Below are 229,172 nucleotides of genomic sequence, written 5' to 3'. Positions count from 1 at the left end.
CCAGGATGTTGGCTTAGAAGCAGCCATCATTTAAAGAAAGCGTAACAGCTCACTGGTCTAAATAAGGGTCTTTGCGCCGAAAATGTAACGGGGCTGAAGCCATGCACCGAAGCTGAGGATTTGCAGTAATGCAAGTGGTAGCGGAGCGTTCCGTAAGCTGATGAAGGGAGACCCGTGAGGGCTCCTGGAGGTATCGGAAGTGCGAATGTTGACATGAGTAACGATAAAGAGGGTGAGAGACCCTCTCGCCGAAAGACCAAGGGTTCCTGCTTAAAGTTAATCTGAGCAGGGTTAGCCGGCCCCTAAGGCGAGGCAGAAATGCGTAGTCGATGGGAACCACGTTAATATTCGTGGGCCTGGTGGTAGTGACGGATTGCACAAGTTGTTCATTCTTATTGGATTGGATGGGCAGCGGAGCGGTTCCAGGAAATAGCTCCACCGTATAGACCGTACCCGAAACCGACACAGGTGGTCAGGTAGAGTATACCAAGGCGCTTGAGAGAACTATGTTGAAGGAACTCGGCAAATTGCACGCGTAACTTCGGAAGAAGCGTGACCCCATGCTAGGCAACTATTATGGGGTGGCACAGACCAGGGGGTAGCGACTGTTTATCAAAAACACAGGGCTCTGCGAAGTCGCAAGACGACGTATAGGGTCTGACGCCTGCCCGGTGCTGGAAGGTTAAGAGGAGAGGTGCAAGCTTTGAATCGAAGCCCCAGTAAACGGCGGCCGTAACTATAACGGTCCTAAGGTAGCGAAATTCCTTGTCGGGTAAGTTCCGACCTGCACGAATGGCGTAACGACTTCCCCGCTGTCTCCAACATAGACTCAGTGAAATTGAATTCCCCGTGAAGATGCGGGGTTCCTGCGGTCAGACGGAAAGACCCCGTGCACCTTTACTATAGCTTTACACTGGCATTCGTGTCGGCATGTGTAGGATAGGTGGTAGGCTTTGAAGCGGGGACGCCAGTTTCCGTGGAGCCATCCTTGAAATACCACCCTTATCGTCATGGATGTCTAACCGCGGCCCGTTATCCGGGTCCGGGACAGTGTATGGTGGGTAGTTTGACTGGGGCGGTCGCCTCCGAAAGAGTAACGGAGGCGCGCGATGGTGGGCTCAGACCGGTCGGAAATCGGTCGTCGAGTGCAATGGCATAAGCCCGCCTGACTGCGAGACTGACAAGTCGAGCAGAGACGAAAGTCGGTCATAGTGATCCGGTGGTCCCGCGTGGAAGGGCCATCGCTCAACGGATAAAAGGTACGCCGGGGATAACAGGCTGATGACCCCCAAGAGTCCATATCGACGGGGTTGTTTGGCACCTCGATGTCGGCTCATCGCATCCTGGGGCTGGAGCAGGTCCCAAGGGTTTGGCTGTTCGCCAATTAAAGCGGTACGTGAGCTGGGTTCAGAACGTCGTGAGACAGTTCGGTCCCTATCTGCCGTGGGTGTAGGAATATTGACAGGATCTGTCCCTAGTACGAGAGGACCGGGATGGACATATCTCTGGTGGACCTGTTGTCCTGCCAAGGGCATAGCAGGGTAGCTACATATGGACGGGATAACCGCTGAAGGCATCTAAGCGGGAAACCCACCTGAAAACGAGTATTCCCTATCAGAGCCGTGGAAGACGACCACGTTGATAGGCCGGGTGTGGAAGTGCGGCAACGCATGAAGCTTACCGGTACTAATAGCTCGATCGGCTTGATCGTTCTCATTGACTATGCTCATCTCCCGGCAAACACATCGTGTTTGTCCGGACCGATGTGCCAGACCTTTGTCCTGACGCGCCATGGCGCTGCGGACGGCCCGCCAAACGATTGGCGACGGCCTCTGGCCTGTATGGGTGCCACAAGCACCCGCAGCCGGAAGAGGTTCCAAAAGACGTGTTCAAAAAAAGAAAACAGGCTAACGCCTGCCAGCTTCTCAAAACATAAAGTTGCGCTTTGCCGACCTGGTGGTTATGGCGGGGTGGCTGCACCCGTTCCCTTTCCGAACACGGCCGTGAAACGCCCCTGCGCCCATGGTACTTCGTCTTAAGACGCGGGAGAGTAGGTCGCTGCCAGGTCTGCAAAACGCAACTGATGTAAAACAATCTTCTCATTCACAGCCAACGGCCCAAAGCCGAGACAAAAGGGCCGCTCACAAAGCGGCCTTTTGTGTTAAAATGCATCGGCAGGAAAATACGAGACAAATTGCAAGCAATTTGCTCGGGCAGTAAGCGTAAAACGCCAAAGGCGCTTTACGCAGACGCGACAAATCCCTTCGGGATTTGCGCTGGACGCGGGGTGGAGCAGCCCGGTAGCTCGTCAGGCTCATAACCTGAAGGCCGCAGGTTCAAATCCTGCCCCCGCAACCAAATACGACAAAGCCCGCCCCGTGCGGGCTTTTTGCGTTCCAGAAGTAGGTCGAGGCAAGCATCCAGGATGCAGCAACCGGATCCGGTCCTTCAGTTCAATGCATTCCGGGCCAGGAATTCTGCCTGTATTGTATCCAGGGCACTCGCTGTCTCCCTGAAGTAAGGCAAGGTTTCCCAGAGGCTGCGATCGCCGACGATATAGCGTGGAGAGAGCTTCAGTCGAAGAAGCCTGCATCCTCTTCCCTGAGATATCTCCTGGCCGCTTCGGCGTCGATATCGAGGCCCAGCCCCGGCGCTTCCAGTAGGTCCACCATGCTGTCCTTGACGATCTGCGGCGGCAAGCCGATTACCAGATCCTCCCACCAGGGGTCGGAGGCGCTCGGATATTCGAAGGCGATGTAGTTTGCCGGCAATGTGGCGCAGACATTGATCAACGCGCCAAGCCCCAGCAGGCCGTTAGCGGTGCCGTGCGGTGCCATCAGGATCGAGTGCATGTAGGCGTGCTCAGCGACCCATTTGAGTTCGGCAATGCCGCCAATGTCGGCTGGATCGGGGCCGATGACGCGTACCGCCTGCGTCTCGATCAGTTCCTTGAAATTGTGCCGCAGGTAGATCTGCTCACCAGTGTGGATTGGCGTCGAGGTGGAGGTTGTCAGTTCCCGATAGGCCTGCGGATTGACCCACGGCACGTAGTCGCCAGTCAGCATATCCTCGAGCCACATCAAATTGTACTTCTCGACCGCGCGAGCGAACTTGATCGCATCGGGCAGCATCCAGCCCGGACCGCAGTCGAGCGCCAGGCTGACTTTGTCGCCCAGCACTTCCTTCATCGCGATCACGCAGTCGAGCATGTGATTGAAACCGCGCTCGCTGATCATGCCCTGATCCATGGCGCCGTGATAGCCGGCCTTCTTCTGCGTCACGCCGTAGTGGAAGTCCTCGATGGTGTCCTTCATGTTGGAGTGGAACGAGATTCCTTGCTTGACCATGAAGAAGTTCTGCGGCTGCTCCATCATCCATTTGACGTCAGCGGCGTAATCCTCCGGCCGGTCGCCCGTGCGTTTTTGGCGGATCGAGCCGTTGTAGACGCGCACCTTGTCGCGCACCTTGCCGCCGAGCAGTTTATAGACGGGCACGCCCGCGGCCTTGCCGGCAATATCCCACAGCGCATGCTCGATAGCGCTTACCGCTGCGCCGTACGGCTTGAAAGAGCCGCGTTGGCGGATCTTCAGCATGACTCTCTCGACGTCGGTCGGGTCCTCGCCGATCAGCGCCTCGCGGAAATGCAGCACAAAGGGCTTGAGGTAGGATTTGGTGAACTCGACTTCGCCCAAGCCATAGAGGCCCTCGTCCGTAACGATGCGGACGATCGGGTGTTTGCCGATAACGGCGCAGCGCAGATCGGTGATCTTCATCTTCGTTCCTTTTCGCCTCAGCTCCAGGTGCGATCCCAGGAATACTCATCGTCCCAGCGATCCGTGGGCTGCCAAATGCCGGTGACACCCGGCTGCAGATGCTGCGAGATCACCTCGTCGACGACGTCGTCAATCCCCAGGCCCGGCTTGTCCGGAACAGTGATAAAGCCGTCCTTCACCAGCGGCTTGGGAAGCCCCGTGACGATATCGTCCCACCAGTCGACATCGGCGGAATGGTATTCGAGCGCCATGAAATTTTCGGTCGCGGTCGCGACATGTGCCGCGGCCATTGCGGCGATTGGACTTTCTGCCATGTGGATGGCCATGGCGACACCATGGTCCTGCGCCATGTCGCCGATCTTCTTGGTCTCGAGGATGCCCCCGCTGGTGAGCAGGTCCGGGTGGATAACGGAGATGCCGCCGCTCTTGAGCAGAGGCCCGAAGGCCTCCTTGAGGTATATGTCCTCGCCAGTGCAGATCGGCACCGTGGTGGAGTCCTGCAGTTGTCGGTACTGCTCGGTGTACTGCCATGGGATCACATCCTCGAGCCAGGCCGGCACGTATTTTTCAATTCGCCTGGCAAGGCGAATGCCGTTCTGCACTGAGATGTGGCCGATGTGGTCGATCGCGAGCGGAATATCCATGCCGATGACCTCACGAACCTCGGCAATGTATTGCTCAAGGAAGTCGAGGCCCTTGTCGGAATAGTGGAGGCCGGTAAACGGATGCGGGACGTTATGCAAATCGTACGCAGCGTTGCGGACGCGCCGTTCTTCAATGGTCTTCAGCGGGCCGCGGCCGGGGTGGTCGCGGTACCCTTCAAGTGAGCCGGCAGGAGACACGACCGCACCGGGCACATCCGCGATCTGCATCAGCCCCAGATCCATCTTGAGGAAGGTGAAGCCGAGTTCCATGCGCTGCTTGAGGCGCCTGCCGGTCTCGGTGCCGCTCGGCACGGTGGCATCGGTGTCGCAGTAGACGCGCACTTTCTCCCGAAACCGGCCGCCGAGCATCTGGTAGATGGGGACGCCGTAGGCTTTGCCGGCAAGATCCCACAACGCGATTTCGACCGCCGATACGCCGCCGCCTTGCCGGCCGTGCCCGCCGAACTGCTTGATCCGGCGAAACAGGTGGTCGATGTCGCAAGGGTTCTCGCCAAGCAACCGGCTCTTCAGCATCAGCGCGTAGGTGGCGCTGGCGCCGTCGCGCACCTCGCCAAGCCCGACGATGCCCTGGTTGGTGTAAATCTTGAGCAGCACTGAGGCGAACGGCGCGCCGACAATTTCAGCTACCCGCATGTCGGTAATGCGAAGGTCGGACGGCTTGGAATGCGTGTTCACCCGATTGAGCGCCTCGTCGGCTCCATCTGCCTCTGGCATGATTTATCCTCGTTCTGTCGCTGGGTTTGTCTCCGCGCACGGCTGCGGCGGCATAGAGCGTTGCTAGTCCAGCTCTATCTCGTGGTTTTGAAGGTAGTCGCGGTTCATTTCGACGCCGAGACCAGGCTTGGGCGCAAGCGTGAGGCTGCCGTTCGAAACATCGAGTGGTCTGTCGATGAGGTGATCGTATTTGCCGAGGTTCCACTCCGACGTTTCGAGTTTGTAGAAGTTAGGAACGGTCATCATCACCTGCGCTCCCGCAACCACGTTGATCGGTCCTGCGGCGTCATGCGGCGAGACCGGGATGTAGTAGGCTTCGCATAGGGCAGAAATCTTCTTGAGTTCGGTAATGCCGCCGGTCCATGTGACATCGGGCATGATGTAGTCGGCGAGCCTGTTTTCGAGCACCGGCACGAAATCCCACTTCGTATGGCCGCGCTCGCCCCACGAGATAGGTGCGCTGACCTTCTCGCGGACCTGTCTGAGAGCGTTGAGGCTCTCCGGTGGACAGGGCTCCTCGAACCAATCGATCTGACCAGCTTCCTCGAGGCTCCGACAAAGGCGAATGGCAGTGGGAACGTCGAAGCGGCCATGCGCATCGATGAGGATGTCGACATCAGGGCCCGCCGTTTCACGGATCAGAGCCGTGAGTTCGGCGGCTTCGCGCTCATCCTTGCGGGTCATGCTGCCATCGAGGTAGCCGTCCCGCTGTTCGCGCGGCTGTCCATCGGCGGTGCGGCCTTGGTATGGAAAAGGATCGAACTTGAGCGCAGTGTGGCCGGACTCGACGATGTCTCGAATTTCCCGGACCACAGCCTCTTTGCTGGTAAACTTGGCCTGGTTGGGATGGGTGTAGAGCGCGATTTCATCGCGTACCGGTCCACCCAACAGCTCGTAAATCGGCTTGCCCAAGACTTTGCCTCGGATGTCCCAGAGGGCTATGTCGATGGCGCTTACACATTCGACTGCGGCGCCGCGACTGCCCATGTAGGTGAAACTGCGGAATATCTTGTGCCACAAATACTCGATACGCGCCGGGTCATCGCCTTTCAAAGCGGCACCGATCTGCCGCAGGATCGTGCAGAGGGCGCGATTGGCGAGCCTCGTCGTGGTGGTGATCTCTCCCCAGCCGCTCACCCCCTCGTCGGTCGTCACTTCGACGAACAGAAACTCTCCCCAATAAGAAGCATCGGATCTGATTAGCCACGGCCGAACGCTGGTGATTTTCATCTCAACTGCCTTTACTGAAATGGTCGGGATAACGATATTCCAGGCTAAGTATTCTATCCTGCCCGAGCGGCGTTACGCGCGCGCATGTGTTCGAGGATGTGCCGGCCGGAGCCCTCGACATGGCGTGCAATGAGCTCGGCTGCCTCGTTCGCATTTCCCGCTTTCACATGCGCGATGAGCTCGCGATGCTCGCTAAGGATCGCGGCACGCCGGGCGAGCGTGAAGTTGAAACGCCGGCTCACGGCTCGAAGCACTTCGCGATGCTTCCACCAAAGCTCGGCGGCATGGCGGTTGTAGTGCTTTTGGTACATGACGGTGTGAAAAGCGGTGTCCAGCTCGCTGTGCTTGAACGTGTCGGCGAAGTTGTTCTCTTCAATGAGGCCCTGGATGCGTTCGAGTTCAGCAATGTCCTCGACGGTGGCCATATTCACGAACCATCGCGTCAGTGCCGGCTCGATCAAGACTCCTATCTCGTAGATGTCCCGAACAAAATCCTGATCTATGGGCCGCACGCGCGCTCCGCGGTTGGGAACAAGGGTGACAAAGCCCTCACCGCGCAACAGTTGCAGAGCCTCGCGCACGGGGTTGGTTGAGGTGCCGTGGCGCCGTGCGAGATCGGTGACCACAAGCCGGTCGTTGGCAGCGAGCCGCCCTTCGATGATGTCTTCCCTGATCAGTTGATAAAGCGAGGCGCCCTCGCTGGAGGCTCCGATAGGGTCGATCCCTTCGGGTGGCTTTGCTTTGAAATCGCTTGTTTCGGCCAAGACTATCCCCAGTCAATACACATATTGCTCGGATATCACGCAAGGCTTCCCAAAACAATGTACGATTTCTTCAATTGACAGGCAATCTACAATCTGAAAACGTATGATCTGGTCGAAGGAGTACATTGGGTGGAAGTCCCGCGGCCGAGGAGCAAAGACCGCTCGCCTCTAGGCAGAGCGGCATGGGAGAAGCTGGAGGATACCTTATGACGAGGATTTCACTCGGCGGTGCCGTCCTACGCGGCACTGTCTGCACTGCTTTGATGGTATCGTTGATGTCTGCGTCTGCGCTGGGTGCGCCGGTCGACTTGAGCAAGTGGTCGCCGGAATATGTGCGCTCCATTGCCGGCACACAGGATTTTGACACGGCGGGCGATTGCGCCAAGGTCACCCCACTCGACTACAAGGGGCGACTGACTTTCTGGTATCAGGGCGTGTTCGAGGGCGACCCCGACCTCCTGCGCCAGTATTACAAGGATTTCTTCGAGACCTTCCGCAAAACCTATCCAAACATCCAGCTTGAGGAACAAGCCCTTACCTATAATGACCTTCTGGATAAGTTCCGGACCGCACTTCTGGGCAATGCAGCGCCCATGGCGGTGCGCCTGCAAATCCTGGGGGGCACCGAGTTCGCCGCAAAAGGCTATCTGGAACCGCTCAAACCCGAGGATGTAGGATATTCGACCGAGGACTTCTGGCCCGGTGCAATGAAGGCCGTAACCTGGGAGGGGGTGACCTACGGCATCCCAACCAATAACGAGACAATGGCGTTCATCTGGAACGCCGACATCTTCAAACGTGCAGGCCTCGATCCGGACAAGGCTCCGGCAACCTGGGACGACGTCGTCAAATATTCCAAGCAGATCCACGACAAGCTCGGCGTTGCCGGTTACGGCCTCGTGGCACGCAAGAATGCCGGCAATACGCCGTATCGCTTCATGCCGCAGCTGTGGGCCTATGGCGGGGGCGTCTTCGACGAAGCTACCGCCAACCCGACCTATAAGCAGGTCCAGCTCGATAGCCCGCAGAGCAAAGCGGCATTGCAAGCCTCCTACGATATGTATGTTCGCGACAAGTCGGTTCCGGTTTCGGCGCTCACCAACCAGCAGGCGGATAACCAGCCCCTCTTCCTCGCTGGCCAGCTCGGCATGATGGTCTCGCACCCGTCCGACTACAACGTCATGCTCGACCTGCAGAAGAAGACGACGGGCAGCGACAAGGACAAAGCGCAGACCGTCATCGACAATATGCGCTACGGCCTGATTCCGACTGGCCCTGACGGCAAGCGTGCCGTCGTGTTTGGCGGCTCGAACATTCACATCCTGAAGCCCGAATATGTCGAGGGCGGCAAGGTCGACGAACCGGCTGCAAAGGCCATCGGCTGCATGTGGGCGAGCCCCGAATGGTCGCTGAAGATGGCCTATGCCGGTTCGAACCCCGGGAACCTCAACGGCTTCAAGACCAAATGGATGAAGGAACGCCTTGATAGTATCAAGTTCCTTGATGTCACGACCTCGATGCTGCCATACGGCATCCCGTTCCCGGCGCTGCCACAATCGCCCGAGATCATGAACATCATCGTCCCGGACATGCTGCAGAATGCCCTCACCGGAGCCATGACCGTCGACCAAGCAGCGGACGACGCAGCCAAGAAGGTAAAAGACCTGACGGACGGCGGACTCTAGTCCAAGCCTGCCGATCTGACCGGCTGCGCCTCGATTGCAGCCGGTTTCTTCCGAAGAAAAAGGGCAGGGCACAGTGACGATCTTGACTGGCAAGGCCGAGGCACGCCGAAGACTGCAACCCGATAGGTCCGGCGTGCTGCGAAAGATTTGGGAGCATCGCGCTGACTACGCATACGTGCTTCCCGCGATCGCCGTGATGCTCATCGTCATTGCCTATCCGATCTACTACACGATCGAGCTGTCGTTCTTCAACACACCGCCTGGCCTGCAACTCCGGGACAAGATTTTCGTCGGCCTCGACAATTACATCGCCATCCTCACAAGTCCGGTGTTCTGGACGGTCACCTCGAACACTCTTATCTGGACATTGGGATCCACTCTCATCGCATTTGTCCTGGGGTTTGGCTGCGCGCTGGCGCTTCATCGTGACTTTCTCGGCCGTGGCATCCTGCGGGCCATCCTGATCATCCCCTGGGTCATCAGCGCGGTCGCCGCCTCCTATATCTGGAAGTGGATCTACCATTCGGACTTCGGGATCATTGGCGCGGTGCTGGTCGGCCTCGGATTGGCCGACCGGCCGCCGAACTTCATCGACAGCGTCAGCACGGTGCTGCCCTCGCTGATCGTCGTCAATATCTGGCGAGAGTTTCCGTTCGCCATGATCATGATGATGGCTGGCCTGCAGACAGTCCCCGACCAGTTGCTGCGTGCCGCAAGGGTCGACGGAGCCAATGCATGGCAGCGGTTCTGGCACGTCACCTTCCCGCACTTGAGAAACGTCTCGACGGTGACGATCCTTCTGCTGGCAGTGGCCAACTTCAATTCATTCATCATCCCCTGGATCATGACCGGCGGCGGGCCGTCGAACGCATCGCATATCTGGATCACCCACATTTATGAGCTCGCCTTCGGCCGCCAGCGCTGGGGGGTGGCATCGGCCTATTCGGTGCTGCTGTTCTTGATCCTGATGTCGCTCGGCTACTTCTACGTCCGTGCGCTAAGCGGCAATGAGCGGAAGGATGGCAGCGCATGAGCACGATTGCCGAGACTACTCCTCGAGGCCCGGCCCGTCGCCGTATGCGCATCGACGGATGGCGGTGGGGCGGACGCATCTTCCTCGTGTTCATGATGCTTTACACCGCGTTGCCGATGATCTGGATGCTGATCACCTCGATCAAGTCCGGCTTCGCGGCCATGCAATTCCCGCCGCAATGGTGGCCTGACCAACCCACTCTTGCCAGCTACCAGAAGCTGCTCGATCCGCAAAACAGCGTCGGCCAGGACTTCCTCCGCTTCTTCTGGAACAGCCTTTTCGTCTCCACCGCCACGACCATCCTTTCGGTCATCGTGGCAGTTCCTGCGGCCTACGCGTTTTCGCGCTTCACCTTCCCGGGCCGGAATTTTCTGTTCTTCGCCGTCTTGCTTCGCAACATGTTCCCGGCCGTGATCTTTCTCGTGCCGCTCTTCATCCTGATGCGCGCGATCGGGCTGGTGAACACGCATGCGTCGCTCGTCCTCACCTACCTCACATTCGGTCTGCCGCTGGCAATCTGGCTCCTCAAGGGCTTCTACGACAACATTCCGGTGCAACTCGAGCAGGCGGCGCGCATCGACGGCGCGACGCGGTTCCAGGCCTTTATCCTGATCGTGATGCCGCTCTCGACGCCAGGAATCATCGCCACGGCGATCTATTCCTTTATCGGCGCGTGGAACGAATACATCTACGCCTACACCTTCCTCTCCAAGAACGAGCAGTTGACACTGCCGGTCGGCATCCAGCGCTTCTTCTCGGAAAATACGACGGACTTTCCGGGCCTGATGGCGGCCAGCTTTATGATGAGCGTGCCCGTCGTGGTCCTGTTCCTCGTCCTGCAACGATACTTCGTACGCGCCCTCACGGAAGGCGCAGTCAAGCACTAGAGGAGTTGCCGGTGGCCCACGTGGTCCTTAAAGATCTGGTCAAGACCTATGGCAGCTTCAAAGCTGTCAACAATGTTTCGCTGACGGTCAACGACGGCGAATTCGTTGCGCTCGTCGGCCCTTCAGGCTGCGGCAAGACAACCACACTCAATCTTGTGGCGGGGCTCATCCCCATCACCTCTGGCGACATCTTCATCGGCGACAGGGTGGTCAACGACCTCGACCCCAAGGACCGGGACATCGCAATGGTGTTCCAGAACTACGCGCTCTATCCGCAGAAATCGGTCTACAAAAACCTAGCGTTCCCGCTGCAGATGCGCAAACTGCCAAGGGACGAGATCGACAAGAAGGTCAAGGAAGCAGCGCGAGTGCTCGACATGACGCAGTTGCTCGAGCGCAAGCCACGCGAACTTTCGGGCGGGCAACAGCAGCGCGTGGCGCTCGGCCGTGCCCTCGTTCGCGATCCGGCGGTATTCCTGATGGATGAACCACTCTCCAACCTCGACGCCAAGCTGCGCGTGCAGATGCGGTCGGAGATCAAGCGTTTCCACCAGGACCTCAAGGCGACGATCATCTACGTGACGCACGACCAGCTCGAAGCGGTAACTATGGCCGACAGGATGGCGGTGATGAACGGTGGCTACCTGCAGCAATACGATTCACCGGCGCAGGTCTTTGCCCATCCGGTGAACATGTTCGTCGCCAGCTTCATCGGCAGCCCGGCGATGAGCCTTGTTCCGCTGGAGGCGTCAACGGCAAACGGCAACACTGTGTTGACCAGCGCGGAGGGCTGGCGCCTCGAGCTCTCGCCAGAAAACGCTCAGAAGGTCTCAAGGGCAACAACCAAGAAAGTCGTGCTCGGCGCACGTCACTCGACGATCAAGCTGCACAAGAGTGCGGTGCCAGGAAGCATTCCTGCCAAGGCCTATACGGTGGAGCCGACCGGAGACGTCACCTTCGTACAGGCGTTCCTGTCTGGCGCCATCATCAATGTCAGTGTGCCGCCGACCATTGCCGTCGCGCCGGACGAACAGATTTGGCTCGAGTTCGACCAGGAGCGGATGCATCTGTTCGACGGCGAAACAGAAATGGCCCTCAAAGCCAATTGAGACCAAGCGGATGCGTGTGAAACGAGGGCGTGGATGACTACGAAGCTTAAAATCACGGCGATCAAGCCCTATCCGGTATGGGTAGGAACGCGCAACCAGATGCTGGTCAAGGTCGAGACTGACAACGGCATCTTCGGCTGGGGCGAGAGCGGCTTGAGCGGTCGCGAGAAGGCCGTAGCCGGCGCGATCGAGCACTATCGCGAGTTTCTCATCGGCCGCGACCCGATGCAGATTGGTCGCATCTGGCAAGAAGTCTATCGTAGCCAATACTTCGAAGGCGGGCGCGTTCTGCAGGCGGCGATTTCCGCCATCGACATTGCCCTTCACGACATCAAGGGCAAGGCGCTGGGGGTGCCGGCCTACGACCTGCTGGGCGGCAAGCAGCGCGACCGCATTCCTACCTTCGCCTCGACCGGTGATGAGGCCGAGGGCGATGTTGCCATCGAACGAGCCCGCGAACTACGCGCACAAGGATGGCAGGCGATCCGCTTCTTCCCCATCGGGCAAAACAGCAAGGACTTCTTTGAGCCGCGTGAGTCGATCGGCGCTACCGCAACGATGCTAAACAAGGCGCGCGAGGCGCTGGGCGACGATGTCGTCCTCGGCATCGACTATCATCATCGGCTGTCGGTGGCAGAGGCGGCGAGTTTCTGCAACAAGCTCGGCCGTGGCGTGCTTGATTTCCTCGAGGAGCCGATACGGGACGAGACACCCGAGGCCTACGAATCCCTGCGCACGATGACCGACATCCCGTTCGCCATCGGCGAGGAATTTGCCAGCAAGTGGCAATTCCTGCCCTACATCGAGCGTGGCATCCATCAGTTCAACCGGCTCGATGTTTGCAATGTTGGCGGGCTCACCGAAGCGATGAAGGTCGCTGGCTGGAGCGAGGCGCACTATGTGGACCTGATGCCGCACAATCCCCTTGGCCCAGTCTGCACGGCCGCGACCATCCATCTCGCCGCCGCGGTGCCGAATTTCGCCTGGCTCGAGACCAGGGCGCCCGAAGCAAAGCTCGGCTTCGACAATTCCGACTTCTTCCCCGTGCAACCACGGCTCGACGGCCCCGACTATCCGGTCAGCGATCTGCCGGGGCTCGGCGTCGAGGTCAACGAAGAGGCGGTCAAGGCGGAGAGCTTTCGTTTCTGGGAAGCGCCTCACCTGAAGCGCCGCGACGGTTCTGTCACAAACTGGTAGTTTCATCCATCGGAGCCCAAAATGACGCATACTCCCGACATTACGCGACCGCCCAAAGAGCTGATCGACGCACTGAAGGAAATCGGCGCCGCGACGGTTGCCGGCACGCTTGGCCACATGGGCTTCCGCAATCCGCACATGGTCGGTCCCGTACCGCAGAACCGCGGGAAGTCGATCGTCGGGCCGGCGCTGACGCTTCAATTCATGCCGCAGCGGCCGGACCTCTTCACCGAAGGGGAATATGCCGATCCGGAGACACAGTTGCACCGGCACGTGCTCTATCACGCGCAGGAGGGCGATGTGGTCGTGGTCGACGCGCGCGGCGACATGAGCTCGGGCGTCTTCGGCGATATGATGTCGACCTATTTCAAAGGCAGAGGCGGCGCTGGCATCGTGATCGATGGGTGCATGCGCGATCGGCCCAACGTCGAGAAGCTGGATCTCCCCCTATGGCTACGTGGCTGGACTCCCAACTACCATGTGCAGACCAGCATCTATCCGAATGCGGTCAACGTTCCGATTGCCTGCGGCGGTGTCACGGTCATCCCTGGCGACATCATCGTCGCCGACGATGACGGGGTGGTGGTGCTTCCAGTCGCAATGGCCGCGAAGGTAATCGAAGAGTCGCAAAAGCATCACGATTGGGAGGAGTTCTCGCGAGTGAAGCTTATGGAGGGCGGGTCGTTGCAGCGCTACTATCCGCTGCATGACGATGCCCGCGGAGAATACGAAGAGTGGCGCAAAACAAACCACTTGGAGAACCGAAGTTAGCCTATTGATTACCCTCGGCGGGTCGCGAACCTTCTGAGGTATCGCCGACGTCTACGCAAAAAATAGGGAGTCGAATTTCGCCGTGCGAGACCGCCGGCGGCAACTTCTTCGAACAGCTTCCCGGGGATCACGAGGTGCATCTCCTGTCGATGATCCTGCACGATTGGGACGAGGCCAAGAACCGCGCCCTGCTGCGCCGGTCCTTCGAGGCTTTGCCGAGCGGCGGCGCAGTGATGATTAGCGAGCTTCTCGTCAATGACGAAAGACCGGGCCGGCGCCGGCCGCGCTGATGAGTCTCAACATGCTGATCGAGACGGAAGGGCGAAACTACACGCCGGCCGAATATTCGGCGTGGCTCGAGGAAGCCGGAGTCCGGCACATCGAGACGGTTTGGTTCGACGCACCCGGCGCGAACGGCGCCGTAATCGGCCGCAAGCCCTAAAGCCATGGGACGGAGGGAAGCATGAGCATTCACGATTTCGGATCTGCTGTCACGCGCGTGGCGTCGCGGGCGGCCAGGCGGGTGTTGCCCGCAGCATTCGCAGCGCTGGTGGCGGCGATTGGATCGTCGCCTACCGGCGCGACCGACAGCGAGCTGGTCGAACGAGGGAAATACCTGGTGACCATCGCGAGCTGCACCGATTGCCACACGCCGGGACATTTCCTCGGCAAGCCGGACATGACGCGTCACCTCGGCGGCTCCGAGGTCGGCTTCGAGATCCCTGATGTCGGGGTCTTCTACGGCCCCAACCTCACGCCCGATGAGGCGACGGGCCTCGGGCGCTGGAGCGAGCGTGATATCGTCACGGCGATCCGGACAGGCAAGCGCCCCGACGGACGCATGCTTGCTCCAATCATGCCGTGGGCCGCATTGGCGGAGCTCGCCGAGTCCGACGCCGGGGCGATTGCGGCCTATCTGAAGAGCCTGCCGCCGGTGAGCAACAAGGTGCCCGGACCGTTCGGGCCGGGCGAGGCGCCGACTTCGTTCGTGATGAAGATCGTGGCGCCGGAGAAATAGGGCCGGCGCATTGCAGGGCGGCGCCATCCCATTGCCGGCTCACGACTCGCGCGGAGTCGCCCAGGATGATCGCGCCGGAGTTCAGTTCGGGAAGAGAACCTCGCCCTTCTCGAGCCCGCATTTTCGCCGCCTGCCGCGCTTTTTGAAAGCAGCGCGATCAACAGTTTGCTCCCTCCGTCCTGAGTATTTGCCACGCGAAACTCTGCTTCCAGACAGCGTATTGCCTCGACATTGCGCTTTACAACTATATAACATAGTTGCTACGTTACTAGCGATGGTGAGGTGGGCCTGCTGACTGGTTGTTGGGCTGCCCTTAATGGAGGACGCTGCGACGATGTCTGGGACTTATGCCACTTTTTCCGACAATAGTTTCGCGGGCCGAAGCGTCCTTATCACGGGCGCCGCGAGCGGAATGGGTCTGGAAACTGCAAGGGCCTTTGCCAGCAAGGGCGCGGAAGTCGTCATGGCCGATCGTGATGAGGCGGGGCTGAAGCGCTACGGTGCGGAACTGCGCAATGGCGGCGCGGCGGTTCACACCGTGACGGTGGATGTCAGCGATCAGGAGAGCATCGACAAGGCCTTCGATTATTGCGATGCCAATCTCGCGCGTCTCGATAACGTCGTGACATGTGCAGCGATCATCACAGCCAAGCGTATATTCGAGCAGGATCGGGCGCATTGGCACCGCGTGCTCGATGTAAATTTGCTCGGCAGCTTCTTCATCGTGCAGGGCGCAGTCAAACGCATGCTCGACAATCCCGATGGCGGCAACATCGTCTGTATCGCCTCGGATGCAGGCGTGCATGGGGGCGGCGGGCTGATTGCCGATACCGCCTATGCGGCATCGAAAGCCGGGACCCTGTCGATGGTCAAGTCGGTGGCGCGGGAACTTGCGGGCAAGAAGATCCGCATCAACGCGCTGAACCCCGGGCCGACGGATTCCCCGATGCACTCCCATATCGACCAGTCGCTGAAGGATCGTATCGCCGGCAATTTGCCGATGCGGCGCATGGGGCGGCCGGAGGATATGGCGGCGGCAATCATGTTCCTGTGCTCGGATGCCGCCAGCTTTACCTACGGTGCCGCGCTCGATGTCGATGGCGGATCGATGTTCCGCTAGACCGGGGAGGGGATACAGGCATGCAGCAGACAGCCCGCCGTTACGCCTATTCGGCCGATATTCCGGAACTCGATGATGTCGATGTGCTCGTCATCGGGGGCGGACCATCGGGATTATCGGCGGCAGTCGCGGCGGCACGTCTTGGCGTGCGGGTGCGCCTCGTGGAGCGCTACGGCTTCCTCGGTGGCAACCTCACGGCGGGCCTCGTCGGCCCCTGCATGACCTCCTATTCGCTCGATGGCAGCCAGCAACTGATCCGCGGCATCTACGAAGAATTCGTTCAGCGGATGATGGCGCTCGGCGGCGCGCTGCATCCGAGTACGATCCCGGCAGGTTCGGCCTATTGCGGCTTCATCGTCTACGGCCACGACAAGGTGACCCCTTTCCAGCCTGAGGCGGCGAAGGTCGCGGCGCAGCGCATGTGCATCGAGGCGGGGGTGGAATTGTTGCTGCACACCATGGTCGTCGATGCCATCGTCGATGATCGTGATGCGGACAATCCCAGGGTGCTCGGGGTTGTTTGCGCCGGTAAGGGCGGGCTGAGGAGCGTTCGTGCCAAAGTCGTCGTCGACTGCTCGGCCGACGGCGATGTCGCCCATTATGCCGGTGTCCATACCCGTCAGGGGCGGGAAAGCGACGGCCTTTCCCAGCCGCAGACACTGTTCTTCCGCGTGCAGAACGTCGATGACCAGGTGGTGGAAGATTACATCCGCGCGCATCCGCAGGATTTTCGGCCTTTCGCCTCGATCGTCGCCAAGGCGACGGCAGAGGGCCGCTTTCCCGCGCCTCGCCGCGGCATTGGCCTTTACAAGACCATGGAACCGGGCGTCTGGCGCATCAATACTGGCCGCGTGTTGCGCCGCAATGGGGCTGACGCCCTTGAGCTCTCGCTTGCCGAGGTCGAAGGCCGGGAGCAGACCGTGGCGCTGCTCGATTTCTTCCGCGACAACCTGCCCGGCTTCGAGCAGGTGGAACTGCGGGACACGGCAACCCAGATCGGCGTGCGGGAAACCCGACGGATCGATGGCGCCTATGAACTGACGCTGCAAGATTTGCATTCCGGCCGCGCCTTCGAAGATGTCGTCGCGTTGTGCGGCTATCCGCTCGATATTCACGACCCCACAGGCTCGGGCGGTGGGACCGGTGGCGAGGGGCTTGATGCGGCCAATATCTACCAGATACCTTACCGGGTCATGCTGCCGCGCGTTCATGAGGGCCTGCTAGTGTCCGGTCGCGCGGTTTCGGCGACGCATGAGGCGCTCAGCGCCATTCGCGTCATGCCGCCCTGTTTTGCGCTCGGCCAGGCGGCCGGTGTTGCCGCGGCACTTTCGGTCGGCAACAGGGCCAGCCCGCGGCATGTCGACTACGCGGATTTGCGCAGGGAACTTCTGGCCCAGGGCGCCTATCTTGGCTGAGGAAAGGAGAAAGCGGGGAAGCGATATCCGCGTTATCTCAAATCAAGCCTTCAGATGAAGGGTCACCAACACGGTGCATTCGGCGCCATCGGCAAAGCGGGTTGCAACGCGCAGCCAATTGCCGAAGGCGTTGAGCCGGGCCACGGCAATGCCGTCCTGTTCGCCCGGCATGGCGAATTCCGTTCCTTCGCGAACCCAGTGCATGCCGTCAGGCGAGATCTCCACCCAACCCTTGGGTACTGTGCCGACGGGAGGCTTCAACGCCCGAATAAAGAACACGGCTTCATGCGCCCAGCCGGCCTCATAGGGTTCGCTCGCGGCGTCGCCGCTCCAGCGCTCATTGCGGGTTATCACCGCCGTGATGTTTTCGGGAAGCATCAAAAATCCCCTGAAATGCAGATGGAATCGACGTAGAGAAAGGCGCGTTTGGCGACATCCGTCTCGGCGAACAGGCAGAAGTTCAGCATGCACCAGAGGTTTTTCATCGCCGGAATCCGGATCGACTCGAAGCCGGATACGTCGAAATTCCGGTCGTTGCACTGCAAGCCGGTCGCCTTCATGGAGGCGAGGTCGAAATCGAAGCGCATATAGCTCCAGTTCACCTTCGTCGGGATCTCGTTGTAGCAGAGCCGTTGTTCACCATCCGGCAAGTCCAGCCAGCCTTCGGGCGCCAGGTGATAGTGGCTTACGGTCTTGTCTTCCCGGCCGATGGCGGTGAAGGACGTGGTCTCGCGTTTGTACTGCCATTTCTGCAGGTGCTTGCCGTCGAGTGCATTGAGAAAGCGCAGATGCGGCATAACTCGCTCGCCGTCTCCGTCCCGATCGCCGCATTGCAGGTCGAACAGGAAGCCGATCGATCGCACGTCGGTTTCCGATAGTTTCAGTTCCGTCGCCTCCGGCTTGAACGTGAAGAAAATCTCGAAGCGGATCGGCCCGCGCTTGCGGAAGGTATGACGCTTGATTGCAACGTTCTGCGCACCGGGTTTTGCTTTTGTGGCAATCTTGAGCGCATAGGACGAATCCATGCCACCGTGGGATCCTGCATCCCAATGTCCGAGAGTTGAGAGCATGGCGCTCGAGTGCTGGGCAAAGCCGGGCAACATGACGTCGAGGTTGTCCTCGTAATTGCCGACCAACTGTGACCAGCCGCAATGCCCGCGCGAAAAATCGTCAAATGACAGGATGCGCGGCAGAGGATCGAAACGGCTGAGCGCCGGATCTGCACGAAGCATGGCGAGCCTCATGGCTTCCATCATGTCGGCTGTGGAAGAGGGGGCTGATGTCGTCATTCTGGCGTTGACCTCACTGTATGCGGAGCCGTTTGACGGCGTCCCAATCGATTTCGATGCCGAGACCCGGCCGTGTCGGTACGTCGAGCTGGCCCTTCTTCTGGCGCAGGCAGCCGGGCGCCAGATCGGCCAAGTCGCGCTTGAAGGGGCTAAGATCGCATTCGCATTCCATCACCTGGAAATTCGGAAGGGCGGCCGCCAGATGCGCGCTGGCCGTCTCGCAGATAATGCCGGACATGCCGATATGCGGGGCGTAGCCAACATCATGCAGGGCGGCATAGTCTGCCATGCGCCGTGTTTCGGATATGCCGCCGGCACGGGCGACATCCGGCTGCAGGATTGAAAGGGTGCGGTTGGCGACAAGACGTTGCGCCTGATCGGCGGTAAAGTTGCTCTCTCCGGCTGCGAGCGGTACGTCGCAGCGCTTGCGAAGTTCTTCGTAGCCTTGCTCGTTTTCCGGCGCCAGCGGTTCCTCGAACCAGAAGTAGCCGTTGGCCGAAAGTGCCCTGCCGACTTCGATCGCCTGGTCCAGATCATAGGCCCAGTTGGCGTCGACACAGAGTTCGATATCGTCGCCAGCGCGCTTGCGCAGCCGTTCGATGCGCCGGCAGGCTTCCCGGACGGGATTGGCCATCTTGACTTTGATGCGCGGGAATCCCTCGCCGATATAGCGCTCCAGTTCCCGATCGGCCTCAACATCGTCGACCCAGTTTACGGCGGCGGCATAGACCTCGATCGTTTCCCGGCCGATGCCGCCAAGCAGCTTGGCGATCGGCATGCCCGCGGCCTTGCCCATGACGTCCCATAGCGCAATGTCGACCCCTGCGATCGCCTCGATCAGCATGCCGCCGGCGCGGCCTGACAGCGAGCGCCGCATGGATTGCCAGAGCGCGCCGATGTTGCTTGCGTCCTGTCCGATCAGCCGTGGCTTTAACGAGGTTTCGATCAGTTCCGCATAGGCCTTGGGCGAAAACCGGGCCAGCACCTCACCGACGCCGACGATGCCGGCATCGGTGCGCACCTCGACGAGAACCATCGAGACCTTGTGATAGGTGCCCCAGGAGGTGACGGTCGGTTTGGGCAGCGTCTGGCTGAGCGGATGGGCGACGACATCTGAAATGAGGATCGCCTGTCCGGTCGAACGTTGCACAGAATCCATCGGCTCTTTCGTTCCCAATGTTTTGCTCGCTGCTCTTGGTTTTGCTCGCTGCTTTGGGGCGTGTCTGTTATTCCTAGCTAGATGTTGGTGACTTGGCAACTGATAAACCTAGTTGCTAAGTTGGAAACTGCATGTTAGCTTTGTGAAGATGAGGACCGAGATGACTGAAATTCCCGAAAGGAAGCCCGTTTTCACCGCCAAGCCGCCGAACCCTTCGCGGTTGGCGGATGGGGTGTCCGATGCGATTGCCGCCGCACTCTTTGATGGGCGCATCTCGCCTGGCGAGCCGTTGCCGCCCGAAGGGGAGATCGCCAGGGAGTTCGGTGTCTCGAAGCCGATCGCCCGCGAGGCCCTTCGTCAGCTGACGGCAGCCGGGTTGATCTTCACCCAACAAGGCAAGGTTGCCCGGGCCAAGGCCTTGAGCGGCGAGTCGATGGACAAAATCTACGGCTACGCGGTGCGTTCCAGTCTCAAGCGGCTGCGCGAAGCCAATGAAATGCGCCGCGTCGTCGAGACGGGAATTGCTCGGCTCGCCGCCGAACGTCGCGATCCGGAGGGTCTGGAGATCATGCGGCAGGGCTTGGCGGGCATGCTGGCTTCCGTCCAGGAGCCCTCCGGCTTTACCGCCGCCGACATCCTGTTTCACCTTGGCCTTGCCGTGACGACGGGCAATTACATGATCCGCGTGCACATGGAGAGCATGCGTTCCGTGCAGCGCGAGGTGTCGGAATTGTTTTCACGTCGCGCCAATCGCAGCGACGCTGACTGGCGGGCAACGATTGACCGGCATCAGGCGATCTACGACGCAATTGCAGTTGGTGATGCCGACCTCGCCGAGCAAAAAATCCGGGAGCATTTCGAAGCTGCCGACATTGCCTCGCTCGAGGTGGCCGACAAGTTGAAAGATGCCGAGCGATGAGCGCCGCGCGCTTCTCACTGAAAGGCCGGCGTGTGCTGGTAACCGGTGCCAGTTCCGGCATCGGCCGGGCTGTTGCGCTTGGCCTTGCGGAGCATGGAGCGGAACTGATCCTGCATCATTTCGGTAATGAGACGGGCGCGCGTGAGGTGGCCCGGGCGACCGGCGGCACAGCGCCGGTACTGGAAGCAGACTTCACCGACGGGCGTGCGACGCAGGCTTTTGCCGATGAAGTGCTCAAAACACAAGGCCCGATCGATATCCTCATTGCCAATGCCGCCATCGAACATCGGCGGCCCTGGCAGGAATTGGATGAGGCGCATGTCAACGCCCATGTGGCATCGAATTTCTCCGCGTTGCTGACGCTGACGGCAAAGCTGGTTCCGCCGATGGCCGAGCGGGGCTGGGGCAGGGTCGTCGCCACAGGCAGCATCATGGCGGTGCGGCCGCGGGCGGAAACGGTTGTCTATGCGTCTCTCAAGGCGGCGCAGTTGACTGCGGTCAGGTCGATTGCGCGCGAAATCGGCCATCGCGGCGTCACGCTGAATGTGGTTTCGCCGGGTGCGATCGAGATCGAGGCCAATGCCGCGCGCTACGGCGACCCGGCGTTCCGAAAAGCGGTAGCCGCCAAGATCCCTGTGGGCAGGCCGGGCCAGCCGCAGGACCTGGTTGGGGCGTTTGTTTTTTTGTGCAGCGATGCTGCCAGCTACATTACGGGTGCAAATATCCCGGTCGACGGAGGATGGTCGATCGGAGACGCGCCCGGGAGCCTTCCGCACGCTGCCGGGTGAGCGACCTGCGGCAAGGTTTTTAAGATCATGCGGCGGAACCATCCGCCGCAGCTTGCAGCCAAATTCCGGGCGAATGCCGTTTGCATTCATTCGGTGAAGGCTGATTGCCGACGACCAAAAAGGGAGGAAACCATGAAGGCCGCATTAGCAGGTATCGCAGCATCCGCGTTGACATTGTGCATATCGACGTCTGCCGTCTTCGCGACGGATCTCCGCATGACGGTCTGGACCGGGAGCGAGGCTCATCTGAAGATGCTGAATGGCATTGCGGAGAGCTTCAAAGCCACACATCCCGACGTCAACGTGAAGTTCGAGACCGTGCCGGTCAACGACTACACGCAGAAACTGACCTTCCAGATCGCCGGCGGCAATGCTCCCGACATAGCCTGGATGATGGAGGATGCCGCTCCGGCTTTCGAAAACGCCAATCTTCTGAAGGATCTCGGCCCGACGCTCAAGGCGGCGGAAGGCTATGATTTCGACGATTTCTCGAAGCCGGCCATGGGCCTCTGGCAGAAGGACGAAACGGTCTACGGCATTCCGTTCTCCACCTCGCCTTTCATGATCTACTACAATAAGGACATGTTCGACAAAGCCGGGCTCGAAGACCCGCTGACGCTGGCCGCCAAGGGCGAATGGAACATGGACAAATTCCAGGAAGTCTCCAAGAAGCTCGCGGCAGCCAATCCCGGCAAATGGGGATTCGAGTTCAAGGATGGCGAAGGCTATGCCTCTCGTATGACCCATGCCCTTCTGCCGCCAATCCGCGCCTATGGTGGCGATATCTGGTCGAACAAGGAATGCGGCTTCGACAAGCCCGAAGCCGTCAAGGCGGTCAAGCAGCTGCATGACATGGTCTTCAAGGACAAGTCCATCGTTCCGCCAGGCGAACAGGGCGATTACTTCTCCGGCAATTCGGCGATGACGGTCAACCAGATTTCCCGTGCTTCGAAGATGGCGGAAGCCGGCTTCAAGTGGGGCATCGCACCGTTGCCCACCGGCCCAGGTGGTGAGTCACCTGTTATTGGCCAGGCCGGTCTTGTTGTGTTCGCCCAAGGCAAGAATACGGAAATCGCCGCGGAATTCGTGGCGCATATGACCAACAAGGAGAACGTCGCCACCATGGCGCAGTTCTTCCCGCCCGCCCGCAAGAGCGTTCTGCAGGCGGATGCATTCATCAACGGCAACAAGCTCGTGCCGCCCGAGATGATGAAGAATGTGGCTGCCGCGATTGAAAAGGGCCGGGTGGTCTCGGCTAACGAAAAAGCGCCCCAGATCCTTGCCGCCATGGCGCCTCGTGTCGATGCCTTGTGGAAGCCGGATGCCGATGTCGATGCCGCCATCAAGGGCATCTGCGCAGCAATCCAGCCGCTGCTTTGATTAGAACGAAGATGGCCGATACCGTTCATAACTCCATTCGAACCGGCCAAAAGACCTGGCTGACGTTGAAGATGAGAGAGATGATGGAGGCGTGGCTGTTTGTCAGCCCCACCTTCATCGGCTTCCTCATCTTCTTCCTCGGTCCGCTCTGCGCAGTGGTCTATTATTCCATGACCGAATGGAACCTGCTCAGCCAGCAGGCCACCTTCGTCGGCCTTGCCAATTTTCAGAACGCGCTCCTCGAAAACCCTGACTTTTGGCGTGTGGTACGCAATTCGGTTGTTTTCGCGATCGGGCTCGTGCCGCTCAACATGGCGCTCGCGCTCGCCTTGGCGCTCGCCCTTTCCCGGCCGTTTTTCGGGGTCGTGTTCTTTCGCACGGTGTTTTTCGCCCCCGTCATCACCTCGGCCATCGCCTGGGCGATCGTCTGGAAATTTCTGCTGCAGGGAGAAGGCGGTTTCATCAACCAGGTGCTGGCGCTGGTCGGGATCACCGGTCCAAACTGGCTGCGTGAACCGAACTGGGCCATGGCGGCGGTTATCGTCACCCGCGTCATCAAGATGGTTGGCCTCAACATGATCCTCTACATTGCGGCGCTGCAGGCGATCCCGCGGGACTATGAAGAGGCAGCGCGCCTGGAAGGCGCCTCGCGCCGGCAGATCTTCAGCATGATCACCTGGCCGTTGCTGGCGCCGACCACGCTCGTCATCATGGTCATCACGACGATCGGCTCTTTCAAGGTCTTCGATCACATATACCAGATGACCGGTGGCGGCCCGGAAAACGGCACACTGGTGCTTGCCTTCTACATCTATCAGCAGGGCTTCAAGTTCTTCAATGTCGGCTATGCCTCGGCGCTCGCGATGATCATGTTCGTGATGATCATGGCGCTGACCCTGGTACAGGTGATGCTGCGGAGAAAGGGATCGGAGTGACCCAGCGCCAAATCCAGATCCTCTACCGCGCCTGCTGGACGATCGCACTCTTGATCGCCGCCATTCCTTTTGTTTTCCCATTCGTTTGGATGGTGTCTGCCGGCTTCAAGAGCGTGACCGAGATATTCGGTGCGCCGACGCTTATTCCGCGCGTCTGGCGCTGGCAGAATTTCGTCGAAGTGTTCACCTACCAGCCGTTCGCGCGGCAGTATTTCAACTCGCTTTACATCGCGATCGTGGTGACGGCGCTCACCCTCGTGATCTCGTCCCTGGCCGGCTATGCGCTGGCGCGCATGCGGTTTGCCGGTGCCGGGCTGCTGATGCTTTTCCTGATCTCGGCGCTCATGGTGCCGGAGGAAGTGACGATCATTCCGAACTTCTTCCTGATGCGTTGGTTTGGATTGGTGGATACTCACTGGCCACTGATCCTGCTGCCCACCTTCGGCCCTCATGGGGTGATGGCAACGTTCCTGATGCGCCAGTATTTCCTGGCCCTGCCCAAGGAGTTGGAAGAGGCTGGCAAGATGGACGGTCTCTCACGCTTCGGCGTTTGGTGGAAGATAGCGCTGCCGATGGCGCGTCCGGCCCTGGCTGCAGTTTCCATCATCACCTTTCTGTTCTCGTGGAACCTGTTCCTGGAGCCGCTGATCTTTCTGAGCTCGCTCGACATGTTCACGCTGCCTTTGGCCTTGTCGAACTTCAACGACAGCTACGGCTTACCGCTGTGGAACCTGCAGCTTGCCGCTACCAGCCTTGCCGTGGTGCCGATCCTGATCGTCTATCTGATCGCCCAGCGGCAGATCATCGAAAGTTTTGCGCTATCAGGCGTGAAGGGATGAGGACTTTTCTTTCATGAGCAGTGTATCGCTTAAAGGCATCGAGAAACGCTTCGGCGCCGTCGAGGTCATCCGCGGCGTCGATCTCAGGATCGATCCGGGCGAGTTCGTCGTATTCGTCGGCCCGTCGGGCTGCGGTAAGTCTACCTTGCTGCGGCTGATTTCGGGGCTGGAATATCTCAGCGGCGGTGAACTTGCGATTGGCGGCCGGGTGGTCAACGAAGTGCCGGCTTCGAAACGCGGCGTTGCCATGGTCTTCCAATCCTATGCCCTCTATCCGCACCTGACCGTCCGGGACAATATGGGTTTCGGGCTGAAGGTCCGCAAAGTTCCGGCACAGGAGCGCCAGAAGCGCGTCGATGAAGCAAGCGCCACGCTGAAACTCGAAGCATTGCTCAATCGCTACCCCCGCGAGCTGTCCGGCGGTCAGCGGCAGCGCGTCGCGATCGGCCGGGCCATCGTCGGTAATCCCGATGTCTTCCTGTTCGACGAACCGCTGTCGAACCTCGATGCAGAGTTGCGTGTGCACATGCGCTCTGAAATCGCCGCGCTGCATAAGCGGCTCTCCACGACGATGATCTATGTAACGCATGACCAGATCGAAGCGATGACGCTCGCCGACAAGATCGTGGTTCTGCGCGACGGCCGTGTCGAGCAGGTCGGTTCCCCCCGGGAATTATATGAGCGGCCGGCAAATATCTTCGTGGCGCAATTCATCGGAAGCCCAAAAATGAACCTGCTACCGGCAGATATCGCGCCTTTGCTGACAGGCGCAAGGGCAGCGGATACCACGGCCGAGACCATTGGGATAAGGCCGGAACATCTGACGGTCGTGGAACCTCGAGACGGGACGCTGCGCGGAACCGTCGGGCTTTGTGAATATACCGGGGCGGTAACGCTGCTCCACGTCAAGCTGCCGGACGGGCATGATTGCCTCGTCCTGCACGACGGTGGTGACATGAAGGCGGGAAACCAAATAGGGCTCACCGCCGATGTCTCGAAGGTGCACTTTTTCAATGGCAACGGGCAGGCAACAAAGAACACGGCTGCTCTTCGCGCGGGGTGAGACCTGAACGTTTAACAGGACCGGATCCGTCTATTCGTCGCCCTGTCGCAAGTTGCGAAGTCGGTCGAAAAGCACGGCGAGCACGATTGCCCCGCCGATAAAGCATCCTTGCCAGAACGCGTTGATGCCGAGCAAACCAAGACTATTGCGGATGATCTCGATGAGCGCGGCGCCGACCAAGGCTCCAAAGGCGGTGCCGACGCCGCCGGCCAGATTGGCGCCGCCGATAACCGCGGCGGCAATGACCTGAAGTTCCATCCCGGCGCCGATATTTGTGGTGACGGCGCCGAGCCAGCCGGTTTGAATGATGCCGGCAACCCCCGCCGAGAGGGCAGAAATCATATAGACGATGACCTTGATCCTCGGCACGGGAACGCCCGTCAGTGTCGCGGCGTGCTCATTGCCGCCGATCGCAAAGACATAGCGGCCGAACTTGGTCCAGCGCAGCACGAAACCGGTAATGAGTGCCAGCACGACCATGTAAAGCACTGGATTGGCGATGCCGAAAACCCAGGCGCCGCCACCCAGAGCCAGTAGTTTGTCGTGATCAGGTCCGAACTCAAAAACCACAGTGTTGTTGGATGCAACCATCGCAAGGCTGCGCGCAATCGACAACATGCCGAGTGTGACGACGAAAGGCGGGAAGCCGAGATAGGCAATCAATACGCCGTTGAAAGCGCCGACCAAAAGAGCAGTACCGATTGAGGCGGCGATGCCGACTTCAATACTGTATCCCGCGTGCATGACGACCGCCAGCACCATGCTGCACAGGCAAAGCACGGAGCCGACGGACAAGTCGATGCCACCGGTGATGATGACCAGCGTCATGCCGAGCGCGATAATTGCGACGAAGGTGACGTTGCGGGTGATGTTGTAGATGTTCTTCGCCGTCGCAAAGGAGTCCGTCGCCATCGACAGAAAAATGCAGGCGAGAATGACTGCGATCAGAACCCAGAATGTCTGGCCGCCCATGATCGTTGCAAGCCAGCTCCGTTGCTTCTGTCCGATCGTTTGGTCAAGTGTAATTGCCATCGTCGACCTTCTTCCTTCCTGTTGCAACGGATAGCATCGATCACACCTGTTCGATGGCGCCGGTAATCAGTCCCGTCACTTCCTCCGGCGAACTTGCCGCAATCTGCTTGTCGGCTACTTTTCTGCCGCGCCGCATCACGATCACGCGGTCGGCGACCGAAAAGACGTCGGGCATGCGGTGGCTGATCAGGACGACGACAATGCCCCGGTCCCGCAATTGGCGGATCAGATTGAGAACCTCAGCCACCTGGCGCACGGAAATGGCTGCGGTCGGTTCGTCCATCAATACGATTTTCGCTTCAGACAGCATTGTGCGGCCGATCGCGACCGCTTGCCGCTGGCCACCTGACATTTGCTTGACGAGATCGCGCGCCCGCGTCTCGGATTTGAGTTCGCGAAATATCTCGCCGGCGCGATTGTACATGGCCTTGTGGTCGAGGATGCAAAAAGGCCATACGCCGCGGCGCAATTCTCGTCCGAGGAACACGTTCGCTGCCGCCGTCAGATTGTTGCAGAGCGCCAAATCTTGGTGAACGATCTCGATGCCATGCTGGCGTGCTTCCTTCGGCCGATGAAGCACGAGATCAGCGCCGTCGAGCCGCATGGTTCCATGGCTCGGTCGAAAGTTGCCGGCAATCATCTTTACCAGGGTGGATTTGCCAGCGCCGTTATCGCCCATGAGACCGACAACCTGCCCCGCTTCGAGCGAGAACGAAACATCGTTGACTGCCTGGATGGCACCGAAATGTTTGGAAATATTGATGAGCTCAAGAACCGCCACCAGCCTCACCGCCTCCCAAAACCTGCGGGCTATCCATTGCACCGAACCCTGCTTGTCTTGAAGGCAAGGCGCCGGCGAGTTCACTTTTCCAGTATCCTCCCAGGAAAAGCGATCGGGAGCATTTACGCAAAACCCTGCGACAGCGTCAACTCATTGTCCCGGCAATTGGCTGTATTGTCGCAAAAATCTGTTTTGTCAGACAAATATCATTTGACGAGAGTGGCGCCCGGATATTAGCTATCAATGGGGGAGAAACGGTATGCTGATCCTTGTGACCGGTGCGACGGGCAAGGTCGGGCGGCGCTTCATTGCTGGGCTGCTTGACGATCCGAGATTTTCCAAAGCCCGTATTCGTGCGCTTTGTCATAATCGTTTGTACGAGGCGACCGACCGTGTCGATGTCTTCCAAGGCTCGATCGCCGATCGCGATGTCGTGGCAAAGGCGCTGGATGACGTTACCCATGTCGTGCATCTTGCCACATGCAAGGAAACGCCTGAAGACATCATGGATGTCACGGTCAAAGGTCTCTTTTGGCTGCTCGAGGAGTTCCGTACGAGCGTCACCGCACGCCAGTTCATCCTGATCGGTGGTGATGCGGGTGTGGGACATTTCCACTACCGCCACGACGGCCCGATCACCGAGAACGCCCGCCATTGTGCCTATCCGGGAAGCTATGCGCTCTCCAAAGTCCTGGAAGAGGTCATGCTGGAGCAGTTTGGCATTCAGTACGGCCTCAATGGCTGTTGTCTGCGCGCGCCCTGGATCATGGAAAAGGACGATTTCAAGTATTCGCTGTCTTTTGGAGACGACGTCTTTGGCGGTCCGGACTGGAAGACGCTCGTTCCGGAAGAAGCGGCACGGCGCTATGCGGCGATGGGTACGGTGCCGCTGCTCTTGGATGCCGACGGACGTGCACTGAAGCGCAATTTCGTCCATGTCGACGACCTTGTATCGGCAATATTGGCAGCGATCGACAACCCGCGGGCGGAGCGGCAGCTCTTCAATATCTGCATGGATCGACCAGTCGACTATGCTGAAGTCGCCGCCTATCTCCTGCGCACGCGCAATCTCGGCTCTGTCGACATACCGAGCCGCTTCCATTCCAATTGGATGGACAACAGCAAGGCGAAATACCTGCTGGATTGGCAGCCAAATTACAATCTCGAAATGCTTATCGACTCGGCCTGGCAATACGAGCGTTCAAAGGAGGAGCCTCGCATCGTCTGGTATCCGGGTTGATTTCGTGTGGCGGGCACGCGGTGTCCGTCTGTTTCAAGGGAGGAAACTATGAGGAAGGCATTACTACTTACAGCCGCAGTTTTAGCACTGACCGCCGGGCAAGCCTTGGCCAAGAAGCAACTCGTCATCGTCGTCAAAGGCCTCGACAATCCGTTCTTCGAAGCAATCAATCAAGGTTGCCAGAAATGGAACAAGGAGAACCCCACGGCGGAATACGAATGCTTCTACACCGGTCCGGCATCAACATCCGATGAAGCCGGCGAAGCGCAGATCGTTCAGGATATGTTGGGCAAGGCAGACACGGCTGCAATCGCAATCTCGCCGTCAAATGCAAAGCTCATTGCCCAGACCCTGAAGACCGCCAATCCGACGGTTCCGGTGATGACGCTCGATGCCGATCTTGCAGCCGAGGACGCAGCGTTGCGCAAGACCTATCTCGGCACCGACAACTATCTGATGGGCGCCCGCATCGGCGAATACATCAAGAAGGGCAAGCCGAAGGGCGGCAAGATCTGCACGATCGAAGGCAATCCGGGAGCGGACAATATTCTACGCCGCGCACAAGGGATGCGCGACACGCTTACTGGCCAGAAAGGCTTGACAGAGCTGAAAGGCGAGGGTGGCTGGACCGAGGTTGCCGGCTGCCCGGTGTTCACCAATGACGACGGTGCCAAGGGCGTTCAGGCAATGACCGATATCCTCGCGGCCAATCCCGACTTGGACGCATTCGGCATTATGGGCGGCTGGCCATTGTTCGGTGCACCGCAACCCTATCGCGACCTGTTCAAGCCGATGGCCGACAAGATCGCCAGCAACGATTTCGTCATTGGTGCCGCCGACACGATCGGCGACGAGGTCGCCATTGCGAAGGAAGGACTGGTCACGGCGCTCGTCGGCCAACGACCGTTCGAGATGGGCTACAAGGCACCGTCGGTGATGATGGATCTGATTGCCGGCAAGCCGGTTGAAGATCCGGTCTTCACCGGTCTCGATGAGTGCACGAAGGATACAGTCGACACCTGCATCCAAAAGTAGGTTCACGGTTTGGCGCACCCGGTTCAAGGGTGCGCCGACTGTCCTTACGAGACGGATCGAGAGATCCGCTGGGCTTGACGCGCCCTGAATTCCGCGCTTTGTGCCGGCGTCAATCGCAGGCGACTTCCTCGTTATTACGATTGTTTTGATCATACGTGCAGACAGTCGAAAGAATGCTGAGGCAGTAGAAATAAATGCCTGACAAAAAATCGGGAAAGCCAACGGCTGCGGTCGAGGTGGTGATGGTGGACCGCACGGCCACCACAAGGCGCCCAAATTCTCCCCGCATGACTGGGGCGAGTGTTCATGTGTCTTTGGCAGGCGAGATCGGTCTGCGAATCGTGCGCGGCGACTATCCGCCGGGCACGATCCTGCCGAATGAGGCAAAATGGTCGGAAGTCTTTGACGTCAGCCGATCGGCGGTGCGCGAAGCGATCAAGATGTTGATGGCCAAGGGCTTGCTTTCCTCCCGTCCGAAAATCGGCAGCTGGGTCGAACCCAGGGAGCGCTGGAACCTGCTGGATCGAGATGTCTTGGGCTGGTATGCCGCATCTCCCGATCGCGAATCCTTTCTGAGGGCGGTGCAAGAACTCAGGCATATGATCGAGCCGGAAGCGACTGCACTTGCAGCGGAGCGCCGAACTGAGGAGCAGATGACCGCGATCAGTCAGGCCCTGCATGACATGGATCAGGCGACATCGCTCCAACAGCGGACAGAATCCGATACGCGATTTCACATCGCGATCTTGCGCGCCTCCGGAAATGATCTGCTGGTGCCGCTCGGCGTCTTGATCGAATCGGCGCTGAACCACCTCTTCGCCCATGTGACGCGGGAGGAAGACAATTTGCGATATGCGCTGAAACTTCATGAAAATATTGAGAAAAGCATCCGATTGCAGCGACCGAACATGGCGCGCAACGCAGTCCGCAAGGTGCTGGCAAATACCGACGAAATCATAGCCCGGTGGTCACGATAGACGTTTGCATCCTGTCCGGTTGGCGCGTTGCCAGGCCCGCGTGGTACCTTCGCCGACTCCGGATGTGACGCAAAGCGGATCCGCGCTTCGGAGGTCGCCTATAAATATTGAAATTACAGGCCTCCGTAGTTTCAGTCCGCTGCGCTCGGGATCGGCTTGCACCACGCCGGAGACGGGCTCTGGCAACATACCTCAAGGTTATTCCCTGAACCGCAACGTTATGGATCTTTGCTTCTGCGCTGCAGGCGACCGATGAGGGGGAGGACAGCCGCGATCGGCAAGAATGCGACAAGAGTGAGCAACTTGGCTGAAATGCCAGGGACAACGCGGCGACGGCCCGAGTTGAAACCTCTCCAGGCCCGCTCAGCGACATATTCAGCGTCCAACTTGGGCAATATCTTGAAGAGAGCCGCCCGATTCGCGCCAGCCTTTTCGAGGAATTCGGTAGACACCGGTCCGGGCGCGACACATGTCACCGTAACGCCAAAGCGGCGCACTTCCTGATGGAGCGCGTCCGAAAAAGAGTGCACGAAACCCTTGCTTGCGTAGTACAACGCCATATATGGTCCGGGAAACAAACCCGCTATGGAACCGAGATTGATCACGCCGCCACGTCCGCGCGCAAGCATTCCGGGCAGGAAGCGAAGGGTCAAGTCCGTCAGGGCGCGTATATTGAGATCGACGATCCCAAGCTGATCGTTGAGGGGGAGCAGTGTCGCTGCGCCTCGCAGGCCATACCCAGCACTGTTGACCAGCACGCCGCAGACTAAATCATTGGCGGTTAGAAAAGCCTCAAGACGCGCGGATGCGTCGGCTGCAAGCAGATCCAGTTCCAGCGTGAGGGCTTCACCGCCGGCCTGTTGTACGTCGGCCGCCGCAGCGGTGAGGCCTTCAGGCGAACGCGCGATGAGCACGACGACGTTGCGGTCGCGTGCGGCAACCTTTGCGATTGCTCGTCCAATGCCGCGGGAACCGCCAACCACGACGACAGCCGAACGGAACTCGTTGTGCGGGGTCACTTCGATGGCCCTACCGACGTCATGATGGTCGCGGCTCCCCTCTGGACGAGGCTTTTTACTTCGTCGGTGACCTCGCCGTTCAAGATCCTTTCGAATCGTTCCAATGCCCGTGCCACGTTCGCTCCATCCATAACCCTGTGGTCGTAGTGAATGCGGACAGTAACCGATCCATCCTCGCCGATCGGGCCGTAGTTGAAAAGTGTGGTCAACGGACTGAGAGGGTTGAGAGACTCCGCTCCGAGACCCGAATAGACAGACAGCTGGAAGGTGCCGAAATAGCGCGCTCGCTTCCGTCCTATATTGAGTCCGAGCCACATGAGCAGCCACCTCACAGGGGCAGGTGCGCGAGCAAGCTCCAGAGAGCGCCGAAACTCCTTGATCTCCAGAACCGGAAGTGACCTCGCTGAACGGATCAGCGTCTCCAGCTCGGTGATTGAGCGTTGCTCGGGACCTTTGATGGTGCTCAGGAGAACGATCCGTTCTCCGTCATGCTCGCGCTCATGGGCAATGGAGGCGACGCTGGCTGGATATTCATAGAGCTGTGGCCACGGAAGCTTGATGTAAGCGCGCCGCAATTCGGGGATCTCTTGAGAGAGCAGGGCGTATCCCTTTAAAAAAAGCACTGTCCAGGACGGGCGGCTATCCGGTCCGTCTCTGGCATCCAGAAGCGGCCGAATATTCATTTGCCGCTGAACCGTCACACGTGGCACCCCGATCGAAAATCTCATCAGATCTCCGACAAGACGTCGCGATGCCGAAAGCTTGATCGTTCGGCCTCTCATCTTGCCACCTTTAGTAAAGATAAGGGATGATGCGCTTGGTCTTCGCCATATACGCGCGGTATCGTGGGCCGAAAACTTCCAGCATCATACGTTCTTCCTTGTCCACCCTTAGGAAGAATAGAACGGCGAAGCCGATGAGGCCCGCCATGCCTGCAACCCAGTTCGGCAGCAGAAACGCTTGTGAAAGCCCCATCAGAAGGAACGACGTGTACATCGGGTGGCGGACAAGGGAGTACGGGCCAGCGCATATCAATTCGTGCTGCTGGCGGATCTCCAGTGTAATAGACCAGTTTCGTCCTAATTGCTTGTGAGTCCTTCGAAAGACCCACATTGCAACCCAGAAGAGTATTCCCCCGATCAGGATGACCCACCAACGGGGTACATAGTCGGCCGCTTCAGGGATACCGGTCGCAACGTAAAATCCTGGCACGATCGCAAGCCCGCCGAGCGCTGAAACGAGCCCGAGCACCTCCGAGCCGCTACGGCGGTTACTGACGACAGGCACTCGTTTTGCGCGGCGCTCAAATGGGTATCGAATGATGCACCATCCAACAATTCCCAGAACCCAGACGACTTCGCCGACGACGGCTGCTGATAAGTTCAAATCAAGTCACCAGAACCTTTCTATGATCTGCCTTCCGCGATCGCCAACGCATGATTTGGATGCCCGCGCAATCAACCTGTATTCATCTCCCGGAGAGTTGCAATAAATTGTTGTGGCCTTAGCCAAATGCCGGGCGCCTTATAACCCATGTGCCGGGCAATATCCGCCACAAAGGCGTTGCAATTGTAAACCGTTGCCTCCCAGAGACGAGATTTTGCCTGCAGTTTGCGTATATATGCAACTGTGTCGTTATATTCACCATCAGTCAGCATCACACGCCAGCTTGCCGACCTGTACTGCTCTTCCAGGTCGCCATCCGTTGCTCCGGTCGAGGCTGGAACCGGTATGAAGTGGCCTATTACATATTGGGCGGCATCGGGAGAAGCTGGGGCAAGTCCTGCGACTTGGGGATTGATCATATTTCCGTTCTTATCCGCTCGCCCAAAAACGACGTAGGTGTGTCCGTAGGTTAGAGCATAACGTGAGCGAAATTCGATGAAATACCGATTCGATTTGTTTTCAGCCGCATTGGTTGGAGCTACGCCTCTGCCATTGGACGTATAATGCGGTAAAGGTCTTTTGTCGTCTGTCTGGCATGACGATGCCACGAACGCCAACATAACAATTAGCGACACACCGCCTCTTCCAAGCGCCATCACCAAGCTCCATATGCAGGCCCTGACGAATGCGAGCCCGAAGTCAGCATATAAAATGCCACTCTTGCGCTGTGAGTTACTAAGGAGCGCAGCTTGGCGGTTTATGTGAGAAGAGGAAGGGTCTTAGCGACCCTTCCTAAGAATCAGACGCGATATGCTACTTGTAGACTGCTTCTGCCGGCGGTGGGGCCTTCCCCTTGCCTTTGCCAATCGACCCGCAAGCACTCAGATTGGCCACCGCAAACATCGCAACGATTACGATTAGAATTCTGCTCATTAAGAAGTCCTCTCCTCATCATGGCATAGCCCTTTAGACTACACCTTAAAGTTTAGCGACACTCAGTACCCTGGATAGGGCAGACATGATGCAACATGCAACGAATCTACATTAGCAGATACATATTGCTATGGCCAACCCTGCGATTTCAAATGGTAAACACCATCAGATGACAACCACGCGCGTGCCGACGCGTGCACGGGAGTACAGGTCGACGATGTTTGCGTTCGTCAGGCGAATACACCCATTCGAGACGGCACGGCCTATCGACCAGGGAGCATTCGTTCCGTGCAGCCGGAACAGGGTATCTTGTCCGCCTTGGTAGAGGTAGAGGGCCGCTGCACCGAGAGGGTTGAGCGGTCCTCCCGGTACTCCATCGGCATACTTGGCCAACCCGGGCTTGCGCTGAATCATGTCATTGGTGGGCTTCCACGAAGGCCACTCTGCCTTATAGCCGATGGTGGCCTCGCCCTTGAAACTCAGTCCTTCCTCTCCGACGGCGACACCATAGCGAGTCGCCAGTCCGTCTGCCTCCACGAAGTAAAGGTAGCGGCTCGCCGTATCGACGACGATAGTTCCGGGCGGTTCACTCCCCGTATACTCGACCTCCTGTCGTCGATAGCGGGGATCGGCATCCGGATCCCTCGCGAATCGGTAGCCCAGTGGCGGCCCATCGCCCGAAGTACATCCAGAAAGCATTAGAGCCAGGCTCCCCAGCATGAGCCCCCGGCGCGTAATATGCTGTTTGTCCATTTCCACCTGCCAAGTAACTCCGTCGATCCCGTTTATTCCAAATTAGCCCGTTCATTCCAAATTAGATTGCGACATCTTTTGATAAAGACACTTAACTCTGTGGAGGATGAGTTCGCAACACTGGCAACATCTGAAGCTGCGCAATACCATACGCTTCTATTTATCCGTGAAACCCCTTGCATCAATAATCGCGCCGATCGAATATTAGCATATCAACAAGGACGGAGACGATGAAGCTTTGCCTGGAAGAAAAAATCGCGATCGTAACGGGCGCAGGTTCCGGAATTGGTGCCGCCGTTTCCCGACACCTCGCTGAGGAGGGGGCCGAGGTTGTTGTCGCCGATATCAATGCTGACGCAGCATACACGATTGCCGCGGCAATCAGATCAGAGGGAGGCCGCGCCCGTGAATTTGTCGTCGATGTCGGGGACAGTGAAAGTGTGCAGAGACTTGTCGATTTTACCGTCGAGACATGTGGCGGCTTGGATCTGGCGGTCAATAATGCGGGAATCGATGGGATGCGCGCAGCGGTCGCGGACTATCCGCTCGACAATTGGCACGAGGTGATGAACGTCAATCTGAACGGCGTTTTCTATTGCATGAAGTCCGAAATTGGCGCGATGTTGAAATTAGGCGGCGGTGCAATTGTCAATATGTCTTCCACTCTCGGGACCGTTGGATTACCCACGGCGGCGGCATACACAGCAGCCAAGCACGGGGTTGTTGGACTGACGAAAGTCGCTGCGATGGAGTATGCGAGGCTGGGTATCCGCATAAATGCCGTCGGTCCCGGCTGGATCGAAACGCCACTTTTGTCAGAGCATCTTGAGGCGACGAGTACGCGACGCATGGCATTGCTTCAACCGATGGGCAGGCGTGGAAAACCGGAAGAGGTCGCGACTCTTGTGTGTTTCCTCCTGTCCGAGCAGGCCAGCTTCATCACTGGGGTGCACTATTTGGTGGACGGGGCCTATACCGCTCACTGAAGAAAGGGCTTGAGAAGATGCGACGATGTCTAACCTTTCTCTATTTTGCCTGATGGTGTGGCTGACCGGGATAGCCCGTGTTTTACACGACATCGCGGTGTGGGGCCACGTGGGGGGTTCTCACGAACAGCAAGACCGGACATCACGGCCATCGCCGCTAACGGGACGAGATGAAGGCGTGGCGCATCTACTGGTCTCCGAATACGCCGTTCATCTCCGGCTCCGTCGGCAGGTGCAGAGTACGAGCCGCCAGGAGCAACTTCCACCAGTCTCGTCGCTGCCTTGGAAGCCGCGATGATCCGGTAGCGGGAGAAGAGCGAGTGGTCACAGGGCGCGAAAGGATAGGCGGAAGTAATTGCCGTGCATTCCGCTGGTGACTTCAGGGACTACAAACCTCCGCGCAAATCGGGTCAAGCCAACCAAGCTTCTCCTGGATGACCAAACGAGAGCCCTCTGACAAGGGGGTGCCTGACTGTAGCTGAGATTGGAAATAGCGCGCAGCAACCGAATCGAAGTTCGTATCATGCGGAATACTCACGATACGCGCTGCTCTCGCGAGGTTTTCGGTCCAAGCTCTTCCATCACGCCCCCCCGCTAATCTCGGTTCTTCAAAGAGAAGGCAAGGACGTAGTCGCCGACATCCTTCGAATAGGGTGCGCCGCCAACCGATATCAGGACATATTGCTTGCCTGTTTTCGGAGAGACATAGGTCATGGGCGTCGCGCTCGAACCGACCGGCAGGGGATATTTCCAGAGTTCTGTACCGTTCTCGGCATCATAGGCGCGGATATAATAGTCCTGGAAGCCAGCGAAAAAGACGACGCCGCCGGCGGTCGCGGAAGTGCCGGCATAGCTCGGCAGGCCCATCGGCATAGGCAGCTTGGTTTTGATCTTGAACGGCCCGAGTTCTTCGGCTGTGCCTGCCGGAACCTGCCACGCGATCTTGCGCGTCTTCAGATCCACTGCAGTGACGGTGCCGAAGGGTGGTTGGGTGCAGGGAACGCGGAGCCTTGATGTCCACATCTCGGTGGCCATGGCGTAAGGCGTACCGCGCTGCGGAGCTGAGGGGCCATGCGCGGTCGTGGTGAGGGCAAAGTCGACATACTCCTCGCGTGGGATGAGTGCGAAGAGACTGGGGACGCGGATATCGTTCATGAAGACCCTGTTGTTGGGCAGATCGACGGATACGCTTCCCCAATTGAGGCCACCCAGATTTCCCGGCTGCTGGATCGCATATTGCGTGCCGATCGGGGTGAAATCGCCGTCATAGCGCATCTTGCGGAAGGCGATGCGGCATGCCAGCTGATCGAATATCGTCAGGCCCCAGGCCGTCTGCTCCGTCACGCGCTCCGCACCAATTGTCGGCATGCCGACGGAGTAGGGCTGCGTCGGGGAGAGTTTCTCTTCCGGCACGCCGCCTTGCTGCGGCACCGGCTTCTCCTGAACTTCGGCAAGCGGTGTGCCGGTTCGGCGGTCGAGGAGAAAAAGCTGCCCGCGTTTGGTGGTCTGCAGCAGAGCAGGCACAGTGACGCCATTACCGTCAGGCAGGTCGACCAGGACCGGTTGGGCCGGCAGATCATAGTCCCAGATGTCGTGATGGACGGTCTGGAATTTCCATTTCTCCCGACCCGTCGTTACATCGAGTGCCACCAATGTCGCATTATATTGATCGGCGAAGGCAGGGCGATTGACGCCGTAATAATCCGGCGTGGTATTGCCGAGCGGTGCATAGATGAGGCCAAGCTTGTCGTCGAATGCGGCCGTCGTCCACATGTTGGGCGTGGCCCGCGTATAAGTCTGGCCCTCCGGCGGAAGTTTGGTGATCTCCGGGTTGCCGAGATCCCATGCCCATTCGAGCTCGCCGGTGACGACGTTGAACGCACGGATGACGCCAGAGGGTTCCCCGACCTCCTGATTGTCCGTGACCCAGCCTCCGACGACGATCAGGTTGCGGGCAATCAGCGGCGCCGATGTCTGGAAATAATAGCCCGTCTTGACTTCGCCCATGCCCTGGGAAAGCTGCACGGTGCCATTGTCTCCGAAGTCCTTGCAGGGCGCGCCGGTCTTGCTGTCGATCGCCAGGAGACGGGCATCGATCGTCGTCTGCACCAGGCGCTCATTGCAAAGACCGTCGGCGGACTGGGCCTCCATCGGCATCTTGTAGTAACCGAGGCCGCGGCAGCGTTGCCAATAAGGCGCCGTCGCCTTGGGATCGAAAGTCCAGCGAGGTTTGCCGGTATCTGCATCGAGCGCTGCGATCACATCTGTCGGCGTGCAGGTGTAGACCGTGTCGCCGATCTGCAGAGGCGTGTTCTGATCGGCGCCATCGCCTTTTCCGGTGCGATATGTCCAGGCGAGATCGAGCTTGGACACATTGCCGCGGTTGATCTGATCGAACGGGGAATAACGATCTCCTGCCGTGGTGCGGCCATAGGATGTCCAGTCGGAGGGAGAGTTGTCGCCCTTGGCGGTTTTATAGGCGGTGATGTCGGCGGAGGGCTGGATGATCCCATGCGGCACGAAGCTGAGACCGAAACCCGTGGCAAAGATGAGAGCGGTCACCAAAGCGCCGCCATAAAAGAGCTTCCGGTTGGCGGTCGGGGAAAGCGATGGTGCAAAGAGAAGGGCAAAGCCCGCCAGCGCGATGGGGGACATCAAGCGGGCAAACAGCGCCCAGAAATTGAGGCCCGACTCCCATAGAGCCCAGGGAAGGGTGAAAACGGCGACAAGCAGGACGATGAGTGCGCCTCGCGTCTTCCGGCGCCACAGCAAAAGCGCGGCAACCAGATAGGCAAGCCCGACGGCTGCGTAATAGGGTGAGCCGCCGAGGCGCAGCAGCCAGGCGCCGCCTCCGATCAGCCCCAATCCGATAAGGGCGAGAACAATACAGAACAGGGTGGCCAGAAATTTCATAGTCTCCTCATCCAATCCGCCGCCCGATCACCTGGATTCCAACTCCGACCGTCGCATGGCTCTCGGGAAGCGCAGGGCCATGGGTTGATGGTCAGAGACGCGTCTTCGGGAGAGGGCTGCTCTCTCGTTCAATTTTTACCTGATGTACCTGTGGTCACTGACACGCAGCCTCGACCCGGCAATGATGTCACCGCCGCTCTGCGGCAACGGCTTGCCATTCCAAATCGAGTCAATACTTCTGAAAGGGGCACAGATGGTTCTCGGCGAAAAGCTTGATCTAGCGAACGGGCGACCGACAGGATTCGACTATATGCGATTACTGTTAGCCTTTTCAGTGCTTTGGATACACACGGCCCGTGTCACCTATGGCGACGACCTGTTTCTTTGGGAGTCGCCATTCCGTCCTTTTATCAAATCAGTGCTGCCCATGTTCTTTGTCCTGAGCGGGTTCCTGGTGGCCGGCAGTCTTGAACGATCGAAGACATTGATCTCCTTTCTCGGTAATCGATTTATCCGGATCTACCCCGCTCTCGCGGTAGAGGTATTGTTGGCTGCCTTTATACTCGGAGCGATCTACACTGAGTATGACCTGCGTGACTATTTCACCGATCCTCAGTTCTTTACATATCTGATGAATGTCACAGGGCACATTCACTTCAATCTCCCCGGGGTATTCCTGGATAATCCTGACGCCGCAATGGTGAACGGGCAGCTCTGGACGGTGCCCTTCGAGCTTGAGTGCTATGCCGTGATCGCCGTTCTCTTCCTGCTCGGCGTGGTCAGGCGGCGGGTGATTGCCCTCATCGCCACGCCGGCGTTGATCATAGCCTTCGGTATCGCAAGATATTGGAAACATGAAAGCGATTGGGCAACTATGCCGACGACCGCGTCGGGCAATCTGCTCATTTGTGCTTTTCTTGTGGGGGTGACCTTCTATCTCTACAGGGACAAGGTTCTGTGGGATATCCGAATTTTCCTCGCCTCTGTGGCCGTGATATTGTGGGCCTACTGGTTCACCTCCTTTGGGGATTTCATTGCCATTCCGGCCATGGGATATGTCACGGTCTTCCTTGGTCTCACCTCGCCCCGCAAGCTCGGCGTCCTGCGTGGGGCCGACTACTCCTACGGCGTCTTCCTCTATGGCTATCCGATCCAACAGGCGTTCGTGGCGCTCGGCCCCTGGGCGCATAACTGGTGGTTGAACGGCATCGTCTGCAGCATTGTTGCCGCTTGCTTTGCCGCCTTCTCGTGGAGGTTTATCGAAAAGCCGGCGTTGAAATTGAGGAAACAAGTCACCTGGCTGGAAAACCTCAGTCTCCAACGCGGCGTAAAACGGCAACTGGTCGGCGCGGCCTCGAAATAGGCCTGTCGATATCGGCCTCGAGGCTGGCAATTCCATCCAGGTGCTCAACCGGCAAGGACATCAGCAGGGCTCGCCATAGCGGCGGCCCTGTTTCATTGTTGCCTGACCGATCGCCTCGGATAAATATCCGGGTCCATCGTAGGGGCCGAGTTTTCCGTAGGCTGCTGCGCAAAGCTGATGCCGTCGATGTCACGCTTGCCGGACGAGCGTAAGCCCGATCGTCGCCAGCGCATATGCGCTCGAGCGTAAGCCTATGGCCAAATTCATCTTTTCAGGAACGTTCAGTTCGGCGGGAGAACGCCGCAGCTGTATTGCTCGCTCCTGTATAAGCCTCCAATACCTAAATCTTTCTGACCGTAATATCCAAGGATTTCTTAGGTCTACCGGTAGAGCGGCCCCGACGGATGAATAGTCGAATATTCTCCGGCATTGCTCCGTCGGCTTGCTGGGCCGTTATTAGCAATATTTTAACCGTAATAGGTAAAATACTTTGATCGGGCTTCGATTCGACTTTGGGTTTTGTCATGTCATCGAGGGCTGATGTTGGCTTGAAGGAGGTGTGAAGAGAGGATCAGAATAATGCTGAAGAGCACGCTCGTCGTGGTTGCCGTCTCTATCGCCGCCGGAGCAACCATTCGCGCCTCGGCCTTTGCAATCTTTGCATTTCTGGTGGTCACGGCCTTGGGCGGCGTGATTCTGCTGAAAGGTTCCTCTTTGACGGAGGCGGTCGTTTCTTGCGTCGAAGTGCTTGTATTGATGGAGATATGCTATCTGGCGGGTCTATTCGCCTTCTCCTTGTGGCATATTCAAAAGCGCCGGAAAAAGAACTCCATTACTGAGCGCTCCCATCTCACAGGCAAGCGTCCTCATGGGTAATGACATGACCGAGGCGGCAGGATGCTCGGTTGCGCCATGTCAGGGTGTGTGTGCGCGTCGCAGTATTTCAGGTTCGCTTGCCGCGCCTTGGTCTTTGGTTTGCGCACGTCTTTATCGCAAAACCGCAACACAGTTTTACGCGACATGCTTTAGGAATCAACTTTGGGCAGCAACGCGTGCCGGGAAAGCAGCGCCGACAGCGTTTTTGCCATGATCACGAAATCCAGCGTGAGCGTCCATTTGGACAAATATTCGACGTCGAGGGAAATTCCGTTCCGATAGCTGACGTCGTTGTGCCCGCCGGTTTGCCAATGGCCAGTCAGGCCGGGACGGACGGCCATGTAGGCATAGGCATCTTCACCGTAGTGCGGCAGCTCTTCTTTGGTAATGGGGCGAGGCCCGACGAGGCTCATTTGACCCTGCAACACGTTGATCAATTGCGGAAGCTTGTCGAGGCTCGATCGCCTCAAAATATCGCCGACGACCGTGACGTGCGCGTCGGTCGTTGCGTCGGATCCTGTCGTCCGAAACTTGAGGCAGCCAAATTCTTTTCCCTTATAACCGATCCTGCGATGGGAATCGAAAACAGGGCCCCAATCACTTAGCGTGACGATGACTGCCGCCGACAGAAGGAGCGGCGACAGAAAGAATAGGAAACTTGCCGCAATGATGATGTCCAGCGCGCGCTTCAGAATTCTGCTGATCAGACGGGGTTGTGACGAATTGAATGGACGCCGTTCCTGTCGAGCCCTGGCGAAATCCCGCCAAGGTCCGGTTGGGTTGATGCCCTGATTTTTTCCCGCCACCCGCGTCTCCGTTAGACGAATTCCAGAAATCACAGCCAAAGCTTTGTTTTAACGCAAGTTTGATGTCTGTGACCGAGGTCATAATCATGAATAAATTCTTTATGCTCTAAAGAAATTCTTGCGAATATTAGAAATATTACCTTTATTTTTGACTATATAATAGAAATGCTATTTAGTTTTATTTTGAAATTCGGTGTTGTTATTGTAATTTGCGGATGTATTCTTCAGGCAGGGAATTGTCATAAATTGTATAAAAATCGTCATGCAGCCCAAAAGACTTGTCTGCAATAGAATTCAATATGAATTTTATGATATATAAATATGAGGATCATTCATAATTATGTATAGTTTAAACACGAAGTTTTTATTTTATTATTGTTTGACTTTCCAATTTAACCTATTACGAATGTCGCTCCAGATAATAGGTTAATTAGTCTGCGTGGAGTTGTGCGTATGGACGGGGCGATCAGCACCAGAGACAACAGAGCTAGAGGAAACACAGCGCGAACAAGCGAAGCGGTTACTTGCGGGTCTGCAGCTAATGTTTACGACGGCCGGGCGGATTTGGATCACGAGTTCCCGTTTTACCGCTCGAGTGTTCGAAAGTTTCGCCGCGGTGAGATTATTGCCGGCGCCGGCGTCGTCCTCGACATGTTCGCCCGCGTACAACGCGGAATGGTGAGCGCAAGCACCCCGCTTGCCGATGGACGAGAGTTCATCGTGGAAATCGTTCCGAAAGGCGGCTTGATCGGCGAATTGGAAGTGCTGCGCAAGCAGTCTCTCAGCCTGGAATATCGGGCCTCGTCGGATTGCGAACTGCATTACTTCGACGGTCGGTTGCTGCGGGACCTGTGTGCGAACGATCCGCAATTTCAGGTGAAGATCCTGTCGAAGGCGCTGGCGCGTGTTTCCGAACTCGAACTGCGGATCATTTCCAATGCCGGATCGAGTCTAAGGCAGAGACTTGCCCGAACGTTGCTGCGTCTTTCCGCCCTGTATAGAATGGATGCGCAAAATAGCGGCGACGAGCTGATCATCTCCCAGCACGAGTTGGCCGCGACGCTGCCGGCGTCGCGTGAAAAGGTCAACCAATGCCTGCGGCGCTTGCGTGAGAGCAAAGTGGTCGACGGGACACAGGGCAAAATCCGTATTCTCAATCGGAAGGCGCTGGAGGCTTATGCCGAGGGGGCGGGTCTCGCCTGAGGCGCGCCGCGATAAAAAAACGGAACGGCCGAAAGCCTCGACAGAACTCGCCGCCGGCGGGTTCTGTGTTTGATGACAGTGCGAGTTGATAGTCAGACGAAGCAGGCTGAAAGATCGGGTTGGCGTGTTAGCACTTGTCTTCATGCACGTTGTTCCAAAATCGCTACGCATTTCGGCGCAACATACTTAGACTTCGCTCTCGGAAGCACTCCTCCAGTATTTCCAGCCTTCACCCTGTATGAGCCCGTGATCGGACAGGTCCTTCCAGCTTCGGTAGGTGCCCGTATCGTCATAGACGAAGTCATCCATGTCCTTGCTTGAGGAGTATACGGTATATTCTTCCGTATGTTGGGACCGGTGTGCCGCATCGGCGACCTTGTGCACGAAGGTCGACAGGAACTTGAAATGCAGAAGGGCGCCGGATACGCCGAGCGCTCCGCGCATGTCGCCCAAATTCAGGGAGAGCGGCCAGACCTGGTGCGATGATTTGAGAAACAGACATTCACCCGCCACATAGACGAGGGGTATCTTGTTGAGCGCGGGGCCGTCCCAGAGCCGGTCGTGGAAATAGACGCGCCCGCGAACGCCGCCCTTGATCCATATCGTCCGGTTGCGTTTGTCGAAATGCGCCACATAGCCGGAGCGGTCGAAGAGATTACAGACTTCGAGCGGGTTGCGACCGGGTTCGCATATGTTTTCGAGAACGGGATGCGGGCTATACATGTCGATCATAACCGAGCGGAGGGAATGGCCGCCGATGGAATCGATATAGGAAGTCAATTGATCGATCGGCCGTGTGTCGCAATGCGGATAGACCAGGAACTCGTCTGCATCGACATACAGGACCCACTTCTCGCGGCAGTGGCGGTTGATGACTTCGTTGATCCAGTCGTTTCCGAATCTTGCCGCCTTGTAGGAACCATGAGCCGAAAGAAGGGAGACATCGTCGAAGCCGGACAGCAACTCGGCCGTGCCGTCGGTCGAGCCGTTGTCGATACAGATGAAGTGCTCGAAGCCGAGATCGCGATAATACTGAAGGAAGAAGGCCAACCGGTGCCCCTCGTCACGGATGACGCAGATGACGACGTGGCGCGCCTGCTTGAGCCCGTTGCGCAGCAGGTCATAGCGAACCTGCCGAGCCTTAAGCGACCGGCGCAGACGGGCTTTCACGTAATGCGAGATACTGGCGGCGGAAGCCCTATAACTCATATTCTGTCCTGAAGATTATCCATTCCTGGAATGAATGGATGAATACTTTGCGCTTCCGTCTGCAAATCCACGGCTCGACCGGCGACGCTGAGTTCAGTCACGCGGACATTCAAGTTGGACCAACAATACATCATCATACGGCGTAGTCGCCAACCAGCAGGCTCTGGACCCTAGGATTGGGTCCTTCTTTCTCAATAGCGTGCTCGATGCGCGCTCGTATCGACCGGTATTTATACAGCATCTTCCGATCGAAGGTTATTCCGCGATACAGCGCGTTGTAAATCGGATGTGCTTTGCGCAGGTCTACGTATACCTGGCTTTCCTTATCGGTCCACGGAAAGAAAGTTCCATGCCATGGCTTCGGATGCGCCATATAATGGACGATCGACAAGGAGGAGATGTTCACCAGATGAAGGAATTGTTTTGGAAAGTTCCAGCGGTTCGATACCAGGATCAGCGATGAACCGCAGACGTAATTCAATGCGCCCTGATCATGTTTGCCCTCGCAGGCCTCAGGATTTTTAGCAAAAAGCTCGAGCGCCTCCTGCCCGATCCAGCCGTTTCGATGGAATTTCAGGACGCCGGCGTTGAAATAGTGGCTGTCCTTTCCGGTGTCGAGGAAGTCATGGATCGCCGTGTAATCGCGTGCCGCGAAAAACCTGCCCTCGGGGACAGTTGCACTTTCGAACGCACCGAGATCGCTGACGATCTGGGTATCCCCATCGAGGTAGATGATCTGCGTATAGTTGGAAGGCAGGATCTCGCAAAGGACCAGCTTGGCCATCGTGCTGACGCTGATGCGTCCCTGGAAATGCGAACTGTCGAGCTTGCCGAGCGAGTCCTGCAGCGCTTCGGTCGCATCGGTCAATATGACCCCACTCCTTGCGAGCAGGGCTTTCAGCTCTTCGAAATTGTCGAGATGTTCCGACATCAGAACGCAGACGTCGGTCGCGGGGCTTGCGAATTTGCGAGCCTGAAGCGCCGAGAGAATGGTCGGAAATGAATACTCGACATCCGTGACGTAGACGACGCACTGGTTGTTCATGTCATCACCTTTCCGATTGTGCGCAATACAAGTGAATCGGTATTGTCTTTGCGAGGCGAGGGACCAATTGTGAATTGAGCCGACGGGTCTGTCATATGAAGGCCCTGTTCGGTATATATAGGCCAGCATCCAGTGCGCTGGTGCTGAATCGGTGTCTGGCTGTCGGCGGCTTTTGTATGTTTCATTGTTGAGATATTCACCATGAAGAGTGCCTTGCCTGTCATAAGGCTATGTTTCGACATGTTGTTTCGCGGTACGGCGATTGGTGCCGGGACCCTTGTCGGAATGCGGAGGGAAGGGGGATTGTCATGTTGATCACCACACTCGGGGCAGCCGTGATTTCGATCGCTGCCGGGGCTTCCATCCGCGCCTGGGCTTTCGCGATTTTTGCAATCCTGGTGGCAATCGGCTTCGGCGGCGTGGCTTTTGCCGGCGGGTCGTCTGTGATCGCGGCCATGCTCTCCGGTATCGCCATCCTCGTGCTCATGGAAATCGGCTATCTGGCAGGCGTGTTCCTGTCGGGGCTTTTGCGGCGCAGTGCCAAGCTGCGCGAAAACAATTCCGTTGCAGATAGCGTCGCGACCACCAGCGAACGCCCGCAAGGCTGATGTTGGCATAAAACCTGCAGCATAGCCTTCCGCGACTGACCTCCGACGGCGCTTGTTCGATGGACTGCTTTTACAGGCGATCCTTGAAAGATGCGGTGCGGCCGACCGGCTTCGGCCCAATGCGGGCACGCCGATGGCTCGATGAGATTGCCATCCCGCGCCGTGGCGGAGTTCCAAAGCGGGCGTCATCGTGTTGAAAACATCGGCGCTCTCATCAGAGATGTCGATGTCTCCAGAGGGGTTCGATTGGCGAGCGATCGGGTCGCGCGCCGGGGAGAGGCATTGGTTGCCAGGCAGCCGGCCGCCAGACCTGCCGTGGTGCTGAACAGCAAGCCGAGATCCGTGCCGCTCCCCGATATCGCCGCCGAGGCGACCTGCGCTATGGATGCCATAACCGCAGCGTTTCCGATCGCGTGCGTCTCCCGATCGCCTGACATGTGCCGGCCGGAGGCCCTTGCAAGGCTGTACAGGAAGGCGGCGAAGAGAAGAGTGCCGGTCAATCCGACATTGGAGAGCAACGCAGCGATAAAACTCGAGGCCCGAACCGTGCCGAGCCCGGCGCCGAAGGTGGCGGTATCGACGAATGCGATCAATGCCAGTGTATTCCAGGCGGTGCGCTCTTCACCGGATTGCGATTGGAGCTTGTCCGACAAGGTGGTGCTCATCAGGCCGGCGATGGAATTCCACGCATCGGGGACAAGGCTGAGTGCGACGATGGCGCAGGGAATCAAAAACAGCGTGATCACCAGGAATGTCACATGCGGGGTCTTGGCGGGGCCGCTAATCAATCGTTTCAGGCAAAACAAAACGAACATGCAGACAACGAAAATGCCGGCAATATAGGCGGTTGTCGATGTGCAGAGGACGATCGTCGGGCCGATGAAAAGCGTTGCAAGTCCTGCCATACGGCTTTGGACGCGCTCCAGCCAGAGCAGAAGCGTGAAGGAAAAATAGGCTAATGCGACTGCGCCATAAGTGCTCGCTTCGGGGAACGGGCCGACGATGCGTTTGAAGCCGCTGATCGTCTCGGCCGTATGCATTGTATAGTTCGCGTTTCTGATGACATCGAGCAGGTAGGACTGGTCGGTCAGGAATGTTCCGATATCAATCAATGCCAGGGTAAAACATGCGATCGAGGCGACGATTAACTGCAGTGCGATGAAACGGGCATAGCCGAGCCTGGCAAGCCCCGAGACGACGGCAAAGCAGGCGAGGTCGCCGAGCAGATAGACAGACTGGCTGAGATTGGACGAACCCGGCGACAGCGGAGCGGCTACCGTCGACATCATGCCCGTGGTGTCTCGTGCAGAGGAGTAGACGAGGGTCGCGCCTGCAAAGATGCGCGGCAAAAAGAAAGATGATGCCACGGAAAACAGGATGTAGGCGGCAAACCAGAAACCGGGACCCGGATAGGCCATGCTGGCGAGCGTCGCCTGTGTTTGAGCCGGGCGCAGCAGGGCGGCTACCACGAGAAAAAGCACGAGAAGATGGCTTGGCTGGATGCTGCTGCCGCCGAGCGCGGGCAATTGCAGAGCCGCTGCCGCTCCGAGCAGCGTCGACAGGCAAAGGGTCGTGATCGCAAAACGCGCCCCGTTGACCATGCTGAGCAGGCCAAGCAGCAGAACGATGAAGCCGATCGGTTCTATCGACATACTTCAGATCCCGATCCGGACGGAGCGGCGGAGGCATCGGGTTTGCCGAAAACCGGCATCCGCCTTCTGACGCAATGCCCGAGGCGAAAGCCGCCAGCTGTCGTTAATGGTCACGACCGCCTCCTAATTCGATCCCGTCTGGGATATCCAGCCGGGAGCCGTCTGATTGTCGCCTGCTACATCAGACAGCGGGACTGCCGAGCTTTGCTGCTGTGGCGCGGACTGCAGCTGCAGCGTAGGCGACGGCGTCTGGAGATCCGTGTCGATGCCGATTTCGACGACATCATGCGGCCGCAAGCTGGTCGTCTCGTCCGCCTCGATATTGCGATAAGTGCCATCGTCGTTGCGGCGCACGATCCTGTAGTTCTTTTGCGCTCTGCCAAGACCCGGTGTGTCCGTATTCATCTGGGCGAGTTGAGCGCTGTAGCCAGCCTGTTCGCCCAGAAGCTGGGCCACCTGGATGTCGATCGCCGCCCTGCCGATCGCGAGATTGACCTGGTTGAGCAGCTCCTGGTTTTCGCTGTTCTGCCGGTTGACGATATTGATCTTCGAGCGATCGGCTTCGCTGAGCCCCTGGCGGGCCGTGGTCAGGGCGACCTCGAGATCGATCAGGGTGCCTTGTGCATCCGCAACGCCGCGGTCGACCGTGACCTGCCGGGAATTGCTGACCAGGCCTTTGCTCACCAGGCTGTTGACATTATCCAGTTCCTTTTGCGCGAGCTCGATCTGCCGCTTTTGCGAATTGATCTTGGCCTCGAGCGACTGGACCTGCTGGCCGTAGAGACGGGTGAGGTCGCTCGCCGCATCAATCTGGCTTTCGATATCGACACGTCGCAGCCGCATCAGGTTCAATTCCTGCGCCTTCAGCTTGTCTACATCGGGCGTTCCGGCGAGTTCGGCGGGGATCTCGAAACTTTGTTCGCCGGCGATCTCGGCGCGCAATCGCGACTGGCGCATCAGAAGATCTCGCCGGTTGAGAATGGCCGTTCGATAGGAGCCGGCAGCCTGGATCCGGTCGCGCTCGAAGATGGTATTCTCCTCGCGGTCGCGAAGGAAGCCGCCGGCGATGCTGACGGCCTTCATGACCGTCATATCGGCTTCAAAAGCATAGCGCCCGGGGGTCTGCACGGTCCCGGTTACGAAAATCGGCGCATGTTGGGCAATTTCCACGGCGATGAACGGCTTTCCCGGCAGTTCGGCCTTTTCGGAGAGCGCGGTGGCGATCGCATCGGAAACCTGCTCCGTCGTCTTGCCGATCGCCTGCACCTGGCCGGCGATCGGAATCGCCAGATTACCGGCATCGTCGACTGTATATGTTCCGCCGAGGGCTTCCCAGCTGGCATACCGGGAATCCGACGATCGCCATTCGACGACACGCAGTCTGACCTGATCTTCCGGCACGAGGGTATAGTTTTCCGCATGGGCGACACTCCAGCCGGTCACGCCGGAAAATACCAGCAAGGCAAGGGCGATGGAGATGAGGCGACCGGACAAGGATGTGCGCTGCATTGTCTGCTATCTCCGTTTCGTTGCGATCGACGGCGAAGGCATTTCGCGCGGCGCGGGATTGCCGAATTCCAGGATGCGGGACGGAGAGACGCGGCCGACAAGAAGGTCGGAAAGCGCCAGCAAATTGCCGTTCAAGCGTCCCCATCGGTCGATCAAGCGGTCATTGAATAATAGGCCCCGTGTATTCGCCAGGATGTTGCGGCCGATCTGTGCGACAGCACGGCCCTTCGACATCGTGCCCTTCCGGACTAGGTAGACAGGATTGGCAACCTGCGAATAACCGAGTCTTCGGCCTGGCTGGCGCCCGGATCGGACGCCGAGATGCACGCCGCGAGCGCCTTCGACACGCACGGACCTGCCGTAGCGGGCGATGGACCGGCTGAAATCGACATCTTCGAGCCAGCCGTAGAGCGGCAGTTGTTCATCGAAGGCCACCGCGTGCTGGAGAACGGGTGAAAGGCGAACCGCCATGTTGCATCCGTAGGCGTTATAGACCTCCGTCACATGCCCAGCCCTTTCGCCCGCAGTTTCAAGAACCTTCAGGGCCTTTGACATGTTGAGGCCGCCATCGAGGATGCCGTCGGCGAGGACTTCGCCAGTGGCGATCGCCACGTCGGGGTTTGCTGCAAAGACCGCCGCCATCCGCGACAGGAAGGCTGCTGCGGGAATGAAGTCGTCATCCAGGAAGATCAGAATATCCGTATCGGCGGCGGCGGCCTGGATGATCCTGTTGCGCTGGGAGGTCAGGCCACGGCTACCGACGATGACTTCCACATCGAGGCGGTCGGCGAGGCCGGCGGCGTCGTCGATCACGGGCACGCAGACGATCAGCCGCTCGGCCTGGTCCGGCAGGGCCGTGAGATAATCGACGGTCTCCCGCAGTATCGAGGGGCGGCCTGCCGAGGCAATCCCCACAGCCACTCGCAATGGGTGGCGCGCCCGGCCCGCCATGGCTTTAGCGCCACAGGGAACAGGCGCCGGTCCGATCGGGCCGTCCTGCCTGGTTGCTTCTGCCGAAGGTGAACTCATGACTCTATTCTTTTCGGTGCATGGTTGATGATCGCGCCGAGGATCTCCGCGCCGACATTCCGCAGGGTCTCGATGACGTGCATGGTATCGTCGATCGAGGTATGCCCGTGCGAGGTGACCACGAGGACACCGTCCAGTTCCGGCGCGATCGCATTGGCATCCGGCGAAGCAGAGAATGCGGAAATGTCGACGAATATGGCGTCGAACTCCTTTTTCAGATCGGCGAAGCTCAACTGCGTGCGGCGGGAACTGAGGCGAATGGCCGGCGTCACCGCTTCGACTTTGCCGAGGGGAAGGAATTTCAGCGTCGGGGTGAGGGGCAATGCCGCCGTCTTGATCAGTTCGCCATTGTCGAGAACATCGACGAGGCCTGTGGAACTATGAGGCGCGATCGATTTGCTGAGCGACGATTTCTGCGCAGCCGCATCGATCAGCAGCGTCTGTGCTCCTGATATCGACGAGAGCACCGCAAGTTCGCATGCGATGGTCGATGCCCCGCCGCCAGGGTTGACAGCGACGATTCCTATGACGACCCGGCGTTTGCGCCGAAGACCAACGACCGTCGCGCTGAGTTCCGCCATGCCTGGAATAACAGGATAGGCGGCTGCGGTGCTGCTGCTGCCTGTACCGGCGGCGAGGAAACGCGCAGAGTGACCATTGCGGGTCCTAGATGTCGCCAGCAAAGTGACAAAGGGCAGTCCACCGGCTTCCGCGATCTGATGGGGCCGGACGATCCGGCGATCGCCGGCGTGTCTTATCATGGCGAGTGCGAAGCCGACGCCAAGACCAACCGCCGCCGCAAAGGCGATGATCAGCGTGCTGCGTGGTCTGGCTTTCGAAAGAGGCAGGGTGGCTCGAGAGACGATCGTGGCATCCGACACCGGGTAGGTGATGCGCTGCTTGGCTTCGGTCAGCTGGTTCAAGGTATTTTCATAGAGGGTGCGGCGTGCGTCAGTCGCGCTCTGCAGCTCCGCAAGCTTGAACTGATCGCGCGGATTGCTCGTGAAGCTGGCCAGGGCGCTGGCAGCTTCGGCCAGTCCACGCTGCTGCTCGCTTACGAATCTGGTCAGCCATTCGCTGTATTGTCGGGACGCATTGGCCTTCATCGCGATATTCTTCTGGATATACTGCCTGGCCAGCGTGTCGGCGATGTCGACGGCCTGCTGCGGGGTCGATGCTGCAGCCGATATCTCGATGATCGTCGAACTCCCGATCCGGCGTACTCCCATCATGTTCAGCAGCGTGGCGACCGCCCGATCATGGATCCGCCCGTCCTCGATCTGCTGTTGCGGCTGTGTGTCACGCGGTCCTGGGCCTGCCGCTTCCTGCGATGCCGTATCCTGTTCGGAAGAAGCGCCCATCAACCAGTTCTTTGCCCTATCCTGGAGCGAAGGCGTCTGATCGACAAAGTCAGGATCGGTATCGAGACCAAGTGTCGTTACTGTTCCACCGACGACATCGCTGGATTTGGCGATCTCCAACTGTCCCTCGATGAACGCGTCTTCTGCGAAAGCCCTCTGCGCTTCGGAGCCGCTGACCTGGGGGAAGATCACAAGTTGCGTGTTGGCAACGAACGTCGGTTCGGCCGTCAGCACGTAGCTCCCTGCCAATACGAGGAAAGCGAAAGTCGTCGCCGCAATCCACAGCCAGCGCATTCTGATAAAGAAGAGCATATCCCGCAAGGTGAGCGGCGAATTCCCGCCGGTGGCTGCGGCAGGCAGGGATATCGGAGAAACACCGCTGAAGATCGTGCTTGAGGTCATGTCGTCCTAATCCAAAATGGCGAGATCACGGAGTAACCAGTTAGTGGCAGCTTGGAGGGACGGGGGAGTAGCGTGTCTTCCGATTCCAGGCATGATCGGCGGCTCTCCCCATGAATGCTCAATACGAGCCGCGCTGGGAAAACAGAGCGGGAATGGTCTTGGCAATGATGATGAAGTCCCTGCCGAGCGACCAGTTGTTGAGATAGTGAACGTCGAGGGAAACCCGGTACTCGTAGCTGACGTCATTGCGCCCGCTGGTCTGCCAGTGACCGGTCAGGCCCGGGCGGACGGCCATGTAGGCCCATATATGCTCGCCGTAGCGCGGCAATTCCTCAGCCGTGATCGGCCGGGGGCCGACAAGGCTCATGTCGCCACGCACGATATTGATCAGTTGGGGAAGCTCGTCGATGCTCGACCTCCTGAGGATATCACCGACGGCCGTGATCCTCGGATCGTCCTTCAGCTTGCGTGTCTCTTCCCATTCGCTTCGCGCAGCCGGGTTGTTTTGCAGCAATTCGGCAAGCTGAGCACTCGCATTGGTCTTCATCGTGCGAAATTTGAGGCATCCGAACGGCGCTCCGCCGACGCCGATGCGCGTATGGGAATAGAAGACCGGGCCGCGGTCGCTCATCTTCACGATCATTGCGACGATCAACAGAAGCGGGGAAAGCAGGATCAGGGCCGTAACTGCGATGACAAGGTCTAGCGCGCGCTTCGACGATCTGCCTGCCGCACGAGGCCGGGACGAATGAAGATCGGCGCCTTTCGCGGACCGTCCGACACGCGACCAAGCCTCGAAACTATGTGCTTCCCATGTCATCGGTGGTCTCCAAAATATTCCGATTAAGAACCGTTCAAAGTTTGCTGCGCCGCACTCTGGTTGTCTGTTACCAAGGTCATAATCCTTAACAAATTCTTTATGCTACTAACGGGCAATCGAGAAATCGGATTACACCTTGATGGCCTTATCTTCATTTAAAACGACAATCTAATCTAATTCGTGGTGATTATCCGGTGACGATTATTTATCAGTTTTGATGTCATCACTTTGATTGTTGCTTATTTTTATTCAGTAAGCCATTTTAATAGGCAACCATCTTCGATGGCGTGGCGGTTTTTTGGCTTCTTTGAGATTTTTTGGTCCTTTTTGCGGTGTATATTTTGTTTTGAGTTAAATATATACTTTATCTTTACCTCATATCTCCGTGATGTTATTTGACTCTCATATTAAGACAATATAAATGATGCAGTGCAGCATTGCCTATGGTTATCGAGTGGAGTTATGCGCATGGATGGGGCGACACACGCATCAGATCGCAGGGCCGGCATCGGCAAACCGGCGATATCGGCTAACGGCGGCATTCATCTGAACAGCCGCATCGTCATCGACGACGAATTCCTATCCTGCCGGTCGAGCGTCCGGCGTTTCCGGCGCGGCGAGATCATCGCCGGGGCCGGCGTCCTCGTCGATACGTTCGCGCGCGTCCATTCGGGGGTGGTCAGCGCAAGCACGATGCTGCCCGACGGCAGGGAATTCATCGTCGAGATCATTCCGAAATCCGGCCTCATCGGCGAGCTCGAGGTTCTGCGCAGGCAGACATTGAGCCTCGAATACCGCGCCGGTTCCGCCTGCGAACTGCATTTCTTCGAAGGCCGGCTGCTGCGCGACATGTATGCCAGCGATCCCTGCTTTCGCGAAAAGGTCTTCTCCAGGGCGCTGGCGCGTATTTCAGAGCTTGAACTTCGGATCATTGCGAATGCGGCGTCGAGCCTGCAATCGAGGCTGGCCAGCACGCTGCTGCGGCTCTCCACTGTTTATGGAAAAGATGCGGCAAACAGCGGTGACGAACTGACCATCTCGCAAAATGATCTGGCCGCGACGCTGCCGGCGTCCCGCGAGAAGGTCAATCAATGCCTGCGGCGCCTGCGGGAAGGCAAGATCATCGACGGGGGCCAGGGCAAGATCCGCATCCTCAACCGCAAGGCGCTGGAGGCCTGTGCCAACGGCGCAGTTTCGGTGAAGTGATGCGCCCGTCGCTTCCCGAGGTCCTCCGATCCGCCGCAAGCGTCGGCCGGTTTCCCGGCCCCGGCACGACAAAGATCGATCGCGTGGTCATCATCGACGACTATTCGGTCGCCAGAGGCGGTGCGACGGCGCTGGCGGTGCTGTCCGCCAAGCTTTTTCGGGGCCTCGACATCCCCGTGACCTATATTTGCGGGGATGACGCCGCCAATGCGGAGCTCGTCGCACTCGGGGTCTTGATGGTCGGGCTGAATAGCCGCGATCTGCTCAGTGCCGAGCGTGCGAAGGCTTTCGTGACCGGCATTCACAACGGCGCCGCCGTCCGTATGGTCGCGAATTGGATTGCCGCAAACGACACCGCCAATACCGTCTACCATGTCCATGGCTGGCACCAGATCCTGTCTCCGGCGATTTTCAGGGCGTTGATGCCGGTCGCCAGACGATGCGTGGTGCACGCGCATGATTTCTTCACAGCCTGCCCCAACGGCGCCTTCTTCGACTATCAGGCGCAGGAAGTCTGCCTTCGACGCCCGCTCGGCGGAGGCTGCATTGCGACGGCCTGCGACAAGAGAAGTTATTCGCACAAATTATGGCGGGTTGCCCGCGGCTCCAATATCCTCCGACGGCTGAAGGATCAGGCCGATTTCGGCCGTATCATCCTGCTGCACGAGAAGATGGCAAGCTTCCTCGTCGGCGCCGGATATCGGCCCGAACGACTGACGACAATCCGCAATCCCGTCGCTCCGCTCTCCATCAAACGCATCGAGGCGGAGGCCAACGAGGAGTTCGTCTTCATCGGGCGGTTGGACGAAGAGAAGGGCATAGAGGACGCCGTGGCCGCCACACGCAAAGCCGGCGTCAGGCTCTGCGTGATCGGGGACGGGCCGCTGATGCCGCTGGTTGCGGCTTCGGGAGATCACGTCAGGGCCGTCGGCTGGCAGTCGCATGCGGAGATCGGCCCGACCATCCGCAAGGCGCGTGCACTGTTGATGCCGTCTCGCTATCCCGAGCCATTCGGCCTCGTCGCTATCGAAGCGGCCAGGAGCGGTCTGCCGGTCATCATGTCGCGTAGCGCCTTTCTTGCCGAAGAAATGCAAAGAGCCGGCATGGCGATCGCCTGCGATACGGCTGACGAAAGCGCCTTTGCCGATACTTTGACGCGATTTAGCCAAATGCCGAGGCACGAGGTCCGCGCCATGAGCGAGCGGGCTTTCCTGAAGTCGCCGGATCTTGCGTCGACACACGAGGAATGGCGCGACGCGCTTCTTTCCGAATACCACACCCTGATTTCGACGAATGCTGTTCCCGAGCTGACAGACGGTGTGGCGATACAAGGAGTATTGAGTTGACCCTTAAGGCAACAACCTCTCTTCCCGACGCGAGAGCATTTCTCGGCGATGCGCCTGTCATGGCGAAAAGACGTGTCACTGAGGCCGGAAGCGCGAGCGATACCAAGCAGCTTCGCGTCGCCATCGTGCATTATTGGCTCGTTTCGATGCGCGGCGGCGAGAAGGTCGTCGAAGAGCTGTGCCGCATGTTTCCGCAGGCCGACATCTTCACCCTCGTCTGCAACCGGGATCGCATCAGCGATTTTCTGAAGACGCGGAACATCCGCACATCCTTCCTGCAGAAGATCCCCGGTGCAAAGCGGCATTATACCAAGATGTTGCCGCTGATGCCTTTCGCGCTCGAGCAGTTCGATCTGCAGGATTACGATCTCGTGCTGTCGAGCGAATCCGGACCCGCCAAGGGCATCATCACGCGCGCCGACGCCCTGCATGTCTGCTACTGCCATTCGCCGATGCGCTACATCTGGGATCAGTTCCATGTCTACCGCCATGGCCTGCCCTGGGTGGGTCGCGCAATGATGTCGATCACCGCACCCATGCTGCGCGCTTGGGACGTGACGACCTCCTCGCGGGTCGATGTGTTCGTTGCCAATTCCGATTATGTCGCAAGCCGCATCCGCCGCTTCTACGACCGGGAATCCATCGTCATCCATCCGCCGGTTGCGACCGACGATTTTGTGGTGGGGAAGGGGAAGGGCGAGTTCTATCTCTATGCGGGACAGCTGACCACCTACAAGCGGCCGGATATCGCCGTTCGCGCCTGCACCGAGGCCGGCCGAAAGCTGGTCGTGATCGGCGAGGGAGAACAACTGGCCTATCTGAAGTCGATCGCCGGACCGACCGTTGAGTTTCTCGGCCATCAGCCCTTCAACGTTCTGCGCGACCATCTGTCGCGATGCCGCGCCCTCTTGTTTCCGGGCACGGAGGATTTCGGCATCCTTCCGGTGGAAGCCATGGCATCAGGGCGGCCGGTCCTGGCTTTCGACGCCGGCGGCGCCAGGGAAACCGTTTCCTCGCCGCAGGTTGGTTTTCGCTTCGCGCAGCAGACCACGGAAGCTCTGTTGGAAACGATGGCGGCGTTCGAGGAGGTGGAGGACGATATCGATCCGCATGCGATCCGCGCGCACTCGCTGAAATTTTCTTCCGCCGTGTTCCGCGACCGCCTGTCCCGCCTGATCGAGCAGCAACTGTCGGACCAAGGCGACCGATCCGCCGAGGTCTTCAGAAGACGGGCGGGCTGAGGGCAAGGAGCGGAGCTGCCTGTCTTGCCGCTGCGACCGAAACCGTCGACGAGGAATAGAAAATAGACATGTCAAGCGTATCTCAGAGGACGGCGACGGCGAGTATCTGGACCATCAGCGGAAAGTTCCTGGCGCGACTGCTCGATTTCGTCAGCCTCCTGATCCTCGCAAGGCTTTTGAGCCCGGCGGATTTCGGCCTTGTCGCCATAGCGACCTCGGTTCTGGTCATCGTCGAGACAATCCTGGACCTGCCGCTGACGCAGGCCCTCATGCGCCAGCCGTCGCCTTCGGACGATATGTTTGCCACCGCCCTTACCCTCAGCCTGTTACGAGGCGTGGCCATCAGCGTGCTGATGATGTTCATCTCCTGGCCGATGGCTCTGATCTATGACGATCCCCGGCTTTTCTCTCTCGTCGCTGTGCTCTCGATTGCGCCTGCCATGCGCAGCGTGATCAGCCCGCGCATGGTTCTGTTCATGCAGCGGTTCGATTTCAAACGCGAGTTCGCACTCGATCTCATCACCAAGGGGTCGACACTGCTGTTCGGTGTCGGGGTCGCGGTCGCGACCGGCAGCTATTGGGGGCTGGCGATCGGCGCGGTTGCAGGCCCGACCGCCGCGGCGATCACCTCCTATGTCTTTGCGCCGATGCGACCGAGGTTCAGCCTTTCCGAGTGGAAGCACTTTCAGGACATGATCAGCTGGAACACCGTCTCGCAGGTGCTGAGTTCGATCAACTGGCAACTGGACCGGCTGCTTTTGCCGCGCTTTACGGGCTTGTCGACTTTCGGCGCCTTCAGCGTCGCCGACAATATCGCCGCTATTCCATACCAGACCTTCGTCGGGCCATTGTTGCGTCCGCTGATGGCGGCATTCTCGACCGTCGATGACCGTCGTAATCTGATCGCTGCCTATCTGAAGGCGACGAACGCGATCACCTTCGTGGCAGCGCCCATCCTCATCGCGCTCGCTTTGCTTGCCGAGCCGGCCGTGCGGATCATCGTCGGCGAGAAATGGGCATCCGCCGCGCCGATTCTGCAGTGGTTGTGCATCGGCAGTCTGCTCGGTCTTCCGACGAACATGATGCCGCCATTGGCCATGGTGCTCAACAAAACCCGTTATCTCGCTCTCCGGATGTTTGCCGAGTTCGCCGTCAGGGTTCCGGTCACCATCCTGGGCATTGTCTATTTTCAGGTGGCAGGAGCACTGGGCGCGCGGATCGTGGCGGTGCTTGTCGCCTATGCCGCATCGCTGATCATTACGCGGCGGCTGATCGGCGCGACGTTCGCCGCTCAGTTGCACGCCTTTCTAAGGCCTCTGGTCGCGAGCTTGCCGATGATCGCTTTCCTGCTGTGGATAGAGCCGATGCTCGCTGCCATGCCTGTCGGCCTCAACCTGGTCGCCAGCCTGGCGCTTTGCGGCGGGGCGGCAGTGGCGATCTTCTGGGTCTTCGCGCTGCTCGTGTGGCAAATTGTCGGAAGGCCCGACGGCATCGAGACCATCGTCGTCCAAAGGCTCATGCCGCGACGAAACGGAGTTCTCATCTCATGATCGAGACAAGTGCAGCGCAAAAATTGGTTTGGCGTTTTCGGAGGAGCAGAATGCGTTACGGGATATCTTCTAAGGCTCTGGGTTTGCTTATCGTTCTTGGTCTGGGCGCGTTGCCCGGCCAACCCAGCGTGGCTCAGGAACCGCTCAATATCAATGCGTACCAGCTCACGTTCGAGGAGAGTTTCGACAGTCTAGACGTCTCGGCCTGGGGGGAGAGAAGTTCCCGCTGGATCGCCCATACACCCTGGAACGGCGATTTCGGCGATGCCCGCTTCACAGATCCGGCCCCCGGCTTTCCGTTTACCACCGATCAGGGAATTCTGAAGATCGAAGCGCGCAAGGAGGCCGATGGAACCTGGCGCTCGGGCCTGCTGTCGTCGGTGAACCCGAAAGGCGAAGGATTCTCGCAGCAGTTCGGCTATTTCGAAGCAAGGATGAAGCTGCCGCCGGGCAAGGGCGTCTGGCCGGCATTCTGGCTGATCGGGCTCGACCGGTCGAAATACACCGCCGAGATCGACGTCCTGGAATATTACGGACGCGCGCCCTACGAATTCAGCATGGGTTTTCATATCTGGCGTCAGAGCCAGGGCGGCCAGAACAGCACCGGCGGCCATTGGCAAAAGGTCCAGGACGGCATTTTGAACAGTGAATATCACACCTACGGCGTCGATATCCAAGCCGACAAAACGAGCTTCTACTTCGACCGTCAGTTCATCTGGAGCTTCGACACGCCGAAGGAATTCCACATGCCGTTCTATCCGCTGGTGAACCTGGCACTCGGCTCGGGTTGGCCGATCGATGAAACGCCCAATCCTTCCATTTTGCTCGTCGACTATATTCACGTCTACAAGCGCAAGCCTACTGATGCAGCGAATTGAACAACTGACGGGGATAGCCGTTCCGTCGCTAACAGCCGCAGCTGAGACCGGTTTCCGGATCGAAGAGATGCATTGCCTCCTCGTCGAAAAAGAGGGTGAGCTTTTCGTTGTCGCGGATCGGTGTGCGTGGCGGCAGGCAGGCCATCAGCCGCTGATGTCCGGCAAGGGCGGTGACGACGAGTTCCGGGCCGGTCAGCTCTGCGACCTCAAGGCTTGCCTCGATCGACGGGCCGGTGCCGTCCGTGCGAAGCGCCTCGGGACGGATGCCGAGGATAAGGTCGCGGCCATTGCCGGCAGTCTGGCGGAAACGAGCGGGCAGGGGCAGGATCGCATCGGAGCCTGAAAGCGCCAGGCCACCGTCACGCGCCGTCGCCTTCAGCAGGTTCATCGGCGGCGCGCCGACGAAGGTCGCGACATAGAGCGTTGCCGGATGGTTGTAGATCTCCTCCGGCGTGCCCAACTGCTCGATGCGGCCGTCGCGCATGACGGCGATGCGGCTTGCAAGGGTCATCGCCTCGATCTGGTCATGGGTGACATAGACGACCGTGGTCTTCAGCATCTGATGCAGCCGCTTGATCTCGGTGCGCATCTCCATGCGCAGCTTGGCGTCAAGATTGGAGAGCGGTTCGTCGAAGAGGAATACCTCAGGTTTGCGCACCAGCGCGCGACCGATCGCGACGCGCTGGCGCTGACCGCCGGAAAGCTGGCTCGGCTTGCGGTCGAGGAGGTTTTCGATCTGCAGGAGCTTGGCAGCATCGTGTACGGCCCTGTCGCGCTCCTGCGCCGGCACCTTGCGCATTTCCAGGCCGAAGCCGATGTTCCGGTGCACCGTCAGATTGGGATAAAGCGCGTAGGATTGAAAGACCATGGCGATGTCGCGGTCCTTCGGATGCACGCCGAGCACCGAGCGGCCGCCGATCCTGACATCGCCGCTCGTCGCCTCGGCAAGGCCGGCGATGATGTTCAGCAGCGTGGACTTGCCGCAGCCGGAGGAGCCGAGCAGCACCAGGAACTCGCCGCTATCCAACGAGATGTCGATGCCTTTCAGCGTCTCGACGTCGCCATAGGTCTTGCGGATGTTTTGAATTTCGAGCGCGCTCATCGCACGGGCTCCTGAAGAGATGTCGGGCCGCCATAGTTGCGGGGAAGAGTCGATATGGCGCGCGAGGCAACCTCGGTTCCCGCCATCAGGCAGGAAACCAGCGGCTCACCGCTTGCGAGCGCGGCGAGAAAGGCGGCGTTGAAGACATCGCCGGCGCCGATCGTATCGACGACTTCGACAACGGGCGCTGCCACCGAAACCAAGCTGCCGTCCGGCCCGATCGCGAGAGCGCCGTCCGGGCCGCGTTTGACGACGACAATCGCACCCGCCGGCATATGCGACCTCATGTGACGCGCGGCCTCGATCGGATCGGCGATGCCGGCAAGCGTCGTCGATTCGACCTCGTTCAGCAGCGCGACACCGCTGCGGGAGAGCCAGGCGCGTGTCGCTGCACAATTCTCGTCGGTCCAGCCGTCGAGCGGCCAGCCGGTATCGAGCGCGACGGTGATGCCATGGCTGTCGGCCCAGCCGAAGAGCTTGCCGTATTCTTCTGTCAGATCGTCGGTCAGGAACGAGCCGCAGAGAAGCGCGTAGCCGCCCTGCAGTCTTGCGCCCTCGATGACGGCGAAGACGTCTGCCAGGCTGAAACGCGGCAGGTGGCCCCTCGTCGTGAAGAAGGTGCGCTCGCCGTCCGGATGGGTGATGCCGACGGAGAGCGTCGTTTTCTCAGGACGTACCGGCCACTTGTCGGAACGGTGGCCGAAGGCTTCGCTCAGCCAGCGGCCGAACTGATCACTGCCGATATTGGCGGCGATCTCGAATTCGACGCCGAGCGCTTGCCAGGCGAGCGCGCTGTTGCCGGCGGCTCCGCCGACGCGCAACTCGTCATGGTCGACGATGATTTCCGTCCCGGCCTTTGGCCAGGGGGCGGCCGGGCCAAGGATCAGGTCGACATTGACGTTGCCGATGACTGCAAGCGGCCGCATTCATTCGCTCCGGGTGATTTTGGTGGATCGAACCGGCGTTCCGGCATTCTCCACGCGAGCATCGGCAAAGGCGATCATCAGCCGCTGGGCGACCGGCAGCATGGCGAAGATCGCGGCAAGACCGGTTGCAGGCGCAAAACGGATCGTCACCGCGCCGGCGACCGGCGCTTGCCCGGATGCGTCGAACAGGATGACCGGGGCGCCGGTCTCGACGGCGGATGTCGCCATTGCCGTCACCAGGTCGGCGGTTTCGTCCATGCCGCGGAACAGCACGACGCCGATTTCCGGCCCCAGCATTTCCATCGGACCGTGGCGCAGCTGGCCGCCTTCGAGCGAGAAGCAGGGACGGCGCGACAGCTCTGTCAATCCGAGCGCGAGTGCCTCGGCGATACCCTGCAGCCGGCGGCCCGACGTGACGACGGTCGCGACGTTTTCGAGCGCCGAGAGAGCGGCGGCGATGTCATGATCTTCCGGCGCCTTGAGGGCGGCAAGTGCGGTGTCAGGATCTTCGCCGAGGGCGGAAAGGATCGCCAGATGCAGGGCGAAGGTCACCGTCAGGCTGCGGGTCGCGGCGAAGGCAAGCTCGGTGCCGCCGCTGCCCACCAGCGACGGAGCGGTTCTTGCGAGGAAGGAATTGCCTTCGAGTGTCAGGCCGAAAGTCTCCTTCGTGCCGCCGGTCTCGTTGAACCAACGCACGACCTCGGCGCTTTCGCCGGATTGTGAGGTGACGAAGATCGTCCTGCCGGCGATCGGCAGCGGCTGGCCGAGCTGTTCTGACAGCGGCAAGGCGACGGCATCGATGCCGAGCGTCCGGTAGAGCGGCTCGACGGCGCGGTTGACGGCATGCGAGCCTCCCATGCCGATGAGCAGCAGCCTGCCGGTCTTTTTCAGCGAGGCGGCGGCCTTGGCTGCCATCGGCTGGGCAGCTTCGTAGGAGGCGATCGCATCGGCATGCTGGCGCGCCATTTCGCGATCGATCGCGGCAAGTCCGGCCGGCCGGGGTCTTTTTGATGTCATGTTCATCCCTTGACGCCGCCGCTGGTGAGCCCCGAAATCAGGGCGCGTTGCATGACGAGACCGATCAGCACAGGCGGCAGGGCGGCGAGCACGCCTGCCGTCGCGATCAGTCCGTAATCGGAAACGCGGCCGCCGGCGAGATCGGCAATGGCGACGGTCAGCGTCTTGGCGCGCTGGTCCGAGGTGAAGAGCAGCGCATAGAAGAATTCATCCCAGGCAAGCAGGAAGGCAAAGAGGCTTGACGTCGCCACCACGGGGGCTGCCAGCGGCAGCGTGATGATCCTGAGCGTCTGGAACAGGCCGGCGCCGTCGATCATCGCGGCGGATTCGATTTCGCGCGGGATGGAATCGAAACCCGATTTCATCAGCCAGGTGGTGAAGGGCGCAAGGATGGTGAGATAGACGAGCGCGAGGCCGAAGACGTTGTTCAGCATGCCGAGATGGGAAAGCCCCATATAGAGCGGCACGGCGAGCGCCACCGGCGGCAGCATGTAGGTGGCGATCACCATCGACAGCGACCAGCCGACCGAAGGCGCGCGCGACACGGCCCAGCCGGCCGGAATAGCCAGCGCAATAGCGGCGATCGTCGCCATGCCCGCCACTTCGATGCTGTTGCGCAGCGACGAGGTGAAGGCGGCGCCGGCGCTGTTTTCGAGCGTCGAGAGCAGCACGCCGTAGCGCGAGAAATCTGCCGTCTGCGGCCACCAGCGCAGCGGCTTTGCCGCAAGGTCGGCGGCCGGCGAGATGCTCATGATGAACAGCCACAGGATCGGCGCCAGGATGACGGCGGCAAGCAGCAGCGCGCAGACATATATGAAGGCGGAAAAAAGCGGGCTTTGGCGTTCCATCAGGCCGCACTCCCCGCCGTCTTGCGCACCAGAGCGGCGTAGCCGGCAGCAAGCAGCGTCACCAGCAGCGTGACGATCAAAGCCAGCGAGGCGCCGGAGCCCGCCCGCTGGAAGGAGAAGGCTTCCTGATAGACGAGGATCGACAGCGTGCGCGTGCTGTTGGCCGGGCCGCCGCGGGTCATGACCCAGATGATGTCGAACACCTTGAAGGCCTCGATCGTGCGCAGCACCAGGGCCACCATCAATGGACCGGCGAGATAGGGCAGGATGACAAAGCGGAAGCGGGCGAAAGCGCCGGCGCCGTCGACCAGCGAGGCGGCGGTGATGTCGCGCGGCACGGCCTGGAGTGCGGCCAGCGCGATCAGCGCCACCAGCGGGAAATTCTTCCAGCAATCGGCGACGATGAGGGCCGCCAGCGCCGTGCCCGGTTCGCCGAGCCAGGAGCGGTAGGCCTCCAGCAGGCCGAGTTGGGTCAGCGCGGCGTTCAGTGCGCCGTATTCCGGATTGTAGATCAGCCGCCAGAGCGTGGCGTTGACGACGGTCGGCAGCGCCCAGGGCAGGATCATCAGGGCGCGAAGCGCGGTGCGGCCGCGAAACTGCTGGTTCAGCAGCAGGGCTGCCAGAACGCCGATCACCATTTCGGCGGCGACCGAGACGATCGCGAACCATGCGGTGGTAACAAGCGTGCGCTGGAAATTCGAGCCGGAGATCATCTTCGCGTAATTGTCGATGCCGACGAAGTTTCCTTCCGTGCCGACGAGCTTGGCATCGGTGAAGGAGAGGCCGACGGTATCGATCAGAGGCCAGCCGATGACTGATATCATGACCACGAGAAGCGGCAGCATCAAAAGCCACGCGCGGGTTGTCAGCCAAGTGCCCGACATCAAGGCGACCCTTCTTCATTATAGGTTTAGGAGACCGGGCGACGGCAGACGCCGCCCGGGTCTTCATGCTTGATCAGAGGCCGCTATTGTCGGCGGCCGACTTCAGCGCGTCTTCGGGAGAGGACTGGCCGAGCAGCGATTCCTGGATCGCCTGCTGCAGCGCGGTCGAGAGCTCCTGATATTTCGGCGTCGTCGGACGCGGATACATGGCGGCCAAGCCGATCTTGGCGGCGGAGATCAGCTCTTCCTGGCCCTTGGTGACCGCTGGGTCCTCATAGGAGGAGGCCCAGATCGGCAGGCTGAGCTTGGCATAGGCATTCTGCGTCGCCTGCGAGGTCATGAAGGTAATGTATTTCCAGGCTTCATCAGGATGCTGGCTGGCCGAGGTGATGCCGAGGCCCATCGAGCCGTTGACGGCCGAAGCCTCGCTCTTCCCGGCAATACCCGGCGCCGGCACGACGCCGACCTTGCCTGCGACCTTGCTGTCCTCCGGATTGTTGGCCATGTTGTACATGTAGGTCCAGTTCAGCGCGAAGGCGGCATCGCCGTTTTCGAAGACCTTGCGGACGTCCTCTTCCAGGAATTCCTTGGAGTTCGGATTGGTGAGGCCCGAGGAATAGCTGGAAACCATGTATTTCAACGCATCGAGGCCGCCGCCGGTCTGGAAGGCCGGCTTGCCGTCTTTCAGGAAATCGCCGCCATAGGCGCTGACGAGCGTGGTGTAATCGCAGATCGCGGCTTCGGCCTGCGACCAGCTCCAGGCGATCGGGGTGGCGAGCAGGCCCTTGTCCTTGATCGTCTTTGCCTGCTCGGTCAGCTCGTCCCAGGTCTTAGGCGGAACCTTGATGCCGGCCTTTTCGAGGATTTCCTTGTTATAGAACAGATATTTGGTGTCGAGGATCCACGGCATGCCGTAATATTTGCCGTCATATTGCACGGTGGTCCAGGCACCCGGCAGCACGCCCTTCTTCATCTCGTCGGTGACGCGCGAGGAGACGTCGACCAGCACCTTGTTGGTGGCGTATTCGGCCGGCCAGATGACGTCGAAGAGGACGACGTCGTAGCCGCCGCCGGAACCCTGCGCCAGCACCGTCTTGTCGTGCAGGCCTTCATAGGGAACGAATTCGAGATTGACCTTGATATCGGGGTTCGCCTTGGCGAAGGCGTCGGTCATGGCGCGCGCATCGGCCTCGCTATAGGCGGCCTGGGCCATGAAAAGCGCGTTCAGCGTCGTTTCGGCGAAAGCGTGCGGCGCAAGGGATGCGCCGATCAAGGCCGCACCCAGAAGCGTCTTGTTAAAGGATTTCAGCATTACAGCCTCCAGTTTTTGACATTTACGCATTGCCGAGGGCGGTCCTCCGCCATCGGTGTTCGAGAAGGCACGCGCGGAAAGCGTGCCGGTTCGTCGCCTCGGAGCGTCGTCGGAGCCGTTGCCCGGCTCCTGCGTTCCCTGGAACTCTCCGGTTCCTTAATAAGTCAAGTGTCTTGACTTATTACTTCTTCAACATTCTATTGGAGTCAAGAGGGAATTGCACATGAATGACAGCCGCCCGATCAGGGCCAAGAGCGGCACCAATCACGAAGGCACCAGCGCGCATAACCGGCGCGTGATGATCGATGCCCTCAGGATCAACGGTGCGCTTTCACGCGCTGATCTGGCGCGGGCGACGAGGCTGACCAAGCAGACGGTGTCCAATATCATCGAGGAACTCGAGCGCGATGGTCTCGTCAGTTCGCAAGAGGCGGTGAGGAGGGGCAGGGGGCAGCCGTCGACACCCTACGGCCTAGTGCCCGAAGGGGCCTTTGCAATCGGCCTGCAGATCGACCGGCATGTGACGCGGGCGGTCGCCGTCGATCTCGTCGGCAGCGTTCTCGTGCGTGATGAGGCCGGCCTGCCACCCGGAGGTCCGTCGAACGGGACGAAGGTCATCCTCGATCTCGTCGCCGGCATACGCTCAAAGCTTGCCGGGATCGTCCAGCAGTCGGAAAAGCGGCTGGTCGGCCTCGGCGCCGCGATGCCCGGGCCTTTCGGGGTTGCCGGCAGCGGCGACGATCCGTGGATGATGGAGGCCTGGCAAAAATTTCCGTTGTTGGAAACGCTGACCGCCGGCACCGGGCTCGATGTCGGCCTGCAGAACGATGCGGCGGCGGCAGCGACCGCCGAGCGCATGGTGGGAGCCGCCCACGGCATCGACCATGCCGTCTGCCTCTTCGTCGGCTATGGCATCGGCGCCGGCCTCATTCTGAACGGCGAGCTCTATCGTGGCACCAACGGCAATGCCGGCGAGATCGGCATGGCGCTGCTGTTTGCCGACGGCAAATCGACGCCGCTCGAACATCGCGCCTCGCTCGCCTCGCTCTATCAGCATCTGTCGGTCGATCCCGCCGATCCCGGCCTTTATGCACGGATCAACGACCTTGCCTTGAGGGGCGATCAAAGCATCGACGCCTGGGTCGAGGCGGCCGCTGTGGACCTGCGCTGGAGCATCCATCTCATCGAGACACTGTTCGATCCGCAGACCGTGATCCTCTGCGGCAGCGCGCCGGAAGCGCTGGTGAACAGGTTGATTGCGGCAATCGGCCCGTTGCTGCCTTCGATCGCCGAACGCCGTGGCCGGACGCTGCCGCGCCTGCAGCCCGGCATGGCCGATCCCTGGTCTGTGGCGCTCGGGGCTGCCGCGGGACCGATCAGCCGTGCGTTCGACCCGCGTTTTGCTGCAATTTTGAAGGATTCCCTTTGATTTTGAGGCTGAAACCGAGCGTTGCACAGCAGTGCAACGGCAAAATGCGGCTGTTTTTGCAAGTTTCATTCCAGCTGGACGCACGAATAAAGGCGCTTCTTTCCAATATAATTAAACATTAAACGCCTTCTAAAATTGTGTTTATTTTAATGTAAGTATATAGTATTTCAAATACATTTGAGAGTCCTGCTAAGTTCCTCTAAATATTTCTCGAAATGTTACGAATAATGATTGTATGACTGTTTTGTGACAACTAGAATTGGAACATTTCATGTCATGTAATATTCATTGGCGGCGGCAATTTGAACCAGCTAATAGGGCGTGCGCTGAAAGTGCGCGTCCTTTTACGTTCGAGGTTCTCATGCAAGCCAAGCTTCTCGGCGCCGTTGGCGCCCTTCTCGCTACAGCGTTTCTTGCTGGTCCCGCTGCCGCCGCCGATAAGACCAAGATTGACTTCTGGTTCGGCAATTCCGGTGACATCGCAAAGCGTGTCCAGGAGCAGTGCGATCGCTTCAACCAGTCGCAGGCCGACTACGAAGTCGTCTGCACCAGCCAGGGCAGCTACGACGCGTCCCTGCAGAACACCATTGCTGCCTTCCGCGCCGGCAAGCAGCCGACCATCGCCCAGGTCTCCGACGCCGGCACCCTCGACATCATGCTCTCCGGCGCCTACTACCCGGCCAACAAGCTGATGACCGACATGGGCTACACCGTCGACTGGAAGGACTACTTCTCCGGTATCTCCGGCTACTACGCGACATCGAAGGGCGAGATGTACTCCTTCCCCTTCAACTCCTCGACCGCTCTTCTCTATTGGAACAAGGACGCCTTCGCCAAGATCGGCAAGGATCATGCTCCGGCGACCTGGAAGGAAGCAGGCGAGGACCTCAAGGCTCTGAAGGATGCAGGCTATGCTTGCCCGCTCGGCTTTGACATCTCCAACAACGAAGTCTGGCAATACATCGAGCAGTTCGAAGCCGTCAACGGCGAAGCGATCGCCACGAAGAAGAACGGCTTTGAAGGTCTCGACGCCGAGCTGGTGTTCAACAAGAACCCGCTTCTCGTCAGCTACATCAAGGACCTCAAGTCCTGGTACGACGACAAGCTGGTCGTTATCAAGAACAAGGCTGTCGGCCAGACCTTCGTCGAAGCCTTTGCCGCTGGCGATTGCCAGGTCATCCTGACCTCCGTCGGCGACCACGGCAACGTTGGCCGCACCGCCAAGCAAGGCATGAACTGGGACGTTGCCATGCTCCCGACCTACGGCGACGCAACCCGTCACAGCTCTTATGTCGGCGGCGCTTCGCTCTGGGTTCTGCAGGGTCACTCCGACGCCGAATACAAGGCTGCTGCCGCGTTCTTTAACTTCATCGCAAAGCCGGAAGAAGCTCTTACCTGGTCGACCGTTACCGGCTACATCCCGGTTCGCAACTCCGGTTTCGAATATCTGAATAAGCAGGGTTTCTACGGCAAGGCGCCTTATGCCGGCCGCGAACTCGCCATTCAGAGCCTGACCGCTTCGCCGGCTGGCGACGCGGCTCCGCAGGGCATCCGCCTCGGTGGCCTGCTGCAGGTCCGCACCGAAATCGCCAATGGTCTGCAGGCAATCTTCGTCAACAATGCCGATGTCCAGGCTTCGCTCGACAGTGCTGCCGAACGCGGCAATACGCTCCTGCGTCGCTTCCAGCAGACCTACAAGAACGTTCAGCTCCCCTGATCGGCTGATATGAGCCGCACCCGGCCCGCGTTTTGCGCGCCGGGTGCGTCTTTGTAAGTTCTTTAGTCGGCCGCGGATGCGAGCTCGCCGCCCGCGCCTGAAGCGCGCCGCAATCTTTCAGGTTCGCTGCTCGCGCTTTAGATCTATATTTTTACGCATGTCGCTACAGCGAAACTGCTGCACAGTTTTGCGCGACATGCTTTAAACCAAACCAGGACGAAAACGGCCACTCATGGAAAAGCGCGTCACTTTCTCCTCGACGACGATCGGACTGCTCTTCGCATTTCCGATGCTGTTGCTGATCTTCGTCTTCTTCTACTGGCCGAGCGCGCAGGCGCTGTATTGGGCGTTCACGCTCGAGCAGCCATGGGGCGGCGGTAATGCCTGGGTCGGTTTCGACAATTTCAGACAGCTGCTCACCGATCCTGTTTATTGGGACTCGATCACCCGCAGCATGATCTTCGGCTTCAGCTCGACGGCCATTGCCATGGGGCTGGCGCTGATCCTGGCGCTTTTGACGGATCGTGAACTGCGCGGCCACAAAGTCTACCGGTCAGTCTTCATCTGGCCTTACGCAATTGCCGCTCCCGCTCTCGGCCTCGCCTTCCGCTTCATCCTGGCGCCGGAGGCCGGCCTTCTGTCTGTTATCAACCACGTCTGGCCCGGCCTCTGGAACCCCGCGCTCGACGGCAAGGACGCGATGATCGCGGTCGTCGTGGCCTTCTCCTGGAAGTATATCGGCTACAACTTCATCTTCTTCCTCTCGGCGCTGCAAGGCATTCCGCGCTCGCTGATCGAGGCCGCCGCAATGGACGGTTCGGGGCCGATGCGCCGGATCTGGGATATCCAGCTGCCCCTGCTGACGCCGACGCTGTTCTTCCTGCTCGTCATCAACATCACCGAGAGTTTCCAGGATTCCTTCGGTATCGTCGACGTCATGACGCAGGGCGGCCCGGCGCGCGCCACCGAGCTCATGGTCTACAAGATCTATTTCGATGGCTTCAGAGGTCTCGACTATTCGGGCGCTGCAGCGCAGTCCATCATCTTGATGGTGCTCGTTGTCCTGCTCACCATCTTCCAGTTCCGCTTCATCGAGCGGCGCGTGCATTACAAGTGAGGTCGCGGACATGATCGAACGCACGCCGATATTCAACTTCATCTGCTATACGCTTCTCGCGCTCGGCATGGTGATCGCGCTTCTGCCTTTCGCCATCGTCATCATCGCCTCGACGCTTGATCTGGAGACGGTCAATCGTGTGCCGCTGCCGCTGGTTCCAGGCTCGCATTTCTGGGAAAACGCGCAGACCGCCTGGGTTCGCGCCGATCTCGGCAACAAGCTGTTTCACAGCGTCATCTTCGCCGCAACCGTCGGCGCCGGCAAGGTGATGCTGTCTTCCATGGCAGCCTTCTCGATCGTCTACTTCCGCTTTCGCGGCCGGTATGTGATTTTCTGGATCATCTTCATCACGCTGATGCTGCCGCTGGAAGTCCGCATCGTGCCGACCTATTCGATTGCGGCCAACGCGCTGCAGCCTTTCCAGACGATCCTCGACGTCACCGGCATAAGCTGGCTCGTCGCGCAGATCACCGGCGTTCAGATCAAGCTCGAATGGGGCCTGCTGAATTCCTATCCCGGTCTCGTTCTGCCGCTGGTCGCGACCGCGACCGGCACCTTCCTCTACCGGCAGTTCTACCTGACGGTTCCGGACGAGCTTGCCGAGGCCTCGAAGATGGACGGATCAGGCCCGGTCCGGTTCTTCTGGGACATTCTGCTGCCGCTCTCCCGCCCAAATATGATCGCGCTCTTCACCATCATGTTCGTCTGGGCCTGGAACCAGTATCTCTGGCCGCTGCTGATCACCACCGATCCGAATTTCGGCATCGCCGTGACGCAGCTCAAGACCCTCATCCCGTCCGAATTCGGCCTGCCCGACTGGAACGTCGCAATGGCCGGAACCCTGATCATCATGTCGCCGCCATTGATCCTCGTCATTCTGATGCAGCGCTGGTTCGTACGCGGCCTTATCTCCACCGAGAAGTGAAGGAGTACTCCCTTGGCACCGATCTCCATTCGTGGCGTGAAGAAAAACTACGGCAAGACCCCCGTCGTTCACGGCGTCGATCTCGACATCCAGTCGGGCGAGTTCATCGTCATCCTCGGCCCGTCCGGCTGCGGCAAGTCCACGCTGCTGCGCATGATCGCCGGCCTCGAGGAAATCACCGGCGGTGAAATCGCCATTGACGGCCGCGTCGTCAACCAGTTGGAGCCGCGCGAGCGCGGCTGTGCCATGGTCTTCCAGAACTATGCGCTTTATCCGCATATGAGCGTTGCCGAGAATATCGGTTACGCATTGAAGGTGGCCGGCGTCTCGAAGGCGGAGCGTCAGCGGCGCATCGGCGAGGTCGCCAAGGCGCTCAGCCTCGAACCCTTCCTCGAACGTCGGCCCGCCGCTCTTTCCGGCGGTCAGCGCCAGCGCGTCGCCATGGGCCGAGCGATGATCCGCGAACCGAAGGTATTCCTCTTCGACGAGCCGTTGTCGAACCTCGACGCAAAGCTGCGTATCGCCATGCGCGCCGAAATCCGCCGCCTGCACCGCCGCCTCGGCGCCACTTCGATCTTCGTCACGCATGACCAGACCGAGGCGATGACGCTGGCCGACCGGCTGGTGGTGATGAACGGCGGCAGGGTGGAGCAGGTCGGCACGCCGGAAGAGGTCTATCATCATCCGGTCTCGCGTTTCGTCGCGGGCTTCGTCGGCACACCGGCAATGAACCTGCTCGAGGGCACGATCAATGACGAGGGCGTCTTCGTCTACGATCAAAGCCGCAAGGTCGCACTGCCGCGCGAGCGTGCCGCACCGCTGAAAGGCAAACGCGTCGTGCTCGGCATGCGCGCCGAGGCTGCCCGGCTGGTGGCCCCTGATGCGCCGGGCGCTCTCACCGCAACGGCCGATTTCATCGAAGAACTCGGCGCAAGCCGCATCGTCCACGCCGATTTCGATGGGCTGCCCTTTGCCGTGGCGCTGACTGAGGCCGTGAAGGTGAAGTCGGGCGATCCGATCGGCATCGCGATCGATTACGACCAGATCCACCTCTACGCTGCCGATACCGGCCGGATCATCGAGAACCCTGTTATGAATAACGCAGGCGCCGTCCACGCCTAAAGCGGTCTGCGACGATCCTTTGCGATGATCTTGGCAGAGCGTTCGGCGGCTGAGGATGTCAGCCGTTTGCTCGAAGGTGAATTGCTCTATCGGTGGATCGGGTCGATCCACGCGACGTCTTCCGGTTTTTCGACCGGCTCGATGTCGAGGTTGACGACGACCGGTTCCTGGCCTGAGCGGACGAGAACGCATTCCAGCGTCTCGTCGCGGCTGGCGTTGATCTCCTGATGCGGCACATAGGGCGGAACATAGATGAAGTCGCCTGGGCCAGCCTCCGCGGTATATTCCAGATGCTCGCCCCAGCGCATGCGGGCCTTGCCCTTGACCACGTAAATGATGCTTTCGAGATCGCCGTGGTGATGGGCGCCGGTCTTGGCGTTGGCATGGATCGTCACCGTGCCGGCCCAGATCTTTTCGGCGCCGGCGCGCGCATTGTTGATCGCGGTCGCGCGGCTCATGCCCGGCGTCTGCGCGGTGTTCGGATCGAGCGAATTACCGGGGATGACCTTGACGCCATGTTCCCGCCAGTCGACATGATGATGCTCGTGGTCGTCGCCCATGCCTTGCCTCCACTTTCGATTTCGTCAGTCTAAGCGGCAGCCGGGCGGCGGCCAAGCGGATTTGCCGTTGCGCAGCCACACGACATCTCCGCACCGATAGCTTCTGTGTGCCTAAGGAAAGAACGGATCCCGATGAGCCACCTCCCGCAAATCGACTACGACACCGCTTCGGAAGAGGTTCGTGCGGCGCATGACGAAGAAGTCAGGCTACGCGGGCGGATGACCAACATGAAGCGCACGCTGCTGCATTCGCCCGCCGCCCACCGTATCTATGCCGAATGGTTCACGCTGCGGGCCGAGCTCGATCCTGATGTCAGCGACCGGGCGATCTGGATTTTCTCGCATGCGATCTCGAAGGCGGCGAAATCGAAGATCGCCATCACCTTCTTTCGCCGGGCGCTAATCAACAAGGGTTTCAATCCCGATGCGCTGGAGCTTTCCGACGAGGAAGCGCTGCTCGACGCCTTCGGCAAGGCCATCGTCGCCGATTCCAACGCTGTTCCCGCCGAACTCTGGGCGAAGCTGAAACAGCGCTACGAGACCAAGGTGCTCGTCGATCTCGTTGCCTTCGCCGGCATCATGCTGGCCACCGCCGTCTTCAACAATGTCGTCGAGGTCGACTTCGACCCCGAGCTTGAAGCCTTTGCCGAAGGCGCCAGTTCATCCACATCCTGAAGTTTCAGCTATCGAGCGGCAGGATCAGCACATCGCGCGGCGGCACCTCGATGCCACTATTGCCGATATGATCGATCGGCCAGACGGCCTGGCTTTGCGCAAGCGCTCCTTCGGCTAGCGTCACCTCGGTCTTCTGCGCCGCCCTTGTCGGATTGACGAGCCAGAGGAAGCTGCCCTTTTCTCCCTCGTGGATACGGGCGAAGAGTGCGGCATTCGATAGCGTCACGTGGCGCTTCTTCCCGCTCCATCTCAATAGCTCAGCGAAGAAAGCGCCGTTTGCCTTCCCCTGCGTGCGGTAATAGGCCACGGAAGGATTGGTGCCGATCAGCAGCGTGCGGCCCTTGCCATAGGCATTTTCGACGACGGCAAGACGGCCGTCGGTGAAGTGGCCGCGTCCCGTTCCGCCGGTCAGCCGATAAGACTGCAGGAAGCCGCCACCGTCGACCGCCGCGCCGTCGAGATCGAAATGGATGCGGTCGCCGATATCGGGCATGAACTCGACCTCTTCCTCTCGCGCACCAAAAACCTCGTCGAGGCCCATGTTCGGCTGCACGGTGCCGACATGGCCGCGATCGCCGAAATAGCCGGGGCATGCCTCGGCAATGAGCGTGCCGCCGTTTTCGACCCAGGCATTCAGGCTCTTTGCCTGTTCCGATGTAAACATGATCGGATAGGGGAAATAGAGGAAATCATAGGCCGCGATGTCGTCGATATGCACCCAGTCCGGCTGCGCGCCGTTTTCGAGGAAGGCCCGATAGGCGCCCCACATGGCCTGGGGATAGGGTTTCTCCTTGCGGTCGTGGTTCAGGAGATAATCAAACTCCTGCGTTTCGCGAACGACGAGGATGCCGACCTCGCCGCGCACGGGCTTTGCTTCCCAGAGGGGGCCTTGCGCCTTGTCATTTGCCCATTTCGCCATGGTGCTTGCCATGTCAGAGCGCGGCGTGCGCGAGCCGTCCATGCCGTAGGAGCCGAAAGCGCCGAAGAGCGGACCGTCGAGCAGCGGGCGCCAGCGCAGATTGATCACGCCGCGGGCGCCGCCGGCAAGCGAGGTCATGCTCCAGAGGCGGATATCCTCGGGCTCGACGACGCGGCCATCTTCCTTGTCGCGGCCGATCACCTGCGGCTGCAGCCAGAGTGGTCCGCCCTGGCGCTCGGCGTGCCAGAACGGCTTGCCGCGGGCGGCAGCGCGGTTGATGTCGACGCCGTACCAGTTCTTCCAGGCTTCCGATCCCTTGCGGGCCTGGATCCAGGTGAAGCCGTAAACCTCGACCTTGGAGGCGGCGAGCCAGTCGTCGCAGCCGTTGGCCGCCATGTTGGGAATCGCGCCGGATATGCCGTGGGCAACGATGGTGTTCTTCTGGTCGACGGCGCGGATCGTGTCGATGCGCCATTGCATCTGATCGTAGAAATTGTCGCGCTTGAACTGCAGCCAGTCGATGCATTCGGGATAGGGCGCCATATGCACCGGCGGCTCGATATCGTCCCATTCGGCATAGCTGTAGCGGTACCAGGCCTTGGCCAGGGCCTTCAGGCTGCCGTATTTCTTTTCGAGCCATTTGCGAAAGGCGGCCTTGGCATAGGGGCTGTAATCGACATCGGCGGAATAGTTGCATTCGTTCCAGACGTCGTAGCCATAGATCGCCGGATGATCCTTGTAGCGGGTGGCGAGCGCGGTCAGGAACTTCCCCGCTGCTTCCTTTACTTCGGGGCAGTTCAGCGTCAGGGCGCCGGCGCCGCCACCATTGTTGGAGAAACCGCCGGTCGCCGACGACACACCCATATAGGAGCCGAGTTTGGTGCCGTCGGCATTGACCTGCAATGCATGAGCATATTTGCGTACCGCCCAGTCCGGCACGGCATGAATCAGCTCGGCGATAACGGTTTTGATGCCGTTTGCGGCGGCAAGATCCATCTGGCGGTCATATTCCTCCCAATCGTAGACGCCGGGGGCGGTTTCGATCGCGCTCCACATGAACCAGTGGCGGAAGATGTTGAGGCCGTCTTGCCCAGCGGTGGCGTAGTCGCGTTCCCAATCCTCGCGGGGCGGATTCGACTTGCGGAAATAGACGGCGCCGTAGGGCAGCTGGATATCTTTGTTGAGCATTTTCCTGTCCTTCTCTATCGATGACCGGACATGGCTTCGCCGTCCGGAAAGAAGGCTCCGGCAGTCGGCAATCGAAGATGTCGTCCGGTTGTTCTAAAAAGCGTTGATCTAGCGCGGCCCTCCGGCGAGGAGTTCCAGGGTGCGGATGAGGGCGGAATGGTCGCGTTCGCCGTCGCCATTGGCGATCGCGGCATTCATCAGCTGCTGCGTGGCGGCGGTGTTCGGCAGCGACAGATCGAGTGCGCGGGCGGCATCGACGGCAAGCGTCATGTCCTTGCGGTGCAGGCGGATGCGGAAGCCGGGCTCGAAGGTTTCCTTGACCATGCGCTCGCCATGCACTTCGAGAATGCGCGAAGCGGCAAAGCCGCCCATCAGTGCAGAGCGCACCTTGGCCGGATCGGCACCTGCCTTCCTGGCAAAAAGCAGCGCTTCGGCAACCGCCTCGATCGTCAGGCCGACGATGATCTGGTTGGCGACCTTAGCCGTCTGCCCGTCGCCGCTACCGCCGACATGGGTGATGTTCTTGCCCATCTTCTCGAAGAGCGGCCTGGCGCGTTCGAAAATCTGCTCCTTGCCGCCGACCATGATCGTCAGCGAGGCGGCCTTGGCGCCGACCTCACCGCCGGAAACCGGGGCATCGAGATAATCGCAGCCGAGCGCCTCGATGCGTTCGGCGAAAGCCTTCGTAGCGACCGGCGAGATCGAGCTCATGTCGATGACCAGCTTTCCCTGGGAAAGGCCGGCGGCGACGCCTTCTTCGCCGAACAGCACCGCCTCGACATCTGGTGTATCCGGCAGCATCAGGATGACGATGTCGGAAGCGTGCGCCACCGCCCTGGCGCTGGCGGCGGCTTTGCCGCCCTTGTCGACAAGATGCTGCGAGATTTCCTTCACGCGGCTCAGATGCAGCGTGTGGCCGGCGTCGATCAGGTGTTCCGCCATCGGGCGGCCCATGACGCCCAGTCCGATAAATCCGATGTTCATGCTGTCCTCGCTGAGTTCAGATAGGGTTTCATCCAGCCGAGGCCTTCGCTGGTGCCGGATTTCGGCTTGTACTCGCAGCCGACCCAGCCGTCGTAGCCGAGGCGATCGAGCTCGGAGAGGATGAAGCTGTAATTGATCTCGCCGGTGCCGGGTTCGCCCCGGCCGGGATTGTCGGCGATCTGCACATGGGCGATCTTCTCCTTCAGCCGGATGAAGGTGGGGATCAGGTCGCCTTGCATGATCTGCATGTGGTAGAAATCATACTGGATGTAGAGATTGTCCGAGCCGACCCGGTCGAGAATGCGTTCGGCATCAGCGGTGGTCGACAGGAAGAAGCCGGGAATATCGCGCAGGTTGATCGGCTCGACCAGCAGCCTGACACCGGCGTCGGCACAACGCTTTGCAGCATATTTCAGATTGTCGACCAGCACCGTTTCCAGCGTTTGAAGGTCCGCATCCTTCGGCACCAGGCCGGAGATGACATTCACCTGCCGGCAATCGAGCGCTGCGGCATAATCGAGCGCCTGCGCGATCCCGTTGCGGAACTCCTCTACGCGGTCCGGCAGGCAGGCGATGCCGCGCTCGCCGCCGGCCCAGTCTCCTGATGGCACGTTGAAGAGCGCCTGTTTCAGGCCGCTCGCCTTCAGCGCCTCGGCGACTTTCTCCTTGGGTTCGGCGTAGGGGCCGAGATATTCGAGGGCGCCGAAGCCGTCCTTTGCGGCTGCCGTGAAGCGGTCGAGAAAGGGCAGATCCTGATAAAGGAAGGAAAGATTGGCGGAAAATTTCGGCACGGGATCGTCCTTAGATATTGGCAGGCGCGACGAAACGATGCCGGTGCAGCATGCGCTTGTCGCGAGGGTCGGGATTGGGAACGGCGGAGATGAGGCTCTTCGTATAGGCCTCCTCGGGAGCGGTGCAGATTTGCTCGGCCTCGCCGAGTTCGACGATTTTGCCGCGATGCATGACAGCGACGCGATCGCAGAAATAGCGCACGACCGAAATGTCGTGGGAGATGAAGATGAAGCTCAGGTTCAACCGCTGGCGGATATCGAGCAGCAGGTCGAGGATCTGGCTGCGGATCGAGACGTCGAGTGCCGACGTTGCCTCGTCGGCGATGATGATGCGCGGATCGAGCGCAAGGGCGCGGGCGATGCCGATGCGCTGGCGCTGGCCGCCGGAGAAGGCATGCGGATAGCGCTCCATACCCATCGGGTCGAGGCCGACCAGGCGCATCAACTCGGCGACGCGGTCCTCCAGTGCTTTGCCCTTGGCCAGTCCGTTGACAACAAGCGGATCGCCGATCACTTCCTTGACGGTCATGCGCGGATTGAGCGAGGCGAAAGGGTCCTGGAAGACCAGGCGGACTTCGCGGTGGAAGGTGCGAAGTTCGCGCTTGGTGAGTTTCGTGACGTCGATCTCGCTACCGTCCTTGCCGCGATAGGTGATGCTGCCCGATGTCGGCTCGACGGTGCGCAGGATGAGGCGGCCGAGCGTCGTCTTGCCGGAGCCGCTTTCGCCCACGATGCCGAGGTTTTCGCCGGGATAGAGATCGAAGCTGGCGTCGTCGACGGCGCGCAGCGTATTGGCCTTGCCGTGCCAGCCGTAGATCTTGCCGAGATTGCGGACGGACAGGATCGGCTGCGGCGCCTCCGGCGAGAGCGCCACGGCGGGCAGCCGGCCTTCGACATGGTGGGTGAGCTTGACCGTCGAGGCCAGCAGTTGGCGGGTATAGGGATGCTCGGCGGCATGGTAGATCGCATCGACCGGTCCGCGCTCGACGATGCGGCCGAAGCGCATGACGGCGACATCATCCGCCACTTCGGCGACGATCCCCATGTCATGGGTGATGAGCAGCATGGCCATGCCGCGTTCGACCTGCAACCGCTTGATCAGGTCAAGGATTTCGGCCTGGGTGGTGACGTCGAGCGCCGTCGTCGGTTCGTCGGCGATGAGAATGTCGGGATTGCCGGCAAGCGCCATGGCGATCATGGCGCGCTGGCGCATGCCGCCGGAGAACTCGAAGGTGTAGCGGTCGGCCATCTTGTCCGGATTCGGGATCTCGACCTGGCGCAGCAGTTCGACGGTCCTTTCGCGGGCGGCGCGATGATCGAGATTGCTGTGCAGGCGCACCGCCTCGATGATCTGCGAGCCGATGGTGTGCACCGGCGACAGCGAGCTCATCGGCTCCTGGAAGATCAGGCCGATGCGGCGGCCGCGGATGGCGCGCATCGCCCGGTCGGACGGCTTCAAGGCGGCAATGTCGATGACCCCGTTACCCCCGTCGCCATTGCTGAGCAGGATGCGGCCGGAAACGATGCTGCCGGGGCTGTCGACGATCTGCAGCAGCGAGCGGGCGGTGACGCTTTTGCCGGAGCCGCTTTCGCCGACGAGGCAGAGCGTCTGGCCACGCTTCAGCTCGAAGCTGACATTTTCGACGGCGTGCAGGATGTGGGTGCGCAGCCTGAAATCGATCGAGAGGTTTTCGACGGAGAGAACGACGTCTTTTGAAAGATCGGCCATGGTTTCCTCCTCAATTGTCGTAAGGGTCGGCGGCATCGCGCAGGCCGTCGCCGAAGAAATTGAAGGACAGGACGGCGACGACGACTGCGAGCGACGGCCAGATCAGGAGCCACGGCGCGGTGGCGACGGTGCGGATGTTCTGGGCGTCCTGCAGCAGCACGCCCCAGCTGACGACCGGCGGCTTGAGGCCGATGCCGAGGAAGGACAGCGAGGTCTCGGCGACGATCATCGTCGGCACGGCCAGCGTCACGACCGCAAGGATGTGGCTCGTCAGCGACGGCAGGATGTGGCGGAAGATCAGTCGCGCTTCGCTCGATCCGTCGAGCCGGGCGGCGACGACGAAATCCTCGCTGCGCAGTGCCAGGAACCGGCCGCGCACCTCCCGCGCCAGGCTGGTCCAGCCGAGCAGCGAGACGATGATCGTTATGACGAAATAGACATTGACCGGCGACCATGTCAGCGGGATCGCCGCCGCCAGGCCGAGCCATAGCGGGATGGTCGGCATGGCGCTGACGACCTCGATGACGCGCTGGATCAGTGTATCCACCCAGCCGCCGTAGAAGCCGGAGATCGAGCCGAGCACGACGCCCAGGATCAGCGACATGGCGACGCCGACGAGGCCGATCGACATGGATACGCGGGTGCCGTAGACGAGGCGCGAGAAGACGTCGCGGCCGAGCCGGTCGGCGCCGAGCAGATACATTGGGTCGTTCTGGTTAAGGGGGCCGATCAGGTGACGGTTCATCGGGATCAGGCCCCAGAGATCGTAGGCCGCGCCTTTGACGAAGAAGCCGATCGGGACGACCTTGGTTTCGTCGACGACGAAGGTGCGGCGCAGCGCCACCTTGTCGATCTCGACCTTGTAGCCCTTCACGTGGAAATTGAACTCCGAGCTGCCGTCCGGTTTTTCGACGAAGAAGCTGAAGCCCTGCGGCGGTGCATAGGTATATTGCGGCCGTGAGGTCATCGGCAAAGCCGGCGCCAGGAATTCGGCGAAGAGGCCAACCAGATAGAGGAAGAGGATGATGGCGCCGGCCACCATCGCCACTTTCTGGCGGACCAGTTTGCCGGCGACCAGCCGCCAGGGGCCGATCGCGGCGGTCGAGACGGTCTTGCCCTGTTTCAGCGGGCTGATCGAGGGGCCGTCGGCAACGGTGTGGAGCGGACCAGCATGGGCTCCGAAGGTTTCGTGCGTGCTCATCGCATTCCCCTCAATTGAACCGGATGCGCGGATCGAGCAGCGCCAGCAGCAGATCCGACAGCAGCATGCCGACAAGGGTCAGCGCGCTCAAAAGCAGGATGAAACTGCCGGCGAGATACATGTCCTGCGAGATCAGCGCGCGGAAAAGCAGCGGGCCGGCCGTCGGCAGGTTCAGCACGATAGCGGTAATGGTGACGCCGGAGACAAGATGCGGCAGCACCCAGCCGATCGCCGAAACGAAGGGATTGAGCGCGATTCTGACCGGATATTTCAAGATGACCTTGTATTCCGGCAGTCCCTTGGCGCGAGCGGTGACGACATAGGGCTTGTGCAGCTCGTCGGTCAGGTTGGCGCGCAGGATACGGATCATCGCTGCCGTTCCGGATGCGCCGATGATGATGATCGGTATCCAGAGATGGGCGAGGAAATCGCCGACCTTGGCGAGGCTCCAGGGCGCCTCGGCATATTCCGGCGAAATCAGCCCGCCGACGCTCTGGCCGAGATATTTATAGGCGACGTACATCAGCGTCAGCGCCAGGATGAAGTTCGGTACGGCAAGGCCGATGAAGCCGAGGAAGGTAAAGACATGGTCGCCGATGGAGTGGCGGCGGACAGCGGAATAGATGCCGATCGGCAAAGCCACGATCCAGACGAAGAGCAGGCTCAAGAGCGAGATTACCAGCGTCGAGCCCATGCGCGCCCAAATCAGCCCGGAGACGGGCTGGCCCCACTCGAAGGAGTAGCCGAAGTCGCCGCGGCTGACGATGCCCCAGATCCATTTCAGATATTGGACATAGAAGGGGTCGTCGAAGCCGTAGATTTCCTTCAGCCGCTCGATCTGCGCGGGATCGACGGTCTGGCCGCTGTCGCTCATGGTGGCGATCATCGACGTCAGATAGTCACCCGGCGGCAGCTGGATGATCAGGAACGAGATCAGCGACATGCCGAACAAGGTCGGGATCATGTAGAGCACGCGCTTGAAGATATAGCCAAGCATCGAAACGTTTCTCCTCCCGTCGGGAACGCTGTGACGCGCTTCCCCCGGATCTTCACCCGCCTTCGGCCCTCCAGGCCGAAAGCGCTCCTCCGTCGCATGTCATCTCATTTCCAAGTGAGATGCAGGACCTCCAGCCGATCGATACCAGGTACCTCCACCTGGGCGCGGCCATTCCCGAGGCTGAAGCTTGCGGCGCGGTCGGCAACGACGAGCCAGGCCTTCGCCACCGATCGGCCCTCCGGAATCTCCACCGAAACGGTCTGCGCTGCCAGAACGTAATTGTCGCGGATCGGGCCTTTCATCATCATCGGGTTGGTGAGGTTGAAGAGGCTGAGCGCCAGACCCTCACCGCTTTCGCGCAACGCCAGATCGATGACGCCCTTGCCCTTGACGGTGACGCGTGGCGTCTTGCCGAGTGCCCAATGGACGGCGTTGGCGATGAGACGGGCGTGGTCGACGGCAAAGACCTCCCAGAAGATCTCGCCGATGTTCCAGGGGATGTAGACCGTGCGTCCGCCCCAGCCGGTCTCGCGGGCGATGACGGCAGCACCTTTCGGGGCCTCGCGCGGGTAGACCTCTTCCATCGGCAGGTCGGGAAAATCGGGGACATAGAGGAAGGGCGTCTTCGAATCGGCCGACGGTTCGGCGTGGATCAGGCGGGTGCCGCCCATGATGCGTTCGGCGCCGTCGAAGCCCCGATTGATCGGGTGATCGCCGGAAAGGGCGACATAGGTGTTCTTGACGATGCCGCGCGGGCCGGAGACATATCTGGCGCCGAGCACGTCGGCCAGACCGAATTCGTCACGCTTCTTGCCGAATTCGTCACGCAGCGACGTCTCGTAGGAGGCAATGACGCTGCCGCCGCGATCGACATAGGCGCGGATCGCCGCGTTCTGCGCATCCGAAAGGCAGGAGGCGTTGGCGAGAATGATGAGCTTGAAGCGGTCGAGGTTTTCCGCGGTCAGCACCTGGTCCGAGAGCAGCTCGAAGGGCAGGCGGGCTTCGACGAGGGCATGGTAAAGACCGAGATCGTGCTTTTCGGCGGAATGCCGCTCTTCCGGCGCCCAGTGGCGCAGCGTCGTCGAGGGATCGACGACGGCGATTTCGGCGGTCGGCTTCATGCTTTCCAGCACCGGCTCGACGGCTGCCTGCAGGCCGAAGGCGTCGGCCACCGGCTCGACCCAGCGTTTGTCGGGCACGACACCGTTGAACTTGGTGAACCAGGCATAGAGACCGTGGGCGGTGCCGTCATTGATCCAGAGCTGCATCTCCTCACCCGAGGTGACGGCATCCTTCCAGCGATATTCCTCCTCCGGGCCGATCGAGGTGATCAGCACGACCGGGCGGTCGGGGAAGGTGGCGCGAATGCGCTTGCCGTTGCGGCCAGCCGACCAGCCGAGTTCGAGCCCCTTGCGGCCCTGATGGTCGACGACGAGGAAGGGGCAGTGCCTGGCGACGACCGAGAGGTCGAATTCCATCAGCGACGCGCCGCCCATGTTCGGAATGAAGCTCGCATGCGGGCGGATCGCTTTGACGGCATCGTCCCATTGCGCGATCATGTCGGTGAGCACGCGGCGGCGCCATTGCACCCAGGCCTGCCAGGCCGGATCCTCGGCATCGGGCTTCTTCGGCAGAGCATGGCCGGACATGTCTTTGAAGCGGCGGGCGCTGTCTTCGCTATAATCGACGCCGTGGCCCTGCCAGCGATTGGCGAAGACCGCATCGATATCGTATTTGCGGACGATCTCCTTGACCACCTCAGGCATGAAGACGCTGTTGTAGTCGCCATAGGCATTGGTCACCCAGACATCGGGATAGGCCCAGTGGCGGCGCGGCGTGCCGTCGGCATTGATCATCACCCATTCGGGATGGGCTTTGGCGGCATCGTCATGGATCGCATGCGGGTCGACGCGGGCCATGACATGCATGTCGAGCTTGCGGGCGGCATCGACGAGCGCGCCGAAGATATCCTTGTCGCCGAGATACTTGCTCACATAGTGGTAAGGCACTTCGCTCGGATAATAGGCGATATAGCCGCCGGCACTCAGGCAGACTGCGTTCGATTTCGTGCGTTTGAAGACATCGATCCAGAAGGCCGGGTCGTATTTCTCCGGATCGTCTTCCACGAAGGTCAACTGAGTCCAGCGGGTCGCCGTCTTGAACCAGTCCGGCGTCCTCAGCGTGTGGGTATTCTGTTTTCTGGCATCGAGCATCGTCTTCATCCAATCATTGGCAAAAGAAGAGCCTCGGCGCCAACCGGAGGGCCGCCGCCTGGCATGCATCATAGAGAAAAGGCCATCAGGCCTTATAGAACTGCTCCGGCATGGTCGGAGCGGGGGTCGGCCAGCCGAAGGAGTTCGGCATGATCTTGGTGATGTTCTTCATGTTGTTCTTGACGATGCCGTATCCATCAGGCGGCAGCGAGATGCCGAAGACATAGAAATTGTCGGCGGCGCCTTGAAGGATCTGCTTCATGACCTCGCGCTGGCCTGATGCGTCGGACGTCGCCTTCAGCTTGTCGTAGAGCGCAAGCTGGCTCTTCGTGCTTTCCGGCGGTTCCTCGGCATTGGCATTGGCGCGGTCGCGATACCAGAGTTGCCAGGCCGGGGCATACATGGCGTTGGCATCGGTCGGCACGTAATAGCGCGGGTCGAGCATGGCGGCGACGCCGCCGTTTGCGCCGAACTGGTGGGCGGTCGCGTCGAAATCGCGGCCCTGGCGGACGCGCGTCTCCCAGAGCGAACGGTCCATCGAGCGCATCTGCGCATCGATGCCGACCGCCTGGAACATCGGGATCACCAGCTGGAAGAGATCGAGGAAGACGGCGCGCGCCTGGTCGATCTCGAAGATGATCGTCAGGCGGCGGCCCTTTTCGTCGAGACGGAAGTTCTGGTCGTCGCGCTTCGGCACTATCTGGTCGAGCATGGCATTCGCCTTGTCGACGTCATAGGCCGTGAACTGCGTGGCGAGCTGCTCGTTGTAAAGCGGATCTTCCTTCTTGATCGACGGCTGGGCGGGCGCGCCCTGACCAACAAGCACAGCATCGATCAGCGACTGCCGGTCGAGTGCTGTCGAGAGTGCCGCACGGAAATCCTTGTTCCGGAAGAGCTTCCGCTTGGTCTCGTCATTGTGGTTCAGGTTGAAGATGAAATTCATCACATTGGCTTCAGTCGAGGTCAGTGTGTAGAAATCATAGCCGCCCTGCTCACGCGCATCGTAGAGAACCGACTTGTTGTTCGGCGTGGCGATATACTGGTCCATCAGGTCGACTTCGCCCTGCATGGCCTTCAGCAGCAGAACCTGCGGGTCGGCGACCATCTGATAGACGATGCGGTCCATATAGGGCAGCTGGTTGCCCTCGGTATCGACCTTCCAATAGTAGGGATTGCGCTCGGCAACGGCGCGTTCGGTGTTTTCGCCGGGCGCTATCGTGAACATCCAGGCATGCACGCAGGGCTTCTTCGAGGAGTTCAGGAAGAAGGCGTTGTCATCCTGGAAACCGGCGGCCGCCTGGAAGGAGGCGATCCAGCTTTCGAAGCCGCGTTGCTTGGCGAGTTCATCAGCCTTCGGATTAAAGTCGATGTGAAACTGCTCGAGATAATGCTTCGGCGTGCGCGTCGTCTGGTCGTTGTTCGCCCAGGCGACCTGCAGCGGGAACAGGCCGTTCGGCTTGTCGAAGATGACCTTGAAGGTCTGCTCGTCGACGATCTCCAGCTTGGCCGGCTTGCCGCCGGACTTCCAATGATCCTGGCCGACAAAGGCGACGCGCTTGTCGGTGAAGACGGTGTCGTACCAGAACTTGATGTCGGCGGTGGTGTAGGGATGGCCGTCCGACCACTTCATGCCCTTGCGCAGGCGGATCGTATAGACCTTGGAGTCGGCGTCGCCCTCGAAGGACTCGGCGACATTGAGCGTCACGCCAGACCAGTCGGGCGTATAGCGCAGCAGCGGCTCGTAGGCCTGGTAGCGGAACAGCATCGACAGCGAGCCACCGCCGACCAGCGCCATGTTCCAGTCGCCGCCGTATTTGCCGACGCTTTCGACCGGTTTGACGACGAGCGGATTTTCGGGAAGCCGCTCTTTCAGACCCGGCAGGGCGCCACTCGACACCTTCGTTTTCAGAACATCCGCTTCCTTGAAATCAGCGGCGAAAACCGGCAGGGCCGGCAATATCAGGGCGGCCGACGTCCCGGCCAGAAACGCACGTCGTTTCAGCTTGATCATAGGGATCTCCTCCAAAAATCCGTGCCCTTATCATTATTTTTGCTGCGGGGCTGGGATGAAGGAAAGATTACATTTGGATATTGTTAGGTAAAGCGTTATGTTTCTGTTAGTGTAAAAATTTGCCTTGGCGGCGCGGTTGATATAGCCAGCGTCGCATCAATCGAACGCTGAGGTGCCACGTGGGAAGCAGAGGCCGGGTTACATTGCAGACCATCGCAAGGGAGGTCGGCCTGTCGAAATATGCGGTATCGCGGTCGCTTGCCGGCAAGAGCGGCGTTAGCGAAGAGACGCGCGCGCTGATCCGCGAGACGGCGCAGCGCCTGGGCTATACCAAGCCCGCCGGGCAGGGAGCCGCAGGCGAGGTGGCGGTTGTCTTTCACGATCTCGATGCCGTCAACAGCGAGCTCTATATGCAGGTGCAGAACGGTGTGCAGCGCGAGGCTCATCGGCTTGGCATGACGCTGCGTGTACGCTGGACCCATGATTCCGGCCAGTTGGAGGAGCTGGCGCGCACTTGCGACGGGCTGATGCTCGTCGGTCCGCATGCCCGTGAGGCCGTGGCGGCGGTGAGTGCCACCGGCGTTCCGATCGTGCGTTTCGGCTGGGTCGATGCGCTCGAACAGATCGACCATGTCGGCGGCACCGACCATGAGGCAGGGCAGGCGGTGGTGGAGTATCTGGTCGGGCTCGGCCATCGGTCCATTGTTTACGTCTATGGCATGCCAGGCCTGCGGGGGCGCCAAGAGCGGCACTACGGCGCCCGCGAAATCGCCGAACGTTATCCTGACGTATCGCTTCATGTTATGCAGTTCGACGAAGAGAATGGCTTCAGCACGGCCTTCCGGGCGCTCGTGGAAAAAGGCATCCGGCCGACGGCTTTTTTCTGCGCCCATGATGGGCTGGCACTGACCGTGGTTTCCGAGCTGCTCGGTCAGGGGTATCGCATTCCCGACGATATTTCGGTCGTCGGTTTCGGCGACTACTCGCCGGCAACGCAGATCTCGCCGGCGCTGACGACGGTGAGGATGGAGGGGCAGGAATGCGGGGCGGTCGGCCTGCGGCTCTTGCTCGAGCGCATCGAGAATCCACGTCTGCCCGGCATGCCGGCGCGGCGCATCATGATTGCCTCGCGCATTATCGAGCGCCGCTCGGCCGGACCCTGCAAGGTGGCGGCGAGCGTCGATGCCGCCGAGGTTTAACCGCCGAGCGAAGCAATCGCAGCCTTGACTGCGTCCGCGCCAGCCCTGGTCGGCCGGTATTCCAGACCGACGGCGCCGTCATAGCCGTTGGCGAAGATCCAGCCGAGGCGTCGGGCAAGGTCGATGCCGCCGGAGCCCGGCTGGTTGCGGCCGGGGTGATCGGCGACATGGACGTGGATGATTCGGTCGAGACGGCCATTCAGCACGTCTTCGGTGCGCTCGTCCATCACGGCGGAATGGTAGATGTCGTAGACTATGCCGATCTCGGGGCGGGCGACGTCATCGATGATGTCGAGACCTTCGCGGGTCGAATCGAGGAAATAGCCGACATGGTCGATGCGGATGTTGAGCGGCTCGACGCCGAGGCGGACACCGCTACCTTTGAGGATATCGGCGCCGGCTCTCAGCGTTTCGGTAAGCGCTCGGCGCTGTTCTTCGCGGCTCAAGCCTGGGAGATCGTCGCCTGCCTGGGCAATCAGCACCGGCGCGCCGAGACGCTTGGCGACAGTGACGGATTCGGCAAGGCCTTTCAGCCAGGCCTGCCGGTTGGCGGCGTCGGTCAGCGCGATCATCGGTTCGGCGACGAGGCTGGAGACGGCAAGGCCGGTTTCCTTCAGCGCCGCCTCGATCGCATCCAGATCCTTGCCGGTCCAGCGCCAGAATTCGATCGCCGTCAGGCCGGCCGCATGGGCGCGGCGGATGCGATCGGGAAAGCTGTCGCCCTCTTCGGCAAACAGCCACTCTATGCAGGCTGAATAACGTCGCATGAAAACTCCTCCCATCTGTTGATGCAGGCATGCGACAGATCGGCGCCTGCCGCAAGAGGTGTGCAGGCGCTTGACGCCCGGGTTCATAGGCGAAACACTCGGCACATCAGGCCGGGATCTCCGGCCGTTTGCGGAGGAAGACATGGATCTCGGATTGAAGGGAAAGACTGCCGTCATAACAGGTGCGTCGGTCGGCATCGGGCTGGCGATCGCCGAGGGGCTGGCGGCTGAGGGCGCCGACCTTGTGCTGGCAGCCCGTGGCGGCGAACGGCTCGAGGCGGAAGCCGCCCGTATCGCCGAGAAGTACGGCGTCAGCGCCGCCGCTGTCGCGGCCGATGTGGCGACGATTGGGGGAACCGAGGCGATCATCGCGGCGGCGGCCGAAAAAGGTGGCGCCGATATCCTCATCAACAATGCCGGCACGGGATCGAACGAGACGGTAATGGAGGCGCCCGACGAGAAGTGGCAGGACTATTGGGACCTGCATGTGATGGCCGCCGTGCGGCTGGCGCGCGGAATCGCGCCGCAGATGAAGCAACGCGGCGGCGGGGTGATCCTGCACAATGCCTCGATCTGCGCCGTCCAGCCGCTCTGGTACGAGCCGATCTACAATGTCAGCAAGTCGGCGCTGATGATGTTTTCGAAGACGCTTTCGACCGAGCTCATCAAGGACAATATCCGCGTCAACTGCGTCAATGCCGGCCTGATCCTGACGCCCGACTGGATCAAGACCGCCAAGCAATTGACGGCGGAAACCGGCGGCAACTGGGAAGGCTATCTGCAGAGCGTCGCCAACGAGCATGCCGCCTCCAAACGCTTCGGCACGCCGGAGGAGCTGGCCAACGTCTTCGTCTTCCTGAGTTCGGAGCGTGCGAGCTATTGCATCGGCTCGACCTATTTCGTCGATGGGGGCATGCTGAAGACGATCTAATCGAGGCGGCTGACGAGGTGCGCGGCGGCCGGTCTTTCTCAAGGCTGCCGCGCGGGCCTGTGGACGTTGCCGATACAAGCTATAAATAATAGCTATTTTGTTGTATGTTCACGCTTTTGACGCTATTTGCCTGCTATTGGCAGGATAAATACTGTGATTTCTACAAGGCGACGACGATGCTGACGAAAAAGGGAAAATACGGGCTGAAGGCGCTGGTCGACCTGGCGCGGCTGGCGCCGGGTGAGACCGCCTTCATCAACGACATCGCGGCCCGCAACAATATCCCGAAGAAGTTTCTCGATACGATCCTGCTCGAACTGCGCAATGTCGGCATCCTGCGCTCGAAGAAGGGACCGGGCGGCGGCTATTCCCTGTCGCGGCCGGCAACCGAAATCCGCATCGGCCATGTCATCCGCACGCTCGACGGGCCCCTAGCGCCGATCCGCTGCGCCAGCCGTACGGCTTACGAGGCCTGCGACGACTGTGCCGATCCTGAGACCTGTCAGGTGCGGCGCTCGATGACCGACGTTCGGGACGCGATCGCCGCCATTCTCGACAATATGACGCTCGAGCAGTTCGTCGCCGACGGCGGCCGCATCGACGGCGCGAAGGAAGAATTCCCAATCTCCGCGGCCAGCTGAATTAGATCCTGCCGGTCGACATATATTCGCCTGCGGTGTGCAACAGCTTATCCCTCGGCAGCGATAGCGCGTGAATGCGGGTGTTGCGCCAATGGCGATCGAGATTGAGCCCGATGCCGGCTGATGTTTCCCCTGCAAGTTCGAACAGCGCGTTTGCGGTGTCGAGCGCCGTTTCCCCGGCAAGGACTGCGGCCGCCGAGGCGGAGAAATGCGCGTCCGCCATCGCGGCGTCAACAGGATTGACCTGGGCAATGTCGAGTTTACGGCCAGCCCGTTCCAAGGCTGCCGCCATTGCTTCGATGCGGATGGCGCGTTCGCCGATTTGGGGAAGGACCGTCGTGCTGCGATCACCAATTGCGGTCATCAGGTCGCTCCATGCGGCCCGGGCGATGCCCAGGCTGACGCCCGCCTTGAGCAGCAGGCCGAGCGAGATGCCGGTCGAATGTCCGGAGGAGGGAGCAGGCGCAATCGCATCGGCATTGACATGAAACGTTCCGATGATCGCCGTCGCCGATCCATTGGTGCGCTGGCCGAAGCCGTCCCAATCATCGACCACCTGCACGCCTTCTTCACCGCGTGCGAGGTAGAGTGTCACCGGGCGGCTGGGAGGAGCGGTGGCGGCAGCGGCGATCCAGTCGGCGAATAGAATACCGGGCGCCTGCCGCGTGCGCCCGCTCAGGCGGTAGCCTGGGCCTTCGGCGGTCAGTTCGGCCCCGTCGGTGAAGGCGGCGCCCGAAAAGCGGTCGCCGAGCAGCACGCGGGCAAACAGCGATGCCTTTAAATCCTCGGCAGCCTGAGCGCGGAGCGTTTCCAGCGCAGAAAAATGACTTTCCAGCGCCTCGCCGATCGATGCATCGCCCTCGGCGATGATCGCAACGATTTCGGCGAGCAGGGCGTTCGACATGTCGAGCCCTTCATGGTCGGGCGGAACAGTGATTGCCGTCAGCCCCGATACCGACAGCGCATCAAGCTCGGCAAAGGGCAGGATGCGGTTGATATCGCGCTCGCTCGCCTGCTGCCGGAATGCGGCGGCGAGGTCGCGGGCCGTGGATATCGCCTCCTCTTCGCTTTCGATGCGATGCGCGGGAGGCCTGAGGCTCTCATGAAACTGCGATACCGTTCCCATCGGTCACTCTTTTCTCGACGGATACAGGAGTGAGGGATTGCCCCTCGAATGATAAGGCCGGTTTTTCTACAAAACCCGGGCGCTTTGAATTTTCTTACCAGCTTGATTGCCTTGTCCTTCACTCTACTTACGGTTAGGTGGGGCTTCCTTGATCGAGAAATATGATGAGCGACTCTCGTGCTCGCAACAGCGAGGTTTCGAAAATGGCACGCCAGCCGAGACCGCGCCCGACGCTGGATATTGCCGCTATCCCAACCTATGCGATCGGCGACATTCACGGTCGGTACGATCTGCTTGTGAAAGCCGAGGAGGCGATCCTGCGTGATGGCGCGCGGCTGCCCGGGCGAAAGCTGATCGTCACGCTCGGCGACTATATCGACCGCGGCCCTGAATCGGCACAGGTCATCACCCATCTGATGGAGCCTCCGCCTGATGGATTCGACCGCATCTGCCTTGCCGGCAATCACGAAGTCGCCATGCTCGACTATATCGATGGCTGGATCTCCTATGACGATTGGATGCAGATGGGGTCGGCGGAGTCGCTCAAATCCTATGGCCTCGATCCGGAGCATCTACCGCTGGTCTTTCCCTCCGGCGCGAAGCTCGATGCCTTCATCCGCCAGTCGCTGCCGCGTACGCATATCGATTTCATGCGGGCGATGCCTGTCCTGCTGGAGACCCCAAGCGTGATTTTCGTGCATGCCGGCATCAATCCGAAGCTGCGGCTCAGTGAGCAGACGGACGAGGATCTGGTCATCATCCGCCAGCGGTTTCTCGAAAGCCGGGTGCCGTTGCCGAAACTCGTCGTTCACGGTCATACGCCGAACGATGAACCCGACATACGGCCGAAGCGGCTTAATATCGATACGCGCGCCTATCGCAGCGGCAAACTCACCGTCGCTCGCTTGTGGCAAGGCCGAGTGCATCTGTTTTCGACCTGACTTCCGTTTCGTCAGCCGATGGGATCGTCTCAGACGACCCCTTCCTCGACCGGCTCTGTCTTCGCTGGTTCTAAAGTGGCCGGCCGTTTACGGCGCCAGCCGCGCAGCACGACGTAGAAGACCGGCGTCAGGAACAGGCCGAAGATCGTCACGCCGAGCATGCCCGAGAAGACGGCGGTGCCAAGCGACTGGCGCATTTCGGCGCCGGGGCCGGTGGCGATGGCAAGCGGCAGAACACCGAAGATGAAGGCGAATGCCGTCATCAGGATCGGGCGCAGGCGAAGATGGCTGGCCTCGATGGCCGCTTCCACCGGCGACTTGCCCTCGTCTTCCGCCTGCCTGGCGAACTCGACGATCAGAATAGCGTTCTTGGCCGCAAGACCGATCAGGACGATCAGGCCGATCTGGGTCAGGACATTATTGTCCATTCCCCTCAGCGAGACACCGATCAGCGCCGCGAGCACCGCAAGCGGGACGATGAGAATGATCGCTAAGGGCAGAACCCAGCTTTCATATTGCGCTGCCAGCGCCAGGAAGACGAAGACGACGGACAAGGCAAAGATATAGATGGCGGTGTTGCCGGTGTGGGTCTCCTGATAGGCGAGTTCGGTCCATTCGAAGGTTGTCCCCTGCGGCAGGATCTTCGCCGCTAGGGCCTCCATCTTGGCGATGGCATCGCCCGTCGACGTGCCCGGCGTCGGATTGCCCTGAAGCGGCACCGAGACGTACATGTTGTAGCGCTGGACAAGCGCCGGGCCGCTGGCATCCTGGATGTCCATCAAGGTTCCAAGCGGAACCAGTGCGCCGGTGGCCGAGCGGACCTTCAGGGCAAGGATGTCCTCCCGGTCCATGCGGTATTGCCGGTCGGCCTGGGCGCGAACCTGGTAGACGCGACCGAACGCATTGAAATCGTTCACATAGGCGACGCCGAGATTGATGGAAAGGGCGTTGAAGATATTGGGAATCGGCACATTCAGGAAACGTGCCTTGTCGCGGTCGATCGCCAGGAAGTATTGCGGGCTGGCATCCGAAAATGTCGTAAAGACGCCGGTCAGCCCCTCGGTCGTTGCCGCCGCACCCATCATTTGCCGGGCGAGGCCGAGCACGCGGGTCATATCGGCGTTTTCGAGATCGGAAATCTGCATCTTGAAGCCGCCGGAATTGCCGACGCCACGCACGGATGGCGGTGGGATGGCGATGATGAAGGCTTCCTGGATGCTTTGCAGTTTGCCGTAAAGCTCGCCGATGATCTTGTTGGCGTTCTCGCCACCTTCTTCACGTTCGGCAAAGGATTTGAACGGGACGAAGACGACGCCGGCATTTGAGGCATTGGTGAATGTCGCCCCGCTGAAGCCGGCAAATTGCACGGCATTGCCGACGCCGGGCACGGTGCGGGCGATATCGCCCACCTGTTTGACGACGGCATCGGTACGCGCAAGCGAGGCTCCATCAGGCAACTGTATGACGATGATGGCGTAACCCTGGTCCATGGTCGGGATAAAGCCCGCGGGGACTTTCGTGCCCATGTACCAGGTCGCTCCGAGCAGGCAGACGAAGGTGACCATCGCGGCTGTCAACCCAATCCAGCTGCTGACCAGATGCCGAACGGTCCATGAATAGCCGGAACTCAGCCGATCGAATCCATGATTGAAGCCGTCCGCAAGCCCTCTTCCCAGACGGGATGCGACATTCATGCGTTTGGTTTCGTGGTCATGGGCTTTCAGCAATATACCTGCAAGCGCGGGCGACAGTGTGAGCGAATTCAATGCGGAAATTGCAGTGGTGACGGAGATCGTGACCGCGAACTGCCTGTAGAATTGGCCAGAGATGCCTGGAATGAAGGCTGTCGGCACGAACACGGCGATCAGCACCAGCGAGATGGCGACGACGGCGGTTCCGACTTCGTCCATCGTGACATGGGACGCCTGCTTCGGCGTCATCCCGCGTGCCAGATTGCGCTCGACGTTTTCCACCACCACGATCGCGTCGTCGACGACGATACCGATCGCCAGCACGAGGCCGAACAGGGTGAGCATGTTGAGCGAGAAGCCGAAGGCGAGCAGGACGGCGAAGGTGCCGATCAGCGATACCGGGATGGCAATGATTGGAATGATCGCGGTTCGCCAGGATTGCAGGAAGACAAGAACGACAATCGCCACCAGGATGGCCGCTTCGGCGATGGTCCTATAGACCTCGGTGATCGAATCCGAGATGAATTCAGTCGTGTCGTAGACGATACGATATTCCAGACCCGGCGGGAAATTCTGGGATATGTCCTTCATCAGCGTCTGGACTTGATGGGCCGTGTCCAAGGCGTTGGTTCCCGGCCGGGCGAAGATGCCGAGAGCAACTGCAGGATCGTTGTTGAGATAACTGTTAGTGACGTAATCCTGTGCGCCGAGTTCTATCCGGGCGACATCCTGCAACTGCACGAGTCGGCCCGATGTCGTCGATTTCACAATGACATATCGGAACTCGCGCACGTCGGAGAAGCGGCCGTCCGTTCGCACCGTATATTCGAAAGCATTCTTGCCGGTGACGGGTGGGGCCCCGATCTTGCCGCCCGACACCTGGACGTTCTGATCTCTCAACGCGGAGACGACGTCATCGGATGTCATCCCGTAAGCGGAGAGCTTTTCCGGATCCAGCCAGATTCGCATCGAATACTGGCGTTCGCCAAAAATCTGCACGTCGCCGACGCCGTCAAGGCGCACCAGAACGTCGCGGATGCGGTTGCGGGCGTAGTTCGAGACGTAAAGCTGGTCATAGCGGTGCGACGGCGACAGCAGGTGCACCACCATCATCAGATCGGGCGAACTTTTGTCGGTGGTGACGCCAAGCCGCTGGACTTCCTCGGGAAGACGGGGAAGGGCGATGGAAACGCGGTTCTGGACAAGCACTTGGACCTTGTCGAGATCGGTGCCGAGCTTGAAGGTGATCGTCAGCGACATGGCGCCGTCGGCGCTGGAGTAGGACGACATGTAAAGCATGTCTTCGACGCCGTTGATCTGTTGTTCAAGCGGCGTCGAAACGGTATCGGCGATCGTCTGCGGGTCGGCACCCGGATAAGAGGTGCGCACGACGATGGTCGGCGGCGCTATCTCGGGATACTGCGACACCGGCAATTGCGTATAGGCAATGCTGCCGACGACGAGAAAAAGGATCGAGATGACGGCCGCAAAGATCGGCCGGTCTACGAAAAAATGAGCAAATCTCATTGTCCGTTCTCCGCACCGGCGGTTTCCGGCGGAGCGTCCTGCCGCTCCTTGGGCAGTTCGGTCATCTGAGGCGTGATCTTTGCACCCGGCCGGGCGCGCATCAGGCCGTTGACGATGATGGTCTCGGTGCCGTCGAGGCCCTCGCGTATGACGCGGTAGCCGTAGAGACGCGGCCCGGGTCTCACGGGCTTTGTCGACACCGTGCCGTCCTCGGCGACGACATAGACGACGCGCTCATTCTGGTCCGAGCCGATGGCCTCGTCGGGGACGAGAATGGCCTGGTAGGTGTTGGAGGCTTCGACCTGTATGCGACCGAACAGGCCGGGCTGAAGGACAAGATCGGGATTGGGGAAGCGGGCACGCAGACGAATGGTGCCACTCTCATTGTCGACCCGGTTCTCGGCGAAATCGAGCTTTCCCTTGAACGGTTTGGCACTGGGATCCGAGATCGTGACGGACACATCCAGTCCGCCGCCGCCCTGCTGCAGATCCTTGCCCAGTTTGCGCGCCGTGTCGGCGAAATTCAGCAGCCGGCGTTCATCGACGTCGAAATAGAAATCGATAGGATCGAGCGAAACGATCGTCGTCAGCACGGTCTGGTCGGTCTGCACGAGGTTGCCGGCCGAGATCAGCCGGCGGTCGATGCGGCCGCTGAGCGGCGCCTTGATCTCGGTATATTCCATGTCGAGAGAGGCGCGATCGGCTGCGGCCTGCGCGCCGCGGACATTGGCCTCAGCCGAATCGAATTCCCGGCGGCGATCGTCCAGCGTCTGCGCCGACTGGCTGCCGCTCGCAGCAAGCGATTGCGCGCGCTTATATTGCGCATCGGCAAAGACCAGGGCGGATTGCGACGATTCGAGTGTCGCCTTTGCCTGATTGAGCGCGGTTACGAACGGCCGCTGATCGATGACGAAGAGCAGGTCGCCCTGCTTGACCAATGCGCCGTCCTGAAAATGGATTTCCTGCAGGTAACCACCGACGCGCGAGCGAACGGAGACTTCGTCGACCGGCTCGAACCGGCCGATGAACTCGTCGCTGTCGACGACATCGCGCACGACAGGCTTGGCGACGGTGACGGGCGGGGGCGGCGGGGCGCTCTGGGCCAGCGCGGGGAGGGGCATGAATGCGGCAATACAGCCAAGCACCACCATCTGTCGAAGCACGTAAGTCATACCGGTCCTCCAATCTCGACGGCCGATTCACTGCCGCCAACCTCAAGATGAAGTGATGCTGTTCATGTCTTGCTGCTTTGACCGAGGGTCTCTGCCCCCGTAATTCCCCCGGCGTTCGATCCCTTGGAAAAGGAAGGCCGGCACGCAATGCACATCGGAAAAATCGTAACCCTATGGAATTGGACTATAAACGGCAGCGGCGAAAAATTGCAAATGCCAATTGGTAACGATTCCGGAATCCATCAAAACGTCACAGAGGGCATCAGCTTTCGACGATCTCGTCCCTGCCGGGTGGTAGAGCGGCGAGTTCGGCCCAGTCGAGTTCCTGTTCCAGCATGTGAAAGACATCATCGTCGATCTCGTCGGCGCGGTGCTGCGCGACTCCGCCGGAGGCTGTACCTACCGCAGATTTAGGGCAGAGCTGGGCTGCGGCATTTTCGCCGCTGCCGTTGAATCTGCCGTTCATGCCCTTGTGCAGTGCACATGCTCAATATATCTACCGATATTATAAGGGTGCTTATAAATAACGGTCACAGGTTTTCATGAACGCCACTCCGACCCTCGGTTTCCTTCTCCACGACGTCGCAAGGCTGCTGCGCAAGCGGTTCGAGCAGCGTGCGAAGTGCCTTGGGCTGACCCGGTCGCAATGGCAGACGCTTGCCTATCTCTCGAACAATGAAGGTATCCATCAGGGCGGCCTTGCCGAAATCCTCGAAGTCGAGCCGATCACGCTGGTGCGCATTCTCGACAAGCTCGCCGAGCGCGGGCTGATCGAGCGCCGCCAGCACCCGACCGACCGGCGTATCTGGTTGCTTTATATGCGCGACGAGGCGCACCCGCTGCTTGCCGAAATGCGCGAGCTCGGTGACACCACCCGCGCGGAAGCGCTGCAAGGTGTTTCCGCCGAGCAGCGCGAGCAGCTTTTCCACATCCTATCCGTAATGAAGACGAACCTGGTTCAGGCATGCCGGAGCCCGGTTGACGAGAATGAGACGAACGATGGCTGACCAATCCCCCCTCCGCGTCGTTGCCGACGCCAATGCCAAGACCGAGACTCCTGTCGAAGACAACGAAGCGAAACAGCAGGAAACGGTAGCCGAAGCGCCTTCATCCAATTCAGCGCCGGCTGCCGCCGTGGCTGCGCCTGGCGGCAACAAGGTCCGCCGCCGGCGCAGTCTCACGCGGCCGATCCTCTTTGCCTTGCTGCCGGTGGCGCTCGTGGTCGGCGGTTATTATTACGTCAATGGCGGCCAGGTGATGTCGACCGACAACGCCTATATCCAGGCCGACATGGTCGGGCTTACCACCGATGTCTCGGGTATCGTCGACCAGATCAACGTGCATGAGAACGAGGCGGTCAAGGCGGGACAGGTGCTCTTCAGCCTGCGGTCGGATTCTTTCAAGATTGCGCTTGATGGCGCCAAGGCGCAGCTCGGCGCGCAGCGCAACCAGATCATGAATCTCAAGGCGAGCTATCAGCAGTCGCTTGCCGAGATCACGCAGGCGCAAGCCGATCTGCCCTATTATCAGGATCAGTTCGACCGGCAGCAAAACCTCGTCAACAACGGCAGCGCGACGCAGTCGGCCTATGACGAAGCCAAGCACAATCTGGAAGCCGCGCAGCAGAAGGTTGCCGTCGCCAAGGCGGAAGCCGCAACGACACTCGCCCAGCTCGGCGGCAATGCCGACCAGCCGGCCGAGGAAAACCCGCTCTACCTGCAGGCCAAGTCGCAGGTCGACAATGCCCAGCGCGAACTCGACCACAGCGTCGTCAAGGCACCGTTCGACGGCATCGTCACCAATGTCAATGCGCTGCAGGTGGGCTCTTACCTGCAGGCTTCGCAGCAGGCCTTCTCGCTTGTTGCCACCGACCGTCTGTGGATCGCCGCCAGCCCGAAGGAAACCGAGCTAACTTATGTCAAGCCCGGCCAGACGGCCGAGATCTATGTCGACACCTATCCCGGCGTGACATGGAAGGGCAAGGTCGAGAGCATCAGCCCGGCCTCCGGCTCCAGCTTCTCGCTGCTGCCGGCGCAGAACACCACGGGCAACTGGGTGAAGGTCGTCCAGCGCATTCCGATGCGCGTCAGCATCGAGGACACCGACGGCAAGCCGCCACTGCGCGTCGGCATGAGCACGGTGGTCGATGTCGAGACCGGTCATGCCCGCGGCCTGCCTGATTTCGTCAACAAGCTTCTGGGCCGGCCTCAGGGCAAGGATCATGAGTAACGCTTCCGCTTCTCCGTCGACGCCGATTGCCAATCGCGGTGCGATCACGGCCTGCGTCATTCTCGCCGTCATCATGCAGGCGCTGGACACGACGATCGCCAACGTGGCGCTGCCCTATATCCAGGGCAGCGTGTCGGCCTCTGCCGACCAGATCAACTGGGTGCTGACCTCCTATATCGTCGCGGCGGCAATCATGACGCCGCCGTCGGGCTTCCTTGCCGCCAAGTTCGGTCGCAAACGCGTGCTGCTCGTCGCTATCGTCGGTTTCGTGGTTGCTTCCGTTCTCTGCGGCCTTGCGCAATCACTGAACCAGATCGTCGCTTTCCGCCTGATGCAGGGCCTGTTCGGCGCATCGCTGGTGCCACTTTCCCAGGGCATCCTCCTCGACATCTATAGCGTCGAGGAGCGCGGCTCGGCCATGGCTCTTTTCGGCGTCTCGGTCATGGTCGGGCCGGTGCTTGGGCCTGTCATCGGCGGCTGGCTGACCGACAATATCAGCTGGCGCTGGGTGTTTTACATCAACGTGCCGATCGGCGCGCTCGCCTTCATGGGCATCGTCGTCTTCGTCACCGAGACCAAGAGGGATCTGCTCGCCAAGCTGGACTGGTTCGGTTTCGGGATGATGAGCCTCGGCATCGCCGCGCTGCAGCTCTTTCTCGACCGCGGTGAGCAGCTCGACTGGTTCTCTTCCGGTGAGATCATGCTCGAGGCGTTGATCTGCGCCTCAGCCTTCTATCTGCTGATCGTGCATACGCTGACGGCGGAGAAGTCCTTCGTGAACCCGAAGCTGTTCCTCGACCAGAACTTCTCGATCAGTATGATCTTCATCTTCGTGGTCGGCATTACCTATCTCGCCTCACTGGCGCTGATGACGCCCTATCTGCAGACGCTGATGGGCTATCCCGTCATCACAGCGGGCATCGTCATGGGTCCGCGCGGGCTCGGTACCATGCTCTGCATGTTCATCGTCGGGCGGATGGTCGGCAAGGTCGATACGCGCGCGTTGCTGGCGCTCGGCTTGGGGCTCACCGCATGGGCGATGTACGACATGACCGGCTGGACACCCGACGTCTCGCAATGGACGATCGTCTCGGTCGGCTTTATCCAGGGCGCCGGCCTCGGCTTTCTGTTCGTGCCGCTGACGACGATCGCTTTTTCTACGCTGCCCGCCCATATGCGCGGCGACGGCACCGGTCTCTACAACCTGTCGCGAAACATCGGCTCGGCGGTCGGCATCTCGATCGTCTCGGCGCTGATCGTCGAGAACACGCAGAGCAATCATGAATCGATCGCGGCCTATGTGACGCCGTTCAACCACGCCTTCAATGCCGTGGCTGCGCAGGGGCTCAGCCCGGTGACGGCGGCCGGCCGCGCCTCGCTCAACGAGATCATCACGCTGCAAGCGACGATCATCGCCTATATGGACGATTTCAAACTGCTGATGCTGATGTCGCTTGCGGTCATTCCGCTGGTGCTGCTTCTGCGCAAGCCGAAGGCAGCACCCGCCGTCGACCATAGCGCCGTCATGGAATGAACTCCAGATTCGCGCAATTCCGGACGAAAAACCGCTTCGCACTTTTCCTGGAATTTTGTTATAAATTAAATAGTTGAAGCATGATGTCGCCCGAACACCGCTTACACTTTTCGTCATCATGCTCTAGCGAAACGGCTTGCTGAGAAAACGCGATCCCTGAATGCCGAAGCGCCATGGTGCTTCGGCATTTTTCGTGATGCCGATGCGTTTTCCCGAGACGATCGGTACAGGTGCTGACGGCGCGATGGCATAGGGCGCGCGATCAAGCAGCCTGTCATTGATCGCGATATCGATGCCAAGCGCCTGGCAGAGCTTGCCGGGGCCGCTGCAGAGCGACGTGAGCATATCGGTGCCGCGCCGCTCCATCATCCGAGGGATTCCCGTTTCCGGCTCCAGGGCGCGGATGAGTGCAGCCGAGCCCGGATGGCAGACGAAATTCAGGCACCAGTACACGCCGTAGATGCGGTAGATATAGACGTTGCCCGGCTTGCCGTACATGGCGCCGTTGCGCTTGGTCGGGCCGCGGAAGCTGTGCGAGGCCTCGTCATCGGGGAAATAGGCTTCGGTCTCGGTGATGCGTCCGCCGACGCCATCCACGGTCAGATGGCAGCCTAGCAGGTCGCGAGAGACGGTGATCGCATCGCGCTCGAAAAATTTCCTGAGGCTTTCGCCGGTGAGCGTGCCAGCGCCGATCGCGCCATTCGTCGTTGCATCCGTCATGATGAACGCCGATAGCATTCCCCTTGCCGATCTGCCAAGCCGCGTCTAGCGGCCAGCGTTCGGATCGCGCATCGGGATCGACGATGAGGTGACCGAGACCGGGTCGCTCGCCGGGAAGGAATCTTCCAGACCCTCCTCCAGCTCTTCCTCAAGCAAAGCGGGATCCTTGCCGCGGGTGCTGTCGCCATGGGCAGGTTCGATCGCCGCTGCGAGCAGGGCCTTGGCCCGCAAGACGGCGTTTTCCGACGTTAGTTCAGGCGTGCTGCGAAGCGTCACGGCAATGCTGTCTTCACCTTCGCCGCCGAATTCGACAACGAAGCCGCCCTCCGTTTGGTAGACGGTGATATCGTTGAGTGCCATGGCCGTTCTCCGAGGGCGCTCATATTAGCAAGGCGCATTTTAGTGAAGCGCGTTTTCAGAATTTTGTCGAGCGAAGACCTTCACCAGCCAGTCGATGAAGACGCGCACGCGCGGCGAAAGCTGGCGGTTACGGGGATAGAGCAGGGACACCGGTGTTTGCGTCAGCGGAAAATCCGGCAGCACTTGGACCAGCGTGCCTTCGGCCAGATCCTTTTCAGCGTGATAGCGCGGGATCTGGATCATGCCGAGACCCAGCCTGGCTGCTGAAATATAGCTTTCGGCGGCATTGACGGCGACAGTCGCCGGAATGCCGATGTTGGCTACTGCGCCGTCGACGATAAATTCCAGCGGCAGCAGACTGCCTGTGCCGCTGGAGCGGAAGCCGACCATGCGATGGCCGGCAAGCCGTTCCGGATGCTCCGGCTTGCCGTGACGGGCGATATAGGCCGGGGAGGCGAGTGTCACCTCATCAAGCATGGCGACGCGCCGGGCGACCATGTCGCTGTCCTGAGGCGTGCCGACGCGCAGCACGCAGTCAATGCCCTCGCGCACGAGGTCGACCAGCCGATCGCCCTCGCTCATGTAGAATTCAATGTCAGGATAGGTCTCCAGGAAGGACGGCAGGCTCGGCAGCACGAAGTGGCGGGCGAGTGTGCCATGCACGTCAACGCGCAGCATGCCCTTCGGCTTGGCGCCGGCAAAGGCGCCTTCGGCTTCTTCGATATCGGCGAGGATCGACAGGCAGCGCTGGTAATAGGCTTCGCCGTCGAGCGTCGGGCTGACATGGCGTGTCGTACGCTGGAGCAGGCGCACGCCGAGACGGGCTTCGAGCTGTTTCACCGCATCGGTGACGGTCGAGCGCGGCAGGCCGGTATCTTCGGCCGCAAGCGTGAAGCTGCGGCGTTCCACGACGCGGCAAAACACGCGCATGGCGTCAAATCTGTCCATCTATTTGTTCGTCATTCCCGGATAGTGATGCCGACTAATGCCCGATTATCCGCAAAAGGAAAAGGCGCATCTTCTCCTCATCGAAAACGCGCTGCGGCGCAGGATGAAGGAGAAGGACAATGGCTTCCAAAGAAAACGGCAAGGTAGCACTGGTCACCGGTGCTTCCCGCGGCATTGGCGCGGCAGTCGCCCGACGCCTCGCCAAGGACGGTTTCACCGTTGTCATCAATTATTCCGGCAATGCCGCTCCGGCCGAGGAATTGGCTGAGAAGATCGAGCAGGCGGGCGGCAAGGCACTGACGGCGAAGGCCGATGTCGGCGATGCCGAAGCCGTCCGCCGCATGTTCGATGCTGCGGAAACCGCCTTCGGCGGCGTCGATGTGCTCGTCAACAATGCCGGGATCATGATGCTGTCTTCACTTGCCGAGGCCGACGACGTTAATTTCGACCGCCAGATCAGTGTCAACCTGAAGGGCACCTTCAATACGCTCAGGGAAGCCGCCAAGCGTCTGCGCGACCGTGGCCGGGTCATCAATTTCTCGACATCGGTCGTCGGCCTGAAGCTCGAAACCTATGGCGTCTACGCCGCTACGAAGGCTGCCGTGGAAACACTGACGGCGATCATGGCCAAGGAGATGCGCGGCCGCAACATTACCGTCAACGCCATCGCGCCCGGTCCCGTTGCAACTGACCTCTTCCTCAACGGCAAGTCGGACGAACTCGTTGCCCGGATGGCGAAGATGAACCCGCTGGAGCGTCTCGGCACGCCCGACGACATCGCCGCTGCGGTCGCCTTCCTCGTCGGCCCTGATGGCGGCTGGATCAACGGCCAGACGCTGCGCGCCAATGGCGGCGTGATCTGACGAGAGACCGGTGGCGGTCTTCCGGCCGTCGCCCGCCCAAGCTTCCACTTCAGCCAACCCCAATCGAACCTAGACGGAATACGATCATGAGCAAGCAAGTCATCGTCATAACCGGCGCTTCCAGCGGTTTCGGCGCTCTCACCGCCCGTGCGCTCGCCAAGGCCGGCCACACCGTCTATGCCGGCATGCGCGCCACGGAAAGCCGCAACGCTCCCGCCGTCGCCGACGCGGCTGAATTCGCCAAGGGGAACAATGTCGATCTGCGCTCGGTCGAACTCGATGTCGCCTCCGACGCGTCGGTTGTATCAGGTATCGCCAGGATCGTCGCCGATGCGGGTCGCCTCGATGTCATCATCCACAACGCCGGCCATATGTCCTTCGGCCCGGCCGAAGCCTTCACGCCGGAACAGTTCGCCGAACTCTTCGACATCAACGTGCTCTCCACCCAGCGCGTCAATCGCGCGGCACTTCCGTATCTCCGCAGGCAGGGCAGGGGCTTGGTGGTCTGGGTATCGTCGTCGAGCAGCCGTGGCGGCACGCCTCCCTATCTCTCGCCCTATTTCGCCGCCAAGGCGGCGATGGATTCACTTGCCATCTCCTATGCCAGCGAGCTTACCCGCTGGGGCATCGAGACCTCGATCATCGTGCCTGGCGCCTTCACCAAGGGCACCAACCATTTCGCCCATTCCGGCTCGCCGGATGATACTGCCCGCGCCGCCGAATATAATGAAGGACCCTACAAGGGGGTGCCGGAGCAGGCGCTGCAGGGCCTGGCAGCGCTTGAACCGGCCGACGCCGATGCCGGCGCGGTAGCCGCCGCCATCGTCGATGTCGTCGGCAAGCCCTTCGGTACGAGGCCGTTCCGCGTCCATATCGATCCGTCCGAGGACGGTGCGGAGATCGTCAACGGCGTTGCAGACCGTGTTCGGGCGGAATTGTTCCGCCGCATCGGCCTCGAGGACCTGCTGAAGCCGGCTGTCAGGAATTGAAACCTGGCCCGCCGCCCCGCGCGGAAACACGGGAGCCAGGCCCTCATCGCAATTATGTGAACGCGATTGCAGGATTTTTTCCTTACAATCCTGCGGGGAGTGCGTATATCTGTTTTATCGCGAGAGAGTGGAATTCCCTGCCGCTCTCTTTGCGAACCTCCAGAGCCTGCCGCGCCCTTGCTACGGTGCGACAGGATTGATGTTCAAAGTTGTACATTGCGGCCCGTCGAAGGTTCCCCTGCCTTCCGGGCCGTATTTGTTTCGAGGCTCAGACGTCGTTCAGTCTCGCCTCGACCAGAAGCTTCACCAGCCAGTCGACGAAGACGCGGACCTTGTTGCTGAGGTGGCGGTTCGGCGGATAAACGACATAGAGCGGCAGCGGATCGCGACGCCAATCCGGCAGCACGCGGACGAGCTCGCCCCTTGCCATCGGCTCGCGCGCCATGAAGATCGGCACCTGCGCGATGCCGAGACCCGTCAGCGCAGCCGTCAGATAGGTGCGGCTATCGTTGACCGAGGCGATGTAACGCGGACTGGTCTCGATCACCTCGTTGTGCCGGCGAAATTCGAAGGGCAGCGTCCGGTTGTTCTGGGCGCGGAAATAGTTGACGGAGTAATGATCCGCCTCCAGATCCTCCGGCCGCTCGGGCATGCCGAATTTCTGGATGTAGTCCGGTGAAGCGCAGGTGATCATCTCGACTTCGGAGACGCGCCGCGCAATCAGCGACTGGTCGGCCGGCGTGCCGGCCCGCAGCGCGCAATCGACATTTTCTGCAAGATAATCGACCGTGCGGTCGCCGACACCGAGGTCGATACGGATATCGGGATAACGCTGATAGAAATCGCAAAGTGCCGGAACGACGATCCAATCGGCGAAAGCGCCGGCCATCTCGACACGCAGCCGTCCACTCGGCAAGCTCTGCGAATTGGAGAGGCTGCCATCAAGCTCCTCCAGTTCCGAAATGATCTGGGCGGCACGTTCGTAATAAAGCGCGCCGTCCGTGGTCACCATGACCCGGCGCGTGGTCCGATTCAAAAGCTTGGTGCGCAGATGCGCTTCCAGGCCCTGGATGAGATTGGTTACCGTCGCCTTGGGCATGGCGAGCATGTCGGCGGCGCGGGTGAAATTGCCCGTCTCCACGACGCGAATGAAGACGCGCATTGCCGAGAGCTGATCCATCGGTTTCAAATCCGCAGTTTGCGTTGCACCATTGTTCGAGATCTGGAACAGTGTTATCGCGATATAGCTTCTTATTCCTTGGTTGGAATAACAATATCTTTTTTGTACAAAATGCAAGCGGCAGGCGTTGTCTGCTTGCGGCCGACGCAAAAGAGACCGGAAGCATGACGGTGGAATGGAAAGATATGATGCTGGACAAGGTGGCCATCGGCCCCGTTTCCGCACGCATCTACCAGGGCGCCGATTACGGCAAGGGTCCGCCGATTGTGCTTTACCTGCACGGCGGCGCGTTTCTGGATAGCGACAAGAACGTCGACCGGCCGGTGGCGATGAGTCTCGCCAAGGCCGGCGCCATCGTCGTCGCTGCTGACTACAGCAGCCTGTCCGGCAACCTATTCCCGCAAGCGCTGGAAGTCTCCTTCTCCGTTTTCACCTATCTCGCCAACAAACGCGCCGGTCTCGGCGACCGGAAGTCGTTGCTCTTCGTCGCTGGCGAAGAAGCAGGCGGCAATGTCGCCGCCGGTGTGGCGCTGAAGGCGCGCGACCAGATGCCGGACGCGCTCGACGGCCAGGTGCTGATTTCGCCGCTGCTCGATCCCTTCATGGGCACGTCCTCGATCCGCAAGGCCGAAGCCATCGGCATGCGCCAACGCTGGACGGAGGGCTGGAGCCACTATCTGAGCGGCGGCGGTTGCCACCCTTATGCGGCGCCTTGCCTCTGTTCTCGTATTTCGGGCGTCGCGCCGGCGTTGATATTCACCGCCGAGGACGATCCTCTGCACGACGAGACAATTGGTTACGGTGCCCGCCTGAAACAGGCCGGCGTCGGTGTGCGCCAGCATGTCCTTCCCGCCGGGACGGGCTGGCCCTCGATTTATGGTGGGAAATCCGACGGAGCGCCCGACTGGCAGGAAAACGTCAGCCGCCATTTCGGAAGCTTCCTTCGGGACGTAAGCGTTCAACCGCAATTGCATTGAAGAAGACCTGATATTTCGGCGGCCTTGAGCCGTAAGGAGAGTACCGATGACGTCCAGAAAGAAGCGCTGGGCCCTGGTGGGCGCCGGCATAGGCCTTGTTGCGTCCATTTCCGGCGCTGCATTATTTTTCGAATTGCCGATGAGCACGACCGCCACGGCTGCTTCCGCCCCCGCGCAGGCTCCCGCTGTGCCGGTGACGGTTGCCGTCGTCGCGGCGCGCGACGTGACGGCCTGGGAAAGTTTCTCCGGCCGTCTCGAAGCGGTCGACCGGGTGCAGGTGCGTTCCCGTGTCGCCGGCGCCATCCTTTCGGTGGCGTTCCGCGAAGGGGCGCTGGTCAAGCAGGGCGACCTGCTCTTCACCATCGACCCGGCTCCCTACCAGGCGAGCGTGGCGCAGGCGCAGGGCCAGGTCGCTTCGGCCGAGGCCAAGGTCAGCCTGGCGCAGACCGAACTCGATCGCGGCCGCAGGCTTTCCGACAACCGCACCATCTCCCAGAGCGATCTCGATCAGCGCCAGAGTTCTTTGGCCGAGGCTCAGGCGGGGCTGCGTTCGGCGCAAGCTGCACTGCAGTCGGCCCAACTCGATCTCGATTATACGCAGGTGCGGGCTCCGGTTTCCGGCCGCATCGGCAAGATCGAGGTGACCGCCGGTAACCTCGTGGCGGCCGGTTCGACCTCGCCGGCGCTGACGACGCTCGTTTCGGTCGATCCGATCTATGCGAGCTTCAATGCCAGCGAAGAGATGGTGACGCGGGCGCTCGCCCAGCTTCCGCAGACGGACAGCGCCCTGCCTCCCGTCGAGCAGATCCCTGTCGAGGTCGGCACGCTGACCGACAGCGGCACGCCGATCAAGGGCAAGCTGCAACTGATCGACAACGAGGTCGATGCATCAAGCGGCACGATCGGCGTTCGCGCCGTGTTCGATAATCCGGGCGGGCGTCTCATCCCCGGCCAGTTCGTGCGGGTGCGCATGGGCCAGCCGAAGGCAGAGAACAAGATCGTCATCAGTGACCGCGCCGTCGGCACGGACCAGGACAAGAAGTTCGTCTTCGTCGTCGATGGCGAGAACAAGGTCGCCTATCGGCAGGTCCAGCTCGGCACCGTGGCTGACGGTCAGCGGGTGGTCGATAGCGGCCTGAACGTCGGCGAGAAGATCGTCGTCAACGGTCTGCAGCGCATCCGTCCAGGCGCAGTCGTCGCGCCTCAGATGGAAGAGAAGGTCGCGACCGCGCAGTAAAGACTTTCGCCTTCCCCTGAGGGGGAGGGCCAATACTCGAAATGATACGACCCGCCGGCGGCTCCCAAACCGCCGAAGAGGGACTTTGCATCCATGTTCACCCCGGAGAGGGCTTTGATATGAACATCTCCAGATTCTTTGTCGACCGCCCGGTCTTTGCCGGCGTTCTTTCGGTCCTCATCCTGGTTGCCGGCCTGATCGGCCTGCGCGCGCTGCCGATTTCCGAATATCCCGAGGTCGTGCCGCCGTCGATCGTCGTGCGCGCGACCTATCCCGGCGCCAACCCAAGCGTTATCGCCGAAACGGTGGCGACGCCGCTAGAAGAGCAGATCAACGGTGTCGAAGGCATGCTCTATATGGCCAGCCAGGCGACATCGGACGGCGTGCTCAACGTCACCGTTACCTTCAAGCTCGGCACCGACCCCGACAAGGCGCAGCAGCTCGTGCAGAACCGCGTTTCACAGGCCGAACCGCGCCTGCCGGCGGAAGTCCGTTCGCTCGGCATCACGACAGTCAAGAGCTCACCCAACTTCATCATGGTCGTCAACCTCGTCTCCGACGGGAATAATCACGACATCACCTATCTTCGCAATTACGCGACCTTGAACGTCAAGGATCGGCTCGCCCGCATCGCAGGCGTCGGTCAGGTGCAGGTTTTCGGCGCCGGCGACTATTCCATGCGTGTCTGGATCGACCCGCAGAAGGCGGCCGAGCACAATCTTGCCGCCAGCGACATCAGCAGCGCGATCAGTTCCCAGAACATCCAGGCCGCCGCCGGTATCATCGGCGCATCGCCGAGCCAGCCCGGTGTGGACCTGCAGCTCAACGTCAATGCCCAGGGCCGCCTGCGCACGCCCGAGGAGTTCGGCAACATCATCGTCAAGACGGGCGCCAATGGCGAGATCACCCGCCTTCGCGATGTCGCCCGCATCGAGCTCGGTGCTGCTGACTACACGCTGCGTTCGCTGCTCGACGGCAAGCCGGCCGTCGCCGTCGCCGTGCTTCAGGCGCCGGGTTCGAACGCGATCGAGATCGCGGACAATGTGAACGCGACCATGGATCAGCTGCAGCTCGCCATGCCTGAGGGCGTCAAATACGAGATCGTCTACGATACGACGAAATTCGTGCGGGCCTCGATCGAGAAAGTCATCGACACGCTGCTCGAAGCCATCGCGCTCGTCGTCCTCGTCGTCATCCTGTTCCTGCAGACGTGGCGCGCCTCGATCATCCCGCTGATCGCCGTTCCCGTCTCGATCATCGGCACTTTCGCTGTCATGTATGTCTTCGGCTTCTCGATCAACGCGCTCAGTCTGTTCGGACTGGTGCTTGCGATCGGTATTGTCGTCGACGACGCGATCGTGGTGGTCGAAAACGTCGAGCGCAATATCGAGGAAGGCCTGTCGCCGCGGGCTGCCACCTACAAGGCGATGAGGGAAGTCTCCGGTCCGATCGTCGCGATCGCGCTGGTGCTCGTCGCGGTCTTCGTGCCGCTTGCCTTCATCTCCGGCCTGTCGGGTCAGTTCTACCGCCAGTTCGCGCTGACGATCGCGATTTCGACCGTCATCTCGGCCTTCAACTCGCTCACGCTGTCTCCGGCGCTGGCAGCTCTTCTCCTGAAGAGCCATGATCAGCCGAAGGACTGGCTGACGCGGTTCATGGACGCCATCTTCGGCTGGTTCTTCCGCGGCTTCAACCGTGTCTTCGGCGCGGGCTCGAATGCCTACGGCAAGGGCGTTGGCGGGCTGTTGTCGCGCAAGAGCATCGTCATGGTGATCTATCTGGCGCTGGTCGGTGCGACCTACAGCCTGTTCAGCACGGTCCCCGGTGGCTTCGTGCCGTCGCAGGACAAGCAGTATCTGATCGGCTTTGCCCAACTGCCGGATGCCGCAAGCCTCGACCGCACGGAAGACGTCATCAAGCGCATGACCGACATCGCGCTGGCGCAGCCGGGCGTTGCCAATGCGATTGCCTTCCCGGGCCTGTCGATCAACGGCTTCACCAACTCCTCGAATGCCGGCATCGTCTTTGTGACGCTGAAGGATTTCGAAGAGCGCAAGACGCCTGATCTCTCGGGCGGCGCAATCGCCATGGCGCTGAACCAGAAGTTCGGCGTCATCCAGGATGCCTTCATCGCCATGTTCCCGCCGCCGCCGGTCAATGGTCTCGGCACGACGGGCGGTTTCAAGCTGCAGATCGAGGATCGTGCCGGCCTCGGCAATCAGGCGCTCGACGAGGCGACCAAGGCCGTGCTTGCAAAAGCCTACCAGGCGCCTGAGCTCGCCGGGCTGTTCTCCAGCTTCCAGATCAACGTGCCGCAGCTCTATGCCGATCTCGACCGTGCCAAGGCCGAGCAGCTCGGGGTTTCCGTCACCGACGTCTTCCAGACGCTGCAGATCTATCTCGGTTCGCTCTATGTGAACGACTTCAACGCCTTCGGCCGCACCTACAGCGTCCGTGTGCAAGCCGATGCGAAATTCCGCGCCCAGCCGGAAGATATCGGCCAGTTGAAGGTCCGGTCGGCATCGGGTGAGATGATCCCGCTTTCGGCCCTCTTGAAGGTGGAGCCGAGCACCGGTCCGGAACGCGCGAACCGCTACAACGGCTTCCTTGCCGCCGATATCAACGGCGGTCCGGCACCGGGCTTCTCGTCGGGTCAGGCGCAGGCGGCAATCGAGAAGATCCTTCACGAGACCCTGCCTGCGGGCATCGACTTCGAATGGACGGATCTGACCTATCAGCAGATTCTCGCTGGCAATTCGAGCATCGTCGTCTTCCCCTTGGCACTGTTGCTCGTCTTCCTGGTGCTGGCCGCCCAGTATGAAAGCCTGACGCTGCCGCTTGCGATCATCATGATCGTGCCGATGGGCGTGCTGGCCGCGCTGACCGGCGTCTGGCTCACCGGTGGGGACAACAACATCTTCACCCAGATCGGTCTTGTTGTGCTTGTCGGTCTATCGGCGAAGAATGCGATCCTGATCGTGGAATTCGCCCGCGAACTGGAGTTCGAGGGAAGGACACCGCGGGAGGCAGCGATCGAGGCCAGCCGCCTTCGCCTTCGCCCGATCCTCATGACCTCGCTGGCCTTCATCATGGGTGTCGTGCCGCTCGTCGTCTCTACAGGCGCCGGCGCGGAAATGCGCGCGGCCATGGGTGTCGCGGTCTTCTCGGGCATGATCGGCGTAACCTTCTTCGGCATCTTCATGACGCCGGTGTTCTATGTGCTGCTGCGGCGGTTGACGGGCAACCGTCCGCTCATCCAGCACAAGGCGGACGAACACAAGGAAGAAGAGGCGGAGGTCATCCGGCTCGCGGCGGAATAAACGGAATTCAACCTTCCTTTGTCGAGTAAATCGGGCGGGAACTTCGGTTCTCGCCCGTATCGTTTTCAGGGGATATGACAAAAATGCGTTACGTCCGTCAAAACGGTTTGCAACGATGGGCGAGGGGACTATCAAAGACGGACAACAGTTGGGAGGACTGAATGACGAGTTCGAGAAAAGGTCATGACGGCAGGCGGATCGCCTTTCTCGGCACCGGCCTGATGGGCGCGCCGATGGCTCGCCGGCTGCTTGGCGCGGGCTTTGCCGTCACCGTCTGGAATCGCGATCCCGGCAAGGCCGAGCCGCTTGCGGGAGACGGCGCGATCTGCGCGAAAACACCTGATGATGCCGTTTCGGGCGCCGACGTCGTCATCACGATGCTGACCAACGCCGAGGCGGTGAAGGACGTGTTGTTCGACCGCGGGGCGGCCGATGCGATGGCGCCTGGCACAACCGTCATCGACATGAGTTCGATTGCCCCGCATTTCGCCCGCGACCATTCAGCGAGGCTTGCCGACCGCGGCATCCATCATGTCGATGCGCCGGTATCAGGCGGTGTCGTCGGGGCGGAAGCGGGTACGCTCGCAATCATGGCGGGCGGCGACAAGGAGGTGGTCGACGGGCTTGCAGATGTCTTTGCGCCGATGGGGCGGGTGACCCGCGTCGGCCCAAGCGGGGCGGGCCAGCTTGCCAAGCTTGCCAACCAGCAGATCGTCGCGGTGACGATCGGCGCCGTCGCCGAAGCGATGATGCTGATCGAAGCGGGCGGCGGCTCGCAGGCGGCCTTCCGGGACGCCATTCGCGGCGGCTTTGCCGAGAGCCGTATCCTCGAACTGCACGGCAAGCGCATGGTCGAGCGGCAGTTTACACCAGGCGGTTCGTCCAGCAACCAGCTCAAGGATCTGAACGCGGCCATCGAGACGGCCAAGACCCTGTCGTTGACGCTGCCGCTGACTGCGGCGGTACATGCCGAATTCAGCGAATTCGTCGCCAATGGCAATGGTGAAAAGGATCACAGCGGCCTGCTCCTCCATCTCGAAGAGAAAAATGCCCGGCCGGGAGGAAAGAAGTGACGGACAGCCATTCGCCGAAGCGGCGCCTACGTTCGCAGGACTGGTTCGACAATCCCGATCATATCGACATGGCAGCGCTCTATCTCGAGCGCTTCATGAATTACGGCATCACGCCGGAAGAGCTGCGCTCCGGCAAGCCGATTATCGGGATTGCCCAGAGCGGCAGTGATCTTACGCCCTGCAACAGGGTGCATGTCGAGCTTGCCAAGCGTGTGCGCGACGGCATTCGCGATGCCGGCGGCATTCCGATCGAGTTTCCGACACATCCGATCTTCGAGAATTGCAAGCGCCCGACAGCCGGGCTCGACCGCAATCTCGCCTATCTCGGCCTCGTCGAAATCCTCTACGGCTATCCACTCGACGGCGTCGTGCTGACCACCGGCTGCGACAAGACCACGCCGTCGGCGATCATGGCGGCTTCGACGGTCGATATCCCGGCGATCGTGCTCTCCGGCGGCCCGATGCTCGACGGTTGGCACGAGGGGGAACTGGCGGGCTCCGGCACGGTGATCTGGCGGATGCGGCGGAAATATGCGGCAGGCGAGATCGATCGGGAGGAGTTCCTGCAGGCGGCGCTCGATTCTGCGCCTTCCGTCGGCCACTGCAATACGATGGGCACCGCTTCGACGATGAATGCGCTGGCCGAGGCGCTCGGCCTTTCGCTGACCGGCTGTGGCGCCATTCCGGCCGCTTACCGCGAGCGTGGCCAGATGGCCTACCGCACCGGGCGGCGCGCCGTCGAAATCGTGTTCGAGGATCTGAAGCCGTCGGATATCCTGACGCGCGAGGCTTTCCTGAATGCGATCCGCACCAATTCGGCGATCGGCGGCTCGACCAACGCGCAGCCGCATCTGGCCGCGATGGCGAAGCACGCCGGCGTCGAACTCTATCCCGACGATTGGCAGGTGCATGGCTTCGATATTCCGCTGCTGGCCAATGTCCAGCCGGCGGGCGCCTATCTCGGCGAGCGCTTTCATCGCGCCGGCGGCACGCCGGCGATCATGTGGGAACTGCTGCAGGCCGGAAAGCTCGATGGCAACTGTCGCACGGTGACAGGCAGGACGATGGCCGAGAACCTGGAGGGTAAGGAAGCGCGCGACCGCGAGGTCATCACGCCGTTCGCTGAGCCACTGAAGGAGCGGGCGGGCTTCCTCGTTCTGAAGGGCAATCTCTTCGATTTTGCGATCATGAAGATGAGCGTGGTCTCGGAGGATTTCCGCCGGCGCTATCTTGAGGAACCTGGGCGCGAAGGCGTCTTCGAGGGCAAGGCGGTGGTCTTCGACGGTTCCGAGGACTATCACAAGCGCATCAACGATCCCGAACTCAACATCGACGAAAATACCATCCTCGTCATTCGCGGCGCCGGGCCGATCGGCTGGCCGGGTTCGGCTGAGGTCGTCAACATGCAGCCGCCGGATCATCTCCTGAAGCGCGGCATCCGCAGCCTGCCGACGATCGGCGACGGCCGCCAATCGGGCACGGCGGACAGTCCCTCGATCCTCAACGCCTCGCCGGAAAGCGCCGCTGGCGGCGGCCTCGCCTGGCTTCGTAGCGGGGATATCATCCGCATCGACTTCAACCACGGGCGCTGCGACATGCTGGTCGATGACGCTGAGATCGAACGGCGCAGGGGCGATGGCATCCCGCCAGTGCCGGCGGATGCGACGCCATGGCAGCAGATCTACCGCCGCTCGGTTACGCAATTGTCGGACGGCGCGGTGCTAGAGGGAGCGGCGGAGTTCCGCCAGATCGCAAAAAACCCGCCGCGGCACAACCACTGATCGTGATGGTGCCACAGACTGCAAGTCCTTTGATCCAAAAGGGGATAGTCGTAACGAACAGTTCACCTAGTCACTCGTTCGGTCATCAGGACAAGGCTTCATTAATGCCGGCTTGAGACCATATTGCCGTTATGCAAGCTTCTAAGGCTGGGACCGCGTTGCCAGAGAAAAAAGCCACACGATCCGAACACGAGTTTCAGGATCTTCTGCGTCGGCTCGAACTCGCTCTAGATGCATCCCGGATCGGTGTCTGGGAGCACAGCATCGAGCAGGACGGGATCTTGTGGGATGCGCAGATGCATCGTCTCTACGAGACCGGCGAGACCTGCCGGCTGGTGACGGCATCGCTTTGGTCGAATGCCATCCATCCCGATGATCGCGAGCGGGCCGAACGCGACTTCGAGCAGGCGATCGCGACGCGCGGCGCCTATAACTCACAATTCCGGATCGTGCTGCCGAGCGGCGAAACCCGCCACCTGCGTTCGCGCGCGCATTTCTATGTCGATGCGGAAGGTCTTCCCTCCTTCATCGGCGCCGAATGGGATGTGACGGCCGACGTCCTGCTCAACGCGGAACTCGCGCGGCAGAAGGTGGTGGCCGAGGCAAGGGCGCTGGCGCTCGAGGAAAGCAATGCGCGCATCGAGCATGTCGCCGATCACGACTATCTTACCGGCTTGCCGAACCGGCGTCTTCTCGACAAGCGGCTGGCGGAGCTGCCGGCCGACAAAAGCATCGCCACGCTTGCGGTCCTGCATCTCGACCTCGACCAGTTCAAGCAGATCAACGACAGCCACGGTCATGCGGCAGGCGACGTCGTGCTCAGGGCCGCGGCTCTTCGCATCACCGCTGCCATTCCTGCGAATGGCATGGTCGCCCGTGTCGGCGGCGATGAATTCGTCATCGTGCTGGTCAATTTCACCGATCTCACCGAGCTGAAGCTAATCACCGAAGACGTCCAGCGCCGGCTGCGGAAGAAGATCCGCTTCGGCCAGGAGATGCTGCAATCCGGCGCCTCGATCGGCGTTTCCTGGAGCGGCGATCGGCGGGCGCGCAACCTGCTTGCCGAATCCGACCTGGCACTCTACCAGGCCAAGAAGCTCGGGCGCAACCGCGTCGAATTCTTCACATGGCAATTGCAGGAGGATCTGCGCTCCAAGCGTCGCCTCGCTGAAGAGCTGAAGCTCGGGCTGGAGCGCGGCGAGATCCTTCCCTATTATCAGGTGCAGCTCGACGCCCGGACGCGGGAGGTCATCGGCTTCGAGGCGCTGGCGCGCTGGAAACATCCCGAAAAGGGCGTGCTCGCCCCCGGCATATTCCTGAAGATCGCCGACGAGCACGGACTTGCGGCGGAGATCGACGCGGCGATCCTCAAAAGCGTTCTCAAAGACCGGCTGTTCTGGCTGTTGCGCGGCCTTGCGGTTCCGCGCATCGCCGTCAATATCTCTGCGTCGCGCCTTGCCGATCCGGCGCTACTCGACAAGCTGAGGAAACTCGATATCCCGCCCGGCGTGATCGTCTTCGAACTGGTTGAGACGATTTTCCTCGACGACAGCGACGAAAAACTGCTCGCTCATATCGGCGATATCAAACAGATGGGCATCGACATCGAGATCGACGACTTCGGATCGGGCCATGCCTCGCTCATCGGTCTCGTCAAGCTGCGGCCGAAGCGGCTGAAGATCGACCGGCAGCTCGTCACCGAGGTCGTCAGCTCCGCCGAGCAGCGGCGCGTGGTGGGTTCTATCGTGGAAATCGCCAAGGCACTCGATGTCGAGGTGATCGCCGAGGGCATCGAGACCGAGGCGCATGCCGTCGTGCTGGCGCAACTCGGCTGCGACGGCCTGCAGGGTTATGCGTTCGGTTATCCCGCACCGGCGGCCGAGACAGAGCGTCTTTTCTCATCGTCGACGAGCCGAATCGAAAAGCAGAAGACTGCGATCGGCAACTGAACGGCCGGTGATCCTTCCGCGGGCGACGGTCGTCGCTCCCGGTTTTTTACCGCGTCGCGGAGGTGATTTCGGACGAATGCTTCTCTCGTCCTTCAAATTGGCAGGCGGTATCTTTTCGGCGCGGCTTTTTATTTGCATCGGCTGGAAGATAATTGAGGCGCAAGTAATTTTCTTGAGCTTGCAACGGCATTGTTTCATGGTAATGCGGAAACGAAGCTTTCTGTATTGCATCGAAAAATGATTATACGCGTCGTCAAGTCCATGAGCGCGGCTCTCCATCATTCGCAGTGCAATCGGGGGCTGGGGCCTGACAATTGCTTTGCCGTTGCCGGGATGGACTTGCGGGACATTCAATCTGGGAAAGTTGCATGAATTCGGAATTTGCCGTTCGTTCGATGCGGCCCGGCGAACTGGAACTCGTGCTCGAATGGGCGCGTCAGGAAGGCTGGAACCCCGGCCTCGACGATTCGCTTGCATTCAACGAGGCCGATCCGTCGGGATTTTTCGTCGGCTCCATCGGTGAAGTCCCCGTCGGCTCGATCTCGGTCGTCAAATATGGCGATACTTTCGCCTTCCTGGGCCTCTACATCGTCCATCCCGATTTTCGCGGCAAGGGTTACGGCAAGGCGATCTGGGCGGCGGGTATCGCCAGCGCGGGAGACCGAACGATCGGTCTCGATGGCGTCGCCGCGCAGCAGGACAACTACCGCAAGGCCGGCTTCGAACCCGCCTATTCCACCGTTCGTTACGGCGGTGTCGCTACTTCCTTGCCAGTCTCGACGCTTGTCGCGCAGCCGGTGCTGGATTCACGCCTCGAAGGCTTGCAGCGATATGATTCGGCGATCTTTCCGCAGCCGCGGGATGCCTTTCTCGCTGCCTGGTGCACCGCCCGCAAGGGTCGTCGTTCGGCGGTGGTGCGCAAGAGCCACAAGATCCGCGGTTACGGCACCATCCGCCGCTGCTACGAGGGCTACAAGATCGGCCCGCTCTTTGCCAACGATGCCGACAGCGCCGCGGCGCTGCTTGCCGAATTGATACCCGAGGCGAAGGGAGCCGCGGTCTTCATCGACATTCCCCGAGAGAACCACGAGGCGGTCGCGCTTGCCGAAGGCATCGGCCTTCAACCGGTATTCGAGTCGACACGCATGTATCGCGGACCGGCGCCGGCCATCCCGCTGAAGCACGTCTTCGGCGTGACGACGCTGGAGCTTGGTTAAAGCCTTTCCTGATCAGGAAAGGTTTTTAATCCACGGGTGAGGCGGTCACGGTCGGCGACGAAGCTTTCGGACGGCCCTTTTCGGCGATCGCGATGCCGCCCAAGGTCAGCACCAGTGCGATCACATGGAAGGACTGCAGTCTCTCGCCGATCAGGGCGACGGAAAGCAGCGTTCCGAACACCGGCACGAGATTGATGAAGAGGCCGGCGCGGTTGGCGCCGATTGCCACGACGCCCTTGATATAGAGGATTTGCGCCACCAGCGAGGGGAAGATCGCCGTGTAGAGAGTGATGACCCAGCCGGCCTGGTCCGGCCACCGCGCGGCACCCCGGCCGGCTTCCCAGAGGAGCAGCGGCAGCGAGGTCAGCATGGCGCCGAGCGCCGGAACCGCCATCAGCGTGCGCCAGTCGAGCGGCGGCTTCCAGCGCAGGAAGATCGTGTAGACCGAATAGGCGGCAATGGCGATCAGCATCAGCCCGTCGCCACGGTTGAGGCTGAGTTGCAGCAGCGTTGCGAGGTCGCCATGAGCGGCGGTCAGGGCGACGCCGATCAGCGTCATGCCGAAGCCCAGACATTGCGCCAGCGAGATGCCGGTACGGAAGAACATGAAATTCAACAGGAAGATCAGCATCGGAATGCCGGCCTGTTCGATGGCGACGTTGATCGCCGTCGTATATTGCACGGCCGAATAAAGCATGGCGTTGAAAAGGGTGTAGCCGATGACGCCGTAGAAGAGGAGCAACGGCAGGTTCTTCCTGACCACCGGCCAGTCCTTCCGCAGCTGCGGTACTGAAATTACGGCGATCATTGCGACGGCAAGGAACCAGCGCAGGAAGGTCAGCATCATCGGGCTGATATGCCCGAGCGCGAGTTTGCCGGCGACGGAGTTGCCGCCCCAGCAGAGGGTGGCGATAACGAGACAGATATAGGCCGTGGCTTGCAATAGCGTTCTTCCCGTCTTTCCGCGATCGCCGAGCGGCGTTTTGTGACGGGAAATAGCCTGTCGGCTGCTGATTTGTCACGTAAAAAGCCCAATCTGCTGTGACAACAGGGTCGCTTTCCAAAAAACAAAGCATTATAGATGCGCGGGTTTGAGCAGGTGCGCGGTTCCGCGCCGGTAACAGGAAGAGTTGGATGACGAACGTAGTCGTGGTCGGTTCGCAATGGGGTGACGAAGGCAAGGGCAAGATTGTCGACTGGCTTTCGGAGCGTGCGGATATCGTTGTGCGCTATCAGGGCGGACACAATGCCGGCCATACGCTCGTCATCGACGGCACGAGCTATAAGCTCTCGCTGCTGCCGTCCGGCGTCGTGCGCCCGGGCAAGATGGCCGTCATCGGCAACGGCGTCGTCGTCGATCCGCATGCGCTGATCGCCGAGATCGGCCGGCTGGAGGCGCAGGGCGTGACGGTTACGCCTGACAATCTGCGCATTGCAGACAATGCGACGCTCATCCTGTCGCTGCACCGCGAGCTCGACGCGATGCGCGAGGATGCTGCGTCGAACAGCGGCACCAAGATTGGCACGACGCGCCGCGGCATCGGTCCGGCCTATGAAGACAAGGTCGGCCGCCGCGCCATCCGCGTCATGGATCTTGCCGATCTCGATAGTCTTTCCGGCAAGGTCGACCGTATTCTGACGCATCACAATGCGCTTCGCCGCGGCCTCGGCGTTGCCGAAGTCAGCCACCAGGCGATCATGGACGAACTGACCTCGGTCGCCGATCGGGTGCTGCCCTTCCGTGATACGGTCTGGCTCTTCCTCGACAAGGAGCGTCGCAAGGGCTCCCGCATCCTGTTCGAAGGCGCGCAAGGCACTCTGCTCGATATCGATCACGGCACCTATCCCTTCGTGACCTCGTCGAACACGGTGGCCGGTCAGGCGGCAGCTGGTTCCGGCATGGGACCCGGCTCGCTCGGTTATATCCTCGGCATCACCAAGGCCTATACGACGCGCGTCGGCGAAGGCCCGTTCCCGACCGAGCTGAAGGACGCGATCGGTGAGTTCCTTGGCGAAAAAGGTCATGAGTTCGGCGTGGTGACCGGACGCAAGCGGCGTTGCGGCTGGTTCGACGCCGCACTCGTGCGCCAATCGATTGCCACCAATGGCATCACGGGCATCGCGCTCACCAAGCTCGACGTGCTCGACGGTCTCGAGGAATTGAAGATCTGCGTCGGCTACATGCTCGACGGCGAACAGATTGATCATCTTCCCGCAAGCCAGGGAGCGCAAGCTAGGGTCGAACCGATCTACATCACGCTGGAGGGATGGAAGGAATCGACCGTCGGCGCCCGCAGTTGGGCGGATCTGCCGGCACAGGCGATCAAATATGTTCGCCAGGTCGAAGAGCTGATCGGGGCGCCTGTCGCGCTCCTGTCCACCAGCCCGGAGCGGGATGATACGATACTTGTGACCGATCCGTTTGAGGATTAAGCTCACGGGTCACTGTGGAGGATGGTTCGGTAGGGTACCGGACTTCTTGAGAAAGTACTGATGGCGGATTTTATTGCAGTCATTCGGCGGGCCGTTGACGGCCTGGCTGAAAATACCCCCGAGATGCGGGTGAAAGTCTACGAACGTGCCCGCGGCGCAGTGCAGCGGCAGCTCGAGAACATGAAGCCGCGTCCGCCGGAAGCCATGCTGCAACGCCAGCTCGAAAAGCTCGAGGCTGCCATCCGCGAAGTGGAAGGCGAACATTCCGAGGCGATGCCGCTCGATGAGTCGGTTGTGGCCGTCGCCGCGGCGGAATCCTTCGAAGAACAAGCGGTTCCCGACGAAAGCGAACCGGCGCCGGCGCCGGAGACGGCTGTCGAGGAACCGGCATACGAAGCCTATGCGGAACCGCAGGCGGCCGAGGTCGCCGACGAGCCCGATCACGTGGAAGCCGCCGCGCCGGAGGAGGCTGAGGAAGAGGTCGGCTCCGAGGAGCCTCTTTCCCAGGAAACACTCGTTTCCCCTGAAGCATCCGTTCCCGCGGAAACCCCTGTTTCCGCCGAGACACCGGTTTCCCTTGAAACATCCGGTCCGGCCGAGACCTACTGGCATCCCTCTCAGGAGGAGGAAGCGCCGGCCGAGGAATGGCATGCCAGCGAGGCGCGCGACGTCGCTGCCGAAGACGTGCCGGCTGAACATGACGGCTGGGAAGCGCCAGCCTCCGAGCATCGCGACGAGCAAGCCGACGAAGACCGTGCCGACGAGCAGCATCTCCTGGAAGCCGACGAGATCGCGGACGAACCTGCGGCGGTGGGAAGCGAGGAGCCGGAGGCCGAGGAAGCTTATGAGCCCGTCGAGCCGTTGCCGCCGATCACCCGCGGCATAGACCATGCATCCAACCGCCTGGTGGAGCCGGTCGCCGATTTCGATCGTCCGCAGGAGTTCGTCGAGCACAGCCGCGAGGAGCCGTTGCAGGCCGAAGCTGCGGCGCATTTCGACCCCGTCTGGACCGAGCCCGTTGCCGAAACGCCGGCTCCGGCGCCCAAGGATGCGGAGACCGAATGGGCGGAAGAGGAACTCCGGCAATATTCGGAGACGGCGCCGGCGCCGATTACCGCCGATGCCTCGGCGCGCGCCTTCGAGGAGGTGATATCGAGCCTCGAAAAAGTGGCACCCGCCGCCGTCATGCCGGCCGCCAAGGAAAGTTTTTCCTGGGAGACGGCCGCCTTCGACGATCTGCCGCCGATCGAGGCCGGCAATAATAAGAAGACGCCGGTTGCCTCTCATTTCGACGATGTCGATATCTTCGCGGAAGTGCACAACGGCAAGCCGGCGCCTGCTAGCGGCGCGCCGAGCGAGGACTGGCGAGAGGCGAAGGCGCTGCGCGGCTACGACCGCCGCGGCTCTGTCGCCGCTGATGACGATGACGCCAATCCGTCGATGGATATCGATCAGATTGTCGCTTCCAAGCTGCAGGGCAAGAGCTTCCGTATGGAGCCGAAGCGCCGCCGCTTCGGCATCGGCACCGTGATCACGCTCATCTTCGCACTCATCCTGATCGGTGGCGGCGCCTATGCCGGCTGGACGAACAGAGAGGCGCTGGTGGCGATGGTCGACGGGCTCGTCAGTTCGGCGCCGTCGCAGGCGACCAGGAACGAGGCGGCAACCGCACCGGACGGCTCGACGACGACGCCTGCCCAGCCGAGCGCGGTGACGCCAGCCCAGCCAACCACACCAGGAGCGCAGAATACTCCAGCGGCGCCGGCGCAGCCGAATTCGAACCCGAACCCGAACCCGCAAGTAGCGTCAATGAACAATGACGGCGCTGCGGCCAATTCGAAATTCACCCAGCGACTGCTGACCGATGGAACCGAGGTCGACAGCGGACCGGCGACGGTGCCGGGAACGCCGACTGCGGAAGGAAAATCGGTCGCCGAACAGAATGTCGCGGCAGCCGATACGCCGCCTGCCAGCGCGCAAGGCGATGCGGCACCCGCCGACGCGCGGACGCCGAACGGCCCGGTGGCATCGCCGCCGCAGACCGCGCCCGTCGGTTCGTCGCAAAAGATGTTCCTCTATGAGGAGCGCATCGGCCAGAGCTCGCCGACAGCGATCGAGGGATCGGTCGTCTGGAGCGTGCAGCACGAGGCCGGCCAAGATGGCCGGCAGGAGGCGACGGTGCAGGGCAATGTCACGGTTCCTGAGCGCAATCTCTCGGCTCTCGTGACCTTCAAGCGCAATTCCGATCCCTCGCTGCCGGCAAGCCATCTCGTCGAGATCGTCTTCTCAGTGCCGCCGAATTTCGAAGGCGGCAGCATTGACAGCGTCCAGCGCATCTCGATGAAGCGCACGGAGCAGGACCGCGGTGACGCGCTGATTGCGGTTCCGGCCAAGATCACCGACGATTTCCACATGATCGCGCTCAACGATTATCCTGATGCGCGCAAGGCCAATCTCGACCTGATGTCGACCCGCAACTGGATCGATATTCCGATCACCTACCGCAACGGCCGCCGCGCGCTGCTGACGATGGAAAAGGGCGGTACGGGAACGGACGCCTTTAATACCGCGATCAAAGAATGGACTGCGCTCGGAGATGTGTCGACGAGCCAGTGACGGTTTCCCGATCTTGGTGTGGTGCCGAGGCTGCGGAGAAAGATGAATGAAAAAGAAAAGGCGGGCCGCAAGGACCCGCCTTCTTCAATTATATCACGCGACAGGTTTATGCCGTGGCTTCGACGACCCGGACGGCCTTGGCGCGTTCCAGGGCTTCCTTGCGGACGGCGTCCTGCACCTTTTCGAAGGCGCGGACCTCAATCTGGCGGACGCGCTCGCGACTGATGTCGAATTCGGTCGAAAGGTCTTCCAGGGTCACTGGATCCTCGGCGAGACGGCGAGCCTCGAAGATGCGGCGTTCGCGCTCGTTCAGCACGCTCATCGCTTTCGCCAGCATGCGCCGCCGGGTGTCGAGCTCATCCTGTTCGATCAGCACGTCTTCCTGGCTGTCATGGTCATCCACCAGCCAATCCTGCCATTGGCCGCCATCACCTTCGGCTGCCTTGATCGGCGCGTTCAGCGAGGCGTCGCCGGAGAGGCGGCGGTTCATCGAAATGACCTCCTCCTCCGAGACGTTCAACTTGGTGGCGATCTCCGAGACGTGCTCCGGCTTCAGGTCGCCGTCATCGATTGCCTGGATGCGGCCTTTCAGCCGGCGCAGGTTGAAGAACAGGCGCTTCTGGTTGGCGGTGGTGCCCATCTTCACCAGCGACCACGAACGCAGGATATATTCCTGGATCGAAGCCTTGATCCACCACATGGCGTAGGTGGCGAGGCGGAAGCCGCGCTCGGCATCGAATTTCTTGACGGCCTGCATCAGGCCGACATTGCCTTCGGAGACGACTTCGCCGATCGGCAGGCCGTAGCCGCGATAACCCATCGCGATCTTCGCGACGAGGCGAAGATGGCTGGTGACGAGCTTGTGGGCGGCATCGCGGTCACCATGCTCGGCATAACGCTTGGCGAGCATGTATTCCTGCTGCGGCTCCAGCATCGGGAACTTGCGGATTTCGTCGAGGTAACGATTGAGACCGGCTTCACCGGCGGTAATGGACGGCAAGGTATTTCGGGCCATAGTGCACCCTCCTAAAGTGAATTCCGGTTCCCGATGGAAACGCATCCTCGCGTTAAAAAAGGCAAACCGGGACGTGCGGCTCTACTGCGAGCCCGCACTAAGTCAATATACAGATAAGTGTGGCGAAACGGCGGTTCAAGGTGCCGCTCACGCAGGTGTGAGTTGGGCAGGCGGCATTCGGGAGCCCGCTTTATCGCCGCAGCGCTTCGACCAGTTCGACCATATCATCCGGTAGCGGCACCTCGAAATGCATGATTTCGCCGGTGCGGGGATGCTCGAACTGCAGCATGAAGGCATGCAGCGCCTGGCGGCCGAAACCGTTGACGACCTTGCGGATCTCTTCGGGCAGGAGATTGGCCTTGGTCTTGAAGCCGGCGCCGTAAACCGTGTCGCCGAGCAGCGGATGGCCGATATGGGCCATGTGGACACGGATCTGGTGGGTGCGGCCGGTTTCCAGGCGGCACTCGACCAGTGAGGCGAACGCGGTTGCGTCCGGCTTCTCATGGAAGCGCTCGATCACCTGGTAGTGCGTGATCGCCTCGTCGGCGTCCTGACTGTCGGGACGTTTGACGGCGCGGCGCGTGCGGTCGCCGGTGGCGCGGCCAAGCGGCGCGTCGACCGTGCCCGACAGCGTGCGGGGCCGGCCCCAGACGATTGCCTGATAGGCCCGCTCCAGCGGCATGGTGCGGCCATGGTCGGCAAATTGCAGCGACAGGTGGCGATGGGCAATGTCGTTCTTGGCGACGACCATGACGCCTGTCGTGTCCTTGTCGAGACGGTGGACGATGCCGGGGCGGCGCACGCCGCCGATGCCGGAAAGCGTATCGCTGCAATGGTGGATCAACGCGTTGACCAGCGTCCCCGTCCAGTTGCCGGCGCCGGGATGGACGACGAGACCGGAAGGCTTGGAGATGACGATGACGTCGTCGTCCTCATGGAGGATATCGAGCGGGATGTCCTCGCCCTGCGGCGTCGGGTCTTCCGGCTCGGGCAGCGTGAGTTCGAAACTGTCGCCGGTGCGCACCTTGCGCTGCGGGTCGGTGACGGGTTCGCCGCGCAGCAAAACCTGGCCGTCCTTGATCAGCGCCTTGATGCGGCTACGCGAAAATTCCTCGCCGACCTGCGCCGTCAGCCAGGCGTCCAACCGGCCTTCAGCAGTTTCATCGGCGGTCAGGACTTTTCTATTGCCGGCTGCTTGTTTAAAGGGGTCGCTCAAGACGCTTCTTCTCCGACGTATTTTTTAGAACGGGACGCACAGATGACAGCAATCGAGCCAGACGACCAGGAAGAGAAGCCCCTTGATCCGGCGATGGAAAGTGTCCGGCGCAAGATGGTCCGCCTGCAGATCGTCTCCGGCGCCATCATGTTCGTGAGCCTTATGGCGGTCTTCGGCGCGGTTGTCTACAAGGTGATGCACAGCGAGCCGAAGGAGACGGCGTCCGCTGTTACCGCCTCCGGCGTGCCCTCGGATGCGCCGCTTGCGGCAACCGTTTCCCTACCGCTCGGCTTCAAGGTGCAGTCCACTTCGTTTTCCGCAGGGCAGCTTCTGTTCTACGGCGAAACGGTCGAGGGCAAGAACAAGGCGCTGGTCTACGACCTCAGGACCGGCCGCACCGTCGCCGACGTCACTGTTACGGGCAATTGAGGCCGGCATGGCCGCCGTCCCGATCGACATCGACAGCGCCGACGATCCGCGCGTCGCTGAATTCCGCCAGATCCGCGAGCGCGACCTGACGGGCCGAGAGAACCGCTTTATCGCCGAAGGCACCGTCGTGCTGCGCATGCTGGCCGAGGCGCATGCGGCAGGCCGCGGCTTTTTCGCCGAGAAGATCCTGCTGCTGCGCAACCGCGTCGAGGGCGTGCTACCCATCCTGGAGCGGTTTCCGGCCGATGTGCCGGTCTATGTCGCCGGAGCGGATGTGCTCGACGGCGTCGTCGGTTTCCATCTGCATCGCGGCGTTCTCGCGCTCGGCCGGCGACAGGATCGCGGGGAGGCTGCACTTCTCGACGCGCTGCCGGAACGAGCGCTAGTGCTCGTCGGCTGCGGCATTTCCAATCACGACAATGCCGGCTCGATGTTCCGCAATGCGGCCGCCTTCCGGGCGGACGCGGTGCTGCTCGACGAAACCTCCTGTGATCCACTGTACCGCAAGGCGCTGCGTGTCTCGGTCGGTTCGGTGCTGAGCGTTCCGCACCGTCGCGGCGGCAAGGCGCTGGATGTGCTTGTGGCGCTTGCCGAACGGGGCTTTGCCATCTGGACGCTTTCACCGCACGGCAGGACCGATATCCGCGCCATTCCGGCCTCGATGCGCATGGCGCTCGTCGTCGGCACCGAGGGCGAGGGGTTGCCGGATGCGCTGCTTGCGCGGTTCCAGAGCGCGCGCATTCCACAGTCGGAGGAACTCGACAGCCTCAATGCCGCGACGGCGACGGGGATCGCGCTGTTTTCCATGGCCTCGGCGATGGGCCGGGTCTAACGCATATCCTCTCAAATCGGATTGATTTCAGGGTTCTGCGTCAATTCAAACATGGTGGTCAAACATGATGGCGCGCCGCGCGTCCTATCGGACGCTCGGGGGATCGGCGAGGATCGCGGCTGCCCTGTCGGCAAGGTTGACACGATCGTTCGGCTTCTTTTCAGCAGCTTCGACGAGCAGCGTGCGGATCGGTGAGGAGGGACCTTCGTTCAGTGCGGTCAGCGCCACCATATTGGCGGCAATCGAGGCGATTTCCTCGCGGATCGCACCATCGCGTCCGGCTACGGCCTTTGCCTTTTGCAGGCGCTCGGCCAGGGCGGCGCTGCGTTTACGGACATCCTCGCCCATCTCAGCCGTGACTATGGCGGTGTCGAGCGTGAATGTGGTCGTGTCTTCCGTCATTTCCGGCGGCAGCTCCGCGGCCATCCCGGCAAGGCCGGCGTCGCGCAGCACCCGGTTGACCTTGCGGATCTCGGCGTTGGCGGCCTTCAACTGCTCCTTCAGCCTGGCGATCTCCTGCTGGCGGCGCGCGACCAGGGTTTCCTTTTCGATGGCGGAAGCGCTCTCGCGCGCGGCCTTGTCCTCCAGGCGGATCACCATATGCTGCTGCTGCGTCAGTTTCTGTTCGGCATCCTTGGCGCGCTTCTGCAGCAGGCTGACGTCCTGGCGCAGCGTGTCGCGTTCGTCGCGCAGCGCGTTGACGCGGAATTTCAGGCTCTCCGCCTCGGTCTCGCGCGCGGCCAGGTCTATTCTCAGCCCATCGGCCTGTTCACCGAGCTTGCTCAGCCGCGTCCGCATCGTCGCCAGTTCGCTCTCCTTGTTGACAGCGGACTGCTCGGCAATATGCAGATTGGTCTTCAACTGGCTGATATAGTTCTCGTCCTTGCGCAGATGCGAGCGCTGGTCGGCTGCCTCGACATGCATCTCGCCGATCTGGGCCTGCAATTCGCCGATCTCGGTGGCAAGCCTGCCGGCATCGACGGCGAGGGCGTCGTGGCGAAGCTGGAACGACAGGGATTTCTCGCGCTCACGCAGAAGGTCCTGGGTGGTGCGGGCGTTTTCGGCGGCATAGAGCGCGCGCACCATGTCTTTCTGGGCGCGGACCTCCTGCGGGCTCAGCGGCATCGTCGCTTTCAGCCTGTTCTCCGTATACCAGACGATGCGGCGGTGAACGGCGGGCGAGACCAGAAAGACGAGGAAGGCCGCGGTCAGGAAGCCCAATCCGAACAAGAGAGCATATTCGATCACGGCGCGGCCATCGGTAAGAAGGTTGATACGAGGTCAGCCGCGATGATTAAGCACGCGTGACGCGCATGGCAAGGCCGCCGGTGGGGACGGCGGCAGATTCCAGCGGCTTTGAGGCCTCAGAAGGGGTTCCAGGTCGGCGCCTGGGTGATCTTGAGATAGCCGACATTGACGCCGAGGCGAGCACCGACGCCGGTGCGGATCGGCACGACCAGCACGTCGTTGTTCTTGAGCAGCGTCATGCCGAAGCCGGCGATCACATAGGCCGAGCCGCTGACGCCGCCAAAGCGGGCATAGATGCCGTTGACGGAGGGCAGGTCGTAGACCAGCATCATCACGCGTGAGCCCTGGCCGCCGTAATCGAGGCCGAGCGAGGGGCCTTGCCAGTAGAGATTATGTTCGCCGGCGTTCTTGGTGTTCAGTTGGCCTTCGCCATAGGTCAGGCCGGCGATGAAGGCGCCGCCGCCTTCCTGTCCGAGGATATAGCCGTTCGGCAGGCCGTATTTCTGGAAGGCACTCTCGACCACTTTGGCAAGCCCGCCGCTGGCGGAGCCGAAGAAGGAGTGGCCGGCGTCGACGATTTCCTGCATCGTATACTGGCCGTTGTCCTGGGCGGCAGCCGGCCCGGCAACCATCAGCGAGGAGAAGATGAGGGCCGAAAGTAACCTGCAGAAGCCGATGAATCGGTGCGGAAATTGAGGGCGCATGGTGTCATCCGTTCGTCGTTTGGCTGAGAGCGGGCAACCGCTCGCGGCGATTGGTGCATTTTGCGCCGATGATCTTAACAATCGGTTTACCAAATATGGTGTCATTATGGCATCGAGTACGATCGCAAACTTCGCGCAATTTTGATGAAGCATATTCCGGGCGCAATGAAATTGCCGCCCATCAGGAGACAATGATGTCCAAGAACCCCAATCTCACCCTGTCCGGCCCGGATCTGGCCGCGCTTCTTTGCAGCCGCGTTTGCCACGATGTCATCTCGCCGGTCGGCGCGATCAATAACGGGCTGGAGCTCCTGGATGAAGGCGGCGCCGATGCCGATGCGATGGACCTGATCCGCACCAGCGCGCTCAATGCTTCCGTCCGCCTGAAATTCGCACGTCTCGCCTTCGGCGCGTCGGGCTCCGTCGGCGCCTCGATCGACACCGGCGAGGCCGAGCGCGCAGCCAAGGATTTCGCCGTCGCCGAAAAGAAGACCGAGGTGATCTGGAACGGACCGCGCGCCATCGTCGCCAAGAACCGTGTCAAGCTGCTGCTCAACCTCTTCCTCGTTGCCTATTCCGCCATTCCGCGCGGCGGCGTGCTCGAGGTAACGCTCGAAAATCCCGAGTTCGATGCGAAGTTCAAGCTGACGTCCAAAGGCAAACTGATGCGCCTGCCGCCGAAGTTCGTCGAGATATCGACCGGCACTATCGAGGAAGCGATCGATGCCCATTCGATCCAGCCCTATTACACCGTGCTTCTGGCGCAGGAGTGCGGAATGACGCTTGATCACAGCGCCAGCGCCGACGAACTGGTGTTCACGGCAGTGGCTGCGGCAGCCTGATTTCGGGGCGCGCACCTGTGTCGGCGCCCCGTCCGGTAACGATTCGTTAGCCTGATGGACCTATTCTCCAGGGTTGTAAGAGGCCTCTTGCTGCGACGAATGCGGGGGCAAAGGAGCGGCCATGCAAAGGTTCATGATCACCGATAATTCGGACATCGTCCGCAAGGTCGGCAAGCGCATTCTCTCCGAACTCGACTTTCTCGTCAGCGAGGCCTCCAACGCCGGCGAGGCGCTGCAGCGCTGCCAGGCGGAGCTGCCGGAATATCTGATCGTCGATTCCGGCATGGAAGGCGCCCTCGACCTCATCGCTGCCATCCGTGCCATGGAGGGCGGCAAAGAGGTCAAGATCTACTACTGCGTCGTCGAGGCGGATCTGAAGAAACTGATGGCAGGCAAACGGGCCGGGGCCACCGACTTCCTGCTGAAACCGTTCGATCGCAAGATCCTGACCGCCGTTTTCGGAAACCGCGCGATCGCCGCCTGACAGGCAGATCTCTTTCCGCCGATACCGGCATCGCTGGAGCATGATGCCGCGTGCAAGCCGTTTCGGCCGCCCCGCACTATTTCCTAGATCGAAATAACAGAGGATCTCAGGCCGATCCAGCCTGAGATCATGTGCTGCGAGGGCGGATTCTTATTACTATTACCGTAGGCAGAACGAAAAATCCCGCCGAGAGGGCGGGATCTTCGTTTATCCGATAAGGGGGATCGGAAAGAAATAATCAGGCGGTTTCGGCGTATTCGGCACCATCCGGCTCGCGAAGAACGTAACCACGGCCCCAGACGGTCTCGATGTAGTTGGCGCCGCCGGCAGCATTGGCGAGCTTCTTGCGAAGCTTGCAGATGAAGACGTCGATGATCTTCAGTTCCGGCTCGTCCATGCCGCCGTAGAGGTGGTTCAGGAACATTTCCTTGGTGAGGGTGGTGCCCTTGCGGAGCGAAAGCAGCTCCAGCATCTGATATTCCTTGCCCGTCAGGTGGACGCGCTGGCCGCCGACTTCGACAGTCTTGGCATCGAGGTTGACGATCAGCTCGCCGGTCATGATGACCGACTGGGCGTGGCCCTTGGAGCGGCGGACGATAGCGTGGATGCGGGCGACGAGCTCGTCCTTGTGGAACGGCTTGGTCATGTAGTCGTCAGCGCCGAAACCGAGGCCGCGAACCTTGTCTTCGATGCCGGCCATCCCCGACAGAATAAGGATGGGCGTCTTGACCTTGGACAGCCGGAGAGTGCGAAGCACTTCATATCCGGACATGTCGGGCAGGTTCAGATCGAGAAGGATGATATCATAATCATACAGCTTGCCCAGATCGACGCCTTCTTCACCGAGATCGGTGGTATAAACATTAAAACTCTCTGATTTAAGCATCAACTCGATGCTCTGCGCTGTCGCGCTGTCATCCTCGATTAGAAGTACCCGCATAATTATCCCCTTTACCGCCGCCGAAAGGTGGTCTGGCCCCCTACACGATACCGAACACGCTACGTGATTTGAAAGCTGCCACGAAATGGTTAACAAATTCTAATTCACTCTGGCAAGGAGTATCGAATTTATTAAACAATTTTTCCATTTCTCTGTTTTCCAATAAGAATCTCAAAAAGGTGCTCCTCAACTTTAACATTAGGAAACAGCGCTAAGTGATTCATCCGACTCGCCAATGAAAAGGTTCGAACTTAATGCCACGGCATTTACCGACCCTTAAATCATCGGGCCTATCATTAACGATGCCCGTAAACGAAAGGTTACCAGCGGTAGGTATTTGTTAATATCGCAGGAAATTTTTCAGCAAACCGTGTCAAAGCGGCGCGCAGGGCGGTTTCAAGTTGAGCCGGGGTCTCGCATCACGGGAGTAATGCGTATGAAGTCGCGAGAAAGTCTCGTTCGCCTGAAGGAATTTCAGGTGAACGAAAAACGACGTCAGTTGCAGCAGTTGCAGATGATGATGTCCGAATTCGAACGGATGACGAAGGATCTGGAGAGCCAGATCGTCGTCGAGGAAAAGAAGTCCGGTATTTCCGACCCGAATCACTTTGCTTATCCGACCTTCGCCAAGGCCGCGCGTCAGCGGGCCGACAACCTGCAGGTTTCGATCAAGGAACTGAAGATGCAGGAAGAGACGCTGGAAATGGCGCTCGAGGAGATGCAGGCGGAATATGCAAGGGCCACAGCGCTGGAAGAGCGTGACGGCGGCGCCAGAGCAAGGGCGTAACAGAAACGGCTGGGTGCCGGCTTCGGCGCCCTGGGATCGCCACTGAGAAGCCATGTATGATGGGCGCGCTGTCCGTTATACATGGCTTTTGGTGTTTGCCTTATGGTGTCGCTCCCATGCGAAACGAGATTCTTCCCCCGCGGGGACGATTTGTCTTATGCATGTCCTTGTCCCAAAACCCGCTGTGCGTTTTTGGGGCGACATGCATTAATTCACGACATCCTTCCATTCCGGATGGCGTTGCGCCTGCGCCTTGAAAAATGGGCAGAGCGGGAAGATCTTCCAGCCGCCGGTGCGGGCTGCCTCTACGGCGTGGAGCGCTAGTGCCTGGCCGACACCTTTGCCGCGCAGCGCATCGGGAACGGCGGTGTGATCGATGATGACCAGCTTCGGCGATGTGCGTGAATAGGTCATCTCCGCCTCGTGCCCTTCGACCTCGGCCGCATAGCGGCCGCCGGAGACGCCTTCCTCACTTCGAATGTCCATTGTCTTTCCTCATAACCGATATTGTCGTAGCGGACCGTGACATGGGGGCGCGGTCGTGCCAAGCCGTGGAGGCAATACAGGCAGGAGACAGAGTGTTCATGCAAAATGCCGGATCGATGAGAGGTTCAGGGCAATGAGTGCGCTTTCGATGGCTCGCCCCGTGCTTCTCGTGGCTGCGCCGTTCTTCCTGGCGCTCGGCCTCGTCTTGCCGCTGGTCCGTTTCGAGACGCTGTATTTCTTCGACGAAACGCCGTCGCTCATCGAAATCATCGTCTCGCTTTGGCAAGGCGGGGACGGGCTGCTGGCGGCAATCGTCGCCCTGGTTTCGATCCTGCTCCCGTTTCTGAAGATGATCGGCATCACCGTGGAGGCGATGGGGATCACCGCAGAAGCGACGGCCGCCGGGGGTGGGGGCGGCAGCCTGTTCTATCGTCGCGTCGTACCGCATCTGTCCAAGTGGTCGATGATGGATGTGCTGCTCGTCGCGATCGTCATTGCGGCGGCGAAGACGACGGGGCTGGCGGATGCCTTCACGCAGCCCGGCCTCTGGTGCTACGCGGCCTCGTCAATGATTTCGGGCCTTCTTCATTCCCTCATGGGAGATGCGTCCGGCCCGAAATAAATGTCGTCAATGCTGGGGTGTGATCAGTGACGATATTGCTGAATGCGCGTGGTGCGCAGGCCGGCAAGACCGTGGCTGTTGATCGACGACTGCCAGGACAGGAATTCTTCGACCGTGAGCGTGTAACGCTCGCAGGCCTCTTCCAAGCTCAACAAGCCACCGCGGACAGCCGCGACAACCTCTGCCTTCCGGCGAATCACCCAGCGCCGCGTATTGGGCGGCGGAAGATCCGCGATCGTCAGGGGGCTGCCATCGGGGCCGATGACATATTTTACTCGGGGACGTATCATTTCGGTCATTGGACTCTCTACACAACGCAAGACCACGAACCCCACTCTAGCCTGCCACATTTAAAAATTGCCTAAACCCATCGTAAGACTTTGATAACAAATTTAGACGCCTGGCCGATGATGGGGGGCGGCTGCCTGCCGCTACGGCAATTTGAAGCGCCTGCATGGGAGCCATGCGGAATAAATATTCGCTGATTTTCCGGGACGATCTCATAAGGGCGGCAACATAAGAATGAGCGCAAGACTTCGTCTCCGTTCTTCCCGCTGTATCAGTCCAGTTCGTGTTTTTGATGCTTCGTATCCTCGGGATGCGGGCAGAAACCGTCTTGGCTGATGCCCCGGCGCGAAGTTTTCGCCGCCGGCAGCGAGGTCGAGCCGAAGCTGGCCATACGAGGATACGAAGATGAAAAGACGTGAACGCGCAGTCGGCGACTGCGCTGAGGATGCTGCATTTTCGCCTTCGCAGGCCGATGGCGCCGGGGTTTCGGCCGACGACGGCACGGAACGGCTCGACGCGATGGCGAAGCTTGCGGGCTTCGATTTCTATCTGCTCTCGGCTTTCCCGCGGGGCGACCGCACAGCTTTCACCGAAAACCGGTTGATCAGCAATCGGCCGCAAAGCCTTGTCGGCTTTTACGAGGCTGCCGATCTCTTCTATTGCAGCAGACTCGTGACCGCGATGAAGCGGACGATCGTGCCGATCTTCTGCGAGGAGGGGTCGTTTGCGGGCAGCGCCGCCAATCAGGAAAACCGCAAACTCAACGTGCTCTTTCAGATGCATGGGCTGAAGAATACCTTCGCCTTCACGCCGCAAGACGCTGACCTGAAACAATACATCTTCGCCTTCTCAGGCGGCTGTCCTATGCCCACGCGAGAGCAGGCGATGGCGCTGCTCTACCGCTGCATGGAGCTTCTGGACAAGGTTTCGCGTAGCAGCAGCGTGGGGGATGGTCCGTTGGAGACGCTCACCCGGCGAGAAATCGAATGCCAGCCAGCAATTCAAAGTGCTCAGCGTCCTTTGCGCGTCTAAAAAGACGCGCGGCGCTGTAGTCGGCGGCCGGCAAGAGCGGTGACGAGATCGCGATCATTCTCGATCTCTCGTCGCATACGGGGTGGGTTATCTGAAGAGCTCGATGCGCAAGCTCGATTAGGTCAGCCGCATGCAGGCGGTCGCCAGAGCAGCCGGTACCGGCTGCTCTGAGGCAGCCGGCCCTTTCTCACAAAGCTAAAGCTTGGAGGCATGTCGCGCAAAGTATGCATCGCTTTTTGTGCGACATGCGCAAAAACAAAGACTAAAGCGCGAGGAGCGAATCTGAAAGATCGCGACGCGCTTTAGAAGCCTTTTCCGCGGGTCAGCTCCGACACGACGGTTCCGAAAATGATGCGCATGTCCATCAAGATCGAAAAATTCCCGACGTAGTAGAGATCGCTGGCAATGCGGGCGCGGGCCTTGGCCGGACGATCGGTCGGACCGCGCAGACCGCGCATCTGAGCAAGACCCGTCATGCCGGGGCGCATCGCATGGCGCTGATGGTATTCCGGTACGAGCTCTTCGTAGAGCACGCCGCCGGCGCGCATGCCGATCGCATGGCAGCGCGGGCCGACGACCGACATGTGGCCCAGCAGTACGTTCAGCAGCTGCGGCAACTCATCGACATTCGTGCGGCGCAGAATGGCACCGACGCGAGTGACGCGCGGATCGTTCATCACCGTCTGGGCAACGCCGGAGACGTCGCAGAGGTCGGTGCGCATGGAACGGAACTTGTAGACCTTGATGGCCTTGCAGTTCTTGCCCCAGCGGGTCTGCTTGAAGAGCACCGGCCCTGGGCTGTCGATCTTGATCAGCAGGGCGACGAACAGAAGGAAAGGGGCGAGGACGAGGAGGGCGCTCAACGACGAAACAATGTCGAACGCCCGCTTCAGGACCAGATCCACCAACGGCGCCTGCGGCGCATCGCTGTGGATAACAGGGGTCTGGATCTTCAGGCTCGGCTGCTGGCGGCGGCTCGGCCGGAAGGACTCTGTCGAAATGCTGTTGTTTAATTCCGTGATGCTCAAGGATCGTACTCTGTTGTCTTCGAGGGGGCGCGGCGGCAATAGGCGATCAATGGTTAACCCTGTCACCAGGGCTGCACTTAGGTCTTGGTAACCCTACTAAAACGGAAAAATGCGACAATTGTGTAATGGTGTCCAGAGAAATATCGCATCGCAGCAAATCTTTCGCATCTGCGTTAAGTTGAGGCAAGCTCATGATATTTCGTTAATAATTGAAATTTTGTCAAAGTTTCTAGGCCTTTGGAGGGGTTCGCCGGGGTCTGGCGACGTGCCGTTTCGACACTTGGCCCATGGCTCTTAAGCGTATTTCTTAACGGCAGACGAGGCGAAATTTTTCTGATGAAGATATCGATCGGTGTCGAAGCCGTGTCAGAATGTGACAAAATCAAGGCGGGTTGGGTGGCGGTATAGCGTCCGGAAACGACGCAGAGCGACGAGTTTCCGGTCAGAATCACTTGGTGAGGCCCGATCGCGCGAATCACTCACAGCTGGAAATGGGATCGTGGACACGCTTCCGGACCCGCAGGGGGAAGGATATCGAGGGGTAAGGGGGCGCGCAGGTCAATCGCGGATCGTCGCGGCACGCCTGGACGCGTGGCGGCAATGCAAAGGATTGTGCCGCATGCCGGTATTCAGCGATTCCCGCGGGTGATCACGCCAGTTCGAGGACGCGTTTCCTGCCACCCCAGGAGATGAAGTTCGGGTTGGCGAAGTCGAAATCGGCGGCCGTTCCCGTCTTGCCGTAGGTCAGCGGCGTTCCGTCCAGCGTCACCGTCGAACCGCCGGCGGCGCGCAGCACCGCATCCCCGGCCGCGGTGTCCCATTCCATCGTGCGGGTGAAACGCGGATAGACGTCTGCCTTGCCTTCGGCCAGCAGGCAGAACTTCAACGAGGAACCGATATTGGTGCATTTGAAGATCGCGTGGTCGGCGAGGAAGCTTCCGGTCTCCGGGCTGTTGTGGCGAAGGCTTGCAAGCGCCAGCCTGTCGTCCGGCTGTTCGCGCACCGTGATTGCGTTGCGTGCGCCAACCGTGAAATCGTCCATGACGACGAGCCTTTCGGCGTGGCCGCGCTCTCCAGAGAAGGCAAGCCCCAGCGCCGGCGCGTAGACAATGCCGGCCACCGGAGCGCCGTTCTCGATATAGGCGATGTTGACGGTGAATTCCTGTCGTCCGTCGACGAATTCACGGGTGCCGTCGAGAGGGTCGACGAGGAAGAAGCCTCGGCCAGCGATGTCGGGCACCTTGCCGGCTGCGACCGATTCTTCCGCCACCACCGGTATTTCGGGATAATCTCTGGCGAGATGAGCGAGGATGATACGTTCGGCCTCCTCGTCGGCGACCGTGACCGGACTTGCATCCGCCTTCATGGCGACGGGGAAGCCTTCGCGCAAGACCGTGATGATGGCCCTGCCGGCTTCGAGCGCCGCCTTTTCAAATGTCCTCAGCATTGTCCTTTTGCCGTTCGCCACGCGGCGAGCACCCGCTGTCGCTCGTCCGCAAACCATCCCTGTCACAACCAGATACGCAAGTTAATATGGTGTTCCCCGTCGTGCTCCGCATCCCTCAATACGCAGCCTGATGATGCTACCATAAGTTTTCAGCCTTGTCAGACGAAGATGCGGCATCGCTGGTGAAATGGCATTCGTCAAAGGGGCTGCCTTGGGGTCGCAATTTGCTCCATCTTCCAATTCTGTGGAATAGCTTACGCAGCAAGCCGCGCAGGAAATCGACGGCAACATCTCCGGATGGTTAACCCGGTGGCAGTTTCTGGTGAAAAATAGGCCCCGCTCTGCCGTTTTTCTGTGGATTTTGGTTCAAAATGCGCCAGTTAACCCTGTTTCCGGAAGAATCTGTCGGAGTAAATCCTTTTTGTCTTCACATTTTCAATGAAACCGCTATGCATTCGGCCTATGAGGTTCCCTGAAACGGGGAACCAAAGAACCAAAAAGAGATGCAGCATGTTTTGCTCGCATCCAGGGGAAAACGACATATGGAGTATTTCGTCCAGCAGCTCTTAAACGGGCTGACGCTCGGATCCATCTATGGCCTCGTGGCTATTGGCTATACGATGGTTTACGGCATTATCGGCATGATCAATTTCGCCCATGGCGACATCTTCATGCTCGGTGGATTCGCCGCTCTTATCGTCTTCCTCGTCCTCACATCCATCTTCGCAGGTCTCCCGGTGGCCGTTCTGCTGCTGGTGATGCTGGTCGTTGCGATGCTGATGACGAGTTTGTGGAATTGGACGATCGAGCGGGTCGCATACCGGCCCCTGCGCGGGTCCTTCCGCCTGGCGCCGCTGATTACCGCGATCGGCATGTCGATCACGCTGTCCAACTTCATCCAGGTGACGCAGGGTCCACGCAACAAGCCGATCCCGCCGATGGTGAGCTCGGTCTACCAGTTCGGCAACATCTCGGTGTCGCTGAAGCAGATTATCATCATCGTGATCACCGCAGTGCTGCTGACGATCTTCTGGTACATCGTCAATCGTACGGCACTCGGCCGTGCCCAGCGCGCCACTGAGCAGGATCGCAAGATGGCGGCGCTGCTCGGCGTCAACGTCGACCAGACGATCTCCATCACTTTCGTTATGGGTGCGGCACTCGCAGCCGTGGCCGGGACGATGTACCTGATGTATTATGGTGTCGCCTCGTTTAACGACGGCTTCACGCCTGGTGTGAAGGCCTTCACGGCAGCTGTTCTCGGCGGTATCGGTTCGTTGCCCGGCGCCGTCTTCGGCGGCCTCCTTATCGGCCTTATCGAGTCGCTGTGGTCGGCATACTTCACCATCGCCTACAAGGACGTCGCGACCTTTGCGATCCTGGCTTTCGTGTTGATCTTCAAGCCGACCGGCATCCTCGGGCGGCCGGAAGTCGAGAAGGTATAACGTCATGGCAAACATCGAAAATTCTGCAGGCAAGCCCGATGCCGGACTTGTCCGCAAAGGCCTTACCGAAGCTCTTTTCGCCGCCGTCCTGTCGTTCGGTATGTTCGTTCTCTATGTCGGCCTCAAGACCGACCAGAACATCAGCAACGAGTTGATCATTGTCCAGCGCTGGGGCCTGCTTGCGATCTTCGTCGCGGTCGCCGCCATCGGCCGCTTCGCCATGGTCGTTTTCATCAGGCCGAATATCGACCGCCGCAAGCTCAGCAAGGCGCGCGAGGGCGAGCTCGACATCTCGACAGAGAAGAGCTTCTTCCACCGGCATTTCCTGAAGATCGCGCTGATCGCGCTGCTGCTTTATCCCATGGTGGTGGTGGCGATCAAAGGCCCTCAGGGCTCGCTGACATATGTCGACAATTTCGGCATCCAGATCCTGATCTATGTGATGCTCGCCTGGGGGCTGAACATCGTCGTCGGCCTCGCCGGCCTGCTCGACCTCGGCTATGTCGCCTTCTATGCCGTCGGCGCTTATTCCTACGCGCTGCTTTCGAGCTATTTCGGCCTGTCCTTCTGGGTGCTGCTGCCGCTTTCGGGCATCTTCGCCGCACTCTGGGGCGTCATTCTCGGCTTCCCGGTGCTGCGCCTGCGCGGCGATTACCTCGCCATCGTGACGCTTGCCTTCGGTGAAATCATTCGTCTCGTCCTCATCAACTGGACTGACGTGACGAAGGGCACCTTCGGTATCTCGAGCATCCCGAAGGCAACACTCTTCGGCATTCCCTTCGATGCGACGGCCGGCGGCTTTGCCAAGCTCTTTCACCTGCCGATCTCCTCGGCCTATTACAAGATCTTCCTGTTCTATTTGATCCTGGCGCTCTGCATGCTGACGGCCTATGTCACCATCCGGCTGCGCCGCATGCCGATCGGACGCGCCTGGGAAGCTTTGCGTGAAGATGAGATCGCCTGCCGTTCACTCGGCATCAACACGGTGACGACCAAGCTCACCGCCTTTGCGACAGGTGCGATGTTTGCCGGTTTCGCTGGCTCGTTCTTTGCCGCCCGCCAGGGCTTCGTCTCGCCGGAATCCTTCGTCTTCCTGGAATCGGCCGTCATTCTCGCCATCGTCGTTCTTGGCGGCATGGGGTCGTTGACCGGCATCGCGATCGCCGCCATCGTCATGGTCGGCGGCACCGAGTTGCTGCGCGAGATGAGCTTCCTAAAACTCATCTTCGGACCAGATTTTACGCCGGAACTCTACCGCATGTTGATCTTCGGCCTCGCCATGGTCGTCGTCATGCTGTTCAAGCCGCGCGGCTTCGTCGGCTCGCGTGAGCCGACAGCCTTCCTCAGAGAACGCAAGGCGATATCCGGAAGCTTCATCAAGGAGGGCCATGGTTGATGAGCCCCGTAACGAATACGATGTCTGACGACACTCTTCTCAAGGTCGAACACCTGTCGATGAAGTTCGGCGGCCTGATGGCCATCAACGACTTCTCCTTCGAAGCCAAGCGTGGCGATATCACCGCGCTGATCGGGCCGAACGGCGCCGGCAAGACCACCGTCTTCAACTGCATCACCGGCTTCTACAAGCCTACGATGGGCATGATCACGTTCAACCAGAAGAGCGGCAAGCAATACCTGCTGGAGCGCCTGCCGGACTTTCGCATCACCAAGGAAGCCAGGGTCGCGCGTACCTTCCAGAATATCCGGCTGTTCTCCGGCCTGACCGTTCTCGAAAACCTGCTGGTTGCCCAGCACAACAAGCTGATGAAGGCATCGGGTTATACGATCCTCGGCCTTATCGGTGTCGGCCCCTACAAGCGGGAAGCGGCCGAGGCGATCGAGCTTGCCCGTTTCTGGCTTGAGAAGGCCGACCTGATCGACCGCGCCGACGACCCCGCCGGCGATTTGCCCTACGGCGCCCAGCGGCGTCTCGAAATCGCCCGCGCCATGTGCACCGGCCCGGAGCTGCTTTGCCTGGATGAACCGGCTGCCGGCCTCAACCCACGGGAATCGGCAACGCTCAACGCGCTGCTGAAGAGCATTCGCGCCGAAACCGGAACGTCGATCCTGCTGATCGAGCACGACATGTCTGTAGTCATGGAAATCTCCGACCACGTCGTCGTCCTCGAATATGGTCAGAAGATTTCCGATGGCACACCGGATCACGTGAAGAACGATCCGCGGGTCATCGCGGCCTATCTCGGTGTCGAGGATGAAGAAGTGGAAGAGGTGATCGCAGCCGTCGAGCAGCTCGAAGGAGGCGCAAACTGATGGGCGATGAAGTAATGACGGGTCAACCGCTCCTTCAGGTGAATGGCGTCGAAACCTACTACGGCAATATCCGGGCGCTGGCCGGCGTCGATGTCCACGTCAACAAGGGCGAGATCGTCAGCCTGATCGGCGCCAACGGCGCCGGCAAGTCGACACTGATGATGACGATCTGCGGCAGCCCGCAGGCCCGCACCGGTTCGGTGGTCTTCGAGGGCCGCGACATCACCCGCATGCCGACGCATGAAATCGCCCGTCTGCGCATTGCACAGTCGCCGGAGGGCCGCCGCATCTTCCCGCGAATGACGGTTCTGGAAAATCTTCAGATGGGCGCTGGCCTCGATAATCTGAAACACTTCGCCGAAGACGTCGAGAAGATCTTCACGCTCTTCCCGCGCCTCAAGGAACGTCACGCCCAGCGGGGTGGAACACTTTCGGGCGGCGAGCAGCAGATGCTGTCGATCGGCCGCGCGCTGATGGCGCGCCCGAAGCTGCTGCTTCTGGACGAACCCTCGCTCGGTCTTGCGCCGCTGATCGTCAAGGGCATCTTCGAGGCGATCAGGAAGCTCAACGAGGCGGAGGGGCTGACCGTTTTCCTCGTCGAGCAGAACGCGTTCGCCGCCCTCAGGCTTTCTCACCGCGCCTACGTGATGGTGAACGGCAAGGTGACGATGAGCGGCTCCGGCAAGGAGCTTCTTGCCAATCCCGAGGTCCGCGCCGCCTATCTCGAAGGCGGAAGACACTAGGTCGAAAGGAGAGTTTGACATGCAGGGACTTTTCTTCGAAGCGGATGCCGGCCCCCTTGTGGCGATCCGTGTCATCGTCTTGTTCTTAGGCTTCTGGACGGCCTGGCGCGCCGGCAAAGCGGTTGCCGAGGGCTGGAGCGATTATCCGCTGGTCATCGTCTATACATTTCTGCTCGCCTGGGCGATGCAGTTCCTGCATCACGCCCTGTTCAATGGGCCGATGCTCAACGCCTTCTACTATATCCTCGACTTCGTGACGCTGCTGGTGTTCTCGACGGCCGGCTTCCGCTACCGCCGCACCAATCAGATGGTTAACAACTATTACTGGCTGTACGAAAAAACTTCCGCGTTTTCGTGGAAGGACAAACATTGACAGTCCGTTGAAACTAGGCATGAATTGCCTTCCGAGTGGAACAGCTTTCCTGGCGCAGTCAATGGTGGGTAGTGCGCTGGGCCTTGGACCGGAACCCGCCCAAAAATTGGGAGTAATAATATGAAGAAGTCTCTTCTGTCGGCAGTGGCTCTGACGGCGATGGTCGCCTTCAGCGGCAACGCATGGGCCGACGTTCTCATCGCTGTCGCTGGTCCGCTGACTGGCCCGAACGCCGCGTTCGGCGCTCAGCTCCAGAAGGGTGCTGAACAGGCAGCCGCCGACATCAACGCGGCTGGCGGCATCAACGGCGAGCAGATCAAGATCGAGCTCGGCGACGACGTCTCCGACCCGAAGCAGGGCATTTCGGTCGCCAACAAGTTCGCTGCTGACGGCGTCAAGTTTGTCATCGGCCACTTCAACTCGGGCGTTTCGATCCCGGCTTCGGAAGTCTATGCCGAAAACGGCATCCTCGAAATCACCCCGGCTGCGACGAACCCGACCTTCACGGAGCGCGGCCTCTGGAACACGTTCCGCACCTGCGGCCGTGACGACCAGCAGGGTGCCATCGCCGGCAAATATCTTGCCGATCACTTCAAGGACGCCAAGATCGCTGTCGTTCACGACAAGACCCCCTACGGTCAGGGCCTTGCCGACGAAACCAAGAAGGCTATGAATGCCGCCGGCGTCACGGAAGTCATATACGAAGGCATCAACGTCGGCGACAAGGACTTCTCGGCCCTCATCGCCAAGATGAAGGAAGCCGGCGTCTCGATCATCTATTGGGGTGGTCTGCACACCGAAGCCGGTCTTATCATCCGCCAGGCGGCCGACCAGGGCCTGAAGGCGACGCTGGTTTCGGGCGACGGTATCGTTTCGAACGAACTGGCCTCGATCGCTGGCGACGCCGTCGCCGGTACGCTGAACACCTTCGGCCCCGATCCGACGGCGAACCCTGCCAACAAGGAACTCGTCGAAAAGTTCAAGGCCGCTGGTTTCAATCCGGAAGCCTACACGCTCTATTCCTACGCTGCGATGCAGACGATCGCCGGGGCCGCCAAGGCTGCCGGTTCGCTGGATCCTGAGGCCGTTGCCAAGGCCATGAAGGAAAAGGGCCCGTTCCCGACGGTTCTCGGCGACATTTCGTTCGACGAAAAGGGCGACCCGAAGATTCCTGGCTACATCATGTATGAATGGAAGAAGGGTCCGGACGGCAAGTACAGCTACTTCCCGCAGGGCATGTAAGCCTCGCTTCCCTTTATGGGACATGATTATCGAAGCCCGGTTCCGACCGGGCTTCTTTTTTTGGCGGGTGTGTTCAACTCCGGCCTGGCTACCGTGCCGCAATCGCTCATCGATCGATCCCCCGAAGACGGCACGTTATGGCGCCCGGCAGCTCGCTTCGCTGGAGGGGTTGCTGACGGCGAAAAACGGTACGATCCGGGGGTGGGCTTGACGTTTACGAGGCGGAACCTGATGTGCCGGAGGCGCTTCGGCGGATGGAGACCGTCATGGTCCCACGGCATCTCGGCAGCGCGACGGAACCAGCCTCCATCACCCTCTTACATCTCGTACAGCACGTGCGTGGCTTTCACGGCGGCCGAGGCGCGGTTCTCGACGCCGAGCTTCACGTAAATCTGTTCGAGGTGTTTGTTCACCGTCCGCGCCGACAGTCCCAATATTTCGCCGATGTCGCGGTTGGCCTTGCCCTTGGCGATCCAGAGCAGCACTTCGGATTCGCGCTGGGTGAGCGAGAAGCGCTGGCGCAGCACCTCGTCGTCGCTGCGCTGACTGGCGGCGGTGAGGCGGAAGAGATATTCGTCAGGGCCGATTGCGCCGAGGAAGGCGAGCTGCAGCGCCGCCTGGCCGGCATGGGCGATCGAGATGATGCCGTCGCGCACCGCGGCGACGCGGTCGCGCATCCAGCCGGCGATATGGCGGGCGACGATTTCCATGCCGTCGTCGCTGCCCATGGCGGCATTGACCAGCCGTGTCGCTTGCGGCGTTGACCAGTGGATGGCGCCGTCGCCCTTGACTGCCAGCAGATGGCGGCCGGCTGCGTCCAGGGCGATGCGGGCGCTTTGGGCCGAGCGAGCGTTGCGCAAATGAACACGGATGCGGGCACGCAGTTCATCGATGTTGATCGGCTTGCTGAGATAATCGACGCCGCCGGATTCCAGCGCGTGCACGACATGCTCGGTCTCGGTCAGGCCGGTCATGAAGACGACAGGCACCTGCGCCACCGCGGCATTCGCCTTCAGCCGGCGGCAGGTCTCGAAGCCATCCATACCCGGCATCACCGCGTCGAGCAGGATAAGATCGGGCGTGATGCGCTCGACGATACCAAGTGCCGCCGTGCCCGATGTGGCGATCAGCACGGAGAAGCCGGATTGTTCGAGCGCGTCGGTCATGAAGCCGAGGGCTTCGGCGGAGTCGTCGACGAGCAGAACGATGTCGCGGGGGAGGGCCGGCTCAGCCAATGGATTCCACCTTTTCGTCGAAGTCGTGCAGGAAGGTCATGAAGCCGGCGAGATCGAAGGCGGCGACATAGGCGCGAAGTTCCTCCGTGAATGGCTGATTTGCCTCCACCTTGGCAAGGTCCGAAAGCTTGGCTTCAATGCCTCTGATATAGCCGATCTCGCCGAGCCGCAGCAATTCCTGCACATGGGCAGCACCTGGGCTCAGCATCGGCGCTTCGATCTTGACCGGAACGGCTGGCGTGGCATCGGCATAGATCCATGTCACGCCGAGATGCAGGGCGAGCTTGTCGCGCAGCTGGCGGATGTCGACCGGCTTGCCGATCGCATCATTGTGGCTGTCGTCGCTGTCGCTGAGAACGGCCGCATCACCGATATTGGCCGACAGCATCAGCACCGGCGCCGTCTGGCCGGCCTCACGCAGACGCGAGACGAGCTGCCAGCCGTTCATGCCGGGCATCAAAATATCGACGAGGAAAAGGTCCGGCATGATGCCCTCGATCAGCGTCAGGCATTCGCCGCCGCCTGCCGCCGTCAGCACGATGAAATCGAGCGGCGCCAGGATCTCGCGCATCATCTCGCGGTGGTCCTCGTTATCGTCAACGACGACGACCGTGCGGCGCGGGCCGTCATAACCGACAATGCGCTTCTCCTGCGGCGCGGCGGCCACGGCACGCATGACGGCGGACAGCATCAGCCGGACGCGGAAGGTCGAGCCTTCGTCCTTCACGCTTGCAACCGAGATCTCGCCACCCAGCGTATTGGTCAAAAGCCGGGTGATGGTGAGGCCGAGGCCGAGTCCCGGCATCGGCCGCACGCTTTCGGCCTCACCGCGCTGGAAGGGTTCGTAGATACGGGGCAGGTCTTTCTCCGTGATGCCGCGGCCGGTATCGGCAACGGTGAAGGTCGCGACCTGGCTGCGATAGCCGACATCGAACGTGACGCTGCCCTCGTCAGTGAACTTGATGGCATTGGAGAGCAGGTTGACCAGGATCTGGCGCAGGCGCTTTTCGTCGGTGCGGACGAATTGCGGCAAGGCCGGCGCGCGCTCATGGATGAAGGCAAGCCCCTTTGCCTGCGCCTGCGGGCGGAACATATCGACGATCTGGTCGAGGAAATCCTGGATGTTGATCTCGTTGGAATAGACCTGCAGGCGGCCGGCTTCGATCTTGGAGATATCGAGCAGGCCGTCGATCAGCCCGGAGAGGTGTTCGGCGCTGCGGCGGATGACCTTGATCGAGGATTGGCGCGGCGCCGGGATGGTCTCGTCGCGTTCGAGGATCTGGGCGTAGCCGAGCACGGCGTTCAGCGGCGTGCGTAATTCATGGCTGAGCCCGACGACATAGCGGCTCTTGGCGCGGTTGGCGGCCTCGGCCGTCTCCTTGGCGTTCTGCAAGGCAGCGTCGGTCTTCTTGTGGGCGGCGATTTCCTTGAGCAGCAGCGTGTTCTGGCGTGAGGATTCCTCTTCGGCAACGACGCGGCTGTCATGGGCGAGCACATAGAACCAGCAGACGACGCCTGAGATCACCGAGAAGACGAAGAAGACGATGAGGATGGTGCGATTGACGACCTCGCCCGTCTCGGGCGAGGCGGAGGCGACCTGATGGGCGATCATCGCCAGGATTGCGCCGATGGCGGTCAATGCCAGCACGACGGCGATGCCGTAGCGGCCAAGGCGCGTCGTCAGCTTCCCCAGAATGGCTTCCGGCAACAGCGCCTTGGCGACGGTGCCGACCTGCGCGTTGAAACGGGCGGCCGGCTTGCACATGTCGTGGCAGCGGCTGTCGAGCGAGCAGCAGAGCGAGCAGATCGGCGCGGCATAGGCCGGGCACCAGGCCATGTCCTCTGGCTCAAAGGGATGCTCGCAGACCGAGCAGGTGATGTTCGTCAGGTTTTTCCAGCTCTGGCGCGGCTTGCGGGCGAGATAGAACTTGCCTTTGGTCGCCCAGGCGATGACAGGCGAGGCGACCAGCGCGATGACGAGGGTGATATAGGGAGCGAGCGAGGCGGCGATCTCGCCGAAGGCGCCGAAATGAGCGATCAGCGACACCGTCGCCGACAGCGTCATGGCGCCGAGGCCGACCGGGTTGATGTCGTAGAGGTGCGCGCGCTTGAACTCGATGCCGGGAGGAGCCAGCCCCAGCGGCTTGTTGATGAAGAGATCGGCGGAGATGGTGCAGAGCCAGGCCATGGCGATGATCGAGAAGATGCCGAGCGTCTCCTCCAGCAGCCGGTAGATGCCGAGTTCCATCAAAAGCAGGGCGATTGCGACGTTGAACACCAGCCAGATGACGCGGCCGGGATGGCTGTGGGTCAGCCGCGAGAAGAAGTTCGACCAGGCGAGCGAACCGGCATAGGCGTTCATCACGTTGATTTTCAGCTGCGAGACGACGACGAAGGCGGCCATCAACAGCAGCGCGCCATTATGCCAGGGGACCATGTAGCCGAAGGCGGTCAGATACATCTGAGCCGGGTCTGCGGCGCGATCGAGGGGGACGCCCGAGGTGAAGGTCAGCACGACCAGAAATGAACCAGCAAGCAACTTCGGCGCGCCGATGATGACCCAGCCAGGCCCGGCGAGAAAGATCGCCAGGCGGTGGCGCCACTTGCGCTGCGGGTCCGGCGGCAGGAAGCGCAGGAAGTCGGCCTGTTCGCCGATCTGCGACATCAGCGCCAGGATGACGGCGGAGGCAGCGCCGAACTCCACCAGATTGAATTCGGCGATGGTGCCGGGCGGGCCGGAGGCATGGCGGATGCCGGCAAAGGCGCGCCAGAGATCGAATTTTTCCCAGTCCAACAAGGCGATGAAGATGAAGGGAAGGATATTCAGCACGATCCAGAAGGGCTGGGTCATCAGCTGGAACTTGCTGATCAGCCGCACGCCGTGCGTCACCAGCGGGATCACCATGACGGCGCTAATGATGTAGCCGATCCAGAGCGGGATGCCGAGGGTGAGCTCCAGCGCCCCGGACATGATCGATGCCTCGATCGCAAACAGCATGAAGGTGAAGCTCGCATAGATCAGCGAGGTGATGGTCGAGCCGATATAGCCGAAGCCCGCGCCGCGCGTCAGCAGATCGATGTCGACGCCGTGGCGGATGGCGTAGCGGCTGATCGGCAGGCCGATCGCCAGCATGGCGATCGAGGCGACGATGATGGCGTAAAAGGCGTTGGTGGTGCCGTAGGAGAGGGTGATCGCGCCGCCGATCGCCTCCAGCGCCAGGAAAGAGATCGCGCCGATCGCCGTCTGCGAGATGCGCTGCGAGGAGAAATGGCGGGCGCTCTTGGCAGTGAAGCGCAGCGCGTAATCTTCCAGCGTCTGGTTGGCGACCCAGCGATTATATTCGCGTCTCACCGGAATGATGCGTTGGCGCGCTGCCATGTCTTCCTTTCCGGGCATTCCGGTTGGGCTCATCGTCTCTCCGGCAGTTTTGGCGGGATGGTTGGGAAAGGCAAGAGGCGGGCACCGGCTGGTTCACAGAATGGCAATATTTTTGCAATTGATCTGTCACATGAGAGCTCTAACTCTCCCGGCGTTCCTTCAACCATTTGGGGTATCACCATGTCTGTTTTAAGCCTTTGCCGGCTGAGCACTGCCCTCGTCTGCCTTCTTTCCATCGTGCCATCGCTTGCCAGCGCCGAGCAGGCCACGGCGGCGAAAGCGCCTTATGCGCAGGCCGGAAACACCAACAAGCGTGGTGACGCCTGCTTCTCGACGGTGGACACCAACGCCGCCGTTCACCTTCTCTCCGGCTTCCTGGAAATCTGGACCCCGCGCACTCCTTTCGTCGATGCCGGCGTCGAAGCCCCGGCCAAGGACAATTGCCCGGCGGTCGCCAAGACGGATTGGGATGGTATTCCTTCCAGCAAGACCGACGGCCATATCGTCAACCAGGCCGTCCACGACGCCAACATTGCCTATGTCGTCAATGCGACACGGGCGCGGACGGTCGACCAGGCGGTGGCCGCCTATCTCGATGATAGGCGGGGCAAGAATGCCAGCATCGTCGATGGCCTCGGTCCGCTGACGGATGCCTGGAAGGCCGGCTCGAAGCAGACCACCACGATCACCGAGGTGGCGGCCGACGCGACGACGGTCAAATATGACGACAAGGGCAATAATCGCGGCGCCGGCAGCAAGCCGGACACGGAAAACAAGACCGATGCCAATCTCGACATGGGCCTTGCAATCGACTTCATCAACGCCGCAAGCGGTGACGGTTCGACGGAGCCCGCAAAACGCTATTTCAAATATGGCCGTCCCTACCGCTGGAGCCAGGACGTGTCGGTCGTCCCGACGCTGGAGCCCGCCAAAAGCGGCAAGCCGGTCGAGGACGGTGGTTTCCCGAGCGGGCATACGGCGGAAGCCTGGCGGGATGCGCTCGCCATGGCCTATCTCGTGCCGCAGCGCTTTCAGGAAATGATCACGCGCGCCAGCGAGTTGGGTGAAGACCGCATCCTCGCCGGCATGCATTCTCCTCTCGACGTGATGGGCGGCCGCATGCTCGGCACCGCCACGGTCGTCTACAATCTGAACAAGGCCGACAATGCGGCGCTGAAGAGCGATGCTTACGCCCAAGTGCAGGCATGGCTCGTCGCCAAATCCGGCGTTGCGGATGCGGGCGCGCTCGAGGTTGCCGCCCATGCGGCACCGCTGGCTGCAGATCGCTTCGCCGATCATGGCGCCAATCGCGCTTACGTGCTGCAGCGCCTGAGCTACGGCCTGCCGACGATCTATGCGACCGATCAGCCGGCGCGCGTGCCGCAGGGCGCCGAAGCGCTTCTCGAAACGCGTCTGCCCTATCTGGACGGCGAGCAGCGCCGCGCCGTGCTGAAGACGACGGAGATCGCCTCCGGCTATCCGCTGCTCGACGATGCGGAAGGTTACGGCCGTCTCAACCTCTTTGCCGCCGCCGACGGTTACGGTGCGTTCGAACAGGAGGTGACCGTGACGATGGACGCGGCAAAGGGCGGTTTCAATGCGATCGATACCTGGCGGAACGACATCACCGGCAAGGGGAGACTGGTGAAGCGCGGCGAAGGCATCCTCGGGCTGTCAGGCGCCAACAGCTATACCGGTGGCACCGTCCTGGAAGAGGGCGCGCTGGTTGCCCTGTCGCCGTCGGCCTTCGGTCTTGGCGGGCTGACGGTTAACGGTGGTTCGCTGGTTCTGGCGACCGACAGGCCGCTGACCGTCAGCGGCGATTATCAGCAGCTCGCCAATGCCTCGACGAAGCCGGCGCTCGGCGCGAACGGCGGAGGCACGCTGGTCGTCGAGGGCAAGGCGGCGCTGGCCGGCGACCTCGACGTGACGCTTGTCGACGGCTATGCTCCGACGCCCGGAACGAAGATCGAAATCCTCAAGGCGGGTGCCGTGACCGGCACCTTCGGCAAGGTCACGGTCTCCGGCCACAAGGCGAGCCTCTCCTATGGCCCGACATCCGTCACCTTGACGATCGACGGATAATTCCTCCGAGAGAATCGACAGTGCATCTCCCGCGGTGGGGATGCCACCTCTCTCCCGGCCTGCTGCCTGTTTGACCCCCGCGCCTACGTCAATCGACGTATGTGTTTTCGCGCTGCAGCACCCGATAGTTCTTTAAGCAACAGTTAATCTCCGTTTCCGGTCTGTTGCGGAACAAGAAGAGGGGAGTTCAACCAGATGAATCTCAAATCCACTATTACGGGCGCAGCGTTCGGCGCCGTCATGGCGGCCTCGGCTGCCTTCAGCGGTGCGGTTGCCGCCGACGACACGATCAAGGTCGGCATTCTGCACTCGCTTTCCGGCACCATGGCCATCTCCGAGACCACGCTCAAGGACGCCATGCTGATGCTCATCGACGAGCAGAACAAGAAGGGCGGCCTTCTCGGCAAGAAGCTCGAGGCCGTCGTCGTCGACCCGGCTTCCGACTGGCCGCTGTTTGCCGAAAAGGCACGTGAGCTGATCCAGAAGGACAAGGTTGCCGCCGTATTCGGTTGCTGGACGTCCTCGTCGCGCAAGTCCGTTCTGCCGGTTTTCGAAGAGACCAACTCGATCCTCTTCTACCCGGTCCAGTATGAAGGCGAAGAGTCCTCGCGCAACATCTTCTACACCGGTGCTGCTCCGAACCAGCAGGCCATTCCTGCTGTCGACTACCTGATGGAAAAAGAAGGCGTCAAGCGCTTCGTTCTCGAAGGTACGGACTACGTCTATCCGCGCACGACCAACAAGATTCTCGAGGCATACCTGATTTCGAAGGGTATTCCGAAAGAAGACATCATGACCAACTACACGCCGTTCGGCTTCTCCGACTGGCAGACCGAAGTTTCGAAGATCAAGGAATTCGGTTCGACCGGCAAGAAGACTGCCGTCGTGTCTACGATCAACGGCGATGCCAACGTTCCGTTCTACAAGGAACTGGGCAACAAGGGCATCAAGGCAACAGACATCCCTGTCGTCGCCTTCTCGGTTGGCGAAGAAGAGCTTGCCGGCCTCGACACCAAGCCGCTCGTCGGCCATCTCGCTGCCTGGAACTACTTCGAATCGGTCGAAAGCCCGGCCAACAAGAAGTTCATCAAGGACTGGCACGCTTTCACCAAGAACGACAAGCGCGTGACGAACGACCCGATGGAAGCTGCGTATATCGGCTTCAACGCATGGGTTAAGGCCGTCCAGGCTGCCGGCACGACCGATACCGACAAGGTTCTCGACACCATTATCGGCGTCAGCGTTCCGAACCTCTCCGGCGGTTATGCGACCGTCATGCCGAACCACCACATCACCAAGCCGGTGCTGATCGGTGAAATCCAGGCTGACGGCCAGTTCGAAATCGTCCAGCAGACACCTGCCGTCGTCGGCGACGAATGGTCAGATTTCCTGCCTGACTCCAAGGATCTGATCTCCGATTGGCGCAAGCCGATGTCCTGCGGCAACTTCAACGTCGCTACGGGCAAGTGCGGTGGCAAGGGCTCCTGAGTACGACTCCGATCCGATGATTGCCTGAAGGATTCCGTCCGGGGTTTGATCCCGGGCGGAAGCTCCGTCCAGCGATTGCGCCGCGAGGCCAACACTATCAAGGGCGAGAAAGCCGATGTATCGCGCCATAAAGATTTTCCTCATCACGGTTTGCCTGACATTTTCGGGTCTCGTATTTTCAGGCTTTGCATTTTCGGGCCTGACAATCTCGAGCGAAGTCCAGGCCCAGGACGATATCCACGTGCTTATCGACGCGCTCGGCGTCGGCGACTTCCCGGAACGAGAAGCGGCCATCAAAGCGCTGGTCGCTTCCAAGGATCCGCATGTCAGCCAGATCCTGCAGCAGTTGAGCGACGGCCTTCTCTACGTCAATTCCGATGGCGGCCCGGTTCTCCTCCAGGGCGGTACCGATGACGAACCAACCTATTCCGATCCGATCACCGGCGAAGCCGTTGCCGATGTCGATCCGGATCTGATGACGAAGGTCAAGATCAACAACGCGCTTCGCGGCGTCATCGGCGCCGCCACCAGCCAGCTGACGCTGATGAGCCCGGACCGTTCCGCGCGGCTTGCCGCGGCGCAGGGCCTTCTGAAGGATGCCGATCCCGCCAATCTCGACCTGCTGAACACGGCGATTGCGGCCGAAAAGGACGCTGAGATCAAGAATACGATGGAAGCGGCGCGCGCAGTGCTGCTGCTCAAGACGGATGCGAGCGTCGAAGACAAGAAGGCTGCAATCGGTACGATCGCGGCGCGCGGCAATCGCGATGCGCTGACCATCCTCACGACCACACTCGAAACCGCGCCCGACGACCTGAAGCCGGCGATCCAGGCGGATATCAGCTCCATCAATCGCAGCCTGGCGCTGTGGGATATCGTCCAGAACATCTGGTACGGATTGTCTCTCGGCTCGGTACTGCTGCTTGCCGCGATCGGCCTTGCCATCACCTTCGGCGTCATGGGCGTCATCAACATGGCGCATGGCGAAATGGTGATGATCGGCGCCTACACCACCTATGTAGTGCAGGAATACATTACCTCCGCATTTCCTGAACTTGCCGATTATTCGCTGGCCTTTGCCGTGCCTGCGGCCTTCGTCTTTACCGGCTTCGTCGGTCTGGTGATCGAGCGCGCCGTTATCCGCTATCTCTACGGCCGGCCGCTCGAAACGCTGCTCGCCACCTGGGGCGTGTCGCTCATTCTGCAGCAGGCAGTGCGCAGCATCTTCGGCCCGACCAACCGCGAGGTCCGCAATCCGACCTGGATGTCCGGCGTCTTCGATCTCGGCGGGCTCTCCATCACCTGGAACCGACTGTGGATCATCGTCTTTTCGATGGTGGTCTTTGTGGCGCTGCTCCTGCTGCTCAAGCGGTCCGCCTTCGGCCTGCAGATGCGTGCCGTTACGCAGAACCGGCGCATGGCGTCGTCGATGGGCATCCGCACCGGTTGGGTCGATGCCTTCACCTTCGCGCTCGGCTCGGGCATTGCCGGCATTGCCGGCGTGGCGCTCAGCCAGATCGACAATGTCTCGCCGAACCTCGGTCAATCCTACATCATCGACAGCTTCATGGTCGTCGTCTTCGGCGGTGTCGGCAATCTCTGGGGTACGCTGGTCGGCGCACTCTCGCTCGGCGTCGTCAACAAGTTCCTCGAGCCCTTCGCCGGCGCCGTGCTCGGCAAGATCCTGGTGCTCGTCCTCATCATTCTCTTCATCCAGAAGCGTCCCCGCGGGCTCTTCGCACTCAAAGGAAGGGCGGTGGAAGCATGATTACGGCCTTCCTTCTCCGATCACTCGATCGCAAGATCGTCATTGCCATCGCCCTCCTGCTTCTGGTCGCCGTCCTTGTGCCGGTCCTGAACCTGATGACGGGGCCGACCAATCCGCTGCACGTGCCGACTTATATCATGTCGCTGTTCGGCAAGTATCTGACCTATGCGCTGCTGGCGCTGGCGCTTGATCTCGTCTGGGGCTTCTGCGGCATCCTCTCCCTCGGCCACGGTGCCTTCTTTGCGCTCGGCGGCTATGCGATGGGCATGTATCTGATGCGCCAGATCGGCACGCGCGGCAGCTATGGGGACCCTGTTCTGCCCGACTTCATGGTGTTCCTGAACTGGAAGGATCTGCCCTGGTTCTGGTACGGTTTCAACCATTTCTGGTTTGCGGCGCTGATGGTGCTCATCGTGCCCGGCCTGCTCGCCTTCGTCTTCGGCTGGTTTGCCTTCCGCTCACGCGTCAACGGCGTCTATCTCTCGATCATCACCCAGGCGATGACCTATGCGCTGCTGCTGGCCTTCTTCCGCAACGACATGGGCTTCGGCGGCAATAACGGCCTTACCGATTTCAAGGACATTATCGGTTTCAACGTCCAGGCTGACGGCACGCGTGCAGTCCTCTTTGCGGCAACTGCGATCTTCCTGGCTCTATCGCTGCTGATCGCCTCGGCGATCGTGCGCTCGAAGTTCGGCAAGGTGCTGGTCGGTGTACGCGATGCCGAAAGCCGCACGCGCTTCCTCGGCTACCGCGTCGAGCATTTCAAGCTCTTCACTTTCGTCGTCTCGGCGATGATGGCCGGTATTGCCGGCGCGCTCTACGTGCCGCAGGTCGGCATCATCAATCCCGGCGAATTCGCGCCTGCCAATTCGATCGAAGTCGTCATCTGGACGGCGGTCGGCGGGCGGGCGACGTTGATCGGGCCGATCATCGGCGCGATCCTCGTCAACGGAGGCAAGACGATCTTCACCGGCCTCTTCCCGGAGTTCTGGCTGTTCGCGCTCGGTGGCCTCTTCGTTGCCGTCACGCTGCTTCTGCCCAAGGGTGTCGTCGGCACGATTGCGCAATATCTCGGCAAGCGGAAGGTCGTCTCCAAGGCGACCCCGCTGGCGGCTGAGGAAGACGGTATCGAGCCGAAAATCCAGGCAGCGGAGTGAGCGCCATGATCCCCGACGACAAACCCACCAGCGTGCTTTACCTCAACGGCGTCTCGGTTTCCTTCGACGGCTTCAAGGCGCTGAATTCGCTGTCGATCGTCATCGAACCCGGCGAGCTTCGCGCCATCATCGGCCCGAACGGCGCCGGCAAGACGACGATGATGGACATCATCACCGGCAAGACCAGGCCCGACGAGGGCGAGGTGTTCTTCAACGGCACGATCGATCTTACCAAGAAGGACGAGGCCGATATCGCCCAGCTCGGCATCGGTCGCAAATTCCAGAAGCCGACCGTCTTCGAAAGCCATACGGTCTGGGACAATCTGGAGCTGGCGCTGAACCGCCGTCGCGGCGTGTTCTCGACGCTGTTCTACCGGCTTTCGGGCGAGGACAAGACGCGCATCGAGGAGATCCTCGAAACGGTGCGGCTGACGCATCGCCGCGACGAATTCGCCGCCAATCTCTCGCACGGGCAGAAGCAATGGCTGGAGATCGGCATGCTGCTGGCGCAGGAGCCGAAGCTCCTGCTGGTCGACGAACCGGTGGCCGGCATGACCGATGCGGAGACGGCGGAAACTGCGATCCTGCTCAAGGAAATCGCCAAAACCCGGTCGGTCGTCGTCGTCGAACATGACATGGGCTTCATCCGCGACCTCGGCGTCAAGGTGACCTGCCTTGCTGAGGGATCGGTGCTGGCCGAAGGGTCGATCGATTTTGTGAGTTCGGATCCGAAGGTCATCGAGAACTATTTGGGGCGGTGAGCGTCGTGTTTGCCGGCTGCCCCTCACCCTAACCCTCTCCCCGTAAACGGGGCGAGGGGACGTGCCATGCGAGAGGTGGACGAGGGACGGACAGGTCGCGGCATATTCCCTTCTCCCCGCAAGCGGGGAGAAGGTGGCGGCAGCCGGATGAGGGGCAGCGGCCTGCTCCGACAGCAGTTTGAATGTAAAGGGAAACCGATGCTGACAGTCGAAAACGCAAACCTCCACTACGGCGCCGCTCAGGCGCTGCGCGGCATCTCGATCAAAGCGGAGATGGGCAAGATCACCTGCGTGCTGGGGCGTAACGGCGTGGGGAAGAGTTCTCTTCTGCGCGCCGTTACCGGCCAGCATCCGCTGTCGGCGGGCACCGTCACCTTCAACGATACCAAGCTCAACGGCCTGCCGCCCTTTGCCCGCGCCAAGCAGGGCATCGGCTATGTGCCGCAGGGGCGCGAAATCTTCCCGCTGCTGACAGTCAAGGAAAATCTCGAAACCGGCTTTGCTCCGCTTGGCCGCCGCGACCGCAACATCCCCGATGACATCTTCAGTCTCTTCCCGGTGCTGAAGTCGATGTTGTCACGTCGCGGCGGCGATCTTTCTGGCGGGCAGCAGCAGCAGCTGGCGATCGGGCGGGCCATGGTGACGCGGCCTAGGATTCTCGTGCTCGACGAGCCGACCGAGGGCATTCAGCCATCGATCATCAAGGATATCGGCCGGGCGATCCGCTATCTGCGTGACTCCACAGGCATGGCGATCCTGCTCGTCGAGCAGTATCTCGATTTCTGCCGCGAGCTTGCCGACTATGTCTACATCATGGACCGCGGCGAAATCGTGCATGAAGGGCTTGCCGAGACGCTGGATACGCCGGAGGCCCGCCGCCATCTGACTGTCTGACTGTCTAACTGGCAGATGCCGCATTTTGCAGCAGAGCGCGCGGCGTCTGGAAAACCGCCCGCCGCCGCCAAAAGGCCTGCTCGGAGCGGCATAGGAATTGCTTGCTTTCCGCTATCCGCGCGCTTGAATGAAAACCAGGGGCGCGACCGAAAGGGACGATATGACGATTGCGGCGGCAGGCACGAGACCGCAAAGAGCGGAAGGGCGCGGGCATCTGGCGGCAAAGCTGTTCGATGGCCGCACGCGCATTCGTGAACTCTATCAGGAGGGGGCAGCGAAAATCCGCCTGCCCGATACCTTCGACGCCTCCATGGAAGCCGTCATCATCAATACTGCTGGCGGTTTGACGGGCGGCGATCGGATGGATTGGAGCGTGGATGCCGGCCCCGGCACGCGCATCGACGTCACCACTCAGGCTTGCGAGAAGATCTACAAGGCATCGGCCGGCATCGCCGAGGTGGCGACCAGCATCAAGGTCGGAGCCCAAGCCCGCGTCGACTGGCTGCCGCAGGAAACGATCCTCTTCGACCGGGCCGCACTTTTCCGCCGGCTGGATGTCGATCTTGACGAGAGCGCCGAATTTCTGGCTGTCGAAGCCGTGCTGCTCGGCCGCAAGGCGATGGGTGAGGCGGTGGTATCGGGGCTGTTCCGCGATCGCTGGCGGATCCGCCGCTCGGGTCAACTGATCCACGCCGAAGAGCTCAGGCTTTCCGAAGGTGTGGCGGCACTGGCGGCGCGGCAGGCCGTGCTCGGCGGACAGGTGGCCTTTGCGACGTTGCTTTATGCCGGGCCGCTTTTAGAAGCCTATCTTAGCAAAGTCCGGCCGCTCGTCGAAGGATCGATGGGCGGCGCGAGCGCTTGGAATGGCAAGCTCGTCGTCCGCCTTGCCGCAGCCGACGGCTTCTCACTCAGAAAAATCCTGATCCCCGTCATTTCCGCCTTGCGCAATGGTGCGCCTGTGCCGAAAGTCTGGAATCTATGAACCAGAGCATGATGCCGAAAAGTGTGAGCGGTTTTCGGGCGACATCATGCTCTAACTCTTTAATGTAGAACAGGATCATCCTGTTCTAGGCATGAAGCAGATGGACAAGCGATGAACCTCACTCCGAGAGAAAAAGACAAGCTGTTGATTTCCATGGCGGCGATGGTGGCGCGGCGGCGGCTGGAGCGCGGCGTCAAGCTGAACTATCCCGAAGCGATCGCGCTGATCAGCGACTTCGTCGTCGAAGGTGCTCGCGACGGCCGCCCGGTTGCCGAGCTGATGGAAGCCGGCGCCCATGTGATCGGCCGCGACCAGGTGATGGAGGGGATTGCAGAGATGATCCACGACGTGCAGGTGGAGGCGACGTTCCCGGATGGAACCAAGCTCGTCACCGTGCACGAGCCGATCCGTTGAGGAGATAGGAATGCTCGAGCTCAGGCCTAATTGCGAATGCTGCGACAAGGATCTGCCGCCTGATAGCATTGAGGCACGGATCTGCACCTATGAATGCACCTTCTGCGCTGATTGCGTGGACGGCGTGCTGAAGGGTGTCTGCCCGAACTGCGGCGGCAACCTCGTCGCCAGGCCTATTCGGCCGGCGGCCATGCTCGCCAAAAATCCGGCATCGACGAAGCGCGTACTGAAGGCCGAGGGCTGTGCGCCCAAGGCGGCTTAAGGAGGACGAGATGATTCCAGGTGAGATCATTGCCGCAAGCGGCGACATCGAACTGAATGCCGGCGCGCCGACGGTGACGCTGGAGGTTTCCAATACCGGCGATCGGCCGGTGCAGGTCGGCAGCCACTATCATTTCGCCGAGACCAATGCCGGGCTTTCCTTCGATCGCGCGGTAGCACGCGGCAAGCGGCTCGATATTCCGGCGGGGACGGCGGTGCGCTTCGAGCCGGGGCAGACGCGCTCGGTGACGCTGATCCCGCTTTCCGGCAAGCGCGAGGTCTACGGTTTCCGTCAGCTGGTGATGGGCAAGCTTTAAGAACAAAATGCGGGAGAAGTGCATGCGCTTGAATATCTGCCTCGTCGGGGCGGCGATGCTGCTGACGGCAGGTGCTGCCTCTGCTCAGGATATCGATTGCAACAATCCCAAGACGCAATCGGACATGACTGGCTGCGAGGCGGCGCGCCACGAGACTGCCGACAAGGCGCTGAATGCGCAATATAAGAAGACGCGCGCCGCCCTGGCGGCGATCGACAAGGACCTGGATGGCGACATGAAGGGCGCGGAGCAGGCGCTGGTCAAGGCGCAGCGCGCCTGGATCGATTATCGCGATGCCGAATGCGACGCCTTTGGCTTTCAGGCCCGTGGCGGCACGATGGAGCCGATGCTGGTCGCCGGATGTCTCGCCAACATTACGGACAAACGCACGAAAGAGCTGAAAGAGCTCGAAGATACGATGAGCAACTAGGGTGATCAGGAAAATCATGATCGTCGGCAATGGCGACATTGAGGAGGGCGGTGCTGGCATCATCGATGCCGCCGATATTGTCATCCGCTTCAATGATTGCCGCTCCTATGGCGCCGGCGGCAGCCGCACCGATGCCGTTGCGGTCTGCAATACCGGCAGGCCGGCAAAGTCGATGCTCGGTTCGCGTGAGTGGCGCGCCCATCCGGGCGTCGTGTCGGCTGGCGAAATCTGGAGCGTGCGCGACCCGGAAAAATTCGCCGCGATGCGGGCGCCGCTTGCCGTCTCGCATCCGGAGCTCGACGATTTCTGCGACGACTACACCGATGAATTCAGTGTCTTCTGCGCCGATACCGGCAAAACGCACGTCGTCATCGGCAAGGCCGTTCACGAGGCCGTCGATGCCTCGCTTTCGGCCTTTGCTCCTTCGCACTATGTCGTGCCGAGCAGCGGCATGATCGTCATTGCCGAGGTTTTGAATACATATGCCGAGGCCGAGGTGACGCTTGCCGGCTTCGGCCACTCCGGCTGGGAATGGCACCCGTTTTCGGCCGAACGACAGCTTGTCGATAGCTATATTGCCGCTGGCCGCCTCACGCGGCTCGGCGGAGAAACACTCGTCTCTTCCTCCCAAGGAGCCTGATAGATGCCCTACAAGATCTCGCGCGCCGCCTATGCCGGCATGTTTGGACCGACCACCGGCGACAAGGTGCGCCTTGCCGACACGGAGCTCTTCATCGAGATCGAGAAGGATTTCACCACCTATGGCGAGGAGGTGAAGTTCGGCGGCGGCAAGGTGATCCGCGACGGCATGGGCCAGAGCCAGGTGACGCGGGCGGATGGCGCAGTGGATACGGTCATCACCAATGCGGTGATCGTTGATCATTCGGGCATCTACAAAGCCGATATCGGCCTCAAGGACGGACGTATCGTCGCGATCGGCAAGGCCGGTAATCCCGACATGCAACCGGGTGTCAACATCATCGTCGGCCCGGGCACGGAGGCGATCGCCGCCGAAGGCAAGATCGTCACCGCCGGCGGTATGGACAGCCATATCCATTTCATTGCGCCGCAGCAGATCGAGGAAGCGCTGATGAGCGGCATGACCTGCATGCTCGGCGGCGGCACCGGTCCTGCACACGGCACGCTTGCCACCACCTGCACGCCCGGTCCCTGGCATCTGGCGCGCATGATCGAAGCGGCCGACGCCTTTCCGATGAACCTCGCCTTTGCCGGCAAGGGCAATGCCTCGCTGCCGGGGGCGCTGACCGAAATGGTGCTGGCAGGCGCCACTTCGCTGAAGCTGCACGAGGATTGGGGCACGACGCCTGGCGCCATCGACTGCTGCCTGTCGGTTGCCGACGAATACGACGTGCAGGTGATGATCCACACCGATACGCTGAACGAAAGCGGCTTCGTCGAGGATACGATCGGTGCCATCAAGGGCCGCACCATCCATGCCTTCCACACGGAAGGGGCGGGCGGCGGGCATGCGCCTGATATCATCAAGATCTGCGGCCAGCCGAATGTCATCCCGTCGTCGACCAATCCGACGCGTCCCTATACGGTCAATACCATCGCCGAGCATCTCGACATGCTGATGGTCTGCCACCATTTGTCGCCGTCGATCCCCGAAGATATCGCCTTTGCCGAAAGCCGGATCCGCAAGGAGACGATCGCCGCCGAAGACATCCTGCACGATATCGGCGCCTTCTCGATCATCTCGTCCGACAGCCAGGCCATGGGCCGCGTCGGCGAAGTGGCGATCCGCACCTGGCAGACGGCCGACAAGATGAAGCGCCAGCGCGGCCGGCTGAAGGAGGAAAAGGGCGACAACGACAATTTCCGCGTCCGCCGCTATATCGCCAAATACACGATCAATCCGGCGATCGCCCATGGTCTCAGCCGTGAGATCGGCTCGGTCGAAGTCGGCAAGCGCGCCGACCTCGTGCTGTGGAATCCGGCCTTCTTCGGCGTGAAGCCCGATATGGTGCTGCTCGGTGGCTCGATCGCGGCCGCCCCGATGGGCGATCCGAACGCCTCGATCCCGACGCCGCAGCCGGTGCACTACCGGCCGATGTTTGCCTCCTATGGCAAGAGCCTCACCAATTCCTCCGTCACCTTCGTCAGCCAGGCCTCGCTCGATGCCGGCCTGAAGGGCCGGCTCGGCGTCGCCAAGGAACTGGTCGCGGTGAAGAATACGCGCGGCGGTATCTCCAAGGCATCGATGATCCACAACGACCTGACACCCGAGATCGAGGTCGATCCGGAGACCTACGAGGTCAGGGCGAACGGCGAGTTGCTGGCATGCGAGCCGGCGACGGTGCTGCCGATGGCGCAGCGCTATTTCCTGTTCTAGGCCCAAGTCCGATGTGTGATGGACGGTTGCGATGAGGACAGGCATCCGCTGGTTGTTGCGGATCGTATTCCTGCTCGTGCTTTCGGCGGTCTGCGGGACCCTTATTCCCCGGCCGCTGATTGCGCCGGTCGAAGCGTCGTCTGCCGCAGTGACGCATCGGATCCTGCTGCTGTCAGGCTCGATCCATACCGATATTGCCATTCCGCTCGACGCGGAAACGCGGGCTGCCTTTTCCTTCCTCGGCAATACCGATTTTCCGCTCGGCCATCCGAGCGCGGAGTGGCTCATTATTGGCTGGGGCGGTCGTGCCTTCTATCTGGAAACTCCCACATGGGCGGAGCTGAAGCCGCTGCCGGTGTTGCGCGCGCTGACGATCGACCGTTCAGTGCTGCATGTAGACCTTGCCGGCCCTATCACCGAGCCGCAGCCCACCGTTACGGCATTCGATGTCAGTGAGGATCAATTGGCGCAGCTGCGCGCTTTTATCTCGGACAGCTTCGTCCGTGACGCGGGCGCGGTGGTGCCGATTGCGGATGCGGGTTACGGCGAGATCGACCGGTTCTTCGAGGCCAGGGGATACTTCAACGCCCTCTTCGGCTGCAACACGTGGACTGCCGCTGCCTTGCGCTCGGCGGGGCTTCGAACCGGCATATGGAACCCGCTTCCACAAGCATTGCGATTGTCTGTTTCTGTCTACAATTGAAGCAGCCGTCGGGCCAGTCCGCTCTTAAAGTGAATTGTGAATAGCGCTCTCCATTTGGTTGTATAAATCAGTGGGGAAACCGGCATTTTCTCCAGCTAAGCCATTCTGGAACAGCCGCGTCTACAAGCTCATTAAATCCCTTTTATATCAATTGTTTAACTGTCTCTCTGCGCTGTTCGATTCAGGGATTGGAAAGCTGCATCCCCTGCTAGAAAAATTCTGTCCACCGAAACGTCCAAAACCGTTTGAATTTTAACGAGTCAATTAAGACACCCGCAGCAATTGGGCTCTTATCAATGCCTGGAAACGCCGAGCAGGAAGGTTGATTCTCATGAGAAACTGGATTTCGCTGCAGGCCGATTTTGGCGATCTTCAATACCGCAAGAACGTCTACGTCTTCGCCCTGAAGATGGCTTTTCTTGCGGTTATTCTCTCAGGAGTCATCATCGCATTGACGATGCCGTCGCTCGATCTTCTCGGGCTTCTACCGGTGACGCTCGCCCATGCAATCGGCTTCAGCGCGATCTTTTCTTGGCTGATCGGCGGTACCGTTTCCGGCATGCTGTCGCTGTTTGCCGGCTTTGCCATGCGCGACCTCGCGCTCTCGCGGGCGGAGTTCGAAAAGCTCAGCCGCACGGATACGCTTTCCGGGCTGCTCAACCGGCGCGCCTTTACCGAGGCGCTTGAGAATACCGATGGCAACGCGTCGCTGGTGATTTTTGACGTCGACCGTTTCAAGGCGATCAACGACCGCTTCGGCCATGGCTGCGGCGATGCCGTCATCGTCGCCGTTTCGGCCATGCTCACATCCGCCTTCGATGAGATGTCCGTCGTCGCACGGCTGGGTGGGGAGGAGTTCGGCGTCATCCTATCCGGCGAGCCGCTGGAGGCACGGATGGAGCGTATTGAAGGTGTCCGGGCCAGGATCGCTTGCGGCGCCATCAAGGCCGAGGGGCACGATATCCGCATCACCGTTTCCGGCGGCGTTGCCGATCTCGTCGCCGGGCGCAACAAGCAGGCGGTCTATGCCTCCGCCGACCGGGCGCTCTATCTCGCCAAGGCGCTTGGGCGCAATCGCGTCGTACACGAACGGGAAGGTCTTCATCACGCCTGGCACGGGCTCGTCGATAACGGCGTCGATGGCGAGAACAGAGGTCCGGAGAGCGACAATGTGATGCAGGCTTACGGAATATAAAAGCCGGACCCGAACGAAAGGCCATTGGTGCTTGCATCGGGAAGAGCTATTTTGCATGGTCGTCCTCTCAGAAAAACGGACATGTCATGCAGCGCGTCACCTCCTATCTTCCCGCCGGAACCCCTTCCTCCCACCCAATCGCCCAGGTCAAGCTGCCGCATGATCTGCGTCATCTGCGCCGCAAGCTGCTGCATCTGGAAAATGGTGAGATGGTCATGCTCGATCTCAAGGATCCGGTGCTTTTCGCCAATGGCGACCTTTTGGTGCGCGACGACGGCGAACTGATCGAGATCCTCGCCGCTGATGAGAAACTCTTCGAAATCCGCGGTCGCGACCGCACCCATCTGGTCGAGCTCGCCTGGCATCTCGGCAACCGGCATCTTGCCGCGCAGATCGAGGAAGACCGCATCGTCATCCTCCGCGATCATGTCATCCGCGCCATGCTGCAGGGCCTCGGCGCCGTCGTCCTCGAGATTGACGAGCCGTTCCAGCCGGCGCGCGGCGCCTATCATTCCCCAGGCGGGCACTCGCATGGGCATGATCACGATCACAATCATGACCACGGGCATGACCACGCACATGATCATAATCACGGCCATGACCATGATCACGAACATGGCTACGAGCATGAGCATGAGCACCGCCACGATCGCGGTCATGATCATGACCACAAGCACGACTGAGCCTTGATGACCAGGGATCGCGAGCTGCAGGCATTGTTGCGCCTGACGGCATGGCTCTCGCCGGCCTTTCCGATCGGCAGCTTTGCCTATTCGGGCGGGCTGGAGCGTGCGGTGGCCGACGGGCTTGTAACGGATGCGGCCTTGCTTGCGGCCTGGATCGGCACGCTGGTCGGCAATGGTTCGGTCTGGAACGATGCGGTGCTGCTGGCCGAAAGCCACAGGCAACAGGCAGAAGCCGCACGTCTTGCCGAAGTCGCTGCACTCGCCGAGGCGCTGGCCGGATCACGTGAGCGCCATCAGGAAACGATGTTGCTCGGTGAGGCTTTCCTCGCAGCGGCGCGGGCCTGGCCGGACGAGGTGTTCAGGCGGCTACCCGACAAGGTCGCTTATCCCATTGCGGTCGGGGCAGTGACGGGCGCCCATGGCATAAGGCCCGAGAAGGCGCTCGCCGCTTTCCTGCATGCCTATGTCTCACAAGCGGTTTCATCAGGCATCCGCCTCGGTGTCGCCGGGCAAAGGGATGGCGTCGCCATTCTTGCCGGTCTCGAAGACCATATCACGGAGGTTGCCCGACGGGCGGCAGCCTCGACGCTCGACGATCTGGGTTCGGCGACGGTGCAGGCCGATATTGCCAGCCTGCGCCACGAGACGCAGGCGACGCGGCTGTTCCGTTCGTGATTGTCTGAAATTATCGCTGCGGTGAGAGCAATTCCAGCAAAAGCGCGCAGCGGTTTTGCGTCCGGAATTGCGTGAAAACAAAGAGATAGAGCGCTTCGCTGATTCGAAGAAAAACAGGCGCTCTAAGTCATTTGACGGTGGCGCGGGCGGGCGGCTTCGTTATCATCGGGCTACGATTGGAGTAAGGCACATGAAATCAAGAAACGGACCTTTGCGTGTCGGCATCGGCGGGCCGGTCGGCTCGGGCAAGACGGCGTTGACCGAAAAGCTCTGCAAGGCGATGCGCGACGACTATTCCGTCGCCGTTGTCACCAACGATATCTACACGACAGAGGATGCCGAGGCGCTGGTGCGGATGCAGGCATTGACTTCGGACCGCATCGTCGGCGTTGAGACGGGTGGCTGCCCGCATACAGCCATCCGCGAGGATGCGACGATCAATTTGCAGGCGATCGCCGGCCTCAACCGGCGGATCCCCGATCTAGACGTTGTCTTCATCGAATCCGGTGGCGACAATCTGGCGGCGACCTTTTCGCCCGATCTTGCCGATATCACCATCTATGTCATCTCGGTTTGCCAGGGCGAGGAAATCCCGCGCAAGGGAGGCCCCGGCATCACCCGATCGGACCTGCTTGTCATCAACAAGAAGGATCTGGCGCCCTATGTCGGCGCTGATCTCGAGGTCATGGACCGGGATGCGACGCGCATGCGTGCGAGCCGCCCCTTCGTCTTCTCCGACATGAAGCGCGGCGATGGCGTCAGCTCCATCGTCAGCTTCCTCAGGGAGCAGGGCGGGCTCTGAAGTGCTGCACAGTTTTGCGCGGCATGCTTTTGAGTCTTTCGGCATCATGCTCTGACGGTCAGATCTGCCGCAGCACTTTGACGTCGCTGACGGCGATTGCCCGGCCGCGGACAGTGACACCTTTCTTCTTCAGCGTAGAGAAGGCGCGCGAGAGCGCCTCCGGTGCGAGGCCGAGCTTGCGGGCAAGCAGATTTTTCGGAAAGGGTAGCCGCAGCGAAGCGGTCGCACCGTTCTCAACGCAATGCGTCAGCAGATAATGTGCCACGCGCTGCGGCGCGGTCTGCATGCGGTCGCTTGCCAGGCATTCCATCGTCGAGATCAGATGCAGCGACAGGCTGCGCATGATCGACTTGCCGATCCGCGGCCGCTCGTCGAGCAACAGCCGGACCTTGGCGATATGAAAGCACGCCAGCACGGTATGATCCATCGCCTGCGCGCCGGTGCGATAGGTTTCGTCGGTATGGATCAGGCATTCGGCGAAACTGTCGCTGGGCTCGCAGATGCGGATATCGGCCTGCCTGCCGTCGCCGTTGTGACGATAGAGCCTGACATAACCGCTGAGCACGCAATAGAAATATGCTGCCTTGTCGCCCTCCTCGAAGAGGACGTCGTGCGGGTCGCAGACGAGAACGGTGGCGCAGGCGCGCAGGGCTTCAGCCTCGTCGTGGTCGAGCCCGGCCATGAAGTCAGCCTTGGCAAGCACAGCGGCCTCATGGCCGTTGAATGTCAGCGTTCTGTTCATCTCCCGGTCTCCTGATATGGCCCGTCTTTTCAATTCCTTATGCTGCCGGGCAAAATACGGGACGGAGACGGCGACGGAATTGATTTTGGTCAACGGTTAGAGATGGACGAAAAACGAAACGGGCCGGGAGATCGCTCCCGGCCCGTTCAATTCCTCGGCTTTGCTTATTCCGCCGCGAAGGGCGGCAGGCGCAGCACGTTGGTGTCGTTGCCGTTGGCGGTCTTGCGTTTGCTTTCCGGCTTTTCGATCGCGGTCAGGCGCTCCTCCAGCGAGTCGATGTCGCCGCGGTTTTCCCGGGTGACGCGGGTGAGATCCTCGCGCGACAGCGGCAGCTCCTCATTGTCCTTCCTGCCGACCAGGCGGCCGAAAGCCCAGCCGAGCAGGCGGGAGAGATCGTCCATGATCAGGAAGAAGGAGGGCACGACGACGAGCGAGAGCACGGTCGAAACGATGATGCCGCCGATCACGGCGATCGCCATCGGCGCGCGGAACGAGCCGCCTTCGCCAACACCAAGAGCGGAAGGCAGCATGCCTGCCGACATGGCGATCGAGGTCATGATGATCGGCCGGGCGCGTTTGCGGCCGGCTTCGACCATGGCCTCGACGCGCGACATGCCCTGGTGGCGCATCTCGATTGCGAAATCGACGAGCAGGATGGCGTTCTTGGTGACGATACCCATCAGCATCAGGATGCCGATCATGACGGGCATCGACAGCGGATTGCTGGTGAGGATCAGGCCGGCCGCGACACCGCCAATGGCGAGCGGCAGCGAGAACAGGATGGTGAATGGCTGGATCACGTCCTTGAAGAGCAGGATCAGCACCGTCAGCACCAGCAGCAGGCCCATCAACATGGCGTTGACGAAACTCTGCTGCATCTCGGTCTGCACCTTGGTGTCGCCGCTTTCTGCAAGTCGCACGGAAGCCGGAATATTGGCCCCATTGACTATCTCGCGGAAGCGGGCGGACGCTGTGTCGAGTGCGACGCCCTGGGGCAGGTCCGAACCGATCGAGACGACGCGGTAGCGGTTGTTGCGCTTGATCGAGCTTACGCCTTCCGAATAGTCGATATTGGCGACGCTCGCGAGCGGAACGGTGCCGCCGCTGGCGGTCTGGATCTTCAACGTCCGGATGGCCGCGAGATCGCGACGCATGTCGAGCGCGGCCTGGACGCGGATCGGGATCTGGCGATCGTCGAGCGAGATCTTGGCAAGGGCGGCATCCACATCGCCGATGGTGGCGACGCGGATCGTCTCGGAGATCTGCTGCGGCGTGATTCCGAGGCGGGCGGCCTCATCCATGCGCGGATGAACCTGCAGTTCCGGACGGGGCAGCGAGCCGTCGGCGCTGACATTGGCAAGCAGCGGATCGGCGCGGAGCTTGGATTCCAGAATGCCGATGGCGTCGTTCAGGTCCTTGTCGTTCTTGGAGAGGAAGTTGAAGGAGAGGTCGCGTTCGCCACGGTCATTGAGCTTCAGGATACGGACGTCGGGAATGTCGCGCAGCTTGGCGAAGACTTCCTTTTCAATATCCCATTGCGGGCGTTCACGGCCGTGGACTTCCACTTTCGGCAGCATCGGGCCGACGACCGGGATGTCGCCGAGCACGTCGTTGACCACCTTCTTGACCAGTGATTGGTCGAGCTTGTCGAGTGCCAGCGTGATGGTCGCACGGCGCAGTTCGAGATCGCCCTTCGGCGATGCGCCGCCGAGGACGAAGACACTTTCGACGCCGTTGATGTCCTTGACCCTGTCATAGATCGCATCCGTCGTCTTCTCGGTATCGTCAAGCCGTGCATTGGGCGGCAGTTCGACGGAGAGAACGATGCGCGAAGCATCCTCCGGCGGCAGAAAGCTGCCGGGAACCTGCATCAGCAGCAGAACAGAGCCGACCAGGAAAGCGAACGCGACCATCAGCGTGGCATAACGCGTGTACCAGCGGCCGGTCGTGCCACGTATGAGACGCGTGTATCCCCGCATCAGCAGGCCATCATTGTCGTGGTGGTCTTCCATGCCGTCTTCGGCGCGCATCAGGTAGGCGGCCATCATCGGGGTGATGAGGCGCGCGACCATCAGCGAGAAGAAGACCGAGAAGGCGACGGTCAGGCCGAACTGGATGAAGTACTGGCCCGGAATACCCGGCATGAAGGAAACGGGCACGAAGACGGCGATGATCGTGAAGGTGGTGGCGATGACGGCAAGGCCGATTTCATCGGCCGCCTCGATCGCCGCCCGATAGGGCGTCTTGCCCATCTTGATGTGGCGGGCGATGTTTTCGATTTCGACGATCGCATCGTCGACAAGAATGCCGGTCGCAAGCGTCAGCGCGAGGAAGCTGACGAGGTTCAGCGAGAAGCCCATCATGTCCATGACCCAGAAGGTCGGGATCGCAGACAAGGGTAGGGCGATTGCCGAAATCAGCGTCGCACGCCAGTTCCTCAGAAACAGGAAGACGACGATAACGGCGAGCAGCGCGCCTTCGAGCAGCGTATGGATGGCGGCTTCGTAGTTGCCGTAGGTGAAATAAACCGAATCATCGATCAGCTCGATCTTCACATTCGGGTTTTCGGTCCGCACCTTGTCGAGGTTCTGCGCCACGGTTTCGGCGACACTGACCTCGCTGGCGCCCTTGGAGCGGAAGACGCCGAAAGTGACCACCGGCGTATCGTTGAAGCGCGAGAAGGATTTCGGCTCCTCATAGGTGTCCTTGATGACGCCGAGATCGGATAGTTTGACGAAGCGGCCGTTCGGCAGGCCGATCGTCGTGTTGGCGAGGTCGGCGACATTGCGGGCGTCGCCGAGAACACGGATCGCCTGTTCGCTGCCGGCCACCTGGCCGCGGCCGGAGCCGAGGTCGATGTTGGTGCCGCGCAGCTGCTGGTTCACGCTGGCGGCGGTGATGCCGTAGGCATTGAGCTTGTCAGGGGTGAGTTCGATGCGCACTTCGCGCTCTGCGCCGCCGTAACGGTCGACGCGGCCGATCCCGGCCTGTCCCTGCAGCGAACGCTTGATCGTATCGTCGACGAACCAGGAAAGTTCTTCCAGCGACATGGCAGGCGAGGAAACGGCGAAGGTCTGGATCGCCTGTCCCTCGACATCGACCTTGGAGACGATCGGTGCTTCGGCCGTCGCCGGCAGGTCGCTGCGGATGCGGTCGATCGCATCCTTGGTGTCCTGCACGGCCTGTTCGGTCGGTACTTCCATCCGGAACATGACGTTGGTTTGCGAACTGCCGTCGGTCACCGTCGACTGGATTTCGTCGATGCCGGTGATAGAGGCGACCGCGTCTTCGATCTCCTTCGTCACCTGCATTTCGAGTTCGGCCGGCGAAGCGCCGCTCTGCGTCACACTGATTGAGACGAGCGGCACGTCGATGTTCGGAAAGCGCGTGATCGGCAGCGTATTGAAGGACTGCATGCCGATGAACACCAGCAGGCAGAAGGCCAGCAGCGGCGCAATCGGATTTCGGATGGACCAGGCTGAAAAATTCATCGGATGGTCTCTTTAGTTGGAAGCCGGGGGCTGTTCACGCACCGGTGTGATGCGGTCGCCGTCGCGGACGTAAGCGCCCGCCTTGGCCACGACCTCGTCGCCGGTCTTCAATCCATCGATGACCTCGACATAGGCGCCGTCCTGGATGCCGGTCTCGATCTTGGCGAATTTCACCACGCCGTCCTCGACCTTGCGGGCGGAGGAGCCTTCATTGCCGGTGAGTACCGCGGTCAGGGGAAGCGCTACGCCTTCAGTCTCGCGCACGATGATCTCGGCGCTGCCATACATGCCGGAACGCGCCTTGCTGTCATCGTCGATGGAGATATGGACGAGGCCAAGGCGGGTGACCGGATCGACGGTGGGCGAAACCAGGCGTACGGCGCCGGAAAGCTTGTCACGGCTGCCGGAAAGCGAAATCGTTGCCTTTTGGCCGGCCATGATCCTGACGACATCGCTTTCGGCGACCTCGGCGACAAGCTCGATATCGCCGTCGCGGATGATGGTGAACAGCGGATCGCCGTTGCCGGCGGCAATGGCGCCGACCTTGGCATTCTTCGCCGAGACCGTGCCGGCGACCGGCGTCTTCACATCGGTGCGCGCCAGCTTCAAATCCGCATCGGCGATCTGGCTGTCGAAGACCTTGAGATCGGCTTCGGAGACCTCGATCGCCTGTTCGGCGGAGACGACGCGGGCATTGGCTGCGGCGGCAGTCGCATCGGCCTGTTCGACCTGGGCGGTGGAAACCGTGCCCTTCTTGACCATTTCCTGGGCGCGGGCCTGCTGCTGCCTTGCCTGTTCGGCATTGGCCTGCGCCTCGATGAGCTGGGCGCGCAGCTGGGCGAGGCTTGCCTCGCCCTTGGCCTTCGTCGCCATCATCTGGCTCTTTTCCAGGACCACTGCGTCATCGTTGAGCGTCGCCAGCGTGCTTTCCGCCTGAACCTTGTCACCGACATCGGCTTTCAGCGTACGAATCGAGAGGCCTTCGACCTGCGGCTGGATATAGACTTCCTCGACGGGCTTGACCGTTCCGGTGCCGATGACACGGTCGACGAGAGTGCGGCTAACCGCCGTGGTGACGACGATGGCCGGCAGGTTCTGCTGCGGTTTTGCGACCGGCGCTTCCTGCGAAAATGCGGTGGATGCAGCAAGTGCCGCTGCAAAAAGAGTAGAGGCGCCTAGAATTCCAATCGGCTTGCGTGCCATGCGTCTTCGTCCAATCTTATGATAAGGTTGGCCGAACTCGAGCGTCTGCCACTCAGCGCGCGATCAGGCCACTGCCCTTCCTGCATTCTCAGAGGTATCCGCCGATCCTTTGCCGTCTTCATCCCTCGCCGGCAAATTCGGCTTGTAGGTGGTATCGATTTGCTCGATCTACAAGTCCGGCAGAAAACAATTCCCCTTTAGGCAATATTAATTACCATTCCGACGTCAATCAATCACCGCAAGGTTATGTCAACATTACGAAGATTGATCGCGCTCATCCCTAAGACGTTTGACGCCCGATAAATGCGACAGTTGCAAGGCATTTTTGCGGTTGCTAGATGTTGGTGACTTAGGCCGACCGGCCTAAAATTCGAATCAGCATCCAAATCAAATAAATAGAGCATGATGTCGTCCGAAAGCCGCGCACAATTTTCGGCATCATGCTCTAGAAAAAGACAAAACGCGCGGGATAACTCCCGCGCGTTTCGCTTAGCATCTTGCCGAAACTACTTAGAAGCAGCGTCGGTAATGTCGTGCGTCCAGGCGCCCGACGGCTCCTTGCTGATGATCTTCTGGTCGAGCAGCGCCTTTGCCGTGCGGGCATAGAGCGCCTCGTCCAGCTTGCCGGAGCTGTCGCCGACCAGCTTGGCGACTTCGCCCATCATGCGCTTCTGATGGTTGTCGTCCTGGCCGCCATTGTCCATGACGATCTCGGCGGCTTCATCGGGGTTCTCGGTGGCATATTTCCAGCCCTTCATCGAAGCGCGGACGAACTTGACCATCTTCTCCTTGAAGGCCGGGTCTTTCAGCTTGTCTTCCATCGCATAGAGGCCGTCTTCGAGAAGGTCGTTGCCCATTTCAGTGTAGTTGAAGACCGTCAGTTCTTCAGGCTTGAAGCCGGCATCGATCGCCTGCCAATATTCGTTATAGGTCATGACGGAGATGCAGTCGGCCTGCTTCTGGACGAGCGGCTGCACGTCGAAGCTCTGCTTCAGCACGGTGACGCCGTTTGGACCGCCTTCTGTGGACAGGCCGAGCTTGTTCATCCAGGCGAAGAAGGGATACTCGTTGCCGAAGAACCAGACGCCGAGCGTGTGGCCCTTGAAGTCGGCTTCGGTCTTGATCGGACCGTCCTTGCGGCAGACCATTTCCAGGCCCGCCTTCTGGTAGGGCTGGGCGATGTTGACGAGCGGAACGCCCTTTTCGCGGGCAACCAGGGCGCCGCCCATCCAGTCGACGATGACATCGGCGCCGCCGCCGGCGATCACCTGCTCGGGGGCGATATCGGGGCCGCCCGGCTTGATCTCGACGTCGAGGCCTTCTTCCTTGTAGAAGCCCTTGTCCTTGGCGACGTAATAACCGCCGAACTGGCTCTGCGTGACCCATTTCAGCTGCAGCACCACCTTGTCGGCGGCCATCGCATGGGCCGATGCAAGCGACATCGCGCTTGCCATCATTGCAACCATCAACTTTCTCATTTTCTTATCCTTACCCTCTGAAGTTATGCCCGGACCCCGTTTCTGGAGCCCGGGCGCGCCTAGCCACCACGGATAGACGGATGCCAGAACGTCACCGCCCGTTCGGTCAGGGCGATGATGCCATAGAAGATCGAGCCGGCCAGCGCCGCGACGGCGATTTCCGCCCAGACCATGTCGACATTCATGCGGCCGATCTCGGTGGAGATGCGGAAGCCCATGCCGACGATCGGCGTTCCGAAGAATTCCGCAACGATGGCACCAATCAGCGCCAGCGTCGAGTTGATCTTCAGTGCATTGAAAATGAAGGGCATTGCTGCCGGAAGCCTGAGTTTCAGCAGCGTCTGCCAATAGCCGGAGGCATAGGTGCGCATCAGATCGCGCTCCATGCTGCCGGAGGCGGCAAGGCCGGCGACGGTATTCACCAGCATCGGGAAGAAGGTCATGATGATGACGACGGCGGCCTTCGACGGCCAGTCGAAGCCGAACCACATGACCATGACAGGGGCGACGCCGATGATCGGCAGGGCCGAGACCATGTTGCCGATCGGCAGAAGGCCGCGGCGCAGGAAGGCGATGCGGTCGGCGAGCACCGCGACGACGAAGCCACTGAGGCAGCCGACGATATAACCGATCAGCACCGCCTTGAAGATCGTCTGCCTGACGTCCGCGCCGAGGATGGGCAGCGACGCCATGAAGCGCGCGCCGATGGCGCTCGGCGGCGGCAGCAGGATGAAGGGGACGCCAGCGCCGCGCGTCACCGCTTCCCAGAGAATGAGGATCCAGGCGCCGAAGATCGCCGGGATCAGGAGCTGGAGTACCGACTTGCCGAAAGTCGTGACGGGCTGCAGTTTCGACAGTTCGCTGACGCATCGCCAGGCAAGCAGCCAGCAGGCAAAGAGCAGCAGGAAGAAAGCCCGCGTCGCCGTGCCCTCGTTGCCGGAAAGAGCCGAAAGCAGCATCCAGGCGGCGCCATGCGCGCCGATAAACAGCACGGTGGCCCGATAGGCCGGCGGCTGCGGTGCGAATGACAGCAGGGCAGCCGCGATGACGATGGTGAAAATGAGGCTTGCCGTGCCGTCGGTGAGGGCGCGCGCCGCGCCCTCGGCCAGGAGCGGCAGGGCCGTCAGCGCCCCGACGCAGAGGAGGAGGGCGACCACACCTTGCCAGGAGAAGGTCAGATGTCTCATGCCGGCCTCCCGCCCATGGCGCGATCGACGATCTTCGCCGCAACGCCGACGATCGCAACCAGGATGCCCGCCAGCAGCGATCCGGCGACGAGGGCGGCCCAGATATCGATAGTCTGGCTGTAATAGGAGCCGGCGAGCAGCTTCGAACCGATGCCGGCGACGGCACCCGTCGGCAGCTCGCCGACGATGGCGCCGACGAGGCTGGCGGCGATCGCGACCTTCATCGAGGTGAAGAGGAAAGGGATCGAGGCTGGAACGCGCAGCTTCCAGAACGTCTGCATCGGGCTGGCATAATAGGTGCGCATCAGGTCGAGATGCATGATTTCGGGCGAACGCAGCCCCTTCACCATGCCGACGGCGACCGGAAAGAAGGAGAGGTAGGTGGAGATCAGCGCCTTGGAGACGAGGCGGGAGGCGTCGGAATCGAGGTTCAACAGATGCGCAACGGCATTGTCGCCGGTCAGTACGTTGTAAGAGATGATGACGATCATCGGCGCGATGGCGAGGATCGGTATGGTCTGGCTCGCCACCAGCCAGGGCATCAGCGAGCGGTCCATGGCGCGGTTGTGGACGATCAGCACGGCGAGAAGGATGCCGAGCAGCATGCCGAAGCCGAAGCCGAGCAGGGTGGAGGAGAGCGTTACCCAGCTGTGATAGACGAGGCTGCGGTTGCTCGAAAGGCTGCGCAGAAAGGTGTTCTCGTAGACGTTCTGCGCCACCTGATGCGGCGCCGGCAGGATCGGCTTCGGCTGCGCCAGCGTCTTGCCAATGAATTCGAGGGTCGAAGGTGTGACGCCGGCGCGGCTGTCCATGTCGCGCTGGAACGGCGCGTTCATCAAGATGGCGGCGACATACCAGATGACGACGAGGGCCAGCAGGATGGTGGTGACGGGGACGATCTTGTCCTTGAATGTATCGGGTTTCACAGCGACTGCCCCCATTTGTTGGCATGGAGTGTGCCGGCCCCAGGGTGCACGCTCCCGCTGCTCATGCGTGCCCCGTCCTCAGCCCTTCGCGGACGCGATGGGCGATTTCCAGGAACTCGGGGGTCTCGCGGATGTCGAGCGGGCGTTCGGCCGGCAGGGTCGAGTCGATCACATCGGTCACGCGGCCCGGGCGGGGAGACATCACCACGATCTTGGTCGAGAGATAGACCGCCTCGGGGATGGAATGGGTGACGAAGCAGATCGTCTTGTTGGTGCGGGTCCAGAGTTTCAGCAGCTCTTCGTTCAGATGGTCGCGGACGATCTCGTCCAGGGCGCCGAAGGGCTCATCCATCAGCAGCAGGTCGGCGTCGAAGGTGAGCGCACGGGCGATCGAGGCGCGCTGCTGCATGCCGCCGGAAAGCTGCCAGGGGAATTTTTTCTCGAAACCCGAAAGACTGACGAGATCGAGCGCTTCGTCGATGCGCCGCGTCCGGTCGGCGCCGGAATAGCCCATGATCTCCAGCGGCAGGGCGATGTTGTTTTCGATGGTGCGCCAGGGATAGAGCGCCGGCGCCTGGAAGACATAGCCGTAGGCGCGGGCCTTGCGAGCCTCTTCCGGTGTCATGCCGTTGATCGAGATCTCGCCAGACGTGCTCTTTTCGAGATCGGCGATGACACGCAGGAAGGTGGTCTTGCCGCAGCCCGACGGGCCGATGAAAGAGACGAAATCGCCCTTGCGGACATCGAGATTGACATTGCTCAGTGCACTCACCGGGCCGTCATTTGCCTGGTAGGTGAGACAGAGATCCTTGGCGGATACGACGGAGGGTGCTTGCATCAATGCGACCAGTCTTGTTTTCGCCGCGGGAACGCGGTTTGCGTGCTATCATTACCGCCGGTTTTATCGACGACACACTCCATGGAGGATGAGGATGGACGTGACATCAAAGCCCACCTGCCACATCGTTCGCCCCAATCATGCCTATGACGGCAAGCAGGGGCTCAGCTATTTCCAAGGGGTCGCGGCCGAGACGGTCGGCGCCAAGGGCATCTGCATGCACCTCCTGACGATCCCGCCGGGCGTACGCGCCAAGGCGCATCTGCACGAGGCGCACGAGACGGCGATCTACATGCTCTCCGGCGAGGCCCATACCTGGTACGGAGACCGGCTGGAGCATCATGTCATCGTCCATGCCGGCGAACTTTTCTATATCCCGGCCGGTGTGCCGCACCTGCCGGCAAACCTCAGCAGCACGCCGTGCACGGCGATCATCGCCCGCACCGATCCGAACGAGCAGGAAAGCGTCGTGCTTCTGCCGGAGTTGGACGCTTTGGTGCCGGCGTGAGGTCATTGGCATAGAGGCAGCGGTCCCCGGTTGATGGCCGTATCGTCTTGCGCCATCGTCGTCATACGCCGCTTGGCGGAATGCCGCTACGCGTCACCTTGCGCGGCGCGGTGATGTCCTTCCACTGGGAAAGCGCCTTGCTGACAGCCGTGACCGGCTCGCGCCTGACAAATTCGCCGTGGCCCTCGCGGGTCTTGATGGTGTTTTCCTCGATCGCGACAACGCCGCGCGTCAGCGTATAGCGCGGCAGGCCGGTCACTTCCTTGCCTTCGAAGACGTTGTAGTCGATCGCCGACTGCTGGGCTTTGGACGAAATGGTCTTGGAACGTTGCGGGTCCCAGACGACGATATCGGCATCGGCGCCGACAAGGATCGCGCCCTTCTTCGGATAGATGTTGAGGATCTTGGCGATGTTGGTCGAGGTGACGGCGACGAATTCGTTCATCGTCAGCCGGCCGGTGTTGACACCATGCGTCCAGAGCATTGGCATGCGGTCTTCGAGGCCGCCGGTGCCGTTCGGGATCTTGGTGAAGTCGCCGACGCCAAAACGCTTCTGCGCCGTGGTGAAGGCGCAATGGTCGGTGGCGACGACCTGCAGCGAGCCGGAGGCAAGCCCCGCCCAGAGTGAGTCCTGATGCTGCTTGTTACGGAAGGGCGGCGACATCACCCGGCGGGCGGCATGATCCCAGTCGGGATTGGAATATTCGCTCTCGTCGAGCGTCAGGTGCTGGATCAGCGGTTCGCCATAGACGCGCATGCCTTTGGCGCGGGCGCGGCGGATCGCCTCGTGCGCCTGTTCGCAGGAGGTGTGGACGATATAGACCGGGCAGCCGGCCATGTCGGCGATCATGATGGCGCGGTTGGTGGCTTCCCCTTCCACTTCGGCGGGCCGGGAATAGGCGTGCGCCTCGGGGCCGTTATTGCCTTCGGCCAGCAGCTTTGCCGACATCGAGGCGACGACGTCGCCGTTTTCGGCGTGCACCAGCGGCAGGGCGCCGAGTTCGGCGCAACGCTGGAAAGAGGCGAACATCTCGTCATCGTCGACCATCAGCGCGCCCTTATAGGCCATGAAGTGCTTAAAGGTGTTGATGCCCTTGTCGCGGACGATGGTCTCCATCTCCTTGAAGACCTGCTCGCTCCACCAGGTGACCGCCATGTGGAAGGAGTAATCGCAATTGGCGCGGGTCGATTTGTTGTCCCACATGGTCAGCGCCTCGATCAGCGATTGGCCGGGGGCGGGCAGGGCGAAATCGACCACCATCGTCGTGCCGCCGGAAAGGGCGGCGCGCGTGCCGCTCTCGAAATCGTCGGAAGAATAGGTGCCCATGAAGGGCATTTCGAGGTGGGTGTGCGGATCGATGCCGCCGGGCATAATATAACAGCCGGAAGCGTCGAGTGTTTCGTCGCCGGAGAGATTCTGCCCGATCTCGATGATCTTGCCGCCGTCGATCTTCACGTCAGCCTTATAGGTCAGGTCGGCGGTGACGATGGTGCCGTTCTTGATGACTGTGGTCATGATCATTCCCCGTTCTTGTCTGCAGATTGGGCTGGCGAATAGAAGCTGGGCAGTTCTAAGCTGACCTCAATCCGGCCCTGTAAGGCGGCTAGAACCGTTTCGAGTACTGAGCGACGTTCGCGCGAGATTTCCTGGTTCCAGAAGCGCAGCACGGCATAGCCATTCACATTGAGCCATTCAGTTCGGCGCTGATCGGACACGCTATCGGCATGCTGGAAGCCGTCGACTTCGACGATCAATCGTTGTTCACGACAGAGGAAATCGACGATGAATGGGCCGAGGGGAACTTGCCTTGCAAACTTATAGCCGTTCAAGCGGCGGGCGCGGAGGTCGCTCCAGAGGTGGTATTCTTCTTCAGTTTCGTTGCGACGAAGCATTCTGGCCTGGTCGGTCTTGTTGGTGCGATGTTTCCGGATATCCTGCTTGATAATTTTCGTCGCGCGCGGAGCCCCCTCATCCGCCCTTCGGGCACCTTCTCCCCGAGGGGAGAAGGGGAAGACCGCGACGTCTACCGTTCCCTTCTCCCCAGCGGGGAGAAGGTGGCCCGAAGGGTCGGATGAGGGGGCTCGGGGCGTGACATTAGCCATCACACGACAATCTCCGCCGTCTCGACCACCGCATGGAACAGCACATCGGCTCCCGCCATCGCCCATTCCTTGGAAATCTCTTCCGCCTCATTGTGCGAGAGCCCGCCGACGCAGGGGCACATGACCATCGTTGCCGGTGCGACCTTGGCGGCCCAGCAGGCATCGTGGCCGGCGCCGGAGATGATGTTCATGTGGCTGTAGCCGAGCCGCTCGGCAGCGTCGCGCACCGACGTGACCAGTTTCGGATCGAAGGTGATCGGCTCGAAGTGGCCGATCGCCTCGATGGAACAGCCGACGCCGAGTGCGTCGGTGATCTCAGGCGCCTTCGCCTCGATCTTTGCCCGCATGCGGTCGAGCTTCTCCTTGTCGGGCGAGCGGATGTCGACGGTGAAGACCACCTTGCCGGGCAGCACGTTGCGGGAATTTGGCGAGAAGAACACCTGTCCGACGCCGCCGACGGCGCCCGGCTGTTCGCCCATCGCCACGTCCTGGACCATTTCCAGGATGCGTGCCATGGCGAGGCCGGCATTGACGCGCAGGTTCATCGGCGTCGAACCGGTATGGGCTTCCTTGCCGGTCAGCGTGAATTCCAGCCACCAGAGACCCTGGCAATGGGTGACGACGCCGATCTGCTTTTCCTCGGCTTCGAGGATCGGTCCCTGCTCGATGTGATATTCGAAATAGGCGTGCATCTTGCGAGCGCCGACTTCTTCGTCGCCGACCCAACCGATGCGCTTCAGTTCGTCGCCGAACAGATTGCCCTCGGGGTCCCTGCGGTTATAGGCAAAGTCTAGGCTGTGCACGCCGGCGAAGACGCCTGACGCCAGCATGGCAGGGGCAAAACGCGCCCCTTCCTCGTTGGTCCAGTTGGTCACTACGACCGGATGTTTGGTCTTGATGCCGAGATCGTTCATCGTGCGCACGACTTCGAGAGCCGCAAGCACGCCGAGAACGCCGTCATATTTGCCGCCGGTCGGCTGAGTGTCGAGATGCGAGCCGACATAGACGGGCAGAGCATCGGGATCGGTACCGGGGCGGGTGGCGAACATCGTGCCCATCCGGTCGACACCCATGGTCAAACCGGCATCGTCGCACCATTTTTTGAAAAGGCTGCGGCCCTGCGCATCGGCGTCCGTCAGCGTCTGGCGGTTGTTGCCGCCCGCGATGCCGGGGCCGATCTTCGCCATGTCCATGAGACTGTCCCAGAGACGGTCGCCATTGACGCGCATGTTTTCGCCTGGTGCTGCCACCATTTTGTATGCCCTCACCTGTTTGCGGCAGTCATGCAAAGGGCATGCCCGCCTGTTCCCGTGGTCCTTTCCTGCGCCCCCTTATTGGTTTTGTCGAGCGCAGGAAAATCGCCGGTTGCCTTTGTTTTGCATCTGGCGGATAATTTGACCGATTGGTAAACATTACAACTTCCATCGCCGGGCTCAAGACGAAAATCACAAAAATTGCCGATAAAATGCGGGCAGTTGCTCAAGGAAGGGGTGAGGGTCGTCCCCAATCCAAACTTGAGCGAAGAAGTTGAATTTCAAGGGGAAACGACAGCCTGTGACCATACCGAGAGCAGCGAAAACCCTGAGGCGGACGCGAATCCAGGAGGAGAAGGAAGAGCAGATCCTGGAAGCGGCGCTCGACGTGTTTTCGGCAAGCGGTTTCCGTGGCTCGACCATCGACCAGATCGCCGAAGTGGCCGGCATGTCGAAACCCAACCTGCTCTATTATTTCCGCACCAAGGAAGCCATGCACCGGGCGCTGATCGACCGAGTTCTCTACACCTGGCTGGAGCCGCTGCGGGCTTTCGACGCCGAAGGCAACCCGGAGACGGAAATCCGCAGCTACATCCGCCGCAAGCTGGAGATGGCCCGCGATTTTCCGCGCGAGAGCCGGCTTTTCGCCAACGAGGTGCTGCAGGGTGCGCCGCATATCGAGGACGAGCTGAAGGGGCCGCTGAAGGAACTGGTCGACGAGAAGGCGGAGGTCATCCGCGCCTGGGCGAAATCAGGCAAGATCGTCAAATGCGATCCTTACCATCTGATCTTTTCCATCTGGTCTACAACGCAGCATTACGCGGATTTCGACGTCCAGGTGCGTGCCGTGCTGGGGCAGGAACATTCGGGCGAAGGACGCTTCGAGGATGCGGCGCGGTTTCTGGAACAGCTCTTCATCGGCGGGCTGCGACCGGATCCTCTCGGGGGGTGAGGTTTTTACCCGCTCCTGCGAAGCGGCACCCGGGCAAGAATATCCGTCACGCCTTCCATCGTATAAGGCTTCTGCAACACGGGCGCGTCCGAGTGGCTGTTCGCCTGGGCGATGCCTTCCCCATAGCCCGTGGCAAAAACGAAGGGCACGCCATCAGCTGCCAACCGGTCGGCAATTCCGAAACTCGTCTCATCGCCAAGATTGACATCGAGAAGCGCCAGATCGAAGGACTGGCCGGCCAGAATTTCCATCGCCTCAGTGACGCTTGGCGCCGTAGCCACGTCGGCGCCCAGGCGGCGCAGGATGTCCTCGCCATCCATAGCGATGATCAGATTGTTTTCCACCAGCAGCACGTTCAGGCCGGAAAGCGGCTGATCGTCGGGATTGGTCTTGGGTTCGGTCGTTCCGACCGGAGCCGGATTTGACCGTTCGCTCGTCGGACCGACGACATGTCGCGCCGGAATGCAGAAATCGGCCTCGAGCCCATCCTTGACGTAGCGGACCTCGGCCTTGCCGCCGAGGTCATAGGGGATCGAGCGGCGGATGATGGTCGAACCGAAGCCATGGCGTTTGGGTTCGACGACGGGCGGGCCATCTTTTTCGCGCCAGCCAATGCGCAGATTGCCCTGGTCGTCGCGGTGCCAACCAAGTTGGACCGTGCCGCTGCCGGTGCTGGAAAGGCTGCCATATTTGGCGCTGTTGGTCATCAGCTCGTGGAAGACAAGGGCGGCGGTGGAAAATGCGTCCGGTTCCAGCAGTACATCCTCGCCGCCCATCTGGATGCGTTGCGCATTTTTCCCGAAATAGGCGGCGGTCTCTGCCAGCAGCAATTGCCGGAGCGAAGCAGGTGCCCAGTGATCGCGGGTGATCTGGTCATGGGCACGGGCGAGCGACTGGATGCGGCCCTCGAGCTGGCGGATGTAGTCGCCAAGGCTCACCGACGTTGCCTGTGACTGCCGGATAACGCCGGTGATGAGGCTCAATATGTTGCGGACGCGGTGGTTCAGCTCGGCAATCAATAGTTCTTGGCGCTCGTTTGCCGACTGGCGCGCCATGCTGACCTCGTCGGTGAGGCGCAATACCACCTCGATCAGTGTGACGCGGATGGTTTCGGCGACACGGTGCTCAGCCTCCGTGAAGGGGAGAGAGCGACCACGCACCAATTCCGACCACGCCTCGAAACTCTTGCGCGGCGTCAGCCGCGGGCCGTTCGGGCCGTATTCCACCGGCTTGTGCGGGTCGCCGCCCCAGCGGACGGTGCGCACCAATTCCTGACGGAAAAGCACGACATAATCGCGCGGCGAACGTGAGATCGGGATGGCGAGCATGCCTGCCACAGCATCGTCGACCTCAAGATCCGGATAGGCTTCCGCGAGCCTATCCACGGCATAGATGCGGCCGGCGGCGTTGCGGTTGAGATGGCGGACGAGAGCTGCGAAGCCTCTCTCATTCGGCCCGATGCCGGCAAGAGCCAGCCGGCCGTTGATCCAGACGCCGATCCCGTCGGCAGGAATGGCGTCGGCGAGCGCCTCGATCAGCCAGGCCGGATCGTCGAGCAGGCTCGCATTGTCTGCAACGGAGGTGAGAAGCCGGTCGGCGATGCGGCGCGCCTTAGTCTCGTAGTCGAGAGCCAGTCGCCGTTCGCGGCTTTCAAGGCGCGAAGCAAACATTTGACCGAAGAGTTCGGCAGTCGAGCGGCTTTGCGCCGAAGGCAGACGCGGGCCATAGTGATGGCAGGCAAACAGGCCCCAGAGCCTACCATCCACAACGATCGATATGGAGAGCGAAGCGCCAACGCCCATGTTTTTCAGATATTCGATGTGGATCGGCGAGACCGAACGCAATATCGACATGGAGAGGTCGAGCGGCCGGCCGTGCTCGTCGAGCTGCGGCAGGATCGGGACCGGGACTGCGTCGACATCGGCAATGATGCGGAACAGGTTGCGCAGATAAAGGGCGCGCGCCTGTACCGGAATGTCGGAAGCCGGATAGTGCAGCCCGAGGAACGATCCGATACCGGCCCGGGCGGCTTCCGCCACCACTTCGCCGGAACCACTTTCGTCGAAACGGTAGACCATAACCCGATCGAAACCGGTGAGCGCCCGCGCTTGTCTTGCACCTTCGCGGAAGAAAGCTTCCAGTGTTTCCGTGTGGTCGAGGCGGGACATCATACTGCGCATCGAGAGTGACGCAGCGTCGTGCCTGTCTTCCTGGCAGCGCTCGCCTTCGATGATGACCTGACCTCCGTTAAGGTGCACGGCAAGGTCGAACCTGTTTTGATCGGGCATCAGGGCAATGCCGAAAATGCGCTCGACGACGTCGGAACCGCGCAGCGTGGTAAGCTTGTTGCGGATTGTGTGGAGTGCTTCGGGTGTAATCAGAGAGAGAACGGGACGGCCGATCGCGTTGGCCTCTGTCACTTCGAGAAACTCCGCCAGATTTGCGGAGGCGCGCATGACAATCCAGTCTGAGGACACCGCCAACAGAAAGCCGAAGGGCTGGACCGAGCCGAGCTGGTGAATCGGCTCACGGTCGCAGTTGGTGAGATCGACGGGTTCGTGCGTGCCGCTCATGGGACGGCCTCCAATTCGACTTGCCCCGCTTTGAGGAAGAGCTCGAAAACATCGCGGGCTGCGGCGACAGCCGCACCGGGCTCGTCCACCTTGCTCGCGTCAAGACGATCCATGAAAAGCCGCATGGCGCCCTTCGGGCCTGGCGGCTTCAGGTAGCTGCTGGGCAAGTGGTCGGGCACGGCCTTGGCGAGCAGCGCGCCACCGAGCTTGGAGCCTTCAAGGACATAGGCGGCGCCCCAGACCGCTGCTTCGCAGCGCAATACCGGTTGCGGAAGCAGCACCGGCAATCGATCATCGAGTTCCCTTATGTCGGCAGCCAACAGATGCGCGCGCCTTCGGTCCGGCCAATCCGGCAGCAGACGGCCGATTCCTCCATTCTCAAGCGCATGTTCAATAGCCGGTACGACGCGGGCATGCGCGCGCAAGAAAGCCTTATAATCCGGGGTGCGTGAGAGGTTGAAACTGCCGAAGAGGGTGTCGACCGCGGCGTGGCAATCTGCAGTTTGTGCGCGGAGGGCGCTGCGAAGTGACATGCTGACGTTTTTCCGAGTGATATGGCGGCCGCCCACAACGGACGGTGAATGAGCGGATATACTGCGGTATCGCGTTATTTCCAGAGAAAGCCGAAGAATAACATGGGTTTCTCGTCGCTCGCAGACGCGCGGCGAGCGCTTCAGCCCATCATTGCCGGCAGTCCTGTGGCGAGCGTATCGATCGCGAGCCGCACCTTCGGCAGCATGACCGGGGAGCGCAGCCACACGGCATGGGCATCGAAGACATTGGCCGGTTCCTGCTTCAATACCTGAATGAGCCGGCCTGCCAGCACCTCCTCGCGGACCAGCCAGCAGGGAAGCCAGGCAAGACCGCGTCCGGCCACGGCCGCATCGGAAATCGAAGCGAGGTCGTCGAGCCGCAGTCGCGCCTTGGGCGCCAGCCGTCGCCCGGGATCGGTCGCAGTCGGAAATATCCAACCCTTGTCGTCATCGCCCCGCCTGTAGACGATGCCTTCATGCTGGGGAATATCGAAGACTGTCTGCGGCGCGCCATGTTTTTCCAGATAGGCGGGCGCTGCGCAGACGGTCATGCGCTGGCGGGCGATCGCCCGGACCATCAGATCCGGATTGTCCTTCAACGGCCCGTTGCGGATGACAAGATCGAAGCCATCTTCGAGCAGGTCGACGATGCGGTCGTTGAAGGAAAGGTCGAGTTCGAGGTTCGGATGTTCATCGAGCAGACGTGCGAGGATCGGCGCGATGCAGTGGCGGCCGAAAAGCACGGGCATTGAGATGCGCAATCGGCCGCGCACGTCACGCCGGCCGGATTCCAGCATGGCTTCCCCCAGGCGGATTTCCTCGACCGCCCGCAGGCAGCGCTCGTAGAAGAAGCGGCCTTCCTCGGTGAGGCTCTGCATGCGCGTCGTACGGTTGAAAAGCCGCACGCCGAGACGCTGTTCCAGACGTGCGATCGTCTTGCCGACCGCCGAACGCGTGAGATGGAGCCGCTCGGCGGCAGCCGAAAAGCCACCTGCTTCGACGGCTTCGACAAAGATCGAGATACCCTTCAGCTGTTCCATTTTGTTTCCTCTTTGGAACCATTTTGGAGAATTAATATCGCAACTGGTGCGAAATATTCAACGATATGTTTGCGCTCCCTGCAATGGACAAGGAGCAAGACAATGCAGACAACACGGCAATGGCAGATCGACGCGGTAGGGCCGGAGCGCCAGCTGACGATCGGCGAGCGGACGCTCGAGCCAGTTTCGGGAAACAGGGTTTTGGTCCGGACGGAAGCCGTCTCGCTCAATTTCCGCGATCGGTTGGTGATGGAGAGCGGCATGGGGTTGCCGCTGCAATTTCCCTTCGTACCAGCTTCCGACATGGCAGGGGTCGTCGAGGCAGTCGGACCCGAGGTCAGCCGTTTCAAGCCGGGAGATCGGGTCATCTCGACCTTTTCACCCGATTGGATCGACGGACGCGGTTTGGGCGATGCGCGCACGCCACCTTACAAGACACGCGGCGGCTTTTATCCCGGCGTCCTCTCGCAATACACTGTGCTTTCCGAGGAGTGGTATTCACGCGCGCCTGATACGCTCGATGCGGCGCAAGCGAGCACCTTGCCCTGCGCCGGGCTGACTGCCTGGTTCGCACTGATCGAACGCGGCGGTCTGAAGGCCGGCGACAAGGTTCTGGTGCAAGGCACAGGCGGGGTGGCGCTCTTCGGTCTGCAGATTGCCAAGACGCATGGTGCGGAGGTCTTCATCACATCAGGTAGCGCGGAGAAGCTCGAGCGCGCCGTTGCCCTTGGCGCCGATCACGCGATCAATCGCCATGAGGGTGACTGGGTGGAACAACTCTATCAGTTGACCGGCGGCTATGGCGCCGATCACGTGCTTGAGATCGTCGGCGGCCCGCATCTCGGCCAGGCGCTGAAGGCGGTGGCGATCAATGGCCGCATTTCCGTTATCGGCGTGTTCGAAGGGTTCGAGGTTTCCGGCCCGGCCGGCCCGCTGCTGCTCAAGGCGCCTGTTGTGCAGGGCATATCCGTCGGCCATCGCCGTGCGCTTGAAGATCTGGTGCGGGCAATCGACCAGACTGGGCTGAAGCCGGTGATCGACAAGCGCTACGCCTTCGACAAATTCCCTGAGGCGCTCGATCATCTCTATCGCGGGCCTTTCGGCAAGGTGGTCGTCGAGTTCTGACGGTCGCGATTTTCCCTTCTCCCCGATGCAATAATTGTAAGGGGAGAAGGGAGGCCATCAGGCGGCAGCGGGGATGCCCTGCTCGAAGGCGAAGCCTTCATCGGCCCAGCCGGTCATGCCGCCGATCATCAGCTTGGCCTGGAGGCCGAGATCGGCGAGGCGGAAGGCAGCCTTGTCAGCGCCGTTGCAATGCGGGCCGGCGCAATAGACGACGAACAGTGTATCGCTTGCCCATGTCGACATGCGGTGCGCGGTCATCTTGCCGTGCGGCAGGTTGATCGCTCCAGGAATGTGGGACTCTGCGAAGAGCTGCGGCGAGCGCACGTCGAGGAGAACGAAATCGACTTTCCCGGCCGCAAAGGCGGCATGCACGTCAGAGCAATCGGTTTCGAAAGCGAGCTTGGCGGCAAAGTGAGCGACAGCGGCATCCGGAGCTGCAGCAGGTATTTGGGAAACGGGGCTTGGCATCGATTTTTCCTTTTTCTGAAGTTGCCGCCCGGTATCGCCGATGCTAGAGCTTTGCGAAATTGGCCAACATGATTGATAGCGTAAAGATCATGCCAAACTCATCGCCGCAGCAGAGCAGAGGACCGCTGGTCGCCGCGCTTGCCTATGACGGGCTTTGCACCTTCGAATTCGGCATCGCCTACGAGGTCTTCGGCCTGCCACGCCCGGAAATGGGCGAAGGCTGGTATCGCTTCTCGGTCTGCGGCATCGAACCGGGTCCGCTTCGCGCAGCGGGAGGGCTGACGGTCGCAGTCGACAAGGGACTGGAAGTGCTTGACGAAGCGGACTTGATCGTCGTGCCCGGCTGGCGGTCGATCGATGCCGCCGTTCCCGAGCCGCTGGTTTCAGCCCTCAAGGCAGCGCATGAACGCGGTGCACGGATCATGTCGCTTTGCTCGGGCGTTGCCGTTCTTGCCGGGTCGGGTCTGCTAACGAATCGCAGGGCGACGACACATTGGCGTTATGTCGCCTCGATCGCCGCGCGTTATCCCGATATCGCACTCGATGCCGACGTTCTCTACATGGACGAAGGCAGCCTGCTGACGGCGGCAGGCAGTGCCGCCGGCATCGATCTCTGCCTGCATGTGGTGCGCGGCGATTTCGGTTCGGAAGCCGCAAACAGCGTCGCCCGCCGCCTCGTCGTGCCGCCGCACCGCGAAGGCGGGCAGGCGCAGTTCATTCACGCGCCGGTTCCCGAGGAACGAGAGGGCATCCGATTGGGGCCGCTGATCGAATGGATGCGCGAAAGCCTTTCCGAGGACCAGCCGATCAGCCTGCTTGCGAAAAGAGCGGGCATGAGCATGCGCACCTTCCAGCGGCGCTTCGAAGCGACGACGGGCCTCAGCGTCGGCGAATGGCTGCTGAAGGAGCGGCTGCGGCATGCCCGCGATCTGCTGGAAAAGGAACTTGCTGTTTCGCTCGATGACATCGCCGCCGCCAGCGGCTTTGGAACACTGGCGACGATGCGGCATCATTTCCGCAGGCGGCTCGGGACGAGCCCGCATGCCTATCGGAAGTCATTCGGCGGTTAGGCTGACTTGGCGCTTCGAACGTTGCCGGCAGAAAGCAACGCCGCGGATCGATCTTCTCCGCGGCGTCGCAGATTCTTACTCCGCCGCCTGGCGCGCCATCGGGTTGTTCGGGTGCGTCGTCCAATTGGCGTAGTTCGGGTCGACGACGCGGCCGGTGCGTTTGTCGAGGGCGCCGGCGGGAAGCTGCTCCATGGTGATGCAGTTCTCGACCGGGCAGACGCTGACGCAGAGATTGCAGCCGACGCATTCCTCGTCCATCACCTCGAAATGGCGAACGCCGTCGACGAAGTTGGTGATCGCCTGGTGCGAGGTGTCCTCGCAGGCAATGTAGCAGCGGCCGCATTTGATGCAGGCGTCCTGATCGATCTTTGCCTTGGCGATGTAGTTGAGGTTCAGATATTGCCAGTCGGTAACGTTGGGGACGGCGCGGCCGGTGATATCTTCGAGGCTGCGATGGCCCTTTTCGTCCATCCAGTCTGAGAGGCCAGTGATCATCTCCTGGACGATCTTGAAGCCGTAGGTCATCGCCGCTGTGCAGACCTGGACGTTGCCGGCGCCAAGGACAAGGAATTCGGCAGCGTCGCGCCAGGTGGTGATGCCGCCGATACCCGAGATCGGCAGGCCGTAGGTTTCGGGATCGCGGGCGATCTCGGCCACCATGTTGAGTGCGATCGGCTTCACCGCCGGGCCGCAATAACCGCCATGGCTGCCCTTGCCGCCGACCGTCGGGTTGGGGGCGAAGTTGTCGAGATCGACGGAGACGATCGAATTGATCGTGTTGATCAGCGAGACGGCATCGGTGCCGCCGGCCTTGGCGGCGCGGGCGGGACGGCGGACATCGGTGATGTTGGGCGTCAGCTTGGTGATGACGGGCATGCGGGTGTACTGCTTGCACCAGCGCACGACCATCTCGATATACTCAGGCACCTGGCCGACCGCGGAACCCATGCCGCGCTCGGACATGCCGTGCGGACAGCCGAAATTGAGTTCGATGCCGTCGGCGCCGGTCTCTTCGACCAAGGGCAGGATAGCCTTCCAGGCCTCTTCCTCGCAGGGAACCATGATCGAGGCGATCAGTGCCCGGTCCGGCCAGTTCATCTTCACCTGCTTCATTTCCCGCAGGTTGGTATAGAGGTCGCGGTCGGTGATGAGCTCGATATTGTTCAGACCGAGCAGGCGGCGGTCGGCGCCCCAGATCGCGCCGTAGCGCGGGCCGTTGACGTTGACGACGGGCGGGCCTTCCTCGCCCAGCGTCTTCCAGACCACGCCGCCCCAGCCGGCCTTGAAGGCGCGCTCGACATTGTAGGCCTTGTCGGTCGGCGGCGCAGACGCCAGCCAGAACGGGTTCGGGGATTTGATGCCGACGAAATTATTACGGAGATCAGCCATTGTTCATTCTCCCCTTTAGGCAACCGCGACAGCCGGAGCGGCTGCTGCGGTGAGGGCACGATGGATGGATTCAGCCGCGTCGCGACCGTGGGCGACGGCCGAAACCGTGAGATCGTCACCGCCGAAGACGCAGTCGCCGCCTGCCCAGACGCCGTCGAGCGAGGTATGGCCTTCGCCATCGACAGCGATGCGGCCGGATTCCATGCGCAGCGAACCGAGACCAGAGGCGTCAAAGCTCTGGCCGATCGCCTTGAAGATCTGGTCGGCGGCAATCACACCGGTTTCGCCGGTGCCGACGAGGCGGCCATCGAGGATTTTGGTATATTCCACTTCGATCGCGGCGACTTTTCCGTCCTGCGACAGGATCGATTTCGGCGCCAGCCAGTGGCGGATGATGACGCCCTTGGAGCTTGCCAGATCCTGCTCGAATTCCGACGCGTTCATGTGCTCCTTGCCACGACGGTAACAGATCGTCACCTCTTCGGCGCCGAGCAGCTTTGCCTGCACGGCAGCGTCGATCGCCGTCATGCCGCCGCCGAGAACGACGACGCGGCGGCCGATGGCGATGTCGCTTTTGTCTTCGGCCTGGCGGAGTGCGGCGATGAAATCGACGGCGTCGTCGACGCCTGCAAGGTTCTCGCCTTCGATGCGCAGCGCGTTGACGCCGGCAAGGCCGATACCGAGGAAGACGCCGTCATATTGCGCCTGCAGATCGGAAAGCGAGAAGTCGCGGCCGAGACGCTGCCCGTGCCGAACCTCGATGCCGCCGATCGAGAGGACGTAATCGACTTCCTTCTGGGCGAAGTCGTCGACGGTCTTGTAAGTGGCGATCCCGTATTCGTTGAGACCGCCGGACTTTTCCCTGGCATCAAAGATGACGACGGAATGGCCGTTCACGGCCAGGCGATGGGCGGCGGCAAGGCCGGCAGGACCGGCGCCGATGACGGCGATCGTCTTGCCAGTCGGTTCGGCCCTGGCATAGAATTGCTTGTCGGCCTGCATGGCGGCATCGGTGGCGTAGCGCTGCAGGCGGCCGATCTCGACGGGCCGCTCTTCAGCCGTGTTGCGCACGCAGGCCTGCTCGCAGAGTTCTTCGGTGGGACAGACGCGGGCGCACATGCCGCCGAGAATGTTCTGGTCGAAGATCGTCTTTGCCGAGCCGATCGGATTGCCGGTCGAAATCTGGCGGATAAACAGCGGAATGTCGATCGAGGTGGGACAGGCCGTCATGCATGGCGCGTCATAACAGAAATAACAGCGGTCAGCGGCGACCAGCGCCTCATGATTATCGAGGCGCGGATGAAGATCGGAAAAATTAGCGTCATACTCGGCGGGCGAAAGCCGGCCGGCATGAATCCCAGTTTCCAGTCGTTCCATTGAAGTTCCCTCATTATTGGTAAACGGCCTGTGAGGGAAAGCGTAACTCAGGTTTAAAAATTTATCAAACGGTAAAATTTTGACGACTTTGCGTGTGGTCCCGCAAGTAATAAATTGTTTTTGCTGGAAGAATTTAATTGGCCTGCATCGTTGAAACGGCTGAGCGCGTGACGAGGGAAGGGTATCCGAAAAAAGATGCAAAAAAGCCGAATTTTTTTTGGATGGCAGGGAACCAAAGTTTGATGTCGCCGTTATTGCGATATCCGGATGGTGATCGCATCGACCCAACATGCGCGCCCCCAACCCACTATCCGGACGTACTCACGGTCCCCTCCCGGTGAGTGAAGACAGCCGGTGCGCCGCCCTCGCACCGGCTGTTTTTCCGTTCTCGACTGTCTCCAGGGCTTTCACACCCGCTTGAAGATCTCGAATTCGGTTTCCGGAATGGTCAGACGGTATTCGATGCGGCCGGGAATGAGGTTCAACTCCGCTTTGCCATTGACCGACGAAGGCACGACACGCTCCAGCACGGTGCGGCCGAAGCTGTTGTCGCTGAATTCGTGGACTTCCGACTGATCATGCAGAACTTCCGCCCAGGCGACTTCGATCGCCTTCCTGTCGTTGATCGTGGCTTCGCGGCAATTCAGCGTGATGGAGGCGGCGCCGCCTGATATCGCGCCGAAGGAGGCGGAGTTGACAATGAGTTCGTGGAGGGCGAGCCCGAGATGCACGGCGGCATTCGGTGTCAGATGAGCGTTGATGCCATAGATCGGCATGGAGCCGGCCGTCTCCGGCCAATAGGGAGCAAACTGCTTTTCGGCGAGTTCGAAGAGATAGGCGCCGCGCCAGCTCGAATCTGTAATCAGGTCCTGCGAGTTGGAAAGCGATTGCAGCCGTCCACGGAATTTGAGGAGGAAGCTGTCGAGAGAAAGCGTGTTGCGGGCCGTCTGGGTGGCAATGCCTTGGATTATGGCGAGAAGGTTCTTCGAGCGGTGTGAGAGTTCGCGCAGCAGCGATTTCAGAACTTTTTCGCGATGCCGGCTTTCGGTGACTTCAGCCATGACGGACAGAAGTCCATGCTCGCCGCGTTCGCCGGTGCGCTGGATCTTCAGTTCATAAGTGCGCCGTTCGCCGTCGACGTCGATCTCGACCTCGGCATTGTTGGGGATGCCGGTTTCCAGCACCTTGTGCTTCAGCGCCGTCAGATATCGGCCGTGCGCATCGCCAAAAAGGACAGCGTCGCTGCTGCCGGGCGCAAAGAGCGCGGCAAAATGCGGCGGCAGATTTTCGGCGTAGAAAATCGACAGTCGGGCGTCCTGGCAGAGGATCGAAATCCCGGCGCTGCCGAGCGCGCGTTCCATCATTGCGGCTTTGCCTTCGAAGGTAAAAGGCATGCCGGACAATGGTTCAGTCGTATTCACTCGGCCGCCTTTCCTTGTGACATCTTGAACGTCGCCGAAGGGAGTGCCCTTCCAGACACCGCCTGCCAACTCTAGAACAAAGCGCTGCAAAAACCGTTAAAGCCACCGGAGCGTCCCGGTAGCACCGGAACGCCTGCTTTGGCGATTTGGTTCCGAAGGACGGAAAATTGCGTCTCAGGCGGCTACTCTGGTCGATTCATTGAAGAAAAGAGCTTGGCTGATCAATGCCTTGACCATGTCGGGATTGAACGGCTTGGTGACAAGGAAAGTCGGTTCCGGGCGCTCGCCGGTCAGAAGCCGTTCCGGGAAGGCGGTGATGAAGATCACCGGTACGCTCGACGTCTTGAGGATGTCGTTGACTGCGTCGATACCGGAACTGCCATCGGCAAGCTGGATGTCAGCCAGCACCATGCTGGGCTTGGTCTTGTTGTAAAGCGCCACGGCCTCGGCATGCGTACGGGCAATGCCGGTGACGCGATGGCCGAGGCTCTCGACCATCTGCTCGATATCCATGGCGATCAGCGGTTCGTCCTCGATAATCATGATATCGGTTGCGACCTGACGGGAAATCTCCTGCGACGCGACGTCGAGCAGATGCATGACATCCTGTTCTTCGGTTTCCAGAATTTCGGCGATTTCGGCGACGCGGAAATTCTCCACGGAGGCGAGCAGGAAGGCCTGACGGGCGCGCGGCGAAACCTTGGAAAGGTTCAGCGTGGCACGCTGCTCCCAGGCATAGGGCGAGGTCGGCTCTGGAATCTGGACTGCGGTGGAACCAAACAGTTGCGTGAACAGTTTGTAGAGTGCGACCCGGTCATTCGCCGTATCCGGGAAAATCGACAGATCGGCGATGATGGCTTCGAGAACGGCGGCGACATAAGCGTCGCCCGAAGTCTGAGTGCCGGTAAGGGCGCGGGAATAGCGGCGCAGATAAGGAAGGTGCGGCGCAATCCGAGTAGAAAGTGTCATTAATGGGCTCCTGCATACAGGCCGGCATTGGCTTCAATGAGCGGTTAACGTCGCCTTGATAAAAAAGTTCCGGAACGGCAGGAACTTTTTTCGTCGCGCCGCATTATTCCAGCCGACGAAGAAAGGGCGTAGCGTTTTGACCCATGCAACGGCAAATGCCAGCGACATCGACAATGGAACGTTCGATGTCGATGGTTGAAATCGTTTTTGATCCCATCCACGCCCCTCGACACGCCCCTCGAACAGACAACCGGCGAGAAGACGAATTGATGACTACACGCAAGAAAGAAGCAGCCGATCAGCGAAAGCTGGAGCTGCGGGCAAGCGACATCCTGGACCCGAACAACCAGATCGGCGTCAGGCTCCGGTCGCTTTATTCGGCCGCACAGGATGAGGCGATTCCCGATCGTTTTCTCGACCTTCTCGAAAAGCTCGACCATGCTGAAATGATGGCTTCTGCCAAGATGGCCGAATAGGATCGCCGCATGGAAGACAAATCGCAACCCAGCTTCAAGCGGGAACTGCTGGCGGCACTCCCAAGCCTTCGCGCTTTCGCAATCTCGCTCATCGGGCGGCACGACCGTGCCGACGATCTCGTCCAGGACACCATCATGAAAGCCTGGGCCAAGCAGGATCATTTCGAGATGGGCACCAATATGAAGGCCTGGCTCTTTACGATCCTGCGCAACGAACTCTACAGCCAGATGCGCAAGAGCGGCCGCGAAGTGCAGGACAGCGACGGGCTGTTCACCGAATCTATGGCGATGCACCCCTCGCAATATGGCGCGCTCGATCTGCAGGACTTCAAGAAGGCGCTCGACCAGCTGCCGCCGGATCAACGCGAGGCGATCATCCTCGTCGGCGCCTCGGGTTTTTCCTATGAGGAGGCGGCCGAAATCTGTGGCTGCGCCGTGGGCACCATCAAGAGCCGCGTCAACCGAGCTCGCCAGCGGCTGCAGGAGTTGCTGCAGATCTCAGGCGAGGCTGATTTCGGCCCCGACGCCACCTCGGCGCCGCTGACATCGAAGGCTTTCGCGTTCTGACAAGAGTCATATTTGGGAGGAAAGCCGGCCGCCCCTCGGGGCGCCGGCTTTTTGCGCTTTTCGGTTATGCCATTGATATGATTGGGTGTATTCGCCCCTCATCCGGCTGCCGCCACCTTCTCCCCGCAAGCGAGGCGAAGGGACATGTCGCACCCTCACCGTTCCCACCTCGCTCTCGCAGGGCACGTTCCCTCTCCCCGTTTTTACGGGGAGAGGGTTAGGGTGAGGGGCAGCCGTTTGCTGCACGTCTCCTCAATCAATCCTCGCGCTTTGACCCTACCAGATTGGCTGCGACGATTGCTGCCAGAACACCGGCAGTCAGGAGCGGCTGGGCGCGGATAAGACCGAGCCCCACCGTTGCCAGCGATTCGAGCGACGCACGGCGTTCACGGGCGCGGCGTGCTTCCCGGGCGTTGATGATCGACATCGCCACCAGGGCGATGATGGCGATCAGCAGCGCGCAGGCGGCCAGGAAGAGAGCAGCGCCGACCGGGCCGTAGATGCCGGCGAGCCAGATGGCGCCGGCGGTGACAGCCAGCGCGTAGGCGGTAAGAAGGAAGAGCACGGCAAGCGCAATGAAGATGCCGTTGCGCTTGGCGCGCGCAACGGTCCGGTGCACGCTTGCGCCCGTCAGCAGGCTGAGGATCGGTAAGATCATCGCGCTTCCTCAGCGCCGGGCGAGGAAGGCGATGGCAAGGCCGAAAGCGGCCACGGCGCCGATGGTTGCCAGTGGGTGCTTGCGCACGGTCTCGCGCATTTCCGTTGTTCCACGCTCATAGCCGTGCTGCAATTCGCGCAGCAGATCCTCGCTGCGGCCGAGCAGTTCCTCATAGCCGGCACCGGCCTGGCTACGGATTTTCTCGCCTTGATGGCGTGAGCTCTTGCCGACGAGGCGCGTCAGTTCCGCGAGTTCGTTGCGCAGTGCCTCGATCTGCTCCTCGATCCCGGATTCCAAATTGTGGAAGGTGCCGTTGCGGCGGCTGCGGCCGGACTGGAAGATAGAATAGCTCATGGCTGTCTCCATTGGCTGGGGCGCGCGCAAGCCCGCCTATTTCGCACGAGGGTCACCACCGTCCGTTGCATGAATGATATCGCCCGGCATTGACCCAGATCACTGCCGACAACGTGCCGGGCGATCAAAAGTTCCGCTCGCGCAGTGCTCAGGGGCGGGAAATGGCGCTGTGGGCGAGCACGAAGGGCGTGCCATCTGATGGTACCTGGTTGATGCGCAGCGCGCAGCCGAACACCGCGAGCATCGTTTCGTTCGTCAGCACTTCGCCGATGCTGCCGGCGGCGGCGAGGCGGCCGGATTTCATCAGCACGATGCGGTCGGCAAAGAGCGCCGTCAGGTTGAGATCGTGCATGACGGCGATGACACCGCCGCCGCGTTCGCAGAAATTGCGGGCGAGCGTCATGATGGTCAACTGGTGGCTGATGTCGAGGCTCGAGACCGGCTCGTCGAGCAGCAGCCAGCAGGGCTTGCCGTCGACGATGGGCTCGGCGATCTGGCAGAGCACGCGGGCAAGCTGCACACGCTGCTGCTCGCCGCCCGAGAGTTCCTGATAGAAGCGGCCTTCGAAGCCGGTCAAGTCGACGGAGGCAAGCGCTGCCGCCGCCGTCTGCTCGGCCTTGTCGGGATGCAGGTTGAGACCTGACGTCAGCCCCATACGGACGATCTCGCGCACGGTAAAGGGAAAGGAGATAGTGCTTGCCTGCGGCAGCACGCCACGAATGGCGGCAAGCTGCCAGGGTTTCAGCCCCTTCACCTCGCCGCCCCCGATGCGCACCGAGCCGCCATAGGCAAGTTCGCCGGAGATAGCTTTCATCGTCGTCGTCTTGCCGGAGCCGTTCGGCCCGGCAATCGCCGTAAGCTCGCCGGCTCTTGCCGTAAAGGCGACGTCGCTGATGATGGTTTTGCCGGAAAGGCGCACGGAGACGCCGGAAACTTCGATCATCTCAATGTCGCTCACAGGGGGCACTCACAGGGCAAGGCGCGAACGCTGCCGCAGCAGGATCCACAGGAAGAACGGTCCGCCGACCGCCGCGGTGATGATGCCGATCGGTAGTTCGGCGGGGGCGACCAGGGTGCGCGCCAGGACATCCGCAAAGATCAGCAAAGAGCCGCCGAGAAGAGCTGCGGCCGGCAGCAGGAAACGATGGTCGGGGCCGATCGCCATGCGCAGGATATGCGGCACGACGATCCCGACGAAACCGATGCCGCCGCTGACGGCGACGGATGCGCCGGTCGCCGCAGCGACACCGACGATCGCGACATTCTTCAGCCGCTGCACCGGAACGCCCATATGAAAGGCGGCGGCCTCGCCGAGCGTGATGGCATTGAGGCCGCGAGCCATGAAGGGCAGGGCGGTGAAGGACAACAGGATGATCGGGCTGGCGGCGGCGATCTTCGTCCATGTGGCGCCGGCAAGCGAGCCCATGCTCCAGAAAGTCAGGTCGCGCAGCTGCTGGTCGTTGGCCATGTAGATCAGCAGTCCCGTGATGGCGAGGGCGAGTGCGCCAAGCGCGATGCCGGCAAGCAGCATCGTCGCGACCGAGGTCTGTCCGTGACGGGTGGCGATCCTGTAGAGCAGCAGCGTCGTGACGAGGCCGCCGCCGAAGGCTGCCGCCGGCAGAGCGTAGATACCGAGTAGCGCCTCGAGTGGAGCTGCGAGGCCGCCGCCGAGCACGATCATCGCGACCGCGCCGAGGCTTGCGCCGGAAGAGACGCCGACGAGGCCGGGATCGGCCAGCGGATTGCGGAACAGGCCCTGCATCACCGTGCCGGAAACGGCCAGCGAGGCGCCGATCAGGAAACCGAGGATCGCCCTGGGCAGGCGGATATCGAAGATGATGATCCGGTCACGTGTGCTGAGCGCCGCCTCGGAGCCGGCCATGTTGCTGATGACGTCGAGGATCGAGGCATCCGAGGCGCCCGTCGTCACCGAAAACAGCATCGAAAAGACCGAGCCGACGACGAGCAGCGCGATCGCCAGCAAGGCGAGCGGCGTCCTGTCGCCCGCCTGCCTGATTTCGCGGATGTCGGCCATCGGGAATCGTCGCCTTTGTTCCATCATGGCTTGCGGCAGGGCCATGATCAGCCCCCGTAGATCGCCGTGTTGAGCTCGCGCGCGGCGGCTGCGGTGCGCGGGCCGAAGCCGAGCAGGTAGACGCCATCCATTCGGATGATCGCTTTTTTCTCGCCTGCCGGCGTCAGCGCGATCGCCGGCTGAGCCAGCAGGTCCTCGTTCTTGGTGCCGGCGCCGTCGCCGCGATTCATCATCAGGATGATGTCGGGCTTGGCTTCGATGATCGCCTCGTCCGTCAACGGCTTGTAGCCCGGGAATGCGCCGACGGCGTTGATGGCGCCGGCGAGCTTGACGATGCCATCGGCGGCCGTGCCGGTCCCCGATGCCATGATCCGGCCGTTCTGGGCGCTGAGGATGAAGAGAACGCGCTTGCGCTCGGCCTCCGGGCGCTTTTCGGCATCGGCGATCGCCGCGTCGAGGTCGGCCGCGACCTTTTCTTCGAGCGCCTTTGCCTTGTCGGGCACGCCCAGCAGCGTGCCGACACGGTCGATCTTGGCGATGATGCCGTCACGGGTAAAGGCGCTCGGCACGGTCTCGAAGGGCACGCTGGCATTCTTCAGCACAGCCAGCGCTTCCTGCGGGCCTGAACCTTCGACGGCGATGATCGCCGTCGGGTTCATGGCGAGGATGCCTTCCGGTGAGAGCGCACGCATGTAGCCGACGTTCGGCAGCTTCAGCGCAGCCTCCGGATACATGCTCGTCGTGTCGCGGGCGATCAGCCGGCTTTCCTCGCCGAGCGCATAGACGATTTCGGTGATGTCGCCGCCGACCGAAACCAGGCGCGACGTGTCGAGCTTCTTTTCCTCGGCGTGGGCGGCGCGGATAAAGGCGAAGCCTTCGACGGTCGGCGCCGTCGGGATCAGCGGCAGCGCCATGATGGCCGCCGTCAGGGCCAGTTCCCAAGGGCGGATCCGGCGCAGATTGTTACGCATCGTCATCGTTGCGATCCTTATGCGGCCACGCTCGCTGCCCGCGGCAGGTTTTCCATGATCTCGCGCCACTCGGTGCGTTCGTCGGAGCCTTCCTTCCGCTTGCCGAAGAACTGGATGATCATCTCGCCTTCGGCATTGTAGGCCTCCAGCGAGGTGACGTGGCCGTCCGTGGTCGGCTTGCGTACGGCCCAGGTCTCGGCGATGTGATCCTGGCGCAGATGCAGGTGAAAGGTCGGGTCCATGATATTGATCCACGGACCCATCGGCTGCACGTTGAAGATCGGGCCGGAATGGATCTGGACGATGCCGTTATTGGCGACGAAGCACATGATCGGCAGGCCGGATTTCACCGAGGCATGCATCATGTCTGCCGTCGCGCTGTTGTCGAGCTTCCAGGCATAGTCGTCGCCGACGGTGCGCACGGCCGCCTGGCGGCCGATCTTCAGGCGCTTCAGCATGCCGAAGAACTCATGCGTATCGGTGAGCTTGCTCCAGTTGTCGCGCAGTTCGTCGCGGTTGACGTCGGCGGTTTCATCGACGGCATTTAAGGTCTCAGCCTCGACAAATTCCTGCGACTGGTCTTCCAGCTTCAACTCGGCGACGATCGCGTGATAGGCCTCGACATTCGAGCTCGGGCGCAGATGCACCTTGTGCACCGCGTTGCCCGCCTTATCGAAATATTGCAGGCTGAGGCGCTCCTGGTCACCATCCTTCTTGGATACGGCGAAACCATGCTCCCAGCGGCTCGGGAAGATGCGCAGATCGATATTCTCGCCTAGAACGATCGCGGCCTGCGCGCCGCTCTTGATGTTTTCGAAGACACCGATCTTCTCGTGAACGGCACTTTCGTTGCGCGACAGCGCCATTACTTCGCCGAGGCCGGCCACGCGCTCGAGAAGCTTCAGCGCACTGCCATCGATTCGGGTCACGCTGATGCCTGTTTCGGCGGCGACGAGGGCTGCCTCGGAAATCTGCAGCTGGGCGGCGATATCACGCTCGCGCATTTTCGGATTCTCGGCGCGAAACGCACGGATTTCGGCTGGCGCCGGTCTTGTCTGTTCGGTCATGTCCTACCCTACTTATTGAGAATGAGCTTGCCCTGACGGGTGATCTTCAGGCGATAGACCAAGCCGTCATGTCTTATCATGATCTCGTTCGTGCCGCGGAAAAGATCCGCGCTTTCGACGATCCGGTGCTGCGCCGCAGGCTCGCTCTGCAGCGGCACGTGCTTAAAGCTATCTGGCTTTTCAACCATCATTTCGGTTGGCAATTCCATAAGGCCGGTGATCAGGGGTCCCCGGTTGTGATGACAATTATCTTGACTTTCTTACTCATAGTTTTTTAAAGACGCAATAGGAGACAAATACAGTCAAGTTTTTGAGATTGCTGATATGAGGCCGCCTGGCGGCGGTTCGCGACAATGGCGGAGAAGATGATGACGGGTAGGTTTGCGGCTGTTGCAGCCGGCATGGTGATGGCGGTTTCAGGCATTTGCCAGGCGCAGGATGCGGCAACCGCCAAGCTGGATGTCGAACTCAACGCTCTGGCGCCATCGCAAAAGGGCTGCATGATGACTTTCGTCGCCGAGAACAATCTCCAGACCCCGATCAACAAGATCTCCTTCGAGCTTGCCTTTTTCAACGACAAGAATGCCGTCGACCGCATCACCGTGCTCGACTTCCGTGATCTGCCGCAGGGCAAGAAGCGCGTGCGCCAGTTCGATATGCCGAATGTGAAGTGCGAGACGGTCACCCGCATCATCATCAACGACACGCCGGTCTGCGACGGTCCGGCGGCCGGCGAATGCATGAAGGGTCTCGTCACCCGCTCGCAGATTTCGGTTCCCTTCGAGGGCTAAGAATACGCCGGGAATGAATCCCGGCGGGCATGTCCAGACTGTCCGAGGCATAAGATGGCAATTTCAGCGAAGACCAGATCGAGACAGGTGCTCATCGGGGAGCCGGACGCTGACGGCGGTCTGAACGATAACAACATGCATCCCGGCCACGAGCTTTCCGACCTGCGCAATGTGCAGCGGCAGCCGGCCGGTGAGGCGGTGGTCCACTACGCGCGCTTCGCACAGATCTCCTCCTTTCCCGATCATCCGGAAACCGAACCGACAGCCTCTGTCCCTGCGCCGCCGATGGATGCAGCGGTGGAAAAGCAGGAGGACGAGAAGGCGCCGGTGCGGCGGCGGGTGGTGTTGACCTGCGTTTGTTCGCTAATTTTCCATATGACCTTGGCTGCGGTGTTGCTCATTGCCTTCCCAAATGCTCCGGAAGAGGCGATCGAGGAAGCGGGCGAAGCCGTGAGCGTGGTGATGTACGGCAACTCGGATATCGACCAGACTGCTGCCGGCGAGACCGAAGTCACGGTGCAGGAAGAAATCATTCCGGAGGCCGTCGAACCGGATAAGATCCAGCCGACCGAAGCGGCGGAACTTCAACTGGAAACCGTTCAGCCGACCGAAGTCGCGCCGGTCGAGACCCAGGATACCGTCCAGCAGGCTCCTCCTCCCGAGGTGACGCGCGTCTCGCCCGAAACCGTCACCGCTGCGGAGCCGGAGGTTCTCGTTTCCGAAGTGCCGGCTGAAACTGCTGTAGCGCAGCCGATGTCGACCGTCGTTCCGGAAGAGCAGAAACCTGCTGAAGAGGTCCCTCCGGAAGTTCAGCCATCGGAGGTGCCGCCTGTCGCTGCTGCCGAGCCCGAAGAGGTGAAGCCCGTCGAAACGGCGGAAATCCAGCCGGAGCCGGAGGTGCCGCAGGAGATCGTGACGCCGACGCAGAAGCCGAAGGTGGTGGCGCAGGAAAAGCCGAAGCCGGTCGAGAAGAAGCGCCCGCCGAAAAAGGCTGCCGGTTCGGAGGGTGAGGCGCAGCAGGATTCTGAACGAGGTGTCGCCGAAGGTAACGCGACGGCTCAATCGGATAGCAATTCGCGTTCGGCCGGCAATAACGACGGGATCGGAACGGCAGCCAATGCCAATTACGACGGAAAGGTTCGTAGTCGCATTCGTCGTTCAATCAGAACACCTCGTGGCGTCGAGGGAACCGTGGTCGTCTCGTTTTCAGTGAATGGTAGCGGCGGCTTGACTTCGGTTCGCGTCACACGCGGTTCCGGCGTGCCTGAAATCGACCAACTCGCCGTCGAGGCTGTTCGGCGCGCCGCACCATTTGGCCCGACGCCCGGTGGGAGCGGGAGAAACTTCACCTCCTTGCCAATCACAGTGAATTAATATGATAAAAACAATCAACTTTATACTTTACTCTAAAAATCAAGTTTAATAAGGTCCACCCGCACACGCAGGAATCGTGTGACGATCAACGAGCGAACGGGTGGCATATGGCTCGCAAGGGCAAGAAGGGTTCGAACCGGGAGGTCCGTGATAGCACGGGCGAGGACGCCGGTCAGGCATCCTCCGGGCGATCCAAACTGGATGGCCGCAGTTTCCTTTATGTCGGCGGTCGTGACTGCCAGGTGGCGCATCTTCGCCAGATCGCCAGCAATTTCGGCGCTGAGCTCATCCACCATGATGGCGGTCTGCGCGAAGCGGTTTCCCGCATCGATACTCTGCTTCCCTCGGTCGACTGCGTCTTCTGCCCCATCGACTGTATCAGCCACGATGCCTGCCTGCGTGTGAAGACCGGCTGCAAGAAGTTCAGCAAGACCTTCATCCCGCTTCGCAACGGCAGCAAGTCCAGCCTGGAGCGTGCGCTGCAGACGATGAACGAACGAGACAATTCCCGATGAACGACCAGCGTCCCGACGGCTTCACCATGATCGGCCTGCATAAGCTCGCCGCGCAGACAGGCGAGGGCCTCGTGCCCGAACTTTACGAACTTTTCCAGCAGCATGCCGAACGCCAGCAGATCTACCAGAATGTGACGCTGTTCCCGACTTGGGAAGCGCGCATGCCCGGGGAAGCGACAACAAGACCGCTTGGCCCAGCAGTGGCAAACGGCGATAATGTTCTCGCCTTTCCCTTGCGTTCTGCCAGGGCGGGCAAGAGGAAGGCGTAAGGAGATTTCATGTATATCGCAATGAACCGCTTCAAGGTTGCAACCGGGAGCGAAGGTGATTTCGAGACGGTCTGGCGCAGTCGCGATTCCAGCCTGCCCGAGGTGCCCGGTTTCGTCGAATTCCGCCTGTTGCGGGGCAAGGTCAACGACGAGGAAGGCTATACGCTCTATTCCTCGCACACGGTCTGGAAGAGCGAAGCTGATTTTCAGCACTGGACGAAGTCCGAGAGCTTTCGCGCGGCGCACCGCAATGCCGGCGATCACAAGGCGATCTACAAGGGGCCGCCTGTTTTCGAAGGCTTCAATGTGGTCGATGGGATTTGAGTTCTGTTGATGCGTTTTTCGCCCTCCTGTTTGGTGTGAAGGACAGGTGAGGCTTGCTCCCTCTTCTCCCCAGCGGGGAGAAGGTGGCCCGAAGGGCTGGATGAGGGGGCCACACGGCACAACATTCATGTTGCCCTTCACTCGCGGTCCGTACATTCGCGGCTTTGCCGCTCACCCCCTCAACCGCCTGCCGGCACCGACCGGGTTCGAGCCACGGGTCTCGACCCGTCCTTCGGACCCCGCTGGGGAGAAGAGACGTGTGGCGGCGTCTTCGCCCTCCTTCTCCGTCGAGTGAGAAGATCGGAGCTGCTCGTTGAGCAACGCTCCGAACCGTCGTCTCAAGTCCTGACGCGTAGAACCGCGCCTGCCGCAATGGCCAGCCAGCCAAGCATCATTGCCCAGCCGCCGGTCGGCGCGGCGTAGGGGAAGAGGCCAGAGCCGGAAAAGCGCAGGGTGACGAGATCGCCCGCAAAAAGCAGCGTTCCGGCAATCATCAGCAAACCGGCCAGCCAGGCGGTTCTGAGCCTGGTGTTGCCGAGAGCCAATGCCAGCAGGGCAGGGGCGTGGGCAAGGCACATGGCAGATGCGGATGCCGCAAGATTGGCCTCGCCGCCGCCATGGGCAGCAAGGGCGGCAAGCGCCACGCCGGCTACGCCAAACAGGCCGGCAAAGAGATAGAGCACCGGCTCCAGACGCGCGTTCAAGCTCATGGTTGTTCCTTGTCGTCAGGGGCCTTGTTCTGCATGTGATAGGCGAGCCGTTCGACCGGTGCCCAGATGAGATCGCGCAGCTCCTGGCTCGATATCGTCTCGTCCAGGGCGCGGCGAAAACAGAGCAGCCACTCGTTGCGCTCGACAGGGCCGATCTCGGCGACGAAATGGCGGCTGCGCAGACGCGGATGGCCGCGCTTGTCGGTATAGAGCGGCGGGCCGCCGAGATAACCGGTCATATATTCGTAGAATTTCTCTTCGCTGCCCTCAAGGCTCGGCGGGTGCACGGCCCGCACGTTGCTCGCCTCCGGCAGCCTGTCCATCAGTTCGTAGAAGCGGTGCGTCAGCGCCCGCACGACAGGATCGCCGCCGATCGCCTGATATAAGGTGGTGACCTTTTCCGTCACGAAACCATCCCCATTGCCTCAACCATTCCCCGGCCTCTTCATGCACCGGTCGGAAAATGATCGCAACTGTCATCAAGTTGCCGCGGCATTTCGCGCATAATGCCGGCACGGCAGGGGTTGCGCCCGATTCTCCTTGACAAAACCGTCCGGACGGTATCTTTTATCTGCATGTCGAACGCTCATCATCGCAAGAAACAGCCCGTGCTCGTGCGCCAGCAGTTGCTGGAGGTCGCCGCGCGCCTTGCTGCCAGCGACGGCATGGCGGCCGTCACGCTCGATGCGGTTTCCGCCGCGTCCAGCGTCAGCAAGGGAGGGCTGCTGCATCACTTCCCGACGAAGAATGCGCTGCTCGATGCCCTTTTCGAGAGCCTGCTCGAAAAGTTCGACGCCGATATAGAGGAACTGATGCGCGGCGATCCGCTGCCGCAGGGCCGCTTCACCCGCGCCTATCTCAGGGCGGTATCCGGTCTCAAGGAACGTCCCGACGATTCCAGGAGTTGGACGCAGGTGACGATCGCGCTTCTTGCCGAGCCCCGGCTGCGTCTTCGCTGGCGCCAATGGGTGCAGGCGCGGGCCGAGGAATATATCGGCACCGATTCCTCCCTCGACGCACAAGTCGTGCGCTTCGCCGCCGACGGACTTTGGTTCGCAGATACGTTGGAAAGCCATGATATCAACGGCGTTCTGAGGCGCGATCTCATCGATCGCCTTGTCGAACTGACCGGCAGGTAATTCGAAAAGGAATCCGCCATGAGCCAGGCCGCCGTCTACGGGCTGCTGTTTGCAGCCATCGTGCTCGAGGTCATCGGCACGACCGCGCTGCAGCTGTCGCAGCAGTTTACCCGCATCGGGCCGACGGCACTCGTCGTCGCTTGTTATGCGGCCGCCTTCTATTGCCTGTCGCTGACTCTGAAAAGCATCCCGGTCGGTATCGCCTATGCGATTTGGAGCGCTTTGGGAATCGTGCTGATTTCCTCGGTCGGCCTGGTGTTTTTCAAGCAGCGCCTCGACCTGCCGGCAATCGTCGGCCTTGGGCTGATCATATCGGGCGTTATGGTCGTCAATCTGTTCTCGAAATCCGTTTCGCATTGATATTGCTGTGATATTGGCAGGTGGTCTCTCCGCCTTCGGCCGATAAATTTTCCCCTTTGTCAAAATACTGACAAAGGTCTATGTGTTCCTTGGACGTGGAGGAGACGAGGCGCAGCCAGCGCTGTTTTCCAAAGCGCTTTGAATCCTGCTTACCCGCCTATCGATATTTCCAGGTTCTACAGGAGCACATCATGGCCATTCGCACCGTCGTCTGGGGAGAGAATATTCACGAGACTACCAATGAGATCGTCCGGGGGATCTATCCCGAGGGCATGCACACTACGATCGCCAATGCGCTGAACACCGATCCAAGTATCTCGGCGACGACAGCGACGCTGCAGGAGCCGGAGCACGGCCTCAGCGAAGCCCGTCTTACTGAGACCGACGTCTTGACCTGGTGGGGCCACAAGGATCACGGCGCGGTCTCCGATGTGGTTGTCGAGCGTGTCGCCAAGCGCGTCTGGGAAGGCATGGGCCTGCTGGTGCTGCATTCCGGCCATTTCTCCAAGATCTTCAAGCGGCTGATGGGCACGCCCTGCGCGCTGAAGTGGCGCGAGGCGGGTGAGCGCGAGCGACTGTGGACGATCAACCAGCGCCATCCGATCGCCGCCGGTATCGGCGAGCATTTCGAGCTTGAGAACGAGGAAATGTACGGCGAGCAGTTCTCTGTGCCGGAACCGCTCGAAACGGTGTTCATCTCCTGGTTCCAGGGCGGCGAAGTGTTCCGCTCAGGCCTGACCTGGCGCCGCGGCGCCGGCAACATCTTCTATTTCCGCCCCGGCCACGAGACCTATCCGACCTATCATGACGTCAATGTCCAGAAGGTGCTGATCAACGGCGTGAAGTGGGCCTATAATCCCGAGGGTGCATGGAAGAGCATTACCGATGCTCCAAATGTGCCGGTAGAAAAAGCACTGGAGCCGATCGTCGAACGCGGCCCAAGACTGCACCAGGCCGGCGAAGCCGGTTACCGCTGAGGAGCACCCATGCGACTACTCGTTCTTGGCACGGGCGTGATGGCGAAAAACCAGCTCGCCCGCTTCCCTCTCATCGACGGCGTGACGGTGGTCGGCGCCGTCGACACCGATCCCGAGCGGCTTTCGGCCTTCGCCGACAAGTTCAACATCGAAAAGCGGTTTCTTTCGCTGGAGGAGGCGATCGCCTGGGGTGAATTCGATGCGGCGACAAATGTCACGCCCGACCGCATCCATCACCCGACGACGATGGCGCTGATTGCTGCGGGCAAGCATGTGTTCTGCGAAAAGCCGCTGGCGGAGAACTATGCGAAGGCGCTGGAGATGACGGAGGCGGCCGAAAAGGCCGGCGTCATCAACATGGTCAATCTCACCTATCGCAACGTCGCGCCGCTGCAGCGCGCCCGCGAGATGGTGCTCGCCGGCGAGCTCGGCACGATCAGACATGTGGAAGCCTCCTATCTCCAGAGCTGGCTGGTGTCGCGTGCCTGGGGCGACTGGCGCACGGAATCGACCTGGTTGTGGCGGCTTTCCACCGGCCACGGTTCGAACGGCGTGCTTGGCGACGTCGGCATCCATATTCTCGATTTCGCCGCCTATGGCGCGGCGACCGACATCGATCACGTCTTTGCCCGGTTGAAGACGTTCAACAAGGCGCCGGGCGGCCAGATCGGCGAATATCTGCTCGATGCCAATGACAGCTTCACCATGTCCGTCGATTTTGCCAACGGCGCGCTCGGCGTCATCCATGCCAGTCGCTGGGCGACAGGGCATCTGAACGAGTTGAAGCTGCGCATTTATGGCGAGAGGGGCAGCCTTGAGGTCATCCATCGTCCCAGTGGTTCCGAGCTGCATGGCTGCCTCGGCGAGGATGTCGAAACCGCCACCTGGACGAAGATCGAGGTTGAACCGGTGGCGACCAACTACCAACGTTTTGCCGAGGCCGTGGCAAGCGGCATCCAGCCGGACCCGAACTTCCGCCACGCCGCCAACCTGCAGAAGGTGCTCGACCTTGCGATGGTGACCGAGCGCGAGCGGCGCGAGCTGAAGGTCTGATCCGCCCGATCAAACAGCACGACCGCCGTCCTTTCGGGGCGGCGGTTTTCGCTTAGAGAAGAAAGGGTCCCGGAGGCGGACCCTTTCTTCCTGTTTATTCAATCACCTGCACCACACGGTGGGTGCGGGGTTCGACAATCACGCGTTGGTTGTTGATGACCGTATAGGCATATTTCGGATTGTCAGGCACCGGCGTCACGATGACGTCTGCCGGAAGCGGCTTGCCAACGACGATCGGTTCCTGGATGACCACGGAGGCGGTCGGAGCCGGCTGCTGCTGGACATAGGTGACGACCTCGCGCGGTGGCGGATCGACAACGGCACCGGCGACACCACCGGCCACACCGCCAATGGCAGCACCCACGGGGCCGCCGACGATTGCGCCGGTGATGGCGCCACCGGCAGCACCGGTGACCGCTCCGTCAGCCAGCGCATTGGTGGCGAGCGACGACAGCGCAAGGGCGCTGGAGACAAGTAGGATCTTGTACATTTTGCTTCTCCTTTGCTGGGGTTGCGCTTGGGTAACGACCGCGCCAATCCGAGGTTCCGGCAGGAGAGAGTCACGCTTTGGAAGGCCGGTTCACATTCTGTGAGGCGGCCGAAGCATTGGTTATTCCAGCCGCCGGCGGAAGAGCCAGGCTGCGGCGCTGAGCGTAACAGTGGCGATCAGCGCCAGCGGAATCGTCTGGTTCACGACCTCGCTCGGCGGAACATCCTTGAGGAAGACGCCTTTGACGATGACCAGGAAATAGCGCAGCGGATTGACTGATGTCACCGGCTGCAACCATTCCGGCATGTTCTCGATCGGTGTCGCGAAGCCGGAGAGCAGCATGGCCGGAACCATGAAAAGGAAGGCGCCGAGGATCGCCTGCTGCTGCGTCATCGATAGCGCCGAGATGAAGAGGCCGAGGCCGGCGACCGAACCGAGATAGAAGATCGCGCTGCCGTACAGCAGGAATAGCGAGCCGCGCAGCGGCACCTCGAAGAGGAAGACGGCAGCCAGGATATAGACGGTGATATGGAAGAGGCCGATCATCATCGGTGGAATCAACTTGCCGATCAGGATCTCGTGCATACGCAGCGGCGAGACCATCAGTTGGTCGAAGGTGCCAAGCTCGCGCTCGCGGGCGATCGACAGCGCGGTGACGATCAGGCCGATCAGCAGTGCGATGCTGGCGATCAGGTTCGGCACCATGAACCATTGATAGGTCAGGTTCGGGTTGAACCAGTTGCGCGGCACCGTCGAGACGATGTCGGCGCCGGCACGTTTGCCGGCCGGCGTCTCGGCGGCGAGGGCGACGCCGATCTGCGAGAGATAGCCCGCGACGATCTGGGAGGCGTTGGAGCGGCGGCCATCGAGCACCACCTGCAGGTCGGCCGGCGCTCCCGCCTCAATATTGCGCGAAAAGTCCGGGCCGATCTCAACGGCGGCAATGGCCGTCTGGTTGTCGATCGCCACCCGGACCTCCGCCTGGCTTCCTGCAATCTCGATTTTCCGGAAGGTCGGCGAGCCATCGATGCGCTCGATCAGTTCCTGGCCCCAGTGACCGCTGTCGCGGTTGAGGATCATCACGTCGACATTGCGGACTTCGAGCGTCGCCGCATAGGAGAAGACGAGAAGCTGGACGATCGGCGGGCCGATCAGGATGGCGCGGCCCTTTGGATCACGCAGAACGGCGAGCAGTTCCTTGACGATCAGGGCGTAGAGCCTTGTCCACATCTCAACCGATCCTCTTTCTGGTGCTGCGGGCCGCAAGCACGAACATGATGGCGCCGATCGTCAGCATCACGCCGATCGCCTGCAGAAACATCGGCCAGATGTCGCCGGCCAGGAACACCGTCTGCAGGCTGGGGATCAGGTAGCGCGCCGGCACGATGAAGGTGATCCACTGGATCACTTCAGGCATGGAATTGATCTCGAAGAGGAAGCCCGAAAGCAGGAAGGCCGGCAGGAAGGCCGAGATCAGCGCCAGCTGCGAGGCGAGGAACTGGTTCTTCGTGGCCGTCGAGATCAGCAGGCCCTGGCCAAGCGCCGGGATCAGGAAGGCGGCCGACAGCGCGTAAAGGGCGGCGACGGAGCCGCGGAACGGCACGCCGAAGAGAAAGACCGCAAGCAGCACGCAGAGCGTCATCGAGGTGAGGCCGAGCAGGAAATAGGGCAGGATCTTGCCGGCGAGCAGTTCGACCGCCGTCACCGGTGTCGCCATCATCGCCTCCATCGTGCCGCGCTCCCATTCGCGGGCGACGACGAGCGAGGTCAGAAGCGTGCCGACCAGCGTCATGACGATGGCGATCGAGCCGGGCACGAGGAAATTGCGGCTGGTCAGTTCGGGATTGAACCAGAAGCGCTGCTCGACCGAAATGGCGGGACTATGGGAGGCGACGTCCGCCTGCCTCTGCCGCTCCCAGTTGGCAACAGTGCCTTGGGCGTAATTCTGCACGAAATTCGCTGTGTTCGGTTCGGAGCCATCGACGATCACCTGGATATCGGGCCGGTTGCCGGCGGTGTAGCGCGTGGTGAAATCGGCGGGGATGACGACGATGCCGCGCAGCTTGCCGAGCACGAGGTCTTCCTCGAACAGACGCCGGTCGCGGCCGATGGCCACATCGAAATAGCGCGAGGCCTGGAAACTGGCCGACAGATCCTGCGTCAGCGGCGTCATCTCCTCGGTCACGAGGCCGATGCGGGTGCGGGTGGTATCGAGCGAGACGCCGTAGCCGAAAAGAAAGAGCAGGATCAGCGGCAGCACGAAGGCGATGAGGATGCTGCTCGGATCGCGGATCGCCTGGAAGCTTTCCTTGCGCACGAGGGCCAAGAGACGTCGCATTCGGCCGGAAGAACTGCTCATGCTGCATCCTCCTTCTCGGATTGCTGCACCAGGGCGATGAAGGCATCCTCCATTGTCGGGTCGGGCAACTCCTTCGTCGCGACGCGGGCCTTCAATTCATCGGGCGAACCGAGCGCGATCGAGCGGCCGCGATAGATCAGCGAGATGCGGTCGCAATATTCGGCCTCGTCCATGAAATGTGTGGTGACGAGCACCGTGACGCCCTTTTCGACCAGTGCGTTGATATGCGTCCAGAATTCGCGCCGGGTGATCGGATCGACGCCGGAGGTCGGTTCGTCGAGGAAGAGGGCGCGCGGCTCGTGCATGACGGCGCAGGCGAGCGCCAGGCGCTGCTTCAGGCCAAGCGGCAGGTCCTTGGCTGGCTGGCTGAGATGGCGGCCGAAGTCGAAGATGCTGGCCATCAGATCGATGCGCTCGCGCCGGTGTCTTCCGCGAAGGCCATAGACGCCGGAGAAGAATTCGAGGTTCTGCATGACGGTCAGATCGCCGTAGAGCGAGAATTTCTGCGCCATATAGCCAAGCTGGTTGCGGGCCTCGGCGGAATCGCGGCGAAGGTCGAAACCGGCAACGCGGCCTTCGCCGCCGGTCGGCTTCAGCAGGCCGCAGAGCATCTTAAAGGTGGTGGATTTGCCGGCGCCGTTCGGGCCGAGCAGGCCGAAAATTTCGCCGCGGCGGATATCGAAGCTGATATTGTCGGCAGCGGTGAAATCGCTGAAGCGCTTGGTCAGCCCCTTGGCCTCGATCACCGGCCTGATGTCGTCGCCTTTCGTCGGCTCTTGCGCCTCGGCCAGTCTCGATCGGCCGCCAGGACCACCACCCAGCATGTCGATGAAGGCATCCTCGAAGCGCGGCGGGGCAGGGGTGAGCGTTGCGCCATCGCCGGCCGAGCCGATATCCGGTTTCCTGTCCTTGGCGGCGACGAGGCGGATCGCTTCGCCCTGGATCACGCCGTCGATGACGCCATCGGCCTGCAGAAGCCGGGCGAGCACCTGCCGGCGGCGCCCTGTCATGCCCGAGACGCGGAAAACCCGGTCGTTGACGCGGCCGGTCATGTCATCAGGTTTTCCCGAAAACAGCAGCTTTCCCTGGTTCAAGAGCAGCACATGGTCGCAGGCTTCAGCCTCGTCGAGATAGGCGGTCGACCAAAGGACGCCGATGCCTTCCTTCGTCAGGTTCTCGACCATCTTCCAGAGATCGCGGCGCGAGATCGGATCGACGCCGACGCCAGGCTCGTCGAGCAGCAGCAGCCGCGGCTTCTTCAGAAGCGCGCAGGCAAGGCCGAGCTTTTGCTTCATGCCGCCGGAAAGCTTTCCGGCGAGCCTGCCGGTGAAGCGCTTGAGATCGGTGAAGGTGAGCAGCTCGTCGAAGGCGCTGGCGCGTTCGCTCTTCGGCAGGCCGCGCAGATCGGCATAGAGATCGAGATTTTCCTGCACCGAAAGGTCCTCATAGAGACCGAAGCGCTGCGGCATGTAGCCGATCGCAGCCTGGATGCCGGCGGGGTTCTTGCGCGTGTCGAAGCCGAGAACCTCCATCGTTCCCGTGTCGGGCAGCATCAGGCCCGTCATCAGGCGGATCAGCGTCGTCTTGCCGGCGCCGTCAGGGCCGACCAGACCGGTGATTGCGCCGCCGCCGATCATGCCGGAGACAGCGTCAAGGGCGGCTGGCGAATCGCCGAAGCGCTTGGTGACGCCGTCGATCCGGACGAGCGGCTTGTCGCCCCGGCCGGTCTCGGCGGCGGTCATTGTCCGCCCGCCGTCGGCGTGGGAAAACGCACGGTGACCGGCATGCCCTGGCGCAGATCCGGGCCGGGCTTGTCGATGACAACACGCAGGCGATAGACGAGGTCGGTCCTCAGTTCCGGCGTTTCCACCGATTTCGGAGTGAATTCGGCAACCGGCGAGATGAAGCCGATCGTGCCTTCACAGGGTTTGTCGGGCGCCGTATCGGAGGTGACGGCAACCTTCATGCCGGGATGGATGCGGCCGAGATCGGGTTCGGCGACATAGGTGCGCACCCAGACGGGTTCTGTCAGCGACAACACGAAGACGGTGTCTGCCGGCGAGACGATCGCGCCATTCTCTCTGACGCGGGAGAGGATGACGCCGTCGTTTGGCGCGCGCAGTTCGGTATCATCAAGCGAGGTGCGGGCGGAGGCAAGCGTTGCCTGCGCCGCCTTCAACTGGGCGGCGGCTACGGCGATATCCTCAACACGGGAGCCTTCCAGCAGCAGTTTCAACGCCTCGTTGGCGGAGTCGGAGCGTGCGGCGGCCATGGCTCTCGCAGCGGTCGCCTGATCAAGGCTTGCCTCGGAGATCGTGCCCTGCGGGCGCAATTGGCGGGCGCGGTCATAGGCGAGGTTGGCATTGCGGAGATCGGCGATACTTTCGTCATAGGCGGCGCGCGCCTGGGCAATCTCTGTCGGCCGCGGACCGGCCTTCAGCTTGTCGAGCGTTGCCTGGAGGGCTGCGACATCGGCTTCGCCCGAGCGGACCGCGAATTCATAGGGTGCTGCATCGAGCTTTGCCAGAACCGTTCCAGTTTTGACGACGTCGCCTTCGTCGGCATGGAGTTCGGCGAGACGGCCGCTGACGCGGAACCCGAGCGAGACCTGACGGATATCGACATTGCCGTAAAGGACGAATTCGCGGCTGGCCTCAGGCAACCAGCCGAGCTTTTGGGGCAGGGCGTACCACCAGGCAGCAGCACCTGCCGCAACGAGAAGAAGGATGGCGATGGGAAGGATGCGTTTCATGCTGCGCCTCCATTCAGCGGGCCGATGGCATCGACCAGCTCTGCAGCCAGGCCGCGCACGGTTTCCACCTGTTCCGGGCCGACGCCGTCCCACTCCATCTGGGCGAGCACGGCTGCATGGGCGACGCGAAAGACGAGGATGCTGCCGAGAAGGGTGAAGGTGCGCAGGCGCACATGTTCCGAGGCGGGATCCTCATGAAGGATGGCGCCGATCAGCCGCCGGCCCATCTCGATCATCGGCCGCATGAGTCCCTGATAAATCCGTGTGAAGGCTTCTGTCGGCTCCATCTGCTCGCGGATCAGGAAGCGCGCCCAGGATTCGGACTCCTTGCCGACGAACAGCGTCACCATGGTCTGCAAAATCTCGGTCAGGAAGTGGCGAGCCTCCGCTTCACCAAGCGGTTTGCCTGCAGCATCGAGTGCCAGCAGATGCGCGCCGACGCGCGCCCTCATGTCACCGACATGCGTATTGATCCGCATCATCAGATATTCGGCGGTGGCGATGTAGAGACCTTCCTTGCTGCCGAAATAATAGGGGATTGCCTGCAGGTTGACGCCGGCCGCTTCCGTGAGCTGGCGCGTCGAAGCGCCGTCGAAGCCATAACGGCCGAAGACGTCGAGGGCGGCGGACAGCATCTTCTGACGCGCGATCTCGGCACGGGCGGAGGCCGGTGGCTGGTTGTCGTGTTCTTGGGTCATGATAGTTTTATAACGCCAATAGAGAAATAAGTCAATCGATTGATATATTTTGAAAGCAGATGTTATCGACCGATGCCTTTGCTGATACAAAGGCAAGAACGTGACATCGCTCATGGCTGGACGCGTGATCTGATTAGGGATGAGATATGCCGTTCAGCGGTTCAGCGTCAATTCGGATCAGGGCGATCTCAGCTGTTCTGGAAAACGTTCGGAAACAAGGCAAAGAGACCCGTGGGAACGGGTCTCTCAGGGTACCAAGCCTCGGGGTCGGCTGCTAACAGGCAGCGATACAATATCGCTAATTTTCACGACACTAATATGTCTTGTGCCGACCGGCCGCAAAACAAAAAAAGCCGCCACTTTTTCGTGATCCCTGCGGCACTGTTTTGACACAAAACTGCCTTGCTCTTTCCGTATCGCCGGTTCGATGCGTATTCAGATCTATATTATCGCACTGTTGCTCAGCGCCATCATGTGGTCGATCTCGTTCGATGCGGCGCGCGAATCCTATCATGCCGCGCAAAGCGCGGGAGTGATGCCGAACCTGCACATCAACAAGAAGCTGGATCGCATTTTGTAGACTGCGATACAGCGTCCAGGTCATTGCCGATTTTGCATTCCTAGCCAGCAGCCGGGACCTATTTCCTTATGCGTTCCGAGCCCTTCCGGACAGAAAATCAAATTTCGTAAAATTTGACCGATCCGCTTAAAAGCCCTGAAAATACTGATGTGTAGAGTGGTCTCATGAAAGCGACCGAAGCGTGGACAGACGCATCGATCGTTTGGAGCCGGGCAAACCGAAAGCCCGCCGATCCGCAAACGGGGACTTCGACATGCACAGAACTTTTGCCGCCATCGCCTTGAGCCTGACCATCACTGCCGCTGCCGAGCCGGCATTCGCCATCGGCCCAGCCAGCCTTGCCCGCGACCTGATGTACACCTCCGCCATCGGCCATTCGCCCGAGGTTCCGTTGACGACCCGCGCCGGTTTCGTGCGCCCTGGCGTTCCGTTCGTCCTGCGCAGCCCGGCCGAGATCGAAGGCGAGGGTTACCGGCTCAAGACCTATTCGCAGAGCCTGACCGTTGTTGTCGACTACGTGTTTTCGACGGCGGTCGAGGCCGTACAAGCGGTTGCGTTTCTCCGCTGACACCTGGCTAGATTCTAGGTCGATCCGGCCTCGAATCATCCTGATCTAGGCGTCGAGTTCGCTGCGTACGTCGAGATACCAGTCGACGAAGGCCTTGACGCCGACATCCAAGGTCGTATCCGGCTTGTATCCGGTCAGCGCGACCAGCAGATCCGGGGCTGCGAAGGTGCGCGGCACGTCACCCTTCTGCATTGCCAGCATCTTGCGAATGGCAGGACGGCCGAGCGCCTTCTCCACCGTTTCGACGAAATCCATCAGGCTGACCGGCTGGCCGCCACCAATATTGACGACACGGAAGGGCGCCTGGCGCGAGAGCGTTTCGACAGCCGTGTTTTCGAGGCGATTTTCCTCGGACGGGACGACCGCCGATAGCCTGACGATCGCCTCGATGAGATCGTCTATATAAGTGAAGTCACGGCTCATGTTGCCTTCGCCGTAGATCTCGATCGGCTGGCCTGCAAGCATGTTTTTGGTGAATTTGAACAGCGCCATGTCGGGCCGGCCCCATGGGCCATAAACGGTGAAAAAGCGAAAAGCCGTGGTTGGAATCTTGTGAAGATGGGCATAACTGTGCGCCATCAGTTCCATCGATTTCTTCGTCGCCGCATAGATGGTCAGCGGCTCGTCGGCGCGATCGGTCTCGCGAAAGGGGACGGTCGCATTGGCGCCATAGATCGATGATGTCGAGGCCAGCATCAGATGGCGGATTTCGACGCGCCGCGCGATTTCCAGGATGTTCCACGAGCCTTCGACGTTCGAACGGAGATAGGCCTCTGGATTTTCCAGGCTGTAGCGCACGCCGGCCTGTGCGGCCAAGTGGATCAGAATGTCGGGCTTAGCCGCCAGAACAGCCGCTTCCAGCGCTGGACGGTCCTCGAGCATCGCGATAACGGGTTTGAAGGCCGGAAACTGGGAGAGTGCGGCATGGCGCATCTCCTTGAGCTTGACGTTGTAATAGGGAGTGAGGCCATCAAAGCCTGTGACGTCATGCCCTTCCTGCAGCAGGCGCCTGGCCAGATGAAAACCGATAAAGCCGGCAGTCCCTGTAATGAAGTAGCGCATTCCCACCTTTTCTCGGCTCCCGCCGACGGCAAAGAGCCGATTCCGTATCAAGTGACCCCACTTACAAGATAAAAAGAGGCCGAGTCGATAGGTCTTTGAAAGAGAAGGTCACAGCGCTGTCTCTACTGTCGGCGGCCTGCCCGCCGCTGCCTTGCTTGATGAGGGCAAGACCATCGATATCGTCTGCCGGTTAGCCGCAACTCTCGGCCGTCATGCTGCGTTGCAACATGATTGCTTGCATGTTATGGCCGGCCGGTCGTCTCCAAGCAGGTCCGGATCGATGAGAGATATAATTTATTGGATTCTCTGCGCGTTTCTGACCGTTGCCATCGCGATCGTGTCGTTACGCTATGTCACGAACTTCTGGCTTCTGTCCTTCGTCTACAGCTTTCAGGTTCACCTCGGCGTCGTGTTTGTCGCCGCCAGCCTGATCATTCTGGCCATCAAGAGACAGATTTACGGCTTCGTCCTTTTGCTTGCCTCGCTTCTTCTCGTCGTTCACGGCGTCATCATGCTGCGCGAGTTCTCGGAGGGCGACAGAGGCACCGACAGGCAGCCGCTTTTTCGTCTGATGTCGTTCAACATCGCGATCGACAACTGGAAAAACTCGACTGAAATCACGGACATGGTGATCGCGTCGAATGCCGACGTCGTCAATCTGCTCGAAGCCAAGCCGCTGACGTTTCACCTGCAGCAATTGTTCAAGGCCTATCCCTACCATATCGGCTGCGATGCCGGGAAGGATACATGCGATACGCTGGTGCTGTCCAAACGCCCGTTCGTCAGCCGGCAGGTCGCAAGCATGGGCAGCCTGCGAAAAAACAGGCTCGTTATGGCAAGCGTCAGCTTCGGCGGGGAGACCATCAATCTGGTTTCGGCGCACCTGACCAAACCATATTTCGACGACTTCCAGATGGCTGAATTGGAAGATCTCGGCAAAGCGCTTGGCTCGATCGACGGCCCGTTGGTGCTGTCAGGTGATTTCAACTCCTCGGCGATCGCCCCGAGCATCCAAGCTTTACTGCGCGAGCAGAAGCTGAAAACGATCACGCCAGAACCGGCAACATGGCCGATCGGCGCCGGCGCGCTCGGGATCGCCATCGACCACATATTTGCGCGCGCGCCGCTTCATCTGACATCGCTGAAACGTCTTGAAGATAACCTCGGCTCGAACCATTCGGGTCTGATCGCCGACTTCGTTCTCGACAAGGGTGGCGAAACTTCATCGACAAAATGATTTTGCCTGGGCAGGGAAATCTTGCCGGGGCCACAAATCAGAATTTGGTTCGGCCACCTTTTTTGTCGATCATCTGAAAGGTCTTGCCGTCAGTCTTCACGTTGACGCAATCGGTCTTCTTGCTGGGGAACAGGACGCACACCTGGCCATTGGTTATCTTGTAGCCATTCTTATTGCCGTCGCGATATTCGTAGCCGTTCTTGCTTTCTTTCAGTTCGGACGTACCGGGCAGGTGCTGGCGAATTTCCGACTCGTTCGCGGTTCGCATGCTTGCCGTTTCGGCAAACGCCATTCCCGGCAATATGATTGCAAGAAATCCGGCGAGGACGGGCAAGGTACGCATCATGGGGATATCTCCGGTCATGTCTGTCGGTACATCCATTCTACGAGAACCCCAAGAGGAAATTCAACAGCGAGGATGGTCGCGCCGGAAAGGCCCGACCATCGCTCCGGCTGCGAGTTTACGTTCTTCCAAACTCATCGACGATACGGATGATGTCGTCCTCGCCGAGATAGGAGCCCGTCTGAACCTCGATGAGCTCGAGAAGAATCTTTCCGGGGTTGGCGAGGCGGTGGACTTCGCCCAGCGGAATGTAGACGCTTTCGTTCTCGCGCAGCATACGCACGTTCTCGCCGACCGTCACCTCAGCCGTTCCCTTGACGACGATCCAGTGTTCGGAGCGATGGTGGTGTTTTTGTAGCGAAAGCTTCTTGCCCGGCGTGACGAAGATGCGCTTCACCTGGAAGCGATCGCCGTTGAAGATGGAGGTATAGCCGCCCCACGGGCGATAGGATGTCGGATGGGTTTCGGCGAATTTCGCAGTGGCGGAAGACGAGGCCAGCATTTTGACCAATTGTCCAACATTCTGGCTGTCTTTGAGCGGCCCGACATAGACGGCGTCCTCGCTGGCGATGACGGCGACATCCTCCATGCCCTGGACGGCAAGATGCACGCCATGGGTCATGACGAGCGAGTTGCGGGTATTGACGACGGTGGTGTTTGCAGCGGCGACATTGCCGTTGTCGTCGCGTGTGCCTGATTTCCAGACGGCATCCCAGCTTCCCATGTCCGACCATTTGAACGGCGAGGGGACGACGGCGGCCTTGGAGGTCTTTTCCATGATCGCGTAGTCTATGGAGATATCGGGGCTCTTGGCGAAATGGTCGGCGTCGAGGCGGGTGAAATCAAGGTCTCGGCTTGCCTTCGAAACGGCCTTGCTGGCCGCCTTCAGCACATCGGGTGCATATTCCTGCAGTTCGGCGATGAGTTCCGTCACCGGGAACATGAAGATGCCAGAGTTCCAGTAGAAGCCGCCGTCGGCGAGCATCTGCTCGGCTTTCTCGAGTGCCGGCTTTTCGATAAAGCGCTTGACCTTGTGCGCACCGTTTTTGAGCGCGTCGCCGATCTCGATATAGCCGTAGCCTGTCGCCGGCTCCGTCGGAGTGATGCCGAAAGTCACGAGCTTGCCGTCGGCTGCGGCATCGCGGGCGATGCGGATGCAATCGAAATAGGTCTCATCGGCCAGGATCTCGTGATCCGAGGCGAGCATCTGGATGATGGTGTTCTTGCCGAAGAGCTCGCCGGCAAGCGTAGCGGCGGCGGCCACCGCTGCCGCGGTGTTGCGGGCAACCGGTTCGAGCAGTACGGCGGCGAGCGGGATGGTGAGCGCGCGGGCCTGCTCGGCGACCAGGAAGCGGAATTCCTCATTGGTGACGACGATCGCGGCTTCATAGAGATCCGGATTGGAAACGCGGTCGAGGGTCTCCTGAAACAGCGTCTTGTCACCGACGAACTGGATGAACTGTTTCGGTGCGGTGGCACGGGAAAGCGGCCAGAGCCGGGTGCCTTTGCCGCCGGCCATGATCACGGGAACGATTTTCTGCGTCATAGGCGGGTTCCTTGAAAAAAGCGTGTTCGTCGCATGTTTAGCGGGCGTCTCTGCCCAGTCTCGTATACGGGTCAGCCCGGCGGTTAGAAGATCCAGGGCCGCGGTCTCGCTCTCGGCTTCCACGTAGCAGCGCATTTCCGGCGCATTGCCGGACGGGCGAAAATGGATGATCCTACCGTCTTTCAGTGTCACGCGAAGTCCGTCGATGTCGGACTTCGTCGCCACTTCGCCGATCGGCTGCAGGAAAGCCGAAAGATTTTCATCGGTGGCACGCAGATACTGCATCAGCGCCGCGCTCGTCTCGACCGGAAAATTCTCCAGGCGGTCGGCGGCGGCAAATGGCAGATGATAGGAGGCGGCAACGGCCGAAAGCGGCTGCTTGCGGGTGGCGGCGAGCGACAGGATCGCGAGCATCGGGATAAAACAATCGCGTGTCGGCAAGGCGCGCACGTTCCGGCCGTTGATATCAAAGGCGGTTGCGGTCAGCAGCCCGCCATTGGCTTCAAAGCCCATGACATGATCCTTGCCAGCCGCCACGGCCTCTTCCATGCCTGAAATGACGAAGGGTGAGCCGACGCGGGTGCGCCGGACGGCGAAAGAGCCCGCGGCCTCGATGCCGGAATTGGAGGTAACCGGTGTCACTACCGTGCCGGCGCCAAGGAAATTGGCTGCCACAAGGCCGAGAAGGTCACCGCGCAACGGCGTGCCGGTTTCGTCTGCGACCAGCGGGCGGTCGCCGTCACCGTCGGTCGAGACGATCGCATCGAACTTGTGCTCGGACACCCAGCGCTTCATCAGCGTGATCGTCTCGTCGGATACGGCTTCGGTGTCGACGGGAATGAAACTCTCCGAACGTCCAAGAGCGGTGATCTCGGCGCCGTAATGGGCGAGAACATCAACCAACAGGTCGCGGGCGACGCTGCTATGCTGGTAGACACCGATCTTCAGGCCGGACAGCGCGCCTTGCGGAAGCAGGGCTGCATTGCGTTCGAAAAAGAGCTGACGGCAGATCGCTTCATGCTCCTCCGTCTCGGCCGGCGCCTGCGTCACCGTTTCACCGGTTCGCTCGATCTCGGCCGCCAATGCGGTGATAGCAGCCTCGTCCGATTTGTCGATCTCACCATCCGGGCGATAGAATTTGATGCCGTTGCGGTCGGCCGGAATATGCGAGCCCGTAACCATCAGGCCGGCGGCGTTGCTCTCGAGGCCATAGAGGGCAAGGGCGGGTGTGGGGACGGTGCCGCAGTCGAAGATCCGGAAGCCGAGCGCGGCAAGCGCACCGGCACAATTTCCCGAGATTTCAGGGCTTGAATCGCGAAAATCGCGGCCGATCAGAATGACGTCGCCGGCCCGCGCCTTTCCGGTCTGCAGCAGATATTTGCCGAACGCGGTGGCGTAGAGGGCAGAGGCGCGTCCCTTGAGGTCGACTGAAAGTCCGCGAAGGCCGCTCGTGCCGAATTTCATGGGAAGACATGGCTCCGATTTCACGATCAAAGTTCTACTCAGGCCGCCTGCCGGCGTAAATACCAAAGCCATCATATAGTTAAATACGGACGACGGTGCCTCGGATAGTCTCTTGCAACCTTCTCTCACCGAATTCTGGAGGTGTAGACCCATTGCCGCGCCGGCAGGCATTGCAGCGTAGATCGATTTTGTTAGAACCGTGTGTCCGTTGTTTCGTCATATGCGAAGGATTTTCCTAGATGAGCGATACATCCGTCAGTCTCGAGGAGAGCTGGAAAGCCGCGCTGGAGGGGGAGTTTTCAAGCCCCTACATGCAACAGCTCAAATCCTTCCTCGTCGCGCAGAAGCAGGTCGGCAAGCGGATTTTCCCCAAGGGCAGCGAATATTTCCGCGCCCTCGATCTGACGCCGATCTCCAACGTCAAGGCCGTCATCCTCGGCCAGGACCCGTATCATGGACTCGGGCAAGCCCATGGACTGTGTTTCAGTGTCCGGCCGGGCGTGCGCATACCGCCCTCCCTGGTCAATATCTACAAGGAGATGGAGACGGATCTTGGCATAGCGCCGGCACGTCACGGTTTTCTCGAACATTGGGCAAAGCAGGGCGTACTCCTGCTGAACAGCGTGCTGACCGTCGAGGAAGGGCAGGCGGCTGCTCATCAGGGCAAGGGGTGGGAACGCTTCACCGACGCCGTCATCCGCAAGGTCAACGATGAATGCGAACCCGTGGTCTTCATGCTGTGGGGTTCCTATGCCCAACGCAAGGCCGCTTTTGTCGACACGGCGCGGCATCTCGTGCTCCGGGCGCCGCATCCCTCGCCGCTTTCGGCCCATAACGGTTTTTTTGGCTGCGGGCATTTTTCGAAGGCGAATGCCTTTCTGCAGTTGCGCGGACGTGCCCCGATCGACTGGCAATTGCCGGCCGATCCCCATGGGGCGCAGGTGTGAACGGACTTTGTCGTTCGTTCACTAAAAGAAGACAATGCGTTTTGGTCTACGGGTCTGTTCGACGGGAGTTTCAGCGCGCATCTTAGCCTCATCGAAAGCCCGCAACGGCGGGCATGAAAGGGGTTTGACATGCTCGATCAGATCAAGGGTCTGCACCACGTCACGTCGATGGCGCAGAATGCCCGCACCAACAACCAGTTTTTCACCAATGCGCTCGGCCTGCGACGCGTCAAGAAGACGGTGAATTTCGACGCGCCCGATGTCTATCACCTCTATTATGGTGACGAGACTGGTGCGCCCGGCACGGTCATGACCTATTTCCCGTTCCCGAAGATGGCGCAGGGCCGTCCCGGTACCGGCGAAGTCGGCACGACGGTGTTTTCCGTTCCGCAAGGCTCGCTCGGCTTCTGGAGCGATCGCTTTGCCGCGCTTGGTGTCGGCGGCCTGAAGGCCGAGGAAAGTTTCGGCGAAAAACGGCTGAATTTCTCCGGCCCGGATGGCGATGGCTTCGCGCTCGCCGAGGTCAAGGATGACGCCCGCCAGGCCTGGACACATGGCGGCATCAGCGAAGACCATGCCATTTACGGCTTCCACTCCGTCGCCATGCGGCTGAGGGACGAAGGCGCTACGGCCGAACTCCTGAAGTTCATGGGTTACGAGGTCGCCGAGGAAAGGGACGGCGTCAAGCGGCTGATCAAGCCTTCCGGCAATGGCGCGCATCTCATCGATCTCGAGACCATGCCGAACATTGCCCGCGCCCTTCCGGGTGCCGGCTCCGTCCACCATGTCGCCTTCGCCGTCGAAAACCGCGAGAAGCAACTCGAAGTGCGCAAGGCGCTGATGGACACCGGCTATCAGGTCACGCCGGTGATCGACCGCGATTATTTCTGGGCGATCTATTTCCGCACGCCGGGCGGCGTGCTGTTCGAGGTCGCGACCAATGAGCCCGGCTTCGACCGCGACGAGGATACGGCCCATCTTGGCGAAGCCCTGAAACTGCCGCAACAGCACGCCCATCTTCGCGCGCTGCTCGAGCAGCATCTGCAGCCGCTCGAAGTGTGAGGAGAGGCGATATGACCGAAACCGGATATGTGCACCGGCTGCATGCCGGTGCACCTGACAAACCCATCTTGCTGGTGCTGCACGGCACCGGCGGCGACGAGAACCAGTTCTTCGACTTCGGCCGGCGCCTGCTGCCTGAAGCGACGATTCTCTCGCCGCGCGGCGATGTTTCCGAACATGGCGCGGCGCGGTTCTTTCGCCGCACCGGGGAGGGGGTCTACGACATGCCCGATCTCTCACGCGCGACGGAGAAGATGGCCGCCTACGTCAAGGCATGTGCTGACGAGTACCAGGCTTCCCATATTCTCGGCCTGGGTTTTTCGAACGGCGCAAATATTCTTGCCAATGTCCTGATCGAGAAGGGGATGTTCGATGCCGCGGTTCTGATGCACCCGCTCATTCCGTTTCAACCCGAAGCCCAGTCGACGCTCGCGGGAAGAAAGGTGCTGATGACGGCTGGGCAACGAGACCCGATTGCGCCCGTCTCCATGACAGAGGCGCTGTCAGAGCATCTGAAAAACCGAGGGGCGGAGATCAGGGTGGTCTGGCATCCCGGCGGTCACGAAATTGCGCCGCTCGAGATCAATGCGGTCCGCGATTTTCTCGGCGGTTATTGACGGCGTGCATCGTCGGTCGGCGGGAAACTGGTTTGCGGGACCGGCGAATGCCGGTCCCGCATCTTTGCTGAAACAAGGATCCTATCGTCGCGATCGATAGGACATTAGGGGCGAGGAGGATATTTGCCCCTGATTGCCTTCATATAGAAATTTCCCGGTGATTCCGCCATCGTCAACCCGACGACGACGCCCTTGGGAACGCCTTCATATTCTCGCCTCTGACCGTTGGTCAGATAGACCCGTAGATGCCGGCTGTCTTCGTCGTAGGTGATCGCCTCGATAAGTTTCGAATCAACCGCAGTTTCCACTTTGCACCCCGCAATTTTGGATCTGAGATTCCTGATCAAGAAATGTCATTCACACTCGCAACGCGCCATCATTATGCTGCGCCGCGGGGGCGTCAAGCATCATCTTCTTTAACGTTCATTTTTTCTCGATGGCTCTCGTTATAGTTGATTTTTGCAGCTTTTTCGAAGGTGTGGTCTGTGGAAATCCGATACCTGTGGCTCCTCCATTTGGGGGAATATTAGCCGATAACGTCGCAAGAAGCGCAATAATCGCCGGTTTAACGCCGGATTAACCATCAGATAGCAAATTATAGCGTAATATTAACCGCGGCACCCTCCCAAGTATGAATGATTACATCCGCAAGGCGGAGCGTGACCTCGCCGCTGCAACGGCCAATATCGGCGTTGCCGAGTCGCGGGCGCTGCGCGCTCAGGTGAAGACCACGCAGGAGACCCTTGCGCTTTCAATCGGGAGCTACAAGGATGGACAATCATCCTTGCTTGATGTGCTGGATGCGCAGCGTTCGGTCGCGACCAGTCAGGCGAAGCTGGCGCAGGCGGTGCAGCAAATGGCGAAGGATTATGTCACTGTGAATGCGGCAATTGGTTCGGCTACAACTTCGGTGGGGCCGCGATCAGGCCAAATTCTTATGGACACTGAGCCTCATGCCGTCGCAGCGATGGATAAGAGATGGATTGTTTCCGACAACCCGCCATTCGGTCGGGTCTCATAAATGGGTTCCATGTTTAACTATCTAGCGCCGTGGCGACAACAGATACCGATACTGGCTGGCAACCGTAAAAGACGCGCTCGGCTGACCTTTGCCGAAGGCGAATTCGCTGCGGTCTACGCGATGAGCGATGTTCACGGATGTTATAAAGAACTCGTCGAGGCACATCGCCGCATCGAGGAGGATGCCGCGCGCATTCCGGGGCCGAAACTCATCGTCATGCTTGGCGATTATGTCGATCGCGGGCCGGATTCGAGCGGGGTCCTGGAATTCCTGAGCAGGACCCCGCCGCCGGGGTTTCAACGTTTCGTCCTGTGCGGCAATCATGACGCGGAGCTGGTGAATCTCTATCGCAAACCGGCGCGCATTCTTGAATGGCTTGGCTTTGCCGGAACGGAGACGCTGCACTCATACGGTATCGATATCGAGCATCTGCTGCAGTCGGCGGCTGGAAGCGAAACAATCGCCCGTGTCATTCGCAACATGATACCCGAACGGCATATCCAATTTCTGGAATCGCTGCCAGTCATGCTGCGGATGGGAAGGATCCTCTTTGTTCATGCGGGCATCAAGCCGGGCATCGACCTCAAGAGGCAGAAAGACAGCGACCTTATGTGGATCCGTCAGCCCTTCCTGAATGAAGGGCCGCAGCTTCCTGTCCTCGTGATCCACGGCCACACCCCGGCGCGAATCCCGACATTCGGTCCGCAACGCATCGGTATCGACACTGCGGTTTCGGCGACGGGCCGGCTGACCGTGCTGACGATAAAGGGGACGCGGGTCGGAATCCTGTAAATCGGCAAGCATGGTGTCGTCCGAAAACGCCTGCTCTTTCCGGCGTCATCCTCAAAACCAAACGCCGCGGAACTTGCGCTCCGCGGCGTCAGGACAATAAAAGTTCACGGGTTATCTCAGGCGCCGGTCGTTTCCTGATAAAGGTTGGTGCCGATGCCGGTATAGGTAAAGCCGTGTTTGCGGACTTCGTCGCTGCGGTAGATATTGCGCAGATCGACCAGGATCGGAGTGCGCATCGACTGCTTCAGGCGACTGAAATCGAGCGCACGGAACTGGTTCCATTCGGTGACGATGACAAGCGCATCCGCACCGGCGGCCGCTTCATAGGGACCGCTCGCATAGTCGATGTTGTCGATTACTTTGCGGGCGTTCTCCATGCCCTCGGGATCGTAGCCGACCACCTGCGCGCCGTTGTCCTGCAAGGTCTGGATGACTGCGATCGCCGGGCTGTCGCGCATATCGTCGGTGTTCGGCTTGAAGGTCAGGCCGAGGATCGCGATCTTCTTGCCGCGAATGTCTCCGCCGACTGCCGAAATGACTTTGCGTCCCATCGCCCGCTTGCGGTTGTCGTTGATCGAGATCGTCGTCTCGATGAGACGCATCGGCGCGTCGTAATCCTGCGCCGTCTTGGCAAGGGCAAGCGTATCCTTGGGGAAGCACGAACCGCCGTAACCCGGGCCGGCATGCAGGAACTTGGAGCCGATACGGCCGTCGAGACCGATTCCGCGCGAAACGTCCTGGACGTTTGCGTCGACCCGTTCGCAGAGATCGGCGATCTCGTTGATGAAGGTGATCTTCATCGCGAGGAAGGCATTGGCCGCATATTTGATCAGTTCGGAGGTGCGGCGGGTGGTGAAGACCAAGGGGGCCTGGTTGAGATAGAGCGGGCGGTAGACCTCGGTCATGGTTTCGCGCGCCCGGTCGTCGTTCAGGCCGACGACGATACGGTCGGGACGCTTGAAGTCTTCGATCGCCGCACCTTCACGCAGGAATTCCGGATTGGAAACGACGGCGACATCCGCCGCAGGATTGGTTTCGCGCATGATGCGCTCGACCTCGTCTCCGGTGCCGACCGGCACCGTCGACTTGGTGACGATAACGGTGAAGCCTTCCACATAGGTGGCAATCTCGCGTGCCGCGGCGTAGACATAGGAAAGGTCTGCGTGGCCGTCGCCGCGCCTGGACGGCGTGCCGACTGCGATGAACACGACATCGGCGCTGCGGACGCTTTCGCCGACATCCGTCGAAAACGATAGCCGGCCGGTGCTGGTATTTTCGGCGACCAATTGCTCCAGACCCGGCTCGTAGATCGGAATGCGGCCTTCGCGAAGGGCTTCGATCTTACTCAGATCCTTGTCGACGCAGATGACGTCGTGGCCGAAATCCGCAAAGCAAACGCCTGAAACGAGGCCGACATAGCCTGATCCAATCATCGTGATGCGCATATTTCCCTCAAATCATTAGAGTAGAACGTCATGCTGCGTCGCAGCATGAGTTCGTCATAGTTAATCTGGACGAAAAGACAATACCGAAGATCGCCTGAAACCCACATCGAAAATCGAACTCCGGGCACCGCAGCTTGCCGCGCGCCGCCCCGTCGACAGCCAAAACATAGGTTTGTGTGGGCGATATGACAAGTCGAGCGGCTCGTCAGAGCCGGCTCGACTTCAATCCGGAAACAGGATCAATCAGTCTATGTCGCTGCCTCGGCTGTTATAGCCGGTACCAGACGTAGGGGTCTGTTCCCGATTGAATCTTGTCCCAGCGCAGATCGGTATCGTGCCAGTTCTTGATGCTGCTTTTCCTGTTGTCGAGGACGAGATCGCCCTTGTCGGTTCTGACGACGAGGACCGCATGTCCTTCACCGGAGGGGGTATATGCCGTCGCGATCCGCAAAGCGCGCGACGACCAGCCCATCGCGATCAGCCGGCTGCGTTTGGTCAAAGCGAAATCTTCGCAGTCGCCGCTGGGCACATTCACCTTCCAGACGTCACCATTCAGTTCGTTGCGGGAGTCGTTCCGGCCGATCATCGTACGATTGACGGCGGTGTTGACGTCCTTCAGTTGCAGCATTTGCTTGTCCGTCATCGCAACGACCGCCAAACCATTGTTGTCGCGGCATTCGGTCGGGTTCTGGGCGCAGAACAGCACCTGGGCGAAAGGCGGAATGATCGTGCCTTTTTCAGAGATATAACTGACCGCCGAACTGCCGGTCAGGCCGCGGGCAAAACCAGCGGGACCGGCGGCAAATGCCGAGCATGCATTGCCTGCTGTAAAGGCCAGAGCCAGAAGTGTAACGACTGTTTTCTTCATCTCTTAAATCCCCGTTCAGGGCAACCGATTGAGATCAGGCTTGCCTTTTTTCTCGGTCAATGGCATGGCGATCTGATGATCTGCCAAGTATTGGGCGCAGAATATCTGTCCCGTTTCTGCTGCTTGGAAGGAGCATAGCCGGGCCTTGTCTCGATTGGCTTAAACCTTTCGCGACAATTTTAAACGATGTGGAATTCTGTTACACTTTAGCACGCAAGCGCTTGATGTTCAACTTATGTTAGTACGTGTAAATTAATCTCTTCGGTTGCAATCACTTTGGTCGCCGCCTGCTCTGGTAAACGAATTCACATGTTCTCCAACCTCATCAATAAGCGGGTCTTGCGAGAGGTTTTGCTTTTTGCCTTCATCGGCCTCGTCATATTGACTCTCGTACCGTTCGGGAGCGTCACGCCCTTTCCCTTCGCCTTCGCCGCGATCGGGATGTTTGCCCTCGCCATCATTTCGGGACTGCTGTTCGGAGAGCCGAGACAAAGCAGATGGGTTTTCAGTGTCGCTTTGCTTCTACTCGTCGTCCTGGCGGGCTGGACGTTCATCCAAACCATCGAACTGCCCTCCAATTGGCTGGCGAATCCCGCCTGGAATGCCGCGCGTGATCTGGCAGGCGCCCAATCCGCGGCGATTTCGGTCGAACCGGCCGACACGCTCGCGTCGATTCTCTGGGTTGCCCTGCCTTTCGTCACGTTTCTGACCGGGCTGCTCTTATGCGATACTGACCAGCGCGCGCGGAAAGTGCTCACCGGGCTCGGGCTTACGGCGGGCATCATCGCTGTTTTCGGCCTGCTGCAGTTTTTGCTGTTTCCCAACATCCTGATCGTCGTGGAGAAACGCGCCTACCTCGACAGCCTGACTGCGGTCTTCGTCAACCGCAATACCGCCGCGACCTTCCTCGGGCTTGGAACGCTGCTGATGCTGACCCTGGTCAGGGACATTACCCGAGCCTATTCGAACTATCCGCCCGGCGAGCCGGGCCGAAACGCGCTTCTCTTGAGATCGTGGATCTATATCCTGCTCTTGTGCGCATGCTTCACCGCGCTGATGCTGAGCCGCTCGCGTGCCGGGATATTTGCGACCTTTGTTGCCGCTCTCATCTATTTTCCATGGCTCGTCATCAATTGGAACGGCTCGAGGCGTCATCTGAGGCCGGCGCCAAGATGGCGTTCGTTGCTGAAGCTCCTCTCGGCGATTGGTTTCGTCGTAGTGCTGCTGACGGTGTTTGCGGGCCAGGCGATTTTGCGCGCGCAAGAGCGGCGACTCGAGGATGATGATCGGTTTTGCATTCTGCCTGGCATATGGCGTGCCATTTCGGATCATTGGTTGACGGGAACGGGGCTCGGAACCTTCCGGACCGTGTTTTCGGCCTACCGCGATCCGGCTTGCGGAATTTTCGGGGTCTTCGACCGCGCGCATAACTTCTATCTCGAAGGATTTCTGGGCCTCGGAATATTGTTCCCGATCGCGACGGTGCTTGCCTTCTCGGTGCTTGCCAGAGTGTTCCGACGCGGGTTCGCCCAAAGACGGCGTCTCAGGCACTATGTTCTTCTTGGCCTGGCGGCGACCATTTTGGTCGCCCTTCATGCGGCGGTCGATTTTTCGCTGCAGATACCGGGTTTTGCGGTGTTTTACTCCGCCTTCCTGAGTGCGGTTGTCGCGATATGCCTGGGACGCAGCAACGGAGAGGCGGACATGGCATATGAGCGGCCGTTAACCACGTAAAGTTTAAATGGATGGATTTTAATAAGATTTTCGGAAAAGATCGATTGTGCAGGTGCGAACGGTTGACTCTGAAACCCAAGAAATTTTATAGCGGGGGCAGCCTTCGGATTGTTGCGGCGCAAGAAAAGTCGGACCGAAGTCGTTTTTCGCTTCCTAAGGGCTCGGCGTTGCCAGCCTGCCACAGTTAGGGGAATGTTAATCGGCTTTCAGCGTTATTGATCGGGGATTGTCTTGTATTTTGTCAGATTGCGGGGCAGTAGCTTCAGGGGCGTAAACGCAGGGTATTCTATGGGTTGTTCTTGTATCGGTAGTACACGCGTCGCCATTGTTGTAGCGCTAACGACTATATTGGCAAGCTGCACCGCGTTGCCAAGATCCGGTCCCGATCACAAAGACGTTGATCGAGATGCGGCGGTCAAAGTGACAACGAAGGAACGTCGCGTCGGTATCGACTACGCCCTGGTTGATCTCAGCAAGAACGTCCTGTCTTATTTTACCGCTCCCCAGCCGACCTCGTTCAAAGGGTTTGGTGGTGGTCGAGGCGGGGCGCCTGAAATTCCGCTCGGTTACGGCGACGTCGTCCAGGTCGCCATCTTCGAAGCTCAGTCGGGCGGCCTCTTCATTCCGTCCGATGCAGGTAGCCGACCCGGCAATTACATTTCGCTGCCAGAGCAGACCATCGATAGAAACGGAACGATCACAATTCCCTATGCGGGTCGGGTTCCGGCTGCCGGTCGCCTGAAGGAGACCGTGGAGCAGGACGTCGAGGATCGCCTGGCGAGCCGCGCGATCGAACCGCAGGTGGTTATTACGACAACGACAAGCCGCTCCAGTCAGGTTGCTGTGCTCGGTGATGTCAACAATCCCCAGCGCGTCGAGATCAGCCCGGCCGGTGAGCGTGTTCTCGATATCATTTCCGCCGCGGGCGGTTTGACGACCAACAATATCGAAACGAATGTGACGCTGCAGCGCCGCGGCAAGACGGCAACCGTCGCCTACACTACGCTATTGAAGAACCCGGCGGAAAATATCTATGTTGCGCCAGATGATACGATCTCGATCGATCATGAGCGCCGCACCTATCTTGCGCTCGGTGCCGCAGGCACCAGCGGTCGCTTCGATTTCGAAGAGTCCAATCTGACCCTTGGAGAGGCAATCGCCAAGGCGGGCGGCCTGCGCGACGACCGCGCCGACCCGGCTCAGGTCCTGCTCTATCGTCTTGTCCCGAAGAAAACGGTTCAAGCGATGCATGTGGACACGACGAGATTTGCGGGTGAAATGGTTCCGGTGATCATTCGTGCGAATATGCGCGACCCGGCAACCCTGTTTGCTGTTCAGCAATTCAAGATGGAAGACAAGGATATTATCTATATTTCCAATTCGGCCTCCGTCGAACTGGTCAAGTTCCTTGACATCGTGAACTCGGTATCATCCACTGTTTCCGGAGTGGCCGACGATGCGAACGATACCAGTAACGCGGTACAGGATCTTGGAAATTGATTGCAATAGGCGGGCCGGCATCGATCACGGATGATCAATGCCGGCGGCCTATATAGCGGATTTGATGAAGGACTATGGTTATGGCAAGGTCAGGTGTTTATCGTAAGCTTGCATATAGCGGAATTGTCGTTGCGATGTTTGCCGGCATGAATTCAAGCGCTTTTGCGGCAGCTTGCTTGGGTCCGGCAAATCTGACTTCCGTCGATGTCAGCGGATTTACGGCTAGCCCGGCCGTTCTGCTCGACGTGTCCGATCCGTTGGTTTTGTCATCGCGTGTTCGCGCGCTGGTTGGAAGCAGCAATGATGCGCTGTCGCCAGTGATCGAGCAGGCCAAGAAGGCCAGTGCCGCACAGATGGCGGCTATCGGCTCCGGCCTCGGACGGGCCGCAAACAGCTGCCAGGTGACGGATCCGCAATTCAAGCTGGCGATCGAAAAGGCTGTTGCCGAGGCGGCGAGCGCCGATCCGAACCTGGCGCCGCTGCTTGCAGCCTTTGCAAAAGTCCTTGCCGAAGGCGGGACCGCGGCGCTCGGCCCGGGTGCAAGTGCTGCCGCCGCCGCATCCGGCATCGGCAATGACGGGCAAGTTGGACAAACCGGGCCTGGAGCGGACGACGGTACGCCGTTCGACGGCGCTGCGACAACAGCGGGTACGCTGAAGGTTTCGAATGCCGGCGCAGATGATTCATCGTCGACTTCAACGACGACGATCCTCAGCACCGGAGCGGGAGGGCAGTCGTCTACCGATCCGACGGAGTCGACGAGTCAGAGTGTCCCGGTCATACAATAGCTGGAATTGCCCTTAGATCTTAGCGCATGACGCCTTTGTTGGAGATCGAAATTGCTATCGCCAGATAAACTTACGCCGCGTATCGACCCCTCCCGCGATACCGGAAATGATGCTGATTTCATCGATTTCGACAAGCTCATCGCAATCGCCCGCCGACAGTGGCGGATGGTTGCGGCGTGCGGTTTCGCCTTTGCCATTCTCGGCATTGTGTATGTGTTGACTTCGGTGCCTGTCTACACCGCCGACACCAGCGTGCTGATCGACCGCAGCGATAGTCAGGTGATCAATCAGCTGGCGGCTTTCGGCCAGATGGACGATGACGAAGGCACTGTCCTCAGTCAGGTCGAGCTATTGAAGTCCGACACTATCGCCTATGCTGTTGTCGACAAACTGAAACTCGTCGACAATCCGGTGTTCACGGCACCGAAAAGCTCGCTTTTTTCGGTCTCAACGCTGAAATCCTTCATGAATTTTCGATCGTGGTTTGCCGATGACGCAGCCGTCGCACCCGATCCGGAAAGGAAACGGCGAAGCGCTGCGGAGACCGTCGCGGGCAACATCGACGTCGAACGCGTCGGTCGCTCCTATGTCCTCGATGTCAGCTATACCGCGCAGTCGCCCGATCTGGCGCGTGATATCGCGGCTGCGATCGCCGACGTCTATCTGGTCGACAAGCTCAATTCCAAATACGAGGCGACACGCCGGGCCGGCCAGTGGCTGCAGGAGCGTATCGAAGAGCTCCGGCAGCAGGCGCTGGACACCGACCTTGCGGTTCAGAAATTCCGCGGCGAGCATGGGCTTGTCGAGGCCGGATCCGGTACGCTTATCAGCGAGCAGCAGCTTTCCGAGATCAATACCCAATTGATCAATGCGCAGGCCGAGACGGCGAAGGCCGAGGCAAGATATGCGCGCGTCAAGTCGATCATCGACGCCAAGCAGACCGATGCGATCGTCACGGATGTGCTCGACAGTTCCATTTCGAACGACCTTCGCAAGAAATATCTGGAGGCTTCGAAGCTCGAGACCGAAATCGAGGCTCGGCTCGGCCCTGATCACGTCCAGGCGGTTCGGCTTCGTGCGGAAATGGAAGAATATAAAAGGCTCATGTTCGACGAGTTGAACCGCATCGCCGAGAGCTACCAAAGCGAGCTGCAGGTCGCAAAGTCGCGGGAAAATTCTTTGCGCGACAGTGTCACGCAGGCGACGGGCGTTGCCGCAACGGCTGGCGAAACGCAAGTGCAGCTTCGCGAGCTCGAGCGTACGCGCGATACCTATAAGAATCTTTATCAGAGCTTCTTGACGCGCTACCAGGAAGCAATTCAGCAGCAGAGCTTTCCGATTACCGCTGCGCGCATCATCACGACGGCGGAGACGCCGACGAAACCGAGCGCTCCGAAGAGAGCTCTCGTCGTTGCTTTCGCGATGTTCGTGGGATGTGCATTTGGATGTGGTATCGCTGCATTCCGCGAATTCAGGGATCGGTTCTTCCGCACCGGCGATGATGTCCGGGACGTGCTCGATGTCGAGTCTCTCGGTGTCATGCCGCTGATTGAAAACAACGCCGACGATCCGACGCTCGTTGATCCCAGCAATCCGCGAAGCATTGCCAGGGGCGGGAAGACGACGACCTATGTCGAGGAGCATCCGCTCTCGGCATTTGCCGAGACGCTTCGAAGCGCCAAGATTGCCATCGACCTCAGTGCTGCCGATCAGCGCTGCAAGGTCATTGGTGTCGTTTCGAGCTTGCCCGGCGAGGGGAAGTCGACGACATCCATCAATTTTGCAAAACTCCTGGCAATGCAGGGTGCGCGTTGCCTGCTTATCGACGGCGATATGCGCAATCCCGGTGCCACCCGGGCGATCGGCCGCCATGCCGAGGCCGGCTTGCTCGAGGCAATCGTCGACAGCCGTCCGCTCAAGGATCTGATCCTCCTCGATCCAAAAACGAAGCTCGCATTTTTGCCGACGGTGGCACGGTATCGTGTTCCGCATTCGTCGGAGCTGCTTGCGTCACGCGGCATGGATCAGCTTCTTGAAACGGCGCGTCAAAGCTTCGACTATATTATTATCGACCTGCCGCCCTTGGCGCCGGTTGTGGATGCACGCGCTATCAATTCAAAGCTTGATGCGGTGGTTTTCGTTATCGAGTGGGGAAAGACATCGCGCAAGGTGGTGCAGTCGACTCTGCTATCCGAGCCGGAACTCTATGCGAAATGCGTCGGTACTATCTTGACCAAGGTCGACCCGTCGCAGATGAAACTCTACCGGACATTCGGTTCGAGCGAATATTATTATAAGCGTTATTCGCGATACTATACCGAAAGCTGATGTTCCGCAGTCAGTCTGTTTCGATTACCAGGATCGCCTTCGTTGTCGTCACCGTCGTCTTGGTGGTGCTGGCCGGTCGAGAGCTCTACGCTTCGATAAGAACGGCCAGCATCTCGATCGTCGCCGAAAGGATCGAGCGTGGCGAGACCGTCGCCGATGATGTCGTGACCAAATATGCGTCGCGCAGTGTCGACGTCGTTGACGGACATTATTGTCGATCCGACATCGTGGCTGCTGGTGTAACACTCGTTCTGGCGCAACTCGATCGGCAGAATGTCAATGTCAATTACGACGGCTGGGCCGCTGCGGCCTCGAGTGCGCGCCAGTATCTGCGGCATGCGCTTTCGTGCATGCCGACGAACAGCAATTTTTGGCTTCGCCTTGCGGCCGTGCAGTCGACAATTGCGGAAGAGCCGGCCTCGATCGCGGGAATGATGAAGCGTTCGGTTGCGCTTGCGCCATACGACCAGGTGATGATCCTGACGCGATTTTATTTCTGGAACGATTTCACTGGTGCAACACTCGCCGCGGCAGAGCGCGCGCTCGACAGCGATCTCATGACCATGCTGAAACGGGGCGATCGTTGCAGGGTCAATGCCACGATAAGAGAGATCAGTCCACAGCTCCGCCCGATCTTCGATCGCAGCTGGACAAACGTCGGAGAGGCCGCGACGGCGCGGTTCCGACAGCGCTGCAGCAAGTAATCATCGAGGCTGGTTCTTATAGAAGTTCCAAGCCGACAGGATGAGCGACTACGGCTCTTTCTCTTGGCCGAATTCAACCTGCATAAAGCAACGCCCGCAGTCTGCGCGGCGGGCGTTGCTTTTTGATTGGCTATTGATGATCAGACTTCTGCGTCCGCGCCAGTGATGTTGAGTGTCAGAACGCCGGCGTCGGTGTGGCCCTCGCCGTCGGAGATCTTGTAGAACTGGATGGTTTCCGTGACCTGATCCCCGGGAGCGATATCTGCTGTCAGATCATAGGTGAATGATCCATCCGCTTTTACATGGAACGTACCATACGTACCGGCGACGTCGGTTGTTGCGCTCGGGTCGCCGTTTACGGTCGTGGTGCCGAATAGGCGGAGGAAGAGGTGGCCATTGTCGCCAGCAATGTCGTTGTCCAACGCGTTGCCGCTGATGGCGTCGCCTTCGGTGAAGCTGTAGTTGTCGTCGACAGCGATCGGCTTTACCTGGGTTACGCCCTGAATGTTCAGGGTGAACAGGCCGACATCGGTATGACCGCTGCCGTCGGAGATCTTGTACGCGACTTTCTCCTGGAGCAACTCACCATTGGTGAAGTTGACCTTGGCAGCATCGCTTAGCACATAGGTGTAGCTGCCATCGGGCTTGACGAAGAAGGTGCCGTAGTCGCCCTGGATCTCTGTGATCTGGCTATTGCCGCTCTTGGCGCCTACGCTCGCGCCGTCGAAGGCGCGCAGGAACAAGTGTCGGATGAATCGTTGGAAAGCAGATTTCCTGAAATGGCGTCGGTTTCCAGGAATGTTGCACTATCGTCGGTTGCGTGAACAGCCATCAGTTCTCTCCTTGAATTATTCTTTGCTAAGTCAATTCTGACCTTTAGCGAGCTGGTCGATTAAGGATATCTTAATACAGAGAG

209 protein-coding genes, 1 tRNA gene, 2 rRNA genes and 6 pseudogenes (1 of these 218 cut by a window edge) are annotated in these 229,172 nt (G+C 60.6%); 116 read left to right on the top strand and 102 right to left on the bottom strand.

Annotated elements, in window-relative coordinates; genetic code table 11:
• From RL_RS19945 to RL_RS19935, 3 genes are all read left to right on the top strand, one after another.
• Nucleotides 1-1,711 (top strand): 23S ribosomal RNA (locus tag RL_RS19945) (it extends 1,230 nt beyond the left edge of the window).
• 241 nt (nt 1,712-1,952) lie between these two features.
• A 5S ribosomal RNA gene (gene rrf / locus RL_RS19940) occupies nt 1,953-2,067 on the top strand.
• Between the two features lie 214 nt (nt 2,068-2,281).
• Nucleotides 2,282-2,358, top strand: a tRNA-Met gene (locus tag RL_RS19935).
• Nucleotides 2,359-2,573: 215 nt separating this feature from the next.
• Here RL_RS19935 and RL_RS19930 read toward each other — a convergent pair.
• The 4 genes from RL_RS19930 to RL_RS19915 form a co-directional block, all read right to left on the bottom strand.
• Complete coding sequence (locus RL_RS19930) at nt 2,574-3,773, bottom strand: mandelate racemase/muconate lactonizing enzyme family protein (RefSeq protein WP_011653301.1); 1,200 nt, start codon at nt 3,771-3,773, stop codon at nt 2,574-2,576.
• 17 nt (nt 3,774-3,790) lie between these two features.
• Nucleotides 3,791-5,152, bottom strand: a complete 1,362-nt coding sequence (locus tag RL_RS19925; protein WP_011653300.1) for a mandelate racemase/muconate lactonizing enzyme family protein — start codon at nt 5,150-5,152, stop codon at nt 3,791-3,793.
• Nucleotides 5,153-5,215: 63 nt separating this feature from the next.
• Nucleotides 5,216-6,382 (bottom strand): mandelate racemase/muconate lactonizing enzyme family protein, encoded by a 1,167-nt coding sequence (locus RL_RS19920; RefSeq protein ID WP_011653299.1) that lies wholly within the window; start codon nt 6,380-6,382, stop codon nt 5,216-5,218.
• A 53-nt stretch (nt 6,383-6,435) separates the two neighbouring features.
• Nucleotides 6,436-7,146 carry a GntR family transcriptional regulator gene (locus RL_RS19915; RefSeq protein ID WP_011653298.1) on the bottom strand — a complete coding sequence of 237 codons (711 nt, stop codon included), beginning with the start codon at nt 7,144-7,146 and terminating at the stop codon, nt 6,436-6,438.
• 206 nt (nt 7,147-7,352) lie between these two features.
• Here RL_RS19915 and RL_RS19910 point away from each other — a divergent pair, with 206 nt between their 5' ends.
• The 11 genes from RL_RS19910 to RL_RS19865 all read left to right on the top strand — a co-directional run bounded on the left by RL_RS19910 (nt 7,353) and on the right by RL_RS19865 (nt 17,381).
• Nucleotides 7,353-8,831, top strand: coding sequence for an ABC transporter substrate-binding protein (locus RL_RS19910; protein ID WP_011653297.1), 1,479 nt, complete (start codon nt 7,353-7,355; stop codon nt 8,829-8,831).
• Nucleotides 8,832-8,904: 73 nt separating this feature from the next.
• Nucleotides 8,905-9,864, top strand: coding sequence for a carbohydrate ABC transporter permease (locus RL_RS19905; protein ID WP_028743224.1), 960 nt, complete (start codon nt 8,905-8,907; stop codon nt 9,862-9,864).
• Nucleotides 9,861-10,751, top strand: coding sequence for a carbohydrate ABC transporter permease (locus tag RL_RS19900; protein ID WP_003542591.1), 891 nt, complete (start codon nt 9,861-9,863; stop codon nt 10,749-10,751). Before RL_RS19905 ends, RL_RS19900 begins: the two co-directional genes overlap by 4 nt.
• 11 nt (nt 10,752-10,762) lie before the next feature.
• Nucleotides 10,763-11,860 carry an ABC transporter ATP-binding protein gene (locus tag RL_RS19895; RefSeq protein ID WP_011653295.1) on the top strand — a complete coding sequence of 366 codons (1,098 nt, stop codon included), beginning with the start codon at nt 10,763-10,765 and terminating at the stop codon, nt 11,858-11,860.
• A 33-nt stretch (nt 11,861-11,893) separates the two neighbouring features.
• On the top strand, nt 11,894-13,057 hold the full coding sequence (locus RL_RS19890; RefSeq protein ID WP_011653294.1) for a mandelate racemase/muconate lactonizing enzyme family protein: 1,164 nt from the start codon (nt 11,894-11,896) through the stop codon (nt 13,055-13,057).
• Between the two features lie 21 nt (nt 13,058-13,078).
• Nucleotides 13,079-13,828 carry a ribonuclease activity regulator RraA gene (locus RL_RS19885; protein WP_011653293.1) on the top strand — a complete coding sequence of 250 codons (750 nt, stop codon included), beginning with the start codon at nt 13,079-13,081 and terminating at the stop codon, nt 13,826-13,828.
• 134 nt (nt 13,829-13,962) lie between these two features.
• On the top strand, nt 13,963-14,118 hold the full coding sequence (locus RL_RS40630; protein ID WP_233938462.1) for a methyltransferase: 156 nt from the start codon (nt 13,963-13,965) through the stop codon (nt 14,116-14,118).
• A gap of 11 nt (nt 14,119-14,129) precedes the next feature.
• Nucleotides 14,130-14,270 (top strand): hypothetical protein, encoded by a 141-nt coding sequence (locus tag RL_RS40625; protein ID WP_225510500.1) that lies wholly within the window; start codon nt 14,130-14,132, stop codon nt 14,268-14,270.
• 21 nt (nt 14,271-14,291) lie between these two features.
• Nucleotides 14,292-14,846: a c-type cytochrome gene (locus tag RL_RS19875; protein ID WP_011653292.1), complete on the top strand. Its 555-nt coding sequence runs from the start codon at nt 14,292-14,294 to the stop codon at nt 14,844-14,846.
• A 316-nt stretch (nt 14,847-15,162) separates the two neighbouring features.
• Entirely contained in the window at nt 15,163-15,966 is an 804-nt protein-coding gene (locus RL_RS19870) for an SDR family NAD(P)-dependent oxidoreductase (RefSeq protein ID WP_011653291.1), read from the top strand.
• Between the two features lie 20 nt (nt 15,967-15,986).
• Complete coding sequence (locus RL_RS19865; protein WP_028743228.1) at nt 15,987-17,381, top strand: FAD-dependent oxidoreductase; 1,395 nt, start codon at nt 15,987-15,989, stop codon at nt 17,379-17,381.
• 42 nt (nt 17,382-17,423) lie between these two features.
• On the opposite strand, the gene RL_RS19860 is transcribed toward RL_RS19865, so the two are convergent.
• The 3 genes from RL_RS19860 to RL_RS19850 are packed head-to-tail and all read right to left on the bottom strand — an operon-like array spanning nt 17,424 to nt 19,829.
• Nucleotides 17,424-17,759 (bottom strand): hypothetical protein, encoded by a 336-nt coding sequence (locus RL_RS19860; protein ID WP_028743229.1) that lies wholly within the window; start codon nt 17,757-17,759, stop codon nt 17,424-17,426.
• A complete protein-coding gene (locus RL_RS19855; protein ID WP_017989306.1) occupies nt 17,759-18,625 on the bottom strand; it encodes a DUF6772 family protein in 867 nt (288 codons plus the stop codon). The genes RL_RS19860 and RL_RS19855 overlap by 1 nt, the downstream gene beginning before the upstream one ends.
• A 58-nt stretch (nt 18,626-18,683) precedes the next feature.
• A complete protein-coding gene (locus tag RL_RS19850; protein WP_011653287.1) occupies nt 18,684-19,829 on the bottom strand; it encodes a mandelate racemase/muconate lactonizing enzyme family protein in 1,146 nt (381 codons plus the stop codon).
• A 160-nt stretch (nt 19,830-19,989) separates the two neighbouring features.
• On the opposite strand from RL_RS19850, the gene RL_RS19845 reads away from it, so the two are divergent.
• The 6 genes from RL_RS19845 (at nt 19,990) to RL_RS19820 (ending at nt 25,753) form a co-directional block, all read left to right on the top strand.
• On the top strand, nt 19,990-20,748 hold the full coding sequence (locus RL_RS19845) for a FadR/GntR family transcriptional regulator (protein ID WP_011653286.1): 759 nt from the start codon (nt 19,990-19,992) through the stop codon (nt 20,746-20,748).
• On the top strand, nt 20,745-21,536 hold the full coding sequence (locus RL_RS19840; protein WP_028743231.1) for an SDR family NAD(P)-dependent oxidoreductase: 792 nt from the start codon (nt 20,745-20,747) through the stop codon (nt 21,534-21,536). Before RL_RS19845 ends, RL_RS19840 begins: the two co-directional genes overlap by 4 nt.
• 132 nt (nt 21,537-21,668) lie before the next feature.
• Entirely contained in the window at nt 21,669-22,916 is a 1,248-nt protein-coding gene (locus RL_RS19835) for an ABC transporter substrate-binding protein (protein WP_028743232.1), read from the top strand.
• Nucleotides 22,917-22,927: 11 nt separating this feature from the next.
• Nucleotides 22,928-23,851, top strand: a complete 924-nt coding sequence (locus tag RL_RS19830) for a carbohydrate ABC transporter permease (RefSeq protein WP_011653283.1) — start codon at nt 22,928-22,930, stop codon at nt 23,849-23,851.
• Nucleotides 23,848-24,690, top strand: a complete 843-nt coding sequence (locus tag RL_RS19825; protein WP_011653282.1) for a carbohydrate ABC transporter permease — start codon at nt 23,848-23,850, stop codon at nt 24,688-24,690. The genes RL_RS19830 and RL_RS19825 overlap by 4 nt, the downstream gene beginning before the upstream one ends.
• A 13-nt stretch (nt 24,691-24,703) precedes the next feature.
• A complete protein-coding gene (locus RL_RS19820; protein ID WP_011653281.1) occupies nt 24,704-25,753 on the top strand; it encodes an ABC transporter ATP-binding protein in 1,050 nt (349 codons plus the stop codon).
• Between the two features lie 30 nt (nt 25,754-25,783).
• On the opposite strand, the gene RL_RS19815 is transcribed toward RL_RS19820, so the two are convergent.
• Both RL_RS19815 and RL_RS19810 read right to left on the bottom strand, forming a co-directional pair.
• Nucleotides 25,784-26,785, bottom strand: a complete 1,002-nt coding sequence (locus RL_RS19815) for an ABC transporter permease (protein WP_011653280.1) — start codon at nt 26,783-26,785, stop codon at nt 25,784-25,786.
• 40 nt (nt 26,786-26,825) lie between these two features.
• Nucleotides 26,826-27,566, bottom strand: coding sequence for an ATP-binding cassette domain-containing protein (locus RL_RS19810; RefSeq protein ID WP_011653279.1), 741 nt, complete (start codon nt 27,564-27,566; stop codon nt 26,826-26,828).
• Between the two features lie 259 nt (nt 27,567-27,825).
• On the opposite strand from RL_RS19810, the gene RL_RS19805 reads away from it, so the two are divergent.
• The 3 genes from RL_RS19805 (at nt 27,826) to RL_RS19795 (ending at nt 30,818) form a co-directional block, all read left to right on the top strand.
• Nucleotides 27,826-28,806, top strand: coding sequence for an NAD-dependent epimerase/dehydratase family protein (locus RL_RS19805; RefSeq protein ID WP_011653278.1), 981 nt, complete (start codon nt 27,826-27,828; stop codon nt 28,804-28,806).
• Between the two features lie 48 nt (nt 28,807-28,854).
• A complete protein-coding gene (locus RL_RS19800) occupies nt 28,855-29,841 on the top strand; it encodes a substrate-binding domain-containing protein (protein WP_003542530.1) in 987 nt (328 codons plus the stop codon).
• A gap of 194 nt (nt 29,842-30,035) precedes the next feature.
• On the top strand, nt 30,036-30,818 hold the full coding sequence (locus tag RL_RS19795; RefSeq protein WP_011653277.1) for a FadR/GntR family transcriptional regulator: 783 nt from the start codon (nt 30,036-30,038) through the stop codon (nt 30,816-30,818).
• A gap of 218 nt (nt 30,819-31,036) precedes the next feature.
• On the opposite strand, the gene RL_RS19790 is transcribed toward RL_RS19795, so the two are convergent.
• The 6 genes from RL_RS19790 to RL_RS19765 form a co-directional block, all read right to left on the bottom strand.
• Entirely contained in the window at nt 31,037-31,837 is an 801-nt protein-coding gene (locus RL_RS19790) for an SDR family NAD(P)-dependent oxidoreductase (RefSeq protein ID WP_011653276.1), read from the bottom strand.
• Nucleotides 31,834-32,619, bottom strand: coding sequence for a hypothetical protein (locus tag RL_RS19785; protein ID WP_011653275.1), 786 nt, complete (start codon nt 32,617-32,619; stop codon nt 31,834-31,836). The genes RL_RS19790 and RL_RS19785 overlap by 4 nt, the downstream gene beginning before the upstream one ends.
• A gap of 10 nt (nt 32,620-32,629) precedes the next feature.
• Entirely contained in the window at nt 32,630-33,223 is a 594-nt protein-coding gene (locus RL_RS19780) for a protein-S-isoprenylcysteine O-methyltransferase (RefSeq protein WP_011653274.1), read from the bottom strand.
• 71 nt (nt 33,224-33,294) lie between these two features.
• Nucleotides 33,295-33,879 carry a hypothetical protein gene (locus tag RL_RS19775; protein ID WP_028743236.1) on the bottom strand — a complete coding sequence of 195 codons (585 nt, stop codon included), beginning with the start codon at nt 33,877-33,879 and terminating at the stop codon, nt 33,295-33,297.
• Between the two features lie 157 nt (nt 33,880-34,036).
• A complete protein-coding gene (locus tag RL_RS40620) occupies nt 34,037-34,156 on the bottom strand; it encodes a hypothetical protein (RefSeq protein WP_018243378.1) in 120 nt (39 codons plus the stop codon).
• Between the two features lie 165 nt (nt 34,157-34,321).
• On the bottom strand, nt 34,322-34,909 hold the full coding sequence (locus RL_RS19765) for a L,D-transpeptidase (RefSeq protein WP_011653272.1): 588 nt from the start codon (nt 34,907-34,909) through the stop codon (nt 34,322-34,324).
• 230 nt (nt 34,910-35,139) lie between these two features.
• Between RL_RS19765 and RL_RS19760 the strand changes: the two genes are divergently transcribed.
• Nucleotides 35,140-35,895 carry an SDR family NAD(P)-dependent oxidoreductase gene (locus tag RL_RS19760; protein ID WP_011653271.1) on the top strand — a complete coding sequence of 252 codons (756 nt, stop codon included), beginning with the start codon at nt 35,140-35,142 and terminating at the stop codon, nt 35,893-35,895.
• A 594-nt stretch (nt 35,896-36,489) separates the two neighbouring features.
• Here RL_RS19760 and RL_RS19755 read toward each other — a convergent pair.
• Nucleotides 36,490-38,808 carry a membrane-bound PQQ-dependent dehydrogenase, glucose/quinate/shikimate family gene (locus RL_RS19755; protein ID WP_011653270.1) on the bottom strand — a complete coding sequence of 773 codons (2,319 nt, stop codon included), beginning with the start codon at nt 38,806-38,808 and terminating at the stop codon, nt 36,490-36,492.
• 142 nt (nt 38,809-38,950) lie between these two features.
• Between RL_RS19755 and RL_RS19750 the strand changes: the two genes are divergently transcribed.
• Complete coding sequence (locus RL_RS19750; RefSeq protein ID WP_173364445.1) at nt 38,951-40,171, top strand: acyltransferase family protein; 1,221 nt, start codon at nt 38,951-38,953, stop codon at nt 40,169-40,171.
• Nucleotides 40,172-40,750: 579 nt separating this feature from the next.
• A complete protein-coding gene (locus tag RL_RS19745) occupies nt 40,751-41,047 on the top strand; it encodes a hypothetical protein (protein ID WP_011653268.1) in 297 nt (98 codons plus the stop codon).
• Nucleotides 41,048-41,196: 149 nt separating this feature from the next.
• Here the strand turns inward: RL_RS19745 and RL_RS19740 are convergent, their stop codons facing one another.
• Nucleotides 41,197-41,853 carry a sugar transferase gene (locus tag RL_RS19740; RefSeq protein ID WP_011653267.1) on the bottom strand — a complete coding sequence of 219 codons (657 nt, stop codon included), beginning with the start codon at nt 41,851-41,853 and terminating at the stop codon, nt 41,197-41,199.
• Between the two features lie 453 nt (nt 41,854-42,306).
• Between RL_RS19740 and RL_RS19735 the strand changes: the two genes are divergently transcribed.
• Nucleotides 42,307-43,056, top strand: a complete 750-nt coding sequence (locus RL_RS19735) for a Crp/Fnr family transcriptional regulator (RefSeq protein ID WP_028743241.1) — start codon at nt 42,307-42,309, stop codon at nt 43,054-43,056.
• A 186-nt stretch (nt 43,057-43,242) separates the two neighbouring features.
• Here the strand turns inward: RL_RS19735 and RL_RS19730 are convergent, their stop codons facing one another.
• Together RL_RS19730 and RL_RS19725 are read right to left on the bottom strand one after the other, a co-directional pair.
• Nucleotides 43,243-44,265, bottom strand: a complete 1,023-nt coding sequence (locus RL_RS19730; protein WP_011653265.1) for a glycosyltransferase family 2 protein — start codon at nt 44,263-44,265, stop codon at nt 43,243-43,245.
• 133 nt (nt 44,266-44,398) lie between these two features.
• Nucleotides 44,399-45,310, bottom strand: a complete 912-nt coding sequence (locus RL_RS19725; RefSeq protein ID WP_011653264.1) for a glycosyltransferase family 8 protein — start codon at nt 45,308-45,310, stop codon at nt 44,399-44,401.
• Between the two features lie 308 nt (nt 45,311-45,618).
• Between RL_RS19725 and RL_RS19720 the strand changes: the two genes are divergently transcribed.
• Nucleotides 45,619-45,918, top strand: coding sequence for a hypothetical protein (locus tag RL_RS19720; RefSeq protein ID WP_025395764.1), 300 nt, complete (start codon nt 45,619-45,621; stop codon nt 45,916-45,918).
• 185 nt (nt 45,919-46,103) lie between these two features.
• On the opposite strand, the gene RL_RS19715 is transcribed toward RL_RS19720, so the two are convergent.
• From RL_RS19715 to RL_RS19695, 5 genes are all read right to left on the bottom strand, one after another.
• A complete protein-coding gene (locus RL_RS19715; RefSeq protein WP_011653262.1) occupies nt 46,104-47,570 on the bottom strand; it encodes a hypothetical protein in 1,467 nt (488 codons plus the stop codon).
• Between the two features lie 123 nt (nt 47,571-47,693).
• Nucleotides 47,694-49,079 (bottom strand): polysaccharide biosynthesis/export family protein, encoded by a 1,386-nt coding sequence (locus tag RL_RS19710; RefSeq protein ID WP_011653261.1) that lies wholly within the window; start codon nt 49,077-49,079, stop codon nt 47,694-47,696.
• A gap of 6 nt (nt 49,080-49,085) precedes the next feature.
• Nucleotides 49,086-50,108 (bottom strand): glycosyltransferase family 2 protein, encoded by a 1,023-nt coding sequence (locus RL_RS19705; protein ID WP_028743243.1) that lies wholly within the window; start codon nt 50,106-50,108, stop codon nt 49,086-49,088.
• Nucleotides 50,105-51,871: a polysaccharide biosynthesis tyrosine autokinase gene (locus RL_RS19700; protein WP_041936443.1), complete on the bottom strand. Its 1,767-nt coding sequence runs from the start codon at nt 51,869-51,871 to the stop codon at nt 50,105-50,107. Before RL_RS19700 ends, RL_RS19705 begins: the two co-directional genes overlap by 4 nt.
• A gap of 118 nt (nt 51,872-51,989) precedes the next feature.
• Complete coding sequence (locus RL_RS19695) at nt 51,990-52,691, bottom strand: sugar transferase (RefSeq protein ID WP_011653258.1); 702 nt, start codon at nt 52,689-52,691, stop codon at nt 51,990-51,992.
• Between the two features lie 468 nt (nt 52,692-53,159).
• On the opposite strand from RL_RS19695, the gene RL_RS19690 reads away from it, so the two are divergent.
• The 5 genes from RL_RS19690 to RL_RS19670 all read left to right on the top strand — a co-directional run bounded on the left by RL_RS19690 (nt 53,160) and on the right by RL_RS19670 (nt 58,912).
• Nucleotides 53,160-53,897 carry a Crp/Fnr family transcriptional regulator gene (locus RL_RS19690; RefSeq protein ID WP_041936442.1) on the top strand — a complete coding sequence of 246 codons (738 nt, stop codon included), beginning with the start codon at nt 53,160-53,162 and terminating at the stop codon, nt 53,895-53,897.
• Nucleotides 53,894-55,243: a glycosyltransferase family 4 protein gene (locus tag RL_RS19685; RefSeq protein WP_011653256.1), complete on the top strand. Its 1,350-nt coding sequence runs from the start codon at nt 53,894-53,896 to the stop codon at nt 55,241-55,243. Before RL_RS19690 ends, RL_RS19685 begins: the two co-directional genes overlap by 4 nt.
• Nucleotides 55,240-56,484 (top strand): glycosyltransferase family 4 protein, encoded by a 1,245-nt coding sequence (locus tag RL_RS19680; protein ID WP_041936440.1) that lies wholly within the window; start codon nt 55,240-55,242, stop codon nt 56,482-56,484. Before RL_RS19685 ends, RL_RS19680 begins: the two co-directional genes overlap by 4 nt.
• 68 nt (nt 56,485-56,552) lie before the next feature.
• Nucleotides 56,553-58,034, top strand: a complete 1,482-nt coding sequence (locus RL_RS19675; RefSeq protein ID WP_011653254.1) for a lipopolysaccharide biosynthesis protein — start codon at nt 56,553-56,555, stop codon at nt 58,032-58,034.
• Between the two features lie 50 nt (nt 58,035-58,084).
• A complete protein-coding gene (locus RL_RS19670; protein WP_041936439.1) occupies nt 58,085-58,912 on the top strand; it encodes a glycoside hydrolase family 16 protein in 828 nt (275 codons plus the stop codon).
• 28 nt (nt 58,913-58,940) lie between these two features.
• Here the strand turns inward: RL_RS19670 and RL_RS19665 are convergent, their stop codons facing one another.
• From RL_RS19665 to RL_RS19640, 6 genes are all read right to left on the bottom strand, one after another.
• Nucleotides 58,941-60,014: an ABC transporter ATP-binding protein gene (locus tag RL_RS19665; protein ID WP_011653252.1), complete on the bottom strand. Its 1,074-nt coding sequence runs from the start codon at nt 60,012-60,014 to the stop codon at nt 58,941-58,943.
• Nucleotides 60,011-60,940 carry a PfkB family carbohydrate kinase gene (locus RL_RS19660; protein ID WP_011653251.1) on the bottom strand — a complete coding sequence of 310 codons (930 nt, stop codon included), beginning with the start codon at nt 60,938-60,940 and terminating at the stop codon, nt 60,011-60,013. The genes RL_RS19665 and RL_RS19660 overlap by 4 nt, the downstream gene beginning before the upstream one ends.
• On the bottom strand, nt 60,941-61,963 hold the full coding sequence (locus RL_RS19655) for an SIS domain-containing protein (RefSeq protein WP_011653250.1): 1,023 nt from the start codon (nt 61,961-61,963) through the stop codon (nt 60,941-60,943).
• Nucleotides 61,960-62,805 carry a carbohydrate ABC transporter permease gene (locus RL_RS19650; RefSeq protein ID WP_011653249.1) on the bottom strand — a complete coding sequence of 282 codons (846 nt, stop codon included), beginning with the start codon at nt 62,803-62,805 and terminating at the stop codon, nt 61,960-61,962. Before RL_RS19650 ends, RL_RS19655 begins: the two co-directional genes overlap by 4 nt.
• Nucleotides 62,805-63,689, bottom strand: a complete 885-nt coding sequence (locus RL_RS19645) for a carbohydrate ABC transporter permease (RefSeq protein ID WP_003562044.1) — start codon at nt 63,687-63,689, stop codon at nt 62,805-62,807. The genes RL_RS19650 and RL_RS19645 overlap by 1 nt, the downstream gene beginning before the upstream one ends.
• Before the next feature lie 73 nt (nt 63,690-63,762).
• On the bottom strand, nt 63,763-65,001 hold the full coding sequence (locus tag RL_RS19640) for an extracellular solute-binding protein (RefSeq protein WP_011653248.1): 1,239 nt from the start codon (nt 64,999-65,001) through the stop codon (nt 63,763-63,765).
• Between the two features lie 223 nt (nt 65,002-65,224).
• Between RL_RS19640 and RL_RS19635 the strand changes: the two genes are divergently transcribed.
• From RL_RS19635 to RL_RS19615, 5 genes are all read left to right on the top strand, one after another.
• Nucleotides 65,225-66,430, top strand: coding sequence for an ROK family transcriptional regulator (locus RL_RS19635; RefSeq protein ID WP_011653247.1), 1,206 nt, complete (start codon nt 65,225-65,227; stop codon nt 66,428-66,430).
• A gap of 361 nt (nt 66,431-66,791) precedes the next feature.
• On the top strand, nt 66,792-68,147 hold the full coding sequence (locus tag RL_RS19630; RefSeq protein ID WP_003542468.1) for an extracellular solute-binding protein: 1,356 nt from the start codon (nt 66,792-66,794) through the stop codon (nt 68,145-68,147).
• A gap of 232 nt (nt 68,148-68,379) precedes the next feature.
• Nucleotides 68,380-69,264, top strand: a complete 885-nt coding sequence (locus RL_RS19625; protein WP_003542466.1) for a carbohydrate ABC transporter permease — start codon at nt 68,380-68,382, stop codon at nt 69,262-69,264.
• A 10-nt stretch (nt 69,265-69,274) separates the two neighbouring features.
• A complete protein-coding gene (locus RL_RS19620) occupies nt 69,275-70,189 on the top strand; it encodes an ABC transporter permease subunit (RefSeq protein ID WP_011653246.1) in 915 nt (304 codons plus the stop codon).
• A gap of 12 nt (nt 70,190-70,201) precedes the next feature.
• A complete protein-coding gene (locus RL_RS19615; protein ID WP_011653245.1) occupies nt 70,202-71,311 on the top strand; it encodes a sn-glycerol-3-phosphate import ATP-binding protein UgpC in 1,110 nt (369 codons plus the stop codon).
• Between the two features lie 86 nt (nt 71,312-71,397).
• On the opposite strand, the gene RL_RS19610 is transcribed toward RL_RS19615, so the two are convergent.
• Nucleotides 71,398-71,871, bottom strand: a complete 474-nt coding sequence (locus RL_RS19610; RefSeq protein ID WP_011653244.1) for a cupin domain-containing protein — start codon at nt 71,869-71,871, stop codon at nt 71,398-71,400.
• A 132-nt stretch (nt 71,872-72,003) separates the two neighbouring features.
• On the opposite strand from RL_RS19610, the gene RL_RS19605 reads away from it, so the two are divergent.
• Nucleotides 72,004-72,546: a hypothetical protein gene (locus RL_RS19605; protein WP_011653243.1), complete on the top strand. Its 543-nt coding sequence runs from the start codon at nt 72,004-72,006 to the stop codon at nt 72,544-72,546.
• A gap of 4 nt (nt 72,547-72,550) precedes the next feature.
• On the opposite strand, the gene RL_RS19600 is transcribed toward RL_RS19605, so the two are convergent.
• The 8 genes from RL_RS19600 to RL_RS19565 form a co-directional block, all read right to left on the bottom strand.
• Nucleotides 72,551-74,653, bottom strand: coding sequence for a beta-galactosidase (locus RL_RS19600; protein ID WP_011653242.1), 2,103 nt, complete (start codon nt 74,651-74,653; stop codon nt 72,551-72,553).
• Between the two features lie 108 nt (nt 74,654-74,761).
• A complete protein-coding gene (locus RL_RS19595) occupies nt 74,762-75,637 on the bottom strand; it encodes a 2-hydroxy-3-oxopropionate reductase (RefSeq protein WP_011653241.1) in 876 nt (291 codons plus the stop codon).
• Entirely contained in the window at nt 75,634-76,428 is a 795-nt protein-coding gene (gene otnI / locus RL_RS19590; RefSeq protein ID WP_011653240.1) for a 2-oxo-tetronate isomerase, read from the bottom strand. Before otnI ends, RL_RS19595 begins: the two co-directional genes overlap by 4 nt.
• A 10-nt stretch (nt 76,429-76,438) precedes the next feature.
• The gene (locus tag RL_RS19585) at nt 76,439-78,157 is read right to left on the bottom strand and encodes an ABC transporter ATP-binding protein (protein WP_011653239.1); all 1,719 of its coding nucleotides are present in this window, start codon (nt 78,155-78,157) and stop codon (nt 76,439-76,441) included.
• A 10-nt stretch (nt 78,158-78,167) separates the two neighbouring features.
• Complete coding sequence (locus RL_RS19580) at nt 78,168-79,358, bottom strand: ABC transporter permease (protein ID WP_011653238.1); 1,191 nt, start codon at nt 79,356-79,358, stop codon at nt 78,168-78,170.
• A gap of 10 nt (nt 79,359-79,368) precedes the next feature.
• Nucleotides 79,369-80,355: an ABC transporter permease gene (locus tag RL_RS19575; RefSeq protein WP_011653237.1), complete on the bottom strand. Its 987-nt coding sequence runs from the start codon at nt 80,353-80,355 to the stop codon at nt 79,369-79,371.
• A gap of 104 nt (nt 80,356-80,459) precedes the next feature.
• Nucleotides 80,460-82,568 (bottom strand): family 10 glycosylhydrolase, encoded by a 2,109-nt coding sequence (locus tag RL_RS19570; protein WP_011653236.1) that lies wholly within the window; start codon nt 82,566-82,568, stop codon nt 80,460-80,462.
• 85 nt (nt 82,569-82,653) lie between these two features.
• Nucleotides 82,654-84,579: an ABC transporter substrate-binding protein gene (locus tag RL_RS19565; protein WP_011653235.1), complete on the bottom strand. Its 1,926-nt coding sequence runs from the start codon at nt 84,577-84,579 to the stop codon at nt 82,654-82,656.
• A 179-nt stretch (nt 84,580-84,758) separates the two neighbouring features.
• On the opposite strand from RL_RS19565, the gene RL_RS19560 reads away from it, so the two are divergent.
• Nucleotides 84,759-85,778 carry a LacI family DNA-binding transcriptional regulator gene (locus tag RL_RS19560; RefSeq protein WP_011653234.1) on the top strand — a complete coding sequence of 340 codons (1,020 nt, stop codon included), beginning with the start codon at nt 84,759-84,761 and terminating at the stop codon, nt 85,776-85,778.
• Here RL_RS19560 and RL_RS19555 read toward each other — a convergent pair.
• The gene (locus tag RL_RS19555) at nt 85,775-86,545 is read right to left on the bottom strand and encodes a TIM barrel protein (RefSeq protein ID WP_011653233.1); all 771 of its coding nucleotides are present in this window, start codon (nt 86,543-86,545) and stop codon (nt 85,775-85,777) included. The genes RL_RS19560 and RL_RS19555 overlap by 4 nt on opposite strands.
• Nucleotides 86,546-86,687: 142 nt before the next feature.
• On the opposite strand from RL_RS19555, the gene RL_RS19550 reads away from it, so the two are divergent.
• Nucleotides 86,688-87,476, top strand: coding sequence for an SDR family NAD(P)-dependent oxidoreductase (locus tag RL_RS19550; RefSeq protein WP_011653232.1), 789 nt, complete (start codon nt 86,688-86,690; stop codon nt 87,474-87,476).
• Nucleotides 87,477-87,652: 176 nt separating this feature from the next.
• A complete protein-coding gene (locus RL_RS19545; protein ID WP_011653231.1) occupies nt 87,653-88,117 on the top strand; it encodes an RrF2 family transcriptional regulator in 465 nt (154 codons plus the stop codon).
• Between the two features lies 1 nt (nt 88,118).
• On the opposite strand, the gene RL_RS19540 is transcribed toward RL_RS19545, so the two are convergent.
• Nucleotides 88,119-89,243 carry an acyl-CoA dehydrogenase family protein gene (locus RL_RS19540; RefSeq protein WP_011653230.1) on the bottom strand — a complete coding sequence of 375 codons (1,125 nt, stop codon included), beginning with the start codon at nt 89,241-89,243 and terminating at the stop codon, nt 88,119-88,121.
• A 164-nt stretch (nt 89,244-89,407) separates the two neighbouring features.
• Here RL_RS19540 and RL_RS19535 point away from each other — a divergent pair, with 164 nt between their 5' ends.
• Complete coding sequence (locus RL_RS19535) at nt 89,408-90,184, top strand: metallophosphoesterase family protein (RefSeq protein ID WP_028743267.1); 777 nt, start codon at nt 89,408-89,410, stop codon at nt 90,182-90,184.
• Nucleotides 90,185-90,213: 29 nt separating this feature from the next.
• Here the strand turns inward: RL_RS19535 and RL_RS19530 are convergent, their stop codons facing one another.
• The 3 genes from RL_RS19530 to RL_RS19520 form a co-directional block, all read right to left on the bottom strand.
• Nucleotides 90,214-93,402, bottom strand: a complete 3,189-nt coding sequence (locus RL_RS19530) for an efflux RND transporter permease subunit (RefSeq protein ID WP_011653228.1) — start codon at nt 93,400-93,402, stop codon at nt 90,214-90,216.
• A complete protein-coding gene (locus RL_RS19525; protein ID WP_011653227.1) occupies nt 93,399-94,574 on the bottom strand; it encodes an efflux RND transporter periplasmic adaptor subunit in 1,176 nt (391 codons plus the stop codon). The genes RL_RS19530 and RL_RS19525 overlap by 4 nt, the downstream gene beginning before the upstream one ends.
• A 262-nt stretch (nt 94,575-94,836) precedes the next feature.
• On the bottom strand, nt 94,837-95,040 hold the full coding sequence (locus tag RL_RS19520) for a hypothetical protein (protein ID WP_041936438.1): 204 nt from the start codon (nt 95,038-95,040) through the stop codon (nt 94,837-94,839).
• A gap of 76 nt (nt 95,041-95,116) precedes the next feature.
• Here RL_RS19520 and RL_RS19515 point away from each other — a divergent pair, with 76 nt between their 5' ends.
• Genes RL_RS19515 through RL_RS19505 form a run of 3 tightly spaced genes read left to right on the top strand, consistent with a single transcriptional unit; the run spans nt 95,117 to nt 98,337 of the window.
• Nucleotides 95,117-95,581, top strand: coding sequence for a MarR family winged helix-turn-helix transcriptional regulator (locus RL_RS19515; RefSeq protein ID WP_003542422.1), 465 nt, complete (start codon nt 95,117-95,119; stop codon nt 95,579-95,581).
• Nucleotides 95,574-96,803: an HlyD family secretion protein gene (locus RL_RS19510; protein WP_041936437.1), complete on the top strand. Its 1,230-nt coding sequence runs from the start codon at nt 95,574-95,576 to the stop codon at nt 96,801-96,803. The genes RL_RS19515 and RL_RS19510 overlap by 8 nt, the downstream gene beginning before the upstream one ends.
• Nucleotides 96,796-98,337: a DHA2 family efflux MFS transporter permease subunit gene (locus RL_RS19505; RefSeq protein ID WP_011653225.1), complete on the top strand. Its 1,542-nt coding sequence runs from the start codon at nt 96,796-96,798 to the stop codon at nt 98,335-98,337. The genes RL_RS19510 and RL_RS19505 overlap by 8 nt, the downstream gene beginning before the upstream one ends.
• 123 nt (nt 98,338-98,460) lie before the next feature.
• On the opposite strand, the gene RL_RS19500 is transcribed toward RL_RS19505, so the two are convergent.
• Genes RL_RS19500 through RL_RS19490 form a run of 3 tightly spaced genes read right to left on the bottom strand, consistent with a single transcriptional unit; the run spans nt 98,461 to nt 100,365 of the window.
• Entirely contained in the window at nt 98,461-99,075 is a 615-nt protein-coding gene (locus RL_RS19500; RefSeq protein ID WP_032993205.1) for a DNA-3-methyladenine glycosylase, read from the bottom strand.
• Between the two features lie 27 nt (nt 99,076-99,102).
• A complete protein-coding gene (locus tag RL_RS19495; RefSeq protein WP_011653223.1) occupies nt 99,103-99,417 on the bottom strand; it encodes a hypothetical protein in 315 nt (104 codons plus the stop codon).
• Between the two features lie 39 nt (nt 99,418-99,456).
• Nucleotides 99,457-100,365 carry a LysR family transcriptional regulator gene (locus RL_RS19490; RefSeq protein ID WP_011653222.1) on the bottom strand — a complete coding sequence of 303 codons (909 nt, stop codon included), beginning with the start codon at nt 100,363-100,365 and terminating at the stop codon, nt 99,457-99,459.
• 119 nt (nt 100,366-100,484) lie between these two features.
• On the opposite strand from RL_RS19490, the gene RL_RS19485 reads away from it, so the two are divergent.
• A complete protein-coding gene (locus RL_RS19485; RefSeq protein ID WP_011653221.1) occupies nt 100,485-101,228 on the top strand; it encodes an SDR family oxidoreductase in 744 nt (247 codons plus the stop codon).
• A gap of 86 nt (nt 101,229-101,314) precedes the next feature.
• The gene (locus RL_RS19480; protein ID WP_011653220.1) at nt 101,315-102,217 is read left to right on the top strand and encodes an SDR family oxidoreductase; all 903 of its coding nucleotides are present in this window, start codon (nt 101,315-101,317) and stop codon (nt 102,215-102,217) included.
• A 268-nt stretch (nt 102,218-102,485) separates the two neighbouring features.
• On the opposite strand, the gene RL_RS19475 is transcribed toward RL_RS19480, so the two are convergent.
• A complete protein-coding gene (locus tag RL_RS19475) occupies nt 102,486-103,397 on the bottom strand; it encodes a LysR family transcriptional regulator (protein ID WP_011653219.1) in 912 nt (303 codons plus the stop codon).
• A 164-nt stretch (nt 103,398-103,561) separates the two neighbouring features.
• On the opposite strand from RL_RS19475, the gene RL_RS19470 reads away from it, so the two are divergent.
• From RL_RS19470 to RL_RS19440, 7 genes are all read left to right on the top strand, one after another.
• On the top strand, nt 103,562-104,374 hold the full coding sequence (locus RL_RS19470; protein WP_028743277.1) for an alpha/beta hydrolase fold domain-containing protein: 813 nt from the start codon (nt 103,562-103,564) through the stop codon (nt 104,372-104,374).
• A 46-nt stretch (nt 104,375-104,420) separates the two neighbouring features.
• Nucleotides 104,421-105,611 (top strand): efflux RND transporter periplasmic adaptor subunit, encoded by a 1,191-nt coding sequence (locus RL_RS19465; RefSeq protein WP_011653217.1) that lies wholly within the window; start codon nt 104,421-104,423, stop codon nt 105,609-105,611.
• Between the two features lie 119 nt (nt 105,612-105,730).
• Nucleotides 105,731-108,931, top strand: coding sequence for an efflux RND transporter permease subunit (locus RL_RS19460; protein WP_011653216.1), 3,201 nt, complete (start codon nt 105,731-105,733; stop codon nt 108,929-108,931).
• A gap of 161 nt (nt 108,932-109,092) precedes the next feature.
• The gene (locus tag RL_RS19455) at nt 109,093-110,004 is read left to right on the top strand and encodes an NAD(P)-dependent oxidoreductase (protein ID WP_011653215.1); all 912 of its coding nucleotides are present in this window, start codon (nt 109,093-109,095) and stop codon (nt 110,002-110,004) included.
• Nucleotides 110,001-111,785, top strand: a complete 1,785-nt coding sequence (locus RL_RS19450; protein WP_011653214.1) for an IlvD/Edd family dehydratase — start codon at nt 110,001-110,003, stop codon at nt 111,783-111,785. The genes RL_RS19455 and RL_RS19450 overlap by 4 nt, the downstream gene beginning before the upstream one ends.
• 131 nt (nt 111,786-111,916) lie before the next feature.
• The gene (locus RL_RS19445) at nt 111,917-113,734 is read left to right on the top strand and encodes a putative bifunctional diguanylate cyclase/phosphodiesterase (protein WP_011653213.1); all 1,818 of its coding nucleotides are present in this window, start codon (nt 111,917-111,919) and stop codon (nt 113,732-113,734) included.
• A gap of 368 nt (nt 113,735-114,102) precedes the next feature.
• Nucleotides 114,103-114,951, top strand: a complete 849-nt coding sequence (locus RL_RS19440; RefSeq protein ID WP_011653212.1) for a GNAT family N-acetyltransferase — start codon at nt 114,103-114,105, stop codon at nt 114,949-114,951.
• Between the two features lie 25 nt (nt 114,952-114,976).
• Here RL_RS19440 and RL_RS19435 read toward each other — a convergent pair whose 3' ends face one another.
• Nucleotides 114,977-115,894 carry a DMT family transporter gene (locus RL_RS19435; protein WP_011653211.1) on the bottom strand — a complete coding sequence of 306 codons (918 nt, stop codon included), beginning with the start codon at nt 115,892-115,894 and terminating at the stop codon, nt 114,977-114,979.
• A 191-nt stretch (nt 115,895-116,085) separates the two neighbouring features.
• Here RL_RS19435 and RL_RS19430 point away from each other — a divergent pair, with 191 nt between their 5' ends.
• Nucleotides 116,086-117,384 carry an adenylosuccinate synthase gene (locus RL_RS19430; RefSeq protein WP_011653210.1) on the top strand — a complete coding sequence of 433 codons (1,299 nt, stop codon included), beginning with the start codon at nt 116,086-116,088 and terminating at the stop codon, nt 117,382-117,384.
• 60 nt (nt 117,385-117,444) lie between these two features.
• Complete coding sequence (locus RL_RS19425) at nt 117,445-120,000, top strand: hypothetical protein (RefSeq protein ID WP_011653209.1); 2,556 nt, start codon at nt 117,445-117,447, stop codon at nt 119,998-120,000.
• A gap of 106 nt (nt 120,001-120,106) precedes the next feature.
• On the opposite strand, the gene rpoH is transcribed toward RL_RS19425, so the two are convergent.
• Both rpoH and RL_RS19415 read right to left on the bottom strand, forming a co-directional pair.
• Complete coding sequence (rpoH, locus tag RL_RS19420) at nt 120,107-121,015, bottom strand: RNA polymerase sigma factor RpoH (protein ID WP_003542378.1); 909 nt, start codon at nt 121,013-121,015, stop codon at nt 120,107-120,109.
• A 190-nt stretch (nt 121,016-121,205) separates the two neighbouring features.
• Nucleotides 121,206-122,231 (bottom strand): RluA family pseudouridine synthase, encoded by a 1,026-nt coding sequence (locus tag RL_RS19415; protein WP_011653208.1) that lies wholly within the window; start codon nt 122,229-122,231, stop codon nt 121,206-121,208.
• Between the two features lie 42 nt (nt 122,232-122,273).
• Here RL_RS19415 and RL_RS19410 point away from each other — a divergent pair, with 42 nt between their 5' ends.
• Together RL_RS19410 and RL_RS19405 are read left to right on the top strand one after the other, a co-directional pair.
• On the top strand, nt 122,274-122,660 hold the full coding sequence (locus tag RL_RS19410) for a hypothetical protein (RefSeq protein WP_003542374.1): 387 nt from the start codon (nt 122,274-122,276) through the stop codon (nt 122,658-122,660).
• A gap of 7 nt (nt 122,661-122,667) precedes the next feature.
• Nucleotides 122,668-123,492, top strand: coding sequence for a TrmH family RNA methyltransferase (locus RL_RS19405; RefSeq protein WP_041936436.1), 825 nt, complete (start codon nt 122,668-122,670; stop codon nt 123,490-123,492).
• An 84-nt stretch (nt 123,493-123,576) separates the two neighbouring features.
• On the opposite strand, the gene RL_RS19400 is transcribed toward RL_RS19405, so the two are convergent.
• Together RL_RS19400 and RL_RS19395 are read right to left on the bottom strand one after the other, a co-directional pair.
• The gene (locus tag RL_RS19400) at nt 123,577-124,740 is read right to left on the bottom strand and encodes a hypothetical protein (protein WP_011653206.1); all 1,164 of its coding nucleotides are present in this window, start codon (nt 124,738-124,740) and stop codon (nt 123,577-123,579) included.
• 116 nt (nt 124,741-124,856) lie between these two features.
• Nucleotides 124,857-125,444 (bottom strand): DUF1134 domain-containing protein, encoded by a 588-nt coding sequence (locus tag RL_RS19395; RefSeq protein ID WP_003542368.1) that lies wholly within the window; start codon nt 125,442-125,444, stop codon nt 124,857-124,859.
• 194 nt (nt 125,445-125,638) lie between these two features.
• On the opposite strand from RL_RS19395, the gene chpT reads away from it, so the two are divergent.
• Nucleotides 125,639-126,286 carry a histidine phosphotransferase ChpT gene (chpT, locus tag RL_RS19390; RefSeq protein WP_003542366.1) on the top strand — a complete coding sequence of 216 codons (648 nt, stop codon included), beginning with the start codon at nt 125,639-125,641 and terminating at the stop codon, nt 126,284-126,286.
• A 121-nt stretch (nt 126,287-126,407) separates the two neighbouring features.
• Nucleotides 126,408-126,770, top strand: coding sequence for a response regulator (locus RL_RS19385; protein ID WP_003542364.1), 363 nt, complete (start codon nt 126,408-126,410; stop codon nt 126,768-126,770).
• Nucleotides 126,771-127,008: 238 nt separating this feature from the next.
• Here the strand turns inward: RL_RS19385 and ctrA are convergent, their stop codons facing one another.
• Complete coding sequence (gene ctrA / locus RL_RS19380; protein ID WP_003542362.1) at nt 127,009-127,710, bottom strand: response regulator transcription factor CtrA; 702 nt, start codon at nt 127,708-127,710, stop codon at nt 127,009-127,011.
• Between the two features lie 436 nt (nt 127,711-128,146).
• On the opposite strand from ctrA, the gene RL_RS19375 reads away from it, so the two are divergent.
• Nucleotides 128,147-128,497 carry a hypothetical protein gene (locus RL_RS19375; protein ID WP_003542353.1) on the top strand — a complete coding sequence of 117 codons (351 nt, stop codon included), beginning with the start codon at nt 128,147-128,149 and terminating at the stop codon, nt 128,495-128,497.
• A 207-nt stretch (nt 128,498-128,704) separates the two neighbouring features.
• Here RL_RS19375 and RL_RS19370 read toward each other — a convergent pair whose 3' ends face one another.
• Entirely contained in the window at nt 128,705-128,983 is a 279-nt protein-coding gene (locus RL_RS19370) for a GNAT family N-acetyltransferase (RefSeq protein WP_003542350.1), read from the bottom strand.
• A gap of 55 nt (nt 128,984-129,038) precedes the next feature.
• On the opposite strand from RL_RS19370, the gene RL_RS19365 reads away from it, so the two are divergent.
• Complete coding sequence (locus tag RL_RS19365) at nt 129,039-129,605, top strand: paraquat-inducible protein A (RefSeq protein ID WP_011653203.1); 567 nt, start codon at nt 129,039-129,041, stop codon at nt 129,603-129,605.
• A gap of 23 nt (nt 129,606-129,628) precedes the next feature.
• Here the strand turns inward: RL_RS19365 and RL_RS19360 are convergent, their stop codons facing one another.
• Nucleotides 129,629-129,904, bottom strand: coding sequence for a DUF1153 domain-containing protein (locus tag RL_RS19360; RefSeq protein WP_007533628.1), 276 nt, complete (start codon nt 129,902-129,904; stop codon nt 129,629-129,631).
• A gap of 394 nt (nt 129,905-130,298) precedes the next feature.
• On the opposite strand from RL_RS19360, the pseudogene RL_RS19355 reads away from it, so the two are divergent.
• Nucleotides 130,299-131,046 (top strand): annotated as a pseudogene (locus tag RL_RS19355) (autoinducer binding domain-containing protein).
• Nucleotides 131,047-131,227: 181 nt separating this feature from the next.
• Here the strand turns inward: RL_RS19355 and RL_RS19350 are convergent.
• On the bottom strand, nt 131,228-131,953 hold the full coding sequence (locus tag RL_RS19350; protein WP_026158830.1) for a sugar transferase: 726 nt from the start codon (nt 131,951-131,953) through the stop codon (nt 131,228-131,230).
• A gap of 649 nt (nt 131,954-132,602) precedes the next feature.
• A complete protein-coding gene (gene cysQ / locus RL_RS19345; protein ID WP_011653200.1) occupies nt 132,603-133,400 on the bottom strand; it encodes a 3'(2'),5'-bisphosphate nucleotidase CysQ in 798 nt (265 codons plus the stop codon).
• 542 nt (nt 133,401-133,942) lie between these two features.
• On the opposite strand from cysQ, the gene RL_RS19340 reads away from it, so the two are divergent.
• The 7 genes and pseudogenes from RL_RS19340 to RL_RS40615 all read left to right on the top strand — a co-directional run.
• Nucleotides 133,943-134,845: a branched-chain amino acid ABC transporter permease gene (locus RL_RS19340; RefSeq protein ID WP_003542342.1), complete on the top strand. Its 903-nt coding sequence runs from the start codon at nt 133,943-133,945 to the stop codon at nt 134,843-134,845.
• 4 nt (nt 134,846-134,849) lie between these two features.
• The gene (livM, locus tag RL_RS19335) at nt 134,850-136,241 is read left to right on the top strand and encodes a high-affinity branched-chain amino acid ABC transporter permease LivM (protein WP_011653199.1); all 1,392 of its coding nucleotides are present in this window, start codon (nt 134,850-134,852) and stop codon (nt 136,239-136,241) included.
• A complete protein-coding gene (locus RL_RS19330) occupies nt 136,241-137,116 on the top strand; it encodes an ABC transporter ATP-binding protein (protein WP_028743284.1) in 876 nt (291 codons plus the stop codon). The genes livM and RL_RS19330 overlap by 1 nt, the downstream gene beginning before the upstream one ends.
• Nucleotides 137,116-137,859 carry an ABC transporter ATP-binding protein gene (locus RL_RS19325; protein WP_003542336.1) on the top strand — a complete coding sequence of 248 codons (744 nt, stop codon included), beginning with the start codon at nt 137,116-137,118 and terminating at the stop codon, nt 137,857-137,859. The genes RL_RS19330 and RL_RS19325 overlap by 1 nt, the downstream gene beginning before the upstream one ends.
• A gap of 19 nt (nt 137,860-137,878) precedes the next feature.
• Nucleotides 137,879-138,232: a DUF6867 family protein gene (locus RL_RS19320; RefSeq protein ID WP_011653197.1), complete on the top strand. Its 354-nt coding sequence runs from the start codon at nt 137,879-137,881 to the stop codon at nt 138,230-138,232.
• A 120-nt stretch (nt 138,233-138,352) separates the two neighbouring features.
• Nucleotides 138,353-139,474, top strand: a complete 1,122-nt coding sequence (locus RL_RS19315; protein ID WP_003542332.1) for a branched-chain amino acid ABC transporter substrate-binding protein — start codon at nt 138,353-138,355, stop codon at nt 139,472-139,474.
• A gap of 100 nt (nt 139,475-139,574) precedes the next feature.
• A pseudogene (locus RL_RS40615) lies at nt 139,575-139,773 on the top strand (D-glycerate dehydrogenase); the annotation flags it as partial.
• Between the two features lie 18 nt (nt 139,774-139,791).
• On the opposite strand, the gene RL_RS19310 reads toward RL_RS40615, so the two are convergent.
• Together RL_RS19310 and RL_RS19305 are read right to left on the bottom strand one after the other, a co-directional pair.
• Nucleotides 139,792-140,709, bottom strand: coding sequence for a response regulator transcription factor (locus RL_RS19310; RefSeq protein ID WP_011653196.1), 918 nt, complete (start codon nt 140,707-140,709; stop codon nt 139,792-139,794).
• Nucleotides 140,702-144,088 (bottom strand): hybrid sensor histidine kinase/response regulator, encoded by a 3,387-nt coding sequence (locus RL_RS19305; protein ID WP_011653195.1) that lies wholly within the window; start codon nt 144,086-144,088, stop codon nt 140,702-140,704. The genes RL_RS19310 and RL_RS19305 overlap by 8 nt, the downstream gene beginning before the upstream one ends.
• A 180-nt stretch (nt 144,089-144,268) precedes the next feature.
• Between RL_RS19305 and RL_RS19300 the strand changes: the two genes are divergently transcribed.
• The 18 genes and pseudogenes from RL_RS19300 to ureG all read left to right on the top strand — a co-directional run bounded on the left by RL_RS19300 (nt 144,269) and on the right by ureG (nt 161,065).
• Nucleotides 144,269-146,173 (top strand): acid phosphatase, encoded by a 1,905-nt coding sequence (locus RL_RS19300; protein ID WP_041936435.1) that lies wholly within the window; start codon nt 144,269-144,271, stop codon nt 146,171-146,173.
• A 195-nt stretch (nt 146,174-146,368) separates the two neighbouring features.
• Nucleotides 146,369-147,661, top strand: coding sequence for an urea ABC transporter substrate-binding protein (urtA, locus tag RL_RS19295; RefSeq protein WP_011653193.1), 1,293 nt, complete (start codon nt 146,369-146,371; stop codon nt 147,659-147,661).
• Nucleotides 147,662-147,776: 115 nt separating this feature from the next.
• Complete coding sequence (urtB, locus tag RL_RS19290) at nt 147,777-149,429, top strand: urea ABC transporter permease subunit UrtB (protein WP_011653192.1); 1,653 nt, start codon at nt 147,777-147,779, stop codon at nt 149,427-149,429.
• Nucleotides 149,426-150,490: pseudogene (gene urtC, locus RL_RS19285) on the top strand (urea ABC transporter permease subunit UrtC); the annotation flags it as partial. The gene urtB and the pseudogene urtC, both read left to right, overlap by 4 nt.
• 104 nt (nt 150,491-150,594) lie before the next feature.
• Entirely contained in the window at nt 150,595-151,350 is a 756-nt protein-coding gene (gene urtD / locus RL_RS19280; protein ID WP_041936434.1) for an urea ABC transporter ATP-binding protein UrtD, read from the top strand.
• 198 nt (nt 151,351-151,548) lie between these two features.
• Complete coding sequence (gene urtE, locus RL_RS19275; protein WP_003542323.1) at nt 151,549-152,244, top strand: urea ABC transporter ATP-binding subunit UrtE; 696 nt, start codon at nt 151,549-151,551, stop codon at nt 152,242-152,244.
• Between the two features lie 160 nt (nt 152,245-152,404).
• Nucleotides 152,405-153,226 carry an urease accessory protein UreD gene (locus RL_RS19270; protein WP_011653189.1) on the top strand — a complete coding sequence of 274 codons (822 nt, stop codon included), beginning with the start codon at nt 152,405-152,407 and terminating at the stop codon, nt 153,224-153,226.
• A 111-nt stretch (nt 153,227-153,337) separates the two neighbouring features.
• Nucleotides 153,338-153,640, top strand: a complete 303-nt coding sequence (locus RL_RS19265) for an urease subunit gamma (RefSeq protein WP_003561955.1) — start codon at nt 153,338-153,340, stop codon at nt 153,638-153,640.
• Between the two features lie 10 nt (nt 153,641-153,650).
• On the top strand, nt 153,651-153,902 hold the full coding sequence (locus RL_RS19260) for a DUF1272 domain-containing protein (RefSeq protein ID WP_018493803.1): 252 nt from the start codon (nt 153,651-153,653) through the stop codon (nt 153,900-153,902).
• A 10-nt stretch (nt 153,903-153,912) separates the two neighbouring features.
• Nucleotides 153,913-154,218: an urease subunit beta gene (locus tag RL_RS19255; RefSeq protein WP_011653188.1), complete on the top strand. Its 306-nt coding sequence runs from the start codon at nt 153,913-153,915 to the stop codon at nt 154,216-154,218.
• Between the two features lie 22 nt (nt 154,219-154,240).
• Nucleotides 154,241-154,648 carry a lysozyme inhibitor LprI family protein gene (locus RL_RS19250; RefSeq protein WP_011653187.1) on the top strand — a complete coding sequence of 136 codons (408 nt, stop codon included), beginning with the start codon at nt 154,241-154,243 and terminating at the stop codon, nt 154,646-154,648.
• A 16-nt stretch (nt 154,649-154,664) separates the two neighbouring features.
• Entirely contained in the window at nt 154,665-155,288 is a 624-nt protein-coding gene (locus RL_RS19245; RefSeq protein WP_011653186.1) for a hypothetical protein, read from the top strand.
• Between the two features lie 3 nt (nt 155,289-155,291).
• Nucleotides 155,292-157,004: an urease subunit alpha gene (ureC, locus tag RL_RS19240; RefSeq protein WP_011653185.1), complete on the top strand. Its 1,713-nt coding sequence runs from the start codon at nt 155,292-155,294 to the stop codon at nt 157,002-157,004.
• 31 nt (nt 157,005-157,035) lie between these two features.
• On the top strand, nt 157,036-157,707 hold the full coding sequence (locus RL_RS19235; RefSeq protein ID WP_011653184.1) for a TIGR02117 family protein: 672 nt from the start codon (nt 157,036-157,038) through the stop codon (nt 157,705-157,707).
• 331 nt (nt 157,708-158,038) lie between these two features.
• Nucleotides 158,039-158,902, top strand: coding sequence for a GGDEF domain-containing protein (locus tag RL_RS19230; protein WP_011653183.1), 864 nt, complete (start codon nt 158,039-158,041; stop codon nt 158,900-158,902).
• Nucleotides 158,903-158,988: 86 nt separating this feature from the next.
• Complete coding sequence (gene ureE / locus RL_RS37705; protein ID WP_011653182.1) at nt 158,989-159,585, top strand: urease accessory protein UreE; 597 nt, start codon at nt 158,989-158,991, stop codon at nt 159,583-159,585.
• Nucleotides 159,586-159,591: 6 nt separating this feature from the next.
• Complete coding sequence (locus tag RL_RS19220) at nt 159,592-160,263, top strand: urease accessory protein UreF (protein ID WP_011653181.1); 672 nt, start codon at nt 159,592-159,594, stop codon at nt 160,261-160,263.
• A gap of 190 nt (nt 160,264-160,453) precedes the next feature.
• A complete protein-coding gene (ureG, locus tag RL_RS19215) occupies nt 160,454-161,065 on the top strand; it encodes an urease accessory protein UreG (RefSeq protein ID WP_011653180.1) in 612 nt (203 codons plus the stop codon).
• 58 nt (nt 161,066-161,123) lie between these two features.
• On the opposite strand, the gene RL_RS19210 is transcribed toward ureG, so the two are convergent.
• The 7 genes from RL_RS19210 to RL_RS19180 all read right to left on the bottom strand — a co-directional run bounded on the left by RL_RS19210 (nt 161,124) and on the right by RL_RS19180 (nt 170,930).
• Nucleotides 161,124-161,807, bottom strand: a complete 684-nt coding sequence (locus RL_RS19210) for a Crp/Fnr family transcriptional regulator (RefSeq protein WP_011653179.1) — start codon at nt 161,805-161,807, stop codon at nt 161,124-161,126.
• 164 nt (nt 161,808-161,971) lie between these two features.
• Entirely contained in the window at nt 161,972-165,298 is a 3,327-nt protein-coding gene (locus tag RL_RS19205) for an efflux RND transporter permease subunit (RefSeq protein WP_011653178.1), read from the bottom strand.
• Between the two features lie 12 nt (nt 165,299-165,310).
• Nucleotides 165,311-166,501 carry an efflux RND transporter periplasmic adaptor subunit gene (locus RL_RS19200; protein ID WP_011653177.1) on the bottom strand — a complete coding sequence of 397 codons (1,191 nt, stop codon included), beginning with the start codon at nt 166,499-166,501 and terminating at the stop codon, nt 165,311-165,313.
• A 506-nt stretch (nt 166,502-167,007) separates the two neighbouring features.
• Nucleotides 167,008-167,979: an ABC transporter substrate-binding protein gene (locus RL_RS19195; RefSeq protein ID WP_003542286.1), complete on the bottom strand. Its 972-nt coding sequence runs from the start codon at nt 167,977-167,979 to the stop codon at nt 167,008-167,010.
• Between the two features lie 59 nt (nt 167,980-168,038).
• A complete protein-coding gene (locus tag RL_RS19190) occupies nt 168,039-169,166 on the bottom strand; it encodes an ABC transporter permease (protein WP_011653176.1) in 1,128 nt (375 codons plus the stop codon).
• Nucleotides 169,163-170,092 carry an ABC transporter permease gene (locus RL_RS19185; RefSeq protein ID WP_011653175.1) on the bottom strand — a complete coding sequence of 310 codons (930 nt, stop codon included), beginning with the start codon at nt 170,090-170,092 and terminating at the stop codon, nt 169,163-169,165. The genes RL_RS19190 and RL_RS19185 overlap by 4 nt, the downstream gene beginning before the upstream one ends.
• A gap of 61 nt (nt 170,093-170,153) precedes the next feature.
• Nucleotides 170,154-170,930, bottom strand: coding sequence for an ABC transporter ATP-binding protein (locus RL_RS19180; protein WP_041936432.1), 777 nt, complete (start codon nt 170,928-170,930; stop codon nt 170,154-170,156).
• A 94-nt stretch (nt 170,931-171,024) separates the two neighbouring features.
• Here RL_RS19180 and RL_RS19175 point away from each other — a divergent pair, with 94 nt between their 5' ends.
• Complete coding sequence (locus tag RL_RS19175) at nt 171,025-171,438, top strand: cupin domain-containing protein (protein WP_003542280.1); 414 nt, start codon at nt 171,025-171,027, stop codon at nt 171,436-171,438.
• Nucleotides 171,439-171,499: 61 nt separating this feature from the next.
• Here the strand turns inward: RL_RS19175 and hydA are convergent, their stop codons facing one another.
• From hydA to RL_RS19160, 3 genes are read right to left on the bottom strand one after another with little or no spacing between them, the layout of a single operon-like run.
• Nucleotides 171,500-172,954, bottom strand: coding sequence for a dihydropyrimidinase (hydA, locus tag RL_RS19170; protein ID WP_011653173.1), 1,455 nt, complete (start codon nt 172,952-172,954; stop codon nt 171,500-171,502).
• Between the two features lie 2 nt (nt 172,955-172,956).
• A complete protein-coding gene (locus RL_RS19165) occupies nt 172,957-173,541 on the bottom strand; it encodes an endonuclease domain-containing protein (protein ID WP_011653172.1) in 585 nt (194 codons plus the stop codon).
• Nucleotides 173,541-174,794: a Zn-dependent hydrolase gene (locus RL_RS19160; protein ID WP_011653171.1), complete on the bottom strand. Its 1,254-nt coding sequence runs from the start codon at nt 174,792-174,794 to the stop codon at nt 173,541-173,543. Before RL_RS19160 ends, RL_RS19165 begins: the two co-directional genes overlap by 1 nt.
• Nucleotides 174,795-175,068: 274 nt before the next feature.
• On the opposite strand from RL_RS19160, the gene RL_RS19155 reads away from it, so the two are divergent.
• A complete protein-coding gene (locus RL_RS19155; protein ID WP_018073741.1) occupies nt 175,069-175,746 on the top strand; it encodes a TetR family transcriptional regulator C-terminal domain-containing protein in 678 nt (225 codons plus the stop codon).
• 5 nt (nt 175,747-175,751) lie between these two features.
• Here RL_RS19155 and RL_RS19150 read toward each other — a convergent pair whose 3' ends face one another.
• The 3 genes from RL_RS19150 to RL_RS19140 all read right to left on the bottom strand — a co-directional run bounded on the left by RL_RS19150 (nt 175,752) and on the right by RL_RS19140 (nt 179,892).
• Nucleotides 175,752-178,319, bottom strand: coding sequence for an HWE histidine kinase domain-containing protein (locus tag RL_RS19150; RefSeq protein WP_011653169.1), 2,568 nt, complete (start codon nt 178,317-178,319; stop codon nt 175,752-175,754).
• Nucleotides 178,316-178,852: a biliverdin-producing heme oxygenase gene (locus RL_RS19145; RefSeq protein WP_028743299.1), complete on the bottom strand. Its 537-nt coding sequence runs from the start codon at nt 178,850-178,852 to the stop codon at nt 178,316-178,318. The genes RL_RS19150 and RL_RS19145 overlap by 4 nt, the downstream gene beginning before the upstream one ends.
• 140 nt (nt 178,853-178,992) lie before the next feature.
• Complete coding sequence (locus RL_RS19140) at nt 178,993-179,892, bottom strand: LysR family transcriptional regulator (protein ID WP_011653167.1); 900 nt, start codon at nt 179,890-179,892, stop codon at nt 178,993-178,995.
• Nucleotides 179,893-179,994: 102 nt separating this feature from the next.
• Between RL_RS19140 and RL_RS19135 the strand changes: the two genes are divergently transcribed.
• On the top strand, nt 179,995-181,017 hold the full coding sequence (locus RL_RS19135; RefSeq protein WP_011653166.1) for a zinc-dependent alcohol dehydrogenase family protein: 1,023 nt from the start codon (nt 179,995-179,997) through the stop codon (nt 181,015-181,017).
• A 57-nt stretch (nt 181,018-181,074) separates the two neighbouring features.
• Here the strand turns inward: RL_RS19135 and RL_RS19130 are convergent, their stop codons facing one another.
• Nucleotides 181,075-181,485, bottom strand: coding sequence for a rhodanese-like domain-containing protein (locus RL_RS19130; protein WP_011653165.1), 411 nt, complete (start codon nt 181,483-181,485; stop codon nt 181,075-181,077).
• Nucleotides 181,486-181,553: 68 nt separating this feature from the next.
• Here RL_RS19130 and ftrA point away from each other — a divergent pair, with 68 nt between their 5' ends.
• Nucleotides 181,554-182,555, top strand: coding sequence for a transcriptional regulator FtrA (ftrA, locus tag RL_RS19125; RefSeq protein ID WP_041936431.1), 1,002 nt, complete (start codon nt 181,554-181,556; stop codon nt 182,553-182,555).
• 75 nt (nt 182,556-182,630) lie between these two features.
• Here the strand turns inward: ftrA and preA are convergent, their stop codons facing one another.
• The 4 genes from preA to RL_RS19105 form a co-directional block, all read right to left on the bottom strand.
• The gene (gene preA, locus RL_RS19120) at nt 182,631-183,944 is read right to left on the bottom strand and encodes an NAD-dependent dihydropyrimidine dehydrogenase subunit PreA (RefSeq protein WP_011653163.1); all 1,314 of its coding nucleotides are present in this window, start codon (nt 183,942-183,944) and stop codon (nt 182,631-182,633) included.
• A gap of 15 nt (nt 183,945-183,959) precedes the next feature.
• Complete coding sequence (locus RL_RS19115; RefSeq protein ID WP_011653162.1) at nt 183,960-185,321, bottom strand: NAD(P)-dependent oxidoreductase; 1,362 nt, start codon at nt 185,319-185,321, stop codon at nt 183,960-183,962.
• Nucleotides 185,322-185,728: 407 nt separating this feature from the next.
• Nucleotides 185,729-186,724: a sensor histidine kinase gene (locus tag RL_RS19110; protein ID WP_028743302.1), complete on the bottom strand. Its 996-nt coding sequence runs from the start codon at nt 186,722-186,724 to the stop codon at nt 185,729-185,731.
• A 192-nt stretch (nt 186,725-186,916) separates the two neighbouring features.
• Nucleotides 186,917-187,711 carry a response regulator gene (locus RL_RS19105; RefSeq protein WP_003542253.1) on the bottom strand — a complete coding sequence of 265 codons (795 nt, stop codon included), beginning with the start codon at nt 187,709-187,711 and terminating at the stop codon, nt 186,917-186,919.
• Nucleotides 187,712-187,980: 269 nt separating this feature from the next.
• Between RL_RS19105 and RL_RS19100 the strand changes: the two genes are divergently transcribed.
• Entirely contained in the window at nt 187,981-188,187 is a 207-nt protein-coding gene (locus RL_RS19100; RefSeq protein WP_003542250.1) for a NepR family anti-sigma factor, read from the top strand.
• Between the two features lie 9 nt (nt 188,188-188,196).
• Nucleotides 188,197-188,754 (top strand): RNA polymerase sigma factor, encoded by a 558-nt coding sequence (locus RL_RS19095; protein ID WP_003542247.1) that lies wholly within the window; start codon nt 188,197-188,199, stop codon nt 188,752-188,754.
• Nucleotides 188,755-189,010: 256 nt separating this feature from the next.
• Here the strand turns inward: RL_RS19095 and RL_RS19090 are convergent, their stop codons facing one another.
• From RL_RS19090 to hemP, 7 genes are all read right to left on the bottom strand, one after another.
• Nucleotides 189,011-189,412 carry a hypothetical protein gene (locus RL_RS19090; RefSeq protein WP_011653160.1) on the bottom strand — a complete coding sequence of 134 codons (402 nt, stop codon included), beginning with the start codon at nt 189,410-189,412 and terminating at the stop codon, nt 189,011-189,013.
• A gap of 9 nt (nt 189,413-189,421) precedes the next feature.
• Complete coding sequence (locus RL_RS19085; RefSeq protein ID WP_011653159.1) at nt 189,422-189,766, bottom strand: DUF883 family protein; 345 nt, start codon at nt 189,764-189,766, stop codon at nt 189,422-189,424.
• A 148-nt stretch (nt 189,767-189,914) separates the two neighbouring features.
• The gene (locus RL_RS19080) at nt 189,915-190,709 is read right to left on the bottom strand and encodes a heme ABC transporter ATP-binding protein (RefSeq protein WP_041936599.1); all 795 of its coding nucleotides are present in this window, start codon (nt 190,707-190,709) and stop codon (nt 189,915-189,917) included.
• A gap of 24 nt (nt 190,710-190,733) precedes the next feature.
• A complete protein-coding gene (locus tag RL_RS19075; protein WP_011653157.1) occupies nt 190,734-191,846 on the bottom strand; it encodes a FecCD family ABC transporter permease in 1,113 nt (370 codons plus the stop codon).
• Between the two features lie 2 nt (nt 191,847-191,848).
• The gene (locus tag RL_RS19070; protein ID WP_011653156.1) at nt 191,849-192,778 is read right to left on the bottom strand and encodes a heme/hemin ABC transporter substrate-binding protein; all 930 of its coding nucleotides are present in this window, start codon (nt 192,776-192,778) and stop codon (nt 191,849-191,851) included.
• Between the two features lie 11 nt (nt 192,779-192,789).
• Complete coding sequence (locus tag RL_RS19065) at nt 192,790-193,839, bottom strand: hemin-degrading factor (protein ID WP_011653155.1); 1,050 nt, start codon at nt 193,837-193,839, stop codon at nt 192,790-192,792.
• A gap of 8 nt (nt 193,840-193,847) precedes the next feature.
• A complete protein-coding gene (gene hemP / locus RL_RS19060; RefSeq protein WP_011653154.1) occupies nt 193,848-194,030 on the bottom strand; it encodes a hemin uptake protein HemP in 183 nt (60 codons plus the stop codon).
• A gap of 177 nt (nt 194,031-194,207) precedes the next feature.
• On the opposite strand from hemP, the gene RL_RS19055 reads away from it, so the two are divergent.
• The 5 genes from RL_RS19055 (at nt 194,208) to RL_RS19035 (ending at nt 197,112) form a co-directional block, all read left to right on the top strand.
• Nucleotides 194,208-194,630, top strand: a complete 423-nt coding sequence (locus RL_RS19055) for a hypothetical protein (RefSeq protein ID WP_003542212.1) — start codon at nt 194,208-194,210, stop codon at nt 194,628-194,630.
• 54 nt (nt 194,631-194,684) lie between these two features.
• Nucleotides 194,685-196,004: an energy transducer TonB family protein gene (locus RL_RS19050; RefSeq protein WP_041936430.1), complete on the top strand. Its 1,320-nt coding sequence runs from the start codon at nt 194,685-194,687 to the stop codon at nt 196,002-196,004.
• A 107-nt stretch (nt 196,005-196,111) separates the two neighbouring features.
• Entirely contained in the window at nt 196,112-196,519 is a 408-nt protein-coding gene (locus tag RL_RS19045) for a DUF2325 domain-containing protein (protein ID WP_011653152.1), read from the top strand.
• Nucleotides 196,516-196,788 carry a hypothetical protein gene (locus tag RL_RS19040; protein ID WP_011653151.1) on the top strand — a complete coding sequence of 91 codons (273 nt, stop codon included), beginning with the start codon at nt 196,516-196,518 and terminating at the stop codon, nt 196,786-196,788. Before RL_RS19045 ends, RL_RS19040 begins: the two co-directional genes overlap by 4 nt.
• Before the next feature lie 9 nt (nt 196,789-196,797).
• The gene (locus tag RL_RS19035) at nt 196,798-197,112 is read left to right on the top strand and encodes an antibiotic biosynthesis monooxygenase family protein (protein ID WP_011653150.1); all 315 of its coding nucleotides are present in this window, start codon (nt 196,798-196,800) and stop codon (nt 197,110-197,112) included.
• Between the two features lie 338 nt (nt 197,113-197,450).
• Here the strand turns inward: RL_RS19035 and RL_RS19030 are convergent, their stop codons facing one another.
• Nucleotides 197,451-197,822: a DUF423 domain-containing protein gene (locus tag RL_RS19030; RefSeq protein ID WP_011653149.1), complete on the bottom strand. Its 372-nt coding sequence runs from the start codon at nt 197,820-197,822 to the stop codon at nt 197,451-197,453.
• Nucleotides 197,819-198,229, bottom strand: a complete 411-nt coding sequence (locus tag RL_RS19025; protein WP_011653148.1) for a group II truncated hemoglobin — start codon at nt 198,227-198,229, stop codon at nt 197,819-197,821. Before RL_RS19025 ends, RL_RS19030 begins: the two co-directional genes overlap by 4 nt.
• Nucleotides 198,230-198,397: 168 nt before the next feature.
• Between RL_RS19025 and RL_RS19020 the strand changes: the two genes are divergently transcribed.
• The 4 genes from RL_RS19020 (at nt 198,398) to RL_RS19005 (ending at nt 201,351) form a co-directional block, all read left to right on the top strand.
• The gene (locus RL_RS19020; RefSeq protein WP_003542198.1) at nt 198,398-198,961 is read left to right on the top strand and encodes a TetR/AcrR family transcriptional regulator; all 564 of its coding nucleotides are present in this window, start codon (nt 198,398-198,400) and stop codon (nt 198,959-198,961) included.
• Between the two features lie 18 nt (nt 198,962-198,979).
• Nucleotides 198,980-199,321 (top strand): SMR family transporter, encoded by a 342-nt coding sequence (locus RL_RS19015; protein WP_003542195.1) that lies wholly within the window; start codon nt 198,980-198,982, stop codon nt 199,319-199,321.
• Nucleotides 199,322-199,512: 191 nt separating this feature from the next.
• Entirely contained in the window at nt 199,513-200,298 is a 786-nt protein-coding gene (locus tag RL_RS19010) for a ThuA domain-containing protein (protein WP_011653147.1), read from the top strand.
• Nucleotides 200,299-200,307: 9 nt separating this feature from the next.
• Complete coding sequence (locus RL_RS19005; protein WP_003542190.1) at nt 200,308-201,351, top strand: Gfo/Idh/MocA family protein; 1,044 nt, start codon at nt 200,308-200,310, stop codon at nt 201,349-201,351.
• Between the two features lie 94 nt (nt 201,352-201,445).
• On the opposite strand, the gene RL_RS19000 is transcribed toward RL_RS19005, so the two are convergent.
• The 7 genes from RL_RS19000 to RL_RS39990 all read right to left on the bottom strand — a co-directional run bounded on the left by RL_RS19000 (nt 201,446) and on the right by RL_RS39990 (nt 208,254).
• A complete protein-coding gene (locus RL_RS19000; protein ID WP_011653146.1) occupies nt 201,446-201,841 on the bottom strand; it encodes a DUF1236 domain-containing protein in 396 nt (131 codons plus the stop codon).
• A gap of 120 nt (nt 201,842-201,961) precedes the next feature.
• Complete coding sequence (locus RL_RS18995) at nt 201,962-203,071, bottom strand: ABC transporter permease (protein WP_011653145.1); 1,110 nt, start codon at nt 203,069-203,071, stop codon at nt 201,962-201,964.
• Between the two features lies 1 nt (nt 203,072).
• Complete coding sequence (locus RL_RS18990) at nt 203,073-204,200, bottom strand: ABC transporter permease (RefSeq protein WP_011653144.1); 1,128 nt, start codon at nt 204,198-204,200, stop codon at nt 203,073-203,075.
• A complete protein-coding gene (locus tag RL_RS18985; RefSeq protein ID WP_011653143.1) occupies nt 204,197-205,942 on the bottom strand; it encodes an ATP-binding cassette domain-containing protein in 1,746 nt (581 codons plus the stop codon). The genes RL_RS18990 and RL_RS18985 overlap by 4 nt, the downstream gene beginning before the upstream one ends.
• Nucleotides 205,939-206,952 carry a secretion protein HlyD gene (hlyD, locus tag RL_RS18980; protein ID WP_011653142.1) on the bottom strand — a complete coding sequence of 338 codons (1,014 nt, stop codon included), beginning with the start codon at nt 206,950-206,952 and terminating at the stop codon, nt 205,939-205,941. The genes RL_RS18985 and hlyD overlap by 4 nt, the downstream gene beginning before the upstream one ends.
• Nucleotides 206,949-207,650, bottom strand: a complete 702-nt coding sequence (locus RL_RS18975) for a CerR family C-terminal domain-containing protein (RefSeq protein WP_011653141.1) — start codon at nt 207,648-207,650, stop codon at nt 206,949-206,951. The genes hlyD and RL_RS18975 overlap by 4 nt, the downstream gene beginning before the upstream one ends.
• 313 nt (nt 207,651-207,963) lie before the next feature.
• Nucleotides 207,964-208,254, bottom strand: coding sequence for a hypothetical protein (locus tag RL_RS39990; protein WP_162039356.1), 291 nt, complete (start codon nt 208,252-208,254; stop codon nt 207,964-207,966).
• 157 nt (nt 208,255-208,411) lie between these two features.
• On the opposite strand from RL_RS39990, the gene RL_RS18970 reads away from it, so the two are divergent.
• Entirely contained in the window at nt 208,412-208,798 is a 387-nt protein-coding gene (locus tag RL_RS18970; protein ID WP_011653140.1) for a hypothetical protein, read from the top strand.
• A 45-nt stretch (nt 208,799-208,843) separates the two neighbouring features.
• Here the strand turns inward: RL_RS18970 and RL_RS18965 are convergent, their stop codons facing one another.
• Nucleotides 208,844-209,860 carry an NAD-dependent epimerase/dehydratase family protein gene (locus tag RL_RS18965; protein ID WP_011653139.1) on the bottom strand — a complete coding sequence of 339 codons (1,017 nt, stop codon included), beginning with the start codon at nt 209,858-209,860 and terminating at the stop codon, nt 208,844-208,846.
• A 280-nt stretch (nt 209,861-210,140) separates the two neighbouring features.
• Here RL_RS18965 and RL_RS18960 point away from each other — a divergent pair, with 280 nt between their 5' ends.
• Nucleotides 210,141-211,097 carry an endonuclease/exonuclease/phosphatase family protein gene (locus tag RL_RS18960; RefSeq protein WP_011653138.1) on the top strand — a complete coding sequence of 319 codons (957 nt, stop codon included), beginning with the start codon at nt 210,141-210,143 and terminating at the stop codon, nt 211,095-211,097.
• A 37-nt stretch (nt 211,098-211,134) separates the two neighbouring features.
• On the opposite strand, the gene RL_RS18955 is transcribed toward RL_RS18960, so the two are convergent.
• From RL_RS18955 to RL_RS40205, 3 genes and pseudogenes are all read right to left on the bottom strand, one after another.
• Nucleotides 211,135-211,440, bottom strand: a complete 306-nt coding sequence (locus RL_RS18955) for a hypothetical protein (protein ID WP_041936598.1) — start codon at nt 211,438-211,440, stop codon at nt 211,135-211,137.
• Nucleotides 211,441-211,558: 118 nt separating this feature from the next.
• The gene (locus RL_RS40210; protein WP_041936597.1) at nt 211,559-212,986 is read right to left on the bottom strand and encodes a mannose-1-phosphate guanylyltransferase/mannose-6-phosphate isomerase; all 1,428 of its coding nucleotides are present in this window, start codon (nt 212,984-212,986) and stop codon (nt 211,559-211,561) included.
• A 51-nt stretch (nt 212,987-213,037) separates the two neighbouring features.
• Nucleotides 213,038-214,450: pseudogene (locus RL_RS40205) on the bottom strand (phosphomannomutase); the annotation flags it as partial.
• A 239-nt stretch (nt 214,451-214,689) separates the two neighbouring features.
• On the opposite strand from RL_RS40205, the gene ung reads away from it, so the two are divergent.
• From ung to RL_RS18930, 3 genes are all read left to right on the top strand, one after another.
• Complete coding sequence (gene ung, locus RL_RS18940; RefSeq protein ID WP_011653135.1) at nt 214,690-215,397, top strand: uracil-DNA glycosylase; 708 nt, start codon at nt 214,690-214,692, stop codon at nt 215,395-215,397.
• A gap of 129 nt (nt 215,398-215,526) precedes the next feature.
• Complete coding sequence (locus tag RL_RS18935) at nt 215,527-216,459, top strand: VOC family protein (protein ID WP_011653134.1); 933 nt, start codon at nt 215,527-215,529, stop codon at nt 216,457-216,459.
• An 11-nt stretch (nt 216,460-216,470) separates the two neighbouring features.
• Nucleotides 216,471-217,076 carry an alpha/beta hydrolase gene (locus RL_RS18930; protein ID WP_011653133.1) on the top strand — a complete coding sequence of 202 codons (606 nt, stop codon included), beginning with the start codon at nt 216,471-216,473 and terminating at the stop codon, nt 217,074-217,076.
• A 104-nt stretch (nt 217,077-217,180) separates the two neighbouring features.
• On the opposite strand, the gene RL_RS18925 is transcribed toward RL_RS18930, so the two are convergent.
• Nucleotides 217,181-217,423, bottom strand: coding sequence for a KTSC domain-containing protein (locus RL_RS18925; protein WP_003542164.1), 243 nt, complete (start codon nt 217,421-217,423; stop codon nt 217,181-217,183).
• A 359-nt stretch (nt 217,424-217,782) separates the two neighbouring features.
• Between RL_RS18925 and RL_RS18920 the strand changes: the two are divergent.
• Together RL_RS18920 and RL_RS18915 are read left to right on the top strand one after the other, a co-directional pair.
• Nucleotides 217,783-218,097 (top strand): annotated as a pseudogene (locus RL_RS18920) (TolC family protein); the annotation flags it as partial.
• Nucleotides 218,098-218,889, top strand: coding sequence for a metallophosphoesterase family protein (locus RL_RS18915; RefSeq protein WP_011653131.1), 792 nt, complete (start codon nt 218,098-218,100; stop codon nt 218,887-218,889). It abuts the pseudogene before it with no gap.
• A 116-nt stretch (nt 218,890-219,005) separates the two neighbouring features.
• On the opposite strand, the gene RL_RS18910 is transcribed toward RL_RS18915, so the two are convergent.
• Together RL_RS18910 and RL_RS18905 are read right to left on the bottom strand one after the other, a co-directional pair.
• Nucleotides 219,006-220,334 (bottom strand): UDP-glucose dehydrogenase family protein, encoded by a 1,329-nt coding sequence (locus RL_RS18910; RefSeq protein ID WP_011653130.1) that lies wholly within the window; start codon nt 220,332-220,334, stop codon nt 219,006-219,008.
• Nucleotides 220,335-220,602: 268 nt separating this feature from the next.
• Nucleotides 220,603-221,202, bottom strand: a complete 600-nt coding sequence (locus tag RL_RS18905; protein WP_028740825.1) for a transglutaminase-like cysteine peptidase — start codon at nt 221,200-221,202, stop codon at nt 220,603-220,605.
• Between the two features lie 309 nt (nt 221,203-221,511).
• On the opposite strand from RL_RS18905, the gene RL_RS18900 reads away from it, so the two are divergent.
• From RL_RS18900 to RL_RS18880, 5 genes are all read left to right on the top strand, one after another.
• On the top strand, nt 221,512-222,936 hold the full coding sequence (locus RL_RS18900; RefSeq protein ID WP_011653128.1) for an O-antigen ligase family protein: 1,425 nt from the start codon (nt 221,512-221,514) through the stop codon (nt 222,934-222,936).
• A gap of 288 nt (nt 222,937-223,224) precedes the next feature.
• Nucleotides 223,225-224,436 carry a polysaccharide biosynthesis/export family protein gene (locus RL_RS18895; protein WP_049778393.1) on the top strand — a complete coding sequence of 404 codons (1,212 nt, stop codon included), beginning with the start codon at nt 223,225-223,227 and terminating at the stop codon, nt 224,434-224,436.
• Between the two features lie 74 nt (nt 224,437-224,510).
• Entirely contained in the window at nt 224,511-225,224 is a 714-nt protein-coding gene (locus tag RL_RS18890) for a hypothetical protein (RefSeq protein WP_011653126.1), read from the top strand.
• 51 nt (nt 225,225-225,275) lie between these two features.
• The gene (locus RL_RS18885) at nt 225,276-227,552 is read left to right on the top strand and encodes a polysaccharide biosynthesis tyrosine autokinase (RefSeq protein ID WP_011653125.1); all 2,277 of its coding nucleotides are present in this window, start codon (nt 225,276-225,278) and stop codon (nt 227,550-227,552) included.
• Nucleotides 227,552-228,256 carry a hypothetical protein gene (locus RL_RS18880; protein ID WP_011653124.1) on the top strand — a complete coding sequence of 235 codons (705 nt, stop codon included), beginning with the start codon at nt 227,552-227,554 and terminating at the stop codon, nt 228,254-228,256. The genes RL_RS18885 and RL_RS18880 overlap by 1 nt, the downstream gene beginning before the upstream one ends.
• Nucleotides 228,257-228,396: 140 nt before the next feature.
• Here RL_RS18880 and RL_RS18875 read toward each other — a convergent pair.
• A pseudogene (locus RL_RS18875) lies at nt 228,397-229,088 on the bottom strand (Ig-like domain-containing protein).
• Nucleotides 229,089-229,172: the final 84 nt, after the last annotated feature.

The sequence above is a fragment of the Rhizobium johnstonii 3841 genome, assembly GCF_000009265.1.
GTDB lineage: Bacteria > Pseudomonadota > Alphaproteobacteria > Rhizobiales > Rhizobiaceae > Rhizobium > Rhizobium acaciae.
Note: the sequence above shows the minus strand (reverse complement) of the source record. Positions and strands in the feature narration are given on the sequence as shown.

What these genes read in the sequence shown, in the direction of transcription:
- RL_RS19930 (WP_011653301.1), bottom strand. Translation starts at nt 3,773, where the DNA reads ATGAAGATCACCGATCTGCGCTGCGCCGTTATCGGCAAACACCCGATC.
- RL_RS19925 (WP_011653300.1), bottom strand. Translation starts at nt 5,152, where the DNA reads ATGCCAGAGGCAGATGGAGCCGACGAGGCGCTCAATCGGGTGAACACG.
- RL_RS19920 (WP_011653299.1), bottom strand. Translation starts at nt 6,382, where the DNA reads ATGAAAATCACCAGCGTTCGGCCGTGGCTAATCAGATCCGATGCTTCT.
- RL_RS19910 (WP_011653297.1), top strand. Translation starts at nt 7,353, where the DNA reads ATGACGAGGATTTCACTCGGCGGTGCCGTCCTACGCGGCACTGTCTGC.
- RL_RS19900 (WP_003542591.1), top strand. Translation starts at nt 9,861, where the DNA reads ATGAGCACGATTGCCGAGACTACTCCTCGAGGCCCGGCCCGTCGCCGT.
- RL_RS19890 (WP_011653294.1), top strand. Translation starts at nt 11,894, where the DNA reads ATGACTACGAAGCTTAAAATCACGGCGATCAAGCCCTATCCGGTATGG.
- RL_RS19885 (WP_011653293.1), top strand. Translation starts at nt 13,079, where the DNA reads ATGACGCATACTCCCGACATTACGCGACCGCCCAAAGAGCTGATCGAC.
- RL_RS40625 (WP_225510500.1), top strand. Translation starts at nt 14,130, where the DNA reads ATGCTGATCGAGACGGAAGGGCGAAACTACACGCCGGCCGAATATTCG.
- RL_RS19875 (WP_011653292.1), top strand. Translation starts at nt 14,292, where the DNA reads ATGAGCATTCACGATTTCGGATCTGCTGTCACGCGCGTGGCGTCGCGG.
- RL_RS19870 (WP_011653291.1), top strand. Translation starts at nt 15,163, where the DNA reads ATGGAGGACGCTGCGACGATGTCTGGGACTTATGCCACTTTTTCCGAC.
- RL_RS19865 (WP_028743228.1), top strand. Translation starts at nt 15,987, where the DNA reads ATGCAGCAGACAGCCCGCCGTTACGCCTATTCGGCCGATATTCCGGAA.
- RL_RS19860 (WP_028743229.1), bottom strand. Translation starts at nt 17,759, where the DNA reads ATGCTTCCCGAAAACATCACGGCGGTGATAACCCGCAATGAGCGCTGG.
- RL_RS19855 (WP_017989306.1), bottom strand. Translation starts at nt 18,625, where the DNA reads ATGAGGCTCGCCATGCTTCGTGCAGATCCGGCGCTCAGCCGTTTCGAT.
- RL_RS19850 (WP_011653287.1), bottom strand. Translation starts at nt 19,829, where the DNA reads ATGGATTCTGTGCAACGTTCGACCGGACAGGCGATCCTCATTTCAGAT.
- RL_RS19845 (WP_011653286.1), top strand. Translation starts at nt 19,990, where the DNA reads ATGACTGAAATTCCCGAAAGGAAGCCCGTTTTCACCGCCAAGCCGCCG.
- RL_RS19840 (WP_028743231.1), top strand. Translation starts at nt 20,745, where the DNA reads ATGAGCGCCGCGCGCTTCTCACTGAAAGGCCGGCGTGTGCTGGTAACC.
- RL_RS19835 (WP_028743232.1), top strand. Translation starts at nt 21,669, where the DNA reads ATGAAGGCCGCATTAGCAGGTATCGCAGCATCCGCGTTGACATTGTGC.
- RL_RS19830 (WP_011653283.1), top strand. Translation starts at nt 22,928, where the DNA reads ATGGCCGATACCGTTCATAACTCCATTCGAACCGGCCAAAAGACCTGG.
- RL_RS19820 (WP_011653281.1), top strand. Translation starts at nt 24,704, where the DNA reads ATGAGCAGTGTATCGCTTAAAGGCATCGAGAAACGCTTCGGCGCCGTC.
- RL_RS19815 (WP_011653280.1), bottom strand. Translation starts at nt 26,785, where the DNA reads ATGGCAATTACACTTGACCAAACGATCGGACAGAAGCAACGGAGCTGG.
- RL_RS19805 (WP_011653278.1), top strand. Translation starts at nt 27,826, where the DNA reads ATGCTGATCCTTGTGACCGGTGCGACGGGCAAGGTCGGGCGGCGCTTC.
- RL_RS19800 (WP_003542530.1), top strand. Translation starts at nt 28,855, where the DNA reads ATGAGGAAGGCATTACTACTTACAGCCGCAGTTTTAGCACTGACCGCC.
- RL_RS19795 (WP_011653277.1), top strand. Translation starts at nt 30,036, where the DNA reads ATGCCTGACAAAAAATCGGGAAAGCCAACGGCTGCGGTCGAGGTGGTG.
- RL_RS19785 (WP_011653275.1), bottom strand. Translation starts at nt 32,619, where the DNA reads ATGAGAGGCCGAACGATCAAGCTTTCGGCATCGCGACGTCTTGTCGGA.
- RL_RS19775 (WP_028743236.1), bottom strand. Translation starts at nt 33,879, where the DNA reads ATGGCGCTTGGAAGAGGCGGTGTGTCGCTAATTGTTATGTTGGCGTTC.
- RL_RS40620 (WP_018243378.1), bottom strand. Translation starts at nt 34,156, where the DNA reads ATGAGCAGAATTCTAATCGTAATCGTTGCGATGTTTGCGGTGGCCAAT.
- RL_RS19765 (WP_011653272.1), bottom strand. Translation starts at nt 34,909, where the DNA reads ATGGACAAACAGCATATTACGCGCCGGGGGCTCATGCTGGGGAGCCTG.
- RL_RS19760 (WP_011653271.1), top strand. Translation starts at nt 35,140, where the DNA reads ATGAAGCTTTGCCTGGAAGAAAAAATCGCGATCGTAACGGGCGCAGGT.
- RL_RS19755 (WP_011653270.1), bottom strand. Translation starts at nt 38,808, where the DNA reads ATGAAATTTCTGGCCACCCTGTTCTGTATTGTTCTCGCCCTTATCGGA.
- RL_RS19750 (WP_173364445.1), top strand. Translation starts at nt 38,951, where the DNA reads ATGTACCTGTGGTCACTGACACGCAGCCTCGACCCGGCAATGATGTCA.
- RL_RS19745 (WP_011653268.1), top strand. Translation starts at nt 40,751, where the DNA reads ATGCTGAAGAGCACGCTCGTCGTGGTTGCCGTCTCTATCGCCGCCGGA.
- RL_RS19735 (WP_028743241.1), top strand. Translation starts at nt 42,307, where the DNA reads ATGGACGGGGCGATCAGCACCAGAGACAACAGAGCTAGAGGAAACACA.
- RL_RS19730 (WP_011653265.1), bottom strand. Translation starts at nt 44,265, where the DNA reads ATGAGTTATAGGGCTTCCGCCGCCAGTATCTCGCATTACGTGAAAGCC.
- RL_RS19725 (WP_011653264.1), bottom strand. Translation starts at nt 45,310, where the DNA reads ATGAACAACCAGTGCGTCGTCTACGTCACGGATGTCGAGTATTCATTT.
- RL_RS19720 (WP_025395764.1), top strand. Translation starts at nt 45,619, where the DNA reads ATGTTGATCACCACACTCGGGGCAGCCGTGATTTCGATCGCTGCCGGG.
- RL_RS19715 (WP_011653262.1), bottom strand. Translation starts at nt 47,570, where the DNA reads ATGTCGATAGAACCGATCGGCTTCATCGTTCTGCTGCTTGGCCTGCTC.
- RL_RS19710 (WP_011653261.1), bottom strand. Translation starts at nt 49,079, where the DNA reads ATGCAGCGCACATCCTTGTCCGGTCGCCTCATCTCCATCGCCCTTGCC.
- RL_RS19705 (WP_028743243.1), bottom strand. Translation starts at nt 50,108, where the DNA reads ATGAGTTCACCTTCGGCAGAAGCAACCAGGCAGGACGGCCCGATCGGA.
- RL_RS19700 (WP_041936443.1), bottom strand. Translation starts at nt 51,871, where the DNA reads ATGACCTCAAGCACGATCTTCAGCGGTGTTTCTCCGATATCCCTGCCT.
- RL_RS19695 (WP_011653258.1), bottom strand. Translation starts at nt 52,691, where the DNA reads ATGACATGGGAAGCACATAGTTTCGAGGCTTGGTCGCGTGTCGGACGG.
- RL_RS19690 (WP_041936442.1), top strand. Translation starts at nt 53,160, where the DNA reads ATGGATGGGGCGACACACGCATCAGATCGCAGGGCCGGCATCGGCAAA.
- RL_RS19675 (WP_011653254.1), top strand. Translation starts at nt 56,553, where the DNA reads ATGTCAAGCGTATCTCAGAGGACGGCGACGGCGAGTATCTGGACCATC.
- RL_RS19670 (WP_041936439.1), top strand. Translation starts at nt 58,085, where the DNA reads ATGCGTTACGGGATATCTTCTAAGGCTCTGGGTTTGCTTATCGTTCTT.
- RL_RS19665 (WP_011653252.1), bottom strand. Translation starts at nt 60,014, where the DNA reads ATGAGCGCGCTCGAAATTCAAAACATCCGCAAGACCTATGGCGACGTC.
- RL_RS19660 (WP_011653251.1), bottom strand. Translation starts at nt 60,940, where the DNA reads ATGCGGCCGCTTGCAGTCATCGGCAACGTCAATGTCGACCTGATCCTT.
- RL_RS19655 (WP_011653250.1), bottom strand. Translation starts at nt 61,963, where the DNA reads ATGAACATGACATCAAAAAGACCCCGGCCGGCCGGACTTGCCGCGATC.
- RL_RS19650 (WP_011653249.1), bottom strand. Translation starts at nt 62,805, where the DNA reads ATGGAACGCCAAAGCCCGCTTTTTTCCGCCTTCATATATGTCTGCGCG.
- RL_RS19645 (WP_003562044.1), bottom strand. Translation starts at nt 63,689, where the DNA reads ATGTCGGGCACTTGGCTGACAACCCGCGCGTGGCTTTTGATGCTGCCG.
- RL_RS19640 (WP_011653248.1), bottom strand. Translation starts at nt 65,001, where the DNA reads ATGCTGAAATCCTTTAACAAGACGCTTCTGGGTGCGGCCTTGATCGGC.
- RL_RS19635 (WP_011653247.1), top strand. Translation starts at nt 65,225, where the DNA reads ATGAATGACAGCCGCCCGATCAGGGCCAAGAGCGGCACCAATCACGAA.
- RL_RS19630 (WP_003542468.1), top strand. Translation starts at nt 66,792, where the DNA reads ATGCAAGCCAAGCTTCTCGGCGCCGTTGGCGCCCTTCTCGCTACAGCG.
- RL_RS19625 (WP_003542466.1), top strand. Translation starts at nt 68,380, where the DNA reads ATGGAAAAGCGCGTCACTTTCTCCTCGACGACGATCGGACTGCTCTTC.
- RL_RS19620 (WP_011653246.1), top strand. Translation starts at nt 69,275, where the DNA reads ATGATCGAACGCACGCCGATATTCAACTTCATCTGCTATACGCTTCTC.
- RL_RS19610 (WP_011653244.1), bottom strand. Translation starts at nt 71,871, where the DNA reads ATGGGCGACGACCACGAGCATCATCATGTCGACTGGCGGGAACATGGC.
- RL_RS19605 (WP_011653243.1), top strand. Translation starts at nt 72,004, where the DNA reads ATGAGCCACCTCCCGCAAATCGACTACGACACCGCTTCGGAAGAGGTT.
- RL_RS19600 (WP_011653242.1), bottom strand. Translation starts at nt 74,653, where the DNA reads ATGCTCAACAAAGATATCCAGCTGCCCTACGGCGCCGTCTATTTCCGC.
- RL_RS19595 (WP_011653241.1), bottom strand. Translation starts at nt 75,637, where the DNA reads ATGAACATCGGATTTATCGGACTGGGCGTCATGGGCCGCCCGATGGCG.
- RL_RS19585 (WP_011653239.1), bottom strand. Translation starts at nt 78,157, where the DNA reads ATGGCCGATCTTTCAAAAGACGTCGTTCTCTCCGTCGAAAACCTCTCG.
- RL_RS19580 (WP_011653238.1), bottom strand. Translation starts at nt 79,358, where the DNA reads ATGAGCACGCACGAAACCTTCGGAGCCCATGCTGGTCCGCTCCACACC.
- RL_RS19575 (WP_011653237.1), bottom strand. Translation starts at nt 80,355, where the DNA reads ATGCTTGGCTATATCTTCAAGCGCGTGCTCTACATGATCCCGACCTTG.
- RL_RS19570 (WP_011653236.1), bottom strand. Translation starts at nt 82,568, where the DNA reads ATGCTCGATGCCAGAAAACAGAATACCCACACGCTGAGGACGCCGGAC.
- RL_RS19565 (WP_011653235.1), bottom strand. Translation starts at nt 84,579, where the DNA reads ATGATCAAGCTGAAACGACGTGCGTTTCTGGCCGGGACGTCGGCCGCC.
- RL_RS19555 (WP_011653233.1), bottom strand. Translation starts at nt 86,545, where the DNA reads ATGCGACGTTATTCAGCCTGCATAGAGTGGCTGTTTGCCGAAGAGGGC.
- RL_RS19550 (WP_011653232.1), top strand. Translation starts at nt 86,688, where the DNA reads ATGGATCTCGGATTGAAGGGAAAGACTGCCGTCATAACAGGTGCGTCG.
- RL_RS19545 (WP_011653231.1), top strand. Translation starts at nt 87,653, where the DNA reads ATGCTGACGAAAAAGGGAAAATACGGGCTGAAGGCGCTGGTCGACCTG.
- RL_RS19540 (WP_011653230.1), bottom strand. Translation starts at nt 89,243, where the DNA reads ATGGGAACGGTATCGCAGTTTCATGAGAGCCTCAGGCCTCCCGCGCAT.
- RL_RS19535 (WP_028743267.1), top strand. Translation starts at nt 89,408, where the DNA reads ATGAGCGACTCTCGTGCTCGCAACAGCGAGGTTTCGAAAATGGCACGC.
- RL_RS19530 (WP_011653228.1), bottom strand. Translation starts at nt 93,402, where the DNA reads ATGAGATTTGCTCATTTTTTCGTAGACCGGCCGATCTTTGCGGCCGTC.
- RL_RS19525 (WP_011653227.1), bottom strand. Translation starts at nt 94,574, where the DNA reads ATGACTTACGTGCTTCGACAGATGGTGGTGCTTGGCTGTATTGCCGCA.
- RL_RS19520 (WP_041936438.1), bottom strand. Translation starts at nt 95,040, where the DNA reads ATGAACGGCAGATTCAACGGCAGCGGCGAAAATGCCGCAGCCCAGCTC.
- RL_RS19515 (WP_003542422.1), top strand. Translation starts at nt 95,117, where the DNA reads ATGAACGCCACTCCGACCCTCGGTTTCCTTCTCCACGACGTCGCAAGG.
- RL_RS19510 (WP_041936437.1), top strand. Translation starts at nt 95,574, where the DNA reads ATGGCTGACCAATCCCCCCTCCGCGTCGTTGCCGACGCCAATGCCAAG.
- RL_RS19505 (WP_011653225.1), top strand. Translation starts at nt 96,796, where the DNA reads ATGAGTAACGCTTCCGCTTCTCCGTCGACGCCGATTGCCAATCGCGGT.
- RL_RS19500 (WP_032993205.1), bottom strand. Translation starts at nt 99,075, where the DNA reads ATGCTATCGGCGTTCATCATGACGGATGCAACGACGAATGGCGCGATC.
- RL_RS19495 (WP_011653223.1), bottom strand. Translation starts at nt 99,417, where the DNA reads ATGGCACTCAACGATATCACCGTCTACCAAACGGAGGGCGGCTTCGTT.
- RL_RS19490 (WP_011653222.1), bottom strand. Translation starts at nt 100,365, where the DNA reads ATGGACAGATTTGACGCCATGCGCGTGTTTTGCCGCGTCGTGGAACGC.
- RL_RS19485 (WP_011653221.1), top strand. Translation starts at nt 100,485, where the DNA reads ATGGCTTCCAAAGAAAACGGCAAGGTAGCACTGGTCACCGGTGCTTCC.
- RL_RS19480 (WP_011653220.1), top strand. Translation starts at nt 101,315, where the DNA reads ATGAGCAAGCAAGTCATCGTCATAACCGGCGCTTCCAGCGGTTTCGGC.
- RL_RS19475 (WP_011653219.1), bottom strand. Translation starts at nt 103,397, where the DNA reads ATGGATCAGCTCTCGGCAATGCGCGTCTTCATTCGCGTCGTGGAGACG.
- RL_RS19470 (WP_028743277.1), top strand. Translation starts at nt 103,562, where the DNA reads ATGACGGTGGAATGGAAAGATATGATGCTGGACAAGGTGGCCATCGGC.
- RL_RS19465 (WP_011653217.1), top strand. Translation starts at nt 104,421, where the DNA reads ATGACGTCCAGAAAGAAGCGCTGGGCCCTGGTGGGCGCCGGCATAGGC.
- RL_RS19460 (WP_011653216.1), top strand. Translation starts at nt 105,731, where the DNA reads ATGAACATCTCCAGATTCTTTGTCGACCGCCCGGTCTTTGCCGGCGTT.
- RL_RS19455 (WP_011653215.1), top strand. Translation starts at nt 109,093, where the DNA reads ATGACGAGTTCGAGAAAAGGTCATGACGGCAGGCGGATCGCCTTTCTC.
- RL_RS19445 (WP_011653213.1), top strand. Translation starts at nt 111,917, where the DNA reads ATGCAAGCTTCTAAGGCTGGGACCGCGTTGCCAGAGAAAAAAGCCACA.
- RL_RS19440 (WP_011653212.1), top strand. Translation starts at nt 114,103, where the DNA reads ATGAATTCGGAATTTGCCGTTCGTTCGATGCGGCCCGGCGAACTGGAA.
- RL_RS19430 (WP_011653210.1), top strand. Translation starts at nt 116,086, where the DNA reads ATGACGAACGTAGTCGTGGTCGGTTCGCAATGGGGTGACGAAGGCAAG.
- RL_RS19425 (WP_011653209.1), top strand. Translation starts at nt 117,445, where the DNA reads ATGGCGGATTTTATTGCAGTCATTCGGCGGGCCGTTGACGGCCTGGCT.
- rpoH (WP_003542378.1), bottom strand. Translation starts at nt 121,015, where the DNA reads ATGGCCCGAAATACCTTGCCGTCCATTACCGCCGGTGAAGCCGGTCTC.
- RL_RS19410 (WP_003542374.1), top strand. Translation starts at nt 122,274, where the DNA reads ATGACAGCAATCGAGCCAGACGACCAGGAAGAGAAGCCCCTTGATCCG.
- RL_RS19405 (WP_041936436.1), top strand. Translation starts at nt 122,668, where the DNA reads ATGGCCGCCGTCCCGATCGACATCGACAGCGCCGACGATCCGCGCGTC.
- RL_RS19395 (WP_003542368.1), bottom strand. Translation starts at nt 125,444, where the DNA reads ATGCGCCCTCAATTTCCGCACCGATTCATCGGCTTCTGCAGGTTACTT.
- chpT (WP_003542366.1), top strand. Translation starts at nt 125,639, where the DNA reads ATGTCCAAGAACCCCAATCTCACCCTGTCCGGCCCGGATCTGGCCGCG.
- RL_RS19385 (WP_003542364.1), top strand. Translation starts at nt 126,408, where the DNA reads ATGCAAAGGTTCATGATCACCGATAATTCGGACATCGTCCGCAAGGTC.
- ctrA (WP_003542362.1), bottom strand. Translation starts at nt 127,710, where the DNA reads ATGCGGGTACTTCTAATCGAGGATGACAGCGCGACAGCGCAGAGCATC.
- RL_RS19375 (WP_003542353.1), top strand. Translation starts at nt 128,147, where the DNA reads ATGAAGTCGCGAGAAAGTCTCGTTCGCCTGAAGGAATTTCAGGTGAAC.
- RL_RS19370 (WP_003542350.1), bottom strand. Translation starts at nt 128,983, where the DNA reads ATGGACATTCGAAGTGAGGAAGGCGTCTCCGGCGGCCGCTATGCGGCC.
- RL_RS19360 (WP_007533628.1), bottom strand. Translation starts at nt 129,904, where the DNA reads ATGACCGAAATGATACGTCCCCGAGTAAAATATGTCATCGGCCCCGAT.
- cysQ (WP_011653200.1), bottom strand. Translation starts at nt 133,400, where the DNA reads ATGCTGAGGACATTTGAAAAGGCGGCGCTCGAAGCCGGCAGGGCCATC.
- RL_RS19340 (WP_003542342.1), top strand. Translation starts at nt 133,943, where the DNA reads ATGGAGTATTTCGTCCAGCAGCTCTTAAACGGGCTGACGCTCGGATCC.
- livM (WP_011653199.1), top strand. Translation starts at nt 134,850, where the DNA reads ATGGCAAACATCGAAAATTCTGCAGGCAAGCCCGATGCCGGACTTGTC.
- RL_RS19330 (WP_028743284.1), top strand. Translation starts at nt 136,241, where the DNA reads ATGAGCCCCGTAACGAATACGATGTCTGACGACACTCTTCTCAAGGTC.
- RL_RS19325 (WP_003542336.1), top strand. Translation starts at nt 137,116, where the DNA reads ATGGGCGATGAAGTAATGACGGGTCAACCGCTCCTTCAGGTGAATGGC.
- RL_RS19320 (WP_011653197.1), top strand. Translation starts at nt 137,879, where the DNA reads ATGCAGGGACTTTTCTTCGAAGCGGATGCCGGCCCCCTTGTGGCGATC.
- RL_RS19315 (WP_003542332.1), top strand. Translation starts at nt 138,353, where the DNA reads ATGAAGAAGTCTCTTCTGTCGGCAGTGGCTCTGACGGCGATGGTCGCC.
- RL_RS19305 (WP_011653195.1), bottom strand. Translation starts at nt 144,088, where the DNA reads ATGGCAGCGCGCCAACGCATCATTCCGGTGAGACGCGAATATAATCGC.
- RL_RS19300 (WP_041936435.1), top strand. Translation starts at nt 144,269, where the DNA reads ATGTCTGTTTTAAGCCTTTGCCGGCTGAGCACTGCCCTCGTCTGCCTT.
- urtA (WP_011653193.1), top strand. Translation starts at nt 146,369, where the DNA reads ATGAATCTCAAATCCACTATTACGGGCGCAGCGTTCGGCGCCGTCATG.
- urtB (WP_011653192.1), top strand. Translation starts at nt 147,777, where the DNA reads ATGTATCGCGCCATAAAGATTTTCCTCATCACGGTTTGCCTGACATTT.
- urtD (WP_041936434.1), top strand. Translation starts at nt 150,595, where the DNA reads ATGATCCCCGACGACAAACCCACCAGCGTGCTTTACCTCAACGGCGTC.
- urtE (WP_003542323.1), top strand. Translation starts at nt 151,549, where the DNA reads ATGCTGACAGTCGAAAACGCAAACCTCCACTACGGCGCCGCTCAGGCG.
- RL_RS19270 (WP_011653189.1), top strand. Translation starts at nt 152,405, where the DNA reads ATGACGATTGCGGCGGCAGGCACGAGACCGCAAAGAGCGGAAGGGCGC.
- RL_RS19265 (WP_003561955.1), top strand. Translation starts at nt 153,338, where the DNA reads ATGAACCTCACTCCGAGAGAAAAAGACAAGCTGTTGATTTCCATGGCG.
- RL_RS19260 (WP_018493803.1), top strand. Translation starts at nt 153,651, where the DNA reads ATGCTCGAGCTCAGGCCTAATTGCGAATGCTGCGACAAGGATCTGCCG.
- RL_RS19255 (WP_011653188.1), top strand. Translation starts at nt 153,913, where the DNA reads ATGATTCCAGGTGAGATCATTGCCGCAAGCGGCGACATCGAACTGAAT.
- RL_RS19250 (WP_011653187.1), top strand. Translation starts at nt 154,241, where the DNA reads ATGCGCTTGAATATCTGCCTCGTCGGGGCGGCGATGCTGCTGACGGCA.
- RL_RS19245 (WP_011653186.1), top strand. Translation starts at nt 154,665, where the DNA reads ATGATCGTCGGCAATGGCGACATTGAGGAGGGCGGTGCTGGCATCATC.
- ureC (WP_011653185.1), top strand. Translation starts at nt 155,292, where the DNA reads ATGCCCTACAAGATCTCGCGCGCCGCCTATGCCGGCATGTTTGGACCG.
- RL_RS19235 (WP_011653184.1), top strand. Translation starts at nt 157,036, where the DNA reads ATGAGGACAGGCATCCGCTGGTTGTTGCGGATCGTATTCCTGCTCGTG.
- RL_RS19230 (WP_011653183.1), top strand. Translation starts at nt 158,039, where the DNA reads ATGAGAAACTGGATTTCGCTGCAGGCCGATTTTGGCGATCTTCAATAC.
- ureE (WP_011653182.1), top strand. Translation starts at nt 158,989, where the DNA reads ATGCAGCGCGTCACCTCCTATCTTCCCGCCGGAACCCCTTCCTCCCAC.
- RL_RS19220 (WP_011653181.1), top strand. Translation starts at nt 159,592, where the DNA reads ATGACCAGGGATCGCGAGCTGCAGGCATTGTTGCGCCTGACGGCATGG.
- ureG (WP_011653180.1), top strand. Translation starts at nt 160,454, where the DNA reads ATGAAATCAAGAAACGGACCTTTGCGTGTCGGCATCGGCGGGCCGGTC.
- RL_RS19210 (WP_011653179.1), bottom strand. Translation starts at nt 161,807, where the DNA reads ATGAACAGAACGCTGACATTCAACGGCCATGAGGCCGCTGTGCTTGCC.
- RL_RS19205 (WP_011653178.1), bottom strand. Translation starts at nt 165,298, where the DNA reads ATGAATTTTTCAGCCTGGTCCATCCGAAATCCGATTGCGCCGCTGCTG.
- RL_RS19200 (WP_011653177.1), bottom strand. Translation starts at nt 166,501, where the DNA reads ATGGCACGCAAGCCGATTGGAATTCTAGGCGCCTCTACTCTTTTTGCA.
- RL_RS19195 (WP_003542286.1), bottom strand. Translation starts at nt 167,979, where the DNA reads ATGAGAAAGTTGATGGTTGCAATGATGGCAAGCGCGATGTCGCTTGCA.
- RL_RS19190 (WP_011653176.1), bottom strand. Translation starts at nt 169,166, where the DNA reads ATGAGACATCTGACCTTCTCCTGGCAAGGTGTGGTCGCCCTCCTCCTC.
- RL_RS19180 (WP_041936432.1), bottom strand. Translation starts at nt 170,930, where the DNA reads ATGCAAGCACCCTCCGTCGTATCCGCCAAGGATCTCTGTCTCACCTAC.
- RL_RS19175 (WP_003542280.1), top strand. Translation starts at nt 171,025, where the DNA reads ATGGACGTGACATCAAAGCCCACCTGCCACATCGTTCGCCCCAATCAT.
- hydA (WP_011653173.1), bottom strand. Translation starts at nt 172,954, where the DNA reads ATGACCACAGTCATCAAGAACGGCACCATCGTCACCGCCGACCTGACC.
- RL_RS19165 (WP_011653172.1), bottom strand. Translation starts at nt 173,541, where the DNA reads ATGGCTAATGTCACGCCCCGAGCCCCCTCATCCGACCCTTCGGGCCAC.
- RL_RS19160 (WP_011653171.1), bottom strand. Translation starts at nt 174,794, where the DNA reads ATGGTGGCAGCACCAGGCGAAAACATGCGCGTCAATGGCGACCGTCTC.
- RL_RS19150 (WP_011653169.1), bottom strand. Translation starts at nt 178,319, where the DNA reads ATGAGCGGCACGCACGAACCCGTCGATCTCACCAACTGCGACCGTGAG.
- RL_RS19145 (WP_028743299.1), bottom strand. Translation starts at nt 178,852, where the DNA reads ATGTCACTTCGCAGCGCCCTCCGCGCACAAACTGCAGATTGCCACGCC.
- RL_RS19140 (WP_011653167.1), bottom strand. Translation starts at nt 179,892, where the DNA reads ATGGAACAGCTGAAGGGTATCTCGATCTTTGTCGAAGCCGTCGAAGCA.
- RL_RS19135 (WP_011653166.1), top strand. Translation starts at nt 179,995, where the DNA reads ATGCAGACAACACGGCAATGGCAGATCGACGCGGTAGGGCCGGAGCGC.
- RL_RS19130 (WP_011653165.1), bottom strand. Translation starts at nt 181,485, where the DNA reads ATGCCAAGCCCCGTTTCCCAAATACCTGCTGCAGCTCCGGATGCCGCT.
- ftrA (WP_041936431.1), top strand. Translation starts at nt 181,554, where the DNA reads ATGATTGATAGCGTAAAGATCATGCCAAACTCATCGCCGCAGCAGAGC.
- preA (WP_011653163.1), bottom strand. Translation starts at nt 183,944, where the DNA reads ATGGCTGATCTCCGTAATAATTTCGTCGGCATCAAATCCCCGAACCCG.
- RL_RS19115 (WP_011653162.1), bottom strand. Translation starts at nt 185,321, where the DNA reads ATGGAACGACTGGAAACTGGGATTCATGCCGGCCGGCTTTCGCCCGCC.
- RL_RS19105 (WP_003542253.1), bottom strand. Translation starts at nt 187,711, where the DNA reads ATGACACTTTCTACTCGGATTGCGCCGCACCTTCCTTATCTGCGCCGC.
- RL_RS19100 (WP_003542250.1), top strand. Translation starts at nt 187,981, where the DNA reads ATGACTACACGCAAGAAAGAAGCAGCCGATCAGCGAAAGCTGGAGCTG.
- RL_RS19095 (WP_003542247.1), top strand. Translation starts at nt 188,197, where the DNA reads ATGGAAGACAAATCGCAACCCAGCTTCAAGCGGGAACTGCTGGCGGCA.
- RL_RS19090 (WP_011653160.1), bottom strand. Translation starts at nt 189,412, where the DNA reads ATGATCTTACCGATCCTCAGCCTGCTGACGGGCGCAAGCGTGCACCGG.
- RL_RS19085 (WP_011653159.1), bottom strand. Translation starts at nt 189,766, where the DNA reads ATGAGCTATTCTATCTTCCAGTCCGGCCGCAGCCGCCGCAACGGCACC.
- RL_RS19080 (WP_041936599.1), bottom strand. Translation starts at nt 190,709, where the DNA reads ATGATCGAAGTTTCCGGCGTCTCCGTGCGCCTTTCCGGCAAAACCATC.
- RL_RS19075 (WP_011653157.1), bottom strand. Translation starts at nt 191,846, where the DNA reads ATGGCCCTGCCGCAAGCCATGATGGAACAAAGGCGACGATTCCCGATG.
- RL_RS19070 (WP_011653156.1), bottom strand. Translation starts at nt 192,778, where the DNA reads ATGACGATGCGTAACAATCTGCGCCGGATCCGCCCTTGGGAACTGGCC.
- RL_RS19065 (WP_011653155.1), bottom strand. Translation starts at nt 193,839, where the DNA reads ATGACCGAACAGACAAGACCGGCGCCAGCCGAAATCCGTGCGTTTCGC.
- hemP (WP_011653154.1), bottom strand. Translation starts at nt 194,030, where the DNA reads ATGATGGTTGAAAAGCCAGATAGCTTTAAGCACGTGCCGCTGCAGAGC.
- RL_RS19055 (WP_003542212.1), top strand. Translation starts at nt 194,208, where the DNA reads ATGACGGGTAGGTTTGCGGCTGTTGCAGCCGGCATGGTGATGGCGGTT.
- RL_RS19050 (WP_041936430.1), top strand. Translation starts at nt 194,685, where the DNA reads ATGGCAATTTCAGCGAAGACCAGATCGAGACAGGTGCTCATCGGGGAG.
- RL_RS19045 (WP_011653152.1), top strand. Translation starts at nt 196,112, where the DNA reads ATGGCTCGCAAGGGCAAGAAGGGTTCGAACCGGGAGGTCCGTGATAGC.
- RL_RS19040 (WP_011653151.1), top strand. Translation starts at nt 196,516, where the DNA reads ATGAACGACCAGCGTCCCGACGGCTTCACCATGATCGGCCTGCATAAG.
- RL_RS19035 (WP_011653150.1), top strand. Translation starts at nt 196,798, where the DNA reads ATGTATATCGCAATGAACCGCTTCAAGGTTGCAACCGGGAGCGAAGGT.
- RL_RS19030 (WP_011653149.1), bottom strand. Translation starts at nt 197,822, where the DNA reads ATGAGCTTGAACGCGCGTCTGGAGCCGGTGCTCTATCTCTTTGCCGGC.
- RL_RS19020 (WP_003542198.1), top strand. Translation starts at nt 198,398, where the DNA reads ATGTCGAACGCTCATCATCGCAAGAAACAGCCCGTGCTCGTGCGCCAG.
- RL_RS19015 (WP_003542195.1), top strand. Translation starts at nt 198,980, where the DNA reads ATGAGCCAGGCCGCCGTCTACGGGCTGCTGTTTGCAGCCATCGTGCTC.
- RL_RS19010 (WP_011653147.1), top strand. Translation starts at nt 199,513, where the DNA reads ATGGCCATTCGCACCGTCGTCTGGGGAGAGAATATTCACGAGACTACC.
- RL_RS19005 (WP_003542190.1), top strand. Translation starts at nt 200,308, where the DNA reads ATGCGACTACTCGTTCTTGGCACGGGCGTGATGGCGAAAAACCAGCTC.
- RL_RS19000 (WP_011653146.1), bottom strand. Translation starts at nt 201,841, where the DNA reads ATGTACAAGATCCTACTTGTCTCCAGCGCCCTTGCGCTGTCGTCGCTC.
- RL_RS18995 (WP_011653145.1), bottom strand. Translation starts at nt 203,071, where the DNA reads ATGTGGACAAGGCTCTACGCCCTGATCGTCAAGGAACTGCTCGCCGTT.
- RL_RS18990 (WP_011653144.1), bottom strand. Translation starts at nt 204,200, where the DNA reads ATGAGCAGTTCTTCCGGCCGAATGCGACGTCTCTTGGCCCTCGTGCGC.
- RL_RS18985 (WP_011653143.1), bottom strand. Translation starts at nt 205,942, where the DNA reads ATGACCGCCGCCGAGACCGGCCGGGGCGACAAGCCGCTCGTCCGGATC.
- hlyD (WP_011653142.1), bottom strand. Translation starts at nt 206,952, where the DNA reads ATGAAACGCATCCTTCCCATCGCCATCCTTCTTCTCGTTGCGGCAGGT.
- RL_RS18975 (WP_011653141.1), bottom strand. Translation starts at nt 207,650, where the DNA reads ATGACCCAAGAACACGACAACCAGCCACCGGCCTCCGCCCGTGCCGAG.
- RL_RS39990 (WP_162039356.1), bottom strand. Translation starts at nt 208,254, where the DNA reads ATGACCTGGACGCTGTATCGCAGTCTACAAAATGCGATCCAGCTTCTT.
- RL_RS18965 (WP_011653139.1), bottom strand. Translation starts at nt 209,860, where the DNA reads ATGCGCTACTTCATTACAGGGACTGCCGGCTTTATCGGTTTTCATCTG.
- RL_RS18960 (WP_011653138.1), top strand. Translation starts at nt 210,141, where the DNA reads ATGAGAGATATAATTTATTGGATTCTCTGCGCGTTTCTGACCGTTGCC.
- RL_RS18955 (WP_041936598.1), bottom strand. Translation starts at nt 211,440, where the DNA reads ATGCGTACCTTGCCCGTCCTCGCCGGATTTCTTGCAATCATATTGCCG.
- RL_RS40210 (WP_041936597.1), bottom strand. Translation starts at nt 212,986, where the DNA reads ATGACGCAGAAAATCGTTCCCGTGATCATGGCCGGCGGCAAAGGCACC.
- ung (WP_011653135.1), top strand. Translation starts at nt 214,690, where the DNA reads ATGAGCGATACATCCGTCAGTCTCGAGGAGAGCTGGAAAGCCGCGCTG.
- RL_RS18935 (WP_011653134.1), top strand. Translation starts at nt 215,527, where the DNA reads ATGCTCGATCAGATCAAGGGTCTGCACCACGTCACGTCGATGGCGCAG.
- RL_RS18930 (WP_011653133.1), top strand. Translation starts at nt 216,471, where the DNA reads ATGACCGAAACCGGATATGTGCACCGGCTGCATGCCGGTGCACCTGAC.
- RL_RS18915 (WP_011653131.1), top strand. Translation starts at nt 218,098, where the DNA reads ATGGGTTCCATGTTTAACTATCTAGCGCCGTGGCGACAACAGATACCG.
- RL_RS18910 (WP_011653130.1), bottom strand. Translation starts at nt 220,334, where the DNA reads ATGCGCATCACGATGATTGGATCAGGCTATGTCGGCCTCGTTTCAGGC.
- RL_RS18905 (WP_028740825.1), bottom strand. Translation starts at nt 221,202, where the DNA reads ATGAAGAAAACAGTCGTTACACTTCTGGCTCTGGCCTTTACAGCAGGC.
- RL_RS18900 (WP_011653128.1), top strand. Translation starts at nt 221,512, where the DNA reads ATGTTCTCCAACCTCATCAATAAGCGGGTCTTGCGAGAGGTTTTGCTT.
- RL_RS18895 (WP_049778393.1), top strand. Translation starts at nt 223,225, where the DNA reads ATGGGTTGTTCTTGTATCGGTAGTACACGCGTCGCCATTGTTGTAGCG.
- RL_RS18890 (WP_011653126.1), top strand. Translation starts at nt 224,511, where the DNA reads ATGGTTATGGCAAGGTCAGGTGTTTATCGTAAGCTTGCATATAGCGGA.
- RL_RS18880 (WP_011653124.1), top strand. Translation starts at nt 227,552, where the DNA reads ATGTTCCGCAGTCAGTCTGTTTCGATTACCAGGATCGCCTTCGTTGTC.